The sequence below is a fragment of the Gryllotalpicola koreensis genome (assembly GCF_039538185.1).
In the GTDB taxonomy this organism is placed as follows: Bacteria; Actinomycetota; Actinomycetes; order Actinomycetales; family Microbacteriaceae; genus Gryllotalpicola; species Gryllotalpicola koreensis.
Genome location: NZ_BAABBW010000001.1, coordinates 730453 through 956527, shown reverse-complemented (window position 1 = coordinate 956527; position 226075 = coordinate 730453). Strand labels below are relative to the sequence as shown.

Sequence of the window (226075 nt, the reverse complement as noted above, 5' to 3'; positions counted from 1 at the left end):
TAGGCGCCGACGAGCACCGCGGGAGTGTCTTCGATGCCGAGATCGCCGCGCACGACCTTGATGGAACCGCCTACGTTGCCGTCCTGGGTCGGAATGCCGAAGTCGAGTGTGAGCCACTGCGGCAGCGCGTCCTTCGGCGTATAGATGATGTCCTGCCACGCCTTCGCGTTGGCGACGACGAACGCCGGCGTGTCGTCGACGGGCTCGGCGCTGATGTAATCGACGCCCTGGATGATCTGCTTGATCGTCGACGGGTAGTCGCGATACTCGTTGACGGTCGGGTAGGCCTCCGGCGCGACGGTGGTCGCGGAGGCGACCAGCTGCGCGAGCGTCCATTTGTCGGTCTGGCGGGCGTAGCTGTTGTTGACGAGGCGCAGGAACGCTTCGATGACCTCGGTGTTGCCCGGGATGTCAAAGAACTCGCGCGCGATGTCGGCTGCCCACGCCCAGCGCTGGAAGATCGAGCTGACCGGGGTCGTGGTGCCGCTCGACGAGGGCACGGCGCTCTTGTTGCCGGCCCACGGCTGCACGGGCTCGGTGCCGGCGGTGACGGTGTAGCCTTTCTCGTCCTGGGAGACAATCGAGCCGTTGCGGATCAGCGACATGTAGCGGCGCTGGTAGGTCTTCTGCTTCCAGACCTCGCCGAGCCACGAGGGCTGGATGACGCTGCCGCCGACGGGCAGCTGCCCAGCGCCGGTGGTCTTGATGTCGGTGAGCGCGGCGAGCATCTGCTCGGCGTCATGGTCGCCCTTCTGCGCGTTCGCGATGAGGCTGAACACGTCGCGCGCGGCGCGATCGGTGCCCTCGCCGCCGGCGGTGACGAGGTTGGCCGCGGACGCGGCGAGCGTGGTGGGTGCCGTGGCGTTGGCCATGGTGTCTCCTTCGGTGTCGTCGGCCCTCGGCGTGAAGACCGTCTGGGTGTTGGCCTGATCCGTCACGGTGACGGTGGCCGGGGTGTCGGTGACGCTGATGCTGACGTCGCCGTCCTCGTCGGGCTCGAGCGGCGCTGGGGTTGCGGCGCTCAAGGACTCTTCGGCGCTGCCGTCGTCGATCGCGAAGAGCGCGGCGGACGCGAACGCCCCTTCTGAGACGGTGGCCGCGCCGGTGAGCTTGGCGAAGATAGCGTGCGCGGCATCGGCCGCGTCGCGCACGATGTCGCGCACCTCGGCGCTGAGCTTCTTGAATTTGCCGGCGGCGTAGTCGGCGAGCCAGGCATCGCCCTCCGGGGTGCGCGCGATGGAGAACTCGGCGTAGACGCCCTCGCGGCGCTTCTCGAGGTACTGGGCGCGTCCGATCGGGCTGAACTGGTCATGGTCGCGGTTGAGGGTGACGACGGTCGGGTCGGCGGGCAGCTCGATCGCGTCAGCGGTGAAGCTGATCGGCGCGTTGCGCGTCATGGACAGGCGCGAGGTCTCGCCGAACGGGAGCAGGATGCCGCGCACGACGCGCGCGGTCGCGTCGACGGTGAAGGCGCCGAGCTCGGTGGTCATGATCAGTCCTGTTCTGCCGGGCCGGTCGGGCTCGGCGTGGTCGTGAAGGTGTCGCTGAAGTCGAAGCGCACGCGCTGGCCGCGCGGCACGACGTTGTCGAGGCTGAGCGCCTGCTCGATGGGGTTCTTCCAGTACCGGATGCTGTAGTCGAATACCTCGTTGCGCCGGCCTTCCTGAGTCGAGTAGGTCAGGGATGCCTCGGAGACGGTGCCGTCGAGCAGGCTCGTCGGGAAGTTGATGAAGTTAGCGATGTCGATGCGGATCGCGTTGCGGCCGGACTCGAAGAGGTCGGTGGTGACCTGCGCGGTGGCGAAGTCGGCCTTGAGGTAGGCGGGCAGGAAGAACAGCGGCACGTCGGAGTCGCGCAGCGCCGTCGCTGCGGCCTTCGTGTAGGCGGTGGCTTCATCGTTGTCCATGCCGCCCATGTCCTCGGTCTCCTGGATGACCGTGGCGGGGATCGGGGACTTGACGCGCTTCATCCATGCGAGGTCGGTGTCGCGCGCGGCGCGCAGCGTGTCGGCTGCAATCGCGAGCAGGCCCGGGAATGGGCCGGGGATGTAGATCACCTGATCGGAGGCGGCCGGCTTGTCGTCGACGAAGATCACGCCGTCTTGGACGCGCCAACGGTCGTAGGGCACGTTGACCGCGTCGAGGATTGATTCGTCCGCGGTCGAGCGGCGCACGGCGAGCACGGATGCCTCGTTGAAGTAGATATCGTCGAGGATGTTCGTCATGCGCAGGTATGGGCTGATGCCGTTGTCGCTGCGGTAGAGCCACGTTGGCTGGTTGGGCAGCGAGCCTTGGTCGTTGTAGGCGCGGAGCGGAGCGTCGGCGATGATCGCGTGCATGATCGCGCGGCCCTTGGCGACGGCGGGGACCTTCATCGCCTCCATGCGCGTCATGATGCGCGGCGCCTTGATCTGCGCGAGCTCGGCGGCGGCGAGGATCGGTGAGAGCTCGCCAGTGGCCCACGGTGAGACAGCGACGGTCGGATTCGGCAGCGCGCCGACCATGGGGTCGAGCAGCGCGGCCGCCGTCTTGAACCTGTCGAGGAATGCCACGTCGACGACTATGCGGGCGGTATCCGTCCATTTCGGCTGCTCTCGACGAAACTCGCTGCACGGCGGGCGTGTCGCCGGTCGCGCGCACGGCGCGCCAACTGTGTACCGTGCAGGGCTTCCTCGTGGCTGATGATCGCGTTATCGGCCGCGTCACGGGTGAGCGCGATCCCCAACCAGAAGGGACAGTCTGTGCAGCCGTAGACGAAGCTCTCGGAGCTCGGGTCGACGTAGACGGTCATGCGATGAACCTCGAAACGATGTCGGTGGGCTCGGCGGCCGGCTCGGCACTGATGCTCCGGTCGGCGTTGGCGCGGGCCATGTGCTGATCCCAGTTGCGCAGCGCGCGCGTCGCGGCTACGAGCGGGGTGATGTCGCCCGTCGGGTCGGTCAGGGTCCAGAGCCAGACACCCTGGTCATTGCGGACCTCGCGCTTGCCGGCGACGGTGACGGATGCTTCGAGTCCGGTCTGACCCTGATGGCGCAACTTGCCGCGCGCGAGATCTCGCATGATCTGCACGCAGCCGGCGGCGGTCTCTCGGTAGGTCTGCGCGCGTAGGCGCGGGCGCGGGCGCAGCAGCTCGCACTCGGTTGCGGTGGCCTTGCCCTCGGCGATGTCGTCGTAGGCGACGCTCGAGCCGCGATAGGTGCGCGTGAGCTCTTGCAGGCGCGTCGGCATCCAGTCGGTCCCGATGCGGTGGTCGACGAGCTCGATGTGCGCGTTCCCGCGCGAGTCGCGCCAGGCTGCGCAGATCGCGGCGACGCCGCCTCCGGGTTTGATGTCGAAGCCGAACGCGACGCGCGCCGGCTTCCGGGGCCGGGTGTCGACCTGCGCGGCAAGCCACTTCATCGGGTCGATGGCGGTCTCCGTCGAGCTCGTCGGCCATAGACACAGGTACTCGCGCGCCCACTGAGGGCGTGGAAGCTTGCGGTAGTTCGCGCGCATCTTGTCGATGGTGGTGAGCGTGTTGACGCCGGGGTGCGTCTTGGCAAGCAGCTGCATGGCGCGGTCCTCGTCCTCGAGCTCGGCCCAGTCGATGTCAGGGTCGACGGCGTAGTCGAGCCCGCCCATGGCCGGGTCGCCTTCGCGCAGCCTCTTGATCATCTTCCAGAAGAGGCCGGCGCGCTCTTCGCCGGTCGTGCCTGATCCGATCAGCGAGGCTCCGGGCTTCGTGTCCATGAGCGGCACGATGCCGGCGGCGAGGTCGTCGGACTCGTCGGGGTCGACCTCCTGGAGCTCGTCGAGCCAGGACGCGTCGGCGGCCTCGCCTCGATAGCTCTCGGCGTCGGGCTTGAGCACTAGGAACTGCGAGCCATTGTCGAAGTAGATGCCCTTGCCGACCTCGCCGCGCATGATCCGGAAGCCGCGACGCGCAACGGTCGACGCGCGCGTCTCGGCGAGCAGCTCGTCGCCGAATAGCGCGAGCGCGCGCTGCTGCGCCTTGGTCGTGCGGTCGCGACCTCGCAGCCATGGCGGTAGGTCCTGGTCGTCGGGCGGGGTGATGCGGTCGAGACGCGCGGCCCACTCGCGCAGGCGCCGGCTTCCTGCGACTCCTGACTGGGCCGAGTAGGTGACCTGATAGCCGGGCCGCGAGGCGCAGCGCCCGATGAGCTTCATGAAGATCGTGGTGGTCTTGGCCGCGCGGCGCGCCACCTCGATCACGTACTCGTCGAGACCGGCGTCGAGCGCGTCGCTGATGCGCAGCTGTTGCGGCTGGAGCGGAAATCGCGGCGGCGTCATGCGGGCGAGCCGATCGAGCTCACTCTCGTCGTCGAGGTCGACGAGTTCGTACCCCATCAGGCGTGCACCCTCCAGGAACTCGAGCCGGTCGCGGTCGGTCGCGATCGATCCGCGCGCGAAGCGTGGCTCGATCCCGCGCGACGCGGTCGATTCCCACAGATAGAGAGAGATTTCCGTGCTGCCCCCGGGCGGAGGTACGGACGAGGCGTCAAAGAACCCGGTCTCGGTGGTCGATGTCATCGGCTCTCACCACTCCCTGATGTCGGTCGCCGGCCTGCGCCGGCCGTTGGTCATGCGCGCGCCGAGCTTGCCGCCGGCACGGAGGTTGCACAGCGTGTGCGCCGCGCCCGTGTTGGCGCGCGTGGCCTTGCCGCCGAGCGCAGCGTCGCGCTTGTGACCCACGTGCCAGCGGTCCTCCTTGGTGACAGGCCGACCGCAGTTGACGCACGGCAGCGGCAGCTGCGCGGCCAGCTCGGCACGGCGCTTCTCGTTGAAGCTCGTCCAGTTCTGCGCGCGGTGATGACGGCTCACTCGATCACCTCGAGCATCTGCTTCTCGAACTCGCTGAACTTCGGGCGCGGGTAGACGAGCCAGTGGTTGATGAGCTCGGGGCTGGCGTAGGCGTAGGCGCGTGCGTCGTTGCCGATGAACAGGTCGAAGGCGTCGACGCCGGCTTTGACGCCGCGCGCGTTGAGCAGCTTGCCGTTGCACTCCTCGAGGGCTCGCACGTAGGCGGCTATGCGGAGGTCCTCGAACTGCATGCGCAGCTGCTTCCAACGCTGAACGGCGGCAGCGAACACGGCGCTCACCTTCTGCGCCTCGGGGCGAAGAGCACGGCGACTCCGAGCCATAGCAGCGCGCCAACGATCAGCAGCACGATCGCGCCGGCTGGCGTAAGCGAGGTGACGTCGAGGTCAGACATGTGCCACCGCCCGTCGTCGCTCGTTGTCGAGGCGCTTCTGCTCGACGCGGGATCGGATGCTCACGCCGACGCGGCGCAGATGTGAGAGGACCTGGCCGCCGTCGATGTCATCGCGTCGACCGATCCACGATGCCGACCGGCCCGCTTCGTAGTCGGCCTTCCATCGCTGCACCTGCTCGTCGGTGATCTTGCGGTAGCGCGAGTGCCTGCGGATGCCGACGATCTCCTCGGCGATGATCGTGCCGAGCGGGACGCCGTTGCGCTCGGCTTGCCCGCTGAGCTTCCACCACAGCTTGGGCTCAAGGTCGATGACGACAGAGACCTTCATGCCGACACCGCCTGCTGCTCCCATGTAGCGAGTCGGGTCTTGTACTCGAGCGGCGGCTCTCGGAGCGAGAGCGTCGACAGCTGGTGGCCGAGCTCGCAGTAGTGCGGGTTGACGGCGTCGGGCAGCGCCTTGCAGACGCGGTTGGTGAAGTCGCCCATGTGTTCGACGTAGGGCCAGCTATTCTCCACAGCTCGCGGCAGCGCTCTGGACTTACCTCTAAAACTATTTCTAGGAGTGTTAAGTGAGTCTTCTATAGGGAGCGGCTGACCCGCTTCTGACGGGAGCGGGTCAGCCGCTCTGGTCGTGCCCCAGTGCGGCTTATCCGATCTGGTGTTATCCACAGGCTCGGTGAGCCCGATCTGACCATTATCGAATGGGTCGAATAGCTCCCACACGTAGCCGAGCAGGATGCCGGTCTTGGCTCGTTCGCGCGTGCGGCTGAGGTAGCCATACTGCTCAAGCTCTGCGATCGCACTGTTGACAGCATCCTTGCGCTCGTGCGGAGTCGAGGCCACGAGATCCTTCACGCGGATCTCATGCGAGGGCGGGTAGCTCATCAGTAGCGACAGCAGCCCACGAGCTCGGTAACTCAGCCGCTCGTCGCGCACCCACTCATTTCGCAGCTGTGTGAAGTTCTTCTCCCACCGCATCCGCTTGCGGATGAGCTTTGGCTCGTTGCTCATGCTGCGCGCCTCCGAGCTCGGTAGGCAGCGTCATGCCGGCGTCTGCGCTCCGCGCGCTGTTCGGGCGTGAGAGCGGCGCGCTCGCGCGCCTTCCGCTCGCGTGCGAGACGGCGACGATGCTCGTCCTTCGTCTCGCCAGGTTCGTATGGCTTGGTCACGTGTCCAAGATTGAGTCACCCGCCATCGACACGCGCACATTTTGACCGCGTGTCGCAATTTTGGACGGGTCACGCATATAGTGATCACATGACCACGACCGGAGGCCCAACGTTCACGTTGGGCGAGCTGATGCGAAAGGCCCGGCTCGACGCCGGCCTCGATCAGCTCGATATAGCGCGTGCCCTCGGCATAGCGCGAACATCGGTCAGCAACTACGAGACGAATCGATCGGAGCCGCCTGCGTCAGTGTTCGTGCACTGGGCTCAGGTGACCGGCGTTCCTCTGGAGTGGCTGGCCGGTGCTGTTAACGACGCAACCCCGGCCGGAACCGGGGCTGCTGATGGGGTGCGCCTGAAGGGACTCGAACCCCCAACCTTCTGATCCGTAGTCAGATGCTCTATCCATTGAGCTACAGGCGCGGGCGCAACCTGAACAGGATAACAGGGGCATCATGCGCCGCCCAAATCGACAGCGGCGACCTGGAAAGCTTGACGGGTGAGCACCGAAGACCAGGCATCCGATCAGATCGTCGTCCTCTGGGACATCGACGGCACCCTCGTGCACGAGACGCGCGGCGAGGGGTCGCGCATGCAGATGCGGGCGATCCGCGAAGTGCTCGGCGTCGAGCTCGAACGCCCCGGCTTCGGCGCCGGCGCGACCGAGCGCATGGTCTGGACGCGGCTGTTCGACCACGCCGGCATGCCGGTGCCGAGCGACCTCTCGTCGCTCGAGGCTGCGATCGATCGGCTCTATGCGGACCACTTCCTCGCGGTGCCGCGCGTCGCGATCCCCGGTGCGGCCGAAGCCATCAGCGCCGTGGCCTCCGCAGGCCTCGTCAACTCGGTGCTCACCGGCAACGGCCGCCCGGTCTCGCGTATGAAGCTCGAGTCAGCGGGCCTCGACGCAAGCCTCTTCGACTGGGGCTCCGCCTTCTTCGGCCGCGAGTGGAGCGACCGCGTCGAGATGGCGAAGGCCGCCCGCGCCCGGCATCCGCACGCCGTCATCATCGGCGACACCGTGAACGACGGGGCCTGCGCCGTCGGCTCCGGAATCCCGTGGGTCGCGGTCGGCACGGGCGGGCACCCGCGCGAGGAACTAGAGGAGTTCGACCCCGTCGCCTGGTTCGACGACCTCGTCGACCGGGAGGACGAGCTGATCGACGTGCTGCGCACTCACGGGTTGGCGTAGAACCAGAGCACGCCGACGCACACCGGCTGCGCTGCGATCGCGACGATGAGCACCAGCCGCCGCAACCAGGTGCGCTGCGTGATTCCCGGGTCGCCCATGAGCGGCGCGAGCGGTATCGCGACTCGGAAGATGCTCTGCTGCGGCATGAACACGGCGAGCAGGTACAGCGCGTACGACGCGCTCGTCGCGACGATTTCTGGACCGAGAGAACGGATGCCCCGCCGGCCGATCCACAGGGCGAACAGCACCACGGCGGCGGCGATGATCAACACCCCGCCGACGCCGAGATAGCGCCACGCGAGCTCGAACCACGCGGTGAACGGGTGGAAATGGGTATGGCCGAGGAATCCGTACCGCCACGACAGCTCGGTCGCGGTGTAGGCGTTCACGACTCCTGTGACCGCCCATGCGATGACCGGCCACGCGACCCCGGCGAGACCCGTCACGACCGCGGCGGCGGCGAGCTTCACGCGCTCGGAGAGCGGGAAGGCATCCGTCGCGCCGCCGGCCCGCCGCGATGCGCGCCATCGCACAGCGAACACCACCGCGAGCGCGAGGGCGAGCGCCAGCGCGCCCGGCCGGGTGAAGGCGGCCAGCACGGCGGGCACGAGCATCCAGCCGTACTGCCGCCGCTGCATCAGGTAGAGCGCCGAGAAGAAGAGGAACAGGAACAGGCTCTCGGCGTAGGCGAGCTGAAGGACGAACGCGAGCGGGCCGAACGCGAACAGCGTCGCCGTGAACCACGCGGAACCGAAGCCGGCGCGGTCGCGCACCACCAGGTAGAGCATGACGGTCGCAGCGCCGCCGAAGAGCAACGAGACGACGACCCCCGTGGGAGCGAAGCCTGTGCCGAACAGCCACTGCACGGCGCTGACCAGCAGCGGGTAGGCGGGCAGGAAGGCCCAGCTGTTCGGGCTGATGCTGCCGTTCGCCGAGCGCGGCAGCACGGCAGGGTAGCCCGAACGGGCGATCTGGGCGTAGTGCGAGGCGTCCCACAGGGCGGAGATGTCGGCGAAGCTCGGCACGTGCGGCGACCAACCGCGTCCGGTCAGCTCGAACGAGGGCGTCGTCGTGAGCCACGGCAGGTGCCACCCGTGCGCGAGGACGACCAGCATGCCGACGCCGAGCAGCACGGTCGAGAACACGCGCGACGCCGCGTAGAGCGCGACGACCTGGAGCACCTGTCGCCCCAGCGGACGGCGCGCGAGCTCGATCGCCGACTCGGATTCCGTCAGCGGCGACCAGGGCGCAGTGTCGGCGGTATGCATCGTCCCTTCACGTTACGCCGGGAAACGCGCCGGTTAGGCTCGCAGCATGCCCCAGCGCCCTGCCTCTTTGCGCGGCACGCTGGTGAGCTGGAACGACGCCCGCGGCTTCGGGTTCATCGAGACGGAGGGCGGCAGGGCGCGCGTCTTCGTGCACGCCTCGGCGTTCGCGTCGGCGGGGCCGCGGCCGCATGCCGGCGACCGGGTCGGCTTCGAGCTCGGCGCAGGGCCCGATGGGCGACAGCGTGCGCGGCAGGCATCCGTTCTCGCATCGCATGCCGATTCAGGCATACGGATGCCGACGCGTGCGCCCAGGCCCCACGCCCGCCCCTCTGCGCTGCCGTTCGTGCCCGTCGCCGTCTTCGCCGTCTTCCTCGCGCTGGCGATCGCCGCCTGGGGCGCCTCAGCGTGGTTCGCGTCGATCTACATCGGCATGAGCGCGATCGCCTTCGGGGTCTACGCGTGGGACAAGCAGGCCGCGATCGACGGCGCTTGGCGCACACGCGAGAGCACACTGCAGGCCCTCGCGCTGCTCGGCGGCTGGCCGGGGGCGGTGTTCGCGCAGCAGCTCCTGCGGCACAAGAGCCGGAAGACGAGCTTCCAGCTGGTGTTCTGGCTGCTCGTCATCGTGAACGTCGCGGCGTTCGTGGCGCTGGTATGGCGCCCCGAGCTGGTCGCGCAGCTCTCGGACGAGCTCGCTCGCTGAGCGCCGCGCTCTACTTGAGCAGTCGCGAGAGAACGCGGTCGGCGAGCACCTTGCCGCCGGTCTGGCAGCCCGGGCAGTACTGCAGGCTCGAGTCATGGAAGATGACCTGCCGGATCGTCGAGCCGCATACCGGGCAGGTCTCGCCCGCGCGGCCGTGCACCTGCAGACCCTGGTGCTTCTCGGCCTTCAGCTCGCTCGCGGCCAGTCCCTCCGACCGCGCGATCGCGTCTCGCAGGGTCGACTGCACGGCGTCGTAGAGACGGTCGGTCTCGGCATCCGTCATCGCCGCCGCCTTGAACGGCGACATCTTCGCGACCCAGAGGATCTCGTCGCTGTACGCATTGCCGATTCCGGCGATGGTCGCCTGATTGCGCAGCACGCCCTTGATCTGCGACCGGCCGGCGGACTTCAGGATGCCGGCGAACACGTCCCTCGTGAAAGACGGCTCGAGCGGGTCGGGGCCCAGGGTGCGCACCCGCTCGACGTCGAGCGCATCACGCACGAGGTGCAGCTGCAGGCTCTTCTTCGTGCCCGCCTCGGTGATGTCGAGGCCGGCACCGTCAGGCTCGAGCAGCAGGCGAGCGGCGAGCGGATTCTTCGGCGCGCGCCCCGGCCGGGCACTGGCCTTCGGCTCGGCGGCGCGCCAGCGGATCCAGCCGGCGCGGGCGAGATGGATGACGAGGTGCACCGTGTCTTCCTCGCTGTCGCTGCCGCCGATCGCGATGTCCAGGAACTTGCCGTGGCGACTCACACCCGTGATGGTCTTGCCCTTCAGCGACTCCGGTGTGATCGCGAAGGTCTTCAGCGCCGCGATCGCGAGGATGTCGAGGCGCTTCACAACCCGCCCCGTGAGCCGCGCGCCGAGATCGACGGTCAGCGCGTGCACCTCGGGCAGTTCAGGCATGCGCCTGTTCTACCTCATCTTGCCTAGAGTGAATGCGATGAGATACGTCATCGTCGGCGCCGGTGCCATCGGCGGCACGCTCGCATCCCGGCTCGCCCAGCACGGCGGCACTCCCCCTCTTGTGATCGCCCGCGGCGACAACGCCGAGGCCATCCGCGCGCACGGATTGCTGCTGCGCTCCCCCGACGACGAGGTGCGCGTCGACGCGCCCGTCGCGACGAGGCCCGCCGAGGCGGAGCTCACGACCGGCGACGTGCTCGTCTTCGCGACGAAGACGCACCAGCTGCAGTCAGCTCTGACCGACTGGGTCGACCAGCCGGTGCGCGACGCCGCAGGCTCGGTCGTCGGCACGGCCGGCGAGCTGCTTCCCGTGCTCACCGCACTCAACGGCGTCGAGGCCGAGCGCCTCGCGCTGCGCTACTTCCGCCGCGTCTTCGGCGTCTGCGTCTGGCTGCCGGCCGTGCACCTCGCGCCCGGCGAGTTCACGGTGCGCATCGCGCCCGTGAGCGGCATGTTCATCGTCGGCAGATACGGTGAGGCGAACGGGGAGACGGATGATCTCGACAGGCTCGATCCGGCGGCTGCACGCGATGCCGAGTTGCTCGAGACCGTTCGTGCCGAGTGGGAGCGCGCGACCTTCCGGGTGCACGTCGTCGACGAGGTCATGCCGTGGAAGTTCCGGAAGCTGATCAGCAACCTCGGGAATGCGATCCAGGCGCTGATGGGGTCGTCGGGCGAGGCGTCGGCAGATATCGAGCGCGAGCTCCACACCCGCGCCCGCGACGAGGGCCTCGCCGTATATGCCGCCGCAGGCATAGGCATCCCGTCAGACGACGAAGAGGAGCTCTGGCGCGGCGGCGTCTTCAACGTGCGCCCGGTGCCCGGCATCGACGGCCCGCTGGGCGGCTCGACGTGGCAGTCGCTCGCCCGCGGATCCGGCTCGATCGAGACCGACTATCTGAACGGCGAGATCGTGCGGCTCGCCCGCGTCGCCGGTGTGCCGGCTCCCATCAACGAGGCGCTGCAGCGGCTCGCGCGGCAGGCCGCGGCGCAGCGCCGCGCACCGGCATCCGTCACCCCGTCCGAGCTGAAGCGGATTCTTCTCGGCGGCTGATCGCGTGATTCCGGACCGGAATCCAGGCGTGTGGGCGCGCAAGCGTGGGGCTTCTCAAGGGTTTTGTCACAAGGCGCACGATTTGTCACCGTGGATTACGGGATCGAGGTGACGAATCGTGCGAAAGACGACAAAGGCGCGGACGCCACGCGCCCCGATCGGGGCTAAGCGAACCTCTTCACGGTTGCACGAATCTGCTCGGCATGGGCGTAGATCTCATCGAGCGATTCGATGGGATGCCGAGTCTCGACCTTGTCCTCGTCGAACAGACCCAGGTACTTCTGCTTTCCGTTGAAGTGAAGTCGAGCGATTGATTTGCGGTTGTTGTCGTCCAGCAAGATCGCAAAGTAGCTCTTCGCATCACGCTGGAAGATGCGCTGCGGCTTCACTTCGCTGCACGCAATCGCCTTGACGATGTTGTACCCGTCAAGTTCTTCTTCTGTGGTTTCGACGTCCGGATCGGCCGCGAGATCGCTGACCGCTGCTGCTTTGCTCGTCGTCGACTCCGGGACCCCGGACTCTTCCGCTAGGCCGCCGTCGGCCCCGAGCGCCGTCTTGAGACGTGCATTCACCTGATCCTTGAGGAACTGTGTGGCTGCCTTATCGACGAGGACCGTGAACTGCTCGCGAACCCTTTGGGTGAACGCGCCCTCGTACACCTTCGCGGTGAAGAACTTCACCCAGTCGTCGCCGGGCTCGCGGAATTGCGCCGCAATCTCCCTCTTGAGTTGCCCGACGTACTTCAGCTCCTCAGCAGCGCTGATGACGGAGTTCAGATCGAACGACTCCTTCGTGAGCTTCGACAGTTCCGGCACCACTGAGTTGTCGATGTCTTCGAGGTCGAGAACCAGGAACGGCTTCGAGTCCATTCGATTGGGGGAGTCGAGATCCGTATAGAACTGATAGACGACGCCGTTCGTCAGAAGCGCGATCCGTGCGTTGGTCACGCCAAAGTACCTGTAGAGCTGAGACGCGTGCTCGAGGCTGAGGCTGCTGCCGGACTTCTTGGCTTCGATCAAGATCTGGACCTCGTTGTCCCGGATGATCGCGTAGTCGATCTTTTCGCCACGCTTCAGCCCGACATCAGCGGTGAACTCTGGGACGACCTCAAGCGGATTGAAAACGTCATATCCCAGGACCGCCGAGATGAACGGCATCACGAATGCGTTCTTCGTTGCTTCTTCGGTCTGGATCGAGTCCTTCTGCGCCCGCACCTTGGTCGCAAGCGAATTTAGCCGCTCGATGAAGTCCACGCTGTCTTCCCTCGTCGATATCAAATTCATAGACGTTCCGGATGTTACTGACGATCGCTCGGCATTGCACTGGCCAACTCGCCCCCAATCTGGGGAATGCATGACGTACAGATGCGATGTCACCCGTGCGGGGTAGGGTCGCCGCCGTGACCGACACCTCACCTGACTTCCGTGATCTGCCCGAGCTGATCCGCCGGCGCCTCGACACCTTCAAGATGCCCGGTGTGCTGAGCGTGCGCCCCGGCTTCCAACTGGTCGACGGGTGGCTGACGGCGACACCCGCGGTCGTCGTCACCGTCGAGGGCGAGCCGCCGCACGGGCTGCCGTCCGAGGTGGGCGGGTTCCCCGTCGACGTGCGCGTGGCCTCTGCACGCAAGCGGGCCACGCTGCTGGAACCGGCACGCGTCGCCGCGACCGGAGTCACCGCGCCCGACGAAGGGAAAGTGCCCGAGTTCGACGACGAGATCGTCATCGCGGAGCGGCCGGCCCCGGCATCCGTCGCCCCCTCCACCGATCTGGTCGCCGAGGCGGCCAAGAAGCCGCAGCTGCCCTATTCGCCGCCTGCCGGCGTGCCGCTGTCGCCGGTCAGCGACGAGCTCACCGTCGAGCTCGCGGCGTCGCCCGACGCGGGCTGGGCGCAGCTCGGGCCGTTCCTCGACGCGACCGAGAGCGAGCTGGTGATCGGGCTGTACGACTTCACGTCCGCCCATGTGCTCGCCGCGTTCGAGAAGGCCGCCGACGGCAAGAAGGTGACGCTGACGCTCGATCACCCGTCGAAGAATCCGACCGCCGATCAGACCGACGAGCAGACGGTCAGCGCGCTCGAGAAGGCGCTGGGCGACGACTTCCAGCAGGCATGGGCCCTCTCGGGAATGGACCCGAAAGCGACCGCGACCGTGTTTCAGACGGCGTACCACATCAAGGTCGCCGTACAGGATTCGAAGGCCGTCTGGCTCTCGAGCGGCAACTGGAACAACTCGAACCAGCCCGACATCGACCCCGTGAACGACACGGGCGATGCGGATGCCGCGCGCAGCGGCGACCGCGACTGGCACGTCCTCGTGCGCAGTCCCGAACTGGCGGCCACCTTCCGGGCCTACCTCGCGAATGACTTCCAGGTCGCCTCGCAGCACAACCAGGCATCCGCCGCCTTCATGCAGCCCGCGCTGCTGCAACCGGCGGCAGAGACCCCGCCGTTCGCGCAGTTCTTCGCGGGGAAGACGGTCACGGAGCAGATGACGATCACGCCGGTGCTCACGCCCGATGCGGGCGTGTACGTCGGCGCTGTGAAGGACCTGATCGCACGTGCGCAGCAGACCCTGCACCTGCAGTTCCAGTACATCGAGCTGCCGAAGACGACGGATGCCACGAACCAGGCGTTCGTCGACCTGGTGCAGGCCATCGTCGACCGCCAGAAGGCGGGCGTCGAGGTGCGGATCATCATGAGCGAGTACGAGACCGCGGGATACCTCGAGCAGTTGCAGGCGCTCGGGCTCGACGTCGCGAACAACGTCAAGCTGCAGAACAACGTGCACAACAAGGGCATCGTCGTCGATGGTCGGGCCGTGCTCGTCTCGAGCCAGAACTGGTCGAGCGCGGGGGCGCTGCACAACCGTGACGCCGGGGTGATCATCGAGAACGCGACGGTCGCGGCGTACTTCGACCAGATCTTCGCGCACGACTGGGAGCACCTGGCCGCGAAGCAGGCTGCGCAAGACTAGCCCGCTAGCGTTGGCGTGTGAGGCGATGGCTACTGCTGGCGGGTGCGATCGTCAGTGAGGTGTCGGGATCGCTCAGCCTCGAGGGGGCGATCCACCACCCGTGGCTCTACGCAGTCGTCGCCGCGGGGTACCTGCTGTCGTTCTGGCTGTTCGGGCAGGTGCTGCGGGCCGGGATGCCGGTCGGGGTCGGCTACGCGATCTGGGGCGCCATCGGGGTGGCGCTCACCGCGGTCTTCTCCGCAGTGCTGTTCGATGAGCAGCTCACGATGCTCACCGTCATCGGCATGGCCGTCGTCATCGGCGGGGTCGTGCTCATCAACCTCGGCGGTGGGCACGGCAACGGCGCCGATCCGGGCGAGACGGATGCCGTCGCGCGGGACGCCTCGTGAGCTGGGTCGTCCTCGCGCTCGCCATCCTCTGCGAGGTCAGCGCGACGCTCTCGCTGCGCATGGCAAGCACACCACGCGCAACCGGCACGCCGTCCCGCCTCTGGTATCTCGCCGTCGTCGCGGGCTATGCCGCCTCGTTCGTGCTCTTCTCCCTCGTGCTGCGCATGGGCATCGGCCTCGCGATCAGCTACGGCATCTGGACAGCGGCGGGGGTCGCCCTCACCGCGATCGCCGGGCGCGTGTTCTTCAAGGAACCCTTCACGCGCGTCATGGTCATCGGCACGCTGGCGATCATGCTGGGCGTGGTGCTGATCGAGCTCGGGCAGGGCTGAGCGCGCCCGAACCCTTCGAGACGCGCGCGGCGCGCGCTCCTCAGGGATCGGTCGGCGCTCAGTCGGTGCCGGTGTCGAAGGCGGCGCCTTCGGATGCGGCATCCGTCGCCCGCTCCAGCTCCTCCTCGGTCGCCGAAAGAGGCTCGACCCCGCCGAGGATCTCATCGGCGTGGCCCGCCTCGAGGCTGCCGACCAGCTCGGCGGTCGCGCCGCCGATGAGTCCGAGCGTCGCGTACTGCTCGAGGCGCGCGCGCGAGTCGGCGATGTCGAGGTTGCGCATGGTCAGCTGGCCGATGCGGTCGTCGGGGCCGAAGGCGGAGTCGCCGACGCGCTCCATCGAGAGCTTCGCCCCCGAGTAGCTGAGCGCGGGGCCGGTCGTGTCGAGGATCGTGTAGTCGTCGCCGCGGCGCAGGCGCAGCGTGACCTCGCCGGTGACCGCCGAGCCGACCCAGCGCTGCAGCGACTCGCGCAGCATGAGCGACTGCGGGTCGAGCCAGCGGCCCTCGTACATCAGGCGGCCGAGGCGGCGGCCCTCGTTGTGGTAGTTCGCGACGGTGTCCTCGTTGTGGATCGCGTTGAGCAGGCGCTCGTAGGCGATGTGCAGCAGCGCCATGCCGGGCGCCTCGTAGATGCCGCGGGACTTCGCCTCGATGATGCGGTTCTCGATCTGGTCGGAGACCCCGAGACCGTGGCGGCCGCCGATGGCGTTCGCCTCGAGCACCAGAGCCACGGCATCCGTGTACTCCGTGCCGTTGATGGCGACCGGGCGCCCCGCCTCGAAGCGCACCGACACCTCCTCCGTCGCGACCTCGACATCGTCGCGCCAGGCGGCGACGCCCATGATCGGCTCGACGATGTCGAGGCCGGCGTCGAGGTCCTCGAGGCGCTTGGCCTCGTGAGTGGCGCCCCAGATGTTGGCATCCGTCGAATATGCCTTCTCGGTCGCGTCGCGATACGGGAAGCCGTGCGCGACGAGCCACTGGCTCATCTCGGTGCGGCCGCCGAGCTCGCTCACGAACTTCGAGTCGAGCCACGGCTTGTAGATGCGCAGCGCGGGGTTCGCCATGAGGCCGTAGCGGTAGAACCGCTCGATGTCGTTGCCCTTGTAGGTCGAGCCGTCGCCCCAGATGTCGACGCCGTCCTCCTTCATCGCGCGCACGAGCAGGGTGCCGGTGACCGCGCGCCCGAGGGGCGTCGTGTTGAAGTAGGTCTTGCCGCCCGAGCGGATGTGGAACGCGCCGCACTGCAGCGCCACGAGCCCCTCTTCGACGAGCGCCGACTTCGCGTCGACGAGGCGGGCGAGCTCGGCGCCGTACTGGCCGGCGCGACCGGGGACCGCGGCGATGTCGGGCTCGTCGTACTGGCCGATGTCGGCGGTGTAGGTGCAGGGAACGGCGCCGTTCTCACGCATCCACGCGACCGCGCAGGAGGTGTCGAGCCCCCCGGAGAAGGCGATGCCGACACGCTCGCCGACGGGAAGAGAGCTCAGAACCTTGGACACACCGTCGATTTTACGGGGGCGCCCGGACCCCTCGTGACAGAGGCCCTAATGACGGATGCCTGCCAGGATGCCCTCGACCTCGTCGGCTGCCGGCCGCAGCACCTCGACCGCCGCCTCCAATGTGGGCGCCACGATCGCGTCGCCCGGCCGGCCGATCACGCACACCTCGAACGCGTCGCCCACCTTCGTCACGAAGCCGAGCAGCGCGAACGGATTCCCCCTGTCGGCACCCTGAATGCTCACACGCCAGCCGTCTTCCTCGACGGGGATGACATCGAGCCCCACCATCTCAAGCGCTTGTTGCATGACACCGATCCTCACCCGCACCACCGACATCGGCCCAGGGCTTGACTTTGGGTTCGATCAAGGCTCATAAGCGGATTCGCCGACGACCGGTGAACGTTCACATCCGCGAGCGCAAGCCCCCGTTCGTTGTTTGACCCAACGTCGGTTCCCACCTAAGGTTGCTCCTCGTTAACTAACCTGTTCGGGGGGTGATCCTCCTCGACGAGGAGGATGATGACGTCTCTCGCGACAACTGCTGTGCTGGCGGATGCACCCCTGAGGCTGCACGCCGGCGTGATCGACTACATCCTGGTCGGCACGTACTTCGCCCTGGTGCTCGGCATCGGATTCATCGCACGGCGCTCCGTGTCGAGCAGCCTCGACTTCCTGCTCTCCGGCCGGTCACTGCCGGCCTGGGTGACAGGCCTCGCGTTCATGTCGGCGAACCTCGGGGCGACGGAGCTGCTCGGCCAGAGCGCCAACGGCGCCGAGTTCGGCATCCAGGCGGTGCACTACTACTGGATCGGCGCGATCCCGGCGATGGTGTTCCTCGGTCTGTTCATGATGCCGTTCTTCTACGGCTCGAAGGTGCGCTCGGTGCCCGAGTTCCTGCGCCGCCGGTACAACCCGGCGACGCAGCGCTTCCAGGCGGTGCTGTTCGCGGTGGCATCCGTTCTGCTCGCCGGTGTCAACCTGTACGCGATGGCGATCGTCGTCAATGCGCTGCTCGGCTGGCCGCTCTGGCTCGCGATCGTCGTGGCGGGCGTCGTCGTCCTCATCTACACGCTCATCGGCGGTCTGTCCGCCTCGATCTACAACGAGGTGCTGCAGTTCTTCGTGATCGTCGCCGCGATGGTGCCGATCACGCTCGTCGGCCTGCACAAGGCGGGCGGCTGGAGCGGACTCAAGGCGAAGCTGTTCGAGCAGCCGCACGGCCATGACATGCTGAACGCCTTCCCGGCGCACGAGCTGACCGGCATCCACAACTCCTTCTGGAGCGTCATCGGCGTCGTGCTCGGCCTCGGCTTCGTCACCTCGTTCGGCTACTGGACCACCAACTTCACCGAGGTGCAGCGCGCCTTCAGCGCGAAGGACATGTCGGCGGCGCGCCGCACGCCGCTCATCGCCGCGTTCCCGAAGACGCTCATCGCGTTCGTCATCATCATTCCGGGCATCGTCGCCGCGGTGACCGTGCCCGGCATCGCGAAGCTCAACGCGGGCGGCACCTCGAACGTCAACTACAACGACGTCGTACCGCTGCTCATGCAGCAGCTGCTGCCGAACGGATTCCTGGGCGTCGCGCTCGCCGGACTGCTGGCTTCGTTCATGGCGGGCATGGCGGCCAATGTGTCGTCGCTCAACACGGTGTTCACCTACGACCTGTGGCAGGGCTGGCTGCGCCCGAATCAGCCGGACAAGCACTACCTCAACGTCGGCCGCTGGGTCACCGTGATCGGCACGCTGATCGCGATCGGCACGGCGTTCATCGCAGGCAACTTCGGGAACATCATGGACTACATCCAGACCCTGTTCTCGTTCTTCAACGTGCCGCTGTTCGCGGTGTTCATCCTCGGCCTGCTGTGGAAGCGAGCGACCGGGCATGCCGGCTGGGCCGGTCTTGCTTCCGGAACGGCGGGCGCGATCGTGATCTTCGTGCTCAACCAGACCGGAGTCATTCCGATCTCCAGCCAGGGCTCGAGCTACCTGGGCGGCGGTGTCGCCCTCGTGCTCGCGATCATCGTCGGCGTCGTCGTCTCGATGTTCTCGACCCCCAAGCGCGACGAGGAACTCGTCGGGCTCGTGCGCGGCCTGGTCGACCAGAACGCCCTCGCCGAGGCCGGCAGCGCCGGAACCGTCGGGGTCGCCTGGTACCGCAACGTGTGGGTGCTCGGCATCGGGGCACTCGTGCTGGCCGCCGCCTGCTACATCTTCTTCATGTTCGTCTAGGCACTGAGGCGAGGAGCTCGACATGCCCAACCATGGCAACAAGGTCCTGAACTTCCTGTTCGACCTGCGCATGATCATCGCGATCCTGTTCGCGGTCTACGGCATCATCTGCGTGATCTGGGGCGCCGGCTTCACCCCGGCGTCGCAGCTCGACAAGGCAGGCGGCGTCAACATCAACCTCTGGGCCGGAATCGGCATGCTCGTCGTCGCCGCTCTGTTCCTGTGGTGGACGCTCGCCAAGCCCATCGAGCAGGCGGCCTCGCACAGCGCCAAGGAGAGCGAGGCGGAGGCGCGGAGGAACGTGTAACCGGTGCCGTGATCAGCCGGCGCGACCTGCCTTCCAATAGCCGGTGAAAACGATGCGCGCCTTCGGCACCCCGAGTGAGACGAGGTGCCGCCTGCTCTCCGCAACGAGCGACTGCTCCCCCGCGAGATACGCGTGCAACGTGGCGGGTCTCTCCGGCAGGCAGTCGCGCACAGCCGCCAGCGCCAGAGCGCCCGGGCGAGCGTGCGGGTCGGCGCGTGCGACCCAACTCACCTCGACACCGGCAGGCGCGGCGACCGGCTGGATGTCCGCCGGCGACGGAAGCTCCACGATCGCGCGCCCCGTCGTCTCGCGAGGCAGATCGCGAAGGATCCCGCCGATCGCGGGGAGAGCCGACTCGTCGCCCACGAGCAGCACTGCGTCAGCATCCGCAAGGGGGTCGAAACCGCGGCCCTGATCGATCAGCGCGACCCGCTCCCCCGGCACGGCACGCTGCGCCCAGGGGCCGGCCACGCCGGCGTCTCCGTGCGCGACGAAATCCACGTCGAGCTCACCCGCATCCGGCCGCAGCTCGCGAACAGTGTAGTTGCGCATGGGCGGCCGGGTGCCTGACCGGGCCGTCAGGTAGCGCAGATAACCACCGAGGCCGAACTGCGCAGGAACCGCGTCAAAGTCCGTCTCGCCATCGACACGCGGCAGGAACAACCGGAACCACTGGTCGTAGCCGCGCAGCGGAAGCCGCCGAAGATCGTCACCGCCGAAGGTCACCCTGACCATGTGCGGTGTCACCCGCCCGACGCGCAGCACCTCCGCGGTGTACACACCCGTGATCTTCCGCCCATCAGTGAATGCCATGCGGTTCTCCTTATCTTCTCCAGGTCGTTCGGATCAGTCGCTTCCGAGGGTGACGAAGCTGGGGTGCGTGCGAGAGCGCTCAGTGCGTCACCGTCACTGCGTCGCGTCCTTCTTCAAGGCATCCGTGATCGAACCCAGCAGCCCGAGGCCGTCGGAGTACGAGCCGGGCAGGAAGTCTGCGGTGCCGACCGTGTGCCCGGCCTTGACGGCGGGGAGGTTCTGGTACCCCTGCAGCGCGAACAGCTTGTCGATGTTGTTCGCAGGGGTTCCGTCGTTGTTCGTGTAGTAGATGATCTCGTCGGCATCGGCCAGAAGATCGGTCTTCTCATACGAGACCGAGTTCGTGCCCCCGGCCTTCACCCCGGCCGTGGCGCTCGCGAACTGCGCACCCAACTCGGTCAGCACCGAGCCGACCGGCGAGGTCGTGCTGTAGATCCAGTAGTTGCCTGCGTCGAATCCGCCCTGGATCACGTCCCACTTGGTCGTGGCGAGTTGCTCGGCATACGTTTCCTTCGCCGCCGCGATGGCGTCGTCGTACTTCTTCTTGAGCGCGGCGAGCTCGGTGCCCGCGCCGACGTACTCGGCGGTGAACTTCGGATAGTCCTGCCAGGTCTCATCTCCTCCGAACGGCGCCAGCACGGTCGGAGCGATCGCCGAGAGCTTCGCGTAGTCCTGCTTGAGGTACGGCACGTCGACCCCGACGATCAGATCGGGCTTCAGCGCTGCGATCTTCTCGAAGTCGATCGTGGCACCCTGAGCGACCTTCTCGGCCTTGCTCCAGCGGGCGAGATAGCGCGGCGGCACATACTCGGCGCCGCTGTCCTCGACGCCGAGCGGCGTGACGCCCAGGTCGAAGAGCGACTCGGTGCTCCATGCGTGCACGGAGACGACCCGCGTCGGGTGCGCCGGGATCTTGACCGAGCCCTCGGGCGTGCTCACGGTGCGTGTGCTCGCGGCCGCGGTCTTCTCGCTGGCGGGCGAATCGCCGCCGTCGGCGCTGCAGGCGCCGAGCGCGAGTGCGATGCCTGCCGCGAGGGCTGCGGCGAGCAGGCCGTTCTTGCGGCGGATGGTGGTGGATGCAGAGGTCACGTCGGGTGATCCTTTCTCGTGGCGTGACGGATTCAAGCGCCGAACTCAGGCGCTGACGGGGGATGCCTGCGCGGTGCCGCGTGCGGCGAAGACCTGACCGGGCGCGCCGAGCGGCACGATCAGCGGGGTCCCGGTGACGGGGTCGGGCAGCACGTGCGCGGGCAGCCCGAAGACGTGGTCGACGAGCTCGGCGGTGACGACCTCGGCCGGCGCGCCGTGGGCGACGATGCGCCCGTTCGACATCGCGATGATGTCGGTCGCGTAGCGGCTCGCCTGGTTCAGGTCGTGCAGCACGGCGACGAGGGTGCGGCCCTGACCGTGCAGCTCGCGGAACAGCTCGAGCAGCTCGTACTGGTGCGCGATGTCGAGGAAGGTCGTCGGCTCGTCGAGCAGCAGCACGCCGGTCTCCTGCGCGAGCGCCATGGCGACCCAGACGCGCTGGCGCTGACCGCCGGAGAGCTCGTCGACGCGACGCCCGGAGAGGGTCGTGATGCCCGTGGCATCCATCGCGTCGCGCACGGCGTTCTCGTCGTCGCGGGACCACTGCTGAAAGGCGGACTGATGCGGATGCCTGCCGCGGGCGACCAGATCGGCGACCGTGATGCCGTCCGGCGCGATCGACGACTGCGGCAGCAGGCCGAGCCTGCGCGCGACGTCCTTCGTGCGGTAGCCGTGGATGTCCCGGCCGTCGAGCAGAACCTGGCCGGCCTGCGGCTTGAGCAGCCGCGCGAGCGCCCGCAAGAGCGTCGACTTGCCGCACGCGTTCGGCCCCACGATCACGGTGAACGAGCCGTCGGCGATGGTGGCGTGCAGATGTTCGGCGATGACGCGGCCGTCGTAGGCGAGCGTGACATCGGATGCTTCGAGCGGTGCGCCCGCAGCCGGGTGGTTCGCTCTCATCGGCGCCGTCCTTCCACGACCAGGAGCCAGATGAAATAGCCGCCGCCGAGCGTGACCGTCACCAACCCGGTCGGGATCGTGACGGGGAGCGCGTGCTGCGCCACCCAGTCCGAGGCGAGCAGCAGGGCGGCGCCGACGACCGCCGACGACATCAGGCCGACCCCGGCCGAGCGGGTGAGCCGCCGGGCGATCTGCGGCGCGGACAGCGAGATGAAGGCGATCGGGCCGGCCAGCGCCGTCGCGGTGGCAGACAGGGCGACGCCCGTGATGACGAGCAGCAGCCGGGTGCGCTCGGCGTTCACGCCGAGCTGGCGTGCTGCATCGTCGCCGAGCTCGAGCGTGTGCATCCCCCGGGACAGCAGGCCTGCGGCGGGGAACAGCACGGCGAACGCGATGACGGCGGGCACGAGCTGCGGGTAGCCGGCGTTGTCGAGTGAGCCGGCGCCCCAGAACGACGCGCTGATGGCCTGCTGCGTCTGCGCGCGCAGGAGCAGCCAGGTGTTGAACGAGGTCAGCATGGCGGTGACGCCGATGCCCGCGATGATCAGCCGGAACCCCTGCACCCCGCGCCGCCAGGCGAACAGGTAGACGATCGCCGCCGTCGCGAGGCCGCCCGCGATCGCGGCGATCGTGATGGAGTACGTGCCGCCGAGGTGCAGCACGAGCATGACCAGCAGGGCTCCCGTGTACGCGCCCGTGTCGAAGCCGATGATGTCAGGGCTGCCGAGCGGGTTGCGCGTGAGCGACTGGAAGATCGCGCCGGAGATGCCGAGCGCGAGCCCGAACAGGATCGCGAGGAGCACGCGCGGCAGCCGCCAGTCCAGCACGACGGTCGAGACGATGCCGGTCTCCCGCCCGGAGAGCGCGGCGATCACCTGGCCGAGGGTGAGGGAGTAGGAGCCGGTGGCGAGCGCGACGAGGGCCAGGATCAGCGTCACGGCCGCGATCGCCACGATGACGACGAGCGCCCGCCGGGACACGCGCACGGAGGCGCGGCGCCCGCGCGCGACGAGCTGCGGACGCCCGAAGTCGGGCGGCGCGGTGATCAGCGTGCGGCTCACAGCGCTGTCGCCTTCGTGCGGCGCGCGAGGAGGATCAGCACCGGGGCGCCGACGAAGGCCGTCACGATGCCGACGGGCAGCTCCGCCGGCCGCATCGCGATGCGGCCGAGCACGTCGGAGGCGAGCAGCAGACACGGGCCGAGCACGACCGTGTAGGCGAAGATCCAGCGCTGATCCGGCCCCGTGATCCAGCGCGCCAGGTGCGGGATCATCAGGCCGATGAATCCGACGGGCCCTGCCGCGGCCGTCGCCGCGCCGCTCAGCATCGTCACGGCGATGACGGCCGCGGTGCGGGTGAGGCGGGCACGACTTCCGAGCGCCGCCGCGAGGTCGTCGCCGAGTGCGAGCGCGTTCAGCGGGCGCGTGATCGCGGCACCGATGACGAGCCCGGCGACGATGAACGGCGCGATGGCCGCAGCCGTCGACAGCGGCGGCCCGGTGAGCGACCCCGCCGACCACGAGAGCATGCTCTGGAAGATCGTCGGGTTGCTCAGCGTGATGCCCGAGGTGATGCCGCCGAGCACGGCGGCGAGGCCCACGCCGGCCAGGGTCATGCGCACGGGGCTCGCGCCGGTGCGGCTCGCCGTGCCGACCAGATAGACCGCGACCGTCGCCGCGGCCGCACCGGCCAAGGCGAGCCACAGGTACTGGCTGATGCTCGTCAGCCCGAGGAGCCCGACACCGAGCGTGACCGCGAAGGCGGAGCCCGCATTCACTCCGAGGATGCCGGGGTCGGCGAGCGGGTTGCGGGTGAATGCCTGGATGATCGTGCCCGCCCCGCCGAGCGCGGCGCCCACGAGGATGCCGAGCAGCGTGCGCGGGACGCGCAGGCCGGTCACGACCAGTTCATCGTCGCTGCCGCCGCCGTGCAGCAGCGCGTGCGCGACCTCCGGCAGCGGGATGATCTTCGCTCCGAACGCGACGCTGGCGAGGACCAGCACGGCGAGCAGGATCACGGATGCCAGCAGGCCGGCCGCGCGCACGCTGAGGGAGCGCGGCCGCGCAGCCGACTCGCGGACGGCCGCGTCACGCGGCTGCGACCGCTCGGAGAGCGCGGTCGCGCTCTCGGTCACTTCGCCTTCTCGAGCATGGCGGCGAAATCGTCGAGCAGCGCGTCGGCGATGCGGTAGCTGCTGGGGAAGAAGTAGGGGGTCGTGTACACGTGGCCTGCCTGCGCCGCGGGCAGCGCCGCGAACACCGGGTTGCTCGTCACGACCGCAGCTGCGGCGGGGGCGCTGGCGGAGACGACCAGGATGTCCGAGTTCGCGAGGTCGCTGTACTTCTCGGGCGAGTACTGCGCGAAGCCGTCCTTCTGGCCGGCGGCCGCGGCGAAGCGCGCGCCCGCCGCGGCGAGCACCTTTCCGTGGGACGACTGATCGCCGTAGAGGAACCAGGCGCTGTCGTTGGCGCTGATGAGGTCGACGGTCTTGCTGGAGAGCACGTCCGCATAGGTCCTCTTGATGTCGGCGGCCTTCGCCTCATAGGCCGACTTGAGCTTGTTCAGCTCCGCCGTCTTGCCGACGGCCTGCGCCGTGCCCGCTGCGTCGGCCGGCCAGTTCCCCGCGGCCTGCGTCCACTTGAGCATCACGGTCGGGGCGATGGACGAGAGCTTCTCGTACAGCCCGCGGTTCTTCTCGACGTCGGTCTCGAACTCGTCGCCGACGATGAGGTCGGGCTTGAGCGCCGCGACCTTCTCGAGGTCGGGCGCGCCCGAGCTGTCGGTGACGTCCGGCACGCCCTTGAAGAAGCTCGTGTAGGCGGGGAAGGCAGGGATGTACGTGCCGATCCCGACGGGCTTGATGCCGAGATCCGCGAGAGCCGTCGCCTCGGGGAAGCTGTAGGCGACGATCCGCTTGGCGCCGGCCGGCACGGACACGTCGCCATAGAGCGTGCTCACCGTGTACGAGGAGGACTTGGTCTTGGGCGCATCGGCTGCTGCTCCGCTTCCCGAGCACGCGGCCAGCGTGACGACCGCGGCGGCGGCGAGCGCGAGGGTGGACAGGATTCGGCGCGGACGGGTCGAGCGCATGGGGATCGGGACTCCTGGCGAGAGTGGGTTAGGTAAGGCTTACCAAACTGGCAGCCGCACTCAGCGTAGGCAGGTGTCCGAGCGTCCGTCTGTCGCTAGTCGGCCAACTCGTGCCGCTGATCGGCCAGCTGTGCCACTCGGGCGAAGTAGGCACCCGGCGTCACGCCCACCAGCTCGCTGAACGCGGCGATGAAAGCGCTGGTCGAACCGAAGCCGACGAGCATCGCCGTCGTCCCGACGCTCTCGCCGTCAGCCAGGTAGGCGAGCGAGGCGCGCAGCCGGAGCCGGGACCGCCATTGCGTGAAGCCGAGACCCGTCTCGGCAGCGAAGATGCGCGACAGTGTCCGTGTGCTCGCGCCGACGTGCCGCCCCCACTCACCGAGATCGCGCGCGTCGCCCGGGTCGAGCAGAAGCTCGCGCGCGATGCGGACCGCACGGGCGTCATGCGGCATCGGCACGCTCACGGTGAAGGTCTGAGCCGGGGCCAGGAGGTCCGGGATCAGGGCCTCCGCCTTGGTGCGCGCCGGGCCGGGCGCTTCGGCGTCGCCGAGGAAGTCGATCAGCTCGCGCAGCAACGGGGTCACACCGACGACCGTCGGGGCCGTCCATTCGGCGCGCATCTCGCTCGGCAGGTAGATCCCCTGCATCGTCGCTGCCGTCCGCCCCGCGGTGGAGGTATGCGGCACACCCGCGGGAATCCACAGCGCGAGGCTCGGCGGAAGGACCCAATTGCGGTCGCCGACCGTCACCGTGAGGACGCCGTCGCGCACCCATGCCAGCTGATGGTGGTCGTGGACGTGCTCGTCGAAGCCCTCCCCCGCATCGAGCGGGAACCGCGTGAGCACGATCGCCGTCAGCTTGTCATCCATAGTTCGGTAAGGCTTACCTTAGCTGAATACGGCCGTCGGCCCAGGCCGACCAGAGGCGGTGGTATCCGCCGCCTGCGGCGAGCAGCTGCGCATGGGCTCCCCGCTCCACGATGCGGCCTTCCGACATCACCAGGATCTCGTCAGCGCTCGCCGCCTGGTCGAGCCGGTGGGCGATGATGAGCGCTCCACGTCCGCGCATCACGACGCGCGCCGCCTCGTCGAGGATGCGCGCGTCGCCGCTTCCCGCCTCTGCCGTCGCCTCGTCGAGGATCACGAAGGCAGGGTCGAGCAGCAGGGCGCGCGCCAGGGCGAGATGCTGAGCCTCGTGGCGCGACAGCGCACGGCCGCCTGCCCCGACGATGGTCTCCAGCCCTTCGGGCAGGCGATCGACCCAGGCATCCGCCCCTACGGCGACGAGGCAACCGCGCAGGTGGGCATCCGTCGCCGTCGGATCGGCGAGACGTAGATTGTCGGCCACCGTTCCCGCGAACACATGCGCCTCCTGGCTGATCGCGGCGATCGCGCGGCCACGCCGCGCGCGTGCAAGGCGGGCGGGCGATCGGCCCCCGAGCACCACCGTGCCGGCCTCCGGGACGCGCAGACCCGCGATCAGCGTTGCCAGCGTCGACTTCCCCGACCCGGTCGCACCGACCACGGCGATGCGGTGGCCCCGCTCGATCCGCAGATTCACGCCTTCGACGACGGTTCGCCCGCCCGGGTAGCGGAACGAGACGTCGCGCGCGACCAGCTCTCCACCCGCCACAGCCCCCGCCACCTCGCGCTCGTCGATCGGCGGCCCGGCGGCGACAGTGACGCCGAGCAGGCGCCCGAGCCCCGCCGCGGCCTGCTGCAGCTGATCGACGACGGCGAGCACGGTGTTGACCGGGCCGAACAACCCGGCGAAGAACAGCGCAGCCGTGGTCGCCGCCCCGATGCCGACCGCATGCCCCCGCACGAGCGCGTAACCGACGAGCAGGATGGCGCCGAGGCCGACGAACTCGGCGACGTTCAGCCGGCCGTAGAACCGCGTCGCGGCTCGAGTGGCCGCGAGCTCGACGTCGACGGCCGCCGCCGAGCTCGTCGTGATGCGCCCGAGTGCGCGGTCGCGCAGGCGCAGCGCCCGGATCGCCGGCAGCGCGCCGAATGCCTCGATGAGCGTCGCCGTGCGAGCGCCTTCGGCGGCGCGCGCTGCGGCGTAGATCGGCCGCGCCTCACGCAGATACCACCGCAGCGTCCACGCCTGGATCGGGACGGCGAGCAGACCGGCAAGCGCGAAGCGCCAGTCCAGGCTGCCCAGCCCCACCACGGTCACGGCGATCGTCACGGCGGCGGACAGGAAGGCGCCGAGCGCCCCGGTCGCGGCATCCGTCACCTGCTCGACATCGCCCGTCGTGCGGGACACGAGGTCCCCCGCCCCGGCGTCTTCCAGCCGGTCAAGAGGCAGCCGCAGCGCGGCGTCGATGACGTCCTCGCGCAGGCCGCCGACGGGCGGAAGCACCAGTGCGGCGAGCAGCGCCCCGGACGCCCAGGTGGCGCCGGCGCCACCTGCGGCGCAGCCGGCGAGAAGAGCGATCGGGGCGATGAGCGCCCGCGCCCCGGCGTGCGAGACGATCCCGTCCACGATCCATCCGACGGCGATCGGGCCGCCGAGCCCCGCGACGGATGCCGCGACCGTGGCCGCCGCGACGGCGAGGGTGAGCCAGGGGCGACGCGAGACGACGCGCCAGGCGTATCGCGCGACCTCACGGCCCGCCGCGACCGGCAACGGCGTCATCTCGCGACCGCCCGCCGGTAGGCATCCGTCTCGAGGAGCTGCGCATGCGAGCCGTCGACCTGTTCCGCACCGAGGTACAGCACCCGGTCGCAAATCGCGAGCAGTGCGGGCGAGGTGGTGATGATCATGGTCGTGCGATCTCTGCGCAGCCGCTGCAGCCGACCCGCGATGATCGACTCGGTCACCGCATCGACCGCCGTCGTCGGGTTCTCGAGCACGAGCACAGGCGCGTCGGCAGCGAGCAGCCGAGCGAGCCCGAGCCGCTGCCGTTGGCCGCCCGAGAGCCGCGCGCCTGCGTCGCCGAGCGGCGTCGCCGCGTCATCGGGAGTGAGCTCGTTCGCGTGGGCGGCGCGCAGCGCGTCGGCGATCGCCCGGTCGCCGCGTGCCGTCAGGAGTCCGGCGTTCTCACGGACCGTCCCGGCGAAGATCGGCTGCTCGTGCGCACCGACGAGCATGATGCGCCGCAGCACGTCGAGGGGCAGCGTGCGCACGTCGACGCCGTCCAGCAAGACCCGGCCGTCGGCGAGGTCCAGCTGCCGCGCGAGGAGCTCGACGAGACGGCCGGGCAGGGCACCGTCCGCGCACACCACTCCGGTGATCCCCGGCCCGACGGAGAACGACACGGCGTCACCCGAAGCGACGCGCAGCTCGCTCACCCCCACGGTCGGCGCAGCCGGGAAGGCACGCTGGGCGCCGGCATCCGCCGCCTCGATCACGGCGGGCGCCGCCGAGGTCAGCGCCCAGATGCGCTCTGCCGACGCGCGCGCACGCGCCAGCGCGGGGGCGAACGCCGCGACGGACCGCATGGGGCCCACGACGAACAGGCAGAGCCCAAGCGCGGAGACGAGCTGCCCGATGGGAAGCGCCCCGGTCAGGGCGAGCGCGCCGCCGACACCCGCGACGACCGTGAAGTAGCAGCCGGCGAGCAGGGCGTTCACTCCGCCGACGGACGCCTCGGCGCCGGCCCGCCGACGCGATGCGGTGATGCCCGCCCGGTTGCGGGTCCGATAGCGCGCGAGGGCCGCCTCCTCCGCCCCGATGCCTTTGACGACGCGGATGCCGCGCAGCAGATCCTCGGCGGCGACCGTCGCCTCCCCCGCGGTCTGCTGCTCCGCGTGGCTGAGCGCGACGTTGCGGCGTGCGACGAGCGTCGCCGCGGCCAGCAGCAACACCGCTCCGGCAAGGACCGCGAGGCCAAGCACCACCGAGGCGCTCAGCAGCAGGACGACCGCCACGAGCACGGCGGCCGCAGATGCCACGGTCTGCGCGATCACCCCGGCGAAGGCACCCACCCGGTCTGCGTCAGCCGATGCGCGCGTCAGCAGATCGCCGGGCGCGCGATCCGCGCCGCCGGTGGGGTCGAGCGCACGCCGCCCGATCCGCAGGCGCAGCTCGTGCGCGGCGAACTGCTTGGCTCTGGCGCTCGCTCGCGCGCCGAAGCGATAGGACAGCGAGAGCAGCACGAAGTCGGCGGCGAGCAGGACGAGCCACCCCGCGAGCAGCGCCGGCCCTCCGCGCCCGATCGCCTCGCCGACGGTGACGCCGACGATCACGGGCACGAGGGCTTCGCCGAGCTGATGGCTGCCGTACAGCACACAGGCGGTCACGAGGTCTCGCGGGCGGGCGAGCACGGCGGTGCGAAGCAGCGGGCGCACGCCACGAGCGGCGCCTGAGTTCCGTGCGGCGATGGTCACCCCATCACGCTAGGCAGGTGACGCGTTGTCGGTTTCCCGCTATCCGGCCAGATGATGCGGCCGGGTCGCCATGCGCCTCAGGTGGTGACCGCCGAGCCCTCCGGCTGCGGCACGACGACGGGGGCGTTGCCCCGCCGTCGCCGGAAGAGGAACGCGGCGAGCAGCCCGCCACCCGCGAAGACGGCGGCGGTCACCCAGTACACGGTCGTGTAGCTGTGGATCGTCGCCGAGACCTCCGTCTGCGGCGTCGTGGGCAGATGCGCCGTGAGGTACGCGGTCACCGCGCTGGCCGCGATGGTGTTCAGCAGCGAGGTCCCGATCGAGCCGCCGACCTGCTGGCTCGTGTTCACGAGCGCGGAGGCGACGCCGGCGAAATGCCGGTCGACGCCGAGGGTCGCGGTCTGGATCGACGGCGGCATGATCGACCCCATGCCCGCGCCCATGACCATCAGGGGCGGCAGCACGTCGGCGGCATAGGTGCTGTGCGCGTCGAGCCGCGTCAGCAGCACCATGCCGAAGGCGACGACGAACATGCCGATCGGCACGAGGATCTTCGGCCCGAACCGCGGGTTGAAGACGTTGGTGCCGAACTGGGCGCTCAGAATCAGCATCCCGATCATCGGCAGGAACGCGACACCGGTCTTGATCGGGTCGTAGCCGAGCGAGCTCTGCAGGTAGTAGGTCAGGAACAGGAACAGCGCGAAGGTGCCGGAGCCCACGATGAGAATCGAGAGGTACGAGGCGCCCCGGTTGCGATCGAGCACGACCGCAAGCGGGAGCAGGGGATGCGACGCGCGCAGCTGCCAGAGGACGAAGGCGATGAGCAGGATGCCGCAGGCCACCAGCAGCCCCCAGGTCTGCGGCGCGCTCCACCCGTCGGTCTCGGCATTCGAGAAGCCGAGCACGAGGGCGAACAGGCCGCCGCTGATCAGGGCCGTGCCCGGCACGTCGAGGCGCGGACGCGCCTCAGCCTGCCCCGGGGCGCGCACGAAGATCAGGGCGCCGATGACCGCGACGACGGCGAAGACGACGTTCACGTAGAGGCTCCAGCGCCAGCTGAGGTCCTGCGTGAGGAATCCGCCCAGCAGCAGTCCGACCGCACCGCCCGCACCTGCGATCGCGCCGAACACGCCGAAGGCGCGCGCCCGCTCCTTCGGAACGGTGAAGGTGGTGGTCAGCACTGCCAGCGCGGTCGGGGCGAGCACCGCGCCGAACACTCCCTGCAGAGCGCGCGCCGCGACCAGCATGCCGAAGCTCGCCGCTGCGCCGCCGAGGGCAGAGGAGCCGGCGAACCCGACGAGCCCGACGATGAATGTCGTCTTGCGGCCCACGATGTCAGAGAGGCGTCCCCCGAGCAGCAGCAGGCTGCCGAACGCCAGCGAGTAGGCGGTGACCACCCACTGACGGTCGCCGTTGGTGAAGCCGAGATCCTTCTGCGCGGACGGCAGGGCGATGTTCACGACCGAGTTGTCGAGAACGACCATCAGCTGGGCGATGGCCACGGTGGCGAGAACCCACCAGCGCAGCGTGGTTGGAGCAGGGGTCACGGACATGGCAGTCCTCCTGGTCGCGGTCGACAGGAACGGGTAACTCAACGAGCCGCGTCGACGCTGACACAGTGCGCCGCAACAGGATAACGCGAAGAGCGCGCCCGCGAACCGCCTGCGCTTGCTCAGGAAATGAGACGGGTAACGCCCCCTCATCGAGCGAAGGAGGACCGTGCGCGAGCTGAACACCATCGACGAGCTCGCCGAGCTGATCGACGCGACCGGCGAGCCCGTCTACGTGCGCTACTCGAAGGGGCCGGAGGCGGATGCCAGCGAGAGCAGCATCGACCACGAGAGCGGCCTCGAGCTGCCGGGGCTCTCGGTCAACCCGCTGAACCCCGAGGAATGGTGGACGCGCCCCATGCGTGATTGGCTTGCACGCCAGCTGTGCCAGTACGCGCACCTGCGGGAGGAGGATCCCGACAGCCGCGCCTGGGTGCTGACCGGCCGTGTCGTGGGCCGCGGGCCCGACTGTGAGCCGCTGGTCGCAGGACAGCAGCCGCTGGCGCTCATCGCGGATGCGATGGTCGACGAAGCCGGCCGTGTGTACAGCGCGCGCTTCGACCGGGAGTGAAGCGCCCTGCGAAGGAGAGCCGGTCAGCCGAAGATCGCGGCCAGATCGGATGCCACGGCCGGCGTCCACGCGAAGGAGAGCCCCTCGTGGATGCCGGCCCAGTGGTGCTCTTTGCTCGGGCCGACGATCGGAGCCGTCACGACGGGGTGGTTGAAGAGCCACGCCATCGCGAGTCCGGCCTGCGAGACGCCGTGCGCCGCGGCGAGCTCGTCGAAGGCACGCACCTTCCGCATGGCGTCTGCGTCATCGAGGAACGGCGCCGCCGCCGACGCCACGCTCGCCCGATCACCGGGCCGCGGCCGCTCGCCGTTGCTGTAGCGGCCCGCGAGCAGGCCGTTGGCGAGCGGGGAGAACGGCGTGTAGGCGAGTCCCTCCGAGCGGGCGATCGGCAGCACCTCGGCGTCGTCCTCACGAGCGAGCAGCGAGTACTGGTTCTGAACCACCTCGGGCCGCGCGAGCCCCAGCCGGTCGGCCGTCTCAAGCGCTGCGGCAAGAGAGGGTCCGTCGACGTTCGAGAGGCCGTATGCCCTGATCGTGCCGCGTTCGACCGCATCGCTGAAGACGGGCAGCGACTGCTCCCACGGGGTGGCCTGGTCGACGCGGTGGGCGAGATACAGATCGACGCGGCCGATCACGTCGAGGCTGTGCTGCAGTTGACGCGCAACACGCTCGGGCGAGAGGTCTGGGCCGTTGGGCGCGATGCCGGTCTTGGTCTGGATCAGCACCTCGGAGCCCGCGTGCGCACGGTTCCAGACGCCGACGATGCGCTCGCTCTCGCCGCCCGCGTAGATGTCGGCCGAGTCGAGGATCTTCACGCCCTCCGCGACGGCACGGTCGATCAGCGCGAGCCCGTCCGACTCGGGCAGGCCGATGCCCGGGCCGGTCGCGCCGGCGATGCCGCCGACGCCTCCGGTACCGAGCAGGAAGCGGCCGAACTGCTCGCGGCGCCCCGCGGCTGATGATGCGATCCAGGTCATACGGATTCCCTTCCGAGATGTCAGTCCGAGAATCGAACTGACAAGAGCGGATTCACCGTATCAGACTCAGTCCGGAATCCGAACCGACCCGGCTCAACCCGGCGGGACTCGCCTCAGCCCGCCGAGCGCACCGACGGCGTCGCATGCCGCTCGCCCCATTCGCGCAGACCGGAGAGCACCGGCAGCAGATCCTCGCCGGCGGGCGTCAGCACGTATTCGTCACGCGGCGGCCGATCCGAGTACCGGCGCCGCGCGACGACCCCGGCCTCCTCGAGCGTGCGCAGCCGTTGCGCGAGCGTCTCGCGCGGGGCGCCCGTATTGACCTGGATGTCGGTGAAGCGGCGCACCCCGAAGCCGAGCTCGCGCACCACGAGCAGCGACCACCGTTCGCCCACGAGCTGCAGCGCATCGGCGATCGAGCACACGCGCGGGTGCCCGAGGTTGGTCGGTTCGCTTCCTTGACTCACCCTGAGACTGTACCTCGCGGTATACCGCCGCCGCCCACCCCTCCGGCCCTGACTGCCGCCGCGGGAAGATGCAAAAGGCCACCGATCGTGGTCGGGCCGGACATCGCCGGGCCGCGCACTGCGGTGGTCATGCCGTTCCGGTTCCCCTGCGGGAAGAAGCGAAGCGGCCTGCTCGCGTTTCAGCTGAGGATCTGGTGGATCAGCAATGCCAGCCGAAGCGCCAGCGACTCGTGCGCAGAGTGCGGATCATGGCCCGTGATCTCGTGGACGCGGCCGAGCCGATAGCTCAGGGTGTTCGGATGCACGACGAGTTCTGCCGCGGTTTCGCCCGCCCGCATGTCGTTGGCGAAATAGCTGCTGACCGTCTTGAGCAGATCCGCGTTGTGCCGGGCGTCGTAGTCGACCAGAGGGCCCAGAACGTCCTGACGGAAGCGGATCAGGCTCGCCGAGTCCGTGGCGTCGACGAGCAGCTCGATCAGGTTCATGTCCTTGACCTCGATCGTGACCGCGCTCCGCGTGCCCTGTAGCGCGAGGCGCAGGAACCGCTCCGAGGTATTCCATGCGCGCAGCAGCTCGGCGATGCGATCGACGGGTCTGCTGATGGCGATCGGCCATTCGGATGCCGCATCCGTCGACGCTCGCACCGTCCGCTCGATGAGCTGCACGAGGTCCGCCGGCGCTTCCCGCTCGCTTCCGCCAAGCGGTGTGACGACGGCAACGATGCCGCCGCGACGCGAGATGAATGCTCCAGGGTCGACACGCGCGATGCGCTGACGCAACTCAACGGCGAGTGTCCTCGCTCGCGCGCCGCCGCCGGGTGAGAGAGGGTCGCCGATCAAGACGAGCTGGACCGGGCCACCGAGCTCGTGCCCCAGGCGCATCGCCGCCGAGATCGCATGCTGATGCTGCGTCTCGTTGGTGGACAACAGGTCGTCGAGGATCTCCTCATAGGTCCGCTCGCCCCGCTGCTCGTCCACCGTGCGGCCGGTCAGTTCGAGCGTGATCGCTATCGCGGTGCTCTCGATCGCCTGGATAGCGAGCTCGTCGTCGATCTCAGCGGGAGCAAGCATCCAGAGTCGGCCGACGGCTTTCTCATCCATGACGATCGGGGTGCGGAACAGGCGCCGGCCGCGGATCGCCGAATCCGCGAGCACCTCCGTGGTGACCGACGCCGGATCGATCGGATGCCGGTTCGCCAGCGCCCTCAAACTGAGGATCTCGCTGTGGAAGCCGTCGAGATCGGTAGTCGCGAGGACCCGTCCCGATGAGTCCTCCAGCAGTGCCGTCGCCCCCAGAACGTTCTGCAGAGCCCGGAGCGCGCCCTCGAGCCCCTTCCGGGACAGGGCCACGGCCGCGATCTCACGATGGAGGTCATCGACGAGGGCGCGACGCCGCAACGAGGCGGTGAGCGCCGCCAGCTGATCGTCCTTCTCCCTGCGGAGAACGGCCGTCTCGATCGCGACCGCCGCGTAGCCGGCGATCGCGGTGACGAGCGAGACCTCCGTCGCACCGTACCGGTGCGGTCGGCGGTAGTAGACGTTGAGGATGCCGAGCGGGCCGCCTGGGACGATCAGGGGGAAGCTCGCGAAGCTCTTCACCCCCTGATCGCGAGCGACGCCCTGCCAGTAGTCGAGGCGCGGCTCAGCGTCGAGATCGGGAACGAAAGAAGGCTCACCCGTGCGAAGCGCCTCGGTGATCGGAGTCCACAGCAGCTCCGATCCGGCGCCGCCCGTCATGAGCCGAGCGACGTAGAAGCTGCTGAGTCCGTGCGCACCGTAAACCGGCATCCGGCCGTCCGCTCCGGCCACGCGAACCATCGCGAAGTCGGAGCCGGAGAGCTGGGCGGCCGCCTCGGCGACCCGATCGAGGAATCCGGCGATGTCATCGAACTCGTTCACGGCAGCGTTGAGTCGGCTCAGCACGGTGATCCACTCGAGCGGGTCGCTCCCCTGAACGCCGCGCGGGGTCGGCGTTGTGATTGTCACGCGCACCTCCTCGTGCAGGCGTCGATGCCGGTGGCTCCCGAGTCTACGGCGGGCCGGCTACGAGGCGATCTCGGTCAACGCGCGCTCTTTCGTCCGCGGCCCGAAGAACAGCGAGACGGCTGCGATCGCGACGCCGATGGCAACGACGATCACCGTCCATCCGGCGCCGGCCGAGGCGAGGATGGGCAGGACGATGAAGGGGGCGACTGCTCCGCCGATGTGGCCCATACCGTCGCCGATGGCTGTCGCGGTTCCACGCGCCCGGGTGGGGAACATCTCGGCCGAGTAGGTGAACGCCGGCGGGGTCACGATCGAGACCATGAAGCTGTAGATGAGATTGGCCGCGGTGAAGGCGACGATGCCGAGACCGGACATCAGCAGGATGAGCGAGACGACCTGCAGCGCGCATCCGATGATCACGATCGTCCGGCGTTCCATGCGTTCGATGAGCAGCATCAGGACGATGCACGCGATCGGCCCCGTTATCGTGCTGAGCACCGTGATGAAGATGGCGTTCGACACGGTGACGCCGAGGCCGCCGAGGATGATCGCCCGATAGGAGCTGAAGCCGTAGAAGGCGACATAGTAGGCGAACCAGAAGACGACGACCACGAGCACGCGCCCGAGCAGGGGCCGACGCAGCAACTCACGAATGGGAAGCTCCGTCCGGGCTTCGTTGAGGTCCGGAGCAGGCGGGATCTCCGGCGGCGGCCCCTGCACCCGCAGCCGCGCCTCGATGAGGCCGACGAGCCGCTCCGCCTCATCCAGGTTGCCCTTCTCGGCAAGCCAGCGGGGCGACTCCATCATCGCCTTGTCGCGGAATGCGAACGGAACGAAGATCACGAGCGCCCCGAAGGCGAGCAGGAAGCGCCATCCGGTTCCGATCTGCAGCACAGGAAGCGACGCGAAGTTGACGGCCACCAGCACGATCGCCTGGACGAGGTAGATCGTGCTGATGATGCGACCTCGCTTCGCCTTCGGGGCGAGCTCGCCGAGATACGCCGTGGCCAGAGCGAGGACTGCGCCCATCCCCGCTCCGGTGACGAATCGGAAGATCGTGAAGGTCGCGAGATTCCAGCTGAGGGATGTCAGCAGGCCGCCGAGTCCCAGGAGCAGCGCGGTCACCAACAGCCCCCGTCTGCGCCCGAACCGGTCAGCGATATGGCCGCACAGGTAGGCGCCCACCGCGTAGGCGAGCAGGTTGGCGGTGACCGGCCAGCTCAGATCGGTCGTCTGGAGATGGAATTGGGTCTCGATGTACGGGATCGTGATCGTGAAGACGCCGATGTCGTAATTGGCGAAGAAGAAGAGCACCAGGAGCGCGAACGCGCCCGCAAGGCTGAGCCCGAACTTGGGCAGGGCGTCGATACGTGCGTTGACCAGCGCAGCACGTCGCCAGGCTTCCTGGCTTCCGGCTGCAGTCGCTTGAGCGGCGTTGCTCATGTGCGTTGTCCTATCTCGCGGGATGGATGAAGGAGAGGAATCAGGAACGCTTCTGCACGGCCAGGATCTCGGCGTCCTCGCCGAGCTCTGGCGCACGCATCCGCTGCTCCGGGACATCGAAGATCGTGGGCAGGCCCACCCAGGCATGCCCCGGAATCTCCTGCAGACGACCGTCCGGAAGCGCCACACTCGTGAAGAAGTCGCGCGCGCGCAGCTGAGGGTCGTCGACGAGATCCTGCGGCAGCTGCACTTTGGCCCAGGGCAGCTGGCGGCGCTGCGCCTCGCTGAAGAGCCAATCGCTGTCGTGCCCCCCGAAGAAGCTGCGCATCACGGCGACGATCTCGTGCATGTTCTCGACGCGCCCCTTGTCGGTGGCGAACTTCTCGTCCTCGAGATCGTGCGCCAGTCCGTCTTCGGCGAACCACTCCTTGATGGCCGCGAAGCGTCGGTTGTTCATGTACAGCGTGATCGCCGAGATGTACCGGCCATCGGCGCAGCGGAATTGCCACTCCGGAGTATGCAGGTCCGCGGCGGCGTGCCGGCCGGTGTGCCGCACGACGGTCTGCTTGCCGAACTCCCACAGCGAAACGGCGATCTCCGTCGAGACGGCGATGACGTCGTGCACGGAGACGTCCAGCCTCAGGACGCCTTCAGTCCGCGGCGCGAGGAGAGCGGCGACGGCATAGGTCGCCGCGAGGACCCCGCCGAAGTGGGCCGCGTGACCGCCGGTCGGGGTGATGGGCTCACCCGGCTCGCCGTCGACCGAGTCGTATCCGGTGCTCGCCGTGACGCCGCCGCCGGCGAGTGAGACCAGGTCGCTTCCGAGACGCTCACGCCAGGGCCCCGAGGCGCCGAACGGCGTGACGCTCAGATGCACGATGCCCGGTCGTAGAGATCCGAGGGTCTCATCGCTGAGGCCCAGCTCCTGCAACTCGGAATCGGAGAGGTCGTCGACCACGAGGTCGGCCGCAGAGATCAGCGCGCGCAGCTCCGCCCGCCCCGACTCGCTGTCCAGTTCGAGCGCGACGGACCGCTTTCCCGTGTTGTAGTAGTCGAAAGGCACCGATCGGCCCGCGACAACGGGCTCTGCGGCGCGGCTCGGCGAGCCACCTGCCGGCTCCGCCTTGATGACCTCGGCGCCGAGGTCCGAGAGAAGCTTTCCGGCGTAGTGAGCGACACCGTGCTCGATCTCGATCGCACGAATGCCGGCCAGTGGCAGTTCTGAGTACGCGCTCATGCCGCGACCTCCTCGACCGGCTTGTCTGCCCGGGGCAGCCCTGTCGGCCAGGTCACACCCGTTCGCCTGAGGTCCGTGATCCGCCCCTCGTCGTAGCCGAGCACGCCAGCGAGGATCTCGTCCGTGTGCCGGCCGAGCAACGGCCACGACGCCTTCGCCGGCAGGGGCCGGCCGTCGACCAGGACGGGCAGCGAAGACATCCTGTGGACGCCGACGAAGGGGTGCTCGGTGGCCTGGAACACCTCGCGGGCCGCGAGCGACGGATCGGATTCGATCCTGTCCTTGCCGCTCTCCATGGCGGCCGCGGGGATGCCGCGGGACTGGAGGAGGTCCGCCAGTTCGAACTTCTCGACTTCCCGAGTCCAATCGCTGAGCCACGCATCGAGCTCGGCCTGTCGTTCGATGCGGTCGCGGACCGTGTCGAGGCCGTCGGGCGCCGCGTGACCGTGCTCCGCGGCAAGTCCGGCGAGCATCTGCCACTGTGCGTCCGTCAGCACGGAGATGGCGCAAAAGGCATCCGTATCGTCCTCGCCCTGCGGCGCGGTCGGATAAACGTTGTATGGCGCACCGACCTCGTAACGGTAACCCGCCTGTCCCCACCGTTCGACGGCGTGATTGCCGGGCGGGAAAGCCTCTCCCTGCGCTTCGAGCTCATCGGCGTTCATCAGCAGCGGCCCGATGAGAGAGGCGCCGGTCTCGAGCTGCGAAAGGTCGACGCGAGCGCCGGAACCGGTCTCCTTCTGCTGCCTCAACGCCGCCACGGACGCGAAGGCGGCCTGGTACCCGGTCATGACGTCCAGATATGAGTAGCCCCACCCCGCCGGCTCGCGCCCTGGACGGCCCGAGGCGGCGGTGACGCCGCTGACCGCTTGCGCCGTCGGCCCGTAACTGACGTACGACGCGTGGGGGCCGGTGTGGCCGAAGCCCGAGACGCTGACATAGACCAGGCTCTCGTTCAGCTCCTGCAGGCGTTCCCAGCCGAGTCCCCACCCCTTCATCACACGTGCCGAGAACGACTCGATGACCAGATTGCAGCGGGCGATGATCTCTTCGAGGATCTCCCGCCCCGCCTCCGTGTTCGGATCGACGGTGAAGCTGCGCTTTCCGGAGTTCAAGTCGGCGAAGAAGCCGCCGCTGTCGAAGACCCCCGGGGTCACCGGTGAGAACGAGAACGCACGACCGGGATCCGGACGCAGCGGCCACTCGACCTTGATGACGTCGGCGCCGAGCGCAGCGAGGACCTTGGTGGCGGTGGGACCGGCGACATTCCAGGTGAAGTCGAGTACACGGATGCCGGACAGGGGCTGGAAATTCACGGGATGGCTTCCTCCAGGCAGTGGCGATGCCCGCCACGGCTGCGGGAGGCTCCCGGGAGCGGCGGCGTCGCCGATCTATGGGTCCCGATTCTCATCAGCGGCACACCGACCACGCATTAGGTGCCGAACCGAAATGCGTTCCTTCGTTTTGTGGCTGCACCCAAATGCGCGGATGCCGCGTTGTCTCAGCGACCGGCCATGGGCTAGACCGGCAGGAGGACTCAACGAGGAGGCGCGCAGCTATGGCTGCTGCTGAGACAGCAATCGCAGGCTTGGGGATGACCGAGCTCGGCAAGGTCTACGGAAAGACGGCCCCGCAGTTCGCGGCGGAGGCCGTCCGGCTCGCCGCTGCGGATGCGGGCATCGAGCTGTCGGACATCGACGGGCTCATCATGTCGGGCGGCCTGAACAGTTCGATCGGACTCGACCTGCAGGGCATGCTCGGACTCACCGATCTCAACCTGCTCACCTTCATGCAGGGCTATGGCTCAACGGCGGGTCAGATGATCCAGTACGCGGCGATGGCGATCCAGTCGGGTACGGCGGATGTCGTGGCGACCGTCTGGGCCGATGACCCGCTTCGACCGAACCGCGGCGGCGGGGCCGCGTACAAGCAGAACGCCTCGGTGCCCGCCGGGTGGCGGGGGCTGCAGGCGTCGAACGGCCTCTACTCGGCCAACACCTCGTACGCGCTGGCCGCGCGACGCCACATGAAGAGGTTCGGGACGACGCAGGATCAATTGGGCCACATCGCCGTCGCCCAGCGGGATTGGGCGCAGCTGAACCCCCTCGCCCAGTTCTACGGAACGCCCTTGACGCTCGAGGAATACCACGCGTCCCGCTACATCGCCGAGCCGTTCCACCTCTATGACTGCTGTCTCGTCTCGAACGGCGGGATCGCCGTGATCGTGACCTCTCTCGAGCGCGCGCGAGATCTCACGCAGCCTCCTGTCCGGCTCCTCGGCTGGGCCCAGGGGCACCCTGGCCGCACGGGCATCCGCAACGATGACTTCGGCTTGGTCACCGGCGCCGCCACGTCGGGGCCGCGCGCATTACGGATGGCCGATACGACGCTCGACGAGATCGATGTCGTCGAGGTGTACGACTGCTACACCTATACGGCGCTCGTCACGCTCGAGGATTACGGATTCTTCCCCAAGGGCGAGGGCGGACCGGCGCTCGCCGAAGCCGGCGCGATCGGCCCGAACGGCAAACTCAAGGTCAACACGGGCGGCGGCGAGCTCTCCTCCTATTACATGTGGGGCATGACTCCGGTGTCGGAGGCGATCATCCAAGCCCGCGGCCACGGCGGCGAACGCCAGGTCGAGAAGCATGATCGTGTGCTCATCTCCGGAAACGGCGGCATCCTCGACTACCACTCGACCCTCGTCCTCGGTACCGACAGGAGCTGACGCCATGCCCACGTATCCCGTAGCCCGCGATCAGGCCACCGCAGACTTCTTCGACGCGGCCGCCGCAGGACGGTTCCTCATCGTCAGGGACTCGGTGACCGGCGAGTATCACGAGCCGCAATTCGATGTCTCGGCTGATCCGAAACGGTACGAGAGGACGCCCGCCTCAGGCCGCGGGACCATTGTGAGCTGGGCCGTGGTCCACGAGCGCCAAGCCGACGGCTCGACCGCCCGCCGGACCGTCGGAATCGTCCAATTGGACGAAGGGCCGTGGTGGTGGACCGAGATCCAAGGTGCCGACCCCGACGCCGACCTCGACGGCCGGGGGGTCGTCGTAGCGTTCACCCAGCTCGGTTCCGACGAGGGCGGCGAGGTGCTCCCCTACTTCCGCCTGGAAGAGTAGGCCCAGCCCAGCGAAGAAAGTTACGGAGACGGAAGGCTACGAGCTAACTCACTCACGGGCCCGTTCGGTAGCCCTGGCCGTGCGGGACCAGGGCTACTGAACTTTGCTAGCCCTCGACACGGTATGCGTCGAGCGGTGTATACCGGCTGAGATTCTCGTAGCCGTCTTCGGTGACGAGGTACATATCGCCGATGTTGGACCCGTCGCTCAACGGATCGAGCCATTGCGCATGTAGAACGAAGGCCATCCCTGGCTGGAGGGTCGCGGTGTTGTGGGAGGTCACATTGAACTTCGGTCCGCCCATGTTGCCGACACTGTGGCCGAGGTTGGGGTTGTGCGGCCCCGCGGTCGCCGGGTACACGTGGTTCAGGCGGCGACCGCCGGCCTCGTAGTCCTCGTCCGGAACGTACTTCGTCGGCACCTTGCGCGCTGAGCCGTCCGTCAGAGATTCCCAGTTGTACGGCATCTTCGCCGTCTCTGTCTGCTCCGTGGAGAGGTAACCGCGATCGGTGTAGGCGGTGAACGCGGCATCGTGCAGTTCGCTGAAGCGAGCGCCGGGGTGGATCTTCGCCTCCGCACGGCGGACTGCATCAGCGGTCATCTCAAGAGTGGTCGCCTGTCTCGCGGTGATGTCCCCGATCGCGATCATGCGCGCGATCTGGGCGGTGTACCCGTGGTATTTGACGTTGGAAACGTACAGGTTGAGGAGGTCACCGGAGCGGATGACGTGCCCGTATGGCTTTCCGCACGCGGTTCCCCACTTGTTCACGCCGATCTGATAGCCGTCGCCGGTTTCACCGCCGCGCGCCATCTGGGCGTAGGTGAATGCGGCATAGACCTCGAAATCAGTGACGCCGGGCCTGGTGACGTGGCAGGCCGCTTCGTAGGCGATGCTGGCGAGTTGGGCTGCCGTGCGCACCTGGGCTTGCTCATTCAACGAGAGAATGCGAGTCATGTCGTTGAGGACCTCGGTACGGTCGCTGAACTGCGCCCGCGGCAGCTCGGACTCAAGATAGGTCCAGAATGCGGCGGACGTTTTGTCGCCGACCAGCCCGACACTCGCCGTGTCAAGCCCGAGTTCGACGAGGCGCTTCACCACTGCGTCGATGGTCTTGCGCACCGGGCTTCCCGCGCGGCCGCCATATTCAATACTGAACGGGCTGATCTGCCAGATCTCGGCGACGCCGATCGGCTCCCCCTGCGGTGGCATGATGACCGACTCCGTATAGAAGGAGAAGAGGTGGACGTCGAGCGACGGGTCGGTCGGTACGACGAGGATGCCCTCTCGCACCCAGTCGCAAAGCCAGTGGATGTAGGAGTTCGACGTCTGGAACCCCGACGCGCCATCAGCGTGCACGAGCGTCACCCCGTTCTCAGCGACCGCCGCGGCGCGGCGCAGCCTGTCGAGGCGCTCGATGTATTCGGACTCGGGGATGGGCGCGGCGAGATCTGCCTCGAAGGTCGGCTCGAATCCGTCGAGCAGTCTCTCGGCGATCATCGTTGCGGTCATGTGCGTTCTCTTCCTTTCGTGCGGACGTGCATAGGTCATAGGCGGGGAGGCGGTGGGTCGCCGCCTCCCCGCTGGCGGTCCTGCTACTTCGAGTCGGGCTCGAGTAGGTAGAACCGAGTTCCGGCGAATTGCTCGAATGAGGCGCCGGTGATTCCCTTCGCCATTACGGACTGGCGCTCGGCATAGGTGATCGGAATGACCGGAGCGGCCTTGGCGATGATCTCCTGCGCCTGCTTGTAGGCCGCATCGCGCTCCGCCGAAGGTGCCCTCAGCTGCCAGGTCGCGTCGACCTGATCAACCTTCGGGTCGTCCCAGAGGGCGTAGTTGTTGACGCCGTTCTTGGTCGAGGAATAGCCGACCGGGATCTTCGGATCGTCGGTCCACGGCCCCCAGTTGAAGAGCACCATGTCAGGCGAACCGGGGTTGCTCGGAGCGCGGGACCGGCCGTTGACCACGTCCCATTGCTCGTCGGCGGTGTGCGGCGTGAGCTTGACGGTGATGCCGATCTTCTTGAGGTTCTCCTGGATCAAGATGGCGATGTCCTCCTGGGCGGCATCACCCGTCGAATAATGCAGGGGCACCGAGATCGACGGGTTGCCGGCCTCGCTCATCAACTCCTTGGCCTTGCCGAGATCGGTGTCGTAGATGTTCCAGGCCGGCGCATAGCTGCTGGAGGTCTTGTTCACGATGCTGAGGCCGCGTTGTGCTCGACCGGAGTACACCGACGAGATGATCTGCTTGTAGGGGATCGCGTACGCCACCGCCTGCCGGACCTTCTCATCCTTGAATGGCCCGGTGTCCGAGGCCATGGTGAGGTACGTCAGAGTCGCTGCCGCTTCCGAGGCGACCTTGAATCCGGCCTTGTCGAGCTTGTCGATATCGCTTTGAGAAAGGTTGAACTCCCCGAAGTTGATCTCGCCGCTCTGAAGCAACGAGGACACGTTCGCGTTGTTTACCACGCGCGCCGTCACGGTCTTAAAGGCAGGCTGCTTCGGGTAGTCCGGGTGGGACTTCAGCACGACTTGCTGCCCGGTCTGCCAATCCGAGACGTAGTAAGGACCAGAGCCCACGGCGTGCGTGCGGAGCCACTTCGTTGCGTAGGGGTCGGAGGCGGTGGCGTGTCTCTTCGCCTCGACCGAGTCGATGATGCGCTCGTTGGTGTTGAAGAACATCGCGATCGAAGTCGTCCCGACTTCGATGGGGCTGCCCTTCGCGTCCTTGAGATCGACTCCCACGGTGTGTGGAGAGAATGGCTCCCCGGAACCCACGTAAATGCCATCGGTGCCCCGCCGCGTTCCGATTACCGCGAGATCGACAGCGCGGCGGCAGCAAGAGCACAGTTGTTCGTCGACCATCTGGAGACCGCTCTGCATGAGTCGGGCGATATTCTCATTCCGATCTCCGAAGGAGCCTTCCGGCAGTCAAACCTGGCGGCCACGCTCGGTGAAGTGCTTGCGGAGACACACCCGGGGCGCACCAACGACGACGCGGTCACAGTGTTCGACGCGGTCGGCACAGGAATCCAGGATCTTGCGGTCGCGAGTTTCTTCGTCAACGCGGCGCGCGCGGCAGGAACGGGCATCGACTTCCCCTTCTTCGCGTGAGCCGCAACCCAGGCGATTGTTCCAACTGCGTAGCCACCCACGAGTTTCGCGGCAAGCGACGGAAGCGCGCCGCGGTGCTGAGTTCGGAGGCCCTAGATGAGTGAGTGGCGAGTCGTATGCTGACAGCCACCGCGCCGTACGCATGGGACTTTTCGAGAAATCGATCGACGAGCTGCGAACCGCGTACGTCTACCCACAAGAGAACGGCAACCGCAGCGGGGTGCACTGGCTGGACCTCACGAGCGCCGGCTCGATGCTTCACATCAACGGCGACCAACCGTTCCAATTCGCTGCTCGGCGGTGGACGACCGAGCAGCTCGAGGCCGCCTCACACACCAGCGAACTCGAGCCGGGCGATCGCGTCTGGCTCAACCTGGACCTCGGCCAGACCGGCCTGGGGAGCGCCTCGTGCGGGCCAGGGGTCTTGCCGGCCCACCGCCTCGTCGCTGCCCCCGCGTCGTTCATCCTCCGTTTTCACGTCCGTGAGCCGAACTAGGCCCTGCCGGCCGTGGTCAGCCCGCGAGCTCTGACCAATCCGCCTCGAGCTGCCTCCACGGGGCCACCGCCGCAACGCGCCCGCGCTCAAGGACCACGACGCGATCGGCACGCTCGAGCACGCTGCGCCGCGACGCCGCCGCGATCACCGTCGTCCCGCTGCGCCGAAGTGCCCTCCACATGGCGAGCTCGGTCTCAGGGTCGAGCGCCGATCCAGCGTCGTCGGCGATCAGCAGTTGCGGCTCCGACGCGAGCGCGCGAGCGATGGCGACGCGCTGCGCCTGACCGCCGGAGAGACTGCGCCCGCGCAGTCCGGTCTCGGCGTCCAGATCGACCCGCAGCGGATCGGCCCCGGCGATCGCCGCAGACATGCCGGGGTTCAAGCCGGCGTCTGCGGCAGCGGACGCCACGGCGACGAATCTCTCAGCGCGACCGAGGTGCACGTTTTCCTCCACGGTGCCGGACAGCAGGGCCGGAACCTGGGCCACGTAGGCGACCTGACCGGACTCGCGCGCGTGGCCCGCGACCATCGGCTTGCCGTTCCACAGCAGCGCGCCCTCGCTGCCGCGCAGCCCGGCGAGTCCCGCGAGCAACGAGCTCTTGCCCGAGCCGACGCGCCCGATGACGGCGATGAATTCCCCGCGGGAGATCGTGAGGCTCACATCCGTCACCCCTCTCGATCCGTCGGCGTGCCTCACCGTGAAGTCACGCATGACGAGCTCCCGCAGTTCTGCCGGCCTGGGTGGTGCCGCAGCCGGTGCGTGCCCGCGGCCGAGGTCGACGCCTGTCGGCAGCCTGGCGAGCCGCTCAGTGCCCGCAATCCGCGCGACCGCACGGAGCCAAGACCTCGTGGCGGGCGCGCTCGTGACCACCTGCCCGGTGACGAAACCGAACCACGAGAAGTTTCCCAGCACGGTGTTGAGCAGCAGCGCGGTCGGAAGGGCCCACTGTCCGGAGGTGTGCAGCGCCCATCCGACGACGACGCCGAACTGCACGAGCAGGCCGGTTGTGAGCCAGGGAATGCTGCCGACGGTGTTCTCCCGGATGGACGCTGCGATCCGACTCGCGTCGGCTGATGCCGCGTGCTCGACGGCCTCGTCCACGACGCCCGCCTGTTTGATCGTCGCGGCGGCCTCGAGCAGCGACCCGAGAGCACGAGCCGATGCGGCCCGCGCGGCGGCGGCAGCGCGTCCCGCGCGACCGACGACACCCACCCCAGTGATCGATACCAGGGCGCATAGCACCATGATGGCGCCAGCGATCAAGCCAGCGGTCCAGCCGCCCGCGAGCACGCCGGTCAAGATCGCGAACAGGATTCCGTAGGGGATGCCGAGCGCCTCGTCGGCGAAGTTTGCGAGCCGCGTCGAGTCGAGCGCGCGGCCGAGCACCTCGCCGGCGGCGGCGGGCGCAGGCATCCGCGGCGCGAGTCGCCCGCGCAGGATCGCGAGCCGCACGGTCAGGGAGATGGCGGCCATCCAGCGCGGGTGCAGCCGTGCCGCGATCGCGAGCAGCCAGGGCGACAGCAGCAGACCGGCCGCAAGCGGCAGTGCGAGTGGCCACACGTCCCCGTGATGCCCGATGGTCGCAGCAAGCGCGCCCCAGAGCGCTCCGGTAACGACGCCGTATGGGCCGATCAGCGAGCCGACGAGCCAACTGAGATCGCCACAGAAGCCCCAGCGCGGGAACGACGTGAGGAAACTCAGCACGGTGCGCGCGAGCGAGGGAGAGGGGGTGGGCGCGTTCGCGGCGGCCGTGCGCGCCGTCGAAGCGTCACCCGATGCGTCGGGCGTCTCGGTCGCAGCGGTCGCAGCGTTCCCGTCGCCTCGTGCCGCCATGGGATCGGCCGGCGTCTCGTCGTCGACGATGCCTGCCGCACGCAATGACGACGCGAACGCGCCCCCCGCCGCCGCAAGCTCGGCCCATGTGCCCTCTTCAGCGACCGAGCCGCCGCTCAACACCACGACACGGTCGACATGCCGCACCGTCTCGAGGCGATGCGCGATGACCACCGCCGTGCGGCCCTCGAGCAGCCGCTCGGTCGCTGTGGTCAGGCGGCGAGCCGTCACAGCGTCCAACCGAGCACTGGCCTCATCGAGGACGACGAGAACGGGGTCGAGGATCATCAGCCGAGCAAATGCGACGAGCTGCGCCTCGCCCGCCGATAGTCCCGTTCCGCCTGCGCCGACGACGGTGTCGAGTCCGTCGGGCAGCCGGGCGACCCAGTCAGTGAGACCGAGCCTCTCGAAGGCGTCCATCACATCCTCGTCGGAGGCGTCGGCGTAGAGCCGCACGTTGTCCGCGATGGTGCCCCCGATCAGCTCGGTGTTCTGCGCAACGACGGCGCAGTGGCGGCGTAACGAAGGCAGGGCGAAATCGAGCACGTCGCGGCCGCCGAGCAGGACCTCGCCCGCGCGCGGCTCGATTGCACGCACCATCAGCTTCGCGAGGGTGGACTTGCCCGAGCCGGTGCGGCCGACGAGGGCGATCGTCTCGCCGGCCGCGATCGTGAGTGAGATCGGGCCGAGGCGGAAGCCCTGGTCGAACTCGTGCACGAGGCCACGCAGCTCGACCCGTGCGGCGCGGTGCGGCACCTCCGCCCCCGTCGCCGGCTCCTGCGGCATGCGCAGGAGCGCGTTGATGCGCTGCGCTGCCCCGAGGCCGGACTGGATCTGAGGCAGATTGCCCGTGACGTTGGCGAGTGCGCCGACGAAACCGACGATGAGGAACCAGAGCGTGACGATGCGGCCGGTGCTCACGCCGCCGAACAGCGGCGCACCGCTCGCAGTCGCCGCCGCGAGCAGGACGACGACCGCGACGAGCGCGTTGAGCAGCATCCCGACCCGCGCGGTCACGCTGACTGCGGCGGCACCGGTGCGGTCGATGCGATGCAGCAGAACGGATGCCTGCGCCGCGTAGCGCTGCACCGCGAATTCGCGCCCCTGCGCGGCTCGCAGGTCGTCGGCGGCAGCGACCGCCTCTTCGAGCCCGGCTCCATGAGCCGACCATGCGGTCTCCTCCTGCACCTTGAGCTGGGCGATCCGCCCCGCGCGCCGCCGCACGATAAGCACGCAGACGGTGCCGACGACCAGGAACAGCGGCCACGCAGGCCACCAGGAAATCCCCGCCACGATCCACGCGGCGACGGCGCCGAGCACCGCCTGCCCGGTCCAGAGCGCCGGCCCACGCACGAGCGCGCCGAGCTGCGCCGGGTCATCGTCGACGCGGTCGATGAGCTCGCCCGCGCCCTGCTTCTGCAACGCCTCCATCGGCTGCCCGAGCACACGCGTGAGCATCGTGCGGCGCACGGCTCGCTCGGCACGGCCGACCGCGACCGCGAGCGCTCGCCACTGCGCCCCGCCGGCGACGATCTGCGCGAGGTTGACCGCGGCGAGCACCGCCACCAGCAGCCACGACGGATGCCCCGCGAGCCGTCCGACAACGACGGCGCCGATCGCTCCTGTGGCCGCCTGCACGACCCCGGTGACCCCGACGACGATCAGCCCGGTGCCCGAGAGCAGGCGCCAGCTCAGACCTCGCATCGTCAGCCTCTCTCGGTCGGTGGCGGGGTGGCGGCGGCCGAGTCCCCGGAAGCGGCAGCCGAGCCGCCGGTCCGCCGCCGACACTGGCTCACCTCATACTGACACTTTCTAAAGTTATTTACTTAACGGATGCCGCGCACTAACGTCGCCCGCGTCGGGTGTCGTGGTGGCACCGATTGCGAATCAAAGGAGATTCCTATGTCCGAGCGCGCTCCCGAACCGCACCGCGGCGTCAGCCGGCGCGGCCTCCTCGTCGGCGGCGGCGTCGCCGCAGCCGCGGCCGCGGGGACCGCCCTGCTGAACCCTCTCGCCGCTTCCGCCTCGACAGCTGTGGCCGCGCAGGGATCGCTGCCCAACCCGTGGGACTTCGGCCGCGGCGCATACGTCTCGCGGCGTGGCAGCTCGCTGCTGGCAGGCGGAAAGCCGTGGCGATTCGGTGGAACGAACACCTACTACCTGCACACCAGCTCGCACTACATGATCGATAGCGCCCTCGACAACGCCGGGCAGCTCGGGCTCAAGGTCGTGCGTGCGTGGGCGTTCAGCGATGGTGCGGCCGGTGGCCAGAACGTCGTTCTGCAGTCGGCCCCTTATAAGTACGACGAGTCCGCCTTCGACTCCCTGGACTACGCGGTCTACAAGGCCGGACAGCTTGGCATCAAGCTGGTGCTCGCCCTGACCAACAACTGGGGCGACTACGGCGGCATGCCCCAATACGTGAAGTGGTTCCACCCGTCGCTCAGCGACGACGAATACGGCGATGCGACAGGGAACACGCCGAATCACGATCTCTTCTACACCGACCCGCAGATCCGGGCGGCGTACTCGGCCTACGTGGCCCATGTGATCACCCGAGTGAACCGCTACACGGGACTCGCCTACCGGGACGACCCGACGATCATGACCTGGGAACTCGCCAACGAGCCACGCAATCGATCAGCGGGCACCGGGTTCGGGAACACTGACGGCGCTGCGCTTCTGAAGTGAGCAGACGCGGCGAGCCAGCTCGTGAAACGACTGGCTCCGCACCAGCTCGTCGCGCTCGGCGACGAGGGCCTCGGGCTTGACAAGAGCTCGAGCGACTACCCGTACGGCGGCTATGAGGGCAATGACTGGGTGGCGCTCACCTCACTGCCCGCGATCGACTACGGCACCTTCCACATGTACCCCGTCGGCTGGGGTGAGACGAGCGACCCGGTCGGCTGGGGCAACGCGTGGATCACCGCCCACGCGGCAGCCGCCGCGAAGATCGGCAAGCCGGTCGTGCTCGAGGAGTTCGGCCTGCCGATCGGCAAGTCGCCCGCGAGTGCCGATGAGGCGACCAGGGACGCGTCGTATCAGAGCTGGCTCGGCACGGTCGACTCCGCCGGAGTCAACGGCTTCCAGTTCTGGCTGCTGACGGCGCTGACCGACGACGGCGTGCTCTACGGCGACTACGACGGATTCCGAGTCGTGTTCCCGAGTTCGACGGCCGCGCTGATGAAGACCGCCGCCGCGGCGCTCGCGGGTTGACCCGACGGCATCGGGGGCGACGTCACGGGAGGCTCCGCGGGTTTCCCAGCGGCGGCGATCACTCGGCCATCTGCTCGAGCAGCGTGGCGCCTGCGTCAGTTCCGTCATATGGCGCGGTGGAACCGCGTTCGACCAGCACGGGCGGCTCCGACCAGGTGTCGCCCGGAGTCGCGCCGTCGAGCACCTCCAGCAGAGTGCGCGCCGCAAGCTGCCCGCGCAGATGCACGTCGTAGCTCATCGCCGAGACCGCCGGCGTCGCGAGCCGACAGTGCTGTGAGTCGTCCCACGCGAGGATCGACAGCCGGCTCGGGACCTCGACGCCGAGGTCGCGCGCGGCACCGAGCCCGGCGATCGCCATGGTGTCGTTGTCGTACACGATCGCGGTGGGCGCATCGTCCGCCCGCAGCAGTCGCGCGGTCGCGGCGGCGCCGCTTTCCCCGGAGTAATCGCCTTCCTCCAGCAGCGGCTCGATCCCCAACTCAGCCGTGGCGTCGATGAAGCCGCGCGTGCGCTCGAGGGTGTGCTTGAACGTTGCAGGCCCGGCGACACGGGCGATCCGGCGATGGCCGAGCTCCGCCAGACGGCTGACCGCGTCGCGAATGGGCCGATAACCGTCGGTGCGAAGAGCGGGCAGCGGAGCCCCGTCATCCGGCTCGCCGAGAATGAGGCCAGGCAGCCCCAGCTCGGCGAGCAACGCTGGCCGCGGGTCCTGCGCCACGAGGTCGACGAGCACGACGGCGCGCACGACGCCCGTCTTCGCCCAGTGCCGGTAGCTGTTCAACTCGCGCGGCATGCCGTCGACGATCTGCATGAGAACCTGCAGCCCCCACGGTTCGAGCACCTCCTCGATGCCACCGATCAGCTCTCCGTAGAAGGGCTCCGCGGCGAGCTGCCTGGGCGAGCGGCGCAACACGATGCCGACCGTCGTCGCGGTCGGGTCGGTCAGGCGCATCGGTCTTTCTTTCTCTGGTTCTCTACGAGGCACGCGGGGCGTGCAGAACGTTCGCGCTGCTGAGCACCGGCCACTGCGTGAAGGCCGCGGGGTCCACGTCACGAGAAGACGCGATCTCGAAGCGAACGCTCTCTCCCGCGAGCAGCGAGACGAGCCCGCGGTCGACCCGCGCCTGCGGGTCGACCCGGTCGACCTGCAGGAAGACGTCACGCACGAATGAACGGGCTGTCACTGTCACAGCGTAGCCGCCCTCGGTCCGCTCGGCCGAGACGTCGAACGGCTCGGGGTCCAGCGCTTGATCGACGACCTCGGCGGGGTGCCACAGAGCCGTGGTGAAGGCGGAGTCCCGCGTCGTGGCCCGGGCGACGATGACCTCGCGCGACGAGTCGCCCACGGCGCGCACGTCGGGCGGCAGCTCAAGCTCGAGCCAGCCGCGCGCGGGAATCGTCGCCGACAGCGTGGCGGTCGCGAGCACCGTGCCGTCGAACCTCTGGCGAGCAACGTCGAAGGCACCATCGAACCCGGCATCCGTGTCGTTCACCAGCACGAGCGACAGGACGTCCTTCTCGGGCGCGGCGCCCTCGAATGCCGCCTCGACCGCCGCAGCGGACGAGCGCGGCTGGATGGTCGCGAGCTGCGGCGCGTAGGCGTCGCGCAGCGCGTACCACAGCGGTTTGCGGTGCTCGTCGAAGTCGACCGCCGCCCACGAGACGACCGGCCAGTTGTCGTTCAGCTGCCACAGGATCGTGCCGGTGTTGTGCGGCGTGAGCGAGCGGAAGTGGGCGATGCCGCTGGCGATTGCGTGGGCCTGGTTCAGTTGAGTGGCCCAATGCCAGGCCTCGATCGACGTCGGCGCAGGCAGATGCCCGACGATGCCGCGCGCGAGCTTCTCGTTGCCGAGGTGCGCCTTCTGGTGCACGAGCATCTCATGACCGAAGGGGTCGAGCGGCTGATCGTGCACCACGCGCGCCAGCGTCGACCACGCCGGGGGACCCTGGAAGCCGAACTCCGAGAGGAAACGCGGCGCATAGTCGCGGTACGCGACGTAGTCGCGCTGGTTCCAGACGTCCCAGATGTGCATCGTGCCATTGCGCGGATCGTTCGGGTGCAGGTACTCGCCGAAGCTGAACGGCGATGCCGGTGAGTAGGCGCGCGTCGGGTCGAGCTCGGCGAGCAGCCGCGGGAAGAGGCCGCGGTAGTACCCGTCACCCCAGCTGCGGCCGTCGAGCGTCGCCGGCCAGCCCCAGTCGGCGTAGGCCCAGATGTTCTCATTGCTGCCGTTCCAGATGATCAGAGACGGATGCTGGGAGAGCCGCGTGATCTGCTCGCGTGCTTCGGCCTCGACCTCGAGGGCGAGGTGCTCCTCCTCCGCATACGCCGCGCAGGCGAACAGGAAGTCCTGCCACACGAGCAGGCCCAGCTCGTCCGCCCGGTCGTAGAACGCGTCGGACTCGTAGATGCCGCCGCCCCAGACCCTGATCAGGTTCACGTTCGCCTCCACCGCGTCGGCGAGCCTGCGCGTGTAGCGCGCCCGGTCGATCTCGGTCAGGAAGGCATGGTCGGGAATCCAGTTCACGCCGCGCACGAGCACGAGCTCGTCGTTGACATAGACGTTGAACGGACGGCCGGCGACATCCGGGGCGGTGTCGACGCGCACCGTGCGGAAGCCGACGCGGCCCGTCCACTGCGCGTCGCCTACCGACACGGTGACGTCGTAGAGCGACTGCTCGCCGTGACCGACCGGCCACCACAGCCGTGCGTCGGGCACCCGCACCTCGACGGCCACGACCCGGGCATCCGCAGCGACATCGGCGACCGCCGTGACGCCCTGCCCCAGGCCTGCGACCTTCACCACCACTGCGAGCGCCTCGGACGCACCGGCCCCGTCGCGCTCGAGCTTCACGTGAGCGGTGAGAACGCCGGCGGCGTCGCTGTCGACCGAGACCAGGGGACGCACCGAGTCGATGCGCACGCCTGACCACGAGTCGATGCCGATGGGCTGCCAGATGCCGACCCCGGCGACGTCGACACCCCAGTCCCAGCCAAAATGCGACGCCGTCTTGCGCAGCTGGTTGAACTCGTGGTGGTTCACGCGCGGCAACGCGCCGTAGCGCTCGGCACGCGCGTTCACCTCGGGCACCGGCGCCGCGAAGTCGACGACCAGCTCGTTGGCGCCGTCGCGCAGCAGCTCGGCGACCGGCCAACGATAGGAGCGGTGCTGATTCTCGGTGCGCGCCACCTCGTGCCCGTTGAGCCGCACGGTTGCCACCGTGTCGAGCCCGAAGGCGACGAGGTCGTGCCGCGCACTGCCGTCGTCGTGCCACTCGAAGCTCGTGACGTAGCGCCATGAAGTGTCGCCGATCCACTGCTGCGCGGCCTCGTTGTCGCCGTCGAAGGGGTCGGAGATGAGACCGGCGCGCAGCAGGTCGGTGTGGATCACTCCCGGCACCGTGGCCGGCAGCGCCGCGTCGGGGAAGCCGTCGGGCACCGGGCCCGCGAGCGGCGCGACCGTCCAGCCGGCCGTGATCGGGGTGAAGGTGAGGGGAGGGTGCTGGCTCATGCTCCTGCAATCTGCTTCAGTCGCAGCTCGGGGTTCGGCGCTGCCGCGGCGAGCTTCTTGGTGTATTCGTGCTGGGGGTTCAGGATGACCTCGTCCGACGGACCGCGCTCGACGATCTCGCCCTTGTACATCACGAGGATCTCGTCGCTGAAGTGCCGCGCGGTCGCGAGGTCGTGCGTGATGTAGAGCACGCCGAGGTTGTCTTCGCGCTGCAGCTGCGCGAGGAGGTTCAGCACGCCGAGCCTGATCGACACGTCGAGCATCGACACCGGCTCGTCCGCGATCAGCATCGTGGGCTCGGGCGCGAGGGCACGGGCAATCGCGACGCGCTGACGTTGCCCACCCGACAGCTCGTGCGGATGCTTCGCCGCGATCTCGTCGGCGGGGGTGAGGCGTACGCGCTCGAGCAGGTGGCTGACCTTTTCGTCGACATCCGACTTGCTCGTCGCCCGCTTGTGGATCTTGAGCGGCCGCGCCAGGTGATGCGCGATCGAGTGATAGGGGTTGAGCGAGGCGAAGGGGTCCTGGAAGACCATCTGAACCTGATTGCGGTAGGCGCGCAGTCCGCCGCCGTGGCGCTCGATCGGGCGCCCGTCGAGCAGGATCTCGCCAGACGACGGCCGCTCGAGCTGCAGCAGGAGCTTCGCGATCGTCGACTTGCCAGAGCCGGACTGACCCACCAGTGCGACGGTCTTGCCCGATTCGATCGTGAAGCTCACATCGTTGACCGCGAGCAGTCTCCCTGACCGCCCACGCTCCCCACGGATGCGGTACTGCTTGGTCACGTTGCGGAATTCGAGCGTGCTCATGACGCCACCACCTCCTGGTCGGTCTCCGTGAGTCGGTCATCGGCGATGCCGGTGCGGATGAAGTCGCCGCGTTTCCCGGTCAGCGACGGGAACGATGCGAGCAGTCGTTTCGTGTACTCGTCGCGAGGATTCGTGTACAGCTGGTACGCGTCGTTCAGCTCGACGATCTCGCCCGCCTTCATCACCGCGATCCTGTCGCTGATCTCGAGCAGCAGCGGGAGATCATGGGTGATGAAGATCACGGCGAAGCCGAGCTCGGAACGCAGCCGCGTGATCTCGTCCAGGATCTCCCTCTGCACCACCACGTCGAGCGCGGTGGTCGGCTCGTCCATGATCATCACCTGGGGGTCGAGCGCCATCGCCATCGCGATCATCATGCGCTGCCGCATACCCCCGGAGAGCTCGTGCGGGAACGATTTGAGGCGCGAGCGGTCCACGCCGACGCGCTCGAGCAGATCGCCGCAGCGCTCCACCCTCTCCGCCTTCTTCATCTCGGGGCGGTGAGTGGTGAAGATGTCCTCGATTTGCGCCTGGATCGAGATGACGGGGTTGAGCGAGTTCATCGCACCCTGGAACACCATCGAGATCTTGTCCCAGCGGAATGCCCGCAGATCCGCGCCGCCGAGCGTCGCGAGATCGACGCTGAACCCCTCGCGGGAGTGGAACGTCGCCGAACCCGAGGTGATGAGCGCAGGCGGCTTCAGCAGTCGCGTCACCCCGTAGGCGAGCGTCGATTTGCCACAGCCCGACTCGCCCGCGAGCCCGAGGATCTCGCCGCGCCCGAGGGTGAGTGACACGTTCTTCACCGCATGGGTCGTATTCGCGCCGAGATAATCGACACTGAAGTCCTCGATCGTCAGGACGGGGTCGGCCTCGTGGCGAGGGGGACGGGCGTCCATCGCCGTGTTCATTTGATGTCTTCCTTCTCAAGGCGCTGGATCTGATCGGCGGTGAGCCCCCATGCCTTGCGCGAGGCCCTGGTCTGATTGCGCAGCTTGGGGTTGATGATCTCGTCGATCGAGAAGTTGATCAGCGAGAGCGCGCACCCGAATAGCGCGATGACGAGCCCAGGCGGAACGAACCACCACCAGGCTCCCTGTGTGAGCGCGAGGTCGTTGTAGGCCTGGAACAGGATCGTCCCGAGCGTGAACGAGTTGTTCGCGCCGAGGCCGAGGAACGACAGCCCGGCCTCGCCGAGGATGGCGAAGATGATGGCGAACACGAACTGGGACGCCATGACCGGGATGAGGTTGGGCAGGATCTCCACCGCGAGCACTCGCCAGGTCTTCTCGCCCGAGACTTTCGATGCGGCGACATAGTCACGGTTGCGGAGGGAGAGCGTGACGGATCTGAGCACGCGTGCCGACCCCGCCCAGCTGGTGATCGCCAGGACAACCGCGATCAGGAACAGACCGCGCTGGTTCTGCGGAACGTAGTTGCCGATCACGATGACGAGCGGCAGGCCGGGGATGACGAGGACCACGTTCGTGAAGAGCGCGAAGCCCTCGTCGATGACGCCACCGATGTACGCGCCGAGCACCCCGAAGAACGCGGACAGCACCGTCGCCAGCAGGCCGACGACGAACCCGATGACGAGCGAGCCGCGCGTGCCGTATGCGATCTGAGCCCAGACGTCCTGGCCGACCTGCGTGGTGCCCAGCCAATGCTCCGGCCCGGGGGGCGCGAAGGCATTCGTGCTGATGGCGTGAGGGTCGCCGACGAGCAGGGGCCCGACGATCCCCCACACGATGACGACGCCCGCGATGATCAGGCCGACGATGAGCTTCGGCGAGCTCGATGGCAGCAGCCGAGCGAAGCTGCGGGTGCCGCCGGTGGTCGCCGGAGCGGCAGCATCAGTGACAGAGAGAGTGGATGTCATGACCGCGCCCTTCTAGGACCGCGCGCGGGTGCGCGGGTCGATGAGTCCGTACAGCACGTCGACGACGAGGTTCGCCGCGAGCACCGAGAGTGAGATCACGAGGAAGACGCCCTGCATCAGGGCGTAGTCGTCGTTGGAGACCGCGGTGAAGAGCAGTTGGCCGATGCCGGGGTAGCTGAACACCTGCTCGGTGACGATCGAGCCGGCGACGACGAAGCCGAGGGAGATCGCGAACCCGGAAAGCGAGGGGAGCACCGCGTTGCGGGCCGCGTAGGTCATGCGCACGCGGCTCGGCTTGAGGCCCTTCGCCTCGGCCGTGACGATGTAGTCCTCGGACAACGTCGCGACCATCATGTTGCGCATGCCGAGCATCCAGCCGCCGACCGACGAGATGACGATCGTCACGGCCGGAAGGAAGCCGTAGTACAGGGCGCTCCCGATGAACTGGAACGACAGCCCAGGAACCGTCGTCGCGACGTTGTAGCCGCCCGCGTAGGGGAACAGGCTGAGGACGCGCGTGAGCACGAGCACCAGGATGAGCGCGAGCCAGAAATACGGCACCGCCTGGAACATCGTGGTGACGGGAATGAGATTGTCGAGCCACGAACCGCGCTTCCAGCCCGCCAGCATGCCGAGGCCGATGCCGAGGATGAAGGAGATGATGGTGGCCATGCCGACCAGGGCGATCGTCCACGGCAACGCCTGGCCGATGACCGTGGTGACCTTCTCAGGGAAGTTCGTCAACGAGATCCCGAGGTTGCCGTGCAGCAGATTGACGATGTAGGCGCCGTACTGCTGGATGAGGCTGCCACCGGAACCCCCGAGCTCGACCTCCAGGGCGTGCCGGGTGCCTGCCGTGATGGGCTGGCCCGCCGCACCCATCTTGGCGATCATGATGTCGACGGGGTTGCCGGGCATGAGCCGGGGGATCAGGAAGTTGAGGGTCACCGCCGCCCACAGGGCGACGACGTAGAACACGATTTTCTGCAGGTAGAACCGCATCTCTGTCTGCTTTCTGCGTGGCCGGAGTCGGGCGGATGCTGGAAGGCATCCGCCCGACTCCGACCGCTATCGCGTTGCGTCTACTTGACCGGGCGGATGGTCTTGAGCACGATTCCCACGCCCCAGTTGCCACCCCAGGGAAGCGGGAAGGCGTACTGGTTGTCCTGGGTCGGCCAGCCCGTCGCACGGCTGTTGTTGTACTCGGCGAGAGCGGAGTTCACGTAGATCGGCACGTACGGCATGTCCTTGACGATCTGGTCCTGGATCGTCTTGTAGGCCGCCTGCTTGGCGGAGTCGTCGTTGGTGGTCGCGAGCTGCTTGATCGCCGCGTCGACCGCAGCGTTCGAGTACCGCGAGGTGTTGGTCGACGGCGCGGGGGTGCCGACCTTGGCCGTGGCCGACGAGGCGAGGTACGCGCTGTACTGGTAGTACGGGTCGGACGAGACGCCCATGTTGATCGAGTTCATCGACATCTCGAACTTGCCCGTTGACTCCGCCTGGCTCCAGGCGTTCTGGGCCATCTGGTTCACGGCGAGCTTGATTCCCGCCGCCTTGAACTGACCCTGCAGCAGCTGGCAGATGGTGTCGTAGTCGGTCCAGCCGGAGACCACGTTGACCGTGAGGTCGAGCTCCTGGCCGTCCTTCGCGTAGTAGCCGTCCGAGTTCAGCTTCCAGCCATCGGCCTCGAGGGTGCTCTTCGCCTTCGACACGTTCGCGGTCTGCGGCACCTCGAGGTAGCTGGGGTCCGTGATCTGCGACTTGTTGACCGTGTTAAGGAGCAGCGAGGAGGAGGCCGGCGCGCTGAATCCTGCGGCCGCCTGCTTGTCGAGCTGGGTGCGGTCCATCGCGTTGTACAGAGCCTGGCGCACGGCGGGGTCCGTCTGCGGGCCGGTGCACCCGAGGTCGACGTTAGCGCACGTGAACAGCGCGGTGGTCGCCTGCGGCGAGTTCGAGTAGCTGAGGTTCTTGTGCTTGGACATGATGCTCTTCAGCGTGGGCAGGAAGGCGCCCATGTAATCGGTCTGTCCGGCCTCGAGAGCGGATGTCGCGGCATCCGCGTTCGCCAGGGAGACGTATCGCACCTGGTCGACCTTCGGGGCGTTGTCGCCGGTGCCCCAGTAGTGCGGGTTCTTCTCGAGGACGAAGCTCTGCGGCGTGAAGCTCTTGAGCTCATACGGACCGGTGCCGACGGGCTTGTCGTTGGTCACCTTGGTCGGGTCGGAGATGTTCTTCCAGATCTTCTGCGGAACGATCGGCTCGTTGCCGAGGATCTGCGGCTCGAGGGTGAAGGAGGTCGTCGGGAAGTCGATGACGACGGTGTCAGCGGCGGTCTTCTTCGCCACCCACTCGGTCCCCGAGGTGTTGAGGCCAGGGTTGTTCGAGACGAGGTTCAGCGAGTACACGACGTCGTCGGTCGTCTCAGCCGACCCGTCCGACCACTTCACACCCTGGCGCACCTTGACGGTGAGCTCGGTGCCGTCCGTGTTCCAGGAGTATGACGTGCCGAGCAGCGGCACCGGCTTCCCGGCCTTCGCCTTGTTGTAGTAGAACAGCGGCTCGTAGATCACGCCGTTCGTGGGCTGCAGATACGCGCCCGTGTTGTTGAGCGGGTTGAAGTTCTCCGTGAAGTTTCCGACCTGGCCGCTGAACAGCGTGACCGAGGTGGTACCGCCCGCCTTAGAGGAGTTGCCGTTGCTGCCGCTGGTGCAGCCCGTGAGCGCGAGCGCAGCGGATGCCGCGACCGCAGCGGCGCCGAACAGCAGCCGCTTTCGAGTGATTGTCATCATTGACCCTTCGGTGGTGTGGAGGCGAATGCGTCCGGCACACGCCCGAGGGAACAACGCTGACCCTCGGCTCGCGCGGTGCTGGGTCTTTCTTAGATGGCTTTCTAAAGCGTGTCAAGTTAGTAGGCTCCTCCCTGAGGTCAAGATCGGATAACGTCACGAACATGGCGCAAGGAGGGCACATGGCACGAGCGCGGGTTTCACTCGCATCCGGTACCAGCAAAGGCCTCGTGCTCGACTTGATCCGCACCCACGGACCCATCGGCCGCACCGACCTGGCGGCCCTCACCGGACTGACCGCCGCGACCATGTCGACGGTCGTTCGACAGCTGCTCGCCGACGGCCTGGTGCGGGAGTCCGGCCTCGGTCGTCCCAATGGGGGTCGCCCCGTGGTCTTGCTCGAGGTCGACACCTCCGCGCGCTACGCCGTCGGCGTGCAGCTCGGCAGGGAGTCGATCACCTACGTCGCCGTGAACCTGCGCGGTGCGCTCGTCGGGCGACTGCGCACGCGGGGTGTGGGCGGCCGCGCGCCAGAGGCGATGGCCGCGGGCGTCGTCGCGCAGATCCACGATCTGCTGACCGGACTCGGAATCGACGAGGAGCGGGTGGTCGGCATCGGAGTCGTAGCCCCCGGCCCGGTCGACGTCGCACGCGGCATGGTCCTCGGCCCCTCTCACATGGCAGCGTGGCACCGGGTGCCGCTGCGCGACATGATCACCGCGTCGACAGGACTGCCGGTCGTGCTCGACAACGACGCCACCGCCGCTGCGATCGGCGACTTCTGGGGCGGAGCGGTCGAGGGTGCGCACTCGCACGCGACGGTCTACATGGGGCTCGGCGCGGGCGCCGGCGTCCTCATCGACGGGACGGTGTTTCGCGGAGCCAGCTCGAACACGGCCGAGATCGGTCACATCGTCGTCGCCAGCGGGGCAGACGGGCGCCCGGTCATCGCCGAAGACGTGGCCGACCCGACCGCGGTCGTCCGAACCGCGCATGCCCATCCGGGCGAGGCCGAACGGCTGGGTCTCGCCGGCGACGAGTTCGCTCAGTTCAGCGCGATCGCCAAGGCATCCGCCCGAGGCGACACGTTCGCGACCGGTCTCATCGAACAATCCGCACGCCACCTCGCAACCGCGGTGACGTCGCTGGCGAACCTGTTCGATCTCGACTCGATCTCGCTGGCCGGTCCCGCCTTCGCGACGGCCGGATCGATCTATCTGCAGGTGATCGACTCTCAGGTGAACCGCGACTTCTTCGCTCGACCGCAGCACGGCATCCGCGTGCGGCTGTCCCCACACACTCAGGATGCCGCGGCCGTGGGGGCAGCGACGCTGATTCTGCAGTCGGAGCTCGCGCCGCGCACCATGGGGCTGAGCGCCCCCCTGTCACTGGCCTGAGGCGCCCGCGACCCGCCCACCTCCCTCAATCGACCCGCAACGACGCAGGAATCCGCCCATGAGCATCCGCCCCGCGAACGAACCGTTCACCGTCCTGGAGTCCCACGGCACCCAGGTCGTGCTTGAGCTCCATCCTGACGGCTTCCCCGCCGTGCTGCACTGGGGCCCGTCGCTCGGCGCTCTCGACGCGTCGGCGCTTCGCGAACTGTCGCGCGCGGCGAGCCGCCAGACGCCTCCGGCGACACTGGACGCCGCGTGGCAGGTCCCGCTCGTGCCGCAGGAATCCGACGGCTGGGCCGGCCGGCCCGGCCTGCTCGCCACCCGCGGCGGCACACCGGTCTACCCCAGGTGGACTCTCGCCGGCCTCGATGAGGCCGAGGATCTGCTCACGATCCACGCGGTCGATGAGGCCAACGGGCTGAGCATCGAACTGGAACTGCGCATCCAGCCCGGCGGCCTGCTCAGCGCCTCGTACGCGATCGCGAACACCGGCGACGGCGAGCTGGACGTGCACTGGCTCGAGGCCACGCTTCCCGTGCCGAAGACCGCGGACACGCTGACGCAGCTCTCCGGCCGGTGGACGCGCGAGAAAGCGCCCCACACGCAGGCCATACCGCGGGGAGCCACCGTTCGCCAGACGCGTCGCGGTCGCGACGGCCACGACGCGCCGACCGTCGCGATGCTCTCCATCGGGCATCCCCGCTCGCGCTCGGGCCGCGTCTGGGCTGTGCACACGGCGTGGAGCGCCGACGTGAGCTACCGCGTCGACCGCTTGGCCGAGAACACCACGGTCCTCGGCGCGGGCGAGCTGCTGCGCCCGGGAGAGATCGCGCTGGCCAGCGGCGAGACCTACGCGGCGCCCACGACGCACTTCGCGTTCAGCGAGACCGGCCTCGACGGCATCAGCGCGCAGTTCCACCGCTACCTGCGCTCCCGCCCGCAGCATCCGCGCTCGCCGCGCCCGCTCGTGCTGAACACCTGGGAGGCGGTCTACTTCGATCATCAACCGGCCAATCTCATCGCGCTCGCCGAGCTGGCCGCGAGCGTCGGCGTCGAGCGCTTCGTCCTCGACGACGGCTGGTTCCTGGGCCGGCGCGACGACACGCGCGGACTCGGGGACTGGGTCGTCGACCCCGCCGTCTGGCCCGACGGGCTCGAGCCGCTCTCGCAGCGCGTCCACGATCTCGGCATGCAGTTCGGGCTCTGGTTCGAGCCCGAGATGGTCAACCTCGACTCCGACCTCGCTCGGCAGCATCCCGACTGGCTCCTGCACAACCCGGCACACCTCGCCGCGCCCGAGCGCCTGTCGTGGCGGTCCCAGTACGTGCTCGACATCGCGAATGCGGATGCATACGCGCACCTGCGTGGGCAGATGGACGCGCTCGTGACCACCCTCGGAATCGACTTCATCAAGTGGGACCACAACCGCGATCTCATCGAGCCCGTGCATGCCGGACGACCAGGAACCCATGCTCAGACGCGCGCGATGTACGCGCTGATGGGCGAGCTCAAGCGGCGGCATCCCGGCCTTGAGATCGAATCGTGCTCCAGCGGGGGCGCTCGCAGCGATCTCGGAGTGCTCGACGTGGCCGATCGAGTCTGGGCGAGCGACTCCAACGACCCGGTCGAGCGCCAAGACATCCAACGGTGGACCCAGCTGCTGCTGCCGCCCGAGCTCGTCGGCGGTCACGTCGGGCCGACCGCGTCGCACAGCTCGGGGCGGGTCACAGAGCTGTCGTTCCGCATGGCGACGAGCCTGATGGCTTCGGCCGGCTTCGAGTGGAACATCGCAGAGTGCACGCCCGAGGAGCTCGCGACGATCGCCCGGTTCGCCGCGCTCTACCGCGAGCTGAGGCCCGTCATCCACACGGGCGACGCGGTGCACGTAGACCTGGCCGACCCGGCCCTGCGCTTCGTCGGCGCGGTCGCGCAGGACGGGTCATCCGGGGTCTTCACGATCGCCTCCGTCGCCACGCTGGAGGACTCCCAGCCCGAGCGCGTTCCGCTGCCCGGCCTCGACCCGGACCGGCGCTATCGCGTACGGGTGCGCGACGAGATCGGCGCGGCGCGCCACACGAGCTGGATCGCGCCGCCATGGCTCGCCGACGGGGTCACGATGTCCGGCCGCGCGCTGACCGAATTCGGCCTCCAGATCCCCGCGCTCTGGCCTGCTCAGGCCATGATCCTGCACGCCGTGGCCGAGGACTCCGATGCACAGGAATGACCCCCGTCCCGCCGATCCCGCCCTGACCCCGGAGGCTCACGCGCTCTTCGACAAGCTGCACGCGCTGACCGGAACCGCGGCCCTGTTCGGTCAGCAGGACGCACTCGCATACGGGCGAACCTGGAGCGGCGGCCACGGCGGCCGCTCCGACGTGCACGACACCGTCGGCGCTCACCCGGCCGTCATCGGGTTCGACCTCGGCCGCCTCGAGCTCGGGAACGCCGCCAACATCGACGGGGTGCTCTTCGACGACATGGTCACGTGGATCCGAGAGGGCCATGCGAACGGGTGCCTGATCACACTGAGCTGGCACAGCGTGAATCCCCTCACAGGAGGCGGCTACGACGAGAACACCGCGCCGGGGTCGGTCGCTGCGGTTCTGCCGGACGGCCCGCAGCACGCGCTTTTCCTCGAGTGGCTCGACCGGCTCGCAGCGTTCAACCGGCGCCTCGTCGACGACACGGGGCGACCCATCCCGATCGTGTTCCGTCCGTTCCACGAGCATTCCGGCTCCTGGTTCTGGTGGGGTGTCGGCGACGAGAACCATCCGGGAAGCGCCAGCGCCGACGAATTCGCCGAACTGTGGCGGATGACCGTCCGGGAGCTGCGCGACGAGCGGCAGCAGCACAATCTGATCTACGCGATCTCGCCCGACCGCAGCCGCCTGCCGCTCGACGGCTTCGAAGAGCACTACCTGCGCGGCTACCCCGGCGACGAGTGGGTCGACGTGCTGGGCATCGACAACTACTTCGATACCGGCCGCGCCGACAACCCGATCCCACCGGAACAGCACTTCGCGAACTTCATCGCCGTACTCGAGAAGGTCGCCGCGTTGGCCCAAGCGCGAGGCAAGCTGGCCGCGCAGACCGAACTGGGCAACGCCGGTGCGCTCACGGGCAACGCCGACGATCCCTGGACCGGATTCTTGGCGCGTGCCGCGGCCGCGACGCCCCTCACACGTCGCATCCTCTGGTACCTCGCGTGGCGCAACGCGTCGGGAGACACCGGCAGCAGCGGTCTCGGAACACCCACGGCCGACGAATCGACGGCGCCCGACTTCCGCAAGCTCGCCGCCGACCCGTTCATCCGCTTCTCCGATCGGATGCCGGCGATCTACCGCTGAGTGCGATCAGCCGGTGACGGCGCAGCGCAGCGGGAATCCCGATAGCGCGCGGTCGGCTTCGTCGGCTGCCAGGCGCTGTAAATTTGCCAACGACGCGTCGGAGTAGAACGCCGCGTGACGTGTTGACCACGACAGCGCCAGCTTTGAGCTCGGCAAGGCGGCCAGCATCGATGAGGCGCCGGTTCGCCTCGGTCAACGGCGCGTGCAAGGAAATCGCGTCCGCCCTGCGGAGGAGCTCGCCGAGGGAGAGAGGGGTGATGCCCGACGTTCGCATTGAGTCCGGATCGATGAAGGGGTCGAACGCGACGATACGGAATCCGAAGGGCACGCGACGCGCCCCGACGGATCGGCCGATGCGACCGGTGCCGATCAGGCCGACTGTTGTGTCCGCGAAGCCCGTGATCCGTCCGACGTCGGCGGGCTGAACCCACCCTGCTGACCGAATGCGATCCATGTAGGCGACAACTCGGCGCAGAAGCGCGAGCAGGAGGGCGACCGGGTGATCGGGCGAAGTTGACGAAGACGACGCGACTGCCACGTACGGCACGCGCCGTCTCCTCCTCGCCCCGCACGTCGTGCTCGGCGAAGCTGCAGCCGTGCCGCTCGGCGAGCGCGGCGGTCTCGATCGACCCCGCCGAAGGCCTGGTCGGTGACGACGACCTCGCTCATTCGTGCTCCTTCGGCAGGCCACGCCCTGCGAGGTTGACCATCAGGGCGCGGATGCCGAAGTCCCAGTCTTCTGCATCCTCAGCGGTCGTCACCTCGTTAACGAGGGCGCCAAGCTCCGGCGCCGCGATCGTCACCACGTCGGGGTCTGTCCGAATAACGGCTCTGGCGTGCTTTCGGAGGTTAGCCGAGGAGGATGCGGTGATGGAGGAGTTCGAAGCCCGTTCGGCCGTGCATCTGGCGTTTGATCATGTTGGTTCTCGTGTTGACGCCCTCGGTGCGGCCGTTGTGGTGTGGGGCGTGACTGCGGCGGTCGCGGCGACGTGGTCTTTGCGGATTCCGTGTACGAGGGACTGCACGTTCGGCAGATCAGCCGCGGCGGACGCATGCACCACATCGGCATCGGCCGCGCCCACGCCGGACGCCGCGCCATCGCCCTGGCCGACGAACACGAGATCACCGTCATCGACCTGCCCACCGGCGAAGTGCTCTCCACCCACCCCATCCAACCCAACAAGAGCTACTGGCCAAGACAAAGCAAAGAGCCCGGCCAAAGACCGGGCTCTTCAAAGAAGTAACCCATGACGCGACTCAGGTGACACCCATGTCGCGACACATCACAAGTGCGGAGACGGAGGGATTTGAACCCTCGGTCCCCAAGAAGGGGACTCCACCTTAGCAGGGTGGTGCACTCGACCGGACTATGCGACGTCTCCAGTGCCCGCCTGAGCGGACATCCGTTACACCTTATCAGGCGTGAGCGTGGCGATCAGCCGATCGAGTAGCCCTCTTCGAGCTCGGGATGGCGCCGCACGACGCCCCGCGCGACGGCGAAGGCGATGACCGCGCACACCGCGCTCGACGCCATCACAATCGCGAACGGCAGCGCCGTGTCGTCACCGGCCAGCCCGCCGAGGGGCGAGACGATTCCGCCGACGAGGAACATCAGCCCGCCCACGACGGCGCTGCCCGCACCGGCGATGCCCCGGCTCTGTTCCATCGCGAGCGCGGTCGCGTTGCCCTGGGTGAAGCCGACCGCCGTGATCGCGAACCAGAGCGGAATCACGAGCAGCCACGCCGGCGCCCCGCCCGCCTGTGCCGCGAGCACGATCCCGAGGATTGCGAGCGACCCCGCAAGCGCCACCGGAAGCGCGACCGCGATGACGCGCGCCGGGTGCACCTTCCGCCGCGCGAGCCGCACCGAGGTCGCCCCGCCGATCAGCAGCCCGACGGCGTTGAGCGCGAAGCCGAGGCCGTAGGCCCATGGCGGCAGCCCGAGCACGCGCTGGTACACGAACGACGACGACGAGATGTAGGCCATCATCGTGCCGAAGGTGAACGCGACCGTGGCCGCGTAGCCGAGGAATCCGGGGCGCGCGAACAACTGCCAGACGTAGGTGTAGCGCAGCCGTGGGGCGCGATCCGCGGCGGGCAGCGATTCGCGCACGAACACGAACGCGCCGACCGCCTGCAGCACGGTCACCGCGAGCACGATCGCAAGCACCCCGCGCCACGACACCCGGCCCGCGAGCAGTCCCCCGACGATTGGGGCGATGATCGGCGCGACCATCGTGATCGTCTGCAGCACCGCGAGCATGCGCGCGGCGACGAAGCCCTGCGCACGATCGGTGATGACCGCCCGGCTCAGCACGACACCCGCGGCGCCGGCGACCGCCTGCACGAAGCGCGCCGCGATCAGCACCTCGACGTTGGGCGCGCACACCGCGACCGCTGCCGCGACGACGGCGGCAGAGCTGCCGATCAGCAGCGGGCGCCGCCGGCCGAAGCGGTCGGAGAGCGGGCCCCACGCGACCTGCCCGACGCCCAACCCGACGAGGAAGCCGGTGAGGGTGAGCTGGACGCTGGTGGCATCCGTATGCAGTGATTCGAGGACCTGCGGGAAAGACGGCAGGTAGAAGTCGACGGACAGCGGGCCGGCCGCAGCGAGGACGCCGAGGGCGACAAGCAGGCCGAGGCCGAGGCCGGGCTCGCCCTGCGTGCGCTGCACCGGCTCGCGGCCCACGCCGCTCACTCGCCGGCGCGGCCCGTGACGCCCTTGGTGCAGGTCTCCTGAGCGGCCGTCTGCCCCGTCGCGTTCTTGCTCAAAGTCACGTCACCGGGTGGGGCGCTCGCGGTGCCGGTGGCAGGCGGAGTAGTGCCCGTCGACCCGGTCGAGGTCGGGGTCGGCGACGACGTCGACCCCGGCGCCACCACGGTGCCGCGACCCGTCGACGCCGAGAGCACGACCGGCTGGTCGTTCTGGATCGCCTCGTCGAGGATCCGCGCGCCATAGGTGTCGGGAATGACGCGGTTCGGGTTGCTCGGGTCGGTGAGCACCGGGTACTGCACGAAGGTGATCTGCGACAGCGGGATGTTCTTCAAGGCGACCGCCATGCCGACCATCGTCTTCGCGTCGCCCATGGTGTCGGACAGCGTCATGTTCTCGGTCGCTGCCGCGGCCAGCTGGTAGAGCTTGATCGGGTTGCTGAGCGTGCCGGCCGAGGTGATCGTGCGCAGCAGCGACGACAGGAAGTTCTGCTGGTTGCTGATGCGGGCGAGGTCGCTGCCGTCTTCGACCCCGTGGCGCGAACGCAGGAACGCGAGCGCCTCCTGACCCTGGATCGTCGAGATACCCGCAGGCAGCTTGAGCCCGACGTAGGGGTCGTTGATCGGGGTGGCGAGGCAGACGGGCACGCCGCCGACGGCATCCGACATCTGCGCGACGCCGTCGAAGCTGATCTCCGCGGCGTAGTTGATGTCGTCGATGCCGACCAGCTTCTCGATCGTCAGCACGGGGCACGTCAGGCCGCCGTAGGTCAGCGAGGTGTTCAGCATCTGCGCCGACATCGCGCTGTACCAGCCGCCCTTCGGGCTCGGGCAGGAGGGAATCGGGATGACGAGGTCGCGCGGGAAGCTGACCACGGTCGCCGCCGTGTGCGCCGCGTTCACGTGCAGCAGCATGGTGACGTCGTTGTTGCCCGCACCGCTCGATGCCTTGAGATCCGCCTTGTTCTGGAACTGCGCGCCCTGGCCGGTGCGGGTGTCGGTGCCGACGAGCAGCACGTTGAACGCGCCGGCGAGCGCCGTCGCCTCCGGCTGGATGGACTTGGTGACCGGCGGCGCGCTCTGGCCGGCATCCTTCTGCTGCACGAGGTGCACCTGCGAGTTCGCCTGCACGTTGTGGCTGATGTCGGCGACCGCGATGGCGGCGATTCCGAGCGTGCTGACGACGGCCACGCTGACGACGGATGCCACGATCTTTCCGGCCAGGGCGAGCGGATGCCGCGCGGTGGCGCGCGCATGCCGCAGCACCGTCCTCTGACGCGGCTCTGCCATGCGCACCCCACAAGATCACTGCGCCGGGAATGGCGGCGCCCCGTGGTCATTATGGCTCACGGTCGTAGGAGCCGAATATCAGGGGTGTAACGGATGCTTCCCCTGATCGGGGGACAGAACGCAGAGTCGCATCTCGAATCGGAACGCGGATGTGGAGGGATTTGAACCCCCGGACGATTGCTCGTCAGCGGTTTTCAAGACCGCCGCATTAGGCCGCTCTGCCACACATCCGCGTCGAGTCTACCGAGCCGCCGACTAGCCGCTGAACGGCTTCGAGCAGGTGTAGTCGCTCGCGCTCTGGCCGTGGACCTGGTCGGGCAGGGCGACCGTGGAGCCGGAATCCGTGCCCGCCGTCGGCGCCGTGGTCGGCGCGGTCGGTGCCGTGGAGGGCGCCGTCGTGGGCGCAGCGGTAGCGCCGGCATCCGTCGTCGGATGCGAGGGGTCCTGCACCGAGCCGATGCCGGTGTTGCCCGTGACCTGCACCGCCTCGTCGTTCTGCAGCGCGGTCAGGAGCGCCTTCTCACCGGTGGGGTCCGGCGCGACCGCGCCGCCGCCTGCGACGTAGTTGGTCGGGAACTGCACGAACACGATGTTCGCGAGATCGGCGCCCTTGAGCGCGACCGCCATCGACGCCAGGGTCTGGACGTTCGACAGCGAGGTCGACAGCTGCATGTTCGACGCGGCCGCCTTCGCCAGGGAGTACACCTTCACCGGGTTGCCCAGGGTGTCAGCCGACTTGATCGTGCGCACGAGCGACGAGAGGAACACCTGCTGGTTGCTGATGCGGCCGAGGTCGCTGCCGTCGCCGACGCCGTGCCGGGTGCGCAGGAAGGCGAGCGCCTGCTGGCCCTCGATCGTGCTCGTGCCGGCGGGCAGGTCCAGGCCCGTGTACGGGTCCTTGATGGGGCCGGACAGACAGACCGGGACGCCGCCGACCGCGTTCGACATGTCGACGACCCCGTCGAACTGAATCACCGCGGCATACGGGATCGACAGCCCGGTGAGGTTCTCGACCGTGAGCACCGTGCAGGCGAGGCCGCCGTACGACAGCGAGACGTTGATCTTCTGCGAGCTCATCGCCGAGTAGTCGCCGCTGCCGTCCTCCTTCGGGCAGGACGGGATCGGCACGAGCATGTCGCGCGGGAAGCTGACGACGGTGATGTGCTGGTGGTCCTGCGAGACGTGCATGAGCATCGTCACATCGTTGAGGTTCTCACCGCGCTTGCCGTAGGCGGCGTTGCCGTCGCCGGAGTCCGAGCCCGCGAGCAGCACGTTGAACGAGCCCTGCATCGCATCGATGCCCTGCTGCTTGGTGACCTCTTTGTGCGTCGTCGGGTCGACCAGCACGACGGCAGGCTTGGTCGACGTCACGACGTCGCCGACGGCGATTCCGGCGAGAGAGAAGGCGCTCACCGAGGCAACGACGGCCACGCCCGCGAGGATCTTTCCGAGTGCGACGAACGGATGCCTGCGCGCGAGTCGCCCGTGACGGGCGATCGACGTCGGGCGGCCGGGGCGGCCATGCCGGGGGCGCAGCGGCGCGTTCGTCGAGTCGGTCATAGGCTTTTCAGCCTGCCAGACCGGCCCTGGCAATGACCTCAGAGTGCGGCGGGTCAGATCTGGCGCAGGACCTGAGCGAGCCCGTCCTCGTCCACGGTCGCGGTGACCTCGCTCGCGATCGCCTTGAGCTCGTCGGGCGCTTGGCCCATCGCGACGGCGCGGCCGCCGCCGGCGACGGCCCACTCGAACATCTCGAGGTCGTTGCGGCCGTCCCCCGCGACGAGGACGTCGCTGCCCGGCATCCGTAATTCGTCCCGCACGCGCTCCAGCGCGGTGCCCTTGTTCACACCCATCGGCGCGATGTCGAGCCACGCCGTCCAGCCGATCGAGTACGAGACCTCGTTCAGGCCCATCGAGCGCACGATCTCGAGGAACTCGTCGTTGCCGAGCTCGGGGGCGACGACCACGACGCGGGTCGCCGGGAAGCCGGCGAGCTGGTCGAAGTCGACCTGCTCGGCGTTGCTCAGCTCCCAGTTGTCCATGCCCTCGGTGTAGCGGCGGAAGCCCATGGCGTCCTCGACCATGTAGCTGCCCCGCGGCAGGTGGCCGCGGATGGTGCGCAACACCTCGGTGGGGTCGAAGGTCTCGACCCACTCGCGGCGGTAGCCGCTCGGCTCCGCGGCGTCGCGCTGCATGGTGAGCGCGCCGTTCGCGCACACCACGAACTCGGGGGTCAGGCCGAGCCTTTCGAGGATGGGCGCCGCGGTCTCCCAGCTGCGGCCCGTCGCGAGGGTCACCTCATGGCCGAGGCGCTGCAGCCGCTCGACCTGCTCGTGGACGGCGGGCGAGATGGTCTCGTCCATGCGAATGAGCGTGCCGTCGACGTCGAGGCCGATCAACAGACGGCGTTGCGGCTCCACTACTTCGCCTGCGCGGCGGCGATCGGCGTCAGCACCTCGAGCCCGCCGAGGTACGGCCGCAGCGCCTCGGGCACGCGCACCGAGCCGTCGGCCTGCTGGTGGGTCTCGAACAGCGCGACGATCCAGCGGGTCGTGGCGAGTGTGCCATTGAGCGTCGCGACGGGCGCGGTCTTGGCGCCGTCGCCGCCCGGGCGATAGCGGATGCCGAGCCGGCGCGCCTGGAAGGTGGTGCAGTTCGAGGTCGAGGTGAGCTCGCGGTACGCGCCCTGCGTGGGCACCCACGCCTCGACGTCGTACTTGCGCGCGGCGCTCGAGCCGAGGTCGCCCGCGGCGGTGTCGATGACGCGGTAGCTCAGCTCGAGCGCGTTCATCATCTCCTCCTGCCAGGCGAGCAGCCGGGCGTGCTCGGCCTCGGCGTCCTCCGGCCTCGTGTAGACGAACATCTCGAGCTTGTTGAACTGGTGCACGCGGATGATGCCCCGGGTGTCCTTGCCGGCCGAGCCCGCCTCGCGCCGGTAGCAGGTCGACCAGCCGGCGTAGCGCAGCGGCCCGCTCTCAAGGTCGATGATCTCGTCGGAGTGGTAGCCGGCGAGCGCCACCTCGCTGGTGCCCGTGAGGTAGAGGTCATCGGCCTCGAGACGATAGATCTCGTCGGCGTGCGCCCCCAGGAATCCGGTGCCCTGCATGATCTCGGGCTTGACGAGCGTCGGGGTGATGAGCGGCACGAAGTCATTGGCGAGCGCTTTGTCGAGCGCGAGGTTCATGATCGCGAGCTCGAGGCGGGCGCCGATGCCGCGCAGGAAGTCGAAGCGCGCGCCGGAGACCTTCGCGCCGCGCGCCATGTCGATCGCACCGAGCAGCTCGCCCAGCTCGAGGTGGTCGCGCGGCTCGAAGTCGAAGCTCGGGATCTCGCCGACGGTCTTGACGACCACGTAGTCGTCCTCGCCGCCCGACGGCACACCGTCAAGGATGACATTGCCGAGCTTGCGAACGGATGCCTCGAACTCGGCCTCCGCCGCGGTGACGGCGGCCTGCGCCGCCTTCACCCGCGCCGCGAGCTCCTGCGCCTGGGCGACGAGCGCCTGCTTCTCGTCCTTCGGGGCCTTCGCGACGAGCTTGCCGTGGGCGTTCTGCTCGGCGCGCAGTCTTTCGAACTCTGTGATCGCGGCGCGCCGGGCGGTGTCGGCGGCGAGCGCCGCATCGACCGTCTCCGGCGACTCGCCCCTCGCCACCTGCGAGGCTCTGAGGATGTCGGGATTCTCGCGCAGCAGAACGGGGTCGATCACGCCGTTAAGTCTAGATGCCGGGGTAATTTGGTCGAATGAGCGACCCAGCGCCCGAGACCGAGCGCGCCGACGCGCGCCCAGAGGTGGGCGCTGACGCCGTCGTGACCACGGTCGCCGCCGTCGTGAACCCCGTCAAGGGCGATCCGATGCGCGTGCGTCAGGCGATCTCGCGACACGCGTACTCGACGGGCGCGGGCAAGCCGCTCTGGTTCGAGACCACGGTCGACGACGACGGGGCGGATGCCGCGCGGCGCGCCGTCGCGGGCGGGGCGCGCCTCGTCATCGCCTCCGGCGGGGACGGCACCGTGCGCGCGGTCGCCGGCGCACTGCGCAACACGGGCGTCGCGCTCGGCGTGGTGCCGAGCGGCACGGGGAACCTGCTGGCGCGGAACCTCGGCGTGCCGATCGGCAACCCGGACGCCGCGGTCGAGGTGGCCTTCCACGGGGCCGACCGGGTCATCGACGTCGGCCTCGCCGAGTTCACCTCGCCCGAGGACATCGCGACCGAGCATCCGTTCACCGTCTTCGCCGGCGTCGGCGTCGACGCCGCCATGATCGCGAACACCAGCCCCTTCCTGAAGGAGCGGTTCGGGTGGATCGCCTACGTCGACGGCATTCTGCGCTCGGTGATCACGTCGAAGCCCGTGAAGGCGAAGATCCGCATCGAAGGGCCAGGGGCGGACTACCAGGCCTTCGGCTTCGACGTGCACTCGGTCGTCGTCGGGAACGTCGGCGGGCTGCCCGGCGGCGGCGAGCTGCTGCCGAGCGCCCAGATCGACGACGGGGTGCTCGACGTCGCGATCATGCACCCGCGCACGCTGTTCGGCTGGCTGTACATCGGCCGGACGATCCTGTGGGAGAACCAGCTGCTGCCGCACACGAAGCTCGGGCGGAAGCTCGTGCACTACCGGTCGAAGTTCTCGCCGAACGTGCTCGAGTACGCGCGCGGGCCCGTGATCGCCGTGCGGCTCGAGCAGCCCGTCGAGGCCGAGCTCGACGGTGACGCGTTCGGCGTCGTGCGCAAGGCGGTGTTCCGCACGGATTCCGGGTCACTCGTCGTGCGGGTGCCCGCGTAACCTGGCAGCATGCGCCGAAGCACGAAGGCCCTGATCGCCGTGGGCGCGACGGCCGCAGCCGTGGGCGGCGGTCTCGCGTGGTACCGCTGGCTGATGCGGCGGCAGGTGACGTGGCAGCGGATCCTCGCCGACAACATCCCCGTGCACAGCGCCTATTGGCGGGCGCGGCGCGAGCTGCCCGGCGAGTTGTTGTACGTGGCGATCGGCGACTCGGCTGCGCAGGGCATCGGGGCCTCGCGACCCGCGCGCAGCTACGTCGGCGTGATCGCGAAGCGGCTCGAGAAGCTGTCCGGGAAAAGCATCCGTGTCGTCAATCTCGGCATCTCGGGCGCGACGCTGTCGACGGCGCTCGAGAAGGAGCTGCCGCGGTTCCTGCGGCTGAAGCCCGAGCTCATCGAGAACGCGATCGTCACCGTGTGCATCGGCGCGAACGACATCGCCTCGTGGGATGCTGCGCGGTTCGCGACCCAGGTCGAGAAGCTGTTCGCGCAGCTGCCCGCGCACGCGATCGTGGCCGACCTGCCGAGCTTCTACTTCCTGCCAGGCGAGCGCAAAGCCGTGCAGGCGAATCGGATTCTTCGGGCCGCGGCCGCCCGCCATGGGCTGCGCGTCGTCGACCTGCACGACACCATGAAGCACGAGGGCATGCTCGGCGTCGCGACGCAGTTCGCCGGCGACCTGTTCCACCCCAACGACCGGGGGTACGACGTGTGGGCGAACGCCTTCGAGCCCGCTGTGGAGGACCGGCTCGAGCAGGTGCTCTCGGCTCAGGAATCCGTATCGTCGTCCGGTTCTGGCTCTGCAGAAAGCAGCCCGCGCAGCCAATCGCGCGCCTCGACGAACACCTCGTCGGCGTAGCGCTGGTCGAAGTCGGCCGGCTGGCGGTCGGCGCGGGGGTAGGAGCCGAGGAAGATCACGCGCGGCGTGAAGCGGTAGACGCCGAGCAGGGCATCCGCGATGCGCTCGTCGGTGATGTGGCCCTCGAGGTCGATGATGAAGCGGTGCCGCCCGAGCGCGTCGCCGATGGGGCGCGACTCGAGCAGGCTCATGTTGACGCCGCGGGTGGAGAACTGCTCGAGGAGTTCGACGAGGGACCCTGGCTGATCTGCCGGGAGCTCGGCGATGAGGCTCGTCTTGTCGGCTCCGGTGGGTGCGGGTATGGCCGTGGTGCGGCTCACCAGCGCGAAACGGGTGACCGCGTTGTCGTTGTCGATGATGTTCTCGGCGAGCACCTCGAGCGCGTGGTGGTCGACGATCGTGGGCGGTGCGATGGCGGCGTCGGCGACGGATGCCTTGTTGCCCGCCTCGTCGCGCTCGAGCAGCTGCGTCGCCGCCTGCACGTTGCTGCCCGCGGGCAGGTGCGCGTGCTCTGGAAGGTTCCTGTCGAGCCAGCCGCGGCACTGGGCGTAGGCGACCGGGTGGGCGGCGACGGTCTTGACGTCTTGCAGCCTGGTGCCGGGGCGCGCGACGAGGACGAAGCCGACGGGAACGAGGTACTCGCCCGTGATGCGGAGGCCGGGGATGGTGGCGAGGGCGTCCTGCGTGGCGGAGACGCCGCCGTCGATCGAGTTCTCGATCGCGATGACCGCCGCCTTCGAGCGGCCGGTGACGACGTCGTCGAGGGCCTCGCCGACGTTGTTGACCGCGCGCCACGGCTTGCCCTGGGCTTCCTCGACCTGTTTGAGGGCGAGCTCGGTGAAGGTTCCGGCCGGGCCCAGGTAGCTGTAGGTCTCGGTGGGGGTGGCCGGGGCGTCGCTCATGCGATTCAGGTTAGAGGACGCGGATCGAGTCGCCGTGCTGCTTGCCGAAGGCCTCCTCAATGCCCCGGTCGAAGGTGACCAGCACCGCGTCGTGACGCACCGCGAGGCCGAGCAGATGAAAGTCCGTGACCTGCCGGTGGCCCCTGATGAGCTTCGGGTCGACGCGCGGCTGCACCAAGGTGGCGTCATCTTCGAGGAACTCCGCACCGGAGCGATTCCGGACGCTTTCCAGAACCGCCGCGGCATCCGCCCAGGTTAGCGGTTGCCCCGAGACCCGCGGGTTGAGCGCCATCCGCACCAGCCCTGATTCGGTGATGGGCGTCGTCGCGTAGCGGGTGCTGTTCACCCACCAGTTCTCTGCGCGCGCATGATGCTCGTGCTCCACGAAGGCCAGAGCGAACAGCACATTGACGTCAGGAAGCTCGAGGGACACGGGCCTCTTCTTCGTCCATCTCGTCTTGGACGTGGTCGATCAGTTCTTGAGTGATGACGTGCCCCGGGACGGGGCTGAACGTCACCAGCCCGTTGGGATGACGGACGGTGCGGGGTGAAGACGCGCCCGAAGAATCGGCGCCGAGTTGGGAGATGCCCGCCGAGGCAAGCTCCGAGATCGCCTGCCCCAGCGTGATGCCCTTCAACCGCGCTCGACCGCGAGCGAAGTCGAGGACGTGCTTGTCGATATCCAATGTCGTCCTCACCCTTCCAGAGTAGGTCATCGAGCATCAGATGCATGATGCGCGATCGCACGTCAAGCCTGTCGCGGGGGCCGGCGAGGAAGCGACACAGGTGCTGCAGAATGTGGACTCCTCTCGACATCCGTCGCGGTGCAAGGGAAGAGTCGTCGCACTTCTGCTGCATGCATGCGGCGTCCGGGCCAAGGTGGCTGTGGATGTCGGCGACGGCGACCAGGTCTTCGCCGGTAGTGTTCAGGGCCGCAGTGCGAAGACGACGACGAAGCGCTCGCAGACAACGGGCATGTCCGCCGCGAAGCCGCGATCGTTCTCGGAGTGCGCGCGCCAGAACCGCTCGTGCTCGCGGCGCCAGTACGCGAGGGTGCGATCGCCTTCGCCCTCAGCCGCCGCGTGCGCTGCGTCGACCTCGTTGAACGGCGTCACCTCGACGGCGGTGGTCTCGATCACGGCGCGCGGTCGACCCGTGCTGTCGCAGATGATGCTGAAGTCTCCCGGCTCGGGGAGCGGTTCCTGCGCCGCTTCGTAGTCCCACGCGGACGACGAGGTGGCCGTCTTCACGCCGTCGAGCACGAGTGTTAGCAGTCTGTCGGCCTGAGCGGGGTCGGAGCTCGCGCCGAAGGCCCAGGCTTCGGGGCGCTCTTCGGGGAGTCGTGGAACCGCGGCGCGGGCGGCGACCCAGAAGCGCTGTAGGGGGTTGTCGCTCACGAGGTCACGCTAGCGCGGGGTGGGGTGGGTCTCTGCGTTCACAGGTGTGGTTTCGGCGGGTTGTACACATATTTGAATGTTCGGCCTTGAATGTCGGTGGCGGGTTGTAGCTTGGGGTCATGTCGATCAGTTCAGGTGTTCGTGAGCTTCCCGGCCTCGTGGCCGGAATGCTTCCGCATGCCTGCGACATCGAGAGGCTGAGCGACGGCGAGCTCACGGAGTTCGTGCGGCTCCTCGGGCAGGCGGCCGCCGTGATGCAGAGCTCCGCGGCGATCGCCGCGGCCGAGATCGAGACGCGGTCACGGCGCGAGCTGGGTCCCGAGTCACTCGCCAGGAAAGCAGGCGTCAAGTCGGGGGCCGAGCTCGTGCAGCGCCTGACCGGGTCGTCTCTCACGGATGCGCGGAAGGCCGTGCGGGTGGGCGTCCTGCTCGAGACCGCGCAGGCTGTCGCACCTGAGCCGGCCGATGCCGGGCCCCGGTCGATCGAGGTCCTCGCCGCACTGCCGGGTGCGTGGTCGGCGCCGATCGCCGTCGCGGTCAGAAACGGGTGGCTGCCGGCCGAGCACGCCGACCGGATCACCTCCGGACTCGGGCAGCCCCGCGACGACGCCTCCACCCCCGCCTACCGGCAGGCGGTCCTGCGGCTCATCGCCGACTGCTGGGACGGCGAGCTCACCCCCGAAGACGCCGGGCGTGCCGCCAAAGCCACCCGGGCGGTCCTCGACCGGGAATGGGCGCAGCAGAACGCACAGCGCCTCTACGAGCAGCGGTCCCTGAAACGCACCGTCCGCGGCGACGGGATGGTGAAGTACGACCTCCTCGTCGACCCCGCCACCGACGCCCAGATCTGGACCCCCATCCGCCGCCACCTCTCCCCCCGCCTCGGCGGCCCCAGGTTCATGACCGACGAGGAACGCGCCCGCGCGGAAGAACTCCAACAGGACGCCCGCACCAACGAACAGCTCCTCGCCGACACCTTCACGGCGTTCCTCACCGCCGGCGTCACCTCCTCCGGCGTGTTCGGGAAGTACACCCCCACCGTGACCATCGCCGTCACCACGAGTGAGCTGAAGAAAGCGATCACCGCGGATGCCGCACGCAGAAACAGCCCACCGCACGACGGACCGCCCGGTCAGCCACCCGACGCCGCCTCGGGCACGAGCACGCACCGGCCACCCGCCACACCCCCACCCGGAGCCGACGGCATCGCCTGGCTCGACGGGAGGCCCGAACCCCTCACCGGGGCGCAACTCATCACCGCGCTCTGCGACGGAGACGCCGCCGCAGCCCTCCTCGACGAGACCGGTCAGACCCTCGACGCCACCAAAGCAGAAAGAACCTTCTCCACCCGGCAACGCCGCGCCATGGCCCTCCGCGACGGCGGCTGCCTCATCCCCGGCTGCCCCATGCCCCCCGACGCCACCGAAGCCCACCACCTCAACCCCTGGGGCGAGAACGAGGCCAACCACAAGACCGAGACGAAAGACGGCGTCCTGCTCTGCAAATTCGACCACCTCAACCTGCACAACCACGGCGGCCGCATCGAGAGACGCGGAAACACCTACTGGCTCCACTGGCCCGGCGAAGAACCCGTCCGACTCCTGCCCAAACACAGCCTCACCACCCAACTCCGCACCCAAGGAGAACTCCCATGAGCACGCCAGTCATCGCGTTCAACGGGGTGACGCATGCCGTCTCCCCCTGCCAGGATGGGCGCATGAGTTCACGTGCAGGGACGTACGCGCAGGAATCCGATCTCATCGATGACGAGGCGGTCGTGAGGGCCTATTACGAGCTCAAGCCCGACGCCTCGATCCCGGCACAGCGCGTCGTCTTCGGCACCTCAGGGCACCGCGGCTCGTCGCTCGACACTGCGTTCAACGAGGACCACATCGCCGCCTGCACCCAGGCGATCGTCGAGTACCGCGAGACGCAGGGCATCACCGGCCCGCTGTTCATCGGCGCCGACACCCACGTGCTCTCCGGCCCCGCCCTGACGACGGCGCTCGAGGTGCTGATCGGCAACCAGGTCGAGGTCTACACCGACGCCCACGACGGCTATGTGCCGACGCCCGCGGTCAGCCACGCGATCATCAAGTACAACAAGGAGCACCCCGGCTCGCCCCAGGCCGACGGCATCGTCGTGACCCCATCGCACAACCCCCCGCGCGACGGCGGCTTCAAGTACAACCCTCCGCACGGCGGGCCGGCTGACACGGATGCCACCAGCTGGATCGCGAACCGCGCCAACGAGCTCATCGCCGATGGCCTCAAGGGCGTCGAGCGCGCCGAGCCGAGCGCCGTCGAAGGCTACGACTTCCGCGAGGAATACGTCGCCGACCTCGTCAACATCGTCGACATCGACGCGATCAAGTCCGCCGGCGTGAAGATCGGGGCCGACCCGCTCGGCGGGGCATCCGTCGCCTACTGGCAGCTGATCGGCGAGAAGTACGGGCTCGACCTGACCGTCGTGAACCCGCGGGTCGACCCGAAGTGGTCCTTCATGACGCTCGACTGGGACGAGAAGATCCGGATGGATCCGTCCAGCAAGAACGTCATGGCAAGCGTGCTCGAGCACAAGGACGAGTTCCAGGTCGTCACCGGCAACGACGCGGATGCCGACCGGCACGGCATCGTCACGCCCGACGGCGGGCTGCTGAACCCGAACCACTATCTGGCGGTCGCGATCCAGTACCTCTACACGCACCGGCCCGAATGGCGAGCGGATGCCGCCGTGGGGAAGACCCTCGTGTCGTCCTCGATCATCGACCGAGTCGCCGAGTCGCTGAAGCGGAAACTGTGGGAGGTGCCCGTCGGCTTCAAGTGGTTCGTGCCGGGGCTCGTCGACGGCTCGATCGGCTTCGGCGGCGAGGAATCCGCCGGGGCGTCGTTCCTGCGCAAGGACGGCACCGCCTGGACGACCGACAAAGACGGCATCCTGCTCGCACTGCTCGCCAGCGAGATCATCGCCGTGACCGGGAAGAGCCCGTCGCAGCTCTACCGCGAGCTGACCGAGAAGTTCGGCGACCCGGTGTACGAGCGCATCGACGCCGCCGCCAGCAAGGAGCAGAAGGCGAAGCTCTCGAAGCTGTCGGGCGACGCGATCACGGCCACCGAGCTCGCAGGCGAGCCGATCGTGGCGAAGCTCTCGGAGGCGCCGGGGAACGGCGCGGCCGTCGGCGGCGTGAAGGTCGTGACCGAGAACGCCTGGTTCGCGGCGCGCCCCTCCGGCACCGAGGACGTGTACAAGATCTATGCGGAGTCCTTCAAGGGGCCGGAGCACCTGAAGCAGGTGCAGGCCGAGGCGAAGGAGATCGTCGACCGGGCGATCGCGTAACCGCGTATCGGGACCCGCCTACAGCTTGTAGCCGATGGCGCGCAGCAGCGCGTGGCGGTCTGCGGCGTCGGCATCCGTCTCGACTCCGAGCGGCGGCTCGCCGTCGATGACTCCCGTGACGCCCCGACCCGCCGGCGTGACGGCCACGAGCACCTCAAGCGGGTTCGCCGTCGCGCAGTAGATCGAGCACACCTCAGGCACGGACTTCACCTGGTTCAGCACGCTGACCGGGAATCCGTCGCGCAGCATGATCACGAACACGTGACCGGCCGCGAGAGCCTCTGCGGCGGCGATCGCGAGCCCGACGAGCTCGGGGTCGTTGCCCGTGCGGCGGATGAGACGCGGGCCGGATGCCTCGCAGAACGCCACTCCGAAGCGCAGCGCTCCCCCGACGCCGGCGAGCGCCTCGTGCAGATCCTCGACCGTCTTGATGAAGTGGGACTGGCCGATGATGACGTTCACGTCGTCCGGCTTGGCGATGGGCACGGCTTCGATGTCGATCATGCGGTCAGGCTAGAACCGCCCGCGAGCAACGGGAAGGGGCCCCGGGATCGCCGGGGCCCCTCCTGCAGAGCGGTTCGGAGTGCCGCCGCCTACTTGTGACCGGGCTTACCCGGCTTGCCGTGACCGTGACCGCGACCCGGCCAGGTCTTGATCGGCACGACCTTCGAGACGGCGCCCGTCTTCGGGTCCAGCAGAACGCTGCGGTTCTGCGGGTGCTGGAAGTCGAACAGTCCGTTCAGCGAGCCGGCGGTCTTGTCGAACGAGCCGTCGCCGATCCTGCCCGTCGACCAGTTGTCCTCGACGAACTTCAGGATCGAGGGCTGCGAGGTCGCCGTGTGGTCGACCGAGTTCGCCTTGGTGTACGGCGAGATGACGAGCAGCGGCAGGCGCTGGCTCGGGCCGCAGCGGTCCTCGTAGCCGCCGTTCGCCGGGTTCTTCGCCGCCGTGGTGCAGATCGTCGTGTTGTTGGCGGTGTCGGTCGAGCCGTTGGTGATCTTCGGCGCGACGTGGTCGTACCAACCGTCCGAGTCGTCGTACGAGATCACGACGGCCGTGCTCGACCACTCCGGCGACTGCTCGAGCTTGTTGATCGTGTTCACGAGGAACGTCTGCTCATCGATCGGGTCGGAGTAGCTGGCGTGACCGTCCTGGTACTCCGGAGCCTTGAGGAACGAGACCGCCGGGATGTTGCCGTCCTGCACCGTGTCGTAGAAGTCGCTCAGGTCGTACTGGTGGTTCGCCTGGTCGGTGTGCCCGATCGCCTTCTCGGACGACGGCGGCAGGTGGTGCGGGTTCGACGTCGACTTGTAGTATGCGAACGGGTTGTGGTGCGGCGAGTAGTCGACGACCGAGGTGCCGGACACGTTGGTGTGCGTGGTGCCGCAGACGGCGTAGCCGGTCGAGGATGCCTTCGCCGTGGTGGTCGGTGCGAAGCCGCCCTGGAACCAGCCCCACGTGACGCCCTTCGCGTTCAGCAGGTCGCCGACGTTCTTGCCGGACAGCCCGGCGAGCGCGTTGGTCGAGGTGTGGTTGCTGTCGGCGCAGTCGTCGTACACGGGGTCGGGGTCATTGGTGACGGTGCCGACGCCCTTCGCGTTCGGGTCGACGACGGTGTAGGAATCCGGCGTCGCGGTCGCCTTGGGGTTCGTCGTGCCCGAGGTCGGGTCATACGAGGTGACGCCGTGCGTCTGCCCCGAGATCAGGTTCAGCGCGCCCGGGGTCGACGGCCCGAAGGTCGCGTCCCAGCTGTTGTCGCTCATGGCGTAGTTCTGCGCGTAGTTCCACAGCCCGGTGACCGTGTTGCCGTCGTAGTAGTCCATGGCGAGGCCCGGCGCCGAGTACAGCGGCGCGGCGCACTTGTCGACCGACGTGCTCTGAACAAAGAGGTCCATCTTGCCGCCGTCGACCGCCTTCTGCTCGGGAAGGTAGCCGTGGTTCTGATCGCAGGTGTCGGCCTGGGCGGGGGTGAGCCGCGTCGGCTGGTACTGGTTCGGGTTGTTCTTCAGGGTGCCCGAGGTGACCAGGGTGTTGACCTTCGGCGTGCTCTTCGACGCCGTGAACTTCGTGCCGTCGGTGTTCGCGGCGTTCGGGTAGGTGCCGAAGTAGTGATCGAACGAGACGTTCTCGTCGAAGATCACGACCAGGTGCTTGATGGGGGTGGTGGTATGCGCAGAGTTGTTCGGCGTCTCATGGGCATCTGCCGGAGCGGCCGCGAACGCGGTCGCCACAGCGAAGCCGGCCGCGACGGCCAGAGCGCCACCGGCGATGCCGAGGCGCTTCAAACGTGCTTTCTGGAACACGGTTGACTCTTCTTCCTCTCATGGTTCCCGACGCCCTCTTGCGTCGAGTCTGAAATCGCGGGCGACGCGCCCGAAGGCATCCGTCTCACGCGAACATTCCCTTCCCCAGCCAGTCGGAGGCGTTCTTCACACCGGGCAACGCGAAGAAATAGCCGCCACCGACCGGGGAGATGTAGTCGACGAGCGGCTCATCGACGAGGCGCTTCTGCACCGTCACGAACTGCCGCTCGATGTCCTGGTTGAACGCGGTGAAGATCGACCCCTGGTCGAGATTGCCGTTCGCGTCGATGCCGCCGTCGTAGTTGAAGGCGCGGCGCAGCATCCGCTGGTTGTCCGTGCCGGGCGTGCGCGGATTCGCGACCCGCATGTGCGCGCTCAGCGGGATCGAGCCGCCGTTGGGGTCGCGCTCGTAGTGCGGGTCGTCGAATTCCTTGCTGCCGGTCAACGGCGCGCCGCTGCCCTTGTAGCGGCCGAACATCTGCTGCTGCTCTTCGATGCCGACGCGGTCCCAGAACTCGACGAGCATGCGGATCTTCCGCACCGCCAGATAGCTGCCGCCCTCGACCCAGGCCGGCTCGCCGTTCGCTCCGCCGTGCGCCCACACGAGCTGACTCATCAGCTTCGCGTCGGTGCGGTCGGGATTCGCCGTGCCGTCCTTGAAGCCCATCAGGTTGCGCGGGGTGCCGCTCGGCCGCGGCGGCGACGCAAAGCCGTCCTGCCGCCAGCGCAGCTGCATGCCCGCACGGGTCGCCCGCAGCACCTCGCGCACCGCGTGCACCACCACGTCGTTGTCGTCGGCCTCGAACTGCAGCAGCAGGTCGCCGTCGCAGATCGTGCGGTCGAGCGCGTCGTTGGGGAAGTCCTCCATCGTGCGCAATTTGGAGGGCTTGACGGATGCCAGACCGAAGCGCCCGTCGAACAGCGAGGCCCCGACGGCGAGCGTGGCAGTGAGATCCCCGGCGACGACCTCGGGCCCGAGCACGCCCGAGTCGCTCGGCGCCGCGGTGATGCCGAGCTCCTGCGGCGTTCCGCCCGCGGCGAGGAAGCGGAGCTTCTCGGTGATCGTCTGCAGCAGCTCCTGCAGTCCGTCTGCGCCGACCGCCGTGACGTCGAGCGCGAGCAGCGAGGTCGAGCGCCGCACCGGTGCGAGCACCCCGGCCTGGTGCGCGCCGTGGAAGGCGTAGCCGGCCGCGCGGGCGGGTGCGGCGGCGGCCGGAGTCGCCGTGGTGGTGGCCTCGACGGCGGCGCTCGCGGCCGCGGTGGCTGCGGCACCCGCCGCGGCTCCGACGGCGCCCAGCAGGAACCCGCGGCGGGTCGGCGTCTCACGCACCGGCTTCCCACTCCCCGTCGTCTCGCGCATCGGCGTCCCCCTCAACGGCTGCTCACTCGGCTGCGTCTCATTCATCGGGCGTGAACCTCGGCTCTGCGATCTCGGCGACGGGAGCGAGCAGCTCGACCAGGCCGTTCAGCGCCGCATCGAGCTGCTCCCGCTGCGCCCAAGTGAGCGACTGCAGCGGGGTCCACGCGCCGCCTGCGCCGCGATAGCCCTCGACGAGCTTCTGCGCCGCGGCGAGCGCCGCCTCGGCGTCCGGCAGCGCGGCATACCGCGACGCGAGATCGGCCTTGAGGAACCCGAGCGCGGTCGTCGCACCCGTGAGGTTCGCGTCGATCGTCGCGAGGTTCGTGTGGCTGCCGGCATCCGTCGCCCCGGTCAGCTCGAACTGGATCGCGTTCTCGACGATCTCGTGCGAGCGCAGGCCGACCTGCAGCGGGTCGATCTGCGCGGTGCCGGGGTCGGCGGCGAGCGACGCCATCGCCTGCACGAGTGCCCGGGTCTGCGCTGCGACGGCTGAGGCGGGCGCACCGGACCAGAGGAGCGCCTCGATCTTGTGGAACCCGGTGAGGTGGGGATCGCTGAGCGCGGTCCGGCCGGACGCCGGCATCCCGTTGATCTCGGCGTCATGGTCGCCGAACGCGTCATAGGCGGCGCCGAGCGTCTCGTACGTCAGGTGCGCGGTGAGCCAGTCGGCCTTCGCGGCCGATAAATCGCCCTCCTCTGCGTCGGCGTCGAGCCGGCCGACCTGCTGCTGCAGCGTGGGCAGCCTGCCGTTCACCCATCTGCCGTAGGCGATGGCGACCGTGTTGAGCTGATTGCGCGTCAGCGGCTGCACCCCCGCGCTCAGCACGGCGCCCGGCGGTGCGGCGCCGACCCTGACGGTCTGGCCGACGGCGGCCGGCTCGTCCTCCGGGTAGCACGCGAAGCGGTAGCGCCCCTTGGCGAGCACGACGTGGGCGGTGGCCTTCGCACCGGGGCCGACGCCGTCCAGCTCGAGGAAGACCTTCTTGCTGTCCTGCTCCTGCAACTGGATGTCCATCGGGGCGTCGTTGCCGTTGGCGATCGTGAAGTCCTGGGTGCCGCCGGGCACCACGGCGCCCGGCTCCCCCCAGCCGACGCCACAGGTACTGCGGTTCGCGGTGAGCTGGTATTCAGAAGACGCCGCCGAGGCACCGGTGTGGACCGCGCTCGCCTGCCCGGGCCCCTTCACCACCGTGGCGACGACCCCCACGGCGATGATGACCGCGACCACCGCCCAGAACAGGGCGAACTGCGACCGCTTCGACATGGTGTGGGGAGCCTTTTCAGGATGAGCTACGGCTGAGGGCTCGACGCACACTCGGGCGTGCGCTGGCCCTCAAATGAGGCTAGGGGCGCGCCAGGGCGGCCCTCGGCGAGTTCAGAAGCTGTTCACCCCCGAGACACGGACACGCCTCTTCGCAAGAGAGTTACGCTCAGTCCATGGCAAGCACCGATCTGCGCTCGATTCCGGTCACGACGATCGACGGGGGCACGACCTCGCTCGCCGATTACTCCGACAAGGTCGTCATGGTGGTGAACGTGGCGTCGAAGTGCGGTCTGACGCCGCAGTACGAGCAGCTGGAGCAGCTGCAGAAGACGTACGAGGCGCGCGGCTTCACGGTGATCGGATTCCCGTGCAACCAGTTCGCCGGCCAGGAGCCCGGCACCGCCGAGGAGATCGTCGAGTTCTGCTCGGCCACCTACGGCGTGACCTTCCCCCTGATGGAGAAGATCAAGGTCAACGGCCGCGGCGTGCACCCGCTGTACAAGGAGCTCAAGCACACTCGCGACCACATGCACCTCGCGGGGCCCGTGCAGTGGAACTTCGAGAAGTTCCTCATCTACCCGGATGACACGGTCATCCGCTTCCGCCCGCGCACGGTGCCCGACGACCCGGCGGTCGTCGCGGCGATCGAGGCCGGCCTCGCCCAGGTCAACGAAGCGGCCTGAATCACATTCCGCCGATTGGCGCAACTGCTTCGCAGGGTGTAAATTTGCAGTCACCGCAAATTTCTATCGCCAATGCCGGCGGCGTCGGCGATGTCGGCGAGCCGCCTGTCCGGCACCCTCTCGAACCTGAATCAGCAGGTTCCGTCTCAACTGAAGGACTTCAATGTCAGAAGCTGTCGCTCCTGCGAGCGCTCACGGTGGCTCCAAGGCCGTGATGTCGCACCAGCAGATCCTGCTGGTCATCTACGGCCTCATGGCCGGCATGTTCCTCGGCGCGCTCGACCAGACGATCGTCGGTACTGCGATCCGCACCATCGGCGACGACCTGCACGGCCTGAACCAGCAGGCGTGGGTCACGACGGCGTACCTGATCACGTCGACGATCGCGACGCCGATCTACGGCAAGCTCTCCGACATCTTCGGCCGCCGCCCGCTCTTCATCTTCGCGATCGTCGTGTTCATCGTGGGCTCGGCCGCGTCGTCGTTCTCGACCTCGATGATCATGCTCGCGGCGTTCCGCGCCTTCCAGGGCCTCGGCGCCGGCGGCCTGATGTCCCTGCCGCTCGCCATCATGGGCGACATGCTCTCGCCGCGTGAGCGCGCGAAGTACCAGGGCTACTTCCTCGCCGTCTTCGGCATCTCCTCCGTCATCGGCCCGCTCGTCGGCGGCCTGTTCTCCGGCGCGCACCAGATCCTCTGGATCTCCGGCTGGCGCTGGGTGTTCCTCATCAACGTGCCGATCGGCATCGCCGCGCTGCTCATGGTCATCGCGTTCCTGCACCTGCCGAAGTTCGACCGCCACACGGCGCCGCGCATCGACTGGTGGGGTGCGACCGCCGTCGTCGCCACGCTCGTTCCGCTGCTGCTCGTCGCCGAGCAGGGGCGCACCTGGGGCTGGGGCTCGGCCGCCTCGATCAGCTGCTACGTGATCTCGGCGGTCGGCCTCGTCGCCTTCCTCATCATCGAGAACCTCATGGGCGACGACGCGATCATTCCGATGAAGCTGTTCCGCTCGGGTGTCTTCTCGATGGCGACCATCCTCGGCGTGCTCGTCGGCTTCGGCATGTTCGGCGCGATGCTGACCATCCCGCTCTACCTGCAGATCGTCACGGGCCTCTCGCCGACCGAGTCCGGCTTCGCGACGCTGCCGATGGTGCTGGGGCTCATGATCGCCTCGATCGTCTCCGGCCAGCTGATCGCGCGCACCGGCCAGTACCGCATCTTCCCCGTCACCGGCACGTTCTTCACGGCGATCGGCTTCTACCTGCTGACCTTCATGACGATCGACCGGCCGCTGTGGTTCATGCTGCTCGCCATGTTCGCGATCGGCCTCGGCCTCGGCCAGCTGATGCAGACGCTGACGCTCGCCAGCCAGAACTCGGTCGAGCCGCGTGACATGGGTGTGGCGACCGCCGCCTCGACGTTCTTCCGCCAGATCGGTGGAACGCTCGGCACCGCCGTGCTGCTCTCCGTGCTGTTCTCCGTGCTGCCCGGCAACATCCAGACGGCGACCACGAACAAAGCCGATCTGACCGCCGCGCTGAACTCCGCCCTCAACCCGGCCGTCGCGAGCGCGCCGCACAACGCGGGCATCATGAAGCAGTTCTGGACGCCGATCGTCGGACCTGTCAAGGAGAACGTCCAGCAGCAGCTCACCAAGGGCGCTCAGCAGGCGACGGATGCCGCGAAGCAGGCCGTCACGGCGCAGGTCACGGCCGCGGTGAACGCCCAGGTCGCCGCAGGCGCCATCCCCGAGGCGGCCGCGCAGTCGGTCATCGACCAGCAGGTCCAGGCCGCCCTGCCCGCCGCCCAGCAGCAGGCGCTGCGGACGGTCGCCGAGAAGGCCAACGCCTCGGTGGTGAACGGCACGGTGCAGGTCGACTACAGCGACGCCGCACAGCGCAAGGCGGTCGTGAACGAGGTCGTGCCGAGCATCATCAAGCAGGTCGAGGGCGGCACGTCGTCGAAGAGCTCCACCAACATCGACACGAGCAACACCTCATTCCTGAACAACGCCGATGACGCGCTGAAGCGCCCGTTCCTCAAGGGCTTCAACGCCTCGACCATCGAGATCTACTGGGTCGGCATGCTCGTCATCCTGGTGGCGTTCGTGCTCACCTGGTTCTTCCGGGTGCCGCCGCTGCGCAAGGTCTCGGCCCTGCAGCAGCAGGCCGACGCGGCTGCGGCCGAGAACGCCGCGGCCGGCCCGGACGACGCCGAGCGCTCGCCCGCCGAGGAGATCGAGATCGAGGCGGTCGCCGCGGCCAACACCGCGGGCGCCTTCGTCGCCCCGAGCACCACCGGCTCGATGGACCTCACGACCGAGAAGAAGTAACCCCCCGGAAGTCGACCTCAGCCCCGAGGCGGTCACGCATCACGCGGATCGCCTCGGGGTTCTCGTCGATCAGGAGGAAGCGGCGGCCGAGCGACGCCGCCACCGCGCCCGTGGTTCCCGAGCCGGCGAAGAAGTCGAGCACCCAGTCGCCGGGGCGCGACGAGGCCTGAAGCATCCGTCTGATCAACCCTGCCGGTTTCTGCGTCGGGTAGCCCGTCTTCTCCTTGCCGGTCGGCGAGACGATCGTGTGCCACCACACGTCGGTGGGCAGCTTGCCGCGCGCGGCCTTCTCAGGCGTGACGAGGCCGGGGGCCATGTAGGGCTCGCGGTCGACGGCCTCCGAGTCGAAGAAGTAGCGGGCCGGGTCCTTCACGTACATCAGGATCGTGTCGTGCTTCGTCGGCCAGCGGCGCTTCGACTTGCCGCCGTAGTCGTACGCCCAGATCAGCTCGTTGATGAAGCACTCGCGGCCGAACAGCGCGTCGAGCAGCACCTTCGCGTAGTGCGCCTCGCGGTAGTCGAGGTGCAGATAGAGCGTGCCGTCGGGCGCGAGCAGCCGCCATGCCTCGGCGAGCCGCGGCTCGAGGAACGCCCAGTAGTCGTCGAACACGTCGTCGTAGCCCAGCAGATCGCCCTTGATGCGCTCGTAGCTCTGGCCGGCGAATCCGACGATCGATTTGACGGACCTGACGGATGCCTCGCCGTCGCTCACTCGCACCGCGGTGGTCGACTGCCGGCGCTGCACGCGGCCCGTGTTGAACGGCGGGTCGAGGTAGACGACGGTGAACGCCTCGTCGGGCAGGCTCGGCAGCACGGCGAGGTTGTCGGCGTGGATCACCGTGTCAGGGCCTGACGGGTCCCAGGGCGGCGTCCACAATGGCATGGTGTCGATCATTCCAGCCCACGAGGCGCACACCGACCCGATGGACTCGCCCACGCCGTACGCGGAGGCGCTGCGCCGCTTCGCCGCCCGCGACACCGTGCGCCTGATCGTGCCCGGGCACTCGGGCGATCCGAGCTCCTCCCCCGATCTCACCGACTTCTTCGGGGAGCAGCTGCTGCGCCTCGACGTGGCGCCGCTGGTCTCGGGCATCGACCTCGGCCTGTACACGCCGTACGAGCGGGCGCTCGAGCTCGCCGCCGAGGCGTGGAGCGCGAAGCGCAGCTGGTTCCTCACCAACGGCTCATCGCAGGCGAACCGCATCGCGGCGCTCGCGCTGGGCTTCTTCGGCGAGCGCTCGCAGCCCGTCGTCGCGCAGCGCAGCACGCACTCGAGCTTCATCGACGGCATGATCATCGCCGGGCTCGACGCCGTGTTCGTGCAGCCGACCATCGATCACGCCCTCGGCATCGCCCACGGCGTCTCGCCCGAGCGGCTCGTCGAGGCGCTCGACCGCACGCCCGACGCGAAGGCCGCGTACCTCGTGAGCCCGTCGTACTTCGGGGCGACCGTCGACGTGCCGGCGCTCGCGCAGATCGCGCACGAGCACGGCGTGCCGCTCGTCGTCGACGCGGCCTGGGGCGCGCACTACGGATTCCACCCAGAGCTGCCGCCGTCGCCCGTGGCTCTCGGCCCAGCTGAGGCAGGCAGAGTCGGGCACGGCGCCGACCTCGTCATCATGTCGACGCACAAGCTCGGCGGCTCCCTCACGCAGAGCGCGATGCTGCACCTCGGGCACGGTGAGTTCGCGGCGGCGCTCGAGCCGTTCGTCGACCGGGCCTTCGTGCTCGAGCAGTCGACGTCCGAGAGTGCGCTGCTGCTGGCATCCCTCGACCTCGCCCGCCATCAGCTGCAGACGGGCGCCGAGCGCATCGGCGCTTCGCTCGAGGCGGCCGAGCAGCTGCGTGAGGCGATCAGGGCGGGCGGCCGGTTCCGGATCGCAAGCGACGGGTTCTCCGGCGACGACGTGGCCGCCGTGGACGCCTCGCGCGTCTCGATCGACGTGGGCGCGGGCGGCCTGCTCGGCCACGCGGTGCGCGAGGTGATGCTGCGCGACCACGGCATCCAGTTCGAGCTGTCGACGGACGCCTGCGTGCTCGCCATCGTCGGCCCCGGCGCGCATCCCGACATCGCCCGCATCGCCGACGCCCTGCACGGGCTCTCCGCCGACGACCCCGAGGTGGCCGCCGCCGGCTTCGTGCGCGTGCCGCTGCCGGAGCCCGGGCCGAAGCGGATGCTCGTGCGAGAGGCCGCCTTCGCGGCATCCGTCGTCGTCCCTGCGGACGAGGCGATCGGGCGCGTCTCTGCCGACTCGCTGGCCGCCTACCCGCCCGGGATCCCGAATGTGATGCCCGGTGAGGAGATCACCGCCGAGACGGTGCGGTTCCTGCAGCACGTGGCCGCCGCGCCGACGGGCTTCGTGCGCGGGGCGGTCGACCCGGCGGTCGCGACGCTGCGCGTGGTCGCCTAGGCTGCCGCGCTACAGTTCCGGATCCGCGCGCTCGTGATCCGAGGCGCGCGGATCCGGAACTGTAGCGCGGCCGACCGGGGCCTACCAGCCGCCGCCACCGCCGCCGCCGAAGCCGCCGCCCGAGAACCCGCCCGAGAAGCCGCTGCCGCCCGAGCTCGACCACGAGTGCGAGCCACTCTGCGTGCTCGCCGTCGTCGCGTAGTTGTGCGAGGCGAAGGCGTTCGCGAACAGCAGCGTCTGCAGCGGCAGCAGGGTCGGCGACACGTCGGTGGGCGTCGTCGCCCAGTAGCGGCCGAGCACCTCGCGCCACTCCTTCTCGATGTTGAAGAGGATCGCGTAGGGCAGCAGCTTCTCGTACAGCTTCACCACCTGCTCTCCGCTCGGCGCGGTCTGCGTCTCGGCGCCGCTCGGGCTCTGCAGCATGCGGATGCGGTCGGCCTCGGCGAGGCGCAGGTAGTCGCGGATGCCGAGCAGGTGCTCGTACGCCGGGGTCGAGGCATCCGTGCGGCGCTCGGGCGGAACGCACAGCGCGAACGCCGCCACGCCGCACGCGAGCGCTCCCACGAGGGCGAGGTCGTGCTGCCACGAGCCGAGCGCCCGCGAGACGAGCAGGTAGAGCAGCACGATCGCGGCGATGATCACCAGGGCGGCCACGCCGAGCACGATCGAGCCGGCGCGCGTGTGCTTGCGCTTGATCAGCCCCTGCGCGCGCACGGAGTCCTTCGCCGCCTGCAGCAGCTTCGCGATGCGGTCGCCGATCTTCGGCTTCTTCGGGTCGAGCGTCACGGTGGCATCCGGCTTGATCGAGCCGAACAGGGTGTGCACGGCATCCGCATCCTCGTCGTCGAGCACCGTCGCGTCGTGCAGCTGCAGCGTGTAGAGGTCGTCGCTGGTCTTCTTCGTGCCCCGGTCGTCGCGCGTCATGGTGGCCGCGCGACTCACGACGAGCTGCGTGATGAGAGCCGGGAATGCCCGGTCGCGCTCGTCCAGCAGCTCGGCCGCCTCCATGACCCCGATGCCGGGGAACGCCTGGTACTGCGGCACGATGATGCCGGTGCCCTTGGGATGCCCGAGCCGCACGACCCGCACGATGATGGCGCCGATCAGCAGCAGGATCGCGATCGGCAGCAGCACCCAGACGAGCACGCGCAGCACCGACACCGGCACCGCGAAGGTGCCCGCATGGAAGCCGACCAGCATCGTGAGGTTCTCGCCCGCCGCCAGGTTCCGGGCACTCGCGGTCGCGGTTCCGCCCGACACGGTGATGTCGCAGTCGCTCGCCGTGGAGCCTTGGCCGCCGGTGAAGCACTGCCTGTCGCCGCTCAGCGCGCCGGTGAGGTCGGCGGGGAGGTGCAGCGTCGCCGTCACCTCGCCGAAGGGCTGCGACCAGCCCGTGCCGTTCACGTCGAAGAGGAACTGCTGCGCACCGCCCGGCCCCGTCTGGTGGATGACGTCGCGCATCGTGTACTTCACCACGTAGGTCTGCGCGCCGTGCACGAAGCTGAGCGGATCGCCGATGCGGAGCACCGTGAAGCCCGCCTGGTCGTTGTTCACCTCGTAGCCGATGGGCGCGCCCGCGGCATCCGTCACTCCTTGGATCTGGACGTGCAGGGACCGGCCGTCGGCCGTCGTCGGGATCGCGCGCTCGATGCCGTGGTTCTGGTCGAAGTCCGGGAACTGGGCGACAAAGGTCTCGGTGACGGCGAGCCTCGCGCGATGGTCTGCGGCGCGCGTGAGGCGGTAGTCGGTGTGCAGGCTCGTGAAGCTGAAATCACTGGTGTCTGCCTGAACAGAGACCGCGCGAACGGATGCCTGCGCCGACGCCGCCGCGAGGAATCCGCCCCCGCTCAGCGCCCCGAGCGCGCCGAGCACGAGTGCGAGAACGATCCGGATGCCCCACCGCTGAATCACGCGACGAGCCTAGCGGCGCGTCAGTACTTGGCCGTGGTGTTGCCCCACTGGTCGAGCTCGATGACGACGCGCCCCGGCTTGGCCGCACCCGCTCCGGCGCCGATGCCGAGTGGGTCCCCGTCGGCCTCCGGCGAGGGGGCGGGCAGCGTCGTCTGGCGCTCGAGCTCGAGCTGCGACTCGTAGCGCACGGGGTGGAACACCTCGTCGAAGGCGGCGCCGAGCATGCCGCTGCCGATCGAGCCTGAGCCGCGCTTCTGCGTCTTGTCGCTGAGGTCGATGACGCCGGTCTTGTGGAGCGCCCAGAGCAGCAGGAGCACGCCGATGATGGCGGTCGCGATGATCAGGGGCTTCACGCGCGCCAGGGTAGCAAGTGGGGCTGAACGCGCAGCCGAGTCGCAAGACGCTCTACGAGCGGGCGACTTGCTCGCCCGCGAACGCGGGGGACTCGACAAGCCGACTGCGGCGTGCCGGCGTTGATCGCTGGGCGCGACGATCCGGTGGATCGTCGCTGCGATCAACGCCGAGCAGGCTGTGCCTGCTCGGACCGGCGCGCTAAGGAACTCGGTAGAGCCATTCCGGGGTCGAGAACTTCTCGGTGACGAGGCGCTCGGCGGCGGCGTATTCCGCCGGGGTGATGTCGCCCGGGGTCGCGCGGTACATGCTCGAGAACTGCTGCGTCATCCGCTCGATGATCTCGGCGCGCGAGAGCCCGGTCTGCGAGCGCAGCGGGTCGACCCGCTTGGCCGCCGACGCGATGCCCTTGTCGCTGATCTTCTCGCGGCCGATGCGCAGCACCTCGGTCATCTTCTGGCCGTCCATGTCGTAGCTCATCGTGACGTGGTGCAGCACCGCGCCCGAGCCGAGCCGCTTCTGTGCGGCGCCGCCGATCTTGCCCTTGGGGCTCGTGATGTCGTTGAGCGGCACGTACGACGCGTCGATGCCCATGCCCTGCAGCGCGAGGATCGCCCACTCGTCGAGGTAGGCGTAGCTGTCGGCGAAGGTCATGCCCTGCACGAGGTCGATCGGCACGTACAGCGAGTAGGTGACGACCGAGCCCTTCTCCATCATCATCGCGCCGCCGCCGGTGATGCGGCGCACGACGTCGAAGCCGTGCTTCGCGGCGCCCTCGGGGTCGACCTCGTTCTTCACCGACTGGAAGCTGCCGATGACGACCGCGTTCTCCTCCCACTCCCAGAAGCGCAGGGTCGGCTTGCGCGCGCCCGTGGCGACGGATGCCGTGAGCACCTCGTCGAGCGCGAGATGCGTCACCGGAGGCAGCGGGCCGGGGTGCACGATCTCCCAGTCGTAGTCGCTCCACGTGGTCGCGTTCGCGAGGCTGCGGCGGATCGCCACGCCGACGGACTCCGGAGTGAAGCCGAGCAGCACGGCCCCCTCGGGAAGCGCGCGGCGCACGGCATCCGCGATCACGCGCGTATCCGATTCGACGGGCAGGCCGGTGATCGCGGCGTCGATGTCGGCAAGGGCCTCGTCGGGCTCGAGGAAGAAGTCACCGGCCAGGTGGAAGTTCGCGATGCGGCCCTCGACCGCGTCGAGGTCGACGACGACCAGCTTGCCCCCAGGAACCTTGTACTCGCCGTGCATGCTTATGAGCCTAAGCGGGCGCGGGCGCGAACCGTTCGTCGAGCCATGTCACCAGGTCAGCGAGCACCTCGTCCCTGTTGAGCTCGTTGAAGACCTCGTGGCGGGCATCCGTGTAGATGTGCACCGTCACGTCGCTCAGCCCGCTGCGCGTGCGGTATGCGTTCGCAAGCTTCACGACGGACTTCTCGCCGCCGAGCGAGTCGTCCGAGCCGATCTGGATGAGCAGCGGCACGTCGCGCTCGAGGTTGCGCGCGGGCCGCCCGAGCAGGCGCATCGCGTCGAGCACGCCGAACTTCGCGATCGTCTCGGCGGCGAAGTTGAGCGGGTCCTCGCCGAACGCGGTCTGCACCGCGACGTCGCGCGACAGCCACTCGTGGCCGGTCGTGCCGAGGTGCCTGTGCCGCGCGTTCAGGTTTCCGGAGCGCATCGAGCCGAGCATCCGGTACGCCGTCCCTGTGAGCACGACCGCGTCGTAGTCGGCGGCGTGCTCGTTGATGAGCCGCTGCGCCATGAGCGAGCCCCAGCTGTGCCCGAGCAGGACGACGGGGAGCGACGGATGCTTCGCCCTGATCAGCCGACCCAGCTGGCGCAGGTCCTCGATGGCCGCCCGCAGCCCGCCCGGGCCGAGCCTGCCGAGCTGCGCCACGTCGCCGCCCCACTGCGTGAGGCCGGTCTGGCCGTGGCCGCGGTGGTCGTCGGCGAAGACGACGTAGCCGGCGTCGTTCAGCGCCTGCGCGACGTGCGCGTAGCGGCCGGCGTGCTCGCCGATGCCGTGCGCGAGCTGCACGACGCCCTTCGAGGTCTGCCCCTCGGGCAGCGGGTACTCGTAGTAGGTGACCACGACTCCGTAGTCGTCGGTGAAGGTGGACGTCGTCGGCGCCATGCGCCCATCATCGCGGAACTCGGCGGAAGTCGCCGGAACTCGTGCCCGTTCCGGACATTCGAGCCCACGGCCCCGGGCGCAGACGTCCGGAACGGGCACGAGTGGATCGTTGCTAGCAGGTAATTAGCAAGGCTAAGGAGTAAGGTGAGACGCGTGACGGAAGAGCTCGACCTGGACGCCCAGCTGCGCATCGCGGTGGGGCGGCTCAACCGGCGCATCCGTGCCGAGAAGGCGAGCGACGACCTCTCCGACGGGCAGTTCAGCGTGCTCGCCCTGCTCTTCCGCGACGGACCCCACACGGTCGGCCAGCTCGCCGAGGCCGAGCACGTGACCCCGCCGTCGATGAACCGCCGGGTGAACTCGCTCGAGGCGGGCGGCTACGTCACGCGCGAGGGCTCCCCCGACGACGGCCGCAAGGTCGTCGTCCGCGTGACGCCGGCGGGAGCGTCGTTCGTGACCGAGACCCGCCGACGCCGCGAGCAGTGGCTCGGCAAGCGCACGAGCGAGCTCACGGATGCCCAGCGGGAGACGCTGCGCCAGGCATCCGTCATCATGCGCGAACTGGCCGACGGGTAGGCGCATCGATTTGAACAATCTCTTCCGGTCCCTCTCGGCGCTCAACTACCGCATCTGGTTCCTCGGCGCGATCGTCTCGAACGTCGGCACCTGGATGCAGCGCACCGCACAGGACTGGATCGTCCTCACCGAGCTCACCCACAACAACGCGACAGCCGTCGGCGTGACGATGGCGCTGCAGTTCGGCCCGCAGCTCGTGCTGCTGCCCGTGACCGGCTGGGCGGCCGACCGCTTCGACCGGCGCCGCCTGCTCATGGCGACGCAGGGCGCGATGGGCCTGCTCGGCGCGGGCCTCGGCGTGATGACCGTGACCGGCGTCGTCGAGCTGTGGCACGTGTACGTGTTCGCACTGCTGCTCGGCGTCGTGGCCGCCTTCGACGCGCCGGCCCGGCAGACTTTCGTCGGCGACCTCGTCGATGCGCGCAACCTCTCGAACGCGGTGGCGCTCAACTCGGCATCCTTCAACGCCGCGCGCACGATCGGCCCCGCCGTTGCCGGCCTCTTGACCGCCGTCGTCGGCGCGGGCTGGGTGTTCCTCATCAACGCGGTGACCTTCGTCGCCGTGCTGATCTCGCTGCAGCTCATGAAGAAGGACCAGCTGACGCCGCGGTCGCGGTCGTCGCGCCGGGGCGGCCTCGTCGACGGCTTCCGCTACGTCAGGCGCCGCCCCGACATCATGGTGATCCTCGTGATGGTGTTCCTCATTGGCACCTTCGGGCTCAACTTCCCGATCTACACCTCGACGATGGCCTCGACGGTGTTCCACAAGGGAGCAGGCGAGTTCGGCATCCTCTCGTCGATCATGGCCGTCGGCTCGGTGATCGGAGCGCTGCTGTCCGCGCGGCGCGAGAAGCCACGCGTCTCGCTCCTGTTCGCGGGTGCGCTGATGTTCGGCATCGGATGCCTGATCGCCGCGCTCATGCCGAACTTCTGGCTCTTCGGGGCCGCTCTCGCGCTCATCGGCCTCTTCTCGCAGACGCTCATGACGACCGCGAATGGGACGGTGCAGCTCGCCACAGACCCGCAGGTGCGGGGGCGCGTGATGGCGATCTACATGGCGATCTTCATGGGCGGAACGCCCATCGGGGCGCCCATCGTCGGCTGGGTCGCCGACACGCTCGGGCCGCGGTGGGGGCTCGGAGTGGGCGCCGCGTCGGGCATCGTCGCCGGGGCCGTCGGGGTGTACTACCTCGTGCGCTGGCGCGGGCTGCGGCTGCGCGTGCGCGGCGGGAGGCCGGCGTTTGTATTGGAAGAGCCTGAGACCGCCCGCCCCGAGGCCGCGGCGGCGTAGCGCCTACGCCTCGCGGGTGATCTCGACCTTCACGAAGATCTCCGCGGCGCCCGCGCCCGCGTAGACGCCGCGGATCGGCGCGATGTCGTCGTAGTCGCGCCCGTGCCCGACGTAGACGTGCCGGTCACCCGCCTCGGTCAGGTTCGTGGGGTCCCAGCCGCGCCAGGCGCCCGCGCCGTCGGCGGCGCTCGGCCCGCAGTACCACTCGACCCACGCGTGCGACTCGCCCGCCACGGTCTCGTGCAGCTCGGCGTCCGGCTTCGGGTGCAGGTAGCCCGAGACATAGCGGGCCGGGATGCCCACCGAGCGCAGCGCCCCGAGGGTGACGTGCACGATGTCCTGGCAGACGCCGCGGCGCGCGGCCCACGCCTCGGCGGCGGTGTCGTCGACGCGGGTGACGCCCTGCACGTACTCCATCTCGCCGCCGATCGCCCGGCAGATCGCCTCGGCCGCCTCGCACGGGGTCGCGGCACCGGCGGCGGCCCTCGCGGCGAGCGCGGCCACCTCGGCCGGCGGCTCGGTGCGCCGGCTCTGGCGCAGCTGCTCGACCGCCTCGACGGTGCGCTGGCTCGCCGCGCGCAGCTCGTCCCAGCCGATCGAGCAGTCGACGTGGGGGCGCTCGTCGACCTCGATGAGGCTGCTCGCCGAGAGGGTGAGCTCGCGGTGCGGCGAGAGCACCTCGAACGACGTGACGCGGGTGCCCCAGTAGTCGGTGTAGGTGTGCTGCGACGCGTTCGGCCGCGTGTCGATGTGGGCGGAGAGCACCCACTGGCCGTCGCGCGATGCGGGAAGCATCCGTGCCTCGTTGTACGAGGCGGATGCCTCGCCCTCGTACCGGAAGCCGGTCGTGTGCGTCACGCGCAGTCGTTTCATACCCGCTCCCCTGCCCATGTCGGCACCACCTGCTCGGGGAAGTACCGCTGCTTGACCGCTTCGCTCGCGGCGCTCGTCGCCCGCTGCACGCCCTCCATGGCGTGCGGCAGGTCGTCGAGGATCTCGGAGATCGGCCGGTACTCGAGGCTCGAGACCGCCTGGCCGAGCACGCGCAGCGCCTGGTCGACCGCGCCGATGCGCTCGGTGCGCGGCTCGAGCGCGTTGAGGCTGGCGATCGCGCGGTTCATCGAGAACAGCACCGAGCGCGGGAAGACCCGGTCGACGAGCAGGAACTCGGCCGCGTTGCGCAGCGACGAGACGCCGCGGTACGTGCGCAGGTACGCCTCGTAGGCGCCGCAGGAGCGCAGGATCGTCGTCCAGCTCGGCCCGGACACCTCGGTCAGCGCGCGCGTCGCGAGCAGCCGGGCGGTCATGTCGGCGCGTTCAAGCGCGAGGCCGAGCGAGAAGAAGTGGTAGGCGTCGTCGCGGCTCATCACGGTCTCGTTGGTGCCCACGGCGAGGGCGGTGCGCTCGCGCACCCAGTGGAAGAAGTCGTGCACGCGCTCGCTCGCGACCTTGCGGGGCATCCGTGTCGTCGTCGTGTTCAGGCACTCCCACAGCTCGCTCGACACGATCTCGCGCGCGCGCCTCGCGTTCTCGCGCGCGGCGTTGAGCGAGTAGGCGATGGATGCCGGATTCTGGCGGTTCACCGCCAGCAGGCTGAGCACCCCCTCGCGGTCGAGCGGGGTGTCGGCCGGCACATCGGAGCCCATCACGCCGAGCAGGGCGCGGCAGGCGGTGTCCTCATCGACCCACGGGTCCTCGAGCAGCAGCTGGAGCTGCACGTCGAGGATGCGCGCGGTGCCGTCGGCCCGCTCGAGATAGCGGCCGATCCAAAAAAGACTCTCGGCGATTCTAGAGAGCACGGATTCCTCCCCCATTGTGCGGCGTCGCCTTGTGGGCTTGTCGCAGGTGTTGCGCTTGTTGTTGTTGCTGTTGCTGCTGGGTCGCGCCCTGCTGATCCTCCGGCGCGTACTGCGGGCCGAGCTTCCCCTTCGGGGCGACCTCCGCGAGCGGCGGCGACCCCGCTGCCAGCTCCATCGGCGCCGCTTGCTCGGCGGTGATAGCCGAGACGTCGATCGCGCTCGTCGGCGGGTGCACTGCCTGCACCGGGATCGGGCCCGAGCTCGGCGCTGCCCCCCGGCCGAGCACCCAGGTGTCCTTCGAGCCGCCGCCCTGCGAGGAGTTCACGACGAGCTGGCCGGCCGGCAGCGCGACGCGCGTGAGGCCGCCCGGAAGCACCCAGATGTCGTCGCCCGAGTTGACCGCGAAGGGCCGCAGGTCGGTGTGCCGCGGCTGCATGCCGTCGTCGGTGAGCGTGGGGATCGTCGACAGCTGCACGACCGGCTGGGCGATCCAGCCGCGCGGGTCGTCGATGAGCTTGGCTCGCAGCACGTCGAGTTCCGTGCGCGACGCGGACGGCCCGATCACGAGGCCCTTGCCGCCCGAGCCGTCGACCGGCTTCACGACGAGCTCGTCGAGGCGGTCGAGCACCTCTTCGAGCGCGCCCGGGTCCTCGAGGCGCCAGGTGTCGACGTTCGGGATGATCGGCTCTTCGCCGAGGAAGTACCTGATCAGCTCGGGCACGTAGGTGTAGGTGAGCTTGTCGTCGGCGACGCCGTTGCCGACCGCGTTCGCGATGGTGACGTTGCCGAGCCGGGCGGCGGCGAGCAGTCCGGGCGTGCCGAGCACCGAGTCCGCGCGGAACTGCAGCGGGTCGAGGAAGTCGTCGTCGATGCGGCGGTAGATGACGTCGACGCGGGTCGGGCCGCCGGTCGTGCGCATCCACACGTAGCCGCCGGAGACGTAGAGGTCGCGGCCCTCGACCAGTTCGACGCCCATGAGACGGGCGAGCAGGGTGTGCTCGAAGTACGCCGAGTTGTAGACACCGGGGGTGAGCACGACGACGACCGGGTCCTCGACTCCGGCGGGCGCAGAGGCGCGCAGCGCCTGCAGCAGTCGGTAGGGGTACTCGCCGACGGGCCGCACGGGCATCTCGACGAACAGCTCGGGCAGCGTCTGCGCCATGACGCGGCGGTTGGAGATGATGTAGGAGACGCCGGAGGGCACGCGCACGTTGTCCTCGAGCACCCGCCACGCGCCCTTCTCGTCGCGGATCAGATCGATGCCGGCGACGTGCACGCGCACCCCGTTGGCACTCTCGATGCCCGCGGCCTGGCGGTAGAAGTTGGCAGAGGTGGCGATGAGGGATGCCGGGATGACGCCGTCGGCGACCGCCCGCTGCCTGCCGTAGGCGTCGCCGAGGAACGCTTCGAGCGCGCGCACCCGCTGCCTGACGCCGGCCTCGACGTCGACCCATTCGTCCTCGGGGATGATCCGCGGCACGGCGTCGAGGGGGAAAGGGCGCTCCTCGCCGGCGAAGTCGAAGGTGACCCCCTGGGCGAGGTAGGAGTTCGCAAGGGCATCCGCACGGCCGCGCAGCTCGTCCTGCGTCATGCGGCTGAGCGCCGTGTGCAGTTCGCGGTACGGCTCGCGCGCCTTCGTGCTGCCGTCTTCGGCGGGGCCGGCGAACATCTCGTCGAAGGCGACGCTCGGCCCTCCTGGCGGCAGCGTTGCGCCGTACCCTGCGAACAGATCACCCATGGCTGAAATCTAGGAACCGAGTGTTGCCGGTGCGTTTCCGGCAGTGGTTCGAATTGTGTCACTCACTCGCGGGGCGCGGCCAGGCCCCGAGCGCTCGTGCTCGTGGCGTTGCAGAGGGCAAGGCGGGTTGCGCGCTAGCTTCGTCAGCTATGACGGATGCCGCGGCGATGACGAGCGGCGTCTTCCGCATCGCGAACTTCCGGAAGCTCTGGGCGTCGAACCTGCTCGGCGATGTCGGCGCAGGGTTCGCGGACGTCGCTCTCGCCGTGACCGCGGTGCAGTTCCTGCATGCGACGACGTTCGAGGCGGCGATCGTCGCGGGGCTCGAGCGCGCCGCCTATCTGATCCTCGGCATCCCGATCGGCGTGTGGGTGGATCGCCTTCCGCAGCGCAGGCTGCTGTTCGGGGCGGATCTGCTGCGCTTCGCCGCGGCGGCCTCGATCCCCGTGGCGTTCTGGGTCGGGCACCTCACCGTGGTGCAGCTCATGATCGTGGCGCTGCTGATCGGCATCGGGAACATCTTCTACGACGTGACGCATACGACGGTGCTGCCCGAGGTCGTCGGGCGCGGGCGCGTGCATGAGGCATCCGCCCGGATGCAGACGGTGGACTCGACGGCATCCGTCATCATGCCTGGCGCCTCAGGCTGGCTCATCGCCGTCACCGCCGCGCCGGTGCCGTACATCGCGACGGCGGCCGCGCACCTGCTCTCGACGCTGTTCGCTGCCCGCATCACCGCCGCGTCGACGCGCGCGAGCGCGCCGGGCGAGAAGGGCGAGCCGTTCTTCGCCGCGGTCCGAACCGGCATCGCCTTCATCGGCCGGCACGCGCTGCTGCGCGCCTTCATGGCCGCCACCGCCGTCTACAACTTCGGCGCCGGGATCGTCGGCGGCGTCTTCGCCGTGTTCTTCCTGCGGACCCTGCACCAGACCTCGGCGACGCTCGGCCTGATGATGTCGATCGCGGCCATCGGGGGGATCGTCGGCGCGGTCATCGGCCTTCCGATCCGGCGGCGCCTCGGCGAGGTCCGCGCGCAGTTCCCCTGCTACGCGCTGATGGGCGCCGCGACCGCGTTCGTGCCGCTCAGCCCGTACCTGCCGTGGCCACCGGTCGCCACGATCACCGTCGCGGAGTTCTTCATCGCCTTCGCGATCACGGTCGCGGCCATCTGCTCGAGCGGCGTGAACGCGCGCATGACCCCCGCGCCCCTGCTCGGCCGGGTCACGTCAGCCCGCCGGGTCGTCTCGATCGGCGCGGTGCCCTTGGGCACGCTCGCGGGCGGCATCATCGGCTCGGCCGCCGGCGCCGACACCGCGCTCTGGGTCGGCGCCGCCGCCATGCTGTGCAGCCTGCCCATCCTCCTGGCCTCGCCGGCCCGGCGTCTGAGGGACCTCACCCCCGAGTTCACCGCCCTAGAGGCGACCTCGGTTCCCGCGTAGAGGCAAGGGCTACCTCTCGTAGACCTCGCGGCGGTGAGCGGCGCGCACGACCGTGACCGTCAGTTCAGCGTCGAAGACGTCATAGATGACGCGGTAGTCCCCCACGCGGATGCGCCAGGCGGTCTCTTCTCCCACGAGCTTCTTCGCGCCGCGCGGGCGGGGCTCGTCGGAGAGGTCCTCGATCGCGTCAAGGACACGGTCACGTGCCGGGCGCGGAAGCTTCTTGATCTGTCGGGCCGCCGCCGTGGTGAAGTCGACCCGATAGCTCACGAGGCGAGATCGCGCCGCAGTTCATCGAGGGCGATGCGGCTGCCGTCGTCTGCCGCCTTCGCCTCACGGTAGGAAGCGACGTCCTGCGCCATCTCGAAGGCCTCGAGCGCCTCCAGATCCGCAACACCGATGACGACGGCGGCGAGCTTGCCGTTCCGGGTGACTCCGATGCGCTCGCCGGCGTACATCGCGCGCCCCAAGACATCGGAGAGCTGACTGCGTAGCTCCCGGGTCGAGACCTCCGTTGTCACCGTCTCCATGTATCCATGGTAACCGCATATGCAACTGTGTACACCCGAGCAGCATCTCAACACATGTGATGAGGCCGTTGAAGAGTGGCTGCGCAGCGAGGTCGTGACGGCCCATGACCAGCTGCGGGCCAACCCGTCGCAGGCGGTCAGCGCCGAGGAGATGCGCTCTCATCTTGCAGTTCTGCACGCACAGCGGCATTCCGCGTGCGACTCGCGACCCGTCGGGTCGCCTCCTCGCTCCAGGGCGTGAAGAACCGCTATCTCTGGCCCCAGAGCCGGAGGGGGATGAAGGCGGCGGCGTGCGCGAAGTCGCCGTCGGTGGTGAGCAGAGTCAGCTCGCGCGAGACCGCCAGCTGCGCGATGAGCGCGTCGACTGTGCCGAGCTGCACGCCGTGGGATCGGCAGGTGTTCGCCAGCTCGGCCGCCGCCTCGTAGTCGGCACGGGCCGGCTCGATCAGCTCGACATAGGCGAACTGCTCGCGGATCACGGCCTGAGCACGCTTCGGCACGAACCCCCGCAGCAGCTCCGTGAGAATCAGACCGGTCGCCGCGACGGGCTCACCGCCCACAAGCGCCTCACGAAGCGCCTGCACCTCAGGCTGCTCCGACGGAGTGTCCCGACGGAAGGCGAGCGACCACACGCTCGTGTCGACGAGAAACGTCACGACGCCGAGTCGAGCTTGCGGTCGCGGCTGCTCCGGTCTTCCTTGTAGTCATAGCCCGGGTCCCACTCGAGGGTGCCGAACGCCTCGACGATGCGTGCGCGCTCCCGGCGGGCGATGTACTCCTGCAGAGCTGCCGTCACGGTGGCCTTTTTCGTCGCCTCGCCGCCGACACGCAGGGCCCGCTCGAGCAGGTCGGGATCGATCGCAAGATTCGTCGCCATGTGCGCCTCCTCACACATGATCCCACACATGCGGGCCTCCGAGCGCCTCGAAGCCCCACGTCTCGAACCGTAGGCTGGCCACATGCCCGAGCGCCTCGTCGTCAGCCTTCCCGATGACCTCCTGCCGCCGTATCTCGACCGCCTCGCCGACCCGGTGCCCGCCGGCTCCGTCGACTGGGTGACCTGGCCCGTCGACGGCCCGCCGCCCGCCGCCCGGGTCGACATCGTCGTGCTGCCGTACATGTCGGGCGGCCCTTCGCAGTACCGGTGGCTCGCCGAGGCCGAGATCGGGCTCGTGCAGTCGCAGTCGATCGGCTATGACGGGGTCGCCGCGGCGCTGCCGCCCGGGCTGGTCTTCGCCAATGCGTCGAGCGTGCACGAGGCCGCGACCTCCGAGCTCGCGCTGGCGCTGATGCTCGCCTCGCAGCGCGGCATCGACGTGTTCGCCCGGAACGCGGAGCACGGGCTCTGGAAGGGCGGCCGCCGCCCGTCACTCGCCGATCGCACCGTGCTGATCCTCGGCTACGGCGGCGTCGGCAAAGCGGTCGAGGCGCGACTGGCGGGCTTCGAGGTCGCACGCGTGATCCGCGTCGCGTCGAGCGCACGCGAGGACCCGGCAGGCCACGTGCACGGCATCGACGAGCTACCGGTCCTGCTGCCGCAGGCCGAGATCGTGGTCATCGGCACGCCGCTGACGGATGCCACACGCGGCCTCGTCGGCGCCGCGGAGCTCGCCCTGCTGCCCGACGACGCCCTCGTCGTGAACGTCGCGCGCGGCCCGGTGCTCGTCACCGACGCCGCGCTGGCCGAAGCGGGCCGGCTGCGGTTCGCCCTCGACGTGACCGATCCGGAGCCGCTGCCCGTCGGCCACCCGCTGTGGTCGGCACCGGGAGTGCTCATCAGCCCGCACGTGGGCGGCGCCGCCTCGGCGATGGAGCCGCGCATGGCGCGCCTGCTGCGCCGCCAGATCGGCCACCTGCTCGCCGGCGAATCCCCCGAGAACGTGGTGCTCCGCAGCTGACCCCGCCGAGCCACGCGCGCCGCGCTCCAGCTACGGGAGCGCGCGCCTCGTACCGCGGGCGCGCTGATCCGCAGCTGTAGCGCGCCCGGGGGGGTACCGAGGTGCGGCGCGGCACCGGGGAGTGGCGAGGTGCAGCGCGGCTCGGGCCGGCGTCACTTCAGGGTCAGGGTCACCGACACGCTCGTCGCGACGTTTCCCGCCGCGTCGCGGGCGACCGACGTCACCGTGTAGACGCCCTTCGGGAACGATGCCGTCGAGGCGGTGAGGCGGTAGCTGCCGTCGGAGGCCTTGGTCGCCGCCCCCAGCGTGAGACCCGCGGCGCGGAAGATCACGTCGGTGAGACCCACGTTGTCCGACGCGGTGGCGACGAGCGTCACGGTGCCGCTGACCGTCGAGCCCGACTTCGGAGACGAGATCGCCGTCTTCGGCGCGGTGGTGTCGGCGGTGGTCGCAGCACCCGTGCCCGCAGGCGTATCCGCCCCGGCGATGGTCGCCGACGTCGCGTCGCCGTCGATGTCGGTCGGCGCCCGGGGCACGGTCGTCGCGACCGGCTTGATGGTGGCATCCGTCGCCCCCGCCGCCGTCAGGTGCAGATCGTTGCTCGCGGCGTTCGCGTACCGCACCGTGCCCGCCTTGTTGCCGCCCGACTGCAGCAGCGGCAGCGTCGTGCCGCACAGCTTGGTGTTCCACGAGGCGACGACCGAGTTGGTGAGCGGCACGCTGCAGTCGGAGAGGTAGGAAATGATGTTGCGGTCGGCGACGGTGCCCGGCTGCGTGCCGAGCCGCGCCGAGCCCGCGCCGATGGTGTTGTTCCGCACGACGAGCCCCACCGTGCTCGCCTCCCGCAGATCCACCGAGGAGCCGCCGCCGCACGCGGATGACACGACCAGGCATCCGCTGATGAAATTGTCCTCGATCGTCACGCCGTAGATGCCGTCGCCCGCGCCGACCGAGAGGATCAGGCCGGAGTTGTAGCAGTTGGAGAGGTTGTTGCGGCGCACGACGACGTTGGCGGAGTCGAAGATCTGCACGCAGTCGGCGTGCATGCCGTTGTTCGTCGACTGGTTGTAGTTGCGCACGGTGTTGCCCTTGAGCAGCACGCCGTACGCGCCGCCGACCTGGATGCCGTCGATCGACGACCCGTTCTCGAAGAGCGAGCCGGTGACCGTGATGTTCGTGCCGCGCACGAACAGGCCGCCGCCGTTCACGTGTGAGCCGGTCACGGTGTCGCCCGTGCCGGTGAGGTAGAACGGGGCGGTGACGAGCACGCCGCTCCACGTCACGTAGTTCGCCTGACTGGTCACGGTGGTGAGGCTCGGGCTCGCCCCGGACGCCGGCTTGACGGTCACGGGCGCCGCCGCCGTGCCGTGGCCGCCCCTGACCGTGAGCGACGGGTACGTTCCGGAGAGCAGCTGCACGGTCGCACCCGCGGGCGCCGCGGCGACCGCCGTCGGCAGCGAGCACGGCGCGGCGGTCGAGCACGTCGACCCCGTTCCCGTCGGCGACGCGGTGAGGGTCGTGGCCGCATCAGCAGCGACGGACGCGGTGAGGATGCCGGTCAGAACGACCGCCGCCGCGAGCGTCGCCGCGGCGGCCCTGCGCAGACGAGCGCGTGCACGAGTGAGTTCCCACCCCGAAGCCATGGGGCTAACGGTGCGACAAAACCGATCGTGCCGATAGGGGGTGGCGCAAAAGCTGAGAACCTTTTACATCACGGCAATGTGAGGAAACATCACCGTCAACCTGCCGGGTGCACGCTGTTTCCGACCCCTCTTCCGCGAAGGGACCGCCCGGATGTCAGACGGCACCAGCTCGCTCCGCTCGCGCAGCCTGCTGGGCGGCATCTGGACCGCGCTGCAGCGGGTGTACGGCAGCCTGCTGAGCGTCGTCGCCCTGGCGGTGCTCTCCCGGCTCGTCGGCGCGGAGGCGTTCGGCATCGTCTCGCTGGTGTCGGTCTTCGTCGGCATCCTGTCGCTCGTCGGCGATCTCGGCTTCACGCCGTCCCTGATCCGCGCCACGTCGCCGTCGCGCCTGCAGATCAACACCGCCTTCTGGACCGGCCTCGCGGTCGGCACGGTGCTCGGCGGCGCCCTCGCGCTCGCGGCGCCGGCGATCGCCGCGTTCTACGAGCAGCCGCAACTGACCGCCATGATCCGCGTCGCGGCGCTGATCCTGCCGCTCAATGCGCTCTGCTCGATTCCCACGATCCTGCTGACCCGCGAGCTCAAGATGCGGCCGCTCGCAATCCGGTCCGCCGTGGGCGCGACGATCGGCGCGATCGGCGCGATCGTCCTCGCGCTGCTGGGCGCCGGTGCGTGGGCGCTGATCTTCCAGGGCGGCGGGAACATCCTGGTCGACATCGCGATCCTGTGGGGTGCGGTGTCGTGGCGGCCGCGCTTCGAGTTCTCGTTCGCGCACGCGTGGTCGATGCTCAAGTTCGGGGTGCCCGCGCTCGTCACGCAGGTGGTGCACGAGGGCCGCGACCGCATGGTCGAGCTTGTGCTCGGCAAGCTGCTCGGCGCCTCGGCGCTCGGCTACTGGGTGATCGCGACGCGCGTCACCTCGCAGCTGCTGACCCTGTTCGCCTCGGTCGTCAACGCGGTCGCGTTGCCCGCCTTCGCGAAGCTCAAGGACGACCCCGCGCGCCTCACCAACGCGGTGCGGCACGCCGAGCGGGTGTGCGCGAGCATGGCGGTGCCCGGGCTGTTCGCGATCGCCGCAGTCTCGCCCGTCGCGGTGCCGTTCCTGTTCGGCAGCCAGTGGGCGACGAGCGGGCAGATCGCGCAGATCACCGCGCTCACCGGGGCGATCACCGCCCTGCAATGGCTCGATGGGAACCTGTGGTGGTCGCTCGGCCGGCCGGGCGTCGAGCTCACCCTGGTGCTCGTCATCTCGGCCGTGCACGTCGGGGTGGTGTTCTTCACGGCGCCGTACGGCCTGCTCGCCGTCGCCGTCGGCCTGCTCGCCCGCACCGTGCTGCTCGCGCCGCTGCGCGTCGTCGCCCTGGTGCGCGTCGGGCGGATGCCGCTCAGCATCTACCGCGACATCCCGGGCATCGCGCTCTCGGCCGGGGTCATGCTCATCGCGATGGTCGCCATCGGCCGCGTCCTGCCCCACCAGCCCGCACTGCTCTATCTCGGCCTCGAGGCGGTCGCGGGCCTCGCCGTCTACTTCGCCGTCGGGATGCTGGTGCAGCGCAGCTCCTTCCTCGAGCTGCGCACCGACGTGCTGCACATCGTGCGGCGCCGCGCGGTGGCGTAGGGGCCGGGCAGGCAGCGCCGATGGGCCGGGCAGGCCGGGCAGGACGGAGCCGCAGATGACGACCACGATCGCGAGCCTGCATGAGCAGGCGACCGCGCAGCTCGCCGAGGTGCTGCAGGATGCCGCGCACGTCGACATCGTCGACTTCCCCGACTACCTCAACTGCGGCGACGCCGCCATCTGGCAGGGGCAGCGCACCGTGCTGCAGGGCCTCGGCATCGGCATCCGCTCCGCCATGTCCCGCCGTTCCTTCGACCCGGGCGCGCTGTCGCCCGACGGCACGGTGCTCATCCAGGGCGGCGGCAACTTCGGGGGCCTCTACCCGACCCACCACGCGCTGCGGCTGAAGCTGCTCGAGTGCACGCGGGGGCGGCCGCTCATTCAGCTGCCGCAGTCGATCCAGTACCCGGGCCCCGAGCAGCGCGACGAGCTGCGGCGCGCCATCGCCGCACACGGCGCCTTCGTGATGCTTGTGCGCGACCACCGCTCCTTCGACATTGCCACGGCGGACTTCGACTGCGAGGTGCGCCTCGTGCCCGACGCCGCGCTCGCGCTCGGGCCGCTCGTGAGGCGCGCGCCCACCGTGGCGACCGCGGTGCAGGTGCGCGACGATCGCGAGGCGACGGATGCCGCCGCGATCGACGGCCTGCGCTTCGACTGGCTGACCGCGCCGCTGACCGAGGACCGGCGGCGGCGGCTCGAGGGGCATCTGCTGCTCGCGCGCGCGGCCCGGAAGTCGGGGGCGGCGACGCTGCGCCGAGCCGAGCTCGCCTCGGGCAACCGGCTCGCCGCGGCCAACGTGACGCGCGCGATCAGGCTGCTGAGCGCGGGGCGGCGGCTCGTGACCGACCGGCTGCACGGGCACATCCTCGCGACGCTGCTCGGCGTCGAGCACGTGGTGGTCAACGACAAGTACGGGAAGATCCAGGCCTTCTGGGACACCTGGACGTCCGGCATCCCGCACGCGCATTTCGTCGACGGCTGGGCGGATGCCCCGGCCGCGCTCACCGCGCTGCAGGCGGAAGAGGCCACATGACTGCCCTCGTCGACGTCACCGTCGTGATCCCCTGCCGCGATGTCACCGGGGTGATCGAGCGGCAGCTGCGCGCGCTGGCCGGCCAGCAGACGGCGGCCCGCTTCGAGGTGGTGCTCGCCGACAACGGCTCGTCCGACGACCTGGCCGGCTTCGTCGGGCGGCTCGGTCTGCCCGTCGCCCCGGCCGTGCGCGTCGTCGACGCGAGGGGGGTGCCCGGCATCAACCACGCCCGCAATCGCGGCGTGGCGAGCGCGAGCCCCGGCAGCGCCCTCATCGTGTTCTGCGACGCCGACGACCTCGTGCACCCCGGCTGGCTCGAGGCGCACTGGCAGGCGTACCTCGGCGGCGCCAAGCTGCAGGGCGGCGCGCTGCGCCGGGTGCTCGCCGACGGCTCCGAGCTCGGCTGGCAGACCGAGCTGCAGGACACGCTGCGGTTCCTGCCCTGGGCGCCCGGCTCGAACTGCGCCGTCGCGACGGAGGTGTTCGCGGCCTGCGGCCCCTTCGACGAGTCGTACCGCGGCGGCGGCGACGAGACGGACTTCTTCTGGCGCGCGCAGCTCGCCGGCTACGCGCTCGTGGCGGTGCCCGAGGCCGCGATCGACTATCTGATGCGCGACGGCACGCGCGACGTGTACCGGCAGAACGTCGCCTACGGCAAGAGCCACGTCAAGCTGTTCGCCGCGTATCGGGAGCGAGGGATGCCGCGCTCGGTCGACCCCCGGATCCTGCGCCGCCTCGCCACCGACCTCGCCAAGCTACTCGCGAGGGGCTTCCGGCGCGATGACGCCTACCGCGTGATGAAGGACCTCGGCTTCGCCGCCGGCCGCCTCGCCGGGTCGATCGAGCACCGCACGGTGTATCTGTAACGCGCCCCGACCGGCGTCTCGCCGAGCGTGCGCGTGCCGAGAAGTGCGGCGATGTCGCCCGTGTTCCGTCAACACGACATGTGCGCACTTCTCGGCGCAGCGGCAGGGCGGCGGCAGAGCGGCGGTGCTTAGTGCTTCACCACGACCGTGACGCCGGGTGAGGTGCCGACGTTGCCTGCGGCATCCGTCGCCTTGGCGATGAAGGTGTAGCTGCCGTTCGGGTACGGAGACGTGCTGATCGTCGCCGACCAGAGACCGGATGCCTGCTTCGTCGCCGTCGCGACCTTCGAGCTGCCGACCCAGAAGGTCACGCCCGTGACGCCGACGTTGTCGCTCGCCTGCGCGGTGGCCGTGCCCGACGAGGAGAAGACCGTGCCGGAGGGCGGCGCGGTGATCGTGACCGTGGGCGGAGTGGTGTCCTTGGTCGGCGTCGGGGTCGGCGTCGGCGTCGGGGTCGGGGTGGGCGTCGGCGTCGGCGTAACCGTCGGGGTCGAGGTCGGCGTGGGTGTGGGCGTCGGCATCGCTCCCCCGACGGGCACCGTGCTCGCGAGGAATCCGTAGTACTTGCCCGCGATCGGGTGCAGCGGGTCGCCCTGGAATCCGTGCCCCAGCGACGCCTGCGCCGCGGCCTGCGCGATCACGGTCTGCATGATCGCCTGCGACGAGGTCATGCCAGCGCACGCACCGTTCGGCTCGAGGCAGTCGGCGACGACTCCGGAAACCACCGCCGTCGACATGCTCGTGCCCGACTGCAGGTAGCCGATGCGGCCGCCCTTCAGTGTCGAGTACGGGCACGCGCCGGGCGCGGCGATGATGTGCGCCTGGTCGGCCGCGCTCACGGCGTAGCCGCTGTTCGTCGCCGCGGTGTCGTCGCCCCACGGCATGCTGAACTGCGCCGTGCACGCGGCGGGCGCGGTCGCCTTCCCGCCGGGCTGCCCGTCGAAGTCGGCCATGTTGCTCACGGCGAGGACCTCGTCGTACGCCGCGGGGATCACCTTCGCGATGTCGACGTTGTTGTTCGTCGCGGCGGCGACCACGACGATGCCCATGCCCGTGATCGTGCAGATCGCCTGGTGGATCGGGTCGCCGTTCGTCTTCCCGCAGTTCCCGTCGTCGGAGCCCGAGGTGCCGAGGCTCAGGTTCACGACCCTGATGTTGTCGGCCCGCGCGTTCGCGATCACCCAGTTGAGGCCGCACAGCATGGTCGTGAGGGTGCCGGCGTTCTTGCTGTCGAGGATCCGCACGGAGTAGAGGGGGATGCCGGGCGCGACGCCCACGACCCCCGCATTGTCGTCGTACGCGCCGATCACCCCGGCGACCGCCGTGCCGTGCCCGTTCGCGTCGCCGGCTGTGCCCGAGCCGAAGCAGTTCACCTGTGCCTTGAGGTTGTAGTCGCTGCGCAGCTCGGAGCCCGAGTCGAGGATCGCGACCGCCGGCGCGCCGGCGCCCGCGTTGACCCCGGTGCCCGCGCCGACCGGCGGCAGGTTCGCCTGCACGGTCTTCACGGCGGGCGGCACGGTCTGCACGCCCCAGGCCGGCAGTTCGCCGGTCAGCACGGCGGCGAGCACCAGCACCGCGGCGGCGCTCACGGCGACGACGCGCCGCTTCACTCCAGGACGGGCACCCATGATCGCTCCTCCGACTCCCCTGTCTCCTCCGCCACCGGGGTCGCCGACGCACGCCCGAGCACCGCGCGGTATGCGTCGAGCGTGGCCGCGGCGATGGCGTCCCACTCCAGCGCGGAGAGGTCGGCGACGCCGGGGCGCGGCTCGTCGCGCGCCCACGCGAGCGCGTCGGCCAGCACAGCCGCGTCGAGCTCGCCGTCGTAGCTGCGCACCCAGCTCGGCCCCACCAGCGCGGCGAGCTCGCCCATCGCGCCGAGGCGCGGCACCAGCACGGGCCGGCTCGCCGACAGCGCGAGGATCGCCGAGCCCGAGTTCTCGATCGCGCGGTAGGGCAGCACGACGAGGTCGCTCGCGCACAGCCAGTCCGCGACCCGCTGGGCCGACTGGAAGGCGAGGTCGAGCACGATGCGGGGGTCGCCTGCTGCGGCATCCGTGATCGCCGTGCGCTCCGCGTCGCTCGACGGGCGCCCCGCGATCGCGAGCCGCGCCTCGCCGCCCGCCGCACGGAACACCTCGAGCAGGTGCGGCACGTTCTTATAGGGGCGCAGCTGGCCGACGGATGCCGCGACGAGGCCCTCGCCGTCGAGGCCGAGCCGCGCCCGAGCCCCGGCGCGCGTCGCCGAGAAGTCGTAGTCGGCGCGGTAGTGCCCGTGCGGCGTGACGAACGCCGGCCGGCCGGCGAGCTCGGGGTAGCTGCGGCGCGCGGCGTCGACCCCGCTGGCGGACAGCGAGAGGATGCCGTCGACGTTCGCCCCCAGCAGCCGGCGCAGCCGCGCCCGCAGCGCGGGGGTCGAGCGCTGCTCGTGGTCGACGACGTTGTGCACGGTCCACACGAGGCGGGTGCCTCGGCGCCGCGCGAGCCGCAGCGCCCCGAAGAACAGGGTGAGCCGGGCGGCGGACCGCCACGAGCGGTGGCCGGAGAGGAAGGTGAGCTCGGGCCAGTGCAGGTGGACGATGTCGAGGCGGGCGGTCGCAAGCCGCCAATAGCTGAGGTCGCGCACCGTCACGCCGAGCCCGGCCATGCTGCGGTAGAGGCGCGCCGTGTAGGGGTTCGCGTGCTCGGTGCGGAACGCCGGCTCGGCCTCGACCACGAGGCCGGCATCCGTGCCCGAGCTCACGCCCAGCGCGTCGAAGAGGCGCGCGCGGGCCGCCGGGTAACCCGGCACCCAGTCGGCGCGGCGGCGCCACACCTCGCTCCAGGTGCCGCCTGCGCGGCCGACGGCGCGCTCGAGCAGGCCGCGGGTGAGCGCGCCCGCCTCAAGCAGCGCGATGCCGAGGCGTGCCCGGCCGGGCGACCAGCGCGCCCTCAGCAGGGTCGCCTTCCCCGCCATGACCATGCTCATCTTGCGGCCGTTCCGCTCCCGACCGCTCTCGGAGGTCGAGCCGCCGACGGTGTGCACGATGGTCGCTGCCGGCACGATCACCGGCCGCATCCCCGCAGCAGCCGCGCGCAGCGAGAAGTCGGCGTCCTCGCCGTAGAGGAAGAAGCGCTCGTCCATGCCCCCGAGGCGGTTCCAGTCGGAGCGGCGCACGAGCAGCAGGCATCCCGTGATCACCGGCACCTCGCGCACGGTGTCGCGCGCCCAGCGCCCCAGCGATTCCGGGTCGAACACCCGCGACCGGGCGAACGCCGTCGACAGCCCGGTCGCGAAGCAGAGCAGCGACCACAGGCTGGGCGCCCCCCAGCACGATGACGGCTCGAGGGACCCGTCGGCCGCGAGCGTGCGCCCGCCGTACAGCCCGTGCTCGGGGTGCGCCACGGCGTAGTCGACGAGGGCCGCGAGGGCGCCGGGCAGCACGGTCGTGTCAGGGTTGAGCAGCAGCACGTACTCGCCCGTCGCCCGCGCGACGCCGCGGTTCACCCCGGCGGCGAAGCCGAGGTTCTCGCCCGCTTCGATGACGAGGACAGACGGATGCCGCACCCGTACCGCCTCCGCCGAGCCGTCGGCCGAGCCGTTGTCGACCACGATCGTCGACAGCTCGAGGCCCGGGGCCCCTTCGGCGGCTGCGGCCAGGGAGTCGAGGCAGGCGAGGGTCTGCTCTCGGGTGTTGTAGCTGACGATGACGACGGTGAGGGAGGTCATGATGCCGCCTTCACCAGAGCAGACGGCCGATGCCCCAGCACCCGCGCCGGCACCCCGCCGACGATCGCGTTCGCCGGCACGTCTCTCGTGACGACGGCGCCCGCGCCGACGATCGCCCCGTCGCCGATCGTGACGCCGGCCACCACGACCGCGTTCGCACCGAGCCAGACGTCGGCGCCGAGCACGATGTCGCGCTCGATCTTGGGCTGGTCCATCACGGGTGTGCCCTGCTCGATGCCGTAGTTCGAGGCGGTCAGGGTCACGTGCGGGCCGAGCAGGCACTTCGGCCCGAACACGATGCGCCCGGTCGAGTTGCCCGCCCAGATGACGCAGTTCTCGCCGAGGTGGCTGCCGTCGCCCACCCAGATCCGCTCGGCGTTCCGGAACGACACATTCGGCGCGATGCGCACGCCGGCACCGCGGTGGAGCCGCGCGAGCTGGTCGGCGTAGGAGTAGCCCGCGAAGTTCGCGAGCTTCAGCGCCTGCAGATAGGTGCGCGGGTTCAGAAGCGTGCGGATCGCGTCCTTCGCCGTGCTCATGAGGGCACCCCCTGTTCTGCGGCGAGCGCCGCCGCGGCATCCGTCAGCTCCTGCTCGACGACGGCGCGCACGACCGCCGGATCGATGCCCGGCCCGCACAGCGCCGTGAAGCTCAGCTCGCCCGCGTAGGACGAGCCGAACAGCCCGAGCCGCGACCCCGGCATCGGCACCGGCCAGAGCAGCACGCGGCGCACCGCCGCGCCCGCGATCGCGGCGCGCTCACGCCGGTACGGCAGGTACGAGGCGTACGCGCCGGACTCCGCGGGCGCCGTGTCACCGTCGCCCGTGCGTGCGAACGCGGCGATCTGCGCGTGCACGGCGGCCACCGCGGCGGCGAGCGGGAGGCCGCGCGGCACGGCGATGCGCAGCATGACGATGCTGTTGCGCACCGCGGCGCCCTCGCGGCTGCGCCGAGAGACCGGGACGGCGACGGATACCTCAGCGAGCGCCCCGCCGTCGGCCGCCGCCGTCGCCCGCAGCGCGAGGGCGATGACGAGGTCGCTGATGCTGCCCCCGAGGCGCCGGGCGAGCTCGGCCGCCGAGGCGAGCTCGGTGTTCCAGTAGGCGGCGGCCATCGGCGGGGCATACCCGGCCCGCAGCCCCCGGCGGTCGATCGCACGGTTGCGCAGGGGCCGCAGCAGTCGGCCGCCCCAGCGGGTGAGCCGCTTCCGGAAGGGCTTGCGCCAGTACTCGCGCCACGCGTCCCGCGGGCCGCTGCGCGCGCGCAGCCAGCGCCCCCACACCACGAGCAGTCCGCCGACGCGGGTGCGCGGGGCCGGGCCGAGCGCGGCGACCTCGGCAGAGCCGTCGCCCATCAGCGCGTCCATGAACTTCAGGGCGAACAGGGCGTCGCCGAGCGCGTGCTGCACGCTGCCGACGACGGCGAGGTCGCCGTCGGCGCGCTCGATGACGGTGTAGCGCCACAGCGGGCGGTCGCGGCGGCGCGGCACGTTGGCGGCCCCCGAGAACAGCGCCGGCTCCTCGGCGGCGGCGGGAACGCGCGGGAACCACCCCAGGTGGTAGTCGCGGTCGAGCGGGCCGGCCGGGACCCACAGCGGAGTGGTGACGCCGAGCGGGGCATCCGTGATCTTCAGCTGTGTCTCGGTGAAACGGCGGCCGACCACGAGCAGCGCGGATGCCACCCGCTCGCGGTCGATCGCACCGTCGGCCCCGCGGAAGGGCGCCCCGTCGATGACGAGCGTCGCGGTCGGCCACGTCGTCTCGAACTCGATCGAGGTCCTGATGAACTTCTCGTCGAGGGTGCGCATCAGCTCGACCTGGGTGCGGCGGCTCACGGCTGCTGCTCCTTCGTGCTCCACACACCGGGCGGGGTGACCGGCGCGGGGCGGTCGGCGTCGACGAAGAGCGCGCCTCGACGCGGCACCCGGGCCGCGGCGGCGATGCCCTGGGGGATCGCCGTGAGCAGTGCGCGGCGCGCGGCCCGCTCGCGCGCCTCCGGCCAGCGCAGCACGCCGAGCGCCGCCCGGCCCACGAGCAGCCCGGCCATGGCGAGGCCGATGAGCGGCCGGATGCGGATCCACTTGTTCGCCATCGCCCCCGCCCCGAGGCCGTAGCCGCGGTACAGGGCGACATGGTCGCCGTCCTCACGCGTGAAGATGTGGTGCACCGTCACCGTGGTGTCCGACACGATCGCGGAGCCGGCCGCGAGCACCCGGCAGAACGCGTCGAGGTCCTCGGCGCCCGCGAAGCGGCGCCCTGCGCCGAGCACCTCGTCGAAGCCGCCGAGGCGCAGCATCAGCTCGCGCCGGAACGACATGAACGCGCCGTGCCCGGCGTCGATCCCGCGCAGCACGCCGGTGAGCCGCTCGACGCGGCCCGGGGCGGCCCCGGCGACGAGGGTGTGGTCCAGCATCCGCCCGGTGACCGCGCCCACCCGCTCGTCGGCGAAGTGCGCGAGCACCCCCTCGACCCAGCCGGGGACCGCGACGCAGTCGTCGTCGGTGAACAGCACGATCGGCCGCTCGGCGTGCGCGAGCCCGAGATTGCGGGCGATCGAGAGGCCGGGAACGTCGGAGCGGACGTAGCCGACGGATGCCTCGCGCGCGACGCTGCGCGTCTCATCCGTGCGCGAGCCGGAGTCCACGACCAGCACCTCGACCCCGGCGGGCGTCGCGGCGGCGATCGACCGCAGCGCCTCGCGAAGCATCGGCGCGCGGTCGCGGCTGCAGACGATGACCGTCAGGTCAGCCGGCCCGTACACGCGGCCCCTCTCCCGTGGCGGCGGTGCCGGTCGCGGTGCCGGCCGCCGCCGTGCTCTCGCCGAGCGCGCCGGCGTGCAGCCACACGGCCTCGCGATAGGCGCCGCCGAGCCGCTCGGCCGCCGCGGCCCAGCCGAGCCGGGGCGCACGGGCCGCCGCCGCCCGGGACATCCGCTCGAGCTCGTCGGGGTGCTGCGCGAGCCGGTCGAGCTGCGCCGTGAGTGTGAGCGTGTCGCCGACGGCGTGGGTGAGGCCCGTGACCCCTTCGACGAGGTCGGCGCCCGCAGCACTCGACACGAGCGGCACGCAGCCCGCGGCCTGCGCCTCGTAGGTGACGAGCGCGCTGCCCTCCTCGACGGTGGGCAGCAGCAGCACGTCGGCGTTCGCGAGCGCGGCGCCCGCGTCGGCGGTGAAGCCCGCGACCGTGACGCTCGGGTGGTCGAGCAGCGGCCCGAGCACCTCGCGATAGGCGGGCAGGAAGTCGCCGAAGACCGTGAGGGCGCCGCCCCGCGAGGCCGTCGAGTCGCGCCACGCGCGCAGCGCGTGGTGCAGCCCCTTGCGCGGATCGCAGCGGCCGAGGAACACCGCGCGCAGGCCGCTGCCCGCGGGGCGCGGCACGTGGGCGCGCACGTCCTCGGGCCGCACCCCGTAGCGGTGCCGCAGCAGGCGGGCGGGCGGGAAGTCCCGGTCGAGGAAGGTCTGGCGCACGGCATCCGATGGGGTGAGCAGGGCGGTGGCCGTTTCGTACTCGCGCTGCTCGCGATCCAGCCGCAGCTGCGAGTAGGTGTGCGACTTCCCCGCGGGCTGCTCGAGGCCGAGGGCGCGATACTCGTCGGCGACCACCTGGTAGGCGTGCGCGGTGTGCGTGTTGGGCACCTCGCGCACCGAGGGGATGCCGAGCCGCCGCGCGGCGGCGAAGGTGCGCGTGCCGTTCAGCGGCCAGCCGTGCACGACATGGATGCGCTCGGCGGCAGCCCGGCGCTCGAGGGCGCGGGCGGTGAGCAGGTCGTGCAGCGCGAAGGCGTTCTCGCGGCCGATGGCCCGATGCGGCATCCGCACCCGTCCGCGCTGCAGCGTCGTCCGCACGCTCGCCGCGCCCGGGACCGGCCGACTCAGCGACGCCGCGACGACGTGCACGCGGTGGCCGGCGGCGGCCAGCTCCGCCGCCTGATTCCACGCCGTCCAGCCGATTCCCGCATCGCCGAGCGCGTGCGGGAACGCGTAGAAGACGGTCAATGGCTCGGCCATGGCTACAACGGTGGGCCAGTCGGCCGGTGGCCGGAAGAGGATGTGAGGATCCGTCGTGAAGCTTTTACATCCTGGCAACATGAGGAAACATCACTGTCAACCTGCCGGGTGCACCCTGAAATCGACCCCCGTTCGGGTGCGGCGCCGCACCACCCTCATCGACCCCCAACCCGAGAGAAGGCGACGCGAAATGGACGTTCCCCAGTACCTCAGGGTCCTCTGGCGCTACAAGTGGCTGCTGCTCGTCGGCGTGGTCGTCGCGGCGGCCGCCGCCATGGTCGCCGGCTTCACGCTCGTCGACGGCAAGCTCGTCTCGCGCACCACCCAGCAGTACACGGCGGCCACGACGGTCATGCTCGGCTCGGCCGACCAGTCGATCTACACCGACCAGCAGCTCGGGCCGACCCAGGCGCCCGGCCAGACCGTGCAGCAGACCAATCTCGCCCAGACGGCGGTCGTCTACGCCTACCTGATCTCGGGCGACACGATCCGCCAGCAGGTCGAGGCCCAGCTCGGTGCCTTCGGCAGCGACGACAAGCTCACGGCGGTCAGCCGCACGACGCAGCCCGCGGGCAGCGAACAGTTCCCCGGCAAGTACACCCTGCCGATGATCGACATCGTCGGGCAGAGCGACGACGCCGGGCGTGCCGAGAAGATCTCCCGGACCGCCGCCGAGCAGTTCCAGAGCTACGTGGTGCGCCAGCAGAACGAGGCGAAGGTGGCGGCGGGCGACCGCATCCAGCTGACGACCATCACCGACGGCGCGGCCAAGGCGGCGGCGGGATCCAACCCGGCGATCCCGCTCGTGATCACGGGCGTCGGCGTGCTGCTCGTGTTCGTCGCGCTCGCGTTCGTGCTCTACAACATCGCCCTCTCGCGGGAGCGCACGAGGGCCCGCCGCGCTCGTGCGGCCCGCGCGAGCGGCAGCGCGCCCGAGCTGACCGGCGAGCCCGCGACCGCGGCGATCCCGCCGGGCGGCCCCGGCCCCGGCGCCCCCGAGGGCTTCGCCCCGCCGCGCACCGTCGTCGACGCGTAGCCCGAGCACCAGGGGGCGGGCATGAAGACACGGGCGATCGTCTCTGCGGCACTGCTCGCGGGCATCGCGCTCGCCTCGGCGCTCTGGGTTCCGCCGCTCATCGGCGGCGGCATCCTGCTCGGTGTCTCGTTCCTGTACCTCGCCCGCAGGGTGCTGTTCTCGTGGGCATCCGCGCTCATCATCCTCGCGAGCGTCGTCATGTTCATCCCGGTGCGGCGCTACGCGATCCCGATCCCGCTGCCCTTCCAGCTCGAGCCGTACCGCGTCGTCATCGTGCTGATCCTGGTCGCGATGGTGGTGGCGCTGCTCATCGACCCGCGCTTCACGTGGAAGCCCGTCAAGTTCGGCGCGTCGATCGGCGCGTTCTTCCTCGCGATGATGCTCTCCGTCGCCACCAACGTCGCCTCCATCTCCGAGAACGCGCTCGGCGGCGCCGTGCTCGGCCAGTTCATCAACTTCGGACTGCTGATCAGCGTGTTCTTCATCGTGCGGCAGCTGCTGCGCGACGAGGGGCGCGTGCTCGTGCTGATCCAGTTCTTCGTGTGGTCGGCCGCGGTCGTCGCGTTCTTCGCGGTCGTCGAGAAGGTCACCAACGTGAACGTGTTCCTCGACCTCGGCAAGGTGCTGCCGCTCAAGCTGATCAGCGACCAGACCCAGTCGTTCCGTGCGGGCGGCGACCGCTCGTACGCCTCGTCGCAGCATCCGATCGCCCTCTCCGTGATGCTGTGCATGGCGCTGCCGTTCGCCGTCTGGCTCTCGAAATACGGCGCGAAGCCGGCCAACCGCATCAGCCGCACGATCGTGTACGGATTCCTGATCGCGGTCATCCTGCTCGGCATGACCACCGCCGTGAGCCGCACGGCCGTCATCGTCATCGCGGTGATGATCCTGCTCACGCTGGCCCTGCGCCCGAAGCTCGCCGCGATCCTGATCGGCTCCGCAGTCCCGGCACTGCTCATCGGGGCGGTCGCGCTGCCCAAGCTGATCGGCACGATGATCGGCTCGTTCCTCGACCCGGCGCAGCTCGTCGCCTCGCAGTACACCTCGGCGGGCTGGGGCGGCGCGGGGCGCCTCGCCGACCTCGGACCCGCGATGAGCAAGGTCGTGGCGAGCCCGTTCTTCGGCACCGGCTTCGGCTCGCGGGTGCTCGTGGGGCCGAACGCCAACGCGTTCATCCTCGACGACCAGGTGCTCGGCACGCTGCTCGAGGCGGGCGCGGTCGGGGTGCTCGGCCTCGCGATCTTCATGCTCGTGCCGCCGTTGCGCCTCATCGGCTTCGCGCTGCGGAAGGACGTGCCGCCGCGCTATGCGCACCTCGCCTTCACCTGCGCGGTGTCGTGCGCCGGGTACATCGCCGCCCTGTTCTTCTACGACGCGTTCGGATTCCTGCAGACCTTCTTCGTCCTGTGCTGGGTGTGGGCGATCGGCGCGTGGCTGCTCAGCGAGTCGCCGCGGGTCGGCGGCGTCGCCGGCCTCCGGCCGAGGGCGACCGCGATCGACGACGACCCGGCGCCCGCCCTCTCCCCCGCCCCGACCCGCACTGCCGCCCCTGAGGAGGTGCCCGCATGACCGAGAGCCCCGACCGGCCCGTGATGAGCGTCGTCATCCCCGCGCACGACGAGGCGGCCGTGATCGGCCGCCTGCTCGACCGCCTCATCGCGGGCGACCGCGAGCAGCGGCTCGAACTCGTGGTGGTCGCGAACGGGTGCACAGATGCCACGGCCGAGGTCGCGGCATCCGCCGACCCCCGCGTGCGCGTCGTCGAGATCCCGACCGCGTCCAAGCCGGCCGCGCTGAACGCCGGCGACGCGGCCGCGACGGTCTTCCCGCGCGCCTACGTCGACGCCGACGTGCGCCTCGAGGCGGGCGCGCTGCTCGCCGTCGCCGAGCTGATGGCGCGCGAGCCGGGGGTGCTGGCCGCATCGCCCACCCTGTCGATCGACCTGAGCCACGCCAGCCGCGCGGTGCGACTGCATTACCGCATCTGGTCGCTGAGCGACTACCGCCGCGAGGCGCACCTCGGATCGGGCGTGTACGTGCTGTCGCAGGCGGGGCGGGCGCGCTTCGGCGCGTTCCCGTCGATCATCGCCGACGACCGCTATGTGCAGCAGCTGTTCACGGTGGACGAGCGCCGGAGCCTGCCCGACCACACTTTCTCGATCTCGGCGCCCGCGACGCTCGCCGCGGAGATCGCCCGCTCGACGCGCATCGCGGCGGGCAACGCCGAGCTGCGCCGCGCGGGACTCGTGCCCGAGGCCCAGGCGCGGGCGGGCACGAGCTCGCCGCGCGCCCTGCTCGGCCGGGTCGCCCGGCGGCCGCGGCTGTGGCCGGCGCTCGCGGTGTACTGCTACGGCAAGGCCGTGCCGCGGGTGCGGGCCCGGCTGCGGGTGCGGGCCGGGCTGCCGGTGCTGTGGAACCGCGACGAGTCGAGCCGCGTGTGAGCTCGGGGAGGCCCGGGCTGTCGGGGCGCGCCGCCCGCGCGGCGGCCGCGCTCGCGGCATCCGTGCTCCTCCTTGCCCTCGGCGGCTGCTCGGCGATGGGCCGGGCCGCCGAGCCGCAGCCGTCGGTGTCTGTCGGCCTGCTTGCCGGTGTCACGACCCTCGGCGTGCTGGGCGACTCGATGAGCCTCGGCGTGAACGCGTGCGGCCGCAGCGGGGTGTGCACGCAGGCGTCGTGGGCGATGGGCACCGACGCCGACGTCGACTCGCTCGCCCGCCGCATCGGCGCGGCGAACGGCCGCACCCCCGCGATCGCGAACGGCGCCGTGAACGGCGGGTCCGTGGCCACCATGCTCGGCACGGCGTCGAAGGTGATCGCCGCGAAGCCGCAGCTCGTCGTGATCATGATCGGCGCGAACGACGCCTGCCGCCCGAGCTTCGACGAGATGACGCCGGCCGCGCGGTTCCAGGCCGATTACGGCACGCTCATGGACCAGCTCACGGCGGGGCTGCCCGGCGCGCACATCCTGGCGCTCTCGGTGCCCGACCTGAACCGACTGTGGGAGCTCGGCCACGGCATCGGCCCCGTCGCGAAGGCGTGGAGCACGGCGCCGGGCTGCCGCTCGCTGCTCGGCAACCCGAGCTCGACCGCCGCGGCCGACGTCGAGCGGCGCGCCGCGGTCGGGAAGCTCGTCGAGCAGTACGACGACGCGATCGAGACGGTCTGCGCGCAGCATCCGAACTGCATCTGGGATCGGAACGCGGTGCACGACCACGTCTTCACCGCGGCGGAGATCTCGCGCGTCGACTTCTTCCACCCGTCGGCCGAGGGGCAGGCCGCGATCGCGCGGCTGGCGTGGGCGGCGCTCGCGAAGGCCGGCGGATGACCGCGCGGATGACCCGGGGGCGCCGCCTCGCCGCCGCTGTGGCCATTGCGGTCGCGGTGGCGCTCGGCGCATCGGGGTGCTCCTCTGGCCTGTTCGGCACGCTGCAGAAGGCCGGGCACGAGGCCGAGTCGCACGCGAAGCCGCTCACGGCGGGCTCGCCGCTGAAAGACAGCCATGCGGCGCCGAACGGCACGGGGCGCGACTGCACGAAGGCCAAGCCGTGTGAACTCGCGACGGCCGTCGCGCGCGCCGCCCCCGGCACGACGATCCGCCTCGCCGGCGGCACCTACCCGACGACGCGCCTCGCCGCGGACGGCGCCCCGCACCTCGACGGCGCCGACTCCAACGCATTCGTGAAGCCTGAGCCCGGCGCGCACCCGGTCTTCGGAGCGATCACGGATGCCGCGCCGCACCTCACCTGGACCGGCGTCACCGTCACCGTGCAGTGGTACCTGAACGGCGGCGCCGTCGGCACCGTGCTCGACGACATCACAGTCGACGGCGGCGGGCTGTTCGTGCGCTCCTCCGACATCACGGTGAAGAACTCGGAGTTCAAGAACGGGTCCTCGATCGACGGCATCCAGGTCGGGCTCGCGAACAACGTGCTGATCGAGGGCAACTCGGTGCACGACTACAACCAGGACAAGAACGACAATCTGCACGCCGACTGCATCCAGGTGTTCGACTCGTCGAACGTGACGATCAGGGGCAACCGGCTGAAGAACTGCTACAACACGGGCCTCATCATCTCGGTCGGCGCGGGCAAGGGCATCCACCACCTCACGGTCGAGTCGAACTTCATCCAGGGCTGCATCGTCGTCACGCCGCACTGCGGCGGCGGCTCGTCGGCCGCCCTGCAAGAGAAGAGCGCGACCGACCTCGTGGTGCGGAACAACACCTTCGCGAACGGCGCGGTGCGGCTCGAGCCGACGCCGGGCCTGGTCTTCGACCGCAACATCGTCGCCTACATCTCCACCTGCGACGCCCCCATGACGAACTCGATCGTCGCGTCGTGGAACACGAAGATGTGCGGCACCCCGGCCGTCGTCACGCGCGACGGCAACCGGGCGGGCAAAGTCGGCTTCCACAATCAGGCGACGGGCGACCTGCGGCCGACGGATGCCTCCGGCATCCGTATCTCGCCGCAGGGCTCCCTCGGCCCGGTGCCGAAGGACCTCTTCGGCCGTGCGCTCCCCGCTGACGTGGCGGGCGCCGCCGCGCCCTGAGGCGGCATCGCGCCTTCCGCCCGCCTCCCGCCCCGCCCGTTTGCGCCACTAGTTTCCGCAGTGCGCTACTCGGATCCGAGTAGCGCAACCCGGATCCTGGTAGCGCACGCGGATCCCCGGGGGCGCCGCCCGCTACGCGACGAGCTCGAAGCGCGGCGGCGCCGCGACGGCCGCCCCGAGCGAGGCCGCGTGCACCAGGTCCTCCATGGTGAGATCCTCGGCATGCCGCATCAGGGCGAGACCGCGACTCTCGAGTTCGCGCGCGATCTGCACCTGGTGGTCGTCGACGTGCTCGTGGAACTTCGCGAGCCGCGGCACGAGCACCGGCACCTTGCCGTTCTCGAGGGCCGTGAGCGCCGTGCCGGTGCCCGCGTGCGCGATCACCACATCGGCCTCGGCGATGGCCTGCGCCAGCTCGGCGTGCGGCACCATGGGACGACCGGGGATGCCGAAGCCCGACACGTCCTCCGTACCCGTCTGCCACAGCACGTCGCAGCCGTCGAGCAGCGGCGCGAGCGAGCGGTACAGGCGGTGGAACGGATACCCCTCCTGGGTTCCGACGGAGACGACCACGCGCGCGATGCGGCGTGCGCCCGCGGCATCCGTCGGCCGGAACGCGTCGAAGATCGACCCGCGGTACTTCCACCGCTCGTTCTGCCACACCGGATACTGCGTGTAGGTCGGGATGTGCCCGTTGCGCGCGATCAGCCGGCCCGAGAGCGACGGCCCGTCGGCGCGCGCCGCCGACTCGATGTAGTGCGCGGGGATGCCGTGCTTGATCGCCACCGGCAGCACCGCGACCGCGGGGCTCGACCCCGTCGAGACCGCCATCGAGAAGTGGTTCGTCGCGAGCAGCAGCTCGGCGAAGGCGCGCAGCCGCAGAATGTTCGTCGCGTCGCGCGGCGCCGCGAACGGCGTGAAGATCACCTCGCGCTCGGCGAGCAGCGACTCGCTCAGCCCGTTGCGGAAGGTCAGCCAGAGCTGCTCGTCCGGCGCGATGCCGATGCGCTCGGCGAGCGTGAACAGCTGCTTCAGGTGGCCGCCGCCCGAACAGACCAGCAGCACGCGTTCCTTCGACATCAGTAGGCCCCCTCGTGTGCGAACACCGTGCGCGCCGTGCGCAGCAGGATCATCAGGTCGTTGGTGAGCGACCAGTTCTCGACGTACCAGAGGTCGAGCTTGACGCTCTCCTCCCAGCTCAGCCCGCTGCGGCCCGAGACCTGCCACAGCCCCGTGATGCCCGGCTTGATCAACAGGCGGCGGTTGACCCTGCCCTCGTACCTGGTGACCTCGGCCGGCAGCGGCGGCCGAGGGCCGACGAGGCTCATCTCGCCCCGCAGCACGTTGAACAGCTGAGGCAGCTCGTCGAGGGAGAGCCGCCGGATGACGCGGCCCACGCGCGTCACCCGCGGGTCGTCTTTCAGCTTGAACAGCAGCCCCGCGCCTTCGTTGCGATGCACCAGCTCCGCGAGCCGCGCCTCGGCGTCGACCACCATGGAGCGGAATTTCAGCATCGCGAACCGTCCGCCGCGCATGCCGACCCGCTGCTGGCGGAAGAGCACGGGGCCGCCGTCGGTCTTCACCGCGAGCGCCACGGCGAGCATCAGCGGGCTCGCGACGATGAGCGCGAGCGTCCCGACGACGAGGTCGAAGGCGCGCTTCACGGTGTAGTTGAAACCCGAGAACCGGGGCAGGTCGACGTGCACCATCGGCAGCCCCTCGACGGGTCGCCAGTGCATGCGAGGCCCGGCGACCTCGATCAGCCGCGAGACGAGGATGAGCTCGACGCCCGAGTCCTCGAACGCCCAGCCCAGCTCGCGGATCTGCTCGTTGCCGCCCGGCAGCCCGCCCGCGATCATCACGGCACGGGTGCGGGAGTCGTGCACCGTCTCGACCAGCTCGTCGAGCCCGACGCGCGGGAGAACGGATGCCGGACCGGTGAGCACCCCGCCATCGGTGAGCACCACGGCGATGGCCTTGTAGCCCGCCCGCAGCTGGCCGCGCAGCTCGGCGACGGCGCGCTCGACCTCGGCGGCTCCCCCGACCACGACGGCCCCCGTGAGGCAGCGGCCGGCGCGCCGCATGACGTGGACCCGCCCGCGCCAGTACAGCCGGCCGGCGAGCAGCAGGGCGAGCCCCAGCGGCAGCGCGATGGCGAGGTAGCCGCGGGCGATGGTGAGCTGGGCGAGGTAGGCGAGGATCGCCAGCAGCCCGAAGGTGATGAAGGTCGCGTTCGCGACGCGACCGTACTCGACGAGGCCGACGCCGAGGATGCGGCGGTCGCGCGACCTGGTGGCCCACAGGCCGAGCAGCCAGGCGACCGCCACGATGAGGGCGAGCGCGCGGAACTCGATCGAGTGCGGCGCCGTGCCCTGCAAGCCCACGGTGCCGAAGCGGCCCAGCTGGGCGACCGCGATCGCGACGACGATGGCGGCGGAATCCGTCGCGACGAGAGCGAGCTGCAGGCGCTTCTGCCAGGCGAGGCGGAGCGGTTGCGGGGCCACGGCGATGTGGACAGGTACTGCGGATTCGGACATGACGTCCTCCACGCATCGGGTGCCGTCTGGGGGGTGTTGCCTGGGGTGTTGTCCCCCAGAGTAGGTTCACGCCGCGGTGGTAAATAGAGTGATCGTCAGGTTTTTACGTGAGCGTTTGTCACTTGTCATCGCGGCGAAATGTTCGCGCCGGCGGGCAGCGCGAGCTCGAGCAGCGCACGGTGGCGCGAGCGCCAGGAGTTGTCATCGACGAAGCGCTCGCGGTCGGATTCCGGGGCGCGTCCGAGCGCCAGTGCGGCATCCGTCGCCCCCGCGAATCCGGCCACGTCCTCGGTGAGCAGCACGCGCGGACCGAGGCCGCGCACCGGCGGCAGGTCGACCGCGAGCACGGGCGCCCCCGCGGCGAGGTACTCGTAGAGCTTGAGCGGGCTCATCGCCTCGGTGAGCGGCGTGCGGCGATGCGCGAGCAGGGTGATCTCGGTCGCCCGCAGCACCGCGACCAGCTCGGCGCGGCCGACGTGCGGGGCGATCGTGATGTTCGGAACAGGGCGCAGGGGGGCGACGTCGCGCTCGTCGGGCACCGAGCCGAGCAGCACGATCGACAGCTCGGGCCGCGCCGCGGCGAGCGCCGCGATGCCCTCGACGTCGATGCGGGTGTCGAGGGTTCCGACGTGAACCGCGCGCGGCGCGGGCAGTGCGGCGAACCACGCGGGCGGCGCGGCGGCGGGGCCGAGCCACTCGCGCGGGTCGACGCCGTTGGGCACGACGGCGGATGCCCCGCGCAGCCCGCCTGCGTCGACGCCGGACGCCGCGATGCGGTCGATGATCTGCCGGCTGACCGCCGTGACGGCGATGCCGCTGCGGGCGATGCGGGCGTAGGCCTCCGCGTAGACCGGCCACCAGCGCCGCTTGGCCGGCGTCGTGAGCCAGTCGTCCCGGCCGAAGTAGGTGACCGAGCCCGCCCACGCGAGCGGCGCGAAGCCGGCGATCACGGGATTCGTGGTGATCACGGCGGGGCGCTCGAGCCCGAACCGCGCCGCCGCCCTGCGCAGCGCCCGGTCATAGGCCGCGTACTGCCGCGCGACCTCCGCGGGGTCCGCTGCGTCGGAGCGCGCGAGCCGCATCGGCTCGAACAGCTGCCTGACGTCGGTCGCGGGGAAGGCGGGCTGATCGCGCAGCAGGCGATGGGCGGCCACCGTCACGACCGAGCGGAACGGGTTCGCCACGAGCAGGCGGCCGATGCCGCCCTCGTCCTGCTCGGCGATCAGGGTCTCAAGGATGCGGTCGGGCGGCCGCATCATCTCGCGTGCCCGCGCATCGGCGTAGGTCTCGTACGAGAAGGTGAACACCGCGTCGACCGGCACCGGCGCTGCCCCTAGACGGCGAGTCGGCGGACGACGCGGGCCGGAGCGCCGACCGCGACACTGCGGGCGGGCACGTCTTCACGCACGACGCTGTTGGCGCCGACCACGGCACCGGCGCCGATGGTCACACCGGGGAGGACGACGACGTTCTGCCCGAGCCAGGCGCCCTGGCAGATGCGCACGGGCGCCACCCGCTCGAGCGGCTGGTCGCGGATGTACGCCTCGGGGTCGGCGAAGCCGTGCATGTGGTCGGAGATGTAGACCCCGCGCGCGAGCTCGACCCCGTCTTCGATGACCACACTCATGACGCCCGTGATCGAGGTCTGGTGCATCCGCACCCGGTCGCCGATCACGATCACGGGGCCGGGAGTCGCGCGATCGGGCACGAGCAGCCACGAGCCGGCGGCGATCAGGCAGTCCGCGCCGATCGCGACCTTGTCGCGATTGCCCCAGCGGAACGGCAGCAGAATGCGGCTGCCGCGCCCGAAGCGGGCAAAGCCCGGCGCCGCCAGCAGGCTGAACGCCGCGTCGCGCGCGGTCTGCACCAGCTTGAGGAGGTCGACGGGCATGCCCTGAGGATAGGTCAGCCGCCGTGACCACAGTGAGGGACGCTCACAAATGTTTACTCGCCCGAAACACCCCTCTCACGGAACGCGCGGCGGGGCCGGATGGCCGTAGCGTCGAGGCGTGGCCGTACTGATCAGCGCGCTGTCCTTCGAGGATTTCGACCGGGCGTTCGCGAGCTACTGGGGGCGCCGCTCGCTCGGCGTCGTGCTCGACGATGCGAGTGCCCGGCGTCTCGCCGACGACTGGCGGGGCATGCGCCGCCTGCATGGCGCCTGGCTCATCGCCCTGCGCGACTTCGCCGCCGTCACCACGGGGCTGCGGCTCGCCGGCACGCCCGCACTCACCCCGGCTGTGCTCGAGCTCGTGCGCGGCGCGCTCGACGTGCACGCAGCTCCGCCACCCGCGCTGATCGGCCCGTTCGCGGATCTTGACGCACCGGCGTCACCCGGCTCGCAGCCGACGGTCGCGACGAGCGGCGCGCCGTCGGACTTCGCGGTGACGGATGCCTTCGCCGAGGCCGCCCTCGTCCGGCTCCGGGTGCATTGGCCGGAGGCTTCGGCAGGTGCGGACAGTGCAGGCATCCGTATTCGCGTGAACGGCAGGCTGTGGCTCTACGCGACCCCGCCCGCGTTGCAGGGCGTGCACTGGTCCGTGCGGCCGCTCGCCGAGCAGGACGGCGCGCTCGTAGACGTGGCCGACGCCTTCCCGTATCAGCTCGGCGTCGTCGCCCAGCACTCGCCGGAGGCCGTCGCCGACCGCCTCTACAACGAGCTCGGCTACTGGTGGATCAGCTGCGCGCGGCTGCTGGAGCCGTAGCCGCCCACCGCTAGAGGTGCAGCCCACCCCAGACGGCGCGCGCGCCCGAGTCGCCGATCAGCACGATCTCGACGATGAACGCGACGCCGACCACCGCCGCCGCGACCCACAGCACGACCGTGCCGCCCCAGCGCACCGTCGAAGTGAGCCGCGCGCCGAACTCGGGGCCGACGGCGAACCGCCACCACACCCATTCGGCGAGCCCGACCGCGAACAGCGCGATCGACCAGGGCAGCAGCCCCTCGCCGCGCTCGACGTGCGTCGCGAGGGCGGGCGTCGTGCCGACGACGGTCTGCAGGTACTCGCCGGCCGAGACCGTGATGGGCGTCGCCACGAGGATGACGAGCCCGGCGAGCGGCGTCACGACGCCGAGGCGTCGACGCGCGGCCGGCCAGAACGCGTGCAGGATGACGGCGAGAGCGGCGAGCGGCCCGAGCACGACCATGACGTGCACGAGAAGGATGTGCAGGGGCAGGCCCGCGAAGGTGTCGAGGTTCACGATGACCGCACGATATCGACGCAGCTGAGGTTCATTCTGAGAATGACGAAACAGGTGAACCGGATGCCGGTGAGCCACGTGTCCTCATGAGGAGGTGTCCGTGCCGAACGACGAGGACGCACTGCTGCGCGCGCTGCACGACGAGCATGCGCGCCCGCTGTGGCGCTATGTGATGTCGCTCACGGGCGATGCCGCGCAGTCGGAGGACATCGTGCAGGAGACGCTGCTGCGGGCGTGGAAGAAGCCTGCCGTGCTCGACCAGCGCGAGGCATCCGCCCGTGCCTGGCTGTTCACCGTCGCCCGCAACCTCGTGATCGACGAGGCGCGCAGCGCGCGGCGGCGGCACGAGACCCCGACGGCCACCGAGACGATGCCCGAGCGCGTGACGGCGGACGAGACCGAGCGGATGCTCGACGCCTGGCTCATCGGCGACGCGCTCGCCGGGCTGAGCGCCGAGCACCGGCAGGTGATCACGCTGGCGTATTACGGCAGCAGGTCGGTCGCCGAGATCGCCGAGGCGGTCGGCGTGCCGGAGGGCACCGTGAAGAGCCGGCTGCACTACGGGCTGCGCGCGCTGCGGCTCGCGCTGCAGGAGAAGGGAGTGACGCGATGAGCGAGGAGTCGATTCACGAGTGGGACGCCGCCTATGTGCTCGGCGCGCTCTCGCCCGACGACCGGCGACGCTTCGAGGAGCACCTCGAGGTCTGCCCGGAGTGCCGCGCCTCGGTCGGCGAGCTGGCCGGCATGCCGGCGCTGCTGTCGCGTGCGCCCGCTCCGGTCATTGAGCGTTCGCCGCTAAGCGGCGACGACCCAGTGGGTCGTCGCGCGGCGGACGCCGAGCGAGCTGCGCTCGCGAGGGCGCAGAATTCTCTGCAGGCGCTCGCCCGCCGCGTGCGCCGCCGCCGCCTCGCCAGACGCTGGATCACGGCCGGGGCATCCGTGACGGCCGGGGCATCCGTGCTCGCCGCCGCCGTGATCGCGGCCGCCGTCGTGCTGCCGACGACCCTCGGTTCGCCGCCGCCCGAGGGCACGCACCTCGCCCTGAGCCAGACGACGCCGAGCCCGCTGAGCGCGTCCGTGACGCTGAGCTCGAAGCGCTGGGGCACCGAGATCACGATGCGCTGCCGCTACGAGCCGTCGAGCTACCGGGCGACCCGCGCGTACGCGCTGTACGTGACGGATGCCGCGGGCGACGCGACCCGCGTGTCGTCGTGGTCCGCGTGGCCGGGCTCCGACATCCGCACCACGGGCGCCGTCGATCTGCCGACGTCGCAGCTGCGCTCGGTGCAGGTGCGGGACGTGGCGACGGATGCCGTGCTGCTCAGCTCCCCCGTGAACTGATTTCCCCCGTGGGGTGAACCCGCCGCGCCCGCGCTCCGTGACACAGGCATGAGAAAGAACAGGATTGCATTCGCCCTCGCCGGCGCAGCGCTCGCCGCCCTCGCGCTCGCGGGCTGCTCCGGCGGCTCAGGCAGCACCGGCGGGGCATACGGCGGGAACGCGCCGAAGACCAGCGCCTCGTCAGCCTCCGGCACCGGATCCGACGCGGGCAACACCTTGAAGACCGCCTCCAGCTCGCTCGGGCAGATCGTGGTCGACGGCAAGGGGATGACCGTCTACTACTACGGCAAGGACACGAAGGGCGAGACCGCGTCGGCCTGCACCGGGCAGTGCCTCACGCAGTGGCCGCCGGTCGTGGCATCCGGGACTCCCTCGGTCACCGGGATCTCGGGAGCGGTCGGCACGATCACGGGTGCGAACGGCACCAAGCAGGTGACGATCGACGGCCTGCCGATCTACTACTTCGCCGGCGACAGCAAGGCGGGCGACGTGAGCGGCCAGCTCGTGGGGAACGTCTGGTGGGCGGTCGCACCCGACGGCTCGAAGATCACAAGCGCGGCGTCGGGTTCATCGAGCGGCTATTGAGCGGCTACTGAGTCGGGCCGTCCGGCCACATCCATTCCATCTCGGCCTCGGTGGCCGCGCGCACCTCCGGCCCCGCGAGCTCCTCCACGATCGCGAGGGCGAGGTCAGTGCCCGCGGACACCCCGGCCGAGGTGCGGATCCGGTCGGACGAGCGCACGAAGCGCCGGCCGCGCACGATCGTCGTGGTCGGCGAGGCGGCGGCGAGCTCATCGAAGGCACTGTGGTGCGTGGTGGCCTCGAGCCCGGCGAGCAGCCCGGCTGAGCCCGCGATGAGGGCACCCGTGCAGACGGTGAGCAGCAGCGCGGCATCCGTCGCCCGCTGCCGCGCCCAGGCGAGCACGCGCTCGTCATGCTGCAGCACGCGCGTGCCGCGGCCACCCGGGATGATCACGATGTCGGCCGCCGGCGCGTCGTCGAGGCTGAAGTCGGGCACGACGCGGAACCCGCCGCGGCCGGCCGGGCTCGCGGTCACGCCGACCGAGCTCACCGCGAACTCTCGCGGATCGGTGAGCTCGCCCGCCACGTTGAAGACCTCGTAGGGCCCCGCGTAGTCGAGCACCTCCATGCCGTCGAACGCGAGGATCTGCACAGAACGGGTCATGAACTCATCGTGGCCGGGCGCACCCGCACCGGCGCGAGCCACGCCGTGAGCACCACCGCCACGACCGCTCCGGCCCCGATGATCGCGGCGAGCACGACGATCTGGAAGCGGCCGGCTTCGAGCGGCGAGACGCCCCCGAACACGGCTCCGACGAACGCCCCGGGCAGGGTGACGAGCCCGGTGGTGCGCGTCTGATCGGTCGTCGGCACCATCGCCGCGTGGATCGCCCGTCTGACGAGGTCGCGGGTCGCGTCGCGCGGCCGCGCGCCGAGCGCCAGCCACCCCTCGACGTCCTCCCACCGGTCGTCGAGGAGTTCGACGAAGCGCCGCCCGCTGAGGGTCGCGATCGTCATGGCGTTCCCGATGACGATGCCGCCGATCGCGAGCACGTAGCGCGGCGTGAACGCGATCGCGCCGGTGGCGAAGATGATGCCGAGGGCGATCAGGATGCCGGCTGCCATCGCCGTCGCGACCGGCGCGAACCGCTCGCGCAGAGCTCCGAGGCGGCGCGCCGCCGTCCACGCCGCGACCGAGAACATCACGACGAGCGCGACACCGATCCAGAACGGGCTGCGGATGATGCCGGCCAGCACGAGGCTGATCGCCGCGAGCTGCAGGGTGCCGCGCAGCACCGCGAGCGCTGGAGCGAACGGCTTCGGCGCACGCGCGTAGACCAGCACCCCCGTCGCGAGCGCCGTCAGTGCGAGCACCCCGACGAGGGAGAGCAGGATCGCCCGCGCGTCGATCACCTCGTCCTCGCCGCCACCCGATCGCCCCGGAAGCCGCGCAGCGGCTGTCTCGAAACGATCACTCCTCGCCTATGTCCTCGTTCCAGAGGTGCGGGTGGGCCTCGATCCATCCGCCCATGAGAGCGATCAACTCGGGGTCGTTCACGACCGTGACCTCGACGCCGTTCTCGGCGAGCCAGTCCTGCCCGCCGAGGAAATTGCGGTCGTCGCCGACGATCACGCGGCCGATGCCGAACTGCCGCACGAGCCCCGAGCAGTACCAGCACGGCGAGAGCGTGGTCACCATCACCGTGTCGCGGTAGCTCGTCTGGCGGCCGGCGTTGCGGAAGGCATCCGTCTCGCCGTGCACCGACGGGTCGTCCTGCTGCACGCGCCGGTTGTGACCCCGGCCGAGCAGCTCGCCCTCGCGGGTGAACAGGGCGGCGCCGATCGGGATGCCGCCCTCCGCGAGCCCCGCGCGCGCCTCCTCGATGGCGACGGCGAGCTTCGCGGCATCCGTCTCATAACGCAGTTCAGTCATCGGTTACGCCACCCGGTCCGCCGCGTCGATGCCGACCACCAGCTCGGGCTCGCTCGCGAGCGGGCCGCCGAGTGCGACCTTGGGCATCGTGAACAGGACCCAGTAGATCGCCCCGGCGAGCACGAAGCCGACGAACGGCGTGATGTCGCCGACCCCCGTCGTCTTCGCGATCGGCCCGACATAGAACGACTGGTTCGACAGCTGCCAGATCGAGAGCGCGCCGCCGACCACGAGCGCGATCGGGCCGGCCCAGTTGCGGTACTTCGCCCCGTCGGGCACGAGCTCGGCGATCGACGTGCCGCGGCGCAGGAAGCGGTCGACGAGGACGACGCCGAGCCACGGCGCGATCCAGTACGCGATCACCAGCAGGAAGTTCTCGTACCAGGTCTCGAAGTGCTCGTTGAGCACCGCGATGAGGGCGATCACGAAGCCGACGGCGCCGAAGCCGAGCGCGATGATCGCCCGGCGCAGCGCGAACGGGATCTTGATGCCGGCCGCGAGGAACGACATCGCGCCCGAGTAGATGTTCAGCGCGTTCGCCGCGATCGCCCCGACGGCGATCGCGAGCAGGGTCAGGTCGCGCAGCCACGTGGGCAGCGAGTGCACGAAGCTGTCGGTCGGGTTCTCGCCGGGGAACAGGACGTAGACGGATGCCGCACCGGCGATCATCAGCACGGTGCAGCTCACGAAGTCCCCGAGGCCGGCGGCGAGGCCGAGCTGCAGCTTCGAGACGCCCTTCTTCTGGTAACGCGTGTAGTCGCTCGCGTACGGGTTCCAGCCCGCCGCATAGCCGAACGCCGCGGCGACGGTGAGCGTGAAGCCGCCGAACGGCCAGCCCGCGCCCTTCGGCGCCGCGCCGTCGCCGACGTGGGCGAAGATCACGATGCAGGCGACCAGGAAGATGATGCCGAGCACGATCGCCGCGTAGCGCTCGAACTGCTGCACCAGGTTGTGACCGACGAACGCCAGCCCCACCTGCACGACGACCACGATGACGAGCGCGAGCCAGGCGGGCATGCCGGTGAGCGCCGAGAGGGCGAGCGTGCCGCTGACCGAGTTGGTCGCGAACCAGCCGAGGCCCGCCATGACGGTGTTGAGCGCCGCCGGCAGGATGTTGCCGCGGGTTCCGAACGCCGTGCGGCTCAGCACCAGCTGGGCGAGCCCTTCGCGCGGGCCCCATGTCGACAGGATGCCGTGGGTCAGGGACCCCAGCGCGTTGCCGATCACGATCGCGAGGATCGCGGCGGGAAGGTTCAGCCCGAAGAAGGCGACGGCGATGAGGCCGACGTAGACGGTCGCGAACTCGAGGTTCGGCGAGCTCCAGGTCGCGAAGAGCTGCCACGGCGAGCCGTGCCGGCGATCGGCTGGGATCGCCTCGATGCCGCCCGCCTCGATCAGCGTCGAGGCAGGCGCGGTGGGGGTGGAGGTCATGAACGGATGCTATCGAGATCGTCGCCGCTCAGGCATCCGTCATACGGGCACGCCTGCGCACGACGAAGAGCTCCATCACGACGGCGACGGCCACGGCGACGGCGATCCCGATGAACGTCTCGACGCCGCGCTGCCAGATCAGCTCGCCGATCGGCTGCGGCCCGCCCAGCTCGCCGATCACGAGCACGAGCGGCGTCAGCACGATGAGCGCGAGCGAGTAGTTGCGCACCACGACGAGCTCCACCCCGGCCTGCAGCACGATGATGATGACGATCGCGGCGAGCCCGGTCGGGTGGAACAGGAGCAGCAGCGCGCCGATGCCGAGCCCGATGAGCGTTCCCACGAAGCGGTGCGTCGCCCGCAGCACCCGGTTGTAGCCGCCGGGCACGGAGAGCGCGGCGATCGCGGAGACCATCGCCCAGTACGGGTGCCCGATGCCGACGAGCGCGGGGATCGCCCCCGCGACCGCCGTACCAATCAAGAACATCGTCGCGTGCTCGAGGTAGCCGTGCACCGGCGGGGGAACGACGATCGGCTTGGTGTACGGGTTGTGCAGCCGGCCCTCCTGCGCCCGCCAGATCAGCCGGCCGACATAGCCGATGAGCAGGGCGAGGGCGACGGATGCCGCAGCTGCGACGAGTCCCGCGGCGTAGCCGGCCGGCGTGAGCGGCGCGAAGGCGACCCCGGCGAGGGCGAACACCTGGAACATCGGCCCCGGCGGGGTCCAGCGCACCCGGTCGGCGAGCAGTGACGCCCCGAAGGCCCAGAGCGCCGCGATGGGGATGACGAGCAGGTTCCGCTGCGGCGACAGTGCGATCGCGCCGCCGACCGCGATCGACAGGAGCTGCGCGACACCGGCGACGAGTTGCAACCGCAACCGCGAGACGTGCGGGAAGTTGCGGCCGTACACGCTCGTGAACGCGCCGAAGACGGCGAACACGGCGAGGTCGGCGCGCCCGGTGGCCCAGAGCGTGAGGAGCGGGATCGCGGTCGAGAGCCCGACCCGCAGCGCGGCCCAGTGATCGCGGTCATAGGGGCGCAGCTCGAGCAGGTCGCGCCAGCGCGGGGTCAGGCGCGGGGTGGGTGCACCTGAGACATCCGTCATACCTGCAATTCTTGCGGCCTATCGGCCAGCCGGAAGCAGGCGCGTGAAGTGGATGCCCACCGGGCGCCACACGTCGACGGACTCGATCGAGACGCGGCGGCCCGGAGCCGGCGCCGCGAGCACCTGGTTGTCGCCGAGGTAGATGCCGATGTGGTCCAGGTCGTCGAACACGACCACGTCACCCGGCTTCGCCTCGGACTGCGGGATGTGGGTGCCGATCTTGTCTTGGGCGATGACGCCGTGGAACAGATCGACGCCGATCGCCGCATACGCGACCATCGTCAGGCCGGAGCAGTCGATGCCGGTGTGGCTCGAGCCGCCGAGCACATAGGGCGTGCCGATGTAGCCGAGGGCGGTCTCGACGATCGTGGCGCGCTCGCCGCCGGCGGCGATGGCGTCGACGATCGCCGGGGCGGCGGCGGCCGCGTCGGCGCCGCCGATCTTCGTGACGATCGCGGCGATGGCGGTCGCGACGTAGTCGGGGTTCTGCACCGTCGGGCCCTGCACGTCGTCGGCGACCTGCATGATCTGCTGCGCCGTGCGCCCGTGCGCGTCGGCGGTCGCCGGGCCGGGCGTGGTGTCGGCCGTGGCGGGGACGACGATCCACAGCGAGGGGATCAGCACAACGGCGCCCAGGACGGCCGCGAGCGATCGGCGGGCGCTGCCGCGCGCGGGCTTCGGTGCGGCGGCGACCACGGGGCGCTTCGGCTCGGAGGTCGGGCGCACGCGGTGCGAGTGGATCAGGTCTTCCGTGCGGCGCGCGTTCTCGGCCTCGACGGCCGACGCGACGGTGCTTTCGGGGGCGGCGGCTTCGGGCGCAGCGGCCTCGTGCGCGACGTCTGCGGCCGAGCGCTGCTGCGCCTCGAGCGCCTCGCGCAGGGCGCGTGCCTCGCGGCGGGTCATGGGCTGCGCGGAAGCCGCAGGAGCCGGCGCGTCCACGTTCTTCACAGCCCAACGGCTTCCCGGAACCGGGATCTGCCCCGTCTGGGGAGCTTCGTCCTGCTCGCGCAGGGCGCGCACTTCGGAGGGGGCGATCTGACCGGCATCCGCCAGTCCGGCGATCAGAGCATCGAATGCATCGAGTGACGCGTCGATCCTCTGTCTCGCCATAGCTCTTCTCCCATTGCCGTCGGGGCGTTACGGCCCGTGGTGCTCAGTCCCCCGAAGCGCCGACAAAAAGTCGACCCGGCGAACATATCAGACCCCTCGAGGAGGGCCGCAGGGAACGCTCCCAGTTTCGGGAGCCGCGCAACAAGTGAGGATCAGTCGCCGAGCAGGCGGGTGAAGTGATAGCCGATTCCCGACCACGCGCTGAGCGGCTCGATCTGCACCTGGGTGCCCGGCTCGCGTGCCGCGACCATCAGCCCGTTGCCGAGATAGAGCGTCACGTGCTGCTCGTTGTCGAACACGAGCAGGTCGCCCGGCTTGGCCTCGGCGGCCGAGATGGTGTGTCCCACGCGGTCCTGCGAACCGACGCCGTGGGACAGGCCGATGCCGACAGAGGCATACGCCTGCATCGTGAGACCGGAGCAGTCGATGCCGGAGTGGCTCGCGCCGCCCAGCACGTACGGCGTGCCGAGGTAGCTGAGCGCGGTGCTGACGATCTTGAGGCGCTGCCCCGGCGTCGCGCCGAGCGCCGACGCGGTCGAGGCGAGCGTGGCGGCATCCGTCTGCGGGGCGGCCTGCTGCAACAGGGCGGGGACGTCGGGCGGGAGCGCCGTGAAGGTCTCGCGCGCGATCTTCGGCGCGGCGACCGTGTCGGAGACGTCGAGTGATTGGACGACCGACGCGGCGGCCGATGAGGAGAGCGATGACGAGACGGATGCCTGAGCGGAACCCGCCGCCGCGTTCAGGGTCGCGGCGTGGGCGGGCAGGGCGATGGCGAGGCATCCGGTGATCGCGAGAGTCGTACCGGCGAGCAGGCGAGCGGAGCGCCTGCGCAACCAGCTGTGATGCGGGTGGGCGTGCAGGGAGGAGCGCATGTCGTTTCGGGTCGTTCGGGTCGGGGTGGGGAAGGCTTCGGGGAGCCGGAGCCCGCGGTCGGGGCCGCGAGGGACTTTATGCAGCCGGCCTGGGCCGAAAGTCCCAGGGCGGACAGGCCGTGCGCGCGTGTTGCCCCATGCATCGGCATCCGCGTCGGGATATCAGCCCCATTCACCGTTGATTCCCAGGCTGCGGGTTGCAGGCGCGGGCTCATGCCCTGTTGGATATGCGGAGTGACCTGCACAAACGGGGCGTGCACGTCGGCGTGGGGACGCGCGTGCCGGAGAACCGCCTTGTGAGTGTGGAAACCATCAATCGGGGGAATCTGGCATGGAACTGAGAATTGACGCCACAAACCCTGCACCGGCATCGGAGCAGGTGCGATCCCAGCTGTTGACCGCGGTGCGGGAGGGCTCGCTGGCGCCCGGCGCGAAGCTGCCGACGGTGCGCCGACTCGCGGACCAGCTCGGCATCGCGGTCAACACCGTCGCCCGCGCGTACCGCCTCTTGGAGGACGACGGCATCGTCGAGACCTTCGGCCGCCGCGGCTCGTTCATCGCGAATCAGGGCGATGCGATCCAGCAGCAGCTGCAGTCGGCTGCCACGCAATACGCGCGCAAAGCGGCGAGCCTCGGCGTGAGCGCGAAGGACGCAGAGAAGGCGGTCATCGCGGCGCTCAGAGCAGAACTGAGCTAGAGCACCGGCTCCGCCAGCACCGCTCCGTACCGGTGGTTCGTGATCGAGATGGACTGCTCGCGGAAGAACGGCAGCAGCTCGACCCGGCCCGAGGCGGTGACCGGCCCGTCGTAGATCGCGACCTCGGGGTCGCCGCGCAAGGCCCGCGCCGCTGCGAGCCCGTTGCCGCCGATCAGGCGGATGCGGTGGATCGGCTTCGGGTGCGTCGCCGGGCCGCCGACCTCGATCGTCTCGGGGCGGAAGGTGAGGCGCGCGAGCCACGCATCGTCGTCCTCGACCTTCACAGGCACGCTGTGCGCGTCGAGCCACGCGGCGATTCCGTCGGGCAGCGCCAGGTGCGTCGACACGTCGTAGCGCGTGCGTGAGACGGATGCCGCAGCGAGAACGCGCAGCAGCTCGGGAAGCGTCCCGCCCGGGCCGAGACGGATGCTGACGGGCACCGGCCGGTAGCGGAACAGGTTGCGCTCGGACTTCAGCCCCGCGGCATCCGTCGTCCTCCCGTACTCCGTCGCGTAGGCGATCGCGTCGGACAGGGCCGAGCGGCGCACGAGGTCGAAATCGGCGTAGTCGAGCGCCGACTGGCTGAGCTCGATCAACTGCTGCACGTCGGGGTCGAGTCCGCGCAGGTGCAGGCTGTTGCTCTGCTCGCCCGGCACGCTCACCCAGGTGCCGAGCGGGAACAGCGTGTTGGGGCCGCCGGTCTTCACGGTCGGGCCGACCGCCGACTTCTTCCAGCCGCCGAAGGACTGCCGCTGCACGATCGCGCCCGTGATGTGCCGGTTGACGTAGAGGTTGCCCGCCTCGACCGACGCGACCCACTGGCGGATCTCGCGCTCCTCGAGCGCGTGCAGGCCGGCCGTGAGACCGTAGTCGACGGCGTTCTGCAGCTGGATCGCCTCGGCGAGGGTGCGGGCGCGCATGACGCCGAGCACGGGGCCGAAGAACTCGGTGAGGTGCGTCCGGCTGCCCGGCGCGACGCCGGTCTTGATGCCGGGCGACCAGAGCCGGCCGTCCTCGCTGAGCGGCCGGGGCCGCACGAGCCACGTCTCGCCGTCGTCGAGCTCGGTGAGCGCCCATTCGAGCTTCCCGCTCGGGGGCTGCACGAGCGGGCCGACTTCCGTCGCGGCATCCGTCGCGGGCCCGACGCCCAGGCTGCGCGTGGCGTCGATCAGCTGGCGGCGGAAGCGCGCGTCATCGGCGACAGACCCGACGAGGATGACGAGGGATGCCGCGGAGCACTTCTGCCCCGCATTGCCGAAGGCGCTCTTCACGATGTCCGCGACCGCGAGGTCGTAGTCGGCGCTCGGCGTGACGACGATCGCGTTCTTGCCGCTCGTCTCGGCGAGCAGCGGCAGATCGGGGCGCCACGAACGGAACAGCTGCGCGGTCTCGAACGAGCCGGTCAGGATCACCCGGTCGACACGGTCGTCGGTGATGAGCTGCCTGCTCACCTCGTGCTCTTCGTCGACATCGACGAGGGCGAGCGCGTCGCGCGGGATGCCGGCCCGGTGCAGCACGTCGACCAGCACCGCCGCGCAGCGCTTCGCTTGCGGAGCAGGCTTGATGATGACCCCGCTGCCCGCGGCGAGCGCGCTGAGCACCCCGCCTGCGGGGATGGAGACCGGGAAGTTCCACGGCGGGGTGACGACGGTGAGCGCGTTCGACTGGAAGCGGGCGCCCTGCACGGTGTCGAGCTCACGGGCGAGCGCCGCGTAGTAGTGCGCGAAGTCGGCTGCCTCGGTGACCTCGACGTCGGCCTCTGCGAAGGTCTTGCCGGTCTCGGCGACCATCACCTCGATGAGCTGGTCGCGGTTCGCCGAGATCGCGAGGCCGGCGAAGTCGAGCACGTCGGCGCGCTCGCTGCCGGGCGCCTGCGCCCAGCGCACGCCTGCGGCGCGGACGGCGGCGATGAGCTGGTCGAGCTTGCGCTCCTCCGAGACGCGGGCCGCGATCACCGCCGCCATTCCCAGGTCTGTGCCCTGCGCCCTGGCGAGGACGCGCTTCGCCCACGCCCGGTTCGCCGCCCGCGAGGGGTCGCTGTCGGACTCGTTGCGGAAGGTCTGGCGGTCGCCGCGCGCCTGCCACTCCGCGGGAAGCGGCGGCGCGAACGCCGCGGCCTTGCGGGCCGCGGGGGATGCCGCGACCCAGCCCTCCTGCTGCGGCAGCCCCAGCACGGCGACGGTGAGGCCCGCGTCGCCCGCGGCCTGCCCCGCCGGGTCGACGGGGTCGATGCGCGGGTGGAAGAGCGCCGTCGCGTTCTCGTCCTGCCACTCGCGGGCGCGGTCCTGGCGGCGGTTCGGCAGCGGGGCGACCCCGACCGGCTCGCGCACGGCCTCGTAGCGCTCGACCGCGTCGAGGAAGCGCGCGCATTCGCGCTCGAACAGCTGGTCCGCGTTCGGCCCGGCGCCGCTCAGCTCGAAGAGGGCCGACATGAAGTTGTCGGGCGAGCCGTTCTCCTCGAGACGGCGCACGAGGTACGAGATCGCGACGTCGAACTCCTCCGGCCTGACCACGGGGGTGTACAGCGTCAGTCCGCCGACGGTCCTCGCCACGGCATCCGTCGCCATGCCGAGCAGCATCTCGACGTCGATGCGGTCACGTACCCCGCGCACGCCGGCCAGCTCCCACGCGAACGCGACGTCGAAGAGGTTGTGCCCGGCGACGCCGAGGCGCACGGCATCCGTATGCTCCACCGTCAGCGCCCAGTCGAGCACCCGCTTGTAGTTGGCGTCGGTGTCGAGCTTGCTGCCCCAGGTCGCGAGCGGCCAGCCGTGCAGCTCGGCGTCGACGCGCTCCATCGGCAGGTTGGCGCCCTTGACGAGGCGCACCTTGATCGGGGCGCCGCCCGCTGCGCGGCGGGCCTGGGCCCACTCGGTGAGGTCCTGCAGGGCGTCGAGCGCGTCGGGCAGGTACGCCTGCAGCACGATGCCCGCCTCGAGGTGGGCGAGCCGCGGGTTCGAGAGCACCCGCTTGAAGACCGCGACCGTGAGGTCGAGGTCCTTGTACTCCTCCATGTCGAGGTTGATGAACTTCGTGCGACCGGGGGCGACGCTCGTCTCGCCGCCCGCGCCCGCGAGCTCGTAGAGCGGGGTCAGGCGCTGCGCGATGCGCGCGACCGCGTCGTCGAAGCCCCACAGGTTGACGTTGCTGACGACGTTGCTCACCTTGACGCTCACGTAGTCGACGTCGGGGCGCTCGAGGAGTTCGCGGATGCCGGCGAGTCGGTTCCCCGCCTCCTCTTCGCCGAGCACGGCCTCGCCGAGCAGGTTGAGATTGAGCCTGTGACCCCCCGCGCGCAGCTTCGCGAGCGCCGGCCCGAGCTTGGCGGGGGTGGCATCGACGACGAGGTGGCCGACGAGCCGCCTGAGCGCCGCTCGTGCCGCAGGCACAACCGCCCACGGCAGCACGGGGCCGACCCCGCCGCCGAGTTCGAGCGCGGTGCGCAGGCCGCCGTGCAGGCTCGCGGGCACCCGGCCGGCGAGCTCGTGCAGCTTCCTGGCCGCGACGCCGAGGTCGCGGGGCCGAGCGACCCCGTCGACGAACTGCACCGCGAAGTCGAGGCCGCCCTCTTCCCGCAGCAGCTCGGCGAGGCGGCGTGCGCCGGTCGGCCACTGCTGCGCGGGCTCGGCGAGCCACGCGCGCACCTGGTCCACCGCGGCCGCGGCGACGGCCCGCAGCTCGCTCACGTCAGCGCTGCCGTCTTCCGGCTCGGTCCCCATGCTGTCGAGGATATTTCTAGCGACGCCGATGATCGGTGATCGTCGCCCGCGGGCCGCGCCTCTCGGGCAGGCGGCCGCTCGCGAGGATCAGCCGCACCACCCGCTGCCGCTGCCCAGCCCACGGGGCGAGCAGCTCGAGCATGCCGGTGTCGTCGCAGTCTCGGTCGCCTGCGAGGGCGTAGCCCACGAAATGCGACACGTTGTAGTCCCCGACCGAGACCTGGTCGGGGTCGCCGTGGCTGCGCTGGAAGGTCTCGGCCGCGGTCCACGGGCCGATGCCCGGCAGGGTCGTGAGCGTCGCGGCATCCGTCACCCGCTCGATCGCCTGCGCGCGCGTCGCCGTGTTCACCAGCGTGCGACTGCGGGTCGGATCGACACCGGCCTGGTGCCATTCCCAGCTCGGGATCGCGCGCCACACGCTTGGCGCCGGCGCGACGCGCAGGTTGCGGGGCATGAGGTGGGTCGGGCCGGGCGGCCGCGTGCCGAATCGGGTCACGAGCCGCGCCCACTCGCGGTAGGCCTCGAGGCTCGTCACCTTCTGCTCGATGATCGCGGGCGCCATCGCCTCGAAGACACGGCGGGTCGCGGGCAGGCGCAGGCCGGGATTGCGGCGCAGCGTCTCGGACAAGAACGGATGCCTGCCGAGGTCGAGCTGCGACCAGTCGTCGTGCTTCCCGAGAAGCGCCGGGACGCCGTCGATCGCCCATTCGGCGCCGCGGCCCCAGGCTCTGGCGGCGATCGGGCCGCCGGCGCCGCGCTGCTCGAGGCGCAGGGTGACCGGGCCGTCGGGGCTGGTGAAGGTGCGCCAGAGCACGCTGCCCTGCCACTGGGTCGTCGGGTCGTACGGCCCGCGCCCGAGCGGCCCGAGCGTCGCCCGCAGATCGACGGGCAGCGCCGGGTCGTAGACGGTGGTGACGACCGAGTCGCCCGAAGCGTCGCGGTCGTCGACGGATGCTTCGGCCCGGGCATCCGTCAACGTCATGCGCACACGCTAACCCGCCCGACTGACAGCGCCGCTCGGCGCGCGCGAATACGGACTCGTTGCGCGAAAGACGGCCTCGAAAGCACGGCGATTCCGTACTCGGCGTAGCTTGAGCGGGCACGCTCCTGAGGTGAGGCCGCAGACGGCGCCCCACCTCAGGAGCGCAGGGTCAGCGGCTCCGCTTGCGCGGCCGGAGTCGGTGGGCCGCTCCGGCGAGAGCACCCGCGAGCAGGAGGCCGGCTGCGAGCCACAGCCACGGCAGCGCGTCGGAGCCGGTGACGGCCAGCCCGAGGGAGGTCGCGGGGGCTGAGCTGGCCGTCGTCGAAGGGGGCGCTGCGGCGGCGGCTGCCGCTGCGGTGGAGACCCGCAGGCCCGAGGTCGCGAACGCGACGGTGCCGTCGGGGGCGAACCCGGTCGCGACCAGGGTGTGCGCACCGACCGGCATCGTGGTCGGGACCGTGACGGAGAACGACACGGAGCCTGTGGCACCCGTCGTCCCCGAACCGAGCGCCGTCGGAGTCGAGTAGAGGTACGCGTCGACGAAGGACTTCGGGGCGAATCCGGTCGCTTCGACGGTCACCTTCTCGCCGGGCGTCACCATGGTGACGGCCTTCCCGTGGCTGTCGCGGAAGGTCACGGAGGTTCCGGCCGTCGCCTGCGGCACCGTGTCGGGAGCGATCGACGAGACCACGTCCGCGGTCACGGACGATGCCGAGGAGGACCCGGCGGGTGTCGAGGCCACCACCTGGAAGCTCTCGGTGCCGGGTGACACGCCGGTGAGGATGCACGAGGTCGCCGTCGTGGTGCAGCTCTGGCCACTCGGCAGCGCGGTGACGGTGTAGCTCAGCGGGCCGGCCCCGCCGTCATCGGCCGAAGCCGTCCACGAGACGTATGCCTGCTTCGCCCCCGGCACCGCGACCGCGTCGGCAGGCGCAGCCGGCGCGACGGCGAGCACCGTGAGCTTGACGACGGCCGTCGCCGTTCCGGCATCCGCCCCGGTCGCCGTGATCGTATATCCGGTCTTCTCGATGGCGTGGCCGGTCGGGGTGCCACTGATCACGCCCGTCGCCGAGTCCAGCGTGAGTCCCTCGGGAAGGGCGGGCGAGACCGCATAGCTCACGGCTCCCGTGAAACCGGTGGCGGTCAGCGCCTGGGTCGGCGTGATGGCGGTGCCGTGCTCGGCGAGGAGCGGCTGCCCGTCCGGAGAGAGGCCCGCCACGGCGACCGACACGGAAGCCGTCGCGGAGAACCCGCCGGCCGTGGCGCTGAGCGTGTACGAAGCGGCGTTCTGCGCGGTCTGCGGCGTTCCGCTGATCACGCCCGTCGCGGTGTCCAGCGAGAGCCCGGCCGGCAACGCGGGCGACACCGTGTACGTCACGGCGCCGGGGAACCCGGATGCGATGGGCGCCTTCACGGGAGTGATCGCCGTGCCGACGGTGCCCTGCAGCGCCGTCCCCGTCACCACGAGGGCGGGGGCGATGCTGATCGTCACGGACGCCACCGCCTCGCCCCCGAGTTCGCCGGTGCCGGTGATCGTGTAGTCGGTCGCGGTCTGCGCGTCAGCCCGCGGCGTGCCGCTGATGACGCCCGTCGCCGTGTCCATCACGAGGCCCGCGGGCAACGCAGGTGAAACCGTGTAGGAGACCGTTCCCCCGAGGCCGGAGGGCGTCAGCGCCTGCGTGGGGGTGATCGCCGTTCCGTACCCGGCCGTGATGGTCTGCTTCGCGGGAGCGAGCCCGGCGATCGAGATCGTGACCGTGGTGGCCGCCGAGAAATACCCGTTCGAGGCGGTGATCGTATAGTCCTTCGCCGCAGCCGAGGCTGTGGGGATGCCGCTGACCACACCGGTCTCGGCATCCAGTTTCAAGCCGTCGGGCAGTTCCGGCGAGACCGAGAAGCTGTAGCTCGGCGTCGCCGGGAAGCCGGTGGCGACCAGCGGAGAGGTGGGCGCGAGGGGCACGCCGACCGATCCCGTCCGTGATTGGGTGGCGGGGGTCAGATAGGGATCCACGCGCAGGGTGATCTGCGCGGTCGCGCTGTTCTGGCCGTCGGTGCCGGTGACGGTGTACTGCAGCGGCGAGATCACCGTCGTCGGCGTGCCGCTGATCACCCCCGTCGCGGCGTCGAAGCTGAGGCCGCTGGGCAGCACGGCAGGCGACAGCGTATAGCTGACCTGTCCGCCCAACCCGGCGCCGGTCAACGCGGTGGTCGGCGTCAGCGGGGTGCCGACCACGCCGGACGCGGTCTGCGTGGCTGGGGAGATGACGGCGGCAGCCGAGATGGAGACGGTCGAGGTCGCGCTGAGCGAACCGTCGGTGCCGGTCACGGTGTAGGAGGTGGCGGCCATGGCACGCGTCGGCGATCCGCTGATCACGCCGGTCGCGGTGTCCAGCGAGAGCCCGGCCGGCAGCGCCGGAGACACGGAGTAGCTCACGGCGCCGGAGAACCCGCTCGGAGTGAGCGCCGTGGTGGGGGTGATCGCGGTGCCGACGGTCGCGGTCACCGTCTGCGTCGTCGGAGACAGGGATGCCGCAGAGGTGCGGACCACAGACACGCTGTTGGAGTCGTTGTTCGCGATCAGCAGCGATGTGCCGTCGGGCAGTGCCGCGATGCCCAAAGGTGAGCGACCGGTGTAGCCGGCGACGACGGTGCTGCTGGTCTCGGTGGCGGTGTCGATGATCGCGACGGTGCCGGCGAGGTACGAGGGCCCCTGCAGGGAGGCATAGAGGGTGGACCCGTCAGGAGAGAGGGCCATGCCGTACGAGTCCGCGGAGACGCCGGACACCGTGGCCGCCTTCGTCAGCATCTCCGTGTCCACGACGGAGATGGTCGAGTTGCCGGAGGCATACAGCTTGGCGCCGTTCGAGCTCAGGGCGAGTCCTGTCACGGGGGTGCTGCTCAGGCTCGAGACCACGCCGGTCTGCTTCTTGGACGCCGTGCTGATGACTTCCAGGCCACGCCCCTGCGAGCCGATGCTGCCGACGTAGAGCGTGCGGCCATCGGGCGAGAGCGCGATCGAGTCCGGGGTCTGACCGGTGAATGAGGCGATCGTGGCGGTCTGCTTCTTGGTCGCGGTGCTGATCACCGAGACGGAGTCGTTGCTGTAGTTCGTCACGTAGAGGGTCGTGCCGTCGGGCGAGAGCGCGAGCTGACGGGGTCCTTTTCCGGTGTACCCGGAGATGACGCCGGTCTGCGTGTTCGTGGCCGTGTTCACGACGATGACCGAGTTCGATCCCCAGTCGGCGACATACAGGGTCTGGCCGTCCGCGGAGACGATGGCGCCGTAGGGCCCGGTTCCCGTGTAGCCGCTGACAGTGCCCGTCTGCCTCATCGTGGCCGTGTCGACGATCGACACCGTGTGCGAGATCCAGTTCGTGACATACGCCGTGCGGCCGTTCGGAGTCACCGCGATGCGTGCGGGACTCGTGCCGACGAAATCGGCGACCGAGCCGACCGCGGTGGCGGTGGGGACCGCGGCGGTCGCGGGCGAGGCGACGAGCGCGCCCGCCGCGGTCACGGCCGCGACGACGAGCGCGGCCAGCGCAGGACGAATGCTGATGTTCACGGATGCCTTCCGGTATGGCGCGACGGGCACGGGTGTGCCATCCCGGGGGCGATCCTATGAACCGCCGGCAGTCGAACAGGTGGTTCTACCTACCGGGGAAGCACGAGGGTGAGCACGCCGCCGTCACGTCCTGCCGCGAGCCGTAGCGTGCCGCCGATCGCCTCGGCGCGACGACCGAGCCGTGCCAGCCCTGACCAGCTCGCGCCGTCCTCCGGCCCGTCGCCGTCGTCCGAAACGGTGACCGTCAGCGCGTGGTCGTCGGCGGCGGCGACGACGCGGATGGCGCGGGCGTGCCCGTGCCGCAGCGCGTTGGACAGGCCGTCCTCGACGACCCGGATGATCAGCACCTGGGCTTCCTGCGACAGCGCGAGGTCGGCGAGCACCGCAGAGGCCTCGTCGGTCACCGCCACCCAGCTGGGCAGTCGCGCCAGCAATGCCCGAAGGGCGGCATCCGGCCCCCTGTCGAGGTCGACGGGGTAGAGCTCCGCGCTCATGCGACGCAGCTCGCCCTCGCGCAAGGTGCCGAGCTGAGCGGCGAGCATGCGCAGCTCGGCTCCGGAGGGATCGGCCGCCTCCTGCGCGAGGCGGTGCAGCTGTGCCTCGATGACCACGAAGGTGCCCTGGACGCTGCCGTGGATGGTCTCGGCCAGCTCGCGCCGCACCCGCAGCTCCTCGTCCTGGACCTCGCGCAGCAGCTGCACGACCCGTTGCTGGGCGGCGAGACGCAGCAGGTCCCCCCGGCGCGCCTGTCGTGCCACCCCGACGAAGAGCAGGCCGACGCCGAGCGACAGCGCGAGAAGGCAGGACGATGTGAGCAGCTCGACGAGCAGCGCGTGCCGGCTCCCCGAATCGGGGAGCGCGTAGATGCCGGTCGCGGCCTGCAGCACGCCACGCACCAGCGCGCCCCCGACGGCGAGTGCGCAGACGGAGAGCGCGCGACCGGCGGCTCGGAACCGCTGCGGGCGCACCGCGGAGGCGGCGGCTGCGACCACGGCGACCGTGGCGAGGTTGACGGCGGTGCGGACGGTGAGCTCCAACGGCTGCGACGGCGTGCTCCCGCTGAGCGCATGGGAGAAAACCCCCAGCACGAGCACCGACTGCGTGCTCGTGTAGATGGAGAGGATGCCGGCGACCAGCACCGTGGTCACGAGCATGACCCGCTGCTCGCCGCGGGGGTCGAGCTCGGCGAGGTCGCTCATGACGGGCCCGGAACCGTGTGCGCGAGGTAGGCCCGCACCGCCTCCACCCGGGGATTCCGGTCGGGGCTGGCCTGCAGGCCGAGACCTGCATAGGCGGCGTTCAGATGCCCGTCCACGGAGCGTGGCGAGATCCCCAGCTGAGCGGCGATGGCGGAGTTGGTCAGCCCGTCCGCGACGAGCGCGAGCACCTCCCGCTGCCGCGCGCTCAGCTGTGCCAGGGGGCTCTGCCTGCGCACCTCGCGCTGCGCTCGGATCGCCGGGTCGAGCACGGCACGTCCCTCGGCGACGGAGCGGATCGCGAACACCAGCGCAGGCGCCGACAACGACGACGTCTTGGACAGGTAGCCCCACCCGCCCGCTTCGTGTCGCGGGATCTCCAGCAGCACGTGCATGGAGTCCGAAGCCGAGAGCACGAGGACCCCCAGGGAGGGGTTGCGACGACGCAGATCGCGCCCGAGCGCGAGCCCGTCACCGTCGCCGAGCCGCAGGTCGAGCAGCGCGACGTCGACGGCCCGGGCATCCAGCCCCTGCGACGCCTCGGCGGCGCTCGCGTACTCCCCGGCCACGACCAGGCCGTCGGTGGCGTCGAGCAGCACGGAGAGCATCTTCCGGAACAGCGGCTGATCCTCGACGACGGCGACGCGGAGTGTACGCGGCGAGTCGGTGTGCGTGACCATTGCGCTGCTCATTCTGACACCCCGGCCAGCGTCACCCCGGCCGACTCAGTTCACACCGCGCGCTGCGGCGTGCCCGTATAGACCGACAACGGGCGGATCAGCGAGTTGTGGGCCTGCTGCTCGATGAAGTGCGCCGTCCAGCCGGTGACGCGCGCCGCCGCGAACAGCGGGGTGAAGGTCGGGGTGTCGAAGCCCATCAGGTGATATGCGGGGCCCGAGGGGTAGTCGAGGTTCGGCTTGATGTTCTTCCGTTCCCCCATCGCCTGCTCGAGCGCCGTGTAGAGCTCGAGCACGTCTGGCCGGTTGTAGTGCTCGACGAGCGCGTCGAGTGCCGCCTTCATGGTCGGCACCCGCGAGTCGCCGTTCTTGTAGACCCGATGGCCGAAGCCCATGATCTTCTTCTTGCTCGCGAGGGCGTCGTCGAGCCACACCTCGACCCGCGACGCCGAGCCGATCTCGGCGAAGGTCGCCATGACCGCCTCATTCGCGCCACCGTGCAGCGGACCCTTGAGCGCGCCGATGGCGGCGACCACGCCGGAGTGCAGATCCGACAGCGTCGAGGCGACGACCCGCGCCGTGAACGTCGACGCGTTGAAGGAGTGCTCGGCGTACAGCACCAGCGACTGCCCGAACGCGTCGATCACGACCGGATCAGGCAGTTCGCCGAAGGTCATCCAGAGGAAGTTGGACGCGTAGTCGAGGTCCTCGCGGGCCGGGATCGGGTCCATGCCGTGGCGGTGCCGCTGGTCGTAGGCGACGATCGCCGGCAGCTGGGCGAACAGGCGCACGGCCTTCTCGTAGTCGCTCTGCTCGTCGTCGGGGAACCTCGTCTCGAGCGACCCGAGCCTGCTGACCGCGGTGCGCAGGACGTCCATCGGATGCCCCGAGACGGGCGTCTGCTCGATGAGCTCCCTGATCTCGGGGCGCAGCTCGCGCTGACCGCGCTCGACGGCCTCGAAGGCGCCGAGCTCCTCGTCGCTCGGCAGCTCGCCGTGCCAGATGAGGTAGGCGACCTGCTCGAACGAACACTTCGCGGCGAGCTCCTGCACGGGGTAGCCGCGGTAGAGCAGCGAGTTCGTCTCCTGGTTGACGGAGGAGATCTCGGTCGTGTCGACGACGACGCCGGCCAGGCCCTTGTGGATCTCGGTGTCGGTCATTGCTCCTCCTTGAGCTGAGGGGTCTCGATACGCGCTGTGCGCTACTCGACCGCCGGATTACCTCTGGACGTTGAAGTTGAAGACGCTCGCGTCGAAGGCGCTGTAGCCCTCGTAGTCGATCAGCTCGTACAAGTCTGCCCGGTGCTGCATCTGCCCGGTGAGACCGGAGAGCGAACCCGCGGCGTCGAGTTCGTCGAGTCCTCGCAGGGCGGCGCCCATGGCGAGCCGCAGCAGCGACACCGGCCAGATCACGAGGTTGACCCCGACGTCGCGCAGCTGCGCCACCGTGAACAGCTCGGACTTCCCGAACTCGGTCATGTTCGCCAGGATCGGCACGTCGATCGCCGCCCGCACCGCAGCGAACTCCTCGAGCGAGGTCATCGCCTCGGGGAAGATCGCCTCGGCTCCGGCATCCACCAGGGCCTTCATGCGGTCGATCGCCGCTTCCAAGCCCACGACGCCCCGGGCATCCGTGCGCGCCATGATCAGCAGATTCGGGTCGCAGCGCGCGTCGACGGCGGCGCGCACGCGCTTGACGGCCGTCTCGTCGTCGACGATCTCCTTGCCGTCGAGGTGCCCGCAGCGCTTCGGGTTCACCTGGTCCTCGATGTGGATGCCGGCCGCCCCGGCATCCTCGAGCTCCTGCACCGTGCGCGCGACGTTCATCGGCTCGCCGAAGCCGGTGTCGACGTCGACGAGGGCCGGCAGCTCGGTCATCCGCGCGATCTGATGCGTGCGGGTCGCGACCTCGGTCAGCGTCGTCAGCCCGATGTCGGGCAGGCCGAGATCGGCGGACAGCACCGCGCCCGAGACGTACACGCCGTCGAAGCCGCGCTGCTCGATCAGCCGCGCGGACAGCGCGTTGAACGCGCCGGGGAAGCGCAGCAACTCGCCAGAAGCCAGCCGCTCGCGGAAGGCGGCGCGCTTCGCCGCTGCGGTCGACCTGGCGTACAGCATCCGGCCCCCTAGAACAGCCCGTCGGGAACGGATGTCTGCGCCAGATACCCGTACTTCGCCGTGAAGCTCAGCTCGCCGAGCTCTTCGGCGGACAGAGAGGGCAAGCGCTGCGCGACGTCGAGGAAGCGGTCGATCTCCTCCGGCTCGAGGGCCGCGGCGGCGAGCGTGCGGAACTTGCGCACGTAGTCCTCGCGGGCGAACGGCCGGGCACCGTTCGGGTGCGCGTCGGCGACCGCGATCTCGTCCTTGATCACCGAGCCGTCGGTGAATCTCACCTCGATCGCGCCGCCGAACGCTTGTTCTGCAGGGTCGAGTGAGTGGTAGCGCCGGGTCCACTCCGGGTCCTCGACGGTCGTGACCTTCTGCCACAGGGCGACCGTGTCGGGCCGGTGGGCGCGCTCTGGCGCGTAGGACGTCTCGTGGTCGAAGCCGCCGTCCTGCAGCGCGACCGTGAAGATGTACGGAATGGAGTGGTCGAGGGTCTCGCGCGAGGCGTCCGGCGAGTACTTCTGCGGGTCGTTCGCCCCGCTTCCGATCACGAAGTGCGTGTGATGCGAGGTCGTGAGAACGACGGATTCCACCCGCTCGACGTCGTCGAAGATCAACGGGTACTCGTCGTGCAGCTTCCTGGCGAGGTCGATCCAGGCCTGCGCCTGGTACTCGGCCGAGTGCTCCTTCGTGAACGAGTCGAGGATCGCCCGCTTCGCCTCGCCCGGTCCGGGAAGCGAGACGTCGTATGAGGCATCCGGCCCGTCCAAGAGCCACGCGATGACGCCGTCCTCGCCCTCCCAGATCGGCGTCGGCGAGGTCTGCCCGCGCATCGCGCGGTCGATCGCCTCGACGGCCATCTTCCCCGCGAAGGCCGGCGCGAACGCCTTCCACGACGAGATCTCGCCCTTGCGCGACTGTCGCGTCGCGGTCGTCGTGTGCAGCGCCTGGCCGATGGCCTGGTAGATCGTGTCGACGGGCAGTCCCAGCAGTGCGCCGATGCCCGCCGCCGCGCTCGGGCCGAGGTGCGCGACGTGGTCGATCTTGTGCGCGTGCAGGCTGATCGCGCGGGCGAGGTCGATCTGCACCTCGTAGCCGGTCGCGATGCCGCGCACCACGTCGGCCCCGGTCAGGCCGCGGGCCGCCGCGTGCTGGGCGACGGCCACCACGGGCGGGATGTTGTCGCCGGGGTGCGAGTACTCCGCCGCGAGGAAGGTGTCGTGGTAGTCCAGCTCGCGCACGGCGACCCCGTTCGCCCACGCGGCCCACTCGACCGATGCCCGCCGGTTCAGCGCCGCGCCGAACACGGTCGCGCCGGCTCCCCCGATCGAGACCGGGTGCGCGAGCGCCTGGCTGCGGGCGGCCGCCGGAGCAGCGCGGACCAGGGATGCCGCCGCCACCGCCGCGTTGTCGATCACCCGGTTCACGACCATCTCGGTGACGTCGTCGTCGATCGGGGTCTGGTCGGCGGCGAGCTGTGCGATCTTCCAGGCGAGCTGGTCCTCTTTGGCGAGGTTCTCGTCGCTGCGGTGCACTCGGACGTGATGCGTTTCCACGTGGTCACCCTACCGACGGCGGCCGTTTGGTCGCGTATGGCCCGCTCACTCGCAAGAAGGGAGCCATACGCGACCGAGTAGAGGGCCTTCTGCGACCAGAGTGGCCACAGAGACCCGCTACTTCCAGTCCTCCGAGGTCGCCGTCGGCACGATGATCGCGCGCGCCAGCGTGTGGAAGTGCAGGTTGAAGCCGAGGATCGCGGGGCTCGCGTCCTCCGGCACCGGCAGGGTCTCGACGTCGACGGCGTGCACCACCGTGAAGTAGCGGTGCGTGCCCGTGCCGGCGGGCGGCTCGGCGCCCGTGTAGGCGCGCTGGCCGAGCTCGTTGCGCAGCATCACGGAGCCGGCGGGCAGGCCCGCGCCGCCCTCGGCACCCGCGTTCTCGGGCAGCTCGGTGACCGTCGTGGGAATGTTGAACACGGCCCAGTGCCAGAAACCCGAGGTCGTGGGCGCGTCCGGGTCGAACTGGGTGACGGCGAAGCTCCGGGTCTCGGCGGGGAAGCCCGTCCACGACAGCTGCGGAGAGACGGACGAGCCGCCCTGGCCGGACGAACGGTAGAGCGCCGGAATCGGCCGGCCGTCGGCGACAGAGGAGCTGGTGACGGAGAAGGACCCGAAGTCGCGAAGCTGCGCGAGCTCTGCGTAGGGGTCGTGCCAGTTTTCAGTCATGGTGCGAGCCTACGTTCACCGGCCCATGAGCCGGCGGCTGAACGCCCACCACGTCACCCGCAGCATCGCCTCGGCGACGATGCCGAGCGACATCTTGGACGCCCCGCGCTCGCGCTCGACGAAGGTGATCGGCACCTCGACCACCGTGAGCCCTGCGCGCACGGCCCGCGCGAGCATGTCGACCTGGAACGCGTAGCCGTGGCTGTGGACGGCGTCGAGATCGAGGGATTCGAGAGCGGACGCCCGGAACGCGCGATACCCGCCCGTGACGTCCTGCACCCTGAGCCCGAGCACGACGCGGGCGTAGGCGCTGCCGCCGCGCGAGATCGCCCGTCGGTACCACGGCCAGTTCTCGACCGCGCCGCCGGGAACCCAGCGCGAGCCGAGCACGAGATCCGCGGCGCGCCCCTTGTCGCTGAGCCCGCTTCGCGTGCTCAATGGACTTTGCTCCAGCACCTCCAGAAGCCGAGAAAGCTGCTCCGGCTGATGCGATCCGTCGGCGTCGAGCTCGACGAGGACGTCGAAGCCCTGCGCGACGCCCCAGCCCATCGCGGCGATGTAGGCGCGGCCGAGGCCCTCCTTGCCGGCGCGGTGCAGCACGTGCACGTGCGGGTCGGCTGCGGCGAGCGCATCGGCCAGCTCGCCCGTGCCATCGGGTGAGGCGTCGTCGACCACGAGCACATGGGCGTCGGGCTGCGCGGCGCGCACGCGGGAGACGATCCAGTCGACGTTGTCTCGCTCGTTGTACGTCGGGATCATCACCAGCACGCGGGCGGGCACGTTGTCAGGAAGCGCAGTCACCAGGGAGAACGCTATCGGGCCGCGGTTATGGGGGTGCTGAGGAGAAGCTATCTCCGGCGCAGCGTGACGGCGAGCTTCGCGAAGTCCGGCGTGCCGAGCCCGGTGGCCGGGTTGTAGACCGTGCCGGGCGTGCCCGTGTAATACGTGTTGTCGTTGCCTGCCCCTGCGGCGCTCAGGGGGGTGACGGGCGAGTTGCGACCGGATGCCGCGGCGTACAGCGCCGGATTCCAGAAGCCGCCTCGTGCGCGGTTCGCCTGGTTGATCACCGCTGCGGCGCCGGCGAACTGCGGAGCGACGAAGCTCGTGCCGCCGCCCTCCGGGATGATGCCGCCCGCCACGGGCGCGAAGTACAGGTAGCCCGAGTACGCGTCGGCATCCGCCGACAGGTCGGGCACCGCGCGACCCGTCGCCCTGCCGCGCACGAGCCCCGGATCCTCGTTGACCGTCCACGCGGTCGGCAGGGTGAGACCGGGCGCCAGCGTCTTCGGCGTCGTCGGCGTGAGGTGCTGCACCGCGGTGAAGCCCGTGCCACCCGAGACGGCGCGCTGGTACGGCGGCAACGGCTCGGCCGCGCTATAGCCCCCTCCCGAGGCTCCGACGGAATAGCCCAGCGAGCCGAGCAGGAACATGTTCGCGGCATCCGTATAGCTGATGCCCCACGTCTCGGCCTGCGCCTGCCAGAGATAATCGGAACTCCACGCCCGCTCGGCCGGCACCGTCACGTGCACGGTGGCGCCGGTCGACCCGGAGTAGTCGACCTCGTAGGGCAGGGTCGTGCCGCCCGCCGCCGTGACGAAGGGGCTCGCCGCGAAGGCCGACACCGTCAGATTGGTCGTGTTGATGCCGTCTTCGGCGACGGCCTGATACGGGCCCTGGTCGCCGCTGGGGACGAAGGCCGACTGGCCCTGCGCCGCCAGCTCGAGGAAGGCGAGGTCGAAGGCGTCGTGCCAGCCGCCGCCCGCCTCGCCGTTCGCCTGTGCGAGCCGAACGAAGGTCTCGGATTCCGCCCAGCTCATGCTCACCGAGCCGGCCAGGTTCTCGCCGGCGGCCTGGAAGAGGGCGTCGATCGCCCCGGCATCCGTGTTCGGCGCCTGATACACCACGATGTCCGCGCCGGGCGCGACGCCGCCCGCCTGCTCGACGTCGAGGTCGGTCTCGGCCGAGTCGTCCGTCACGGGACCCGCTCCGCCGTCGACGTCGCGCACGGTGACGGTGCGCGGCCGCTGCGGGGTGAGCGTCTGCTCGTACCAGAACTCCTCGGCGGCGCTCGTCTCGTAGGGCGCGAAGGTCACGATGCCGATCGTCTGGCCGGTGCCGTCGGCCGCGGCATCCCCCGGCCGTCCCGTCACCGTGACCTCGTCAAGGTCGTAGCGCGCGGCGAAGTCGCTCGGCAGGTTGCACTCGGTCGGGAACCTGCCGAGGATCTCGAAGCAGAGCTCATTGCCCCACTGCAGATCGTCGGCCGGGTTCGCGGCGGCCGCCTCGACTCGGGCGGGGCTGAGTCTCTGCGACGACGGCGTGACCGCGCTGCTCGAGAACGGCGCGTAGTTGCTCAGACCGAAGATGGCGGTCACGTCGCGCGCGAGCTGCGGCGGCAGCTGCGGCGCACCGGTGGGGGCGTGCACGTTCTGCTGCCGGCCCGGCTTCCCGTTCCGACCGCGCTGCGGAGGCACACGGTACTGCTTCTGGCTCACGTTGAGGGCGCGGTTGTAGGCGGATGCCGTGCCCGTGGTCACCACGTTCAGGCGGCTCGGAGCGACGGTCGAGTGGATGCCGAAGCGGGCGAGGTAGCCCGTCAGCGCGGTGATGTCGTGCGTCGGCTGCCCGTACGAGTTCGCGAACTGCGCCACCGACAGCTGCGGCTGCGCCCCGCGCAGCACGGCCTGCTTCAGCTGCTCGATGCGCCGGCCCGCGAGCACGAACGAGACCTGCTCGGGGGTGTCGCCTGGGGTGTCGCCGAAGGCCGTCGCGCCGGGAAGCTGGGAGCCGGTCGGGCCGGAGGGCACCTGCTGCCACGACGGGCTCGGCGACGGGGTCGCCGCGGCGACCCCGGCAGTCCCGAGCGTGATCAGGGCGGTGGCCGCTGCGGCGAGCGCGAGTCGGGCGCGAACACGAGGCACCCTCAGATGGTAGGGAAGGCGCGTCGCCGCGCACACCACCCATTTGGGTGCCATAAGCGCCGCGGATCGCCTCAGGCGTCGCGCCAGGCGCGCAGGCCGGCGATCAGCGCCGCGAGGCCGAGTTCGAAGGCGGCGTCGGCGGGCGGCTCGCCGCCGAGCGCCTCACGCTGGCGCGCGTAGGCCTCGGCCAGGGCGGGGGCAGCCTCGTCGCCTGCCGGGTCGAGGATGTCGCCGGGGGCGACGAGGTCGAGGGCGGCGCCGAGGATGAAGTTCTCCAGCGCCACGACCGCCGTGAGAATGCGATCGGGGGGCCAGCCGGCCTCGCGGAAGGCGCGGGTGACGGCCTCGTACATCCCGACCGTCCGCCGGGCGCCGGCCACCGGGGTGATCGCGAACAGGGCGATGGTGCGCGGATGCGTCGCGAAGGCGATGCGGTAGGAACGCGCCCACACGGCGACGGCCTCGTCCCACGGCATCCGCTCGAAGGCGCTCACGTCGATGCGGTCGCTCACCAGCTCGCGCACCCGCGCGAGGACCTCGTCCTTGCCGGCCACGTGGTTGTAGATCGCCGAGGCGCGCACCCCGAGGCTCGTGGCGAGCTCGACCATCGTGAAGTCGCCCGTCGCGCTCTCGTCGAGGAGCCGGAGACCCGCTTGGGCGATGAGCTCGGGCGTGAGCACGGGGTCGGCAGGGCGGCCGGCGCGGCGCCTGGCATCCCCGGTCATCCGGCCCCTTTCGCCTGATCGCGAAGAATTCGCTTCCCCTTCGGGCGCTGTTGATCCTATTATCGCGACTTATAACGAATGCCATTCATTTAAAGGACCCCATGCCCGCCACCGTCTTCCGCAACGGATCACTCGTCGCCGAGCTGGGCTCGGCCGCCGCCCCCTTCGCCTCCGCGGGCCCGGTGCTCGTCGTCGCCGACGGCAAGGTGGTCGCGACGGGGCCGGGGGCGGCCGAGGCGGCTGCGGCCCGCCCGGACGCCGAGCTCGTGGACCTCGCCGGCGGCACCCTGGTGCCCGCCTTCGGCGACGGTCACGCGCACCTCCCCCAAGGCGGCCTCGAGAAGCTGGGCCCGGCGATCCGCGGCGCACGGGACGTCGCGGGGATCGTCGCCGCCGTCGCCGACTGGGCCGCCGCCCACCCCGAGCAGGAGTGGATCCGCGGCGGCAGCTACGACGCCACGCTCGCCCCCGACGGCCTGTTCGACGCGCGCTGGCTCGACGAGGCCTGCCCCGAGCGGCCGGTCGTGCTGCACTCCTGGGACTACCACACCGTGTGGGCGAACTCGGCGGCGCTGCGGCGCGCGGGCATCGACGCGAGCACGCCGGAGCCCGCGCTCGGCCGCATCCCGCGCCGCGCCGACGGGAGCCCGCTCGGCGTGCTGCAGGAGCCCGGCGCGGTGGCGCTCCTCGACGCCGTCGCGCCGCCCCGCAGTCTCGCCGAGCGTGTGGAGGCGATCCGCCTCGCGACCGCCGCGTACGCCGCGCTCGGCATCGCGTGGGCGCAGGATGCCTGGGCCGAGCCCGCCGACGTCGCGGCCTACCTGGCGGCGGCCGGGCAGGACGCACTCGCCATCCGCGTCGACCTGGCCCAGCGCGCCGACCCGGCCGCCTGGCGCAGCCAGCGCCAGCCCTTCGCCGCGGCGCGCGACCGTGTGCAGGCCCTGGGCCACCCCCTGCTCACCGCCCGCACGGTGAAGTTCTTCGTCGACGGCATCGTCGAGAGCCACACGGCCTCGATGCTCGACGACTACAGCGACCGGCCCGGCGACCGCGGGCTGCCGAACTGGAGCGAGGCCGAGCTCGTGGCCGCAGCGACCGCGTTCGACGCGCTCGGCTTCCAGCTCCACCTGCACGCGATCGGCGACGCCGCCAACCGGCTCGCGCTCGACGTCTTCGAGGCGGTCGAGCGGGCGAACGGGCCGCGCGACCGGCGCCCGGTCATCGCGCACGCGCACGTCCTGCACCCGGACGACGTGCCCCGCTTCGCCGCGCTCGGCGTCGTCGCGAACCTGCAGCCGCTCTGGGCGCGCAACGACGACGTCATGCGCGAGCTCACCGTGCCCCACCTCGGCCCCGTGCGCGCGGAGTGGCAGTACTCCCTGCGCAGCCTGCGTGACAGCGGCGCCCGACTCGCCTTCGGCAGCGACTGGCCGGTCACCTCGGCCGACTGGCGCCCTGCCGCCGCCACCGCGGTGCTGCGGCGGGCCCCCGGCCACCCCGAGGACGCCGCCTGGCTGCCCGAGCAGCGGGTCGGCATCCTCGACGTACTCGATGGCTACACGCACGGGACAGCCTGGCAGGCGTTCGCCGAGGACCGGCGCGGGCGCCTCGCCCCCGGCTTCGACGCCGACCTCGCCTGGCTCGATGCCGACCCCCGCACCGCCGACCCCGACGCGCTTCCCGCCCTGCGGATCCACGGCACGTGGGTCGCGGGGCGGCGCCGGCACTGACCCCCCACCACCCCACCCGCACTCATCCCACTTCTTGGAGCTCATATGGCAACCACCACCGAGACGATGACGCCTCGCCGACTCAGCCGTGCGCTCGGCCCGACCGCCCTGGTCCTCTTCGGGCTGACGTACCTCGCACCCGTCACCGTCTTCACGACGTACGGCATCGTCACCCAGCAGACCGACAACCACCTGCCCTCCGCCTACGTCGTCGCGCTCGTCGCGATGCTCTTCACGGCGTTCAGCTACGGACGGATGGCGCGGGCGTTCCCGGTCTCCGGATCGGCGTACACCTACACGCAGCAGAGCTTCGGCGCGCACCTCGGATTCCTCACCGGGTGGACGCTCATGCTCGACTACCTGCTGCTGCCGATGATCAACTTCCTGTTGATCGGGATCTACCTGAACACCCAGTTCCCCGCGGTGCCGCAGTGGGTCTTCGCGCTCGCGGCGCTCCTCGTGACGCTCGTCTTCAACGTGCTCGGCATCACCCTGGTGAACAAGCTGAACGTCGCGATCGTCAGCCTCTCGGTGCTGCTCGTCGTCGTGTTCGCCGCCCTGTCGATCGGGCACCTCGCGACGAACCCCGGCGCCGGCGTGCCCAATCCGCTGACGCCGTTCCTCCCAGGACCTGACGGCCTCGGCCCCGTGTTCGCCGGCGCGGCCGTCCTCGCGCTCAGCTTCCTCGGCTTCGACGCCGTGTCGACGCTGGCGGAAGAGGCGAAGAACCCGGTGCGCGACATCCCCCGCGCCATTCTGCTCACCACCCTGATCGGCGGTGTCATCTTCATCGTCGTCTCGTGGCTCGGCGCGCTGGTGGTGCCCGACTGGCACGCCTTCCACGACCTCGACAACGCCGGCGTGGACCTGATGGCGAAGGTCGGCGGCACCCTGCTCACCGACTTCTTCGTGGCGGTCTACGTGGTCGGCGCGTTCGGGTCCGGTATGACGACCCAGGTGAGCGTCTCGCGCATCATCTTCTCGATGGGCCGCGACGGCATTCTGCCGCGGGTGTTCGGGCGCCTGCACCCGCGCTTCAAGACCCCGTGGGTCGCCGCCGTCCTCGTCTCGGCGATCTCGCTGCTCGCGCTCGTCGTCTCCCTGGGCGTCGCCGCCGAGATGATCAGCTTCGGCGCGCTCGTCGCTTTCTCGATGGTGAACCTCGCCGTGATCCGGCACTTCCTCTTCCCGCGCGGCGGCGCCGCCCGTCGCGGCCCGCGGGAGTGGATCGTGTACGGACTCCTGCCTGCGATCGGCTTCGCGCTGACGGTGTGGCTGTGGACCTCGTTGTCCCAGGTGACCTTCATCGTCGGACTGTCCTGGGTCGCGCTCGGCTTCATCTACCTCGCCGTGTCGACGCGGTTCTTCCGCAGGCGGCCGCCGACGCTCGACTTCAGCGAGACCGAGCTGGTCGACCCGGCGGCCGCGCCGGCATCGGCCGAGTGAGCCGACGGGGCCGCGGGGGCCGCAAGCCCGACCGCGGCCCCGCGCTCAGGCGCCGAGCTCGGTGAGCACCCGGTCGAGGCATCCGGTCACGAACCGCGCGCTCTCGGCCGTGATGCACAGCGGCGGCTTGAGCTTCAGCACGTTCTTGTGGTCGCCGGTGGGCTGCACGACGCAGCCCTCCTCGAGGAGCGCCTCGCAGACGGCATCCGCCAGCCGCGTCGCGGGCTCGAAGCTCGCGCGGTCGGTGACGAGCTCGACGCCGAGATAGAGGCCGAGGCCGTGCACGGCGCCGATCGACGGATGCCGCGTGGCCAGCCCCTCGAGCGCAGCCTTGAACGCCTCGCCCACGAGGCGCGCGTTCTCCTGCAGCCCCTCCTCGCGCAGCACGTCGAGCACGGCGAGGCCGATGCGCGAACTGACGGGGCTGCCACCCGCCGACGAGAAGAAGCTGCCCTCCGCGGCGAAGGCGGCGGCGATCTCCTGCGTGGTGATCACCGCGCCGAGCGGCTGGCCGTTGCCCATCGCCTTCGCGACCGTGATGATGTCCGGCACGGCTCCCTGCTGCTCGAAGCCCCAGAAGTGCCGGCCGAGGCGACCGTAGCCGAGCTGCACCTCGTCGGCGATGCACACGCCGCCGAGCGCCCGGACGCGGTCGTAGACCCCGGCGAGATAGCCATCGGGAAGGAGCACCCCGCCGCCGTTGCCGAAGATCGGCTCGAGGATGACGCCGGCGAGGGCGGCGCGCCCCTCCGCTCCGAGGCCCTCGAGCTGGGCGTCCAGGTCGGCGAGGTAGGCGGCACCCGCATCCGGTCCGCGGTGGCGCCCGCGCAGCGGATTCGGCGCCTCGATCAGCTCGACCCAGTCGGGCCGGCTCTCGAGTGCCCGCGGATTGTCGCCGAGGGAGGTCGAGACGGCGTCGGAGCCGATCGTCCAGCCGTGGTACGCCTCGCGGGCTGCGAGGATGCGGGAGCGGCCCGTCGCCGTGAAGGCGAGCCGCAGCGCCAGGTCGACGGCCTCGCTGCCGCTGTTGACGAGGAACACGGCGTCGAGGCCCGCGGGCGCGAGCTCCGCGAGGCGCTCCGACAGCTCGGTGGCCGCCGCGTAGTGGAAGCGCGAGTTCGTGTTGAGCAGCGCCCACTGCCGCGCGGCCGCCTCGACCAGCCGCGGGTGGGAGTGCCCCAGCGTCGCGACGTTGTTCACGCCGTCGACGTACACCTGCGCGGTCGTGTCGATCAGATGCTCGCGCCAGCCGCGCTCGATCTGCGGCGGCCGCGCGTAGTAGTGCTCCTGAACGGGCGCGAAGCTCGCGTCCCGGCGGGCGAGCAGCGCGTCGGCGTCCGGTGCTGCGACCGCGGCGTCGACGCCGAGAAGGGCGGAGGGGTCGGGGCAGATGCGCCGCCAGGCGGCATCGGCGAGGGGCGTGACGAAGAAGGGCGGGTGGATGCCGGGGACGGTCGCGAGCTGGACCCTGACGATGGCGAGATGGCGCTCGTCGCTGCCGCCTGCCGCCACGGCGAGGCGTGCCCCGGCCTCGACCGGGCCGTCCGCGGCCGCCGCGGCGCCCTCCAGGCGCAGGCTCACCTGCTCGCCGTGCAGGGCGAGGCCGCCGTCCTCGGTGTGGACGCTCCCCGCGAAGGGCGCGGACAGCTCGGTCCCCGCAGGCAGCACGAGCTCGACGCCCGTGGCGAGCGTCTTGGCTGAGCCGCGCGGCGCGCGAGGGCGGGCCCGCGTGAGGCGGTACTCGCCCCAGCGGGTCGTCGCGGCGCCTGAGCGGCCGGCTGCGGCGCGCAGGATGCGCTCCTCCGTGCCGGCCTCGAGCCACGCGCCGGCGTCCAGCTCGGGGCTGAGCACCGAGAGGTCGACGGGCGTCGGCGTCAGGGCCGCCGGCAGCATCCGCCGGAGCTCGACGGATGCCCGAGCGGAATCCCCTGCGCCCCGCGCCGCCGCGCTGATCAGCGCCTCCAGCTCGTCCGCGTCCCAGCCGGATGCCCGCCGGAAGGACCGCCACTCGGCCGCCGCGCGCGCCTCGGCGTAGTCGTTGTCGCCGTCGAGCTCGCGCTGCTCCGCGCTGCTGACGACGAGCACCGCGGTGCGGAGGACCACGAGGGGCCAGAGCGCCGTGAGCTCGGCATCCGTCAGCCTCAGTCGAGCGCTGAAGGCGCTGACCGTCTCGAGCATGAGCCCGCAGAGGTCCGCGGCGTCCTCGATAAGGATGCCGGCGCAGGCGGCCGCGAGCTCGGCCACGCGCCAGCCCTGCTGCAGATCGCCGAAGTCGATCACGCCGGCGTCCCCGCCCGGCGTGCGGACGACGTTGTCGCCGGTCACGTCGGCGTGGATGACCTGCACGGGCAGCTCCGGTGCGACGGCCTCGAGCCGTCGCGCCGCGGCCTCGCGGGCGGACGCGATGGCCGCGCGCTGGCCTGCGTCGGAGACGTGCGGGAGCAGTTCGTCGACCACGGCGGCCGCCGCGCGGGAATCCCACTGGCTCACGCGCTCGGTGCCCGGGTGCGCGAAGTCGGAGAGCGCTGCGGCGATGCGCCCCGCGGTGTCCCCGATCAGGCGCGCGTCATCGGCGCCGAAGCCGCCGCTCTCCAGAAGAGTGGCCCCCTCGACATATTCCAGGACGCGCACGAGCAGGGTGCCGCCTGCGACGTCGACGCTCTCGACGTCGGCGCCCGACAGGCTCGGAACCGTGGCCGGCACGCGCAGGCCGGCAAGCGCCAGCCGCTCCAGCGCGGCACTCTGGGCCTCCAGCTCGGCGCGGCGCGTCTCGGCGTTCGCGAACTTGAGCACGCGAGCGCCGTCGCTCGTCGCGATGAGGTAGTTGCGATCCTGCTGGCTGCCCAGCTCGCGGACCTCGCCGACGAGCCCCCACCGGCGGGCAGCGACCTCCGCCGCCTCGGCTGCGGTCACCTCGGGGCGGGCGAGGCCGCCGTGACGGGGCTCGGGCATGCTGCGGCTCCTTCTGCATCCATAAATGAACGACGTTCATTCCATGGTGGCAGACCAGCCCGGGCGGCGGAAGGGATTCCTGCTCCGTGCGAGCGGCGGTCACGCGCCGCGGCGGCGCCCGATACCGTGGAGACATGACGCGACCCCTGTCCGGCACCCCGTACGAGCTGCGCTTCGGCGACTACGCCGCCACCGTCGCCTCCGTCGGCGCCACGCTGCGCTCCCTCACCTTCCGCGGCCGCGATCTGGTCGTGCCCTTCGATGCCGACGAGGTGCGCCCCGCCTTCCGCGGCGCGGTCCTCGCGCCGTGGCCGAACCGCATCGCAGGCGGCGCCTACGAGTTCGGCGGCGAGCTGTTCCAGGTGCCGCTCACCGAGCCTGAGCGGGGCAACGCGCTGCACGGCCTCGCCGCCTGGCTCGACTTCGGCGCCATCGAGCAGACGCCGTCGCGGGTGACGCTCGGCGCGACGATCGTCGCGCAGGCCGGCTACCCGCACCGCATCGATGTCGAGGTCGTCTACGAGCTGACCGCCGATGGCCTGTACTCCTCGATCACGGGCGTGAACACGGGCACGGATGCCGCACCGTGGGGCACCGGCCCGCACCCCTACCTCGTGGCGGGCCCCGGCCGGGTCGACGACTGGTCGCTGCTGCTGCCCGCCGACGAGGTGCTCGAGGTCACGCCCGACACGCTGCTGCCGGTGCGTGTGAGCTCGGTCGACGAGGCCAACGACAGCGCCTGGGACTTCCGCGAGGCGCGCACGATCGGCGACGTCTTCATCGACCACGCATTCACTTCTCTTTCACGGGATGCCTCGGGCACGGCATCCGTCGAGGTCCGCACGTCGACCGGCGAAGGCGTGGCCATCTCGTGGGACCGCGCCTGCCCGTGGGTGCAGGTGCACACCGCCGATCGCCCCGACCCCGCTCTCGAGCCTGAGCTGCACCGCATCGGCCTCGCCGTCGAGCCCATGACCTGCCCGCCCGACGCCTTCAACTCGGGCACCGACCTCGTCGTGCTCGCGCCCGGCGAGTCGCACACGGCGGGCTGGACGATCTCGGCGCTCTGATGCGCTGACGTGCGCCCGTGGCCCCCTTTCGGGGGTCGTGCCGCTAGGGTGGAGATGCTCCACCCCCGCCGCCGACCCGACGTGAGGAGGACCCGTGCCGACCGGCGCCACCATCGAGTTCGCAGGTCTCACCAAGCGCTTCGGCCGCGTGACGGCCGTCGACGACCTCACGTTCACCGTGCGCCCGGGCCGGGTCACCGGATTCCTCGGGCCGAACGGCGCCGGCAAGACGACGACCCTGCGCATGCTGCTCGGACTGGAGCGCTCCTCCGCCGGCACAGCGACCTTCGACGGCGTGCGCTACCGCCGCCTGCGCCGCCCGCTCGAGGCGTCGAGCTTCCATCCGGGGCGCAGCGCCCGCGACCACCTGCGGGTCTACGCGCAGGCCGCGCGAGTGCCGGCGCGCCGGGTCGCGGCGGTGCTCGCGACCGTGGGGCTCAGCGACTACGCCGATCGGCGGGTCGGCGGCTACTCGATAGGCATGCGGCAGCGGCTCGGGCTCGCGTTCGCGCTGCTCGGCGACCCCGGGGTACTCGTGCTCGACGAGCCGATCAACGGGCTCGACCCGGAGGGCATCCGCTGGATCCGCCAGTTCCTGCGCCGCCTCGCCGCCGAAGGCCGCACCGTGCTCGTCAGCTCGCACCTGCTCAGCGAGGTGCAGCGCAGCGTCGACGAGGTCGTCGTCATCTCCCGCGGCCGCCTCGTCTACCAGGGCGACGTCGCCGGCATCGGCGGCGGCAGCGCCCGGGTCGTCGCCGACTCGCCGACGCGGCAGCGGCTCGCGCAGGCACTCGGCGATGCGCGGCTCGCCTTCGAGGCCGGACCCGACGGATTCCTGGTCAGCGGTCCCGGTGCCGACGCCGCGGCCGTCGGCCACGCGGCCTTCACCGCCGGCGTCGAGCTGTCGCAGCTGCGCACCGAGGCCGGCGGCATCGAGGAGGCCTTCATCGACCTCGTCGGCGAGGGCGGCCTGTGATGGGCTTCATCGCCGGCCTGCGGGCCGAGTTCACCAAGGTCTTCACCACCCGGCTGTGGTGGGTGCTCGCGCTCGTGATGATCGTCTATCTCGGCGCGCTCACGGGCGGGCTCGGCACGCTGTTCGCCGGGCTGCAGACCGGCGCGATCCGCGCGAGCGCGGGCCATGTGCCGCGGTTCGGCGACCTCGCCCCGCCGCTGTACAGCTTCGCGACCTCGATCGGCTACGTCTTCCCGATCCTGTTCGGCGCCCTGCTCACCGCCGGCGAGTGGCGGCACCAGACCATCACGCCGACGTTCCTCGCGAACCCGCATCGCTACACCGTGCTCTGGGCGAAGATCTGGTCGGCCGTCGTGTTCGGCGCGGCCTACGGAGCGGTCGCAGTCGCGACCTCCGCCGCCGGGACGGTGGCCGCCCTGCAGCACTTCGGCGTCGACACCGAGCTGCACGACGCGGCGACCTGGCACCTGTTCGCCCGCGCGGTGCTCGCCATGGCACTGTGGGGCTTCGTGGGCGTGGGGCTCGGCGTGCTCGTTCCCAACCAGGCCGCGGTGATCGTGACCGTCCTCGCGTTCACGCAGTTCGTCGAGCCGTTGCTGCGGCTCGCCTCGGCGTTCTCGAGCGAGACCGCCAACGCCGCCAAGTTCCTGCCGGGCGCGGCGAGCGACGCGCTCGTCGGCGCGAGCTTCCTCGATCTGCAGAACAACGCGGAGGGCACGATCGTCGTCGCCCAGCTCGACGGGCAGTACGGCGGCCTGATGCTCGTGATCTATGGCGCGGCAGTGACGGTGATCGGATGCCTCACGACGTGGCGCCGCGACGTGTCCTAGCCCCCATGCCAAGCTGAGGCATGGTCGTTCTCGTCATCGCCTGCATCGTCGTCGTGCTCGCCGCGCTGCTGCACGTGTACATCTTCTGGATGGAGAGCTTCGGCTGGCGCCGCCCTGCCGTGTGGAAGCGGTTCAACGTCGCGGATCAGGCGCAGGCGGATTCCAACCGAGACCTCGCCTACAACCAGGGGTATTACAACCTGTTCCTCGCGCTCGGGGCGATCATCGGGGTCGTGCTGATCGCGGCCGATGTGCGCTCTGCGGGTTGGGCGCTGGTGTTCCTCAGCGTGGGCAGCATGCTCGCGGCATCCCTCGTCCTGCTCACCCTCGGGCGGAAGTTCGCCGCCGCCGCGCTGACGCAGGGTCTCGCACCGCTGATCGGCCTGGTGCTGAGCGTCATCGCGGTCTCGACCGCCTGACGCTCAGTCGGCGACGGGGCTCTCGCGGAGCGCCTCGATGAGCTTGGTCGCGTGCGTCGTCGAGACGATCACGCGGTCGTAGCCGTCGGCGATCTCCGCGCCCTCCGCGCCGCTCTGGTCGATGTCGATGACGACGGCCGGGCGGGACTTGCCCTTGACGATGAGGAAGTCCTTGCCGCCGTGGTACTTCCAGGTGCCGATCGCGAGCGTCAGGGGAATCGCGGCGCCGGGAACGCGCACGCCGCGCACCCAGATCCACGGGTCCTGCGTGATCGCGACCGAGCGGATCGCACCGCGCGGGATCACGAGGTCGCTCTTCCGCAGTGCCAGCACCTTCTCGGCGGCGCTCAGGCGCACTTCGAGGCGGTCGCGGTGCACATGCAGATCGGCCATGCACCTGAGTTTATTGCCGCGCCTGTCCTCGCCAGGCGCGGGTCGTTGCGCGATCCGGCGTACACGCCGCCGGATCGCTATGGCTGATTTGCGAGGTCACGCAGGTGCCCGGTCGCCGTCCCCCATAGCCTTGGGCCGGGGGTGGCAGAAACATGGGATCGATCTGCACTGGCTGAGCGCTGCGGACAGTGAGGTGGCTCACGCGATGGCTCGGCTCCGGCACAGCTCCCGGCCGCGCTGGGTGCCGACAAAACGCCGGGTTCTCGTGCACGTCAACTTCTGCCTGCTGCTGTGGTACCTCGCCATCACGTTCATCGCGCTCGGCGTCCACGTGGACGAGTACGAGAGCGGACGCGTCACCCGCGGCGATGCGCCCGCCATCGTGGTCACCGCGGCGATTCTGCTCGCCTGGCTGTTCGGCACCTATCTGCTGAACGTCTGGGCGGCGCAGCCCCCGCGCTCCGCGGCCAAGCTGCGGGACTGGCGCGCGACGCTGACCGCCCTCGCCAATGGCTTCGAGCCGCAGCCGAGTCCACGGGCGACGTTCGCGTCGATGATCGCCCCGGGAACCCGCGGCGCACGCGAATACCCGCGCTTCGTCGCCGACACCATCGAGTTCGGCGATCTGCACCAGCTGGGGCACGGCGCCCTGCAGTGGTCGTATCTCGCGGCCCGGCTGCCTGCGCCGCTGCCCCATCTCGTGCTGGATGCCAGCTCGAACGATCGCGCCCGCAGCGATCTGCCGATGCGCTTGAACGGCGCGCAGCGCTTGTCGCTCGAGGGCGACTTCGACAAGACGTTCCGGCTGTACGCACCCGACAGCTACGAGCGCGACGCGCTGTACGTGCTCACTCCGGATGTGATGGCCGTGCTCGTCGACGCGGCGGCCGGGTTCAACGTCGAGATCCTCGACGACACCGTGGTCTTCTTCACAAGGGTGACCGACGACCTCGCCGAACCCGCCCGGTGGCAGGGCGTGCACGAACTGCTCACCCGGGTCGTTCCCCGACTCATCGCCCGCGCCCGCCAGTACCGGGACGAGCGCGTCGCCGGGCAGGACACGCCCCGTGTGGCGGCGACGATCAGCGCCGCGATCGCCGCCGACTCGGACGCCGCAGCGTCGGAACCCGTGTCGCACATCGGGCCCGACGGACGCCGCCTCGAGCGCCGCAATCCGCGCTGGAGCCGGACGGCGTCGGTGCTCGGCCTGATCGGCTGGGGCGCGCTGCTGATCCTGCTCTACGTGGTGCCCGGCCTGTTCGCGTTCGCCGGCCTCATGTCGGTGGTCGACGGCCGCGTCGGCTGAGCGCTATGCGGCAGCCGCCGCCTTCGCGGCGGCGGGGAGCGCGTCGACGATGCGCTCGACGGCCGCCTCGTCGTGCGCGGCCGTGACGAACCATGCCTCGAAGACGCTCGGCGGCAGCGCGACGCCCTGCTCGAGCATCGCGTGGAAGAACGGCCCGAAGCGGAACGCCTCCTGCGCCTGCACCTGCGCGTAGTTCACGGCAGGGGTCTCGGCGAACAGCACCGAGAACAGGTTGCCCGCGCGCTGGATCGTGTGCGCGACGCCCTCAGCGGCGAGGGCCGTGGAGACCTCGCGCTGCAGCGTCTCGCTGACGTGGTACAGCCGGTCGTAGACGGCCTCGTCAGCAAGGCGCAGCGTCGCGAGCCCCGCCGCGACGGAGAGCGGATTCCCCGACAGGGTGCCCGCCTGATAGACGGGTCCGACCGGTGCGAGGTACTCCATGACCTCCCGACGGCCGCCGAGCGCGGCGAGCGGCATGCCCCCGCCGATGACCTTGCCGAAGGTGACGAGGTCAGGCAGGTATGTCTCTTGGCTGAAGGTCCGCCACCCACCCGGCTTCGCCTCGGTGCGGAACGGCGCGGTGTCGATCCCCCAGTAACCCTTCGCCGAAACCCGGAACCCGGTCAGCACCTCGTCGAGGATGACGAGCGCGCCGAACTCGTGCGCCAGCTCGGTGAGTCCCCGGTTGAAGCCGGGCAGCGGGGCGACGACGCCCATGTTCGCGGCCGCCGCCTCGACGATGACCGCGGCGATCTCGCCGGGGTGCGCCTCGAAGGCAGTGCGCACGGCGTCCAGGTCGTTGTACGGCAGCACGAGCGTCTGCGCCGCGATCGGCTCGGGGACCCCCGCCGACGCGGGCAGCGCAAGTGTCGCGACGCCCGAGCCCGCCTCGGCGAGCAGTCCGTCGGAGTGCCCGTGGTAGTGCCCGGCGAACTTGATGAGCAGCGACCGGCCGGTGAATCCGCGCGCGAGGCGGATCGCGGTCATCGTCGCCTCGGTACCGGTCGAGACGAGGCGCACCTCGTCCACGAGTCCGCCGACCTCGGTTCCGCCGCCGAGCCGGGCGACGACGAGCTCGGCCAGCTCCGTCTCGGCGGGGGTGGTCGCCCCGAACGAGAGACCGCGGCTCGCGGCATCCTGAACCGCCTGCACGACCTCGGGGTGCGCATGCCCCAGGATCGCGGGCCCCCACGACGCGACCAGGTCGACGTACTCGCGCCCCTCGACATCGGTGACGTAGGCGCCGCGCGCCGACACCAGGAAGCGGGGCGCGCCGCCCACCGAGCGGTAGGCGCGCACGGGCGAGTTGACCCCGCCGGGGATGACGCGCCGGGCGCGCTCGTACGCTGCCTCATTGGTTGTGGCGAGTGCGCGGGTTTGTTCCTTGCTCATGTCTCTCAGCGGTCGAGCAGCCGGGTCGCGACCTCGACCGCCCAGTAGGTGAGCACGGCGTCGGCGCCCGCGCGGCGGATGCCGGTGAGCGTCTCGAGGATCGCCCGGTCCCGGTCGATCCAGCCGTTCGCGGCGGCGGCCTCGACCATCGCGTACTCGCCGGAGACCTGATAGGCCCACACCGGCACGTCCGAGACGGCGGCGACGTCGGCGAGCACGTCGAGGTAGGCCATCGCGGGCTTCACCATCACGACGTCGGCGCCCTCGGCGAGGTCGAGCGTCGCCTCGCGCAGGCCCTCGCGACGGTTCGCCGGGTCCTGCTGGTAGGTGCGACGGTCGCCCCTCAGCTGGCTGTCGACGGCCTCGCGGAAGGGGCCGTATAAGGCGCTCGCGTACTTGGCGGAGTAGGCGAGGATGCCGACGTCCTGGAATCCGTTCTCATCGAGCACCTCGCGGATCACCGCCACCTGGCCGTCCATCATGCCGCTCGGCGCGACCAGATGGGCACCGGCGGATGCCTGGGCCAACGCCATCTCGGCGTAGCGCACGAGCGTCGCATCGTTGTCGACGCTGCCGTCGGCGGCCAGCACGCCGCAGTGGCCGTGATCGGTGAACTCGTCGAGGCACAGATCGGTCTGGACGACGAGGGCGTCGCCGACCTCCTGGCGTGCGATCGCGGTCGCCACGTTGAGGATGCCGTTCGGGTCGGTCGCACCCGAGCCGATCGCGTCGTGGTGCTCCGGCACGCCGAAGAGGTTCACGCCGCCGATGCCGGCCTCCGCCGCCTCGTGGAGCGCCGCCCGGAAGCTGTCGAGGGAGTGCTGCGCGACGCCCGGCATGCTCGCGATCGGCTGGGCCTCGCTCGCGCCCTCGCGGATGAACATCGGCAGGATCAGCTCCGCCGGATGGATGCGCGTCTCGGCGACCAGTCGGCGCATCGCCGGGGTGGTGCGCAGACGGCGCGGGCGGACACGGGGGTGCAGCACGTCACTCACGGTCCGAGCCTATTCCGGCCGGCTGGGCCGGAGCTGGCCGCGAGTTCCGCCGAATGCAGCTCCAGGCCGGGGTCGAAGCCGCATTTCGCAGATTTCGCGCCCGCGGCGGCGGTTACGGCTCCGCGGGCGACGTCGGCATGACCGCGGTGGTCAGGAACGCGGCGACGAGGGCGACGCGATCAACGATCGCGTCGATGCTCGCACGCTCGCTGAGCGCGTGGGCTCCGCCCCCGATCGGGCCCAGCCCATCGATCGTCGGCACGCCCATCGCTCCGGAGAGGTTGGTGTCCGCCGCGCCCCGTGCCTCAGCAGCCCGGAAGGGCATGCCGAGCTCGGCAGAGATCCGCGCCAATGCGCTCACGACGCCGGCCGAGGCCTCCCCCGGCTCCCACGCCGGCCGCTGCGACAGGATCTCCGCCTCGACCACGGCCCCTGCACGCAGCGGCGCGAGAGACAGGATGCGATCGAGCACCCGGCGCTCGACGTCGGGCGCGGCGAACCGCAGGCCGAGCAGCGCTTCGGCTCCGTCCGGGACCACGTTCGCGCGACCGCCGCCGGAGACGGCACCGGTGTTGAGAAGCGTTCCGCCGTCGGCGCCGCCTTCGTCCGCGACGATCTCACGCACCCTCAGGAGCTGGTCGACGAGCTCGTCGATCGCCGACACCCCGTTCTGCGGGTCGAGCGCAGCATGTGCGGCACGGCCCGCCACGCTCAGCCGGAGCCGGGTGCTGCCCCAGCGACCGACCTTCACGCCTCCGTCGGAATGCGGCGCCTCGAACCCCAGCACGCAGGACACCCCGGTGAGCGCCTGCCGGAAGACGGTGTCGAAGCTCGGCGAGCCGATCTCCTCATCGCAGCAGATGACGACGCGGGCAGGCATCCGATCACCGCCCAGCTCGTGCGTGACGGCGAGCGCCGCCTCGATGATCGCGAGCCCCGACTTCATGTCCAGGCTGCCCGGTCCGCGGATGACGCCGCGTTCTGCGGACCAGGGCGATCCGATCAGAGTTCCGACCGGCCAGACGGTGTCCGAATGCCCGAGGAGCAGTGCTGGGGGTGCCGAGGCCAGCGCGCCGGCCCCCGGGAGCTCGGCCACGAGGTGCGAGCCGCCCGGTGTCGCGGTGCGGGCGATGACGGCCCCGAGCGCCTGGAGCCGCGCCGCCATGACGTCGACGACCGCGTCGACCGCGTCGCCGTCCCCGGTGGGGCTCTCGAGCTCGACCAGCTGCCGCACGCGCTCGACGGTCTCCGACCGACGCCGCTCGGCGGCCGCGCGAATCGCACCCGGCTCCATCGTCTCCTCTTCCCGCCCGATGAATCGGAACATACGTAACGTAACCCCGACCAGAGCGGATGGCAATGATCGCAATGAGACTGTTTTTTAGCGCATATCCACCGAATCCGGCCTCTGGTCAGGATGAGATATGAAACGTATGATCATGATTTGGAGCACGTGGTACGGCAGAGCGACATCCGCACCGCCGCCCCGCGCCATGAGGCCTCACCCACGAAGAAGGAAGCCGCCCCTGATGAACACGTCGGCCGAGCCGCAGCTCGCGCTCGTCCCCCTCACAGCGGAGAACGACTACCGCGAGGCGAACGAGCTGTATCGCTCGGTCTTCGGCCTGGACGGCCCCGCCTACGCGATCAACCCGCGGCTGATGAGCGCCCTGCGTCGCAGCGGCGGCTCGGTCATCGGCGCACGTGACCCCTCCGGCGCGCTCATCGGCTTCGCCTACGGCTTCACGGGCACCGGCGCGGAAGGGCCGTTCCACTACTCGCAGTCGGTCGTCGTGGCGCCCGAGCACCAGCATCGCGGGCTCGGCCGGCGCCTCAAGGAGGCGCAGCGCGCCCTCGCCCTCGAGGCCGGCGTCACGGTGATGCGCTGGGCGTTCGATCCGCTGCTGGCGCGCAACGCGCACTTCAACCTCGACGTGCTCGGCGGTCGCGCCCGCTGGTACAGCGGCGACTACTACGACACGCAGGCGACGGAGCCGGGCGGGGGGACCAGCCGGCTCGTCGTGGAGTGGGACCTGCTGCGCGCCGGGCGCCGCCCGGCCCTGACCGTTCCGGCCGAGCTCGGCACGGGGGCGGATGCATGGGGCCACCCGCTCCGGATCGCCGGTCAGGCCGAGCGCGTCTGGCTTCCCCTCCCCGCCGCCCCTCCCGCAGAGGACCGGTTCGCAAGGCCGCTGCGCAGCCGGCTCGACGCGCAGCTGGAGTCCTTCTTCGCCGCCGGACTGACCGCCGTCTCCTGCACGCGCTACACCGATGCCGACGCGGCCTATCTGCTCATCCCCGACGGGGAGGAGCCATGAGCTCCGGCTCGGCATCCGACCGCCTGCTGCGCAGCCCGGACGATCGCTTCGCCGCGCGGCTCTCGGAGCGGCGCTCCTCCCTCGCCCTGCAGGAGAAGCTGATCCGGCAGGAGCGGAGCAACCTCGATGCGGCCTTCCAGCGGCTGCTCGCCGAGGGCAGCGTCGTGCAGGCGGCAGGCGCTGTCGTCGCGGCACGGCGGCGGTTCGTCTCCGGCAGCGGCAAGTCCCTGGCCTACGCCACCCTGCTGGCGGCCGACCTCGGCGCGGGGGTGTCGGGCGTCACGCTCGTCGACGACGCCACCGTCCGCATGGTCGACGTCCTGACCGAGGTCCGCAGCTCCGATGTGCTGGTCGTGTTCTCCCTGCGTCGCTACCGCCGCAACACCGTGCAGTTCGCAGCCGGGTTCGCCGCAGCGGGCGGCACGGTCGTGGCGATCACCGACGAACCGGACTCGCCGGTCGCCCGAGTGGCGCAGTCGGTCGTCGTCGTCCCGACCGAGAGCGCGTCGTTCGCCGACTCGCCGACAGCGGTCGCCGCGGTCTGCCACCTGCTCAGCACGCTCGTCACCGCGAGCGCGAAGGGCGCGCGCCGACGTCTCGCGGACCGAGACCGCGTCGCGCGCGAGCTCGAACTGTACACAGAGGAAACCCCAGCCCCCGGCGAGGCCGGCAGGCGCAGACCCCAGGGACGCACATGACTCTCCGCATCGACCAGCTCTCGCTCCACCGCGTCCGCCTCCCGCTCGTGCACGGCTTCCAGACGAGCTCGCATCGCAAGAACCACCTCGAGCACATCCTCGTACGCGCCGTCGAGGCCGGCGGTGCCGTCGCCTGGGGCGAGATCGCCGTCGGCACCCAGCCGTACTTCTCGTCCGAGAGCACGGACAGCGCCTGGGCCGTCGCCCGCGATCACCTCGCCCCGGCCCTGCTCGGAGCGGAGTGGGAGCATCCGCACGAGGTCGAACCCCTCTGGCGCCGCATCCGCGGCAACTACTTCGCCAAGGCGGGCTTCGACATGGCCGCCTGGGCGCTCTGGTCCGGCGCCTCCGGCATCCCCCTGGCCGCCGCGCTCGGCGGCACGCGCGACACGGTGGAGGCCGGAGTGTCCCTCGGCATCGAGCCGAGCATCGACGCGCTCCTCGAACAGGTCGGGCAGCACGTTGAGGCCGGCTACGGCCGCGTCAAGCTGAAGATCGCACCGGGCTGGGAATCGGAGCCGGTACGCGCCGTACGCGCCGCCTTCCCGGCGGTGCGTGTGCACGTGGACGCCAATGCCGTCTACGGACCCGGCGATGTGGAGCGCCTCGTCGCGCTCGACGGACTCGGCCTGACCATGATCGAGCAGCCGTTCGCCCCCCGTGATTTCCTTTCGCACGCCGCGCTGCAGCAGCGCATCGACACCCCGATCTGCCTCGACGAGTCCATCGAGACGGTCGACGACGCGCGCACCATGCTCGCCCTCGGAGCGGGACGGATCATCAACATCAAGGTCTCGCGGCTCGGCGGCCTCAGCCCGGCGCAGCGCGTGCACGACGTGGCCGTGGAGAACGGCATCCCGGTCTGGTGCGGCGGGATGCACGAGTTCGGGATCGGCCGCCTCGCGAACGTGGCGATCTCGGCGCTGCCCGGCTTCACCCTGCCCTCGGACGTCTCGGCGTCGCAGAAGTACTACGCCCGCGACGTCATCGTGCCGCCCGTGACCGCGCACGGCGGCCTCGTCACGGTGCCGACCGCACCCGGGCTCGGCGCGGAGGTCGACGAGGAGTTCATCTCCGCGAACGAGACCGCGAGCCACCGGCTCACGCGCTGACCGCACGGCCGCGCCGGCCGCTACACGAGCCAGGCGGCCGGGTCCAGGGGCGCGGAGGGCACGTGCCGCCCGCGCGCGGTGCCGTCGACCAGCTCGCCCGCGTCGACGACGACCGTGCCCCGGACCAGCACGGTCGTGGGGCGGCCGGTCACCTCATGACCCTCGTAGGGCGTGTAGTCGGTGGCCATGTGCAGCTTCGCCGCCTCGAGGGTCCACACCTCCGCGGGGTCCCAGATCGCGATGTCCGCATCGGAGCCGGGCATGAGCGCGCCCTTGCGGGGGTAGATCCCGTTGACCTTGGCGGGATTCGCCGCCGTCAGCTCGACGAAGCGGCGGAGGTCCAGGCCTCCTCCGTTCACGTAGCGCGAGAACAGCACGGGAAGCCGCGTCTCCACGCCGGGAAGCCCGTTGGGCATCTCACGGACGTCCTCGACGTGCGCCTCCTTCTGCTCGAGGTCGTAGCAGCAGTGGTCGCTGGAGACCGTCGTGATCTCCCCCTTGGCGAGGTACGTCCCCAGCGCATCGACGGTGGCACGCGGCCGCAGAGGCGGGCAGCACACCCAGCGCTCGGGGTTCTCCCCGCGATACCGGGCGTCGTCGAGGACGAGGTGGTGCGCCACCGCCTCCGTGTAGACCCGCACGCCCCGCCGCCGTGCCGCCGCCGCCAGCTCGACGGCCGCGGGGGTGGACTGATGGACGAGGTAGACGGGAGCGTCCACGGACTCGGCGAGCGCGACGACCTCCGAGACGGCCGCCAGCTCGGCCAGCTCGGAGCGGGTGGCGGCCATGTGCGCGGCGTCGATCTCCGACCGTTCCACGCTGCGCCGCTGGTCCTCCTCGATGATCGCGTTCTCCTCGCAGTGCACGACGGCCATGCCGCCGTGATCGCGCAGCACCTTCATGGTGTTGAGGATGGTGTCGGCATCCGCCATGGTCTCGCCGCGGTAGGTCGTGAACATCTTGACGGTGACGATGCCCTCCGCGCAGAGCTGGGCGAGCTGCTCCGCGGTGGTGTCGTCCCACTCGATGACCGAGGCGTGCAGCGCACTGTCGCACAGTCCCTCGGCGGCCAGCTCGCGCTGCCGGTGCGCCACGTCGATCGTGCGCTCGCCCCGCTGGGGGATGGCGAAGTCGACGATCGTCGTGGTGCCGCCGAACACGGCGGCGGTCGTGCACTCGCGATAGCCGTCGAGCGAGGTGTACTCGCCGGAGGTGTAGCCGACGTGGCAGTGCGCGTCGACCCCGCCCGGCAGCACGAGCCGACCGGTCGCGTCGATGACGTGCGCGTCCTCGGCCCCGGGTGGCAGGGGCGCCCCCGGCGCCGAGAGGGCGAGAACGCGACCGCCGCCGATGAGCACGTCGGCCGGACCGCTCCAGCTCGCGTCCACGACCGTGCCGCCGCGGACGATCATCTCGATCTCGGGATCGGATCCGTTCATTGCTCTCCTCGCGCCTGCTCAGCCGCCCGGCGCCGCAGCGCCCGACGTTCCCGCTGCTCGGCCGGGTCCGGAACCGGCACCGCCTCCAGCAGCGACCTCGTGTACTCGTGGACCGGGCGCTCGAACACCGCGTCCCTCGGGCCGTGCTCCACGACCCGGCCGTGGCTCATGATGGCGACCTCATCGCACAGATAGCGCACGACCGCGAGATCGTGGGCGATGAACAGGATCGCGAGCCCCAGCGTCTCCCGCAGGTCCCGCAACAGGTTCAGGACCTGGGCCTGCACCGAGACGTCCAGGGAGGAGACGGGCTCATCGCAGATGAGCAGTCGGGGGCCGACCGCGAGCGCCCGGGCGATCGCGATGCGCTGGCGCTGACCGCCCGAGAACGAGCGCGGATGCCTGTCCAGATGCTCGCCGCCGAGGCCGACGGTCTCGAGCAGCCGCACCACGCGATCGCGCCGACGCGCCGGATCGCGTTCGATGCCGTGCACCAGCATCCCCTCCCCCACGAGATCCAGCACCGTCATGCGGGGGTTGAGCGACGAGTACGGATCCTGGAAGACCATCTGCATGTCACGTCGCAGCGCATGCAGCTCACGTCGACCCGCGCCGACGATCTCGCGCCCATCGAGCCGTGCGCTGCCGGCATCCGCATGCAACAGCCCGGCGACGAGCCGGGCCGTCGTCGACTTCCCCGATCCCGACTCCCCGACGAGCCCCAAGGTGCCGCCTGCGGAGAGCGTGAAGGAGACCTCCGCGACCGCATGGGTCGACCCATGGTCGAAGGACTTGGTCAGCCCATCGACGGTGAGCAGCTCAGTCATCTCTCACTCCTCTCGGCGAGCTCGACATCCGCGACGGACAGCAGCCGCACGGACGGGTCCGCGTCAATGCGGGGGACGGCTCCCAACAGCCCACGCGTGTACGGATGCCGCGGCGAGGCGAAGAGCGTGTCGACGTCGGCGTGTTCCACGACCTCTCCCTGCCGCATGACGACGACCTCGTCGGCGAAGCCGGCGACGATCCCCAGATCGTGGGTGATGAGCAGCACACTCATGCTGCGCTCCTCGGCCAGCTCGTCGAGCAGCTCGAGCACCTGCGCCTGCACCCGCACGTCGAGCGCGGTCGTCGGCTCATCGGCGATGAGCAGCTCCGGCTCGGCGATCACCGCGATCGCGATGACGACCCGCTGCCGCATGCCGCCGGAGAACTGGTGCGGATAGTCGTCGAAGCGCTCAGATGCATTGTGCACACCGAGCCGTTCGAGCAGTTCCGTCCCACGGCGGCGGGCCTCCCGCTTCCCCACGCCGCGGATGAGGAGCGGCTGCATGATCTGCCATCCGATCGTCATGACCGGGTTGAGTGCAGCCAACGGGTCCTGGAACACCAGGCCGACCCGGCGTCCGCGGACGGCCCTGATCCGGCGAGACGGCGCGCCGACAAGCTCCTCGCCGTCGAGACGGATGCTGCCCTCGAGACGGGCGTCCAGGTCCAGCTGCAGAACGGCGCGCGCGGTGACGGACTTGCCCGAGCCGGACTCGCCCACGAGCGCGAGCCGACGGCCGCGATGGAGCGTCACGTCGATGCCGTGCACCACTTCGACGGATTCGGCACCGGGCCCGGGGTAGGCGATACGCAGCCCTTCGATGGCCAGCAGGGGAGCGCTCATCGTGCGCCTCCCCCGCGCAGGGTCGGGTCCGTGCGCACGCGCACCCAGTCGCCGACCAGATTGAAGGCGATGCCGGTCACGGCGATCGCCACGCCGGGGAAGACCAGAGCCCACCAGCCGCTCGTCACATTGTCCGCGGCGGAGGCGACCATCGCGCCCCACTCCGAGGACGGCACCTGGGCCCCGACCCCGATGAAGGAGAGACCGGAGATCACGAGCATCACGTTGGCGACATCCAGCGTGAGCTGGACGTACAGCGGATCAAGTGCGTTCGGGAGCACGTGACGCAGTACCAGGCGGACGGGCCCGACGCCGAGGGCCCGCGCGTTGACGACGTACTCCGCGTCCCGGATATCCCGCACGACCGCCCGGATGAGGCGCGCGTAGCCCGGCCACCAGGTCACCGCGACGGCGATCACCGTGGACGTGAGGCTCGGACCGAGGGCCGCGGCGATGCCGAGCGCCAATGCGATCGACGGCAACGCCAGCGCGACATCCGTGATGCGCATCAGGACCTCGTCGACGATTCCGCCGACCAGCCCGGCGAACAGGCCGATGAGCACGCCGATGATGACGGTGATGGCGAGCACGATGAAGGTCGCGCCCAGCGTCGTGCGCGCCCCGGTGAGAACGCGGCTCAGCACGTCGCGACCCGTCGCATCCGTGCCGAAGAGGTGGGCCCCGCTCGGTGGCAGCAGGGAGCTGCCGATATCGACCTTCACGGGGTTGTACGGCGCGACCCAGGGCCCGATCACACCGACGAGCAGGATCAGCGCGGCGACGATCAGAGCGATGATCTCCACGGACGGCGCGGTCCGGCGGAGCCGCCGGGCACGGACCCGGCCGGCGAGGGCGATGGTGCGCGTCTGCGTCATGCGGGGCTCCCCTGCAGGGCGGGCAGCGGCCGGCGACGACGGCGCGAGCGGGCCAGCTCTCCGCGGAGCCGCGGGTTGATCCACAGCTGGGCCAGGTCGACGACGAAGTTCACGATGATGAACACCACACCGATCACAAGGATCGAGCCGATGACCGCGTAGAGATCGTTCTGCAGCACCGCGGTGACCATGTAGGCGCCGATGCCCGTGCGGTTGAAGGTCGACTCCACGAGCACGGTGGAGCCGAGCATCCACCCGAGCTGCATGCCCAGGATGGTCGACACGGGGATCAACGCGTTGCGCAGGGCATGACGAACGATCACTCGCAGCTCTCCGGCACCGGTGGATCGGGCGAGCATGACGTAGTCGGAGTCGAGGGTCGTGATCATGCTCGATCGCACGGTCCGTGCGACCACTGCGATGAAGCCGGCGGACAGCGTCACGGCGGGGAGCACGAGATGGACGAGCGCCGAGCCGAAAGCGGGGAGATCACCGGTGAGCAGGGCATCGAGCGAAGTGACGCCGGTGAGGGTGGGCACGCTGACGCCGAACCCCAGCTGACCGTACAGCGGGAGCCAGTGCAGCTTGGAGGCGAAGAGCAGCTGCAGCAGAAGTCCGAGCCAGAACACCGGCAGGGCGGCCCCGAGCAGCACGATGATGCGCGAGGCGGTGTCCGCCGCACGGCCGCGACGATAGGCCGCGAGCACCCCGAGCGGGACGCCGACGAGCACATTGATGACCATCGCCGCGACGACGAGCTCGAGGGACGACGGCAGCACCGACACGATGTCGGCGAGCACGGGCCGGTGGGTGACGACCGAGTTGCCCAGGTCGCCGTGGAGCAGGCGTCCGACGAATCCGAAGAACTGGACGATCACGGGCTTGTCCAGGCCGAGCCGAGCGCGTGCCTCCGCCAGCTGCGCCGCCGTGGCGTTGCGGCCCGCCTCGGCGCGCGCGGGGTCGCCCGGGAGGATCTGGACCATCACGAAAGCGAGCACGACCAGGCCGGCGAAGACGACGATGCTCAGCGCGAGCCGTCTGATGACGTAGCGAGCCATTGGACTCCTCCCTTCCTTCCATTCGTGTGGGTGCGGGCGGCCGGAGCCGCCCGCACCTGGAGTCCGGCTACTTGCCTGACAGGGTGATGGCGTAGACGTCGACCGTCTGGTGGTGCGACGGCTGGTAGGTGTACCCCTGCACCCGCTTGTCGAAGACGGTCACGTACTTCGAGTTCGCCATGTTGATGGTCACGTAGTCACCGGTGACGATCTGCTCGGCCTTGAGATAGTCGGCTTTGCGTGCGCTCTCATCGGTGGACGACTGGGCAGCCTCGACGAGCTTGTCCACCTCGGGGTTGGAATATGCCCCCCAGTTCTGCCCGCTTCCGATGAACTTCGAATCGAAGTTCTGGTACATGATCGCGCTCGGGTCGGGGAACGCCGGGAAGGCGTAGACCTCGGCGATGTCCGGGCGGGTGGAGGCCTTGGAGGCCATGGTCACGTACGCCGGATAGGTCACCGCCTGGACCTTGAGCTTCAGGCCGATCTGGTCCAGGGCCGATTGCAGCAGCGTGGCGGCCTGCTCCATCTCCGTCGTCGCCTTGAAGTAGGTCATCGTCACCGTCGTGCCCGAGAGGCCGTTCGAATCGACGAGCTGCTTCGCCGCCTTGAGGTCGTAGCTCGGCTGCGTGACGCCGTCGGTCGGGATGCCGAAGCCGGTGGGCATCACGCCGTCCATCTCGGTTCCCGCGCCCTTCAGGATCGACGAGACGTGCGACTTGTAGTCGTAGGCCATCGAGATCGCCTGACGCAGGGCCTTGTCCTTCGTAGAGGTGCCCGCCATGTTGAAGAAGGCATACAGGCCGACGTTGGTCGTGGCCTGGTCGACCGTGAAGCCGCTGTCCTTCTGGTAGGCGGCCCATTCGCTCGGCGCGATGTCCATCGCGATGTCCACATCGCCCGCCTTGAGCGCCTGGCTCTCCTCGGCGGCGCTGGAGAAGTAGTGGAACTCGAGCTTTTTCGCCTGACCGGTGAAGCCCTTCCAATACTTGGCATACTGCGCATACGTCGCGGACTGGTTGCTCACGTACTTCTGCAGCACGTAGGGTCCGGAGCCGGCGTCGTGCGTCGCGAGCCAGGCCTGGCCGTTGTCGCTGCCGAGGTTCTTCTCGACGAGCGCCTTCTCCACGACATAGACGCGGGACAGCGCGGGCACAAAGGTCGCATCCGGCGTCGAGAGGGTGATGGTGAGGTGCGTCGGGTCGGTCACCGTGGTGGCCTTGTAGGCCGTCAGGAACGAGGCCGCACCGATGTTGACGGTGTGCAGGCGGTCGAGTGTGTACGCCACGTCGTCGGCCGTCAGCGTCGTCCCGTCGTGGAAGGTGACGCCGTCGTGCAGGACGACGTCGATCGAGAGCCCGTCCGCCGAGACCTTCCAGGAGGTGGCGAGGTCGCCGCCGAGCTTGTTCCCGTCGTAGGAGACGAGCGTGTCATAGGCCGGGAGGACGACCTCGTCGACCGTCGAGTTGTCCGCCTGCGCGGGGTCGAACGAGGCGGGGACCTCGTTCTCGGCGATGATCAGCGTCTGTGCGCGAGCGGAGGACGAGCCCCCGGCGCCGGAGCCGCCGGAGCCGCCGTCTGAGGTGCATCCGGCGAGCACGGTCGCCGCCGCGATCGCGACGCCCGTGAGGGCGATGAGGTGTCGCCGGCTGCGCCTGGTCGACCCCGATGGTGCGAAGAGCATCTGACTACCTTTCGTGGACATGGATGGTGCAGGGGGTGGTGCGGATCACCCGCCGGCGCGAGCTGCGCGCTCCGGGGTGGGCTCCCAGGTGCCGTCGTCGTGGACGACGACGCCGTAGTGCTGTCGTGCCGCGTCACGGCTCACATAGCCCTCGGCCACGTCGGCCAGAACGGCCTGCGGGTCCCGATCGAGGGGGCTGCCGTAGCCGCCGCCGCCCGCGGTGCGGTTGATGAAGCGGTCGCCGGGCGCCATCGTCGCCCGGAACATCCCGACCCGGCGCTGCCGATCGGTCCCCGGCCACAGCACCATCTCGCTGGGCTCGGGCTCCTCGCCGCCGGCCAGCGCCCAGGGGCGGGTCTTCGTCTTCTTCTTCATCGAGAGCACCTCGCCGGGCTCGGTGTACCGGACCTCGCGCAGCACTCCGACGCCGCCGCGGTGGGTTCCGGGGCCGCCGGAGTCGGGGATGAGCTCGAGACGCTCGTGGAAGATCGTCGACTTGTGCTCCAGCACCTCGATGGGCGTGTTGCGCACGGTGGTCTGCGAGGGATGCTGCTGAGCGTTGCCGCCGTCGTGGGTCCGCGTCGCTCCCCAGCCGATGCCCTCGTTGTTGCTGATGACGAAGTCGGCGTCGGTGCGCGAGTCGTGCCCCAGCGCCATGAATCCGGGCTCATCGCCCCCCGAGGACGCGGGCAGCTCATCGAGCGCCTGGGCGAGCGCCTTGTGCATCAGCTCGGTGGCCACGATGGCGCTCCACTGCGTGAAGGTCGCCGCAGGATACTGGGCGTTGAAGATGCTGCCGGGCTCGGCGATCACCGTCAGCGGCTTGAAGTGCCCGGCGTTGGACGGCTCCCACGGAGTGGTCAGGCTCTTGAACACCGCCTTGACGATGCCCTCGGTCGCACCGATCGGCAGGTTCACGGGGCCGGCGACCTGCGGCGAGGAGCCCGTGTAGTCGGCCGTGATGCGGTCGCCCTCGATCGTCACCGTCACGGTGATCGGGATCAGCTCGTCGGTGATGTTGTCGTCGTCGATGAAGTCGGATGCCGTCCAGCTGCCGTCCGGCAGGGCTGCGACGGCCCGACGGGTGACCGCCTCACCGTGCTCGATGACCTGCGCGATCGCCTGCTCGACCTCGGCGACGCCGAACTTGGCCCAGAGCTGATGCAGTGCGCGCTCTCCGACGCGGATGGCTGCCAGCTGCGCGTGGAAGTCGCCGAGCGTGAGCTCGGGCAGCCGCGAGTTGAATCGGATCAGCTCGGCGATGTCCCGCACGACGGCACCGCCGCGCACGATCCGGGTGCCGGGGAAGATCAGGCCTTCCTGGTGCATGTCCGTCGAGTCGAGCACGTAGCCCGGTGCCTTGGCGCCCAGGTCCATCCAGTGCGCGCGCACCGCCAGGAACGCCGACGGGGCCGTCGAGCCGCTCTGGAACACGGGGGCGAAGAGCATCGCATCGTAGGCGTGCGCCCCGCTCCAGTACGGATAGTTGAGCAGGTAGACGTCCCCGGGCTCCATGTTCCCGATGCCGATGTAGTCGGTGCCCTCGATGAGGGCGCGGTCGTTGGCGCCGAGGAAGTGCGTGATGCCGCTGGCCTCCGCCATCAGCTCGCGCTGCGCGGTGTAGAGCGAGATGCCGAAGTCGAGCACGTCGTAGATCACCGGGTTGAACGCGGAGCGCACGAGGGTGCGCCGCATCTGCTCCGCGGCCGAGACCACGTAGTTCCTGATCACCTCGACGGTCGCGCCGTCGAGCCGCTGTGCATCCGTCATCGTGCTCCTCCTGCCGTTGCGGCGAGTTCGTCGTCCGAGACCCCGTCCGCCGGCGCGAGGCGCCGGATCGCGAGGTTGCCGTAGTCATCGACGATCAGGTGCTGGTCGCTGAAGAAGACGGTCGTGCTCGTGCCCTCCTCCACGACGGCGGGTCCGACGATCCGGTCGCCGGCGCGCAGCTCGTCGCGCTCGTACACGGCGAAGCCACGCCACTCCGACGCGGCGACGTCCCAGGCGTCGCGGCTTCCGCTCGGGCGCGGAGCGCCGTCGCCCGCCGGGATCATGCTCAGCGGCGGCTTGGGCTGCTCGCCGATCGAGCGCAGCCGGATCGAGAGGATCTGGCCTTCCTCGTCCATCGCGTGCCCGTGGCGGCTCAGGTGCAGCGCGTTGAAGCGTGCGAGGATCTCGGCCGCGGTGTCGCCCGGGGCGTACTGAACCGGCAGCGCGTGCTCCTGCCCGCGATAGCGGACATCGAGGGTGCGGACCAGCCGGCGCTGCACCACGGGGACGCCCTGCTCGTCGAAGAGCTCTTCCGCGGTGCGCCCGAGCTCGGCGAACCGCGTCTCGATCCGCGCCAGCGCGTCGTCGTCGAGCGGCAGCAGCGCCGTGGTCGCGAACTCGTGCTCCAGGTCGGACATGAGCATGCCGAATGCCGAGAACGCCGCGGGCACGCGCGGCACGAGGGTGGTGTCGATCTCCAGCTCGCGTCCGACCATGGGACCGATGAGCGGCCCGGCACCGCCGAAGGCGAGCAGGGTGAACTCCCGGGGGTCGAGGGCGCGCTCGATGGTGATCTCCCGGAGCGCACCGACGGTCCGAGCGGTCAGGATGCGGAAGATGCTCTCGGCCGCGCTCGTGGTGTCCATGCCCAGCGGAGCGGCGATGCGCTCCGCGATCGCGGCCCGCGCGGCATCCGCGCTGACCTCCATCTGCCCGCCGAGGAAGCGCGCGGGGTCGAGGTACCCGAGCGCGAACGCGGCGTCGGTGACCGTGGGCTCCGTCCCGCCCTTGCCGTACGCGACCGGGCCGGGCACCGCGCCGGCCGAGCGCGGCCCGACTTTGAGCAGCCCTTCGTCCATCCAGGCGATCGAACCGCCGCCGGCGCCGATGGTGCGGATGTCGAAGATCGGGATGAGCAGCGGCAGACCGTCGATCGCCGCCTCGTGCACCTCACCGGGCTGTCCGTTCTCGATGACGCAGGAGTCGACGCTCGTGCCGCCGACATCGAACGACAGGATCTTGTCGATGCCGAGCTCCCGGGAGAGGAAGGTCGTGCCGACCACGCCGCCGGCGGGCCCGGACAGCACGGTCGTCAGCGGCGCACGGCGCGCGAGCTCAGCGGTCATCGCGCCGCCGCCCGAGCGCATGATGTGCAGCGGGGTGCGCAGGCCGGCTGTGACTAGGCCCGACTCGAGAGCGCCGATGTAGTCGTTGAGCACCGGTCGGATGTAGGCGTCGAGCACCACCGTGCTCGTGCGCTCGTATTCGCGGTATTCGCGTGTGAGGTCGCTCGAGATCGAGACGGCCACCCCGGGGAAGGCCGCGCGGAGTCGCTCGGCCGCCGCCTGCTCGTGCGCGGGGTTCGCGTAGGAGTGGAGGAACGCCACCGCGAGGGACCGCAGCCCGTGCTCCTCGACGAGCACGCGGCCGGCGCGCTCGACGGCGTCGAGGTCGAGCGGCGTCACCTCGTCGCCCTGCGCGTCCAGCCGCCCGGGGACCCCGAGCCGGTGACGGCGCGGCACGAGGGGCGCCGGCCGCTGATAGCTGAAGTCGTACATGTGCTCGGTGGGGATGGCTGCGCGGGCGATCTCGAGGAGGTCGCGGAAGCCCTCGTTCGTGATGATCCCCACGCGCGAGCCGTTGCGCTGGAGGATGGCGTTGAGCCCGAGCGTCGTGCCATGGGCGAACGAGTCGACCTCACCGAGCCCGACGCCCAGGCCGGACACCGCGGCCAGGACGCCGCGGGCGGGCTCCTCCGGCGTGGTGGAGACCTTGTGGACGGCGATGGCGCCGCTCGCCGGATCGTAGGAGATGGCGTCCACGAAGGTGCCGCCGATGTCCACGGCGACCTTGAGCTGCGGGGCTGCGGTCATGAGTTGCTTCCTGTCTTGGCGTCGATGAGGTCGCTGCGCACGATGCGGCCGCCCTGGATGACGGTGCCGATGGTGCGCAGCGCCGAGACGGTCGTGGTGGGGTCCTCAGTGGTCAGGACGATGTCCGCGGCGAGTCCGGGCCGGATCGAGCCGAAACGGTCCTCGGCGCGCAGCAGGCGGGCCGCCTCCCAGGTGCCGGCCCGCAGGGTCGCGGCCACCGGCAGGCCGGCCTGCTCGAGGTACTCCATCTCGCGCACCGCGCAGGACGTGCCAGCGTGCGGCTCGCCCGGCAGGTAGTCCGTACCGGCCACGATGCGGATGCCGCTCGCATCCAGGTCGTCGGTGATGGCCCGCGTGAAGGCACGCTGGATGCTCGCCAGGTGGGTGGGGTGCACGCGCTGTGCGAGCTGGACCTGCCACTCGGTGAAGCCGTGGTCGCGCATCCACTGCGGTGAGCTGGTGACGGAGAGCGTCGGCGTGAGATAGGCGTTCTTCGCCGCCATCGCGTCGACCGTCTGCTCGTCGAGGTCGTAGCCGTGCTCGAAGGCGTTGATGCCGACCTCGAGGGCCTCGCGAATCGCCTCGCCGCCACCGGCGTGGGCGACGACGTAGGTGTTCTGCTCCGTGGCCGCGCGCACGACCGCCCGCATCTCGTCGGCGGTCATCTGCGCCCCGTTGAACGACTCGTCGGCGTGCGCGATGCCGCCGGTGATGAAGACCTTGATGTGGTCGGCGCCCGCTTCGAGCTCGCTGCGGGCGGCCTTGAGGAACTCATCGGCTCCGTCGGCGTACACGCAGGCCATTCCCTTGCCATGGCCGCCGGTGATCCCGATGGCGCGGCCGGAGGCGAAGATGCGGGGGGCTTCCATCCACCCCTGCTCAACAGCGCGCCGGATGAGGATGTCGGCCTGGTTCTGCTCATCGAGGGTGCGGACCGTGGTCACTCCGGCCAGCAGGGCGTCCCGCGCCCGTGAGGCACCGCGCAGCGCGGAGTCGCCCGCGCTCTCGTTCACGTCGGTCTCCGAGAAGGGGTAGACGATGGTGAAGTGCGTGTGCACCGAGACCAGGCCGGGGAACACATAGCGCCCGTCCAGCTGGAGCCGGTGCTCCGCGTCCGCGGGCGGCTGCGGCGTGACCGCGCCGATGAGCCCGTCACGCAGTTCGACGGCGTGGTCGCGCAGGACGGCTCCGGTCAGGACGTCGACGACGTGACCGCCGACGAGCCACAGCGAGTCCGGGTGCCCCGGCATACCGGGCAGCGGGCGCGCGATGTTGGTGTTGCGCATGTTCAGGCTCCAATGGGTGCGGTGGCGAGCAGGCGGGTCGGGGAGAACGCGCTCACGTCGGCGATCGGCGCGGCGCCCGCGATGTCGTCGGCGATGGCGTGGGCCCACAACGGGGAGAAGGTGAAGGCGTAGGTGCCGCCGACGATGTGGAAACCGGGCGCTCCGCCCACCGCGCCGACGACCGGCATCTCATCCGGCGTCGCGGCGAGGGGACCCGCCCAGGCGCGGGAGAGCCGGGTGCCCGCGAGACCGGGCAGCACGCGCCGCACCTGGGCGATGTTCCCGGCGACGCTGTCGGGGCTGACGGGAGAGATGCCGCCCAGCGCGAGGTGGGCAGCGGGCCAGCCGCCGCCGATGACGATGCTCCCCGAGCCGACCTGCTTGACCGAAAGCCCCTCGCCGATGTGCTGCACGAGGTGGTTCAGCCGGCGCGGGATCCGGACGCTCTCAAGCATCTGGATCGCCAGGGGGGCGAGGCGGAGCTCGATTCCCGCCATGACGGCGACCCTGTCCAGCCAGGGCCCGGCCGCGTCGATGACGATCGGGGTGTCGACCGTCACGGCGGTGCTCTCGACCGTCCAGCCGGATGCCGTGCGCTCGATGCGGTCCACGGGGCTGTGGGTGTAGACGCGGGCGCCGCGCTTCCGCGCCTCCTCGAGATAGGCGGGCGTGACGACGAGATTGTTGGCCCAGCCATCCCATGGGCACCAGGTCGCCGCCAGCACATCGGCGGAGAGCTCGGGCACGCGCTCGCGTGCCGCTGCGCCGTCCAGGATCTCGGTGGGGATGCCCGCCGCCGCCTCCCAGGAGGCCTTCTCCCGCAAGCGCTCGAGTTGCTCGGCCGTCTCGGCGACCGTGAGGCCGCCTCCGACGGTGATGTCCAGCTCGCGTCCCAGCCGTTCCTCGAGGCCCCGCCAGAGGATGCTCGCCTGCGCCTGGAACGGCACCAGGCCGGCGGTGTCGACGGGGATCGACTGCTCGGGGCGCCCGGAGTGGATCGCCTGGATGTGCAGGTTGCCCGCCGTCGTGCCGGAGCCCTGGCGGTTCGGCGCGCCGCGCTCGATGAGCACCGCGTCCACGCCGCGGGCGGTGAGCTCGTACAGCACCGCGGCGCCCACGACGCCTGCGCCGACGACGACGGCGTCCGCCGTGGTGCGCATCAGAGCACCACCTGTCCTGCTTCGTCGGGGACGAGCAGCCCGCCATCGCGCAGGATCTGCGCGATGTCATCGAGCGCGCGCGGATCGGCGAGCGGGAGCAGCGGTTCGCGGACCTGCCCGCCTGGCTGCTCGAGCAGCCGCATCGCGGCCTTGAGCTGCGGCACGGGCGAGGCGAACACCCCGCTGTAGTCGGGGTTGATGAGGCGGCCGCTGATCGCGCGGTACTTCTCCAGCCAGAAGGTGGCCAGCTCCCGGTCGCCGGCGGCGACGGCGTCGAAGAAGGGGACCCCGTACGGCGCCCCGATGCCTCCGCCGTCGATGGCGCCATCTCCGCCGAGGCCGAGCAGCACGGCCAGGCCGCGGTGGTGGATGAAGCTGCCGAACACGCGGACCTGCTCCACCGTCGCCTCGAGCGTGTCGAGCATGGCGATCCAGTCGCCGGTGCTGTCCTTGATCGCAGCCACCTGCTCCAGAGCCGCGAGCTGCGGCATCAGGCCGGGCACGCGGGCGAGGTCCACCGCGACGCCCCGCGGCCAGTTGTAGACCATGAACGGGAGCGCGCTGGCGCTACTCACCCGGCGATAGAACTCGAGGGCCTCCGCGCCCGAGGGATGCGCGTACGGCGGAACCGTCGCCAGGACTCCGTCCGCGCCCACGGCCTCGGCGTGCTTCGCCAGCGCACCCGATTCGGCCGCCGTGTAGGCGCTGACCCCGACGACGACTGTCGTACGACCCGCGACGGCTTCCACGGCCGTCTCCGCGACCCGGCGGCGCTCGTCGGGGCTCTGCGAGAACCATTCCCCGGTGCTTCCGTTCACCAGGATGCCGTGCACGCCGTTGGCGACGTACAGCTCCATAAGCTCGCGCAGCCCGGACTCGTCGAGCTCTCCGTCGGCGGTGAAGGGGGTCGGGGATGCCGGCCAATAGCCGTGCCAGTCCACGTCGTAGCGGTTCATCGGTTCCATTCGGGTCATGCACGCGGGCGCCGTCGAGAGCGGGCGTCATCGCAGTTGGTGCGAACGATTGCATTAGCTTGCATCGTCGATTTGGGAAAGCCAACCCTCGAAATCCGAAATTTACGTCTCGAAATATGGCGGAAACGCGCAGCATCGGGGGAGGCGCGATACCGCGGGAGAAGTTTGGCGGATCACTCCTCCTTCCGTATGATGCAAACGGTTGCATTTCCACGGCGTTCTCCGACGCCCCGCACGGCACTCCCGCCGCCGCATGGACGCAGCCACCCCAAGGAAGGAGTCGGCTGCAGCATGGCTGTGACGCTGAAGGATGTCGCCGAAGCGGCGGACGTCTCGCTGAGCACGGCCTCACGCGCCCTGCGCGGCTCCCCACTGATCTCGGCCGAGACGCGGGCCACGGTGGAGGCCGCGGCCGCCGGACTCGGCTACCGGATCAACAGGGCGGCCAGCGCGCTGCGGTCCAACCGCTCTCAGCTCGTCGGCCTCGTCCTCAACAATCTCGTCAACGCCTCGTTCCACACCATCGCGGAGGTCGTCCAGAAGCGCCTGGCCAGTGACGGCTATCAGCTCATCCTCGGAACGACCGACGCCGATCCCGGGGTCGAGCGACGTCTGCTCGAGACGCTCGCCGACCACGGGGTCGATGGCGTCATCATCATCGGCACCGGGCAGAACGCCGACCTCAGCAACGGCTTCCTGGCCGACGGCATCGCCGTCGTCAACGTCATCCGCTCGTCCAAGGACAGCGCCGCGCCGACCGTCCTGGCCGGCGACCGGGACGGAGCCTTCGACGCGACCGACTACTTCCTGTCCCAGGGCCACCGGGTCATCGGCTACATTGGCGGCCCGGAGAGCGCCGACTCCGGACGCGACCGCTTCGCGGGGTACGCCGATGCGCTCAAGGAGGCAGGCATCGAGGTCGACGAGCGGCTCGTGGTCAGAGGCCCGTTCACGCAGGAGTTCGGGGCGGAGGCGATCCAGACCCTTCTCGACCGGGCACCGGACATGACCGCGCTGTTCGCCGCCAACCACGAGTCGGTCTTCGGCATGCTGCCGGGGCTCACCTCGCGCGGCATCCGTATCCCCGACGATCTGTCCCTCATCTGCTACGAGGACATCCCCTGGCTGGAGATGTGGCATCCGCCCATCACCGTCGTGGACAACGGATCACGACAGCTCGCCGAGCTCGCCGTCGATCTGCTCATGCAGCAGATCAACAACCGCGGCTCGGAGCTCGGCGGCGACCGCATCCGCCGCACCTACCGCGTCGGCGCCCAGCTCGTGCATCGCGCGTCCTCTCGGCCCCTGGGCGACTGACAGCCCGCGGGTGAACGTCCCGCTCAGAAAGGAACACCCCGTGACCTCCCCCGTGGTCGTGCTCATCGACTCCCCCACCGACCCGGACGCGGCCCCCGCGGACTCACTGCGACTCGTCGACGCCCGCGCGCCCCACATCGACGTCATGGACCTCGGCATCACCCGCGGCGACGGCATCTTCGAGACCGTCGGAATCATCGACGGCCGCGTGCAGTCGGTCGACGAGCACCTGCGGCGCTTCGCGCGCTCCGCGGCGCTGCTCGAGCTGCCCGCCCCCAACCCCGAGCTCTTCCGCGCGGCGGTGGAGCTCGGCATCGCGCACCTCCCCGGCGTCGGCGACGCGTTCTGCAAGTACGTCCTGACCCGCGGCCGCGAGGGCGGCCCGCTGGATCCCACCGGCTACGCCTATCTCGACGTGAACCCCGACTGGACGCGCGAGCGCACCATCGGCATCTCCGTGGTGCTGCTCAGCCGCGGCTACCAGTTGGACGTGCAGACCGCGGCGCCCTGGCTGCTGCAGGGCGCCAAGACGCTCTCCTACGCCGTCAACCGGGCCGTCCTGCGCGAGGCCGGACGCCGCAACGCCGACGATGTGATCTTCACGACCACCGACGGCTATCTGCTCGAGGGCCCGACGTCGAGCCTCGTGCTGCGCTTCGGGGACGAGCTCGTCACCCCCGCGCAGAGCGGCGGCGTGCTGCATGGCACGACCCAGATCGGCACCTTCGAATGGGGCTCCGGCCGCGGCATGCGCACGGGCTACCGCCACGTCCGCGTCGAGGAGCTCGATCATGCCGATGCGCTCTGGCTGACCAGCAGCCAGCGCCTGGCCGCGCCCGTGAACGCGATCGATGGCCGGGCCCTCGCCGTCGACGCCGACGAGACGGCGTCGCTGAACGCGTACCTCCGCGGGCGACAGCTCTAAGGAGGCCGACGCCGCGGCGCCGTGCGAGAAGTCCGCGCAACCGCTCCCGCCTTGTTACTCTGGCGCGGTGAGCTTCTCGTCCGTCGTGCCCGCGGGGCGTCAGGAGGTCGTCGGCGGCTCGTCCGCCGGCATCAGGTAGGCGACGGCCACGCCGTCCCCTCCCCGATCCTGACGAACACCCGCTCCGGCGCCCCTGCGCGCCGGGCACGACGAGAGGCGATACCGCATGCTCCCGATCACCGAGAAAGACCTCCGCGCGTCCTTCGTGAACACCAGTCGCAAGGAGACCGCCGACATCACCCTTCCCACGTGGTTCGATGACGCCGACTGGGCGGTGCTCGACTACCTCGGCTGGCGCGACCCGAAGATCGCACGCCGGGCCTATGCCGTGGTCCCGGCCGTGGACGGCGGGCCGGTCGGCATTCTGCTCCAGCGGGCCGAGGCATCGCCGCGCACCCGGGCGCAGTGCTCATGGTGCCGGGACGTCAAGCTGCCGAACGACGTGGTCTTCTACAGCGCCCGGCGCGCCGGCGCGGCCGGACGCAAGGGCAACACCGTCGGCACCCTGATCTGCCAGGACTTCGAGTGCTCGCGAAACGTGCGGAAGACCCCGCCGCTCGCATACGAGGGCTTCGACGTCGAGGCAGCGCGCCTGCAGCGCATCGACGAGCTGCGGCTGCGCGCGGCGGGCTTCGCCGACACGGTGCTCGCGGGGTCCTGACGACGGGGTCCCGGCCAGACGGATGCCGGCGCTACAGCTCCGAGCGCGACGCCTGCACGATCGCGTCGATGAGGGAGTCCGCGGAGCGCTCCGAGGCGACCAGGTCGACGCCGAGGCCGTAGCCGCCGGCGTCCCGCGCGGTCTGCGGGCCGATCGCCGCGATCAGGGTGCCCGTCGGGATGGGGGCGAGCTGCTCGGCGACCTGCTGGGCGACGGAGCCGGAGGTGACGAGGATCGCGTTGACCTCCCCCGCCCGCACGGCGGCGACGATCTTCTCGTCCACGGGCACGCCAACGGTGCGGTAGGCGACCACCGGGTCCACGCGGTGCCCCAGCTGCACGAGGCCCTCGGTGAGGGTGGGCTTCGCGATCTCCGAGCGCAGCGTCAGCACACGCAGCCCGGCGACGCCGCCGGTCGCCTCCGGCCACTCGGCGAGCAGCCCCTTGGCGGAGTTGTCCCCGGCCGGGACGAGGTCGACCCGGTAGCCGGAGGCCGCGAGCGCGGCGGCCGTCGTCTCGCCGACGGCGGCGATCCGGGTGCTGGAGGGGATCACGGCCTGATAGCTCTGCAGCACATCGACCGTGGTGGCGCTCGTCACCGTCAGCCAGTCGTACTCCCCCGCGGCGAGCCGCGCGAGCGCGCGGGTGAGGGTCTCGGTGTCGGCGGTGGGAGCGAAGTTGATCATCGGCGCGACCACGGGCTGGGCGCCCTGGGCGCGCAGATCGGCCGCGACCGTGTCGCCCCACGGGCCGCCCCGCGGCACGAGGACGCGCCAGCCGGCCAGCGGCTTCTCGGCGATGCGGGCTTCGGTCATGCGAGCTCCTTCGCTCCGGCGGCGAGCAGTTCGTCGACCGCGCGCTGCGCGACCTCCTCGGCGGCGGCGAGCAGGTCGAGCGCCGCGGTCGAATCGGGCACGGCGGCGTGGCTCGCGGTCAGCACGGCCGAGCCGTCGAGCGCGTACACGGACGCGGTCAGGAACAGCATGCCGTCGTCGACCATCGCGCTCGCCGCGACCGGTGCCGCGCAGCCGGCCTCGAGGCCGGCGAGCACGGCGCGCTCGGCCGTGACGGTCGCGCGGGTCGTCGCGTGGTCGATCGCGCCGAGGCCCGCGGCCAGGGCGCGGCCGACGGCGTCGGATGCCCGTTCCTCGCGCACTTCCAGGGCGAGAGCGCCCTGGCCGGGAGCCGTGGGCCAGTCCGACAGCGAGAAGCGCTCGGTGACGGCATCCGCCCTGCCCAGCCGGTCCAGGCCGGCCGCGGCGAGGATGATCGCGTCGAGCCCGCCGGCGCCGACCTTCGACATGCGCGTGTCGATGTTGCCGCGCAGGCCGGGGTCGACCACGAGGTCGGGGCGCCGCGCGCCGAGCTGGCTCACGCGACGAGGCGAGCCGGTGCCGACCCGCGCGCCCTCGGGGAGCGTGTCGAGGGTGAGGCCGTCGCGGGCCACGAGCACGTCCCGCGCGTCGGCCCGACGCGGGATCGCGCCGATGACGAGGCCCGGGTAGGCCGCAGTGGGCAGGTCTTTCAGGGAGTGCACGATCACGTCGACGTCACCCGCCAGCAGTGCCTCGCGCAGCGCCGAGGCGAACACGCCGGTTCCGCCCAGGCTCGCGAGCGCCGCCGTCGAGGTGTCGCCCTGCGTCGTCACCGTGACGAGCTCGACCTCGAGCCCGGCCGCCCGGCCGAGCGCCTTCGCGATCTGCTCCGTCTGGGCGAGCGCGAGCGCGCTGCCGCGGGTGCCGACACGGATCGTGTCGGCCATCAGGCGTTCGCCTCGGCCTTCTCCTGCGCGGGCGCCGGAGCGAGGTAGGTGCCGACGGCGGCATGGTCGGGCCACGGGCCGAGCGCGGTCAGGTGCGGGCGCTGCTCGACCGGGACGTCGTTCAGCCGCTCCTCGACGAGGTCGACGAGTCCGGCGACGAAGGCGGGGTGGACGCCGGAGGTCGGCACGCGCTCGAAGCCGAGGCCAGCCTCCTCGGCGCTGGCCTTCGCCTCGTTGTCGAGATCCCAGAGGACCTCCATGTGGTCGCTCACGAAGCCGAAGGGCACGACGACGACCGCGGTCGTGCCGCCCTGGTCGCGCAGCTCGCCGATGACGTCGTTGATGTCGGGCTCGAGCCACGGCACGCGCGGATCGCCCGAGCGGGACTGGTACACGAGCCGCCACGGCGACGCGGCGCCTACCGAGGCGGTGACCGCCTTCGAGATGACCTCGGCGAGGGCGAGGTGCTGCGCCTCGTAGGCGCCGTGCTCGCCGAACTCGGGGCCGGAGGCCTTGGCCGCCGCGGTCGGGATCGAGTGCGTCGAGAACAGGATCGTGACACGGGATGCCTCGTGACCGGCATCCGTCAGCCGCCGCACCGCGGCCACGGTGCCGTCGATCAGCGGCGTCACGAAGCCCGGGTGGTCGAAGTACTCGCGGATGCGGTCGATGGAGGCTCTGTCGGTGAGCTCGTTGACCGCGAGCGCCTTCTCGAAGTCCTCGCGGTACTGGCCGACGCCCGAGTAGCTCGTGTACGCGCTGGTCACGAGGGCCAGCAGGCGGGTGTCGCCGTTCGCGGCCGCCTCGGCCACGGTGTCTGCGAAATAGGGCGCCCAGTTGCGGTTGCCCCAGTAGACGGGAAGCTCGATGCCCCGCGCCGCGAGCTCGCGCTCGAGCGCCGCCTTGAGTGCGCGGTTCTGCGCGTTGATCGGGCTGACGCCGCCGAAGTGGCGGTAGTGGTGCGCGACCTCTTCGAGCCGCTCGTCGGGCACGCCGCGGCCCGCGGTGACGTTGCGCAGGAAGGGGATGACGTCGTCCTGGCCCTCGGGGCCGCCGAAGCTGGACAGCAGGATCGCGTCGTATGGGTAGCGATGGTCGGTCAAGAAACAACCTCCGGGATTTCCGCCGTGGCGATGCGTCGGCCGGTGAAGAACGGCACCTCTTCACGAACGTGCAGGCGCGCCTCGGTGTAGCGCAGCTCACGCATCATGTCGACGAGGTCCGACAGCTCGTCGGCCTCCATCGGCAGCAGCCACTCGTAGTCGCCGAGCGCGAACGCGGCGACCGTGTTGGCCAGCACCCCCGTGAAGGCCGCACCCTTGCGGCCGTGATCGGCGAGCATCCGCCGCCGATCCTCATCGGGAAGCAGGTACCAGTCGTAGCTGCGGTTGAAGGGGTAGACCGTGATCCACTGCTTGGCGTCTTTGCCGCGAAGGAATCCCGGAATGTGGGCTTTGTTGAACTCCGCCGCGCGGTGCACGCCCATGGCGTTCCACGTGGGGAGCAGGTCTTTGAGCAGGGCCGTGCGGCGCAGCTCGCGCGTGACGGCCTGCAGGTCTTCGGGCACGGGGCCCCAGATCCAGAACATCAGGTCGGCGTCGGCCTTGAGGCCCGAGACGTCGTAGAAGCCGCGCACGGTGACGCCGCGGGCGCTCGCGTTCGCGACGACGGCGTCGAGCTCGGCAACGGCGGCGGAGTGATCGGATGCCTGAGCGGGGGTTGCCTGACGGGCGGGGTCGCGGCGCAGGACCACCCACAGCGTGTAGCCGTCGGGCTGGACCGGGGTCTGGTCGGCTGCGTCGGCGGGGTTCGAGGCGGATGCCGCCCCCGGAACGGCCGAGTTCGTCATGGCTCCCAGTCTCTCCCTCAGGGCGCCGTTCAAAAAATCCGGGGGCCTGAGAGGGCATCACATTCAGGTAACTCTGCGTGTGCGTACGGCCCCCTCGGGGCATCCGTCGAATAAAAGCACGTGAAGGAGCGTTATTTCCATCGTTATGAGCACTGAGCGCACCCCGAACGCCGGCGGGGCGCCGAGGGTTCCTCGTCGCAGCCGCCGCCGCAAGAACATCGAATTCGTCGAGCACCTGACCGGTCAGGAGCAGATGCTGATCACCTTCCCGTGGAGTAGGAACCTCTCCGCGGCCGAACGCGAGGAGTTCGCGGACGCCCTCGCCAACCACCCGTCCTCGTTCAGCAACGCCCAACTCGAGGCGCTGATCGTCTCGTGGAAGCGCCGGGCCCAGCTCGCGCAGGCCCGAAGCCAAACTGCAGGCGTGACTCGCGCGGCGTAGTTTCCCTAGGTTCTCAAGTCGTCGCCACTTTCTGCGGCCTCCGCTCGTCGGAGGTGACGCAAAGTGGCGACGACTTCTTGCATGTGGATAAGCAACGCAGCCCCGCGGCGGCTTCCGCCAGGGTTCTGGCATGCCGAGGCCGCCCCGCCCCCTTCCTGCGCCCCTGACCTGGGGGCCGTTCACCGTCTCCGAGGCCAGGGGGCACGGCGTCTCAGAGAGCCGACTCCGCGCCAAGGACCTCTCGGCGCCGTTCCGCGGGGTTCGGGCCCCGGGCCGCCTCGATTCGGTCATCGAACTGTGCACGGCATACGCGGCCCGGATGCCTGAGAGCCAGTACTTCAGCCACCTGACCGCCGCTCAGCTCTGGGGCTTCCCGCTGCCGCGCGCGCTCGAGGAGCCGCTGCCGGTGCACGTGTCCGCGGTGGCGCCGGCGCGCGAGCCTCGGATGAAGGGAGTCGTCGGCCACCGCGGCGTGTCAGGTGCGGGCATCCGCCTTCTCCTCGGTCTGCCCGTGCTGGCACCCGCTGAGACGTGGCTGCAGCTGGCACCGTTCCTCGGCATCGACGACCTCATTGCGGCGGGCGATCGGCTCTTCAAGTGGCGCGACCATCTCGTCACTCGAGATGAACTCGATGAGGCGCTTCAGCGGATGACACAGCAGGCCGGGATCCGGAAGGCGCGGGCAGCTCTTCGCGAGGTGCGGCAGAACTCGAACTCCCCACGGGAGACCAAGCTGCGGCTGCAGGCGCTGCGGGCGGGGTTCCCAGAGCCCGAGCTCAACGGCGAGATCAGCCTTCCGAACCGGAAGCGCACCTGGGGCGACCTTGTCTATCGGAAGTGGGGCACGCTCATGGAGTTCGACGGGGAACAGCACCGCACCAAGCTGCGGCAGTGGAATCGGGACGTTGATCGGCTCAACGATCTCGTCGAAGCCGGCTGGCTGAACACGCGGGTCCGAAAGGACTCGCAGGACCACCTGGAACGACTCGATCGGAACCTTCGCCGCCGCGGCTGGCGGCCCGGCCTCAGGTGATCGCCAGTTCCCGCGGCTTCCTCAGAGATGAGGCCGCAGGAAAGTGGCGACGACGTGCTGCTCAGCGCGAGCGGCGCACCAGCACGGTGACGCCGAGCGCAACCAGGCCCGCGGCCACCGTGCCGACGGCCGAGAGCCCGGCGAGGAACTTGCCGGGGTCCTCTGCGCGCAGCCGCCGGATGCGCTTGGGGATGTTGACCTTGTCCTCGAGCTCGGTGAGCGCCGCGACCAGCTCGGCGCGGGCGCGCTCGACCTCGGTGGGCGTGCGGGCGGCTGCGCCGCGCTCGGCGGCGCGGCCGGTGTAGTCAGACGTCATAGTCCCCGACCCCCTTCACGGCGTCGACGTCGCTCTTCACGCTGCTGATCGTCTCTTTGGGGGTGGCCGAGCCGATGCGCTTGAAGAAGGAGATGCCCGCGATCACCAAGATGGCGATCAGAACCAGCAGGATGCCGGCGACGATGAGGGCGGCGGCCCACGGCGGCACGATCAGGCAGAACGCCAGGATCGCCGCCGCGATGAGCACCGGGACGAACAGCAGCAGAAGCAGCAGCGCCCCGAAGAACAGGCCGATGCCGATTCCCGCGACCTTGCCCTTGGCGACGAGTTCGGCCTTGAGCTGGTTGACCTCGGCGCGCACGAGCGCCATGAACAGCTGCGGCAGCTCGCTGATGAGCTCCGGAAGAGAACGTGCTCCCTGTGCCATGTTCAGCCCGCGCCGTTCAGCCGTCGAGCGGTTCCGACCCGGACGCCGACTCAGCGGCCGACTCCGCCGCCGCCGCTCGTGCCGCCCTGGCCTTGGCCTGGGTCTCGGTGGTCTTGGCCTGCGCGCGGTCGATGGCCGCGCCCGTCAGCTTGCGAACGCCGTCGAATACCGCTCCGGGAATATCTCCGACCTTCTCGGCTGCGTAGTCCTGCGCCGCGTGCACCTGCTTCTGGATGCCCGGCGACTGCCACACCTTGTTCGCGGCGGCCGCGATCTGGTCGTACCTCTTTCGCCCGGCACGTGACCCCAGCACATAGCCGACGGCCAGCCCTGTAACGAAAAGCAGCTTGCCCTTCATCGACACCCCCGCGATCTACTCGTTCGGTTTCTGATCAGGTTTCCAGCTCAGCTCTCGCCGACATCGGTCAGCTTTCGCCAGCGTAGCCCACGGATGCGGGCCGCCGCCTCCCTCGCGTGCGGAATGACGGACGCCAGGCCGGTACCCGCGACCCACCCGCCCGTAACCTCCAGGCCCGGGACCTTCTCGACCTCGGCGCGCAGCGACGCGAGCCGCTCGCGCTGCCCGACGGCCGCGAGCGGCTGCGCGTTGCTCCACCCCACGCGGGCGAATCCCACGATCGAGGATTCCAAAAGCGGAATATTCGTCAGCGCGCTTGCGTCCTGCAACGCACGCGCCCTGAGCTCGGCATCCGACATCGCGATCGACCGGTTCTCGGAACCTGCACGGCCGTACGACAGCCGGATCACGTGGCGTCCCTCCGGCAGCTGCTCCGCGACCCACGCCCACTTCGCGGTGACATGCGTCATCGCCTTCGCGGTCACGAACGCGGGGTCGACGCGGTCGCTCACGAGCAGCCCCGTGCCGCGCGGAGCCGCATCGAGCTCAGGCGCGTCGAGCACGAGGGTGACGAGCTCGACGCTGGTGGCGGCAGGCCACGCGGCGCGCGCGAGCTCGTCGAGTTCGGGAGAGACGGATGCCAGCAGCGGCAGCGCCTCGGCCGAGGGAGCGTCGATCAGCACGGCATCCGCCTCGATCGGCTCCTCTTCCCCTGCGACCGTCACCTGATAGACCCCGTCGATCAGCTCGAGCCCCGTCACGCGGGCGCCCGTGCGCAGCTCGGCACCTCTGCGGCGGGCGTCCGCCGCCACCGTGTCCGGCAGGCGCCACATGCCGCCCGCGATGCCGCCGACCGCCGAGCCCGCCTTCGACGGGCCGCCCGAGCGCAGCTCGGCGACGGCGCCGGAGAGCGAGCCGGTGCGCGTCAGCGCCGGGTTCAGCCCCGGCGCGGCGACTGCGACGTCGAGCTGATCGGGCGCGGCCGAGTACACCCCCGTCGTCACCGGGGCGACCAGATTCTCGAGCACAGCGCGGCCCATGCGGCGCTCGACGAGGCGGCCGAGGTTGCGCTCCTGCCCGATCTTGAGCGGCGGCAGCATGCGGTCGAGATACGCCCGCAGCGCACCGGGCCAGCCGATCGCGGCGATGACGTCGGCGGCGAGCGGCGTGGACGGGATGCCGAGCATGCCGCCCTTCGGCATCGGCACCGCCCTGCCCGGCAGCTGCAGCCACGCGCCCGCGGCATTCGGCTGCACGACCTGGTCGCTGAGGCGCAGCTCTTCGAGATAGGCGGCGACGTGGCCGCCGCGGGTGGCGAAGCTCTCGGCACCGGCATCCACCGTGAGCTGCGCGCCGTCGGCGAGCGTGAGATCGAGGCGTTGCACGGACCCGCCCAGGCGATCGGATGCCTCGAGCAGCGTCACCTCGAAGCCCGGGCGTGCCAGCTCGCGGGCCGCGACCAGGCCGCCCATGCCGCCGCCGATGATGACGACGCGCGTGGGGTCGTCGTTGATGAGGTGGTCGAGGTCGGTCACTCGCGCCCCTCGGAGGGCGCCGAATGCACCAGCTCGACGATGCGGGTGAGCACGCCCGGGTCGGTCTCGGGCGGCACGCCGTGGCCGAGGTTCAGCACGTGCGCGGGAGCGGCGGTGCCCCGAGCCAGCACGTCGCGCACGTGCGCCTCGAGCACCGGCCACGGCGCCGCGAGCAGCGCGGGGTCGATGTTGCCCTGCACGGGCACCGTGCCGCCGAGGCGCCGGATGCCCTCGTCGAGCGGGATCCGCCAGTCAACGCCGACGACGTCGGCGCCCACGTCGCGCATGGCGGGCAGCAGCTCGCCGGTTCCGACGCCGAAGTGCACCGTGGGCACCTGCAGGTCCGCGATGTGCGACAGCGCGCGGGCGGAGGCCGGTGCGACGTGCGTCACGTAGTCGGCGAGCGAGAGCGAGCCGGCCCACGAGTCGAACAGCTGGGCGGCGGATGCCCCGGCGAGGACCTGCGCACGCAGGAAGAGTCCCGAGGCGTCGGCTGCCCAGGCCATGAGCTGGGCCCAGGCATCCGGATCGGCGTGCATCAGCGTGCGCGCGGCGAGATGCTCCTTCGACGGGCCGCCCTCGACGAGGTAGGCGGCGAGGGTGAACGGCGCTCCGGCGAATCCGATCAGCGGCGTCGAGCCGTCGCCGATCGCCGTGAGTCCCTCGACGGTGCGGGCGACGCCGGCGGCGACCGGCGCGAGGTCGTCGACCGTCAAGGTGGGCAGAGCTGCGACATCCGCCGCCGTCCGCACGGGCTTGTCGAACACCGGGCCGCGCCCGGGCGCGATCTCGACGCCGACGCCCGCGAGCTTGAGGGGGATGACGATGTCGCTGTAGAAGATGGCCGCGTCGACGCCATGCCGGCGCACGGGCTGCAGGGTGATCTCGGCCGCGAGCTCGGGAGTCAGGCAGGACTCGAGCATCGAGTGGCCCTTGCGCACCTCGTGGTACTCGGGCAGCGAGCGGCCCGCCTGCCGCATGAACCACACAGGGGTGATCGCGGGGCGCACCCCGCGATACGCCGAGATCAGACGGGACGGGGCGGCGGGCGCGGAACTCACGGGTGGATTCTTCCAGCCCTGGCTGAGCGCAAGGGTCGGGCATTCTCATAGCAGTCCCGCGTAAACTCGGAGACCATGCTGTTCTGCTTCACGTCGAGCCACCGCACGGCGGGGTTCGATCTTCTGGATCGCCTCGAGCGCGGCGCGGATGCCGTGATCGACGCGATCCGCGCAGAGCAGGCGGTCACCGGCTCTGTGGTGCTCGCCACCTGCAACCGCTTCGAGGCCTACCTCGACGTGGATCTCGCACAAGTGCAGCTGCCCGACCACGCCGCTGCGGGCCTGGTCGACCTCATCGCGGGCGCCGCCGACGTGGCCGCCGACGAGCTGCGCGACGGCAGCGAGCTGCTCGGCGGCGACGCCGTCGCCTCGCACCTCTTCGCCGTCTCGAGCGGCCTCGAATCCGTCGTCGTCGGCGAGGGCGAGATCGCCGGCCAGGTGCGCCGCGCCTACACGAGCGCCCGCCGCTCCGGTGCCGTCACACACGAGCTCGAGCGCCTCTTCCAGGGCGCGAGCCGCACGAGCCGCGGCGTCAAGAACTCCACCGGACTGATGACCCAGGGCCGCTCCATGGTGCGCCTCGCACTCGACCTCGCCGAGAGCCGCTTCGCCGACTGGTCCGCCGTGCGCGTGCTGCTCGTCGGCACGGGGCGCTACGCCGCGGCGTCGCTCGCGGCGCTGCGCGAGCGCGGGGTGACGGATGCCGCGGTGTGGTCCCGCACCGGCCGCGCGCAGGCCTTCGCCCTGAGCCATGGCATCGCGGCCGTTCCCGCCGACGGGCTGACCGCGGCCGTGGCATCCGCCGATCTCGTCATCACCTGCACCGTCTCCCCCGCCCTCGTCGTGACGCATGCGATCGTCGACGAGGCGATGGAGCTCGCAGATGTCGACAAGAGGCTGCTCGTGGTCGACCTGGGCCTGCCGCGCAATGTCGAGCCCGCCGTCGCCGAGCTCGAGCGCGTCGAGCTGCTCGACCTCGAGACGATCTCGCTGCACGCTCCGTTGGAGGAGCTGCAGGCGACCGATTCCGCCCGCGAGCTCGTGGGGGCCGCCGCGGCCGAGTTCGCCGCGAAGTCGGCCGAGCGCGACGTCGAGCCGGCGCTCGTCGCCCTGCGCCAGCACGTCTTCGAACAGCTCGAGGCCGAGATCGCGCGGCAGGCGTCACGGGACGTGAACGGCGACATCGAACGCGCCCTGCGGCACCTCGTCGGCGTGCTGCTGCACACCCCGAGCGTCAAGGCGCGCGAGCTCGCCCGTGACGGCGACGCGGCCGCGTTCATCGAGGGCGTCGCCGCCGTGTTCGGGGTCGAGCCGGGTGCTTCCGTTGCGGAAAGCAACGTGGCGGAACAGGGACTCGAAACGGCTTAGGCTTGCCCTTGGGTGGGGTGCCCAGACTCCGCCCGCACGGGAGGGAGTGCCATCATGACCGACACCATCGACCAGCCCGCGCCGGCCACTGTTCCGTTCGACGCGTGCATCGTCACCACCGACCGGCTCGTGCTGCGCCCCTTGACCATCGACGAGGCGACCGCCGCTCACAGCGACTTCGCGCTCGCCAAGAAGGTCGTCAAGTACCTGCGCTGGGAAGTCCGCGACCACGACGACGAGCAGAGCAACGGCTCGGCATCGAAGCGGCTCGTCCAGAGCGCGAGCATCAAGGACAAGGGCGACGGCCTCGCCTGGGCCGTCGAGTTCAAGCAGGCCGACGGCTCGCAGGGCGGCGAGATCGGCGACGTGGCCCTCTTCGCCAAGAGCGTCCGCAACGCGCAGTTCGAGGTCGGCTGGGTGTTCCACCCCGCCATTCACGGGCGTGGGCTCGCGACGGAGGCGACCACGGCCGTCATCGACCTCGCGTTCGAGAAGATGGGCGCGCACCGCGTCTACGCCGAGCTGGATGCCCGCAACGAGGCATCCGCTCGCCTCTGCGACATCCTCGGAATGCGTCAGGAGGCGCTGCTCAAGGAGCGCGAGATCGTCGACGGCGAGTGGCACGACGTGGCCATCTACGCGATCACTGCAGATGAGTGGAAGGCGCGCGCCGCAGCGTAGCGACGCCGCCGTCTCGGCACGAAGATGGGGAGGAGCTGCGCTCCTCCCCATCGTGTTCTCCGGCTCAGCTGGCGGCCTTCCAGGGACCGTTCGGGTCACCGGGCGCCTGATTCCTCGTGTACCACTTGGCGAGGTACTCCCGGCCCTGATAGACGGCGGTGTCCCCCGCCTGGAAGATCCGCGATGCCGTCCAGACCGCGGTTCCACCCGGCGTGACCAGGGTCTCCTGCCATGGCCCGTTCGGGTCCCCCGGCTTCTGGTTCTGGGTGTACCAGCTGGCGAGCCACGTGGAGCCGGCGAAGCTCACCTGGTCGCCTGCGTGATAGACCGTCGACGCGTCCCAGGCCGGTGCGTCCGGCGCTGAGGGCATCGCCAGGCCGCCGATGGCGCTGCGCAGCTTCGCCGCCGCCGCGTCGATCGCCGTCTGCGTGGGCGTCGTCGCCTTCAGCGCATCCTTCGCGCTTTCCAGCGCCGGCAGCAGGGGCGCCCAGCTCGCCGGCGTGAAGCGCGTGCTGTCGAACCCGTTCGCCTGGTCGACGAGCTGCTGAAGAGCGCTCGTGTCGACCGGGATCACGATGGGGCACCACGCATACTCGTCCCCGTTGCCATGGGTCACGAGAACCGAGGTCGACCCGGACTTCCCCGTCTTCAGGTCGTAGGCGACGGAGCCGTCGCTGCCGACGCGGGGGCCGCCGGTGATCGTCGCGACCGTGCTGTCCAGAACGTGTGCGGCGAAAGTGTCGCCGCTGTCCGCCGGGGAGATCTTCGCGGTCACCGTCGCCGCGCTGTTCGGCGGGGCTGCGACGGTCGCCGGGCACGTCAGACTGTAGCCGCCGTAGACCTCGAACTCCCAGATGTTGAGGCCGTACTTGGTGGCCGGCGCCCCGATGACACGGACATAGCGAACGGATGCCGTCGCGAAGTCGACCACGTCCCGGCGATGATCGGCGGTCCCCGTGTTCTGAACGTGAGCCAGCTGCGTCCACTGCTGCCCGTCCACCGACCCCTGGATCTGGTAGTCCGTCGAGTTCCCCGTCTCCCACTCGACGACCGCCTGCGACACGGGCTTCACGGCTCCGAGATCAACGCGGAGCCAGTTCTGCGTCGAGTACGGCGCCGCTCCCGTCGGCCGGGCGGAGGACCACTTGGTGCTGGTCGAGCCGTCCGTCGCCATGGTCGGAACGATGTTGGAGAGGTTGTTGTAGACACTGTCGGCCGTCGTGGGCTGGTTCAGGGCCAGGTTCACCCGAGCGCTCGCGGCCGGCGCATTCGCGACCAGGTCGTCGCCGTACACCTCGAGCTCCCAGATGGAGACTCCGTATGCGGAGAGCGCGCGCTTGACGGTCTGGACGCGCAGGTACCGTCCCGTCGCATCGACCTTGACGAGATCGGTGCCGCCGTCGCTGCCTGCTGCGGGCGTCGCGTAGGCGTCGCGCCAGCTCGTCCCGTCATCGGAGACCTGGATCTTGTACTGGCTCGCGTACGACGCCTCCCACGAGATCCGCACCGTGCCGATCGCCCTCACCGATCCGAGATCGACCTGGAGCCACGAGGTGTCGGGGCTCCCGGTCCTGTCGGCGATCCAACGGGTGGTCATGTTCCCATCGGTGGCGCTTCCCGGGCCGGTGCCGTCCGAGGCCGTGGTCGGCGCTCCCAGAGCCAGATTCACGCTCGCGTCCGCCGCGAACTCCCGAACGGAGAAACCGCCAGAGCCCGGGTCGTCGACGAGCAGAATCCGCACGAAGTTCGCCGGTGTCGCCGGGAAACCGACGTGCTGGTGCCCGCCCGTGACGTTCTGCACCAGCTTCTGATCGGTCCAGTCCGTACCGTCGCTCGAGGTCTGGATGAGATACCTGGCGGGATACGCGTCGCCCCAGTCGATGTCGATCCCCGCTGCGACGGATCCCGCGGCGAGGCGCTCGCTGAGCCACGGGCTCTCGCCCGTCGACTGCCACGTCGTGCTCGCATCGCCGTCCCCGGCGAGAGCGGGCCCGTGGCTAGAGGCCGAACCGCTCGCGGCATACGGCGAATCGACTGCGCCTTCGACGGCGAGCGGCTCGGTCACGGTCTTGCCCAGCTCGGCCCCGGAGCCGAGGACGAACGTGGCGCCCGCGGCTGAGCCGGGCCCCGTCAGAGCGACGTCCACCAGGAGCCCGGGCTGACTGGGGTTCGACACGCTGACGACCGGCGTGCCGCTCGACTCGTTGAGGATGACGATGCTCGGCTGGCTGACCGACAGCGTGCGGCCATCGCCGAGGCCGAGCTTGCCCGCCTGATAGAAGGTCGCCATCGTCACCTTCGATCCGGCATCCCGCACCGCCTGAACCGAGGTGGTGTTCTGCAGGATCTTCACCGCGGGCTTGGCGGCGTACGCCGCGGTCTGCTTGGCGGTCGCGGCGGGAAGGACGATGTACTCGTAGCCGGCGTTCGTCGGATTCACGCCGTGGTCGAAGTAGAGGGTGAAGGCGTTGTGGGTCTCGGGCTGACCCCCGTAGTAGCTGCCCGTCTGCGGCTTGTCCGAGACCGTGACCGGGCTGTCACCGGGGAAGACGTAGCCGACCTTGTCGTTGTACGCCCACGACGGGTTCGCCACGGTCTGGGAGTCCGTGCCAGCCGCGACGGCCTTGCCGTCGACGGACGCGTTGCCCATGGCGGCGACCTGGTTGACGGTGGTGTCGACCTCGGCCGTCGAGGTGGATCGGATTCCTGCGCCGAGCGCGACCATCTCGTCATCGAAGGAGAAGTAGCTCTTCTGCGCCTGCGTGTTCGCGCGGTCGAGGCTCTCGACGCTCGCGCCGTAGGTGCCGTCGGAGACGCCGCCGGTGAAGCTGCCGCCGTTGCTCGAGCGGCCGTCCGGCCCGAGCGTCGTCTCCTTCACATAGGGCGCAGTGGTCCCGGGGTAGTGGTACCAGTCGAAGCTCGGGCCCAGAGCGGTGTACTCCTTGCCCGTCACCTGGATCGCGGTGGCGCCCGCCTTGCTCCACACGATCTCGTTCCCGACGTCCTTCCGCAGCGTCGAGCGGTACTCGCTGCCGACCGTCCGGCTCGAGTTGAGGCTGGTGAAGATGCCGTAGTCGTCCCGCAGGTGGGACGAGAACTCCGAGCGCCAGAAGTACTTGTCTCCCGTCACGCCGTTCCCGCTCGCGGTGCCCCGGATGTTGTCCGCGAGCTGCCGGTAGGCGGTCGCGTACAGGGGGTCGGTGCGGGCCATGCGATCGAGCGGGTCGAGGAACACGTCGCTGTACGTGGTGATGCCGTCGACCGTCGTCGCCGGCCGGTACAGCAGGTAGAGCATGCCGATCTCGCCGCGGATCATCCAGCGCGTGCCGTCGATGATGTAGAACGCGATGGTGTCCAGCTGATCGCGCGTGAACGCGAGGCTCGTGCCGCGGGCGGCATCCGCCCACATCGCCACGGTCGTGAACAGCGCCATGCCGTAGCCCTCGCTGTACAGCTGCGCGCCGTGGGCCCAGAACGACGCGTCCGGTTGGACGGCCTCCTGCACCGTTCCGGAGTCGTCGACGGCCACGGTCTTGACCATGGTCGCGAAGCCGGCCCTGATCTGGTCGGCGTTGCGTGTGGCGATCGCCCGGTAGAGGTAGTCCGAGGTGCGCCACGCGCCGTTGGCGCCGGCGGGGTCCAGCTTGCCCTGGTTGTGCTTGATGGCCAGGGCGGCCGTGTCGCCGCTGAGGACATCGCCGAGGAAGATCGAGATGCGGCCCATGGCGATCGACTCGCCGATCTCCGTCTCCCACCAGTTGGTGTTGCCGGGGTTCACCTGATCCCAGTACGTGAGGGCGTGCTCTTCCGCCGTCACCAGGCTCGCGTCGTGATAGCCCGGCGCGTCCTTGTCCTGATAGGCCTGCGCGATCGCGACCATGCGGTAGAGCGCCTTGTAGGCATCCCACGTCTTGCCGTTCGCGGAGCTCGTCGTGTCCTGATAGTTCACGTCGGACCAGGAGCCGTCCGGGTTCTGCGAAGCGACGTAGTCGAGCGCTTCCGACGTCTGCGCGAGGTAGATGCCGTTCGCGATCTGCACCTCGTCGCCCTGGCTCAGGTAGTAGTCCTGCAGGCGGCCGATGATCGTGTTCACGTCGGAGTCGAGGTCGGCGGCGTGGCTCGGCGGCGCGCTGAGCCCGACAGAGCCGAGGGCCGTGGCGATCATCACGACCGCCGCGGTGACCACGCCCCAGAGGCGACGGCGACGGGACGGTGTGCGGACGTTCTCTGAGGTGTTCGGATAGCGCGTCATTGCGCAGAGCTCCTTGGTGACGGGTGGGTGGGACGAAGGGCGCTCAGTCGGTGTGCACCAGCCGGGCGACGGCGATGCGGCTGTCTGCCGCACCGTAGAACACGAAATGCTCGTCGCCGATCTTCTCGATGGCGGTCGGGAACAGCACGTTCGCGACGGTTCCTGCGGTCTCTTCGACCGTCTCCGGGGCGAGCAGCGGCTCGCTCGTCCTGGCGAGAACGCGGGCGGGGTCCTCGGCGTCCAGAAGCATCCCGCCGACCACGTAGCGCACGTTGAACGACTGGGGGGCGAAGGCGCCCCCCTCGAGCGATCCGGTCACACCGTGGTGGAGCAGCAGCCAGCCCTCCGGCACCCGCAGCGGTGCAGGCCCCGCGCCGATCTTGAGGGCCTCCCAGTCATACTCCGGGCCGGCGACGAAGCGGTGGCCGTGGGGGCGCACGAGTGCGCTGAGATCCCGCATGGCCTCACGCGCCGGAACGTAGGAGATCCAGATGCTCGCGCGCTCGTCCGTGACCCCTGCGGGCAACGGCGGCTGCTCCGCGGGGCGGACGAACCCGAAGTCCCACATCGGCCGGTGCAGCAGCGCGAAACTCGGCTCGCCGTCCGGGCCGGGCACGATCTCCGGGAAGAAGACGACGTCCTTGTTGGGGAACAGATTCAGGTCGGTGTCGAGCGCGTCGTCGTACGCGAACTGCAGCGGGCCGAGACGTCGCCACTGCACGCCGTCGGTGGAGACCGCCACGGCGGGCTTCGGGCCGAGCGGGCCGAACGCCACGTAGGTCATGACATGGATTCCGAGATCCGTGAGCGTCGTGATCCTCGGGTCCTCCACGCCTCCGTGGGCAGTTCCGTGCTCCCACCCGCGATCGGCCTCGAGGGCGATCTCGAGCTCGTCGATCGCCGTGGGCACACCGTCGGTGAGCACGACCCGGCCGCGCCCGATCCGGGAGACATTGCTCGCGGCGACCATCCGCGGGAAGAGGTGCACCGTGCCGTCGGCGTCCTGCACCGTCGCGGGGTTGAGCACGCCCTCCGCCTGCCGGGGGTCGGCGGGGTCGGGCTCCATGACCGTGCCGACACGGTGGAGCGCATACGGAACGGTGGCGGTGGTGATGTCGGACACGAAACCCCTCAGGTGAATGCGGATGTGCGAACGGCGCGAGCTCAGCCCTTGACGGCGCCGACGACGCCGTTGACCAAGTAGCGCTGGATGAAGACGTAGCCGACGATCAGGGGCGCGGCGACGATGAAGGTGGCGGCGGCCAGCAGCGGCCATTGGTTGCCGTAGGTCCCCTTGAACGCGTAGAGCCCAACGGTGACGGGGAACTTCGTCGGGTCGGCCAGCAGGACCGTGGCGAGGATGATCTCGTTCCAGATCCAGACCGCCTGCAGGATGAAGACGGTCACCAGCGCCGGGCGCGCCAGCGGCAGGATGAAGGTGAACAGGTACCGCCAGTACCCGATGCCGTCCATCGCGGCGGCCTCGTCGAGCTCGCGGGGGATCGACCGCACGAATCCGCTCAGAAGCAGTGGCCCGACGCCGACGCCGACCCCGACGAGAAGGATGTAGCCGAGCTGGGTGTCGTACAGCCCGAGCCGCAGCAGGAGCTGGAACTGAGTGATCAGCGCGTTCGGCAGGAACAGCACGAGGACGAAGACCACCGACCAGTATTTGGCCCCGCGGATGTAGCCGCGCGCGACCGGGAACGCCAGCACGAGGGTCAGCAGGGTGCCGATGATCGATCCGGCGAGCGTGTACAGCACGCTGTTGAGGATGTAGGCGCCGAAGTCGCCCTTGTGCCACGCCGTCGTGAAGTTGCCCCACTGGGGATCGGTGACGATGCCGACCGGGTTCGAGACGAACTCGGCCTGCGACTTCAGCGCCGTGTTGAGCAGGTAGAGCAGCGGGAACAGGAACACGACGAGCAGAACGAAGGCGCAGATGTAGGCGCCGATCGGGATGCGCCGGCGCGAGCGCGAGCGCGTGAGCGACCGCGCGCCGCGCTCGAGTCGAGGGGATGCCGTGCTGGTCACAGCTTGGCCTCCCGTCGGCGGAGGATGGCCAAGGCGATCAGGGAGACGATCGCGACCAGGACGAACTGCACCATCGAGACCGCGGCCGCGTACCCCTGCGACTGCGAGAGCGTGGTGCCGGATGCCCCGCCGAAGCCCTGCACGTAGACGAGCAGGGACAGCACCTGCGTCGAGCGGTTGTTCGGACCGCTCAGCACGTAGATGAGCTGGTAGCTCTGCAGGGCGTTCACGATGCCGAGCAGCACATTCGCCGTGATCGACGGCGCGAGCAGCGGCACGGTGACGTTGCGGAAGCGCTGCCACGAGCTGGCCCCGTCGATCTCGGCGGCCTCTTCGAGCTCCTCGGGCACCGCTTGCAGCCCGGAGAGGAAGATGATCACCGAGATCCCGATGACCATCCAGACCTGCACGAGGATGACGAGGGCCAGCGCGAGCTTCGGGTCGCCGAAGAAGGCGGAATGCTTCCCGAAGAGGTTCAGCACCGACGCCGCGGGCCCCCCGCTGACGTTGAAGATCAGCGACCAGATCAGCCCGGTCACGGTCACGCCGAGGATCGTCGGCATGAAGACGACGGCGCGATAGAACGCCCGGCCCTTGATCGAGCGGTTCAGGAGAACGGCGATGCCCAGTGCGAGCACGATCTGGACGACGGTGCTGGCCACGGCGAAGATGATCGTGTTCTTCAGCGCGTTCGCACTGTCGGCCCACTTCGCCGGTGAGAAGAAGTCGACGTAGTTCTGGATCCCGACGAAGTCGATCGGCAGGCCGGGGATGCCGCGCAGGTCGGTGAACGACGCCACCAGCACGCCCACGGCGGGCACGAAGCCGAAGATCCCCAGAAGAAGCATCCCGAGGCCGAAGGTGATGCGGACGGGCATTCGCCGCGGGAAGGGAAAGGATTGAGTCATGTCTCTCTCACGTCAAGGCCGGGTGGTGTGCGGGACGCGGTGACGGGTCCCGCACACCACCCTGGGCGAAGATCGGGTCAGCCTGCGGCGGACCAGGCCTTCTGGGCGGCCTCGGCGGCCTGCTCGGGCGTCTTCGAGCCGAGCGGCTTCAGCGCCGGGTAGTCGAAGGGGAACACCGCGTCCTGACCGGCCTTGTTGTTCGCGAACCAGATCTGATCCCACGCCGGCTCGTAGGACTTCGTGTACTCGCCGATGGACTGCAGGAAGGTGCTGGTCGAGATGCCGGGCTGCGCCGACGAGAACCCGGACTTCGCCAGGAAGGTCTCGTAGTTCTTCTTCTCGGAGAAGAACTTCAGCCAGGCGAGGGCGGCGGTCTTGTTCTTGGCAGAGCTCGGGATCGCCAGCTGGAGCTCCGTCTTCCCGTTCAGCAGCGCGTTGTCGGCCGCGTTGTCCGAGCCGGGGAACGGGAAGTAGCCGTAGTCGAACTTGCCGCCGACGGCGGTCTCGATCGTCGGCTGATCCCAGGTGCCGTCGACGGTCATGGCGAACTTCCCGCCCGCGAAGCCGGACGGAATGGAGGTGTAGTCGGCCCCGGCCGCGCCCTGCTGCGCGTTCTGCAGCACGTACTCGGTCTGCTGCAGGACCTTGACCTCGGTCGGGTCGGTGAGCTTCGCCTGGTTCGTCCAGAGGTCCTTGGCGAGCTGCTGCTTGTCCGTCGCGTGCGGGTAGAGGGACGCGACGGAAGCCAGCATCGGCAGGCCGGCAGGCCAGCTGTCCTTGCCGCCGACGCCGAACGGGGTGATGCCCTTCGCCTTGAGCGCGTCGACCACGGCGGTGAACTCGCTCCAGGTCGTCGGCACCTTCAGGCCGTTGTCCGCGAAGATCTTCTTGTTGTAGAACACGCCGGTGTAGTAGCTCACGCCGGTCGGAACGGAGTACTGCTTGCCGCCGATGGCCTGCGCGTCGAGCAGCGACGACGTGTACTTCGCGAGGAAGGACTCGTGGGTGAGGTCGACGAGGCCCCCCGCCTGGGCGAGCCGGGCGTCGTCCGTCGCCGCGTCCTTCGCATACGACGGGGTCTCCATCATGCCCTTGACGACGAAGAGGTCGAGGTTGCCCGCGGTGAGACGCGAGGACTTGGTGGCGGGGTAGTTGTCGTTCGACACGGTGGAGAACACCACGTCGACATCCGGATACTGCTTCTCGAACGCGGCGTTGATGGCGCGGAAGCCGGCGTCCGTCGCATCGCTGCTGGAGACCAGCATCTGCAGCTTTCCGCTCGGCTTGCCGTCCGACGACTGGGGCGTCGCGCTCGAGCATGCGGCCAGCACGCCGATCGCCGCCGCGGCCGCGAGTCCGGTGAAAAGCCGCCGGGTCAGGGTGCTGCCCCGCAACTTCGTTGTTGCCATGTGTGGGTCTCCTCGGGTGATTGCACAGGAACCGAAACGTTTCGGTTCCCGAAGCATGACATATCGCTGCAGACGCTGCAAGTCGCGTCGCCGCGCGTCAGCGGCCCGGAGGAACCGGCGCTGTGGAATCCCTCACGACCAGCCGCGCGTCGGGGACCGTGACGTCGTCGACCTCCCCCGTCTCGATCAGGTCGATGAGCATCCGCCCCGACTCCCGACCGAGCTCGCGCGGAGTGGTTCGCACCGTCGTGAGCGCGGGGCGCACATACGTTCCGAACTGGATGTCGTCGAATCCCGCGACCGAGACCTTTCCCGGCACATCGATGCCCATCGACTCCGCCTGAGTGATGAACCCGATCGCGGAGAGGTCGTTCGCGCACATCACCGCGGTCGGCGGATCAGGCAGCGCGAGCAAGGTCGCGGCAGCAGCTGCGCCGCCGAGGTAGGTGAAGTCCCCCGTGACCACGGGCCCGGGCGTCAACCCCGACTCCGCGAGCGCCGCTCTCCACGCGTTCTCGCGCTGCAGGGAGTGCAGCAGGTGCGGCCGCCCTCCGACGTAGGCGACGCGACGATGCCCCAGTGCGGCGAGGTGCTGGACGGTCTCGCGGATCCCGGCGTTCGCGTCCTGACGCACCGCCGGCAGCGGAGAATCGTCGCCTGAGTTGACCGCGACGGCAGGGACCTGCAGCTCCTGCACGAGAGCGATGAGGGGGTCATCGACCTCCAGGTCGACCATGAAGACGCCGTCGACGCGCCGGTCGGCGGCGAGCTTCCGATAGCGCTGGTGGACCTCATCCCCCCGGGCACCGACCTGCAGGACGAGGGCGTAGCCACGCGGGTCGATCGCCTCTTCGATGCCCGCGATGAACCCGCCGAAGAACGGATCGAGCTCGAGCACGTCGGGGTCGCGGTGGACGACGAGCCCGACCGTGAACGCGCGGCGCCCCGACAGGCTCTTCGCCCGCAGCGACGGGACGAAGCCGAGCTCGTTCGCCACTTGCACGATGCGCTCACGCGTGGACTCCGAGACGCCTGGGCGCCCGTTCAGCGCGCTCGAGACGGAGCTGACCGCGACCCCTGCCCTGCGGGCGACGTCGATGATGGTCACGCGGCGTGCGGCCACCGATACCCCCAGCCCGTTGTGCTCGGATCGCCGGGCGGCTGCCGGCGATGCGCTCCTGAAGGCGCCGCAACCACGTCGGCGCCTGCCGAAACCTTATCCGCACATGCGGGCTCTGCCGCTCGAGCGCTACGCCCCGACGAGGCGCTCGGCCAGGTATGCCTTGAGACCGGCCACCGGAATCCGTTCTTGCGCCATCGTGTCGCGATCGCGCACCGTCACCGCGCTGTCTTCCAGACTGTCGAAGTCGACCGTGACGCAGAACGGGGTGCCGATCTCGTCCTGTCGGCGGTAGCGGCGGCCGATCGCCTGGGTCTCGTCGTAGTCGACGTTCCAGTCGCCGCGCAGCTCGTCGGCGATCCTCTGCGCGAGCGGCGTCAGCGTCTCCTTCTTCGACAGCGGCAGCACGGCGGCCTTGAAGGGCGCGAGGCGCGGATCGAGGCGCAGCACGGTGCGGGTCTCGGTGTCGCCCTTCGCGGTGGTCACCTGCTCCTCGTCGTAGGCCGAGAGCAGGAACGCCATGAGTGAGCGGGTGAGGCCGAAGGACGGCTCGATGACGTAGGGCACCCAGCGCTCGTTGGTCGTCGGGTCGAAGTAGGACAGGTCGCGGCCCGAGACCTCGGCGTGGCTCTTGAGGTCGAAGTCGGTGCGGTTCGCGATGCCCATGAGCTCGCCCCACGGCTCGCCCTCGAAGCCGAAGTCGTACTCGATGTCGATCGTGCGGTCGCTGTAGTGCGCGCGGTCGCCGTCCGGCACGTCGAAGAGACGGATGCTGTCGCGGGAGACGCCGAGGTCGACGAACCAGTTCACGCAGTCCTCGACCCACTTGTCGAAGTGCGCGGGGGCGTCGGCCGGCGGCACGAAGTACTCGATCTCCATCTGCTCGAACTCGCGGGTGCGGAAGATGAAGTTCCCCGGCGTGATCTCGTTGCGGAACGCCTTGCCGATCTGGCCGACGCCGAACGGCGGCTTCTTGCGGCTCGTCTGCAGCAGGTTGAGGAAGTTGGTGAAGATGCCCTGCGCGGTCTCGGGGCGCAGGTAGGCGAGGCCCGACTCGTCCTCGACGACGCCGAGGTAGGTCTTGAGCATGCCGTTGAACTGCCGGATCGGGGTCCACTTGCCGACGACCTTGGGGTTGTCGGGGTCGGGGATGTCGTCGAGGCCGTTCACGGGCGGGTGGCCGTGCTCTTTCTCGTACGCCTCGAAGAGGTGGTCGGCGCGGTAGCGCTTGTGGGTCACGAGCGACTCGGTGAGCGGGTCGTTGAAGGTCGCGAGGTGGCCGGATGCCTCCCACGTCTTCGGGGGCAGGATGACCGACGAGTCGAGGCCGATCATGTCGCCGCGGCCGCGCACGAAGGTCTTCCACCACTGCCGCTTGATGTTCTCCTTCAGCTCGGTGCCGAGGGGGCCGTAGTCCCACGCGCTGCGGGTCCCGCCGTAGATCTCGCCTGACTGGAACACGAATCCGCGGTGCTGTGCGAGGGCGATGACGGACTCGAGGCGGGACTGTTCGGCCATGTGGCAGATCTCCTGGAGGGGGACGTGAGATGAGGAATCCGATCAATTCTATCTGGGGCGTCCTGGCACGCATTTTGGGGGGCCGTCCACACCATAGGATCGACCTATCGAGGGAGGGGGCCCGAGATGTTCCATCGCCCAGAGGGAGATCTCCGCACCGTGTCCTCCGCCGCCCAGCAGGCCTCAGGCAGACGTGCTCGGCACACTGCCGTGGCGCTCGGCCGGCATCGCGGCGAGGAGACGGCGGATTCCTTCGACCGCGGTTTCGCAGCCCTCGCCGAGCTCGCTCTCGCGGGGGTCCAGGTCTCTGCGCGGGCGGTCGATCTCGCCACGGGTCAGGTGGTGTTCTCGGTCGACGACCACGTGGTCATGCCGACCGCGTCGATCGGCAAGGTGCTGCTGCTGATCGAGGTGGCCGCACAGCTCGAGCAGCGGCAGGTGAGCGGGCTCACGCTGCTCGACCGGGAGGCGCGGGATGCCGTGGGCGACTCGGGCATCTGGCAGCACCTCGCCGTCCCGTCACTCCCCCTCGCCGACCTCGCCGCGCTCGTCGGCGCCGCGAGCGACAACCTCGCCACGAACGTGCTGCTGCGCCGCGTCGGGCTCGAGGCCGTGAGCGCCCGCACCGAGCAGCTCGGCCTCACCCGCACCGGCCTGCTCGACCTCGTGCGCGACCACCGCGGTCCCGACGACGCGCCTCAGCTGTCGATCGGCTCGGCCGCTGAGCTGACCTGGCTGTTCGCGGCCCTCGCCCGCGGCGAGATCGTCGACCGCGCCACGAGCCAGCGGGTCGTGCAGTGGCTCTCGCTGAACGCCGACCTCACCATGGTCGCGGGCTCCTTCGGCCTCGACCCGCTCGCCCACCGGGGCGCCGACCACGGCATCCTGCTCGTCAACAAGACGGGAACCGACGCCGGCGTGCGCAGCGAGGTCGGCGTGCTGCGCGGTCCGCGCGCCGGCGTGGCGTATGCCGTGTCGATGTACTTCGACGACTCGGGGCTGCCCATCCGGCTGCGCGTACTCGAGGGCATGCGCACCTTCGGCCTGGACCTCTTGGAGTACGTCCACTGACGCCGCTTTTGCGCCCCCCGCCGACGGTTGCGTCCCCGGTGGCAGGCGCAACAGTCGGGCGGAGGCACAAAAGTGCTACCAGATGGCGACGCGGGATTCCTTCGGCAGGTACAGGTCGTCGGATTCCTGCACCGAGAACGCCGCGTAGAACTCGTCGATGTTGCGCACGATCTGATTGCAGCGGAACTCGTTCGGCGAGTGCGGGTCGATCGTGAGCAGCCGGATCACCTCGGCATCCCGGCTCTTCTGCTGCCACGCCTGCGCCCACGACAGGAAGAAGCGCTGCGCTCCCGTGAGCCCGTCGATCACGGGCGGCTCGGCGCCCCCCAACGACCGCACATACGCCTTCCACGCGATGCCGAGGCCGCCCAGGTCGCCGATGTTCTCGCCGATCGTGAGCGCGCCGTTGACGTGCGGCGATCCCTCGGGCAGCTGCGCGGGGGTGAGCGCGTCGTACTGCGCGATGAGAGCGCTCGTCAGCTTCTCGAAAGCCGCGCGGTCGGCATCCGTCCACCAGGACTCGAGCTTGCCGTCCCCGTCGAACTTGGAGCCTTGGTCGTCGAATCCGTGGCCGATCTCGTGCCCGATGACCGCGCCGATGGCGCCGTAGTTGGCGGCGGCGTCGCGGGTCGGCTCGAAGAACGGGTACTGCAGGATCGCGGCGGGGAAGACGATCTCGTTGAACCCCGGGTTGTAGTACGCGTTGATGGTCTGCGGCGTCATGAACCACTCGTCGCGGTCGATCGGCTTGCCGATCTTCGACAGCTCGCGGTGGAACTCGAAGGCGGCGATCGAGCGCACGTTGCCGAGCAGGTCGTCGGCGGTGACGTGCAGCTTCGAGTAGTCGCGCCACTTCACCGGGTAGCCGATCTTGGGCGTGAACTTGCCCAGCTTCTCGAGGGCGCGCTTCTTCGTGTCGTCGCCCATCCAGGACAGCGAACGGATGCTTTCCCGATACGCCTCGATGAGATTGGCGACCAGCTCGTCCATGAGCGCCTTCGATCCGTGTGGGAAGTGGCTCTTCACGTACTCGCGGCCGACGGCCTCGCCCATGCCGCCCTCGACGAACGAGACACCGCGCTTCCAGCGCTCGCGCAGCTGGGGCGTGCCGGTCAGCGCGCGGCCGTAGAAGTCGAAGTTCGCCTGCACGAAGTCGGAGCTGAGGTACGGCGCGCGGGCGTGGATGTTCTGCCACACCAGCCAGTCCTTCCACGCCGACAGCCGGCTCTGGGTGAGCAGCCCGGCGAGGCCGGCGGTGAACGACGGCTGCCGCAGCACGAGCTCGCGCAGCGCCCCGTGCGGCGCCTTCAGCGCGTCGAGCCATAGCTGCAGGTCGGCTCCCTCGGACTTGGCGAGACCGCGCAGGTCCTCCCACGTGAAGAGGTTGTAGGTCTTCTCGCTGTCGCGGGACTTCACATTGTCCCAGTGGTGCTTCGCGAGCTCGGTCTCGAGGGCGAACACGTTCTCGGCCTTGCGCGCGGCATCCGCCACTCCCGCCAGCTCGAACATGGTCTGGATGTGCGTGACGAAGGTCTTGCGCAGACCCGCGAAGGTCTCTTCCCGGTAGTAGGACTCGTCGGGCAGCGACAGGCCCGCCTGCTCGAAGAAGACCAGGTAGCGCTCGGGGTCGCCCGGGTCGTTGTCGACGAACAGCTGGTAGAAGCCGCCGATGCCGTTGCGCTCGAAGTGCGCCAGGGTCTCGAGGAACTGCGGGATCGAGTGGACGTTGTCGATCATCGCGAGCGAGCCCGCGAGCGGGGTCGCGCCGAGTTCCTCGATGCGCTCGGTGTCCATGAAGCTCGTGAAGAGGTCGCCGAACTTCCGCGCCTCCGTGCCGATCTCGGCGTGCTGCGCCTCGCCGATGATCTCGCGCACGGCCTTCTCTGCCTCTTCGGCCAGCTCGTAGAACGAGCCCCAGCGGGCCTTGTCGGCCGGGATCTCGGTGCGCTCCAGCCACTTCCCGTTGACGTGCCGGAACAGGTCGTCCTGCGGCCGGATCTCCGGGTCGAGTTCGTCGGTACGGATGCCTGAGGGGGCTGACTCGGTCATGCGGTCAACCTTAGTGAGCGCCTTATGAGCGGGCTGACCTTTGCTTCGCGCACTCGTTGCCTCCACGCATCGAGTACGGACTCGTCGCTCGAAAGCGGTGCTCTTGAGAGCGGCTACTCCGTACTCGCCGCAGGCTGTGGATGGCTGACGCCGACGGATGCCTCGCCGGAGCATCCTCATGAACCATGAGACGTCGCTCACCACTGCCCGCGGAGCTCATCGGGCATGCGTTCTCCGTGAAGGACGGCGTTGCAGCAGGCGTCACGCCGAGCCGCCTGCGCGGAGGCGATCTCGCGGCCCCGCACCGCGGCGTGCGTGCGCCCGTCGGCGAGCGCACGCACGCGCAACGCCGCGCGGACTATTCCGTCCGACTCGGCGTCGGCGAATACTTCAGCCACGTCACGGCCGCGGAGCTGTTCGGCGTGCCCCTGCCTGAGGAGTCGCTCACCGGCCCGATCCACGTCAGTGTCTTCCGACCGCAGCGCGCACCACAGGTGCGTGGCATCGTGCACCACGAGCTCATGCTCAGGGGCCAGCGCGTGGCAACGGTGAGCGGGTCACCGGTCATCCACCCGGCGTTCGTCTGGGTGCAGCTTGCCGAGCTGCTGAGTCTCGACGACCTCGTCGTCGCGGGCGACTTCCTGATCACCGGCACCAAGCCATTCGACGGGCGCCGCCCGTGGACGACGAGCGATGAGCTGCGCGCGGCGGTCGAGTCCACGCCAGGAGCTCGCGGGGTCCGCACGGCTCGTGCAGCCCTCACGGAGATCCGGTACGGGTGCCTTTCGCCGCAGGAGACGCGGCTGCGGTTGCTCGTGGAGAGGGCCGGGCTTCCGTCGCCGGTGCTCAACCATCGGGTGTATGACGCGCGCGGCAACCTCGTCGCGATGCTCGACGGCGCCTTTCCGGAGCAACTGGTCGGCTATGAGTACATGGGCGACCACCACCGCAAGGACCGCTCGACCTACCGCTACGACATGGTGCGCCGTGCGCGGGTCGAAGACCTCGGCTGGAGTCAGCTCGACATCAGCAGCGACGACCTCGAGAAGCGCCCGCTCGAGACTCTCGCGCGCATCGCCCGGCGGCTGCACACCGCGGGTGCGACCGTGCCCGTGATCGAGAACGGAGTCGTTGCGCGAATACGGCGCCGATAAGCCCCACTACCCCGTACTCGACGCGGGTGGACCGTCGGCCCGCTGGGCGCGCCACTCGTCGTAGAGCTCGGGCATCCGCCTGCGCAGGAACACGAAGAAGTCCTGCATCTCGGCGAGCCGCTCGTGCGGCCCCGTCGCGCCGGCGTGCTCGGCGATCGCGAGGCCGTCGGGCAGGAGCGCCGCGATCTCGCCGTAGAACGGCGGCTGCCGCAGCGTCGAGGTGTACCACGCCTGCTCGGGCAGCTCGTAGAGCTCGCGCCGCGAGCCGCGGTGGGCGCGGCGGCGCACCATGCCGAGTCGCTCGAGGTACTTCACCGCGCCGGAGACCGCGCCCGAGCTGATGCCGAGGCGCTCCCTCAGCTGGTCGGTGGTCAGCGCGGCATCCGTCGAGAGCATCAGAGTCATCAGCACGCGCGCGGCCATGCGCGGGAAGCCCGCAGCGGTGAAGAGCGCCGCCATGCGCTCCGCGAACTCCTGCAACTCCGACATCAGGCTCCCGGTCTCGTGTCCCTCAATCTGAACAGATAAACGGATGCCCCGATGAGCGCCACCGCGATGACGGCCATCACCCAGCCGCCGGTGAAGTTCGGGTGCGGCAGCGCGACCGCGGGGGTGTGCGCGAACGGGGCCAGGTCGCGCGCCCACTGCGGCAGGCCGAACAGCGGCCCGAACAGGCCGAGGATCGCGCCGAGCCCGAACACCGCCCAGCCGACGCCGACCGTGGCCTGCGGAAGCACCGCGAACACCAGGGCGACGACGCCGAGGAAGACGAGCACCGCCGGCGTCTCCCACACGATCGCCCAGAACCAGGTGGCGAAGCCGCCGCCGGCCGAGCCCGCGACGGCGCCGGCCACGACGCCGCCGAGCACGAGGCTCACGACCGCCCCGACAGCGGCGACCACGACGAAGGAGAGCATCCAGCGGGTGCGGGCGGTGGCCGTGCTGAGCACGGCGTCGAGGCCGCCCGCCGCCTCCTCCTGCCGCAGGCGCATCGCCCCCTGCACGCAGATCGCCGAGGCGAGCAGCCCCGAGAAGATGGCTCCGATGTTGGCGAAGGCCTGCAGCATCGAACCGCCGCCGCCGATCTCCTCGAGCGCGTTCGTGACGCCGCTTCCCGCGGTCTGCAGCTGGTCGACCATGACGCCGGCGAGGGAGCCGAGCAGCAGGGCGCCCGCGACGACGGCGAGGACCCAGCCCGTCAGCACTCCGCGCTGCAGCCGCAGCGCGAGCCCGACGGCGCCGGCGAGCGCGGCCGATGCCGTCGGGCGCCCGCGGCGCTCGGCGAGGATGCCCGCGCCGACGTCGCGCCTGTCCTGAATCAGCAGCGCGACGGCGGTGAGGATGAGGAAGCTCGCCACGCCGAGCAGCAGCGGCCAGCCGCGGCTGTACCCCGACCAGGGCAGGGTGCGCTGCGCCCAGCCGATCGGGCTCGCCCAGATCCAGGCCGTCGGGGTGAGCGTGAGCGTGTCGAGGTGCGGGGTGCCCGTCGCATCGCCGAGCCCACGCACGACATAGGCGACCAGCACGAGGGTCGCGGACCAGCCGTTCGCCGAACGGGAGGCGGGGAAGAGCTGCGCGAGCAGGAACGCGACGCCCACGAAAGTGAGGCCGACCATGCCGAGCCCCGCGCCGAAGAGCCACGAGCCCCCGGCGGGAAGACCGCCGGCCAGGCATCCGATCGCCACCGCGATCATCGCGATCACGTTCGCGATCACGCCCAGCGCGATCACCGCGAACGACGGCGCCCAGCGCCCCGCGGCGGTCGCGGCGACCGTCTCGGTCTGGCCGGTGGCCTCCTCCGCACGGGTGTGCCGCACCACGAGGAAGGTCGACTGGAACGCGACCAACACGGCCATGAAAGTCAGGCCGAGCAGCGCCATGAAGTCGCCGGCGCTGGTGCCCTGCGGGGTGCCACGGAACAGCAGGATCGCCGGCGTCACCATGAGCACCTTGACGGTCGCCGCGCGCTCGGCCGGCGTGCCGTAGGTGGTGTTGACGGCGGCGACCACCATGTAGGCGACGAGGAAGTGGACGACGGCCCAGACGGTCAGCTGGGTGCGGTCGCGGCGCAAGCGGAAGCGCAGCAGGGTTCCGAACACGGCGGTGCCTACGCTTCCACCGGCGCGACGACATCGCCGTAGTGCCTGAGGAACAGCTCCTCAAGCGACGGCGGGGCGACCTGCAGGCCCTGCACGCCGAGGGCGCCGAGCTCGGGCAGGATGCCGGCCACCTGGTCGGAGTCCACCGTGAACGAGACGCGGCCAGACGCCTCGGCGAGGTCGTGCACGCCGGGCAGCGCGCGCAGTCGGGCATCGGTCAACCCGTCCCGTTCGAAGCTGAACGAGGTGCGCGTGAGATGCCTCAGCTCGGTCAGCGTGCCGCTCTCGACCACGCAGCCGGCGCGCACGATCGAGATGCGCGTGCACAGCTTCTCGACCTCGCTGAGGATGTGCGAGCTGAGCAGCACCGTGCCGCCCGCCTCGGCCGCGCGGCCGACCTGGCGGGTGAACACCGACTCCATCAGCGGGTCGAGGCCGCTCGTCGGCTCGTCGAAGATGTACAGCTCGGCCGGGTGCGCGAAGGCCGCGATCAGCGCGACCTTCTGCCGGTTGCCCTTGGAGTAGCTGCGGGCCTTCTTGCTCGGGTCGAACTGGAACTCGTCGATCAGGTCCGCGCGGGCTGTCGTGTAGGCGACAGACGTCGTGTCGCCGCCGCGCAGCCTGACGAGCAGGTCGATGGTCTCGCCGCCGGAGAGATTGGGCCACAGCGCGACATCGCCGGGGATCGTCGAGATGCGACGATGGAGAACGGATGCCTCACGCCACGGATCCCGCCCGAAGACGCGCGCCTCGCCGCCGCTCGCGCGCGCGAGCCCGAGCAGCACGCGGATCGTCGTCGACTTGCCCGCACCGTTGGGGCCGAGGTAGCCGTGCACCTCACCGGGGTGCACTGTGAGGTCGAGCCCGTCGAGGGCGTGGACGGAGCCGAAGTGCTTGACGAGGCCCCGCGTCTCGATGACCGGGGCGCTGTTGTCTGTCACGGCGGCGACTGTACGCCGTATTCACGTTTTTGTGAAGATTCAAAACCTGCTGACCCGGCTGCGGCCGCGAGTACGGACTCGATGCGGAAAAGCGAGCCCGTTGAGCGCGATTACTCCGTACTCGCGGGTTCGGCGGGTGCGGCGGGTGGGGTGGGCGGGGCGGGTGTGGCGCGAGCGAGGTCGCGGCGCTTGAGCGCCCGCGAGATCAGCAGCCACGCGAGGAAGGATGCGATCACATAGGCGGCGATCGTGAGCAGCGTGATGCCGCCGCCGAGGTACTGGTCATCGAAGCTGTCGACGGCGCTCGCCCCGAGGTCGAAGAGGCTGTGCGCGACGGCCACGGCGAGCCACGCCCCGACGGCGCCGAGCGTCAGGCGGTAGCGGCCGTTCCGCGCCACCGCGAAGGCCGCCGCCGTCGACATACCGGTGAGTACCGGGTGCAGGAACGGGCCGAGCAGCTGGCGCGTGATCGAGGTGCCGAGCACCCCGACGAGGCCGCTGCCGTGAGCGAGGCCGACCGACCACGCCGTCTCGAGGTAGCCCAGGTTCTCGACCGCGGCGAAGCCGATGCCCACGGCTGCGCCCACGAACAGCCCGACGCGGCCGTTCTTGACGGGCAGCGAGCGGCCGAGCACGAGCGCCGCGGCGAGTTTGCAGGATTCCTCGACCGCGCCGACCAGCACGAGGGTGAGCGTGCTGGGCGAGGCCGGGGTTCCGCCGCTGAACGCGTCGATGGTGCCGTTCGCCAGGCCGGCGGCCACCGCCGCCAGGAAGCCCGCGAGCAGCCCGCCGCCCACGAGCCGGCCGATCGAGAGGCCCCAGCGAGCGGGCACGCGGTACGCCATCGTGTACAGGAAGCCGGCGATGACGCAGCCGCTGCCGACCAGCAGCAGGATCGGGTCGAGCACGTCGTCGTCGCGCGGCGACGGGCGCTGCACGTCGCGCAGCAGCCACGCGACCAGGAACTCGAGACCGATGATGCCGATCGCGCCGAGCGCGATCCAGAGGCCGCCCCACGCCCCGAGCCACTTGCGCGGCGGCTTCGGGGGCTTCGGAGCCGCCGCGAGCGGCGAAGCCGCGGGCGCGGGGGGCTGCGGCGGGTACATCCGACGCCAGTCCTCGGGGTTCTGCGGGGGCTGCGGTCCGGGCTGCGGCTGAGGCCACTGCGGTTGCGGCGGCTGCCACGGCTGCTCGGGCGGCACCGGCACACGGTCGGGAGCGTCGGTCATGCTGGCATTCTTCCCGACCCTGCCAAGATCGAACGATGCCCGTGATAAAGGCGCGCGCCGCAGACCGCGAGATCCTCGCGCTCGCGGTGCCTGCGCTCGGCGCGCTCGTGGCCGAGCCGGTGTTCCTGCTCGTCGACAGCGCGCTCGTGGGCCACCTGGGCCGCGTGCCGCTCGCCGGGCTCGGTCTCGCGAGCGCCGTCATCCAGACGGTCGTCGGACTCATGGTCTTCCTCGCCTACGGCACGACGCCCGCCGTCGCGCGCCGGCTCGGCGCGGGCGACCGCCCGGGAGCGATCTCGCTCGGCGTCGACGGCACCTGGCTGGCGACAGCGCTCGGCCTGCTGCTGGGGGCGATCGGATTCCTCACCGCACCGCTTCTGGTGAGGCCGTTCGGCGCTGCGGGGGATGTCACGGCTCAGGCATCCGTCTATCTCCGCGTCGCCATGATCGGGCTGCCGGCCATGCTCATCGTCTTCGCCGCGACGGGCTTGCTGCGCGGGCTGCAGGACACGCGCACGCCCCTCGCCGTGGCGGTCGCCGGGTTCGTCGCGAATGCGGGACTGAACGGATTCCTCATCTACGGGCTGCACCTCGGCATGGTCGGCTCAGCCGTCGGCACGGACGTCGCGCAATGGGGCATGGTCGCGGCGTACATCGTCGTGATCCGGCGCAGGGCGCGGGCCGAGCACGCGTCGCTGCGGCCGCATGCGCGCGGAGTGCTCGGGGTGGCGGGCGCCGGTTGGTGGCTGCTCATCAGGACCGCCGCCCTGCGCGCCGCGCTGCTGCTCGCCACCTGGGCGGCGACCCGGCTCGGCTCGGTCGAGCTCGCGGGCTGGCAGCTCGTGATGACGGTGTTCACCACGATCGCGTTCGCGCTCGACGCGCTCGCGATCGCGGCGCAGGCGCTGATCGGGCACGGGCTCGGGGCAGCGGATGTCCCGCGGGTGCGCGCCGTGCTGCGGCGCTGCCTCCAGTGGGGAATCGGCGCAGGCGTCGCCCTCGGGGCGGTTGTGCTCGTCCTGTCGCCGTGGCTCGGGCACGTCTTCACGGGCGACGCGCGCGTGCTCGCGGTGCTGCCGGCCGGCGTGGTGCTGATCGCGATCGCGGCGCCGCTCGACGGCTACGTGTTCGTGCTCGACGGAGTGCTGATCGGGGCGGGCGACGCGCGCTACCTCGCCCTCACGGGGCTGCTCAATCTCGCGTGCTTCGTTCCGTGCGCGCTGCTCGTCGCCCGCTTCGCGGAGCCCGGTGTGCCGGGGTTCGCGCTGCTCACGGCATCCTTCGCCTTCGTCTATCTCGGCGCTCGCGCGGTCACGCTCGGCCTGCGCGCCCGCTCGCCCCGCTGGCTGGTCACGGGCGCCTAGCCCCTCTGCGCAAAACTCAGGGGCGATTTCCGCCCCGAGCCGGAATCCGCCCGATTCAGGCTCCAATCCAGCAATCTCCCCTGAGTTTTGGACGAGACCCCCGCAACCACCACCTGGGGCGTGCCGACCGGGGCGTGCGCGGGTACGTTCAGGGGCGTGGCCACGACGAAGAAGTCTGCGCAGTCCTCGCAAAAAACTGACGCAGCGACGCTGCTGATCCTGGGGGCGAGCGGTGATCTCGCCTCGCGCCTGCTGATGCCGGGCCTCGGCGGCCTGCTCACGGTGCAGCCCGAGCGCCGGGTGCAGCTCATCGGCTCAGGTGTCGAGACGTATACGGATGCCGAGTGGAAGGACCGCGTCACGACGGCCATGACGACGGGAAGCGCGAAGGGGCGCGCGGTCACCGATCTCGTGAAGCGCACGAGCTATCTCACTGCCGACGTCACGAAGCCCGCCGACCTGAAGAAGCTGCTGGCCGCGTGCGACAACCCGCCCGCCATCTACTTCGCGCTGCCCCCGGCGATCACCGCGAAGGCCTGCGACGCGCTGGTCGGGCTGCTGCCCGAGGGCACCCGGTTGGCGCTGGAGAAGCCGTTCGGCGTCGATGAGGCATCCGCTCACACCCTCAACCAGAAGCTCGCGACGCTCGTGCCTGAGGACCACGTCTTCCGCGTCGACCACTTCCTCGGCACGAGCGGGGTGCTCAACATCCTCGGAACGCGGTTCGCGAACCGCATCATCGAGCCGCTGCTCAACAGCATCCACGTCGCGTCGGTCGAGATCGTGTACGACGAGACGCTCGGCCTCGAGGGCCGCGCGCGCTACTACGACCACGCGGGCGCGCTCGTCGACATGATCCAGAGCCACCTGCTGCAGACGCTCGCGGTCGCCGCAATGGAACCGCCTGCGGCACTCGAGGCGAACGACGTGCGCGATCTCAAGGCGCTCGCACTGCGCGCGACGCGGCTGTGGGCGGACGACCCGACGAAGGCCTCCCGCCGCGCACGCTACACCGCCGGGACCATCGACGGCCGCACGCTGCCGGCGTACGTCGACGAGGACGGCGTCGACCCCGCGAACAACACGGAGACGCTCGCCGAGCTCACCGTCGAGGTGCGCAACAACCGCTGGGCGGGCGTGCCGTTCACCCTGCGCAGCGGAAAGGCGCTCGGTGCGAACCGGCACGAGATCGTCTTCACCTTCCGGCAGCCCGCGCACGTGCCCGAGCGCATTCGCGGCTCGGATCGCCCGAACCGCCTGCGCCTCGACCTCAAGACGCTCGAGATGACGCTCGAGCTCGACGTCAACGGGCCCGGCGACCCGTACACGATCGACCACGTCGAGCTGCGCGCGGAGCTCAATCCCGGCCAGCTGCCCGCCTACGGCGAGGTGCTCGCGGGGGTGCTCGAGGGCGACCCGATGCTCGCCGTGCGCGGCGACACCGCCGAGGACTGCTGGCGCCTCGTCGATCCCGTGCTGCAGGCGTGGAAGCAGGGCAAGGTGCCGCTCGAGGAGTACACGGCGGGGTCGGACGGGCCTACAGGCTGGGCTTAGCCGTCGTGTTCCCCTCGTGGAACTCGGACGTGAAGAGCTGCGTCTCGACGTCTTCCCCGGCGAGCATCGCCTTGATCGCCCGCCCGGCCGCGCGCCCCTTCTCGGCGGCGGGCTGCACGAGCGTCGTCAGGTCGTACGGCCACAGCCCGTCGACCTTGACCCCGTCGAACCCGATCACCGAGAGCTGCTGCGGCACGGGAATCCCCAGCTCCTCCGCCGCGCGGATCACCCCGGCGGCGAGCAGGTCGCTCTGCGCGATGATCGCGGTGGGGCGGGCGGATGCCTCCACGCTGAGCAGCTCGAGGGCGACGAGCCGCCCCTCCTCGACGTAGGAGCCCGCGCCGGTGTAGGCGGGCGCATCGGGGAAGACATCCCACGCACCGGCGAGGCGCTCGAGGGTCGTGGCAGCCGTTCCCCGGGCGATGCGCTCGCGTGTGACGGGCGCGCGCAGGTGCTCGCGATCGAGCGAGAGGGCCACGATGGCGACGCGCTCGTGCCCGAGCTCCTTGAGGTGCTCTGCACCGAGCCGGGTCGCCTCGCGGTTGTCCTGCAGGATCATCACGACGTCGTCGTCGCCCGGGTCGCCCTCGATGCCGACGACGGGAACGCCGCGGGCGCGCAGGGTGGCGATTGATTCCTCGAAGCGCGGGCTGCAGCCCATCAGCACCGCCGCGTCGATCGGGGCGTCACTGAGGGTGACGGGGGTCACCTCGTCAGCCCCCGCCTCGCCGGCCACCTCTGTGAGCACGAGCAGGCCCGCCTCGACCGACCCGATCTCCTCGGAGATGCCGTCGAGTGTCGCGATCTTGATAGGGTCGCGGAAGGCGTCGCGCACGCGCTCCTCGAGCACGACGCCGACGATGCCGCTGCGGCCACGGCGCAGCGAACGGGCGCGCGGGTCGGGGCCGGCGTAGTTGAGCTCGCGGGCCGCCTGCAGCACGCGCTCGCGCGTCGCGTCGGAGACGGGGCCGGTGCCGCTGAACGCGAGCGACGCCGTAGAGGCGCTCACGCCGGCGCGCGCCGCGACGGCGGCCAGCGTGGGGCGATGCTCCACAGGGTTGTCGACGGCGGTCACTCGGCTCTCCTTGTTGCTGCGTGTTGCCCTGCGCTCAGAGTTTCAGCTAGGTTAGCCGGACGATGCGCTCGAATCGATTCGAGTGCCGAATTCACAGCTTCCGCCCCGACCCTTTCAAGTGAGCAACACCGTGAGCACCGCCCCTTCGCGCACCCGCCCCCCGACCGCCCCCGAGCTGCGGAGATGGCGCAACGCGGTCTTCGTGATCTTCGGACTGAGCGGCGTGCTGCTCGCCAGCTTCGCGGCCAGGCTGCCGGCGGCGCGCGATGCGCTGAACGTGACGCCCGGCCAGATCAGCCTGCTGATCGTCTGCATCTCGCTCGGGGCGATCCTCGGCCTCGTCGCGGCGCCGCCCGTCGCCAACGCATTCGGCCAGCGCCGCGGCATGGCGAGCGCCCTCACCGTCGGTGCCGTCGGCCTCGCGCTGGCCGGCCTCGGTGCGACGCTGTGGGGGAACATTCCGCTGACGGTCGTCGGGCTCGTTCTGCTCGGCCTCGGAAACGGCGCGGTCGACGTCATGATGAACGTCTCGGGCGCGACCGTCGAGCGACGCATCGGCCGCACCCTGCTGCCCTTCATGCACGCGTGCTTCTCGATCGGCACCGTGGCGGGCGCGGCGATCGGAGCGGGGGCGGCCGCCGCGGGCATCCCGACCTGGCTGCATCTCGCGGTCATCGCCGTCGGCATCGCGGTCACCGCGATCATCGCCGTGCGGTTCGTGCCCGATCGCATCGAGGAGCCCCGCGAGCAGGCATCCACCGGCTCCTCTCCGCTGTCCAGGGGCGAGCGCTTCCGGCGCTCGGCCGTGGAGCGCGTCGTCGTCTGGCGTGACCTCACCCTCGTGATGATCGGCGTCGTGATGCTCGGCATGGCGTTCGCGGAAGGGTCGGCCAACGACTGGATCGCCCTGGCCGCCGTCGACGACCACGGCACCACGAAGGCCGCGGGCGCGCTCGTGCTCGACGTCTTCCTCGTCGCGATGACCCTCGGGCGCATCGCCGGCGGGCCGCTCGTCGACCGCATCGGGCGTGTCTGGGCGATCCGCATCACGGCGGGGCTCGGCGTCATCGGGCTGCTGATGTTCATCCTCGGCGGCAGCCCGGTCGTGTTCGTGATCGGTGCCGTGCTCTGGGGCCTCGGCGCCTCGCTGGGCTTCCCGCTCGGCATGTCGGCGGCCGCCGACGACGAGCGCAATGCCACCACCCGCGTTGCGGCGGTCGCGATGATCGGGTACCTCTCGTTCCTCGGCGGGCCGCCGGTGATCGGATTCCTCGCCGATCACGTCGGCATCCTGCACGCCCTCTTCGTGGTGCTCGCCCTGGTCGTCGCGGCGTTCTTCTGCGCCCCGGCGCTGGGGCACCGCAGCTACGTTCAGAGCGAGACGGGCGTGCAGCGCTGAGCCGCTAGAGCGGAAATGAGTCGCTAGAGCGGATACTTCTGCCGATCCTGTCCGTTTTATCGACTCATCTCCGCCTTTCAGGTCGATGGCGTGACGGTCTGAACGGTCGCCTCTCGTAAACTCGACGGGTGCGTTTGGTGATCGCGAACTGTTCCGTCGACTACGCCGGAAGGCTCTCGGCCCACCTGCCCCTCGCGACGCGGCTGCTCATGCTGAAGGCCGACGGCTCGCTGCTCGTGCACTCCGACGGCGGCTCGTACAAGCCGCTGAACTGGATGAGCCCGCCGTGCACGCTCACCGTCTCCGAGCCGAGCGATGAGCAGGCCTCAGCCGGCGTCACCCAGGTCTGGACGGTCGCCGCGACCAAGATCGACGACAAGCTGATCGTCTCGATCCACGACGTGCAGCACGACAGCGCGCACGAGCTCGGTGTCGACCCCGGCCTCGTGAAGGACGGCGTCGAGGCGCACCTGCAGAAGCTGCTCGCCGAGCAGATCGGCCTCTTGGGCGACGGGCACACGCTCGTGCGCCGCGAGTACATGACGGCGATCGGGCCGGTCGACATCCTGGCCAGGGATGCCTCGGGCCGGTCCGTCGCGGTGGAGCTGAAGCGCCGCGGCGACATCGACGGCGTCGAGCAGCTCACCCGCTACCTCGAGCTGATGAACCGCGACCCGCGCCTCGCACCCGTGACCGGGGTGTTCGCCGCGCAGGAGATCAAGCCGCAGGCGCGCACGCTCGCCGAGGACCGCGGCATCCGCTGCCTCGTGCTCGACTACGAGGCCATGAAGGGCGTCGATTCCGGCGTGCCGACGCTGTTCTGATGCGCGCGCCGAAATTCCCCCAGTCGTACGAGAACCGCGCTGTCGCGGTCGCGCTCGACCGGCTCGTCGAGACCCCCGGTGAGGAGACGCTCGCCGCCCTGCTCGACGCCGCCCTGCGCGGCGGACTCACCGTCGACGTGACCGGCTCGCCCTCCCCGCAGGACCTTCGGCTGCGCACCCTGCAGACCACCGACGGTCAGCAGGTGCTGCCCCTCTTCACCTCGATGAAAGAGCTGAAGGCGACGGCGGATGCCGCAGGTCTCGGCGGCTCGAAGGTGAACGGCATCATCGTCCCCGGCCGTCAGGCACTCGGCTTCATCGAGACCGCCGACTTCGTCGCCGTGCAGTTCGACCCGCGCAAACCGGGCGGCATCGTCGCCCGCGACCACGTGCTGCGGGCGCTGGGCGAAAAGTAGTTGTAGCGGATTCATAAGTTTCACCCCTAGGGTCTAGACGTCCGTCTTATCCGGGAGACGGTGTACTCGAAGGATCCGCCGTGCGCTCCACCGCCCGCCGCCGCACCGCCCTCTCTCTCGCCGTCGCCGCGGCGCTCGCCCTGGGCGCGTCGGCGCTCGTCGCCACGCCCGCGCAGGCGGCCACGACGCCGCCTCAGGGCGCGGCGATGTCGCTTCCGGACAGCGGCACCATCGGCGGTGTCGACGCCAGCAAGGCGGTCGACTGGTCGACCGCGCCGTCGAACACGCAGTTCGCCTACATCGAGGCGACCGTCAACGGCGCGCAGAACTCGAGCTTCTTCAGCAACTGG

General features: G+C 70.2%; 201 protein-coding genes, 3 tRNA genes and 3 pseudogenes (2 of these 207 running past the window's edge). 68 read left to right on the top strand and 139 right to left on the bottom strand.

Annotated features, from left to right (window positions below):
* From ABD708_RS04580 to ABD708_RS04545, 8 genes are all read right to left on the bottom strand, one after another.
* Positions 1–1490: the 5' portion of a hypothetical protein gene (locus ABD708_RS04580; RefSeq protein ID WP_344752099.1), read on the bottom strand. 160 nt of this gene lie to the left of the window's left edge; the window shows 1490 of its 1650 coding nt (coding positions 1–1490); the start codon lies at positions 1488–1490; its stop codon lies beyond the left edge, outside the window.
* A gap of 2 nt (positions 1491–1492) precedes the next feature.
* The gene (locus ABD708_RS04575) at positions 1493–2551 is read right to left on the bottom strand and encodes a hypothetical protein (RefSeq protein ID WP_344752098.1); all 1059 of its coding nucleotides are present in this window, start codon (positions 2549–2551) and stop codon (positions 1493–1495) included.
* Between the two features lie 8 nt (positions 2552–2559).
* Positions 2560–2790: a hypothetical protein gene (locus ABD708_RS04570; RefSeq protein WP_344752097.1), complete on the bottom strand. Its 231-nt coding sequence runs from the start codon at positions 2788–2790 to the stop codon at positions 2560–2562.
* Positions 2787–4529: a hypothetical protein gene (locus ABD708_RS04565; protein ID WP_344752096.1), complete on the bottom strand. Its 1743-nt coding sequence runs from the start codon at positions 4527–4529 to the stop codon at positions 2787–2789. The genes ABD708_RS04570 and ABD708_RS04565 overlap by 4 nt, the downstream gene beginning before the upstream one ends.
* Before the next feature lie 6 nt (positions 4530–4535).
* Complete coding sequence (locus ABD708_RS04560) at positions 4536–4820, bottom strand: HNH endonuclease (RefSeq protein ID WP_344752095.1); 285 nt, start codon at positions 4818–4820, stop codon at positions 4536–4538.
* A complete protein-coding gene (locus ABD708_RS04555) occupies positions 4817–5098 on the bottom strand; it encodes a hypothetical protein (protein ID WP_344752094.1) in 282 nt (93 codons plus the stop codon). Before ABD708_RS04555 ends, ABD708_RS04560 begins: the two co-directional genes overlap by 4 nt.
* A 105-nt stretch (positions 5099–5203) precedes the next feature.
* Positions 5204–5539 (bottom strand): hypothetical protein, encoded by a 336-nt coding sequence (locus ABD708_RS04550; RefSeq protein WP_344752093.1) that lies wholly within the window; start codon positions 5537–5539, stop codon positions 5204–5206.
* Positions 5536–6222 (bottom strand): hypothetical protein, encoded by a 687-nt coding sequence (locus tag ABD708_RS04545; RefSeq protein WP_344752092.1) that lies wholly within the window; start codon positions 6220–6222, stop codon positions 5536–5538. Before ABD708_RS04545 ends, ABD708_RS04550 begins: the two co-directional genes overlap by 4 nt.
* A 246-nt stretch (positions 6223–6468) precedes the next feature.
* On the opposite strand from ABD708_RS04545, the gene ABD708_RS04540 reads away from it, so the two are divergent.
* Positions 6469–6762 (top strand): helix-turn-helix domain-containing protein, encoded by a 294-nt coding sequence (locus ABD708_RS04540; protein WP_344752091.1) that lies wholly within the window; start codon positions 6469–6471, stop codon positions 6760–6762.
* Here the strand turns inward: ABD708_RS04540 and ABD708_RS04535 are convergent.
* Positions 6728–6800, bottom strand: a tRNA-Arg gene (locus ABD708_RS04535). The two genes, ABD708_RS04540 and ABD708_RS04535, sit on opposite strands and share 35 nt — an antisense overlap.
* 76 nt (positions 6801–6876) lie before the next feature.
* Between ABD708_RS04535 and ABD708_RS04530 the strand changes: the two genes are divergently transcribed.
* Positions 6877–7569, top strand: a complete 693-nt coding sequence (locus tag ABD708_RS04530) for an HAD family hydrolase (RefSeq protein ID WP_344752090.1) — start codon at positions 6877–6879, stop codon at positions 7567–7569.
* Here the strand turns inward: ABD708_RS04530 and ABD708_RS04525 are convergent.
* Positions 7554–8837 carry a hypothetical protein gene (locus tag ABD708_RS04525; RefSeq protein ID WP_344752089.1) on the bottom strand — a complete coding sequence of 428 codons (1284 nt, stop codon included), beginning with the start codon at positions 8835–8837 and terminating at the stop codon, positions 7554–7556. The genes ABD708_RS04530 and ABD708_RS04525 overlap by 16 nt on opposite strands.
* A 46-nt stretch (positions 8838–8883) precedes the next feature.
* Here ABD708_RS04525 and ABD708_RS04520 point away from each other — a divergent pair, with 46 nt between their 5' ends.
* A complete protein-coding gene (locus ABD708_RS04520; RefSeq protein WP_344752088.1) occupies positions 8884–9540 on the top strand; it encodes a DUF1294 domain-containing protein in 657 nt (218 codons plus the stop codon).
* A gap of 10 nt (positions 9541–9550) precedes the next feature.
* Here ABD708_RS04520 and ABD708_RS04515 read toward each other — a convergent pair whose 3' ends face one another.
* On the bottom strand, positions 9551–10444 hold the full coding sequence (locus ABD708_RS04515) for a DNA-formamidopyrimidine glycosylase family protein (protein WP_344752087.1): 894 nt from the start codon (positions 10442–10444) through the stop codon (positions 9551–9553).
* 37 nt (positions 10445–10481) lie between these two features.
* On the opposite strand from ABD708_RS04515, the gene ABD708_RS04510 reads away from it, so the two are divergent.
* A complete protein-coding gene (locus ABD708_RS04510) occupies positions 10482–11558 on the top strand; it encodes a ketopantoate reductase family protein (RefSeq protein ID WP_344752086.1) in 1077 nt (358 codons plus the stop codon).
* Positions 11559–11722: 164 nt separating this feature from the next.
* Here the strand turns inward: ABD708_RS04510 and ABD708_RS04505 are convergent, their stop codons facing one another.
* Positions 11723–12811, bottom strand: a complete 1089-nt coding sequence (locus ABD708_RS04505) for a type I restriction endonuclease (protein ID WP_344752085.1) — start codon at positions 12809–12811, stop codon at positions 11723–11725.
* A 146-nt stretch (positions 12812–12957) separates the two neighbouring features.
* Between ABD708_RS04505 and ABD708_RS04500 the strand changes: the two genes are divergently transcribed.
* The 3 genes from ABD708_RS04500 to ABD708_RS04490 are packed head-to-tail and all read left to right on the top strand — an operon-like array spanning position 12958 to position 15253.
* Positions 12958–14532, top strand: a complete 1575-nt coding sequence (locus ABD708_RS04500) for a phospholipase D-like domain-containing protein (protein ID WP_344752084.1) — start codon at positions 12958–12960, stop codon at positions 14530–14532.
* Positions 14533–14549: 17 nt separating this feature from the next.
* Positions 14550–14921: a DMT family transporter gene (locus tag ABD708_RS04495; protein WP_344752083.1), complete on the top strand. Its 372-nt coding sequence runs from the start codon at positions 14550–14552 to the stop codon at positions 14919–14921.
* Positions 14918–15253, top strand: coding sequence for a DMT family transporter (locus ABD708_RS04490; protein ID WP_344752082.1), 336 nt, complete (start codon positions 14918–14920; stop codon positions 15251–15253). Before ABD708_RS04495 ends, ABD708_RS04490 begins: the two co-directional genes overlap by 4 nt.
* A 58-nt stretch (positions 15254–15311) precedes the next feature.
* On the opposite strand, the gene argG is transcribed toward ABD708_RS04490, so the two are convergent.
* A complete protein-coding gene (gene argG / locus ABD708_RS04485) occupies positions 15312–16754 on the bottom strand; it encodes an argininosuccinate synthase (protein WP_344752081.1) in 1443 nt (480 codons plus the stop codon).
* Positions 16755–16799: 45 nt separating this feature from the next.
* The gene (locus ABD708_RS04480) at positions 16800–17060 is read right to left on the bottom strand and encodes a hypothetical protein (protein ID WP_344752080.1); all 261 of its coding nucleotides are present in this window, start codon (positions 17058–17060) and stop codon (positions 16800–16802) included.
* A gap of 213 nt (positions 17061–17273) precedes the next feature.
* Between ABD708_RS04480 and ABD708_RS04475 the strand changes: the two genes are divergently transcribed.
* Together ABD708_RS04475 and ABD708_RS04470 are read left to right on the top strand one after the other, a co-directional pair.
* Positions 17274–18986, top strand: a complete 1713-nt coding sequence (locus ABD708_RS04475; RefSeq protein WP_344752079.1) for a sodium:solute symporter family protein — start codon at positions 17274–17276, stop codon at positions 18984–18986.
* 22 nt (positions 18987–19008) lie between these two features.
* Positions 19009–19293 carry a hypothetical protein gene (locus ABD708_RS04470; protein ID WP_344752078.1) on the top strand — a complete coding sequence of 95 codons (285 nt, stop codon included), beginning with the start codon at positions 19009–19011 and terminating at the stop codon, positions 19291–19293.
* 12 nt (positions 19294–19305) lie between these two features.
* Here the strand turns inward: ABD708_RS04470 and ABD708_RS04465 are convergent, their stop codons facing one another.
* The 10 genes from ABD708_RS04465 to ABD708_RS04420 form a co-directional block, all read right to left on the bottom strand.
* Positions 19306–20106, bottom strand: coding sequence for a siderophore-interacting protein (locus ABD708_RS04465; protein ID WP_344752077.1), 801 nt, complete (start codon positions 20104–20106; stop codon positions 19306–19308).
* 93 nt (positions 20107–20199) lie between these two features.
* Positions 20200–21195 (bottom strand): ABC transporter substrate-binding protein, encoded by a 996-nt coding sequence (locus ABD708_RS04460; RefSeq protein ID WP_344752076.1) that lies wholly within the window; start codon positions 21193–21195, stop codon positions 20200–20202.
* A 45-nt stretch (positions 21196–21240) separates the two neighbouring features.
* Positions 21241–22095, bottom strand: a complete 855-nt coding sequence (locus tag ABD708_RS04455; RefSeq protein ID WP_344752075.1) for an ABC transporter ATP-binding protein — start codon at positions 22093–22095, stop codon at positions 21241–21243.
* Positions 22092–23156, bottom strand: a complete 1065-nt coding sequence (locus tag ABD708_RS04450) for a FecCD family ABC transporter permease (protein WP_344752074.1) — start codon at positions 23154–23156, stop codon at positions 22092–22094. The genes ABD708_RS04455 and ABD708_RS04450 overlap by 4 nt, the downstream gene beginning before the upstream one ends.
* Entirely contained in the window at positions 23153–24229 is a 1077-nt protein-coding gene (locus ABD708_RS04445; RefSeq protein WP_344752073.1) for an iron chelate uptake ABC transporter family permease subunit, read from the bottom strand. The genes ABD708_RS04450 and ABD708_RS04445 overlap by 4 nt, the downstream gene beginning before the upstream one ends.
* Positions 24226–25185 (bottom strand): ABC transporter substrate-binding protein, encoded by a 960-nt coding sequence (locus ABD708_RS04440; protein WP_344752072.1) that lies wholly within the window; start codon positions 25183–25185, stop codon positions 24226–24228. Before ABD708_RS04440 ends, ABD708_RS04445 begins: the two co-directional genes overlap by 4 nt.
* Before the next feature lie 95 nt (positions 25186–25280).
* Entirely contained in the window at positions 25281–26054 is a 774-nt protein-coding gene (locus ABD708_RS04435; RefSeq protein WP_344752071.1) for an AraC family transcriptional regulator, read from the bottom strand.
* 13 nt (positions 26055–26067) lie between these two features.
* The gene (locus ABD708_RS04430) at positions 26068–27828 is read right to left on the bottom strand and encodes an ABC transporter ATP-binding protein (RefSeq protein WP_344752070.1); all 1761 of its coding nucleotides are present in this window, start codon (positions 27826–27828) and stop codon (positions 26068–26070) included.
* Positions 27825–29522, bottom strand: coding sequence for an ABC transporter transmembrane domain-containing protein (locus ABD708_RS04425; RefSeq protein WP_344752069.1), 1698 nt, complete (start codon positions 29520–29522; stop codon positions 27825–27827). Before ABD708_RS04425 ends, ABD708_RS04430 begins: the two co-directional genes overlap by 4 nt.
* A gap of 77 nt (positions 29523–29599) precedes the next feature.
* Positions 29600–31075 carry an MFS transporter gene (locus ABD708_RS04420; protein ID WP_344752068.1) on the bottom strand — a complete coding sequence of 492 codons (1476 nt, stop codon included), beginning with the start codon at positions 31073–31075 and terminating at the stop codon, positions 29600–29602.
* Positions 31076–31241: 166 nt separating this feature from the next.
* Between ABD708_RS04420 and ABD708_RS04415 the strand changes: the two genes are divergently transcribed.
* A complete protein-coding gene (locus tag ABD708_RS04415) occupies positions 31242–31643 on the top strand; it encodes a DUF6098 family protein (RefSeq protein WP_344752067.1) in 402 nt (133 codons plus the stop codon).
* 23 nt (positions 31644–31666) lie between these two features.
* Here ABD708_RS04415 and ABD708_RS04410 read toward each other — a convergent pair whose 3' ends face one another.
* The 6 genes from ABD708_RS04410 to ABD708_RS04385 all read right to left on the bottom strand — a co-directional run bounded on the left by ABD708_RS04410 (position 31667) and on the right by ABD708_RS04385 (position 39068).
* Positions 31667–32620 (bottom strand): aldo/keto reductase, encoded by a 954-nt coding sequence (locus ABD708_RS04410; protein WP_344752066.1) that lies wholly within the window; start codon positions 32618–32620, stop codon positions 31667–31669.
* 113 nt (positions 32621–32733) lie between these two features.
* The gene (locus tag ABD708_RS04405) at positions 32734–33087 is read right to left on the bottom strand and encodes a winged helix-turn-helix transcriptional regulator (protein ID WP_344752065.1); all 354 of its coding nucleotides are present in this window, start codon (positions 33085–33087) and stop codon (positions 32734–32736) included.
* 179 nt (positions 33088–33266) lie between these two features.
* Entirely contained in the window at positions 33267–35072 is a 1806-nt protein-coding gene (locus tag ABD708_RS04400) for a helix-turn-helix domain-containing protein (RefSeq protein WP_344752064.1), read from the bottom strand.
* A 57-nt stretch (positions 35073–35129) separates the two neighbouring features.
* Positions 35130–36515 carry an MFS transporter gene (locus tag ABD708_RS04395; RefSeq protein ID WP_344752063.1) on the bottom strand — a complete coding sequence of 462 codons (1386 nt, stop codon included), beginning with the start codon at positions 36513–36515 and terminating at the stop codon, positions 35130–35132.
* 40 nt (positions 36516–36555) lie between these two features.
* Complete coding sequence (locus ABD708_RS04390; protein WP_344752062.1) at positions 36556–37752, bottom strand: CaiB/BaiF CoA transferase family protein; 1197 nt, start codon at positions 37750–37752, stop codon at positions 36556–36558.
* On the bottom strand, positions 37749–39068 hold the full coding sequence (locus ABD708_RS04385) for a CaiB/BaiF CoA transferase family protein (RefSeq protein ID WP_344752061.1): 1320 nt from the start codon (positions 39066–39068) through the stop codon (positions 37749–37751). The genes ABD708_RS04390 and ABD708_RS04385 overlap by 4 nt, the downstream gene beginning before the upstream one ends.
* Positions 39069–39346: 278 nt before the next feature.
* Here ABD708_RS04385 and ABD708_RS04380 point away from each other — a divergent pair, with 278 nt between their 5' ends.
* Both ABD708_RS04380 and ABD708_RS04375 read left to right on the top strand, forming a co-directional pair.
* The gene (locus tag ABD708_RS04380; RefSeq protein ID WP_344752060.1) at positions 39347–40480 is read left to right on the top strand and encodes a thiolase family protein; all 1134 of its coding nucleotides are present in this window, start codon (positions 39347–39349) and stop codon (positions 40478–40480) included.
* A 4-nt stretch (positions 40481–40484) separates the two neighbouring features.
* Complete coding sequence (locus tag ABD708_RS04375) at positions 40485–40883, top strand: Zn-ribbon domain-containing OB-fold protein (RefSeq protein ID WP_344752059.1); 399 nt, start codon at positions 40485–40487, stop codon at positions 40881–40883.
* 106 nt (positions 40884–40989) lie between these two features.
* Here ABD708_RS04375 and ABD708_RS04370 read toward each other — a convergent pair whose 3' ends face one another.
* Positions 40990–42393, bottom strand: a complete 1404-nt coding sequence (locus ABD708_RS04370; RefSeq protein WP_344752058.1) for a M24 family metallopeptidase — start codon at positions 42391–42393, stop codon at positions 40990–40992.
* A gap of 83 nt (positions 42394–42476) precedes the next feature.
* Positions 42477–43748 (bottom strand): ABC transporter substrate-binding protein, encoded by a 1272-nt coding sequence (locus ABD708_RS04365; protein WP_344752057.1) that lies wholly within the window; start codon positions 43746–43748, stop codon positions 42477–42479.
* On the opposite strand from ABD708_RS04365, the gene ABD708_RS04360 reads away from it, so the two are divergent.
* Together ABD708_RS04360 and ABD708_RS04355 are read left to right on the top strand one after the other, a co-directional pair.
* Positions 43632–43997 carry a hypothetical protein gene (locus ABD708_RS04360; protein ID WP_344752056.1) on the top strand — a complete coding sequence of 122 codons (366 nt, stop codon included), beginning with the start codon at positions 43632–43634 and terminating at the stop codon, positions 43995–43997. The two genes, ABD708_RS04365 and ABD708_RS04360, sit on opposite strands and share 117 nt — an antisense overlap.
* A gap of 100 nt (positions 43998–44097) precedes the next feature.
* Entirely contained in the window at positions 44098–44493 is a 396-nt protein-coding gene (locus tag ABD708_RS04355) for a beta-galactosidase small subunit-related protein (protein WP_344752055.1), read from the top strand.
* A gap of 16 nt (positions 44494–44509) precedes the next feature.
* Here ABD708_RS04355 and ABD708_RS04350 read toward each other — a convergent pair whose 3' ends face one another.
* Positions 44510–48115: an ATP-binding cassette domain-containing protein gene (locus ABD708_RS04350; RefSeq protein ID WP_344752054.1), complete on the bottom strand. Its 3606-nt coding sequence runs from the start codon at positions 48113–48115 to the stop codon at positions 44510–44512.
* 45 nt (positions 48116–48160) lie between these two features.
* Between ABD708_RS04350 and ABD708_RS19515 the strand changes: the two are divergent.
* A pseudogene (locus ABD708_RS19515) lies at positions 48161–49543 on the top strand (glycoside hydrolase 5 family protein).
* A gap of 58 nt (positions 49544–49601) precedes the next feature.
* On the opposite strand, the gene ABD708_RS04335 reads toward ABD708_RS19515, so the two are convergent.
* The 7 genes from ABD708_RS04335 to ABD708_RS04305 all read right to left on the bottom strand — a co-directional run bounded on the left by ABD708_RS04335 (position 49602) and on the right by ABD708_RS04305 (position 58529).
* The gene (locus ABD708_RS04335) at positions 49602–50495 is read right to left on the bottom strand and encodes a LacI family DNA-binding transcriptional regulator (protein WP_344752051.1); all 894 of its coding nucleotides are present in this window, start codon (positions 50493–50495) and stop codon (positions 49602–49604) included.
* 22 nt (positions 50496–50517) lie between these two features.
* Entirely contained in the window at positions 50518–53055 is a 2538-nt protein-coding gene (locus ABD708_RS04330; protein WP_344752050.1) for a glycoside hydrolase family 2 protein, read from the bottom strand.
* Complete coding sequence (locus ABD708_RS04325; RefSeq protein WP_344752049.1) at positions 53052–53864, bottom strand: ABC transporter ATP-binding protein; 813 nt, start codon at positions 53862–53864, stop codon at positions 53052–53054. The genes ABD708_RS04330 and ABD708_RS04325 overlap by 4 nt, the downstream gene beginning before the upstream one ends.
* Entirely contained in the window at positions 53861–54775 is a 915-nt protein-coding gene (locus tag ABD708_RS04320) for an ABC transporter ATP-binding protein (RefSeq protein ID WP_344752048.1), read from the bottom strand. Before ABD708_RS04320 ends, ABD708_RS04325 begins: the two co-directional genes overlap by 4 nt.
* Positions 54772–55743, bottom strand: a complete 972-nt coding sequence (locus ABD708_RS04315) for an ABC transporter permease (RefSeq protein ID WP_344752047.1) — start codon at positions 55741–55743, stop codon at positions 54772–54774. The genes ABD708_RS04320 and ABD708_RS04315 overlap by 4 nt, the downstream gene beginning before the upstream one ends.
* A 12-nt stretch (positions 55744–55755) precedes the next feature.
* Positions 55756–56745 (bottom strand): ABC transporter permease, encoded by a 990-nt coding sequence (locus ABD708_RS04310; RefSeq protein ID WP_344752046.1) that lies wholly within the window; start codon positions 56743–56745, stop codon positions 55756–55758.
* 80 nt (positions 56746–56825) lie between these two features.
* Positions 56826–58529 (bottom strand): ABC transporter substrate-binding protein, encoded by a 1704-nt coding sequence (locus ABD708_RS04305; protein ID WP_344752045.1) that lies wholly within the window; start codon positions 58527–58529, stop codon positions 56826–56828.
* A gap of 182 nt (positions 58530–58711) precedes the next feature.
* Here ABD708_RS04305 and ABD708_RS04300 point away from each other — a divergent pair, with 182 nt between their 5' ends.
* Genes ABD708_RS04300 through ABD708_RS04290 form a run of 3 tightly spaced genes read left to right on the top strand, consistent with a single transcriptional unit; the run spans position 58712 to position 63273 of the window.
* Entirely contained in the window at positions 58712–59926 is a 1215-nt protein-coding gene (locus ABD708_RS04300; protein ID WP_344752044.1) for an ROK family transcriptional regulator, read from the top strand.
* A gap of 58 nt (positions 59927–59984) precedes the next feature.
* Positions 59985–62150, top strand: coding sequence for an alpha-galactosidase (locus ABD708_RS04295; protein ID WP_344752043.1), 2166 nt, complete (start codon positions 59985–59987; stop codon positions 62148–62150).
* The gene (locus ABD708_RS04290; RefSeq protein WP_344752042.1) at positions 62137–63273 is read left to right on the top strand and encodes a glycoside hydrolase family 26 protein; all 1137 of its coding nucleotides are present in this window, start codon (positions 62137–62139) and stop codon (positions 63271–63273) included. The genes ABD708_RS04295 and ABD708_RS04290 overlap by 14 nt, the downstream gene beginning before the upstream one ends.
* Here the strand turns inward: ABD708_RS04290 and ABD708_RS04285 are convergent.
* From ABD708_RS04285 to ABD708_RS04275, 3 genes and pseudogenes are all read right to left on the bottom strand, one after another.
* Positions 63233–63820: an NAD(P)-dependent oxidoreductase gene (locus tag ABD708_RS04285; protein ID WP_344752041.1), complete on the bottom strand. Its 588-nt coding sequence runs from the start codon at positions 63818–63820 to the stop codon at positions 63233–63235. The two genes, ABD708_RS04290 and ABD708_RS04285, sit on opposite strands and share 41 nt — an antisense overlap.
* A 118-nt stretch (positions 63821–63938) precedes the next feature.
* Entirely contained in the window at positions 63939–64079 is a 141-nt protein-coding gene (locus tag ABD708_RS04280; protein ID WP_344752040.1) for a hypothetical protein, read from the bottom strand.
* Between the two features lie 43 nt (positions 64080–64122).
* Positions 64123–64316 (bottom strand): annotated as a pseudogene (locus tag ABD708_RS04275) (transposase); the annotation flags it as partial.
* Positions 64317–64325: 9 nt separating this feature from the next.
* On the opposite strand from ABD708_RS04275, the gene ABD708_RS04270 reads away from it, so the two are divergent.
* Complete coding sequence (locus ABD708_RS04270; protein ID WP_344752181.1) at positions 64326–64517, top strand: hypothetical protein; 192 nt, start codon at positions 64326–64328, stop codon at positions 64515–64517.
* 48 nt (positions 64518–64565) lie between these two features.
* Here the strand turns inward: ABD708_RS04270 and ABD708_RS04265 are convergent.
* The 7 genes from ABD708_RS04265 to serS form a co-directional block, all read right to left on the bottom strand.
* Positions 64566–64655 (bottom strand) — tRNA-Ser (locus tag ABD708_RS04265).
* Positions 64656–64708: 53 nt separating this feature from the next.
* Positions 64709–65962, bottom strand: coding sequence for a multidrug effflux MFS transporter (locus ABD708_RS04260; protein ID WP_344752039.1), 1254 nt, complete (start codon positions 65960–65962; stop codon positions 64709–64711).
* A gap of 5 nt (positions 65963–65967) precedes the next feature.
* A complete protein-coding gene (locus tag ABD708_RS04255) occupies positions 65968–67275 on the bottom strand; it encodes an LCP family protein (protein WP_344752038.1) in 1308 nt (435 codons plus the stop codon).
* A 146-nt stretch (positions 67276–67421) separates the two neighbouring features.
* Positions 67422–67506 (bottom strand) — tRNA-Ser (locus ABD708_RS04250).
* Between the two features lie 24 nt (positions 67507–67530).
* Positions 67531–68835: an LCP family protein gene (locus ABD708_RS04245; protein ID WP_344752037.1), complete on the bottom strand. Its 1305-nt coding sequence runs from the start codon at positions 68833–68835 to the stop codon at positions 67531–67533.
* Positions 68836–68888: 53 nt separating this feature from the next.
* The gene (locus ABD708_RS04240) at positions 68889–69695 is read right to left on the bottom strand and encodes an HAD family hydrolase (RefSeq protein ID WP_344752036.1); all 807 of its coding nucleotides are present in this window, start codon (positions 69693–69695) and stop codon (positions 68889–68891) included.
* Positions 69695–70981 (bottom strand): serine--tRNA ligase, encoded by a 1287-nt coding sequence (gene serS / locus ABD708_RS04235; protein ID WP_344752035.1) that lies wholly within the window; start codon positions 70979–70981, stop codon positions 69695–69697. Before serS ends, ABD708_RS04240 begins: the two co-directional genes overlap by 1 nt.
* A 35-nt stretch (positions 70982–71016) precedes the next feature.
* Here serS and ABD708_RS04230 point away from each other — a divergent pair, with 35 nt between their 5' ends.
* Together ABD708_RS04230 and ABD708_RS04225 are read left to right on the top strand one after the other, a co-directional pair.
* Complete coding sequence (locus tag ABD708_RS04230) at positions 71017–72057, top strand: diacylglycerol/lipid kinase family protein (protein ID WP_344752034.1); 1041 nt, start codon at positions 71017–71019, stop codon at positions 72055–72057.
* A 9-nt stretch (positions 72058–72066) separates the two neighbouring features.
* Positions 72067–72915 (top strand): SGNH/GDSL hydrolase family protein, encoded by an 849-nt coding sequence (locus tag ABD708_RS04225; protein ID WP_344752033.1) that lies wholly within the window; start codon positions 72067–72069, stop codon positions 72913–72915.
* Here the strand turns inward: ABD708_RS04225 and pheA are convergent.
* From pheA to ABD708_RS04205, 4 genes are all read right to left on the bottom strand, one after another.
* On the bottom strand, positions 72825–73817 hold the full coding sequence (gene pheA, locus ABD708_RS04220) for a prephenate dehydratase (RefSeq protein WP_344752032.1): 993 nt from the start codon (positions 73815–73817) through the stop codon (positions 72825–72827). The genes ABD708_RS04225 and pheA overlap by 91 nt on opposite strands.
* A 10-nt stretch (positions 73818–73827) precedes the next feature.
* On the bottom strand, positions 73828–74250 hold the full coding sequence (locus ABD708_RS04215; RefSeq protein ID WP_344752031.1) for a TA system VapC family ribonuclease toxin: 423 nt from the start codon (positions 74248–74250) through the stop codon (positions 73828–73830).
* Positions 74231–74515, bottom strand: coding sequence for a hypothetical protein (locus tag ABD708_RS04210; RefSeq protein WP_344752030.1), 285 nt, complete (start codon positions 74513–74515; stop codon positions 74231–74233). Before ABD708_RS04210 ends, ABD708_RS04215 begins: the two co-directional genes overlap by 20 nt.
* Before the next feature lie 228 nt (positions 74516–74743).
* Complete coding sequence (locus ABD708_RS04205; RefSeq protein WP_344752029.1) at positions 74744–75214, bottom strand: ASCH domain-containing protein; 471 nt, start codon at positions 75212–75214, stop codon at positions 74744–74746.
* A gap of 119 nt (positions 75215–75333) precedes the next feature.
* Here ABD708_RS04205 and ABD708_RS04200 point away from each other — a divergent pair, with 119 nt between their 5' ends.
* Positions 75334–76869 carry an HNH endonuclease signature motif containing protein gene (locus ABD708_RS04200; RefSeq protein WP_344752028.1) on the top strand — a complete coding sequence of 512 codons (1536 nt, stop codon included), beginning with the start codon at positions 75334–75336 and terminating at the stop codon, positions 76867–76869.
* A 62-nt stretch (positions 76870–76931) separates the two neighbouring features.
* Entirely contained in the window at positions 76932–78551 is a 1620-nt protein-coding gene (pgm, locus tag ABD708_RS04195; RefSeq protein WP_344752179.1) for a phosphoglucomutase (alpha-D-glucose-1,6-bisphosphate-dependent), read from the top strand.
* 18 nt (positions 78552–78569) lie between these two features.
* Here the strand turns inward: pgm and ABD708_RS04190 are convergent, their stop codons facing one another.
* The 4 genes from ABD708_RS04190 to ABD708_RS04175 all read right to left on the bottom strand — a co-directional run bounded on the left by ABD708_RS04190 (position 78570) and on the right by ABD708_RS04175 (position 83478).
* Complete coding sequence (locus tag ABD708_RS04190) at positions 78570–79055, bottom strand: adenosine-specific kinase (RefSeq protein ID WP_344752027.1); 486 nt, start codon at positions 79053–79055, stop codon at positions 78570–78572.
* 89 nt (positions 79056–79144) lie between these two features.
* Positions 79145–80854 (bottom strand): phospholipase C, encoded by a 1710-nt coding sequence (locus ABD708_RS04185; protein ID WP_344752026.1) that lies wholly within the window; start codon positions 80852–80854, stop codon positions 79145–79147.
* An 85-nt stretch (positions 80855–80939) separates the two neighbouring features.
* The gene (gene efeB, locus ABD708_RS04180) at positions 80940–82259 is read right to left on the bottom strand and encodes an iron uptake transporter deferrochelatase/peroxidase subunit (RefSeq protein WP_344752025.1); all 1320 of its coding nucleotides are present in this window, start codon (positions 82257–82259) and stop codon (positions 80940–80942) included.
* Complete coding sequence (locus tag ABD708_RS04175) at positions 82252–83478, bottom strand: imelysin family protein (protein ID WP_344752024.1); 1227 nt, start codon at positions 83476–83478, stop codon at positions 82252–82254. Before ABD708_RS04175 ends, efeB begins: the two co-directional genes overlap by 8 nt.
* 173 nt (positions 83479–83651) lie before the next feature.
* On the opposite strand from ABD708_RS04175, the gene ABD708_RS04170 reads away from it, so the two are divergent.
* Both ABD708_RS04170 and ABD708_RS04165 read left to right on the top strand, forming a co-directional pair.
* Positions 83652–84161, top strand: a complete 510-nt coding sequence (locus tag ABD708_RS04170; RefSeq protein ID WP_344752023.1) for a glutathione peroxidase — start codon at positions 83652–83654, stop codon at positions 84159–84161.
* Positions 84162–84324: 163 nt separating this feature from the next.
* Complete coding sequence (locus ABD708_RS04165) at positions 84325–86496, top strand: MDR family MFS transporter (protein ID WP_344752022.1); 2172 nt, start codon at positions 84325–84327, stop codon at positions 86494–86496.
* On the opposite strand, the gene ABD708_RS04160 is transcribed toward ABD708_RS04165, so the two are convergent.
* Positions 86477–87379, bottom strand: coding sequence for a DNA-methyltransferase (locus ABD708_RS04160; RefSeq protein WP_344752021.1), 903 nt, complete (start codon positions 87377–87379; stop codon positions 86477–86479). The genes ABD708_RS04165 and ABD708_RS04160 overlap by 20 nt on opposite strands.
* A 1-nt stretch (position 87380) precedes the next feature.
* Here ABD708_RS04160 and ABD708_RS04155 point away from each other — a divergent pair, with 1 nt between their 5' ends.
* Positions 87381–88907 carry an aminotransferase class I/II-fold pyridoxal phosphate-dependent enzyme gene (locus tag ABD708_RS04155; RefSeq protein WP_344752020.1) on the top strand — a complete coding sequence of 509 codons (1527 nt, stop codon included), beginning with the start codon at positions 87381–87383 and terminating at the stop codon, positions 88905–88907.
* A gap of 81 nt (positions 88908–88988) precedes the next feature.
* Here ABD708_RS04155 and ABD708_RS04150 read toward each other — a convergent pair whose 3' ends face one another.
* From ABD708_RS04150 to ABD708_RS04135, 4 genes are all read right to left on the bottom strand, one after another.
* A complete protein-coding gene (locus ABD708_RS04150) occupies positions 88989–90818 on the bottom strand; it encodes a DUF2207 family protein (protein ID WP_344752019.1) in 1830 nt (609 codons plus the stop codon).
* Positions 90819–90838: 20 nt separating this feature from the next.
* Positions 90839–91171, bottom strand: coding sequence for a hypothetical protein (locus ABD708_RS04145; protein ID WP_344752018.1), 333 nt, complete (start codon positions 91169–91171; stop codon positions 90839–90841).
* Between the two features lie 199 nt (positions 91172–91370).
* Positions 91371–92420 carry a lipoate-protein ligase LplAB gene (gene lplAB / locus ABD708_RS04140; RefSeq protein WP_344752017.1) on the bottom strand — a complete coding sequence of 350 codons (1050 nt, stop codon included), beginning with the start codon at positions 92418–92420 and terminating at the stop codon, positions 91371–91373.
* 10 nt (positions 92421–92430) lie between these two features.
* Positions 92431–93303, bottom strand: a complete 873-nt coding sequence (locus ABD708_RS04135) for an alpha/beta hydrolase (RefSeq protein ID WP_344752016.1) — start codon at positions 93301–93303, stop codon at positions 92431–92433.
* 153 nt (positions 93304–93456) lie between these two features.
* On the opposite strand from ABD708_RS04135, the gene ABD708_RS04130 reads away from it, so the two are divergent.
* Both ABD708_RS04130 and ABD708_RS04125 read left to right on the top strand, forming a co-directional pair.
* A complete protein-coding gene (locus tag ABD708_RS04130) occupies positions 93457–93879 on the top strand; it encodes a MarR family winged helix-turn-helix transcriptional regulator (RefSeq protein WP_344752015.1) in 423 nt (140 codons plus the stop codon).
* A 10-nt stretch (positions 93880–93889) separates the two neighbouring features.
* On the top strand, positions 93890–95170 hold the full coding sequence (locus ABD708_RS04125) for an MFS transporter (RefSeq protein ID WP_344752014.1): 1281 nt from the start codon (positions 93890–93892) through the stop codon (positions 95168–95170).
* 3 nt (positions 95171–95173) lie between these two features.
* On the opposite strand, the gene ABD708_RS04120 is transcribed toward ABD708_RS04125, so the two are convergent.
* The 3 genes from ABD708_RS04120 to ABD708_RS04110 are packed head-to-tail and all read right to left on the bottom strand — an operon-like array spanning position 95174 to position 98707.
* Positions 95174–96043, bottom strand: a complete 870-nt coding sequence (locus tag ABD708_RS04120) for a transglutaminase family protein (RefSeq protein WP_344752013.1) — start codon at positions 96041–96043, stop codon at positions 95174–95176.
* Positions 96040–96969: an alpha-E domain-containing protein gene (locus ABD708_RS04115; protein ID WP_344752178.1), complete on the bottom strand. Its 930-nt coding sequence runs from the start codon at positions 96967–96969 to the stop codon at positions 96040–96042. Before ABD708_RS04115 ends, ABD708_RS04120 begins: the two co-directional genes overlap by 4 nt.
* Positions 96959–98707, bottom strand: a complete 1749-nt coding sequence (locus ABD708_RS04110; RefSeq protein WP_344752012.1) for a circularly permuted type 2 ATP-grasp protein — start codon at positions 98705–98707, stop codon at positions 96959–96961. Before ABD708_RS04110 ends, ABD708_RS04115 begins: the two co-directional genes overlap by 11 nt.
* A 149-nt stretch (positions 98708–98856) precedes the next feature.
* Here ABD708_RS04110 and ABD708_RS04105 point away from each other — a divergent pair, with 149 nt between their 5' ends.
* Positions 98857–100146, top strand: coding sequence for an MFS transporter (locus ABD708_RS04105; protein WP_344752011.1), 1290 nt, complete (start codon positions 98857–98859; stop codon positions 100144–100146).
* A 9-nt stretch (positions 100147–100155) separates the two neighbouring features.
* Here the strand turns inward: ABD708_RS04105 and ABD708_RS04100 are convergent, their stop codons facing one another.
* From ABD708_RS04100 to ABD708_RS04085, 4 genes are all read right to left on the bottom strand, one after another.
* Positions 100156–100416, bottom strand: a complete 261-nt coding sequence (locus tag ABD708_RS04100) for a type II toxin-antitoxin system RelE family toxin (RefSeq protein ID WP_344752010.1) — start codon at positions 100414–100416, stop codon at positions 100156–100158.
* Positions 100413–100676, bottom strand: coding sequence for a type II toxin-antitoxin system Phd/YefM family antitoxin (locus tag ABD708_RS04095; RefSeq protein WP_344752009.1), 264 nt, complete (start codon positions 100674–100676; stop codon positions 100413–100415). The genes ABD708_RS04100 and ABD708_RS04095 overlap by 4 nt, the downstream gene beginning before the upstream one ends.
* A 248-nt stretch (positions 100677–100924) precedes the next feature.
* Complete coding sequence (vapC, locus tag ABD708_RS04090) at positions 100925–101332, bottom strand: type II toxin-antitoxin system VapC family toxin (protein ID WP_344752008.1); 408 nt, start codon at positions 101330–101332, stop codon at positions 100925–100927.
* Positions 101329–101553, bottom strand: a complete 225-nt coding sequence (locus tag ABD708_RS04085) for a type II toxin-antitoxin system VapB family antitoxin (protein ID WP_344752007.1) — start codon at positions 101551–101553, stop codon at positions 101329–101331. The genes vapC and ABD708_RS04085 overlap by 4 nt, the downstream gene beginning before the upstream one ends.
* An 82-nt stretch (positions 101554–101635) precedes the next feature.
* Here ABD708_RS04085 and ABD708_RS04080 point away from each other — a divergent pair, with 82 nt between their 5' ends.
* Positions 101636–102574 carry a 2-hydroxyacid dehydrogenase gene (locus ABD708_RS04080; protein WP_344752006.1) on the top strand — a complete coding sequence of 313 codons (939 nt, stop codon included), beginning with the start codon at positions 101636–101638 and terminating at the stop codon, positions 102572–102574.
* A gap of 152 nt (positions 102575–102726) precedes the next feature.
* On the opposite strand, the gene ABD708_RS04075 is transcribed toward ABD708_RS04080, so the two are convergent.
* Positions 102727–104217 (bottom strand): Ig-like domain-containing protein, encoded by a 1491-nt coding sequence (locus ABD708_RS04075; RefSeq protein ID WP_344752005.1) that lies wholly within the window; start codon positions 104215–104217, stop codon positions 102727–102729.
* A 151-nt stretch (positions 104218–104368) separates the two neighbouring features.
* On the opposite strand from ABD708_RS04075, the gene ABD708_RS04070 reads away from it, so the two are divergent.
* From ABD708_RS04070 to ABD708_RS04060, 3 genes are read left to right on the top strand one after another with little or no spacing between them, the layout of a single operon-like run.
* Entirely contained in the window at positions 104369–105835 is a 1467-nt protein-coding gene (locus ABD708_RS04070) for a lipopolysaccharide biosynthesis protein (RefSeq protein ID WP_344752004.1), read from the top strand.
* A 55-nt stretch (positions 105836–105890) separates the two neighbouring features.
* Entirely contained in the window at positions 105891–106871 is a 981-nt protein-coding gene (locus ABD708_RS04065; protein WP_344752003.1) for a polysaccharide pyruvyl transferase family protein, read from the top strand.
* A complete protein-coding gene (locus ABD708_RS04060; protein WP_344752002.1) occupies positions 106868–107737 on the top strand; it encodes a glycosyltransferase family 2 protein in 870 nt (289 codons plus the stop codon). Before ABD708_RS04065 ends, ABD708_RS04060 begins: the two co-directional genes overlap by 4 nt.
* Positions 107738–107865: 128 nt before the next feature.
* Here the strand turns inward: ABD708_RS04060 and ABD708_RS04055 are convergent, their stop codons facing one another.
* From ABD708_RS04055 to ABD708_RS04030, 6 genes are read right to left on the bottom strand one after another with little or no spacing between them, the layout of a single operon-like run.
* Complete coding sequence (locus tag ABD708_RS04055; protein WP_344752001.1) at positions 107866–109365, bottom strand: S8 family serine peptidase; 1500 nt, start codon at positions 109363–109365, stop codon at positions 107866–107868.
* Positions 109344–111446 carry a glycosyltransferase gene (locus tag ABD708_RS04050; protein ID WP_344752000.1) on the bottom strand — a complete coding sequence of 701 codons (2103 nt, stop codon included), beginning with the start codon at positions 111444–111446 and terminating at the stop codon, positions 109344–109346. Before ABD708_RS04050 ends, ABD708_RS04055 begins: the two co-directional genes overlap by 22 nt.
* Positions 111443–111985: an acyltransferase gene (locus ABD708_RS04045; protein WP_344751999.1), complete on the bottom strand. Its 543-nt coding sequence runs from the start codon at positions 111983–111985 to the stop codon at positions 111443–111445. Before ABD708_RS04045 ends, ABD708_RS04050 begins: the two co-directional genes overlap by 4 nt.
* Complete coding sequence (locus ABD708_RS04040) at positions 111982–113280, bottom strand: wax ester/triacylglycerol synthase domain-containing protein (protein WP_344751998.1); 1299 nt, start codon at positions 113278–113280, stop codon at positions 111982–111984. Before ABD708_RS04040 ends, ABD708_RS04045 begins: the two co-directional genes overlap by 4 nt.
* Positions 113277–114206, bottom strand: coding sequence for a glycosyltransferase family 2 protein (locus tag ABD708_RS04035; protein WP_344751997.1), 930 nt, complete (start codon positions 114204–114206; stop codon positions 113277–113279). Before ABD708_RS04035 ends, ABD708_RS04040 begins: the two co-directional genes overlap by 4 nt.
* Entirely contained in the window at positions 114190–115452 is a 1263-nt protein-coding gene (locus ABD708_RS04030; protein ID WP_344751996.1) for a glycosyltransferase family 4 protein, read from the bottom strand. Before ABD708_RS04030 ends, ABD708_RS04035 begins: the two co-directional genes overlap by 17 nt.
* Positions 115453–115642: 190 nt before the next feature.
* On the opposite strand from ABD708_RS04030, the gene ABD708_RS04025 reads away from it, so the two are divergent.
* Genes ABD708_RS04025 through ABD708_RS04005 form a run of 5 tightly spaced genes read left to right on the top strand, consistent with a single transcriptional unit; the run spans position 115643 to position 121039 of the window.
* The gene (locus ABD708_RS04025; RefSeq protein ID WP_344751995.1) at positions 115643–116488 is read left to right on the top strand and encodes a YveK family protein; all 846 of its coding nucleotides are present in this window, start codon (positions 115643–115645) and stop codon (positions 116486–116488) included.
* Between the two features lie 21 nt (positions 116489–116509).
* Positions 116510–118057, top strand: coding sequence for an O-antigen ligase family protein (locus tag ABD708_RS04020; RefSeq protein ID WP_344751994.1), 1548 nt, complete (start codon positions 116510–116512; stop codon positions 118055–118057).
* Complete coding sequence (locus ABD708_RS04015; RefSeq protein ID WP_344751993.1) at positions 118054–118929, top strand: glycosyltransferase; 876 nt, start codon at positions 118054–118056, stop codon at positions 118927–118929. Before ABD708_RS04020 ends, ABD708_RS04015 begins: the two co-directional genes overlap by 4 nt.
* Positions 118926–119813, top strand: coding sequence for an SGNH/GDSL hydrolase family protein (locus ABD708_RS04010; RefSeq protein ID WP_344751992.1), 888 nt, complete (start codon positions 118926–118928; stop codon positions 119811–119813). Before ABD708_RS04015 ends, ABD708_RS04010 begins: the two co-directional genes overlap by 4 nt.
* A complete protein-coding gene (locus ABD708_RS04005) occupies positions 119810–121039 on the top strand; it encodes a right-handed parallel beta-helix repeat-containing protein (RefSeq protein WP_344751991.1) in 1230 nt (409 codons plus the stop codon). The genes ABD708_RS04010 and ABD708_RS04005 overlap by 4 nt, the downstream gene beginning before the upstream one ends.
* Before the next feature lie 132 nt (positions 121040–121171).
* Here the strand turns inward: ABD708_RS04005 and ABD708_RS04000 are convergent, their stop codons facing one another.
* The 4 genes and pseudogenes from ABD708_RS04000 to ABD708_RS19425 all read right to left on the bottom strand — a co-directional run.
* Positions 121172–122119 (bottom strand): glycosyltransferase, encoded by a 948-nt coding sequence (locus ABD708_RS04000; protein ID WP_344751990.1) that lies wholly within the window; start codon positions 122117–122119, stop codon positions 121172–121174.
* The gene (locus ABD708_RS03995) at positions 122119–123576 is read right to left on the bottom strand and encodes a sugar transferase (RefSeq protein WP_344751989.1); all 1458 of its coding nucleotides are present in this window, start codon (positions 123574–123576) and stop codon (positions 122119–122121) included. Before ABD708_RS03995 ends, ABD708_RS04000 begins: the two co-directional genes overlap by 1 nt.
* A gap of 125 nt (positions 123577–123701) precedes the next feature.
* Positions 123702–124898, bottom strand: coding sequence for a glycosyltransferase family protein (locus ABD708_RS03990; protein WP_344751988.1), 1197 nt, complete (start codon positions 124896–124898; stop codon positions 123702–123704).
* An 11-nt stretch (positions 124899–124909) separates the two neighbouring features.
* A pseudogene (locus ABD708_RS19425) lies at positions 124910–125059 on the bottom strand (sugar O-acetyltransferase); the annotation flags it as partial.
* Between the two features lie 526 nt (positions 125060–125585).
* Here ABD708_RS19425 and ABD708_RS03980 point away from each other — a divergent pair.
* On the top strand, positions 125586–126281 hold the full coding sequence (locus ABD708_RS03980; protein WP_344751986.1) for a hypothetical protein: 696 nt from the start codon (positions 125586–125588) through the stop codon (positions 126279–126281).
* A 10-nt stretch (positions 126282–126291) separates the two neighbouring features.
* Here ABD708_RS03980 and ABD708_RS03975 read toward each other — a convergent pair whose 3' ends face one another.
* Entirely contained in the window at positions 126292–126780 is a 489-nt protein-coding gene (locus tag ABD708_RS03975) for a hypothetical protein (protein WP_344751985.1), read from the bottom strand.
* Positions 126781–126880: 100 nt separating this feature from the next.
* Between ABD708_RS03975 and ABD708_RS03970 the strand changes: the two genes are divergently transcribed.
* From ABD708_RS03970 to ABD708_RS03960, 3 genes are read left to right on the top strand one after another with little or no spacing between them, the layout of a single operon-like run.
* Positions 126881–127393 carry a sigma-70 family RNA polymerase sigma factor gene (locus ABD708_RS03970; RefSeq protein ID WP_344751984.1) on the top strand — a complete coding sequence of 171 codons (513 nt, stop codon included), beginning with the start codon at positions 126881–126883 and terminating at the stop codon, positions 127391–127393.
* A complete protein-coding gene (locus ABD708_RS03965) occupies positions 127390–128121 on the top strand; it encodes an anti-sigma factor family protein (protein ID WP_344751983.1) in 732 nt (243 codons plus the stop codon). Before ABD708_RS03970 ends, ABD708_RS03965 begins: the two co-directional genes overlap by 4 nt.
* A 48-nt stretch (positions 128122–128169) precedes the next feature.
* A complete protein-coding gene (locus tag ABD708_RS03960; RefSeq protein WP_344751982.1) occupies positions 128170–128706 on the top strand; it encodes a COG4315 family predicted lipoprotein in 537 nt (178 codons plus the stop codon).
* Between the two features lie 4 nt (positions 128707–128710).
* Here ABD708_RS03960 and ABD708_RS03955 read toward each other — a convergent pair whose 3' ends face one another.
* From ABD708_RS03955 to ABD708_RS03925, 7 genes are all read right to left on the bottom strand, one after another.
* Positions 128711–129307: a DJ-1/PfpI family protein gene (locus tag ABD708_RS03955; protein ID WP_344751981.1), complete on the bottom strand. Its 597-nt coding sequence runs from the start codon at positions 129305–129307 to the stop codon at positions 128711–128713.
* Entirely contained in the window at positions 129304–130056 is a 753-nt protein-coding gene (locus ABD708_RS03950; RefSeq protein WP_344751980.1) for an ABC transporter permease, read from the bottom strand. Before ABD708_RS03950 ends, ABD708_RS03955 begins: the two co-directional genes overlap by 4 nt.
* A gap of 58 nt (positions 130057–130114) precedes the next feature.
* Positions 130115–130576: a nucleoside deaminase gene (locus ABD708_RS03945; RefSeq protein ID WP_344751979.1), complete on the bottom strand. Its 462-nt coding sequence runs from the start codon at positions 130574–130576 to the stop codon at positions 130115–130117.
* Positions 130577–130579: 3 nt separating this feature from the next.
* Positions 130580–132007, bottom strand: coding sequence for a purine-cytosine permease family protein (locus ABD708_RS03940; RefSeq protein ID WP_344751978.1), 1428 nt, complete (start codon positions 132005–132007; stop codon positions 130580–130582).
* 28 nt (positions 132008–132035) lie between these two features.
* Positions 132036–133112 carry an FUSC family protein gene (locus ABD708_RS03935; RefSeq protein WP_344751977.1) on the bottom strand — a complete coding sequence of 359 codons (1077 nt, stop codon included), beginning with the start codon at positions 133110–133112 and terminating at the stop codon, positions 132036–132038.
* Between the two features lie 18 nt (positions 133113–133130).
* Positions 133131–134222 carry a C40 family peptidase gene (locus ABD708_RS03930; protein ID WP_344751976.1) on the bottom strand — a complete coding sequence of 364 codons (1092 nt, stop codon included), beginning with the start codon at positions 134220–134222 and terminating at the stop codon, positions 133131–133133.
* A gap of 152 nt (positions 134223–134374) precedes the next feature.
* A complete protein-coding gene (locus ABD708_RS03925) occupies positions 134375–135094 on the bottom strand; it encodes a C40 family peptidase (RefSeq protein ID WP_344751975.1) in 720 nt (239 codons plus the stop codon).
* 331 nt (positions 135095–135425) lie between these two features.
* Here ABD708_RS03925 and ABD708_RS03920 point away from each other — a divergent pair, with 331 nt between their 5' ends.
* Positions 135426–135791, top strand: coding sequence for a GntR family transcriptional regulator (locus tag ABD708_RS03920; RefSeq protein ID WP_344751974.1), 366 nt, complete (start codon positions 135426–135428; stop codon positions 135789–135791).
* Here the strand turns inward: ABD708_RS03920 and ABD708_RS03915 are convergent.
* From ABD708_RS03915 to ABD708_RS03860, 12 genes are all read right to left on the bottom strand, one after another.
* On the bottom strand, positions 135788–139510 hold the full coding sequence (locus tag ABD708_RS03915; RefSeq protein WP_344751973.1) for a proline dehydrogenase family protein: 3723 nt from the start codon (positions 139508–139510) through the stop codon (positions 135788–135790). The two genes, ABD708_RS03920 and ABD708_RS03915, sit on opposite strands and share 4 nt — an antisense overlap.
* Positions 139511–139526: 16 nt before the next feature.
* Complete coding sequence (locus tag ABD708_RS03910) at positions 139527–140492, bottom strand: DNA-3-methyladenine glycosylase family protein (RefSeq protein ID WP_344751972.1); 966 nt, start codon at positions 140490–140492, stop codon at positions 139527–139529.
* Positions 140493–140661: 169 nt separating this feature from the next.
* Positions 140662–144087: a putative Ig domain-containing protein gene (locus tag ABD708_RS03905; RefSeq protein ID WP_344751971.1), complete on the bottom strand. Its 3426-nt coding sequence runs from the start codon at positions 144085–144087 to the stop codon at positions 140662–140664.
* A 59-nt stretch (positions 144088–144146) separates the two neighbouring features.
* Positions 144147–145256, bottom strand: coding sequence for a sensor histidine kinase (locus ABD708_RS03900; RefSeq protein ID WP_344751970.1), 1110 nt, complete (start codon positions 145254–145256; stop codon positions 144147–144149).
* Entirely contained in the window at positions 145253–145933 is a 681-nt protein-coding gene (locus ABD708_RS03895) for a response regulator transcription factor (RefSeq protein ID WP_344751969.1), read from the bottom strand. The genes ABD708_RS03900 and ABD708_RS03895 overlap by 4 nt, the downstream gene beginning before the upstream one ends.
* A 50-nt stretch (positions 145934–145983) precedes the next feature.
* Entirely contained in the window at positions 145984–147090 is a 1107-nt protein-coding gene (locus ABD708_RS03890) for a bifunctional 2-methylcitrate synthase/citrate synthase (RefSeq protein ID WP_344751968.1), read from the bottom strand.
* 57 nt (positions 147091–147147) lie between these two features.
* Positions 147148–148047, bottom strand: a complete 900-nt coding sequence (gene prpB / locus ABD708_RS03885) for a methylisocitrate lyase (protein ID WP_344751967.1) — start codon at positions 148045–148047, stop codon at positions 147148–147150.
* 8 nt (positions 148048–148055) lie between these two features.
* Positions 148056–149591, bottom strand: a complete 1536-nt coding sequence (locus tag ABD708_RS03880) for an MmgE/PrpD family protein (protein WP_344751966.1) — start codon at positions 149589–149591, stop codon at positions 148056–148058.
* Between the two features lie 117 nt (positions 149592–149708).
* Positions 149709–150260 carry a YbhB/YbcL family Raf kinase inhibitor-like protein gene (locus ABD708_RS03875; protein WP_344751965.1) on the bottom strand — a complete coding sequence of 184 codons (552 nt, stop codon included), beginning with the start codon at positions 150258–150260 and terminating at the stop codon, positions 149709–149711.
* Positions 150261–150275: 15 nt separating this feature from the next.
* Positions 150276–151019, bottom strand: coding sequence for a polyprenol monophosphomannose synthase (locus ABD708_RS03870; RefSeq protein ID WP_425553245.1), 744 nt, complete (start codon positions 151017–151019; stop codon positions 150276–150278).
* A gap of 89 nt (positions 151020–151108) precedes the next feature.
* A complete protein-coding gene (locus ABD708_RS03865; RefSeq protein WP_344751963.1) occupies positions 151109–153181 on the bottom strand; it encodes a S53 family peptidase in 2073 nt (690 codons plus the stop codon).
* Positions 153182–153252: 71 nt separating this feature from the next.
* Positions 153253–153906: a TetR/AcrR family transcriptional regulator C-terminal domain-containing protein gene (locus ABD708_RS03860; RefSeq protein ID WP_344751962.1), complete on the bottom strand. Its 654-nt coding sequence runs from the start codon at positions 153904–153906 to the stop codon at positions 153253–153255.
* A gap of 101 nt (positions 153907–154007) precedes the next feature.
* On the opposite strand from ABD708_RS03860, the gene ABD708_RS03855 reads away from it, so the two are divergent.
* Positions 154008–155636, top strand: a complete 1629-nt coding sequence (locus ABD708_RS03855) for an amidohydrolase (RefSeq protein WP_344751961.1) — start codon at positions 154008–154010, stop codon at positions 155634–155636.
* A gap of 45 nt (positions 155637–155681) precedes the next feature.
* Positions 155682–157082: an APC family permease gene (locus tag ABD708_RS03850; RefSeq protein ID WP_344751960.1), complete on the top strand. Its 1401-nt coding sequence runs from the start codon at positions 155682–155684 to the stop codon at positions 157080–157082.
* 45 nt (positions 157083–157127) lie between these two features.
* On the opposite strand, the gene ABD708_RS03845 is transcribed toward ABD708_RS03850, so the two are convergent.
* Positions 157128–160034, bottom strand: coding sequence for an aminotransferase (locus ABD708_RS03845; RefSeq protein WP_344751959.1), 2907 nt, complete (start codon positions 160032–160034; stop codon positions 157128–157130).
* Between the two features lie 134 nt (positions 160035–160168).
* Here ABD708_RS03845 and ABD708_RS03840 point away from each other — a divergent pair, with 134 nt between their 5' ends.
* The 4 genes from ABD708_RS03840 to ABD708_RS03825 all read left to right on the top strand — a co-directional run bounded on the left by ABD708_RS03840 (position 160169) and on the right by ABD708_RS03825 (position 163329).
* On the top strand, positions 160169–161104 hold the full coding sequence (locus tag ABD708_RS03840; protein WP_344751958.1) for an aldose 1-epimerase family protein: 936 nt from the start codon (positions 160169–160171) through the stop codon (positions 161102–161104).
* A gap of 94 nt (positions 161105–161198) precedes the next feature.
* A complete protein-coding gene (locus ABD708_RS03835; RefSeq protein WP_344751957.1) occupies positions 161199–162080 on the top strand; it encodes an ABC transporter ATP-binding protein in 882 nt (293 codons plus the stop codon).
* Positions 162080–162910, top strand: a complete 831-nt coding sequence (locus tag ABD708_RS03830) for an ABC transporter permease (RefSeq protein WP_344751956.1) — start codon at positions 162080–162082, stop codon at positions 162908–162910. Before ABD708_RS03835 ends, ABD708_RS03830 begins: the two co-directional genes overlap by 1 nt.
* A 20-nt stretch (positions 162911–162930) precedes the next feature.
* Positions 162931–163329: a DUF1304 domain-containing protein gene (locus ABD708_RS03825; protein WP_344751955.1), complete on the top strand. Its 399-nt coding sequence runs from the start codon at positions 162931–162933 to the stop codon at positions 163327–163329.
* 3 nt (positions 163330–163332) lie between these two features.
* Here ABD708_RS03825 and ABD708_RS03820 read toward each other — a convergent pair whose 3' ends face one another.
* Complete coding sequence (locus ABD708_RS03820) at positions 163333–163722, bottom strand: hypothetical protein (RefSeq protein WP_344751954.1); 390 nt, start codon at positions 163720–163722, stop codon at positions 163333–163335.
* A gap of 205 nt (positions 163723–163927) precedes the next feature.
* Between ABD708_RS03820 and ABD708_RS03815 the strand changes: the two genes are divergently transcribed.
* Positions 163928–165028 (top strand): hypothetical protein, encoded by a 1101-nt coding sequence (locus ABD708_RS03815; RefSeq protein WP_344751953.1) that lies wholly within the window; start codon positions 163928–163930, stop codon positions 165026–165028.
* A 3-nt stretch (positions 165029–165031) separates the two neighbouring features.
* Here ABD708_RS03815 and hemL read toward each other — a convergent pair whose 3' ends face one another.
* The 3 genes from hemL to ABD708_RS03800 all read right to left on the bottom strand — a co-directional run bounded on the left by hemL (position 165032) and on the right by ABD708_RS03800 (position 168742).
* The gene (gene hemL / locus ABD708_RS03810; RefSeq protein ID WP_344751952.1) at positions 165032–166420 is read right to left on the bottom strand and encodes a glutamate-1-semialdehyde 2,1-aminomutase; all 1389 of its coding nucleotides are present in this window, start codon (positions 166418–166420) and stop codon (positions 165032–165034) included.
* A 5-nt stretch (positions 166421–166425) separates the two neighbouring features.
* Positions 166426–167406: a porphobilinogen synthase gene (hemB, locus tag ABD708_RS03805; RefSeq protein WP_344752177.1), complete on the bottom strand. Its 981-nt coding sequence runs from the start codon at positions 167404–167406 to the stop codon at positions 166426–166428.
* A 121-nt stretch (positions 167407–167527) separates the two neighbouring features.
* Positions 167528–168742 (bottom strand): M20/M25/M40 family metallo-hydrolase, encoded by a 1215-nt coding sequence (locus ABD708_RS03800; protein ID WP_344751951.1) that lies wholly within the window; start codon positions 168740–168742, stop codon positions 167528–167530.
* A 202-nt stretch (positions 168743–168944) separates the two neighbouring features.
* On the opposite strand from ABD708_RS03800, the gene ABD708_RS03795 reads away from it, so the two are divergent.
* The 3 genes from ABD708_RS03795 to menC are packed head-to-tail and all read left to right on the top strand — an operon-like array spanning position 168945 to position 171543.
* Positions 168945–169733, top strand: a complete 789-nt coding sequence (locus ABD708_RS03795) for a GNAT family N-acetyltransferase (protein WP_344751950.1) — start codon at positions 168945–168947, stop codon at positions 169731–169733.
* A complete protein-coding gene (locus ABD708_RS03790) occupies positions 169730–170431 on the top strand; it encodes an SIS domain-containing protein (protein WP_344751949.1) in 702 nt (233 codons plus the stop codon). The genes ABD708_RS03795 and ABD708_RS03790 overlap by 4 nt, the downstream gene beginning before the upstream one ends.
* On the top strand, positions 170428–171543 hold the full coding sequence (menC, locus tag ABD708_RS03785) for an o-succinylbenzoate synthase (RefSeq protein ID WP_344751948.1): 1116 nt from the start codon (positions 170428–170430) through the stop codon (positions 171541–171543). Before ABD708_RS03790 ends, menC begins: the two co-directional genes overlap by 4 nt.
* Before the next feature lie 20 nt (positions 171544–171563).
* Here menC and hydA read toward each other — a convergent pair whose 3' ends face one another.
* From hydA to ABD708_RS03730, 11 genes are all read right to left on the bottom strand, one after another.
* Positions 171564–172982, bottom strand: coding sequence for a dihydropyrimidinase (gene hydA, locus ABD708_RS03780; RefSeq protein ID WP_344751947.1), 1419 nt, complete (start codon positions 172980–172982; stop codon positions 171564–171566).
* Positions 172979–173809: an ATP-binding cassette domain-containing protein gene (locus ABD708_RS03775; RefSeq protein ID WP_344751946.1), complete on the bottom strand. Its 831-nt coding sequence runs from the start codon at positions 173807–173809 to the stop codon at positions 172979–172981. Before ABD708_RS03775 ends, hydA begins: the two co-directional genes overlap by 4 nt.
* Positions 173806–174654, bottom strand: a complete 849-nt coding sequence (locus tag ABD708_RS03770) for an ABC transporter ATP-binding protein (protein WP_344751945.1) — start codon at positions 174652–174654, stop codon at positions 173806–173808. Before ABD708_RS03770 ends, ABD708_RS03775 begins: the two co-directional genes overlap by 4 nt.
* The gene (locus ABD708_RS03765; RefSeq protein ID WP_344751944.1) at positions 174651–175529 is read right to left on the bottom strand and encodes an ABC transporter permease; all 879 of its coding nucleotides are present in this window, start codon (positions 175527–175529) and stop codon (positions 174651–174653) included. The genes ABD708_RS03770 and ABD708_RS03765 overlap by 4 nt, the downstream gene beginning before the upstream one ends.
* Positions 175526–176587 carry an ABC transporter permease gene (locus ABD708_RS03760; protein ID WP_344751943.1) on the bottom strand — a complete coding sequence of 354 codons (1062 nt, stop codon included), beginning with the start codon at positions 176585–176587 and terminating at the stop codon, positions 175526–175528. The genes ABD708_RS03765 and ABD708_RS03760 overlap by 4 nt, the downstream gene beginning before the upstream one ends.
* 67 nt (positions 176588–176654) lie before the next feature.
* Positions 176655–178271: an ABC transporter substrate-binding protein gene (locus tag ABD708_RS03755; protein WP_344751942.1), complete on the bottom strand. Its 1617-nt coding sequence runs from the start codon at positions 178269–178271 to the stop codon at positions 176655–176657.
* Positions 178272–178316: 45 nt separating this feature from the next.
* The gene (locus ABD708_RS03750; protein ID WP_344751941.1) at positions 178317–180041 is read right to left on the bottom strand and encodes a hydantoinase B/oxoprolinase family protein; all 1725 of its coding nucleotides are present in this window, start codon (positions 180039–180041) and stop codon (positions 178317–178319) included.
* Positions 180038–182134, bottom strand: a complete 2097-nt coding sequence (locus tag ABD708_RS03745; RefSeq protein ID WP_344751940.1) for a hydantoinase/oxoprolinase family protein — start codon at positions 182132–182134, stop codon at positions 180038–180040. The genes ABD708_RS03750 and ABD708_RS03745 overlap by 4 nt, the downstream gene beginning before the upstream one ends.
* Positions 182131–183420 carry a metal-dependent hydrolase family protein gene (locus ABD708_RS03740; RefSeq protein ID WP_344751939.1) on the bottom strand — a complete coding sequence of 430 codons (1290 nt, stop codon included), beginning with the start codon at positions 183418–183420 and terminating at the stop codon, positions 182131–182133. Before ABD708_RS03740 ends, ABD708_RS03745 begins: the two co-directional genes overlap by 4 nt.
* A 2-nt stretch (positions 183421–183422) precedes the next feature.
* Complete coding sequence (locus ABD708_RS03735) at positions 183423–184580, bottom strand: NAD(P)/FAD-dependent oxidoreductase (RefSeq protein ID WP_344751938.1); 1158 nt, start codon at positions 184578–184580, stop codon at positions 183423–183425.
* Positions 184580–185554, bottom strand: coding sequence for a dihydrodipicolinate synthase family protein (locus ABD708_RS03730; protein ID WP_344751937.1), 975 nt, complete (start codon positions 185552–185554; stop codon positions 184580–184582). The genes ABD708_RS03735 and ABD708_RS03730 overlap by 1 nt, the downstream gene beginning before the upstream one ends.
* A gap of 291 nt (positions 185555–185845) precedes the next feature.
* On the opposite strand from ABD708_RS03730, the gene ABD708_RS03725 reads away from it, so the two are divergent.
* From ABD708_RS03725 to ABD708_RS03715, 3 genes are all read left to right on the top strand, one after another.
* Positions 185846–186871, top strand: a complete 1026-nt coding sequence (locus ABD708_RS03725; RefSeq protein WP_344751936.1) for a LacI family DNA-binding transcriptional regulator — start codon at positions 185846–185848, stop codon at positions 186869–186871.
* A gap of 40 nt (positions 186872–186911) precedes the next feature.
* Positions 186912–187796 (top strand): aminodeoxychorismate lyase, encoded by an 885-nt coding sequence (locus ABD708_RS03720; protein WP_344751935.1) that lies wholly within the window; start codon positions 186912–186914, stop codon positions 187794–187796.
* A 226-nt stretch (positions 187797–188022) separates the two neighbouring features.
* On the top strand, positions 188023–188517 hold the full coding sequence (locus tag ABD708_RS03715) for an FBP domain-containing protein (protein WP_344751934.1): 495 nt from the start codon (positions 188023–188025) through the stop codon (positions 188515–188517).
* Positions 188518–188548: 31 nt separating this feature from the next.
* On the opposite strand, the gene ABD708_RS03710 is transcribed toward ABD708_RS03715, so the two are convergent.
* From ABD708_RS03710 to hemQ, 4 genes are read right to left on the bottom strand one after another with little or no spacing between them, the layout of a single operon-like run.
* Positions 188549–189331, bottom strand: a complete 783-nt coding sequence (locus tag ABD708_RS03710) for a uroporphyrinogen-III synthase (RefSeq protein WP_344751933.1) — start codon at positions 189329–189331, stop codon at positions 188549–188551.
* Positions 189328–190278, bottom strand: a complete 951-nt coding sequence (hemC, locus tag ABD708_RS03705) for a hydroxymethylbilane synthase (RefSeq protein ID WP_344751932.1) — start codon at positions 190276–190278, stop codon at positions 189328–189330. Before hemC ends, ABD708_RS03710 begins: the two co-directional genes overlap by 4 nt.
* The gene (locus tag ABD708_RS03700; protein ID WP_344751931.1) at positions 190278–191381 is read right to left on the bottom strand and encodes a ferrochelatase; all 1104 of its coding nucleotides are present in this window, start codon (positions 191379–191381) and stop codon (positions 190278–190280) included. Before ABD708_RS03700 ends, hemC begins: the two co-directional genes overlap by 1 nt.
* Entirely contained in the window at positions 191378–192127 is a 750-nt protein-coding gene (gene hemQ, locus ABD708_RS03695; RefSeq protein WP_344751930.1) for a hydrogen peroxide-dependent heme synthase, read from the bottom strand. Before hemQ ends, ABD708_RS03700 begins: the two co-directional genes overlap by 4 nt.
* Before the next feature lie 145 nt (positions 192128–192272).
* Here hemQ and ABD708_RS03690 point away from each other — a divergent pair, with 145 nt between their 5' ends.
* Positions 192273–192569 carry a hypothetical protein gene (locus tag ABD708_RS03690; protein ID WP_344751929.1) on the top strand — a complete coding sequence of 99 codons (297 nt, stop codon included), beginning with the start codon at positions 192273–192275 and terminating at the stop codon, positions 192567–192569.
* Positions 192570–192699: 130 nt separating this feature from the next.
* Positions 192700–193602 (top strand): hypothetical protein, encoded by a 903-nt coding sequence (locus ABD708_RS03685; protein WP_344751928.1) that lies wholly within the window; start codon positions 192700–192702, stop codon positions 193600–193602.
* A gap of 61 nt (positions 193603–193663) precedes the next feature.
* Here ABD708_RS03685 and ABD708_RS03680 read toward each other — a convergent pair whose 3' ends face one another.
* From ABD708_RS03680 to hemE, 5 genes are read right to left on the bottom strand one after another with little or no spacing between them, the layout of a single operon-like run.
* Positions 193664–193918 (bottom strand): hypothetical protein, encoded by a 255-nt coding sequence (locus tag ABD708_RS03680; protein WP_344751927.1) that lies wholly within the window; start codon positions 193916–193918, stop codon positions 193664–193666.
* Positions 193908–194306: a phage holin family protein gene (locus ABD708_RS03675; protein WP_344751926.1), complete on the bottom strand. Its 399-nt coding sequence runs from the start codon at positions 194304–194306 to the stop codon at positions 193908–193910. Before ABD708_RS03675 ends, ABD708_RS03680 begins: the two co-directional genes overlap by 11 nt.
* Positions 194307–194322: 16 nt before the next feature.
* Entirely contained in the window at positions 194323–194664 is a 342-nt protein-coding gene (locus ABD708_RS03670) for a hypothetical protein (RefSeq protein ID WP_344752176.1), read from the bottom strand.
* Between the two features lie 47 nt (positions 194665–194711).
* Positions 194712–196199: a protoporphyrinogen oxidase gene (gene hemG, locus ABD708_RS03665; protein ID WP_344751925.1), complete on the bottom strand. Its 1488-nt coding sequence runs from the start codon at positions 196197–196199 to the stop codon at positions 194712–194714.
* Positions 196196–197260 (bottom strand): uroporphyrinogen decarboxylase, encoded by a 1065-nt coding sequence (gene hemE, locus ABD708_RS03660; protein WP_344751924.1) that lies wholly within the window; start codon positions 197258–197260, stop codon positions 196196–196198. Before hemE ends, hemG begins: the two co-directional genes overlap by 4 nt.
* A 75-nt stretch (positions 197261–197335) precedes the next feature.
* Between hemE and ABD708_RS03655 the strand changes: the two genes are divergently transcribed.
* Together ABD708_RS03655 and ABD708_RS03650 are read left to right on the top strand one after the other, a co-directional pair.
* Positions 197336–198628 (top strand): glutamyl-tRNA reductase, encoded by a 1293-nt coding sequence (locus ABD708_RS03655; RefSeq protein WP_344751923.1) that lies wholly within the window; start codon positions 197336–197338, stop codon positions 198626–198628.
* A gap of 54 nt (positions 198629–198682) precedes the next feature.
* Positions 198683–199309, top strand: a complete 627-nt coding sequence (locus tag ABD708_RS03650; protein WP_344751922.1) for a GNAT family N-acetyltransferase — start codon at positions 198683–198685, stop codon at positions 199307–199309.
* Positions 199310–199373: 64 nt separating this feature from the next.
* Here the strand turns inward: ABD708_RS03650 and ABD708_RS03645 are convergent, their stop codons facing one another.
* The 7 genes from ABD708_RS03645 to ABD708_RS03615 form a co-directional block, all read right to left on the bottom strand.
* Positions 199374–203561 carry a polysaccharide lyase family 8 super-sandwich domain-containing protein gene (locus ABD708_RS03645; protein ID WP_344751921.1) on the bottom strand — a complete coding sequence of 1396 codons (4188 nt, stop codon included), beginning with the start codon at positions 203559–203561 and terminating at the stop codon, positions 199374–199376.
* Between the two features lie 43 nt (positions 203562–203604).
* Entirely contained in the window at positions 203605–204627 is a 1023-nt protein-coding gene (locus tag ABD708_RS03640; protein WP_344752175.1) for a glycoside hydrolase family 130 protein, read from the bottom strand.
* A 98-nt stretch (positions 204628–204725) separates the two neighbouring features.
* Positions 204726–205595, bottom strand: a complete 870-nt coding sequence (locus tag ABD708_RS03635) for a carbohydrate ABC transporter permease (protein ID WP_344751920.1) — start codon at positions 205593–205595, stop codon at positions 204726–204728.
* Positions 205592–206473, bottom strand: a complete 882-nt coding sequence (locus tag ABD708_RS03630; RefSeq protein WP_344751919.1) for a carbohydrate ABC transporter permease — start codon at positions 206471–206473, stop codon at positions 205592–205594. Before ABD708_RS03630 ends, ABD708_RS03635 begins: the two co-directional genes overlap by 4 nt.
* A gap of 107 nt (positions 206474–206580) precedes the next feature.
* A complete protein-coding gene (locus ABD708_RS03625) occupies positions 206581–207912 on the bottom strand; it encodes an ABC transporter substrate-binding protein (RefSeq protein ID WP_344751918.1) in 1332 nt (443 codons plus the stop codon).
* A 97-nt stretch (positions 207913–208009) separates the two neighbouring features.
* A complete protein-coding gene (locus ABD708_RS03620; protein ID WP_344751917.1) occupies positions 208010–209035 on the bottom strand; it encodes a LacI family DNA-binding transcriptional regulator in 1026 nt (341 codons plus the stop codon).
* A 126-nt stretch (positions 209036–209161) separates the two neighbouring features.
* On the bottom strand, positions 209162–210550 hold the full coding sequence (locus ABD708_RS03615) for a glycine--tRNA ligase (protein WP_344751916.1): 1389 nt from the start codon (positions 210548–210550) through the stop codon (positions 209162–209164).
* Positions 210551–210676: 126 nt separating this feature from the next.
* Between ABD708_RS03615 and ABD708_RS03610 the strand changes: the two genes are divergently transcribed.
* The gene (locus ABD708_RS03610) at positions 210677–211621 is read left to right on the top strand and encodes a serine hydrolase (protein ID WP_425553236.1); all 945 of its coding nucleotides are present in this window, start codon (positions 210677–210679) and stop codon (positions 211619–211621) included.
* A 75-nt stretch (positions 211622–211696) separates the two neighbouring features.
* On the opposite strand, the gene ABD708_RS03605 is transcribed toward ABD708_RS03610, so the two are convergent.
* A complete protein-coding gene (locus ABD708_RS03605; RefSeq protein ID WP_344751914.1) occupies positions 211697–213670 on the bottom strand; it encodes a M13 family metallopeptidase in 1974 nt (657 codons plus the stop codon).
* A gap of 185 nt (positions 213671–213855) precedes the next feature.
* Between ABD708_RS03605 and ABD708_RS03600 the strand changes: the two genes are divergently transcribed.
* Positions 213856–214824 (top strand): hypothetical protein, encoded by a 969-nt coding sequence (locus tag ABD708_RS03600; RefSeq protein ID WP_344751913.1) that lies wholly within the window; start codon positions 213856–213858, stop codon positions 214822–214824.
* A gap of 6 nt (positions 214825–214830) precedes the next feature.
* On the opposite strand, the gene ABD708_RS03595 is transcribed toward ABD708_RS03600, so the two are convergent.
* The 4 genes from ABD708_RS03595 to ABD708_RS03580 all read right to left on the bottom strand — a co-directional run bounded on the left by ABD708_RS03595 (position 214831) and on the right by ABD708_RS03580 (position 219093).
* Positions 214831–215313 (bottom strand): GbsR/MarR family transcriptional regulator, encoded by a 483-nt coding sequence (locus tag ABD708_RS03595; RefSeq protein WP_344751912.1) that lies wholly within the window; start codon positions 215311–215313, stop codon positions 214831–214833.
* The gene (locus ABD708_RS03590; RefSeq protein WP_344751911.1) at positions 215313–216923 is read right to left on the bottom strand and encodes an ABC transporter permease; all 1611 of its coding nucleotides are present in this window, start codon (positions 216921–216923) and stop codon (positions 215313–215315) included. Before ABD708_RS03590 ends, ABD708_RS03595 begins: the two co-directional genes overlap by 1 nt.
* Positions 216924–216931: 8 nt before the next feature.
* Entirely contained in the window at positions 216932–217864 is a 933-nt protein-coding gene (locus ABD708_RS03585; protein WP_344751910.1) for an ABC transporter ATP-binding protein, read from the bottom strand.
* Between the two features lie 110 nt (positions 217865–217974).
* Positions 217975–219093 (bottom strand): PrsW family intramembrane metalloprotease, encoded by a 1119-nt coding sequence (locus tag ABD708_RS03580; protein WP_344751909.1) that lies wholly within the window; start codon positions 219091–219093, stop codon positions 217975–217977.
* A gap of 35 nt (positions 219094–219128) precedes the next feature.
* Between ABD708_RS03580 and ABD708_RS03575 the strand changes: the two genes are divergently transcribed.
* Together ABD708_RS03575 and ABD708_RS03570 are read left to right on the top strand one after the other, a co-directional pair.
* On the top strand, positions 219129–220457 hold the full coding sequence (locus ABD708_RS03575; protein WP_344751908.1) for an MATE family efflux transporter: 1329 nt from the start codon (positions 219129–219131) through the stop codon (positions 220455–220457).
* A 156-nt stretch (positions 220458–220613) separates the two neighbouring features.
* Positions 220614–222011 (top strand): glucose-6-phosphate dehydrogenase, encoded by a 1398-nt coding sequence (locus ABD708_RS03570; RefSeq protein WP_344751907.1) that lies wholly within the window; start codon positions 220614–220616, stop codon positions 222009–222011.
* Here the strand turns inward: ABD708_RS03570 and ABD708_RS03565 are convergent.
* Entirely contained in the window at positions 221995–223086 is a 1092-nt protein-coding gene (locus tag ABD708_RS03565) for a LacI family DNA-binding transcriptional regulator (protein ID WP_344751906.1), read from the bottom strand. The two genes, ABD708_RS03570 and ABD708_RS03565, sit on opposite strands and share 17 nt — an antisense overlap.
* A gap of 130 nt (positions 223087–223216) precedes the next feature.
* Between ABD708_RS03565 and ABD708_RS03560 the strand changes: the two genes are divergently transcribed.
* The 4 genes from ABD708_RS03560 to ABD708_RS03545 all read left to right on the top strand — a co-directional run.
* Positions 223217–224485, top strand: coding sequence for an MFS transporter (locus ABD708_RS03560; protein ID WP_344751905.1), 1269 nt, complete (start codon positions 223217–223219; stop codon positions 224483–224485).
* 128 nt (positions 224486–224613) lie between these two features.
* Complete coding sequence (gene nucS, locus ABD708_RS03555; protein WP_344751904.1) at positions 224614–225309, top strand: endonuclease NucS; 696 nt, start codon at positions 224614–224616, stop codon at positions 225307–225309.
* Complete coding sequence (locus ABD708_RS03550) at positions 225309–225725, top strand: SseB family protein (RefSeq protein WP_344751903.1); 417 nt, start codon at positions 225309–225311, stop codon at positions 225723–225725. The genes nucS and ABD708_RS03550 overlap by 1 nt, the downstream gene beginning before the upstream one ends.
* Positions 225726–225805: 80 nt before the next feature.
* A protein-coding gene (locus ABD708_RS03545; RefSeq protein WP_344751902.1) for a cell wall-binding repeat-containing protein crosses the window boundary here: on the top strand, positions 225806–226075 show its start. The gene runs 1434 nt beyond the window's last position; only the first 270 of its 1704 coding nucleotides appear in the window; its start codon is at positions 225806–225808; its stop codon lies off the right edge, out of view.

What these genes read in the sequence shown, in the direction of transcription:
- ABD708_RS04135 (WP_344752016.1), bottom strand. Translation starts at nt 93,303, where the DNA reads ATGGCGCCGACGACGTCCACCTTCACCGACGACTACGGAGTCGTGGTC.
- ABD708_RS04055 (WP_344752001.1), bottom strand. Translation starts at nt 109,365, where the DNA reads ATGGGTGCCCGTCCTGGAGTGAAGCGGCGCGTCGTCGCCGTGAGCGCC.
- ABD708_RS03935 (WP_344751977.1), bottom strand. Translation starts at nt 133,112, where the DNA reads ATGACGGATGTCTCAGGTGCACCCACCCCGCGCCTGACCCCGCGCTGG.
- ABD708_RS03890 (WP_344751968.1), bottom strand. Translation starts at nt 147,090, where the DNA reads ATGACCGACACCGAGATCCACAAGGGCCTGGCCGGCGTCGTCGTCGAC.
- lplAB (WP_344752017.1), bottom strand. Translation starts at nt 92,420, where the DNA reads ATGCACGGCGAGTACAAGGTTCCTGGGGGCAAGCTGGTCGTCGTCGAC.
- ABD708_RS04410 (WP_344752066.1), bottom strand. Translation starts at nt 32,620, where the DNA reads ATGACCTGGATCGCATCATCAGCCGCGGGGCGCCGCGAGCAGTTCGGC.
- ABD708_RS03640 (WP_344752175.1), bottom strand. Translation starts at nt 204,627, where the DNA reads ATGGAGCCCGACCCCGCCGACCCCCGGCAGGCGGAGGGCGTGCTCAAC.
- menC (WP_344751948.1), top strand. Translation starts at nt 170,428, where the DNA reads ATGACTCTCCGCATCGACCAGCTCTCGCTCCACCGCGTCCGCCTCCCG.
- ABD708_RS03855 (WP_344751961.1), top strand. Translation starts at nt 154,008, where the DNA reads ATGCCCGCCACCGTCTTCCGCAACGGATCACTCGTCGCCGAGCTGGGC.
- ABD708_RS04370 (WP_344752058.1), bottom strand. Translation starts at nt 42,393, where the DNA reads ATGACCGCAACGATGATCGCCGAGAGACTGCTCGACGGATTCGAGCCG.
- ABD708_RS04455 (WP_344752075.1), bottom strand. Translation starts at nt 22,095, where the DNA reads ATGAGAGCGAACCACCCGGCTGCGGGCGCACCGCTCGAAGCATCCGAT.
- hemQ (WP_344751930.1), bottom strand. Translation starts at nt 192,127, where the DNA reads ATGACGAACTCGGCCGTTCCGGGGGCGGCATCCGCCTCGAACCCCGCC.
- ABD708_RS03645 (WP_344751921.1), bottom strand. Translation starts at nt 203,561, where the DNA reads ATGACGCGCTATCCGAACACCTCAGAGAACGTCCGCACACCGTCCCGT.
- ABD708_RS03915 (WP_344751973.1), bottom strand. Translation starts at nt 139,510, where the DNA reads ATGGGGACCGAGCCGGAAGACGGCAGCGCTGACGTGAGCGAGCTGCGG.
- pheA (WP_344752032.1), bottom strand. Translation starts at nt 73,817, where the DNA reads ATGAGCGACGCCCCGGCCACCCCCACCGAGACCTACAGCTACCTGGGC.
- ABD708_RS04020 (WP_344751994.1), top strand. Translation starts at nt 116,510, where the DNA reads ATGAAGACACGGGCGATCGTCTCTGCGGCACTGCTCGCGGGCATCGCG.
- ABD708_RS04465 (WP_344752077.1), bottom strand. Translation starts at nt 20,106, where the DNA reads ATGGCATTCACTGATGGGCGGAAGATCACGGGTGTGTACACCGCGGAG.
- ABD708_RS04085 (WP_344752007.1), bottom strand. Translation starts at nt 101,553, where the DNA reads ATGGCGACGAATCTTGCGATCGATCCCGACCTGCTCGAGCGGGCCCTG.
- ABD708_RS04305 (WP_344752045.1), bottom strand. Translation starts at nt 58,529, where the DNA reads ATGACAATCACTCGAAAGCGGCTGCTGTTCGGCGCCGCTGCGGTCGCG.
- ABD708_RS04270 (WP_344752181.1), top strand. Translation starts at nt 64,326, where the DNA reads ATGCACCACATCGGCATCGGCCGCGCCCACGCCGGACGCCGCGCCATC.
- ABD708_RS04245 (WP_344752037.1), bottom strand. Translation starts at nt 68,835, where the DNA reads ATGACCGACTCGACGAACGCGCCGCTGCGCCCCCGGCATGGCCGCCCC.
- ABD708_RS03550 (WP_344751903.1), top strand. Translation starts at nt 225,309, where the DNA reads ATGCGCGCGCCGAAATTCCCCCAGTCGTACGAGAACCGCGCTGTCGCG.
- ABD708_RS04540 (WP_344752091.1), top strand. Translation starts at nt 6,469, where the DNA reads ATGACCACGACCGGAGGCCCAACGTTCACGTTGGGCGAGCTGATGCGA.
- ABD708_RS04255 (WP_344752038.1), bottom strand. Translation starts at nt 67,275, where the DNA reads ATGGCAGAGCCGCGTCAGAGGACGGTGCTGCGGCATGCGCGCGCCACC.
- ABD708_RS03615 (WP_344751916.1), bottom strand. Translation starts at nt 210,550, where the DNA reads ATGGCCGAACAGTCCCGCCTCGAGTCCGTCATCGCCCTCGCACAGCAC.
- ABD708_RS03900 (WP_344751970.1), bottom strand. Translation starts at nt 145,256, where the DNA reads ATGAGCGACCTCGCCGAGCTCGACCCCCGCGGCGAGCAGCGGGTCATG.
- ABD708_RS03755 (WP_344751942.1), bottom strand. Translation starts at nt 178,271, where the DNA reads ATGCTCTTCGCACCATCGGGGTCGACCAGGCGCAGCCGGCGACACCTC.
- ABD708_RS03675 (WP_344751926.1), bottom strand. Translation starts at nt 194,306, where the DNA reads ATGGCACAGGGAGCACGTTCTCTTCCGGAGCTCATCAGCGAGCTGCCG.
- ABD708_RS04065 (WP_344752003.1), top strand. Translation starts at nt 105,891, where the DNA reads ATGACGACCACGATCGCGAGCCTGCATGAGCAGGCGACCGCGCAGCTC.
- ABD708_RS04375 (WP_344752059.1), top strand. Translation starts at nt 40,485, where the DNA reads ATGCCCACGTATCCCGTAGCCCGCGATCAGGCCACCGCAGACTTCTTC.
- ABD708_RS03690 (WP_344751929.1), top strand. Translation starts at nt 192,273, where the DNA reads ATGAGCACTGAGCGCACCCCGAACGCCGGCGGGGCGCCGAGGGTTCCT.
- ABD708_RS03745 (WP_344751940.1), bottom strand. Translation starts at nt 182,134, where the DNA reads ATGACCGCAGCCCCGCAGCTCAAGGTCGCCGTGGACATCGGCGGCACC.
- ABD708_RS04515 (WP_344752087.1), bottom strand. Translation starts at nt 10,444, where the DNA reads ATGCCTGAACTGCCCGAGGTGCACGCGCTGACCGTCGATCTCGGCGCG.
- ABD708_RS04225 (WP_344752033.1), top strand. Translation starts at nt 72,067, where the DNA reads ATGCGCCGAAGCACGAAGGCCCTGATCGCCGTGGGCGCGACGGCCGCA.
- ABD708_RS04565 (WP_344752096.1), bottom strand. Translation starts at nt 4,529, where the DNA reads ATGACATCGACCACCGAGACCGGGTTCTTTGACGCCTCGTCCGTACCT.
- hemC (WP_344751932.1), bottom strand. Translation starts at nt 190,278, where the DNA reads ATGGCCGACACGATCCGTGTCGGCACCCGCGGCAGCGCGCTCGCGCTC.
- ABD708_RS03895 (WP_344751969.1), bottom strand. Translation starts at nt 145,933, where the DNA reads ATGGTCACGCACACCGACTCGCCGCGTACACTCCGCGTCGCCGTCGTC.
- ABD708_RS04310 (WP_344752046.1), bottom strand. Translation starts at nt 56,745, where the DNA reads ATGCGGTTCTACCTGCAGAAAATCGTGTTCTACGTCGTCGCCCTGTGG.
- ABD708_RS03735 (WP_344751938.1), bottom strand. Translation starts at nt 184,580, where the DNA reads ATGCGCACCACGGCGGACGCCGTCGTCGTCGGCGCAGGCGTCGTGGGC.
- ABD708_RS03945 (WP_344751979.1), bottom strand. Translation starts at nt 130,576, where the DNA reads ATGACTGAACTGCGTTATGAGACGGATGCCGCGAAGCTCGCCGTCGCC.
- ABD708_RS04030 (WP_344751996.1), bottom strand. Translation starts at nt 115,452, where the DNA reads ATGGCCGAGCCATTGACCGTCTTCTACGCGTTCCCGCACGCGCTCGGC.
- ABD708_RS04105 (WP_344752011.1), top strand. Translation starts at nt 98,857, where the DNA reads ATGACGGATGCCGCGGCGATGACGAGCGGCGTCTTCCGCATCGCGAAC.
- hemL (WP_344751952.1), bottom strand. Translation starts at nt 166,420, where the DNA reads ATGAGCAAGGAACAAACCCGCGCACTCGCCACAACCAATGAGGCAGCG.
- ABD708_RS04080 (WP_344752006.1), top strand. Translation starts at nt 101,636, where the DNA reads ATGCCCGAGCGCCTCGTCGTCAGCCTTCCCGATGACCTCCTGCCGCCG.
- ABD708_RS04000 (WP_344751990.1), bottom strand. Translation starts at nt 122,119, where the DNA reads ATGTCGAAGGAACGCGTGCTGCTGGTCTGTTCGGGCGGCGGCCACCTG.
- ABD708_RS04395 (WP_344752063.1), bottom strand. Translation starts at nt 36,515, where the DNA reads ATGAGCAACGCCGCTCAAGCGACTGCAGCCGGAAGCCAGGAAGCCTGG.
- ABD708_RS04075 (WP_344752005.1), bottom strand. Translation starts at nt 104,217, where the DNA reads ATGGCTTCGGGGTGGGAACTCACTCGTGCACGCGCTCGTCTGCGCAGG.
- ABD708_RS04430 (WP_344752070.1), bottom strand. Translation starts at nt 27,828, where the DNA reads ATGACGCCGTTGCCGGTCGCGGCGGGCCGTGAGGTCGCGCGATACGCC.
- ABD708_RS04510 (WP_344752086.1), top strand. Translation starts at nt 10,482, where the DNA reads ATGAGATACGTCATCGTCGGCGCCGGTGCCATCGGCGGCACGCTCGCA.
- ABD708_RS03860 (WP_344751962.1), bottom strand. Translation starts at nt 153,906, where the DNA reads ATGACCGGGGATGCCAGGCGCCGCGCCGGCCGCCCTGCCGACCCCGTG.
- ABD708_RS03940 (WP_344751978.1), bottom strand. Translation starts at nt 132,007, where the DNA reads ATGACCTCCACCCCCACCGCGCCTGCCTCGACGCTGATCGAGGCGGGC.
- ABD708_RS03625 (WP_344751918.1), bottom strand. Translation starts at nt 207,912, where the DNA reads ATGGCAACAACGAAGTTGCGGGGCAGCACCCTGACCCGGCGGCTTTTC.
- pgm (WP_344752179.1), top strand. Translation starts at nt 76,932, where the DNA reads ATGAGTTCACGTGCAGGGACGTACGCGCAGGAATCCGATCTCATCGAT.
- ABD708_RS03965 (WP_344751983.1), top strand. Translation starts at nt 127,390, where the DNA reads ATGAGCGAGGAGTCGATTCACGAGTGGGACGCCGCCTATGTGCTCGGC.
- ABD708_RS04015 (WP_344751993.1), top strand. Translation starts at nt 118,054, where the DNA reads ATGACCGAGAGCCCCGACCGGCCCGTGATGAGCGTCGTCATCCCCGCG.
- ABD708_RS04380 (WP_344752060.1), top strand. Translation starts at nt 39,347, where the DNA reads ATGACCGAGCTCGGCAAGGTCTACGGAAAGACGGCCCCGCAGTTCGCG.
- ABD708_RS04120 (WP_344752013.1), bottom strand. Translation starts at nt 96,043, where the DNA reads ATGAAACGACTGCGCGTGACGCACACGACCGGCTTCCGGTACGAGGGC.
- ABD708_RS03870 (WP_425553245.1), bottom strand. Translation starts at nt 151,019, where the DNA reads ATGATCCCGACGTACAACGAGCGAGACAACGTCGACTGGATCGTCTCC.
- ABD708_RS03930 (WP_344751976.1), bottom strand. Translation starts at nt 134,222, where the DNA reads ATGGCGAGACAGAGGATCGACGCGTCACTCGATGCATTCGATGCTCTG.
- ABD708_RS03770 (WP_344751945.1), bottom strand. Translation starts at nt 174,654, where the DNA reads ATGAGCGCTCCCCTGCTGGCCATCGAAGGGCTGCGTATCGCCTACCCC.
- ABD708_RS04520 (WP_344752088.1), top strand. Translation starts at nt 8,884, where the DNA reads ATGCCCCAGCGCCCTGCCTCTTTGCGCGGCACGCTGGTGAGCTGGAAC.
- ABD708_RS03925 (WP_344751975.1), bottom strand. Translation starts at nt 135,094, where the DNA reads ATGCGCTCCTCCCTGCACGCCCACCCGCATCACAGCTGGTTGCGCAGG.
- ABD708_RS04200 (WP_344752028.1), top strand. Translation starts at nt 75,334, where the DNA reads ATGTCGATCAGTTCAGGTGTTCGTGAGCTTCCCGGCCTCGTGGCCGGA.
- ABD708_RS04095 (WP_344752009.1), bottom strand. Translation starts at nt 100,676, where the DNA reads ATGGAGACGGTGACAACGGAGGTCTCGACCCGGGAGCTACGCAGTCAG.
- ABD708_RS03840 (WP_344751958.1), top strand. Translation starts at nt 160,169, where the DNA reads ATGACGCGACCCCTGTCCGGCACCCCGTACGAGCTGCGCTTCGGCGAC.
- ABD708_RS03995 (WP_344751989.1), bottom strand. Translation starts at nt 123,576, where the DNA reads ATGTCCGAATCCGCAGTACCTGTCCACATCGCCGTGGCCCCGCAACCG.
- ABD708_RS04290 (WP_344752042.1), top strand. Translation starts at nt 62,137, where the DNA reads ATGCACAGGAATGACCCCCGTCCCGCCGATCCCGCCCTGACCCCGGAG.
- ABD708_RS03790 (WP_344751949.1), top strand. Translation starts at nt 169,730, where the DNA reads ATGAGCTCCGGCTCGGCATCCGACCGCCTGCTGCGCAGCCCGGACGAT.
- ABD708_RS04435 (WP_344752071.1), bottom strand. Translation starts at nt 26,054, where the DNA reads ATGGATGACAAGCTGACGGCGATCGTGCTCACGCGGTTCCCGCTCGAT.
- ABD708_RS03775 (WP_344751946.1), bottom strand. Translation starts at nt 173,809, where the DNA reads ATGACTGAGCTGCTCACCGTCGATGGGCTGACCAAGTCCTTCGACCAT.
- ABD708_RS03605 (WP_344751914.1), bottom strand. Translation starts at nt 213,670, where the DNA reads ATGACCGAGTCAGCCCCCTCAGGCATCCGTACCGACGAACTCGACCCG.
- ABD708_RS03610 (WP_425553236.1), top strand. Translation starts at nt 210,677, where the DNA reads ATGTTCCATCGCCCAGAGGGAGATCTCCGCACCGTGTCCTCCGCCGCC.
- ABD708_RS03730 (WP_344751937.1), bottom strand. Translation starts at nt 185,554, where the DNA reads ATGACCCGAATGGAACCGATGAACCGCTACGACGTGGACTGGCACGGC.
- ABD708_RS04315 (WP_344752047.1), bottom strand. Translation starts at nt 55,743, where the DNA reads ATGACATCCACTCTCTCTGTCACTGATGCTGCCGCTCCGGCGACCACC.
- ABD708_RS04335 (WP_344752051.1), bottom strand. Translation starts at nt 50,495, where the DNA reads ATGCGCCTGACCGACCCGACCGCGACGACGGTCGGCATCGTGTTGCGC.
- ABD708_RS04190 (WP_344752027.1), bottom strand. Translation starts at nt 79,055, where the DNA reads ATGATCGACATCGAAGCCGTGCCCATCGCCAAGCCGGACGACGTGAAC.
- ABD708_RS04545 (WP_344752092.1), bottom strand. Translation starts at nt 6,222, where the DNA reads ATGAGCAACGAGCCAAAGCTCATCCGCAAGCGGATGCGGTGGGAGAAG.
- ABD708_RS04170 (WP_344752023.1), top strand. Translation starts at nt 83,652, where the DNA reads ATGGCAAGCACCGATCTGCGCTCGATTCCGGTCACGACGATCGACGGG.
- ABD708_RS04390 (WP_344752062.1), bottom strand. Translation starts at nt 37,752, where the DNA reads ATGAGCGCGTACTCAGAACTGCCACTGGCCGGCATTCGTGCGATCGAG.
- ABD708_RS03710 (WP_344751933.1), bottom strand. Translation starts at nt 189,331, where the DNA reads ATGACCGAAGCCCGCATCGCCGAGAAGCCGCTGGCCGGCTGGCGCGTC.
- ABD708_RS04110 (WP_344752012.1), bottom strand. Translation starts at nt 98,707, where the DNA reads ATGGGTGATCTGTTCGCAGGGTACGGCGCAACGCTGCCGCCAGGAGGG.
- efeB (WP_344752025.1), bottom strand. Translation starts at nt 82,259, where the DNA reads ATGAATGAGACGCAGCCGAGTGAGCAGCCGTTGAGGGGGACGCCGATG.
- ABD708_RS03815 (WP_344751953.1), top strand. Translation starts at nt 163,928, where the DNA reads ATGGCTCGGCTCCGGCACAGCTCCCGGCCGCGCTGGGTGCCGACAAAA.
- ABD708_RS03820 (WP_344751954.1), bottom strand. Translation starts at nt 163,722, where the DNA reads ATGGCCGATCTGCATGTGCACCGCGACCGCCTCGAAGTGCGCCTGAGC.
- ABD708_RS04165 (WP_344752022.1), top strand. Translation starts at nt 84,325, where the DNA reads ATGTCAGAAGCTGTCGCTCCTGCGAGCGCTCACGGTGGCTCCAAGGCC.
- ABD708_RS04475 (WP_344752079.1), top strand. Translation starts at nt 17,274, where the DNA reads ATGACGTCTCTCGCGACAACTGCTGTGCTGGCGGATGCACCCCTGAGG.
- ABD708_RS03575 (WP_344751908.1), top strand. Translation starts at nt 219,129, where the DNA reads ATGCCCGTGATAAAGGCGCGCGCCGCAGACCGCGAGATCCTCGCGCTC.
- ABD708_RS03845 (WP_344751959.1), bottom strand. Translation starts at nt 160,034, where the DNA reads ATGCCCGAGCCCCGTCACGGCGGCCTCGCCCGCCCCGAGGTGACCGCA.
- ABD708_RS03600 (WP_344751913.1), top strand. Translation starts at nt 213,856, where the DNA reads ATGAGACGTCGCTCACCACTGCCCGCGGAGCTCATCGGGCATGCGTTC.
- ABD708_RS04050 (WP_344752000.1), bottom strand. Translation starts at nt 111,446, where the DNA reads ATGACCTCCCTCACCGTCGTCATCGTCAGCTACAACACCCGAGAGCAG.
- hydA (WP_344751947.1), bottom strand. Translation starts at nt 172,982, where the DNA reads ATGAACGGATCCGATCCCGAGATCGAGATGATCGTCCGCGGCGGCACG.
- ABD708_RS03680 (WP_344751927.1), bottom strand. Translation starts at nt 193,918, where the DNA reads ATGACGTCTGACTACACCGGCCGCGCCGCCGAGCGCGGCGCAGCCGCC.
- ABD708_RS04005 (WP_344751991.1), top strand. Translation starts at nt 119,810, where the DNA reads ATGACCGCGCGGATGACCCGGGGGCGCCGCCTCGCCGCCGCTGTGGCC.
- ABD708_RS03715 (WP_344751934.1), top strand. Translation starts at nt 188,023, where the DNA reads ATGCTCCCGATCACCGAGAAAGACCTCCGCGCGTCCTTCGTGAACACC.
- ABD708_RS04365 (WP_344752057.1), bottom strand. Translation starts at nt 43,748, where the DNA reads ATGGTCGACGAACAACTGTGCTCTTGCTGCCGCCGCGCTGTCGATCTC.
- ABD708_RS03960 (WP_344751982.1), top strand. Translation starts at nt 128,170, where the DNA reads ATGAGAAAGAACAGGATTGCATTCGCCCTCGCCGGCGCAGCGCTCGCC.
- ABD708_RS03825 (WP_344751955.1), top strand. Translation starts at nt 162,931, where the DNA reads ATGGTCGTTCTCGTCATCGCCTGCATCGTCGTCGTGCTCGCCGCGCTG.
- ABD708_RS04295 (WP_344752043.1), top strand. Translation starts at nt 59,985, where the DNA reads ATGAGCATCCGCCCCGCGAACGAACCGTTCACCGTCCTGGAGTCCCAC.
- ABD708_RS03955 (WP_344751981.1), bottom strand. Translation starts at nt 129,307, where the DNA reads ATGACCCGTTCTGTGCAGATCCTCGCGTTCGACGGCATGGAGGTGCTC.
- ABD708_RS03800 (WP_344751951.1), bottom strand. Translation starts at nt 168,742, where the DNA reads ATGTTCCGATTCATCGGGCGGGAAGAGGAGACGATGGAGCCGGGTGCG.
- ABD708_RS04300 (WP_344752044.1), top strand. Translation starts at nt 58,712, where the DNA reads ATGGCACGAGCGCGGGTTTCACTCGCATCCGGTACCAGCAAAGGCCTC.
- ABD708_RS04230 (WP_344752034.1), top strand. Translation starts at nt 71,017, where the DNA reads ATGAGCGACCCAGCGCCCGAGACCGAGCGCGCCGACGCGCGCCCAGAG.
- ABD708_RS04025 (WP_344751995.1), top strand. Translation starts at nt 115,643, where the DNA reads ATGGACGTTCCCCAGTACCTCAGGGTCCTCTGGCGCTACAAGTGGCTG.
- ABD708_RS03725 (WP_344751936.1), top strand. Translation starts at nt 185,846, where the DNA reads ATGGCTGTGACGCTGAAGGATGTCGCCGAAGCGGCGGACGTCTCGCTG.
- ABD708_RS03795 (WP_344751950.1), top strand. Translation starts at nt 168,945, where the DNA reads ATGAACACGTCGGCCGAGCCGCAGCTCGCGCTCGTCCCCCTCACAGCG.
- ABD708_RS03655 (WP_344751923.1), top strand. Translation starts at nt 197,336, where the DNA reads ATGCTGTTCTGCTTCACGTCGAGCCACCGCACGGCGGGGTTCGATCTT.
- ABD708_RS04420 (WP_344752068.1), bottom strand. Translation starts at nt 31,075, where the DNA reads ATGTCCGTGACCCCTGCTCCAACCACGCTGCGCTGGTGGGTTCTCGCC.
- ABD708_RS04480 (WP_344752080.1), bottom strand. Translation starts at nt 17,060, where the DNA reads ATGCAACAAGCGCTTGAGATGGTGGGGCTCGATGTCATCCCCGTCGAG.
- ABD708_RS04525 (WP_344752089.1), bottom strand. Translation starts at nt 8,837, where the DNA reads ATGCATACCGCCGACACTGCGCCCTGGTCGCCGCTGACGGAATCCGAG.
- ABD708_RS04325 (WP_344752049.1), bottom strand. Translation starts at nt 53,864, where the DNA reads ATGAGCACGCTCGAATTCCGCAACGTGACCAAGCAGTACCGCATCCGT.
- ABD708_RS03685 (WP_344751928.1), top strand. Translation starts at nt 192,700, where the DNA reads ATGCCGAGGCCGCCCCGCCCCCTTCCTGCGCCCCTGACCTGGGGGCCG.
- ABD708_RS04320 (WP_344752048.1), bottom strand. Translation starts at nt 54,775, where the DNA reads ATGAACACGGCGATGGACGCCCGTCCCCCTCGCCACGAGGCCGACCCC.
- ABD708_RS03580 (WP_344751909.1), bottom strand. Translation starts at nt 219,093, where the DNA reads ATGACCGACGCTCCCGACCGTGTGCCGGTGCCGCCCGAGCAGCCGTGG.
- ABD708_RS04550 (WP_344752093.1), bottom strand. Translation starts at nt 5,539, where the DNA reads ATGAAGGTCTCTGTCGTCATCGACCTTGAGCCCAAGCTGTGGTGGAAG.
- ABD708_RS03830 (WP_344751956.1), top strand. Translation starts at nt 162,080, where the DNA reads ATGGGCTTCATCGCCGGCCTGCGGGCCGAGTTCACCAAGGTCTTCACC.
- ABD708_RS03850 (WP_344751960.1), top strand. Translation starts at nt 155,682, where the DNA reads ATGGCAACCACCACCGAGACGATGACGCCTCGCCGACTCAGCCGTGCG.
- ABD708_RS03760 (WP_344751943.1), bottom strand. Translation starts at nt 176,587, where the DNA reads ATGGCTCGCTACGTCATCAGACGGCTCGCGCTGAGCATCGTCGTCTTC.
- prpB (WP_344751967.1), bottom strand. Translation starts at nt 148,047, where the DNA reads ATGCTGTACGCCAGGTCGACCGCAGCGGCGAAGCGCGCCGCCTTCCGC.
- ABD708_RS03750 (WP_344751941.1), bottom strand. Translation starts at nt 180,041, where the DNA reads ATGACGGATGCACAGCGGCTCGACGGCGCGACCGTCGAGGTGATCAGG.
- ABD708_RS03740 (WP_344751939.1), bottom strand. Translation starts at nt 183,420, where the DNA reads ATGCGCAACACCAACATCGCGCGCCCGCTGCCCGGTATGCCGGGGCAC.
- ABD708_RS04070 (WP_344752004.1), top strand. Translation starts at nt 104,369, where the DNA reads ATGTCAGACGGCACCAGCTCGCTCCGCTCGCGCAGCCTGCTGGGCGGC.
- ABD708_RS03875 (WP_344751965.1), bottom strand. Translation starts at nt 150,260, where the DNA reads ATGACTGAAAACTGGCACGACCCCTACGCAGAGCTCGCGCAGCTTCGC.
- ABD708_RS04060 (WP_344752002.1), top strand. Translation starts at nt 106,868, where the DNA reads ATGACTGCCCTCGTCGACGTCACCGTCGTGATCCCCTGCCGCGATGTC.
- ABD708_RS04175 (WP_344752024.1), bottom strand. Translation starts at nt 83,478, where the DNA reads ATGTCGAAGCGGTCGCAGTTCGCCCTGTTCTGGGCGGTGGTCGCGGTC.
- ABD708_RS03765 (WP_344751944.1), bottom strand. Translation starts at nt 175,529, where the DNA reads ATGACGCAGACGCGCACCATCGCCCTCGCCGGCCGGGTCCGTGCCCGG.
- ABD708_RS03650 (WP_344751922.1), top strand. Translation starts at nt 198,683, where the DNA reads ATGACCGACACCATCGACCAGCCCGCGCCGGCCACTGTTCCGTTCGAC.
- ABD708_RS03595 (WP_344751912.1), bottom strand. Translation starts at nt 215,313, where the DNA reads ATGTCGGAGTTGCAGGAGTTCGCGGAGCGCATGGCGGCGCTCTTCACC.
- ABD708_RS04570 (WP_344752097.1), bottom strand. Translation starts at nt 2,790, where the DNA reads ATGACCGTCTACGTCGACCCGAGCTCCGAGAGCTTCGTCTACGGCTGC.
- ABD708_RS03920 (WP_344751974.1), top strand. Translation starts at nt 135,426, where the DNA reads ATGGAACTGAGAATTGACGCCACAAACCCTGCACCGGCATCGGAGCAG.
- ABD708_RS03910 (WP_344751972.1), bottom strand. Translation starts at nt 140,492, where the DNA reads ATGACGTTGACGGATGCCCGGGCCGAAGCATCCGTCGACGACCGCGAC.
- ABD708_RS04440 (WP_344752072.1), bottom strand. Translation starts at nt 25,185, where the DNA reads ATGCGCTCGACCCGTCCGCGCCGAATCCTGTCCACCCTCGCGCTCGCC.
- ABD708_RS04045 (WP_344751999.1), bottom strand. Translation starts at nt 111,985, where the DNA reads ATGAGCACGGCGAAGGACGCGATCCGCACGCTTCTGAACCCGCGCACC.
- ABD708_RS03630 (WP_344751919.1), bottom strand. Translation starts at nt 206,473, where the DNA reads ATGCCCGTCCGCATCACCTTCGGCCTCGGGATGCTTCTTCTGGGGATC.
- ABD708_RS04470 (WP_344752078.1), top strand. Translation starts at nt 19,009, where the DNA reads ATGCCCAACCATGGCAACAAGGTCCTGAACTTCCTGTTCGACCTGCGC.
- ABD708_RS04160 (WP_344752021.1), bottom strand. Translation starts at nt 87,379, where the DNA reads ATGCCATTGTGGACGCCGCCCTGGGACCCGTCAGGCCCTGACACGGTG.
- ABD708_RS03670 (WP_344752176.1), bottom strand. Translation starts at nt 194,664, where the DNA reads ATGAAGGGCAAGCTGCTTTTCGTTACAGGGCTGGCCGTCGGCTATGTG.
- ABD708_RS04330 (WP_344752050.1), bottom strand. Translation starts at nt 53,055, where the DNA reads ATGAGCCAGCACCCTCCCCTCACCTTCACCCCGATCACGGCCGGCTGG.